The sequence below is a fragment of the Mangrovicella endophytica genome, assembly GCF_002893625.1.
Taxonomy (GTDB): domain Bacteria; phylum Pseudomonadota; class Alphaproteobacteria; order Rhizobiales; family Rhizobiaceae; genus Mangrovicella; species Mangrovicella endophytica.
Map to the genome: position 1 here is coordinate 979,625 of NZ_PKMZ01000001.1, position 220,541 is coordinate 1,200,165.

Annotated in this window: 212 protein-coding genes, 3 tRNA genes and 2 pseudogenes (1 of these 217 cut by a window edge); 92 read left to right on the forward strand and 125 right to left on the reverse strand. The window is 65.9% G+C overall.

The genetic code is table 11. The annotated features are described in order from the left end of the window. Both C0R46_RS04475 and C0R46_RS04480 read right to left on the reverse strand, forming a co-directional pair. Nucleotides 1-114, reverse strand: the start of a protein-coding gene (locus C0R46_RS04475; RefSeq protein WP_102958333.1) for a ferritin-like domain-containing protein. The gene continues 741 nt to the left of window position 1, outside the view; only the first 114 of its 855 coding nucleotides appear in the window; its start codon is at nt 112-114; its stop codon lies beyond the left edge, outside the window. Next, nucleotides 111-584, reverse strand: a complete 474-nt coding sequence (locus C0R46_RS04480; protein ID WP_102958334.1) for a peroxiredoxin — start codon at nt 582-584, stop codon at nt 111-113. The genes C0R46_RS04475 and C0R46_RS04480 overlap by 4 nt, the downstream gene beginning before the upstream one ends. Nucleotides 585-820: 236 nt before the next feature. Here C0R46_RS04480 and C0R46_RS04485 point away from each other — a divergent pair, with 236 nt between their 5' ends. Next, a complete protein-coding gene (locus tag C0R46_RS04485) occupies nt 821-4,069 on the forward strand; it encodes a hypothetical protein (RefSeq protein WP_102958335.1) in 3,249 nt (1,082 codons plus the stop codon). A 44-nt stretch (nt 4,070-4,113) separates the two neighbouring features. Here C0R46_RS04485 and tyrS read toward each other — a convergent pair whose 3' ends face one another. Then, entirely contained in the window at nt 4,114-5,370 is a 1,257-nt protein-coding gene (gene tyrS / locus C0R46_RS04490; RefSeq protein ID WP_102958336.1) for a tyrosine--tRNA ligase, read from the reverse strand. 123 nt (nt 5,371-5,493) lie between these two features. Here tyrS and C0R46_RS04495 point away from each other — a divergent pair, with 123 nt between their 5' ends. Next, on the forward strand, nt 5,494-6,630 hold the full coding sequence (locus C0R46_RS04495; protein WP_280952994.1) for an anhydro-N-acetylmuramic acid kinase: 1,137 nt from the start codon (nt 5,494-5,496) through the stop codon (nt 6,628-6,630). On the opposite strand, the gene C0R46_RS04500 is transcribed toward C0R46_RS04495, so the two are convergent. Beyond that, nucleotides 6,623-7,297, reverse strand: coding sequence for an alpha/beta hydrolase (locus C0R46_RS04500; protein ID WP_102958338.1), 675 nt, complete (start codon nt 7,295-7,297; stop codon nt 6,623-6,625). The two genes, C0R46_RS04495 and C0R46_RS04500, sit on opposite strands and share 8 nt — an antisense overlap. A gap of 189 nt (nt 7,298-7,486) precedes the next feature. On the opposite strand from C0R46_RS04500, the gene C0R46_RS04505 reads away from it, so the two are divergent. The 11 genes from C0R46_RS04505 (at nt 7,487) to C0R46_RS04555 (ending at nt 16,888) form a co-directional block, all read left to right on the forward strand. Next, on the forward strand, nt 7,487-8,680 hold the full coding sequence (locus tag C0R46_RS04505) for a cysteine desulfurase family protein (protein WP_102958339.1): 1,194 nt from the start codon (nt 7,487-7,489) through the stop codon (nt 8,678-8,680). A 130-nt stretch (nt 8,681-8,810) separates the two neighbouring features. Then, nucleotides 8,811-10,331, forward strand: a complete 1,521-nt coding sequence (gene sufB, locus C0R46_RS04510; RefSeq protein ID WP_102958340.1) for a Fe-S cluster assembly protein SufB — start codon at nt 8,811-8,813, stop codon at nt 10,329-10,331. Beyond that, nucleotides 10,328-10,753: a GFA family protein gene (locus tag C0R46_RS04515; RefSeq protein ID WP_102958341.1), complete on the forward strand. Its 426-nt coding sequence runs from the start codon at nt 10,328-10,330 to the stop codon at nt 10,751-10,753. Before sufB ends, C0R46_RS04515 begins: the two co-directional genes overlap by 4 nt. Before the next feature lie 20 nt (nt 10,754-10,773). Further along, nucleotides 10,774-11,529 carry a Fe-S cluster assembly ATPase SufC gene (gene sufC, locus C0R46_RS04520; protein WP_102958342.1) on the forward strand — a complete coding sequence of 252 codons (756 nt, stop codon included), beginning with the start codon at nt 10,774-10,776 and terminating at the stop codon, nt 11,527-11,529. Nucleotides 11,530-11,532: 3 nt separating this feature from the next. Further along, on the forward strand, nt 11,533-12,798 hold the full coding sequence (gene sufD / locus C0R46_RS04525) for a Fe-S cluster assembly protein SufD (protein WP_102958343.1): 1,266 nt from the start codon (nt 11,533-11,535) through the stop codon (nt 12,796-12,798). A gap of 10 nt (nt 12,799-12,808) precedes the next feature. Continuing rightward, entirely contained in the window at nt 12,809-13,207 is a 399-nt protein-coding gene (locus C0R46_RS04530) for a VOC family protein (RefSeq protein ID WP_102958344.1), read from the forward strand. Then, nucleotides 13,197-14,447, forward strand: coding sequence for a cysteine desulfurase (locus tag C0R46_RS04535; protein WP_102958345.1), 1,251 nt, complete (start codon nt 13,197-13,199; stop codon nt 14,445-14,447). The genes C0R46_RS04530 and C0R46_RS04535 overlap by 11 nt, the downstream gene beginning before the upstream one ends. A 19-nt stretch (nt 14,448-14,466) precedes the next feature. Beyond that, a complete protein-coding gene (locus C0R46_RS04540) occupies nt 14,467-14,883 on the forward strand; it encodes an SUF system Fe-S cluster assembly protein (RefSeq protein ID WP_102958346.1) in 417 nt (138 codons plus the stop codon). After that, nucleotides 14,883-15,314 (forward strand): VOC family protein, encoded by a 432-nt coding sequence (locus C0R46_RS04545; RefSeq protein ID WP_102958347.1) that lies wholly within the window; start codon nt 14,883-14,885, stop codon nt 15,312-15,314. Before C0R46_RS04540 ends, C0R46_RS04545 begins: the two co-directional genes overlap by 1 nt. A gap of 82 nt (nt 15,315-15,396) precedes the next feature. Then, nucleotides 15,397-15,774, forward strand: coding sequence for a Fe-S cluster assembly scaffold SufA (gene sufA / locus C0R46_RS04550; RefSeq protein WP_102958348.1), 378 nt, complete (start codon nt 15,397-15,399; stop codon nt 15,772-15,774). A gap of 271 nt (nt 15,775-16,045) precedes the next feature. Next, nucleotides 16,046-16,888, forward strand: a complete 843-nt coding sequence (locus tag C0R46_RS04555; RefSeq protein WP_102958349.1) for a hypothetical protein — start codon at nt 16,046-16,048, stop codon at nt 16,886-16,888. A 180-nt stretch (nt 16,889-17,068) separates the two neighbouring features. Here C0R46_RS04555 and C0R46_RS04560 read toward each other — a convergent pair whose 3' ends face one another. From C0R46_RS04560 to parE, 3 genes are all read right to left on the reverse strand, one after another. Further along, nucleotides 17,069-18,565, reverse strand: coding sequence for a DEAD/DEAH box helicase (locus C0R46_RS04560; RefSeq protein WP_425349847.1), 1,497 nt, complete (start codon nt 18,563-18,565; stop codon nt 17,069-17,071). A 229-nt stretch (nt 18,566-18,794) separates the two neighbouring features. Next, a complete protein-coding gene (locus C0R46_RS20735; RefSeq protein ID WP_157944557.1) occupies nt 18,795-19,469 on the reverse strand; it encodes a hypothetical protein in 675 nt (224 codons plus the stop codon). A gap of 45 nt (nt 19,470-19,514) precedes the next feature. After that, nucleotides 19,515-21,539, reverse strand: a complete 2,025-nt coding sequence (gene parE, locus C0R46_RS04575; RefSeq protein WP_102958352.1) for a DNA topoisomerase IV subunit B — start codon at nt 21,537-21,539, stop codon at nt 19,515-19,517. A gap of 240 nt (nt 21,540-21,779) precedes the next feature. Between parE and C0R46_RS04580 the strand changes: the two genes are divergently transcribed. After that, nucleotides 21,780-22,733 (forward strand): alpha/beta hydrolase, encoded by a 954-nt coding sequence (locus C0R46_RS04580; protein WP_157944558.1) that lies wholly within the window; start codon nt 21,780-21,782, stop codon nt 22,731-22,733. Nucleotides 22,734-22,957: 224 nt separating this feature from the next. On the opposite strand, the gene C0R46_RS04585 is transcribed toward C0R46_RS04580, so the two are convergent. Continuing rightward, nucleotides 22,958-23,998 (reverse strand): glutamine synthetase beta-grasp domain-containing protein, encoded by a 1,041-nt coding sequence (locus C0R46_RS04585; protein WP_102958354.1) that lies wholly within the window; start codon nt 23,996-23,998, stop codon nt 22,958-22,960. A gap of 417 nt (nt 23,999-24,415) precedes the next feature. Here C0R46_RS04585 and C0R46_RS04590 point away from each other — a divergent pair, with 417 nt between their 5' ends. Next, nucleotides 24,416-24,607: a DUF2735 domain-containing protein gene (locus C0R46_RS04590; protein ID WP_102958355.1), complete on the forward strand. Its 192-nt coding sequence runs from the start codon at nt 24,416-24,418 to the stop codon at nt 24,605-24,607. 108 nt (nt 24,608-24,715) lie between these two features. On the opposite strand, the gene C0R46_RS04595 is transcribed toward C0R46_RS04590, so the two are convergent. The 3 genes from C0R46_RS04595 to C0R46_RS04605 form a co-directional block, all read right to left on the reverse strand. Next, nucleotides 24,716-25,651, reverse strand: a complete 936-nt coding sequence (locus tag C0R46_RS04595) for a glutaminase (RefSeq protein WP_102958356.1) — start codon at nt 25,649-25,651, stop codon at nt 24,716-24,718. A 152-nt stretch (nt 25,652-25,803) separates the two neighbouring features. After that, the gene (gene glnA, locus C0R46_RS04600; RefSeq protein WP_102958357.1) at nt 25,804-27,213 is read right to left on the reverse strand and encodes a type I glutamate--ammonia ligase; all 1,410 of its coding nucleotides are present in this window, start codon (nt 27,211-27,213) and stop codon (nt 25,804-25,806) included. A gap of 59 nt (nt 27,214-27,272) precedes the next feature. Continuing rightward, nucleotides 27,273-27,611 (reverse strand): P-II family nitrogen regulator, encoded by a 339-nt coding sequence (locus tag C0R46_RS04605; protein ID WP_102958358.1) that lies wholly within the window; start codon nt 27,609-27,611, stop codon nt 27,273-27,275. A 274-nt stretch (nt 27,612-27,885) separates the two neighbouring features. On the opposite strand from C0R46_RS04605, the gene C0R46_RS04610 reads away from it, so the two are divergent. Next, nucleotides 27,886-29,373, forward strand: coding sequence for an NAD(P)H-hydrate dehydratase (locus tag C0R46_RS04610; protein WP_102958359.1), 1,488 nt, complete (start codon nt 27,886-27,888; stop codon nt 29,371-29,373). Between the two features lie 102 nt (nt 29,374-29,475). On the opposite strand, the gene C0R46_RS04615 is transcribed toward C0R46_RS04610, so the two are convergent. The 3 genes from C0R46_RS04615 to uvrA form a co-directional block, all read right to left on the reverse strand. Further along, entirely contained in the window at nt 29,476-30,285 is an 810-nt protein-coding gene (locus tag C0R46_RS04615; RefSeq protein WP_102958360.1) for a DUF72 domain-containing protein, read from the reverse strand. A 90-nt stretch (nt 30,286-30,375) separates the two neighbouring features. After that, on the reverse strand, nt 30,376-31,005 hold the full coding sequence (locus C0R46_RS04620) for a glutathione S-transferase family protein (RefSeq protein ID WP_102958361.1): 630 nt from the start codon (nt 31,003-31,005) through the stop codon (nt 30,376-30,378). 100 nt (nt 31,006-31,105) lie between these two features. Then, nucleotides 31,106-33,988, reverse strand: coding sequence for an excinuclease ABC subunit UvrA (gene uvrA / locus C0R46_RS04625; RefSeq protein ID WP_102958362.1), 2,883 nt, complete (start codon nt 33,986-33,988; stop codon nt 31,106-31,108). Between the two features lie 404 nt (nt 33,989-34,392). On the opposite strand from uvrA, the gene ssb reads away from it, so the two are divergent. Continuing rightward, on the forward strand, nt 34,393-34,914 hold the full coding sequence (ssb, locus tag C0R46_RS04630; protein ID WP_102958363.1) for a single-stranded DNA-binding protein: 522 nt from the start codon (nt 34,393-34,395) through the stop codon (nt 34,912-34,914). A 99-nt stretch (nt 34,915-35,013) separates the two neighbouring features. Here the strand turns inward: ssb and C0R46_RS04635 are convergent, their stop codons facing one another. The 3 genes from C0R46_RS04635 to C0R46_RS21055 all read right to left on the reverse strand — a co-directional run bounded on the left by C0R46_RS04635 (nt 35,014) and on the right by C0R46_RS21055 (nt 38,188). Continuing rightward, the gene (locus C0R46_RS04635) at nt 35,014-35,901 is read right to left on the reverse strand and encodes an alpha/beta fold hydrolase (protein ID WP_102958364.1); all 888 of its coding nucleotides are present in this window, start codon (nt 35,899-35,901) and stop codon (nt 35,014-35,016) included. A 174-nt stretch (nt 35,902-36,075) separates the two neighbouring features. Then, the gene (locus C0R46_RS04640; RefSeq protein ID WP_102958365.1) at nt 36,076-37,056 is read right to left on the reverse strand and encodes a cation diffusion facilitator family transporter; all 981 of its coding nucleotides are present in this window, start codon (nt 37,054-37,056) and stop codon (nt 36,076-36,078) included. A 61-nt stretch (nt 37,057-37,117) separates the two neighbouring features. Next, complete coding sequence (locus C0R46_RS21055) at nt 37,118-38,188, reverse strand: helix-turn-helix domain-containing protein (RefSeq protein WP_102958366.1); 1,071 nt, start codon at nt 38,186-38,188, stop codon at nt 37,118-37,120. 242 nt (nt 38,189-38,430) lie between these two features. Here C0R46_RS21055 and C0R46_RS04650 point away from each other — a divergent pair, with 242 nt between their 5' ends. Next, nucleotides 38,431-39,609 (forward strand): hypothetical protein, encoded by a 1,179-nt coding sequence (locus tag C0R46_RS04650; RefSeq protein WP_102958367.1) that lies wholly within the window; start codon nt 38,431-38,433, stop codon nt 39,607-39,609. 33 nt (nt 39,610-39,642) lie between these two features. Here C0R46_RS04650 and C0R46_RS04655 read toward each other — a convergent pair whose 3' ends face one another. Beyond that, a complete protein-coding gene (locus tag C0R46_RS04655) occupies nt 39,643-40,278 on the reverse strand; it encodes a MarC family protein (protein WP_102958368.1) in 636 nt (211 codons plus the stop codon). Nucleotides 40,279-40,644: 366 nt separating this feature from the next. Between C0R46_RS04655 and gyrA the strand changes: the two genes are divergently transcribed. Beyond that, entirely contained in the window at nt 40,645-43,395 is a 2,751-nt protein-coding gene (gyrA, locus tag C0R46_RS04660) for a DNA gyrase subunit A (RefSeq protein WP_245413435.1), read from the forward strand. 140 nt (nt 43,396-43,535) lie between these two features. Here gyrA and C0R46_RS21255 read toward each other — a convergent pair whose 3' ends face one another. Next, on the reverse strand, nt 43,536-43,664 hold the full coding sequence (locus C0R46_RS21255; protein ID WP_280952995.1) for a hypothetical protein: 129 nt from the start codon (nt 43,662-43,664) through the stop codon (nt 43,536-43,538). A gap of 268 nt (nt 43,665-43,932) precedes the next feature. Here C0R46_RS21255 and coaD point away from each other — a divergent pair, with 268 nt between their 5' ends. The 5 genes from coaD (at nt 43,933) to tgt (ending at nt 47,857) form a co-directional block, all read left to right on the forward strand. Then, the gene (gene coaD, locus C0R46_RS04670; RefSeq protein WP_102958371.1) at nt 43,933-44,445 is read left to right on the forward strand and encodes a pantetheine-phosphate adenylyltransferase; all 513 of its coding nucleotides are present in this window, start codon (nt 43,933-43,935) and stop codon (nt 44,443-44,445) included. 7 nt (nt 44,446-44,452) lie between these two features. Continuing rightward, complete coding sequence (locus tag C0R46_RS04675) at nt 44,453-45,004, forward strand: peptidylprolyl isomerase (RefSeq protein WP_102958372.1); 552 nt, start codon at nt 44,453-44,455, stop codon at nt 45,002-45,004. Between the two features lie 175 nt (nt 45,005-45,179). Next, nucleotides 45,180-45,650, forward strand: a complete 471-nt coding sequence (locus tag C0R46_RS04680; RefSeq protein ID WP_102958373.1) for a peptidylprolyl isomerase — start codon at nt 45,180-45,182, stop codon at nt 45,648-45,650. A 12-nt stretch (nt 45,651-45,662) separates the two neighbouring features. Beyond that, a complete protein-coding gene (queA, locus tag C0R46_RS04685; protein ID WP_102958374.1) occupies nt 45,663-46,730 on the forward strand; it encodes a tRNA preQ1(34) S-adenosylmethionine ribosyltransferase-isomerase QueA in 1,068 nt (355 codons plus the stop codon). Continuing rightward, nucleotides 46,727-47,857, forward strand: coding sequence for a tRNA guanosine(34) transglycosylase Tgt (gene tgt, locus C0R46_RS04690; protein WP_102958375.1), 1,131 nt, complete (start codon nt 46,727-46,729; stop codon nt 47,855-47,857). Before queA ends, tgt begins: the two co-directional genes overlap by 4 nt. A gap of 27 nt (nt 47,858-47,884) precedes the next feature. On the opposite strand, the gene C0R46_RS04695 is transcribed toward tgt, so the two are convergent. Both C0R46_RS04695 and C0R46_RS04700 read right to left on the reverse strand, forming a co-directional pair. After that, complete coding sequence (locus C0R46_RS04695) at nt 47,885-48,301, reverse strand: DUF4864 domain-containing protein (protein WP_102958376.1); 417 nt, start codon at nt 48,299-48,301, stop codon at nt 47,885-47,887. 112 nt (nt 48,302-48,413) lie between these two features. Continuing rightward, nucleotides 48,414-48,704, reverse strand: a complete 291-nt coding sequence (locus tag C0R46_RS04700) for a helix-turn-helix transcriptional regulator (protein ID WP_114348369.1) — start codon at nt 48,702-48,704, stop codon at nt 48,414-48,416. A gap of 80 nt (nt 48,705-48,784) precedes the next feature. Between C0R46_RS04700 and C0R46_RS04705 the strand changes: the two genes are divergently transcribed. The 5 genes from C0R46_RS04705 (at nt 48,785) to C0R46_RS04730 (ending at nt 55,153) form a co-directional block, all read left to right on the forward strand. Next, on the forward strand, nt 48,785-50,659 hold the full coding sequence (locus tag C0R46_RS04705) for a cation:proton antiporter domain-containing protein (protein ID WP_102958377.1): 1,875 nt from the start codon (nt 48,785-48,787) through the stop codon (nt 50,657-50,659). A 142-nt stretch (nt 50,660-50,801) separates the two neighbouring features. Continuing rightward, the gene (locus tag C0R46_RS04710) at nt 50,802-51,161 is read left to right on the forward strand and encodes a DUF2934 domain-containing protein (RefSeq protein ID WP_102958378.1); all 360 of its coding nucleotides are present in this window, start codon (nt 50,802-50,804) and stop codon (nt 51,159-51,161) included. A 311-nt stretch (nt 51,162-51,472) separates the two neighbouring features. Continuing rightward, on the forward strand, nt 51,473-53,263 hold the full coding sequence (locus tag C0R46_RS04715; protein WP_102958379.1) for a thiamine pyrophosphate-requiring protein: 1,791 nt from the start codon (nt 51,473-51,475) through the stop codon (nt 53,261-53,263). A 776-nt stretch (nt 53,264-54,039) separates the two neighbouring features. Next, nucleotides 54,040-54,789, forward strand: a complete 750-nt coding sequence (locus C0R46_RS04725; protein WP_102958381.1) for a Crp/Fnr family transcriptional regulator — start codon at nt 54,040-54,042, stop codon at nt 54,787-54,789. A 112-nt stretch (nt 54,790-54,901) separates the two neighbouring features. Further along, on the forward strand, nt 54,902-55,153 hold the full coding sequence (locus tag C0R46_RS04730; RefSeq protein ID WP_102958382.1) for a DUF6894 family protein: 252 nt from the start codon (nt 54,902-54,904) through the stop codon (nt 55,151-55,153). Nucleotides 55,154-55,241: 88 nt separating this feature from the next. Here C0R46_RS04730 and C0R46_RS04735 read toward each other — a convergent pair whose 3' ends face one another. From C0R46_RS04735 to C0R46_RS04750, 4 genes are all read right to left on the reverse strand, one after another. After that, on the reverse strand, nt 55,242-56,201 hold the full coding sequence (locus C0R46_RS04735) for a TIGR03885 family FMN-dependent LLM class oxidoreductase (protein ID WP_102958383.1): 960 nt from the start codon (nt 56,199-56,201) through the stop codon (nt 55,242-55,244). Nucleotides 56,202-56,298: 97 nt separating this feature from the next. Continuing rightward, on the reverse strand, nt 56,299-56,586 hold the full coding sequence (locus tag C0R46_RS04740; protein WP_102958384.1) for a hypothetical protein: 288 nt from the start codon (nt 56,584-56,586) through the stop codon (nt 56,299-56,301). A 226-nt stretch (nt 56,587-56,812) separates the two neighbouring features. Then, nucleotides 56,813-57,868 carry a non-homologous end-joining DNA ligase gene (ligD, locus tag C0R46_RS04745; protein ID WP_102958385.1) on the reverse strand — a complete coding sequence of 352 codons (1,056 nt, stop codon included), beginning with the start codon at nt 57,866-57,868 and terminating at the stop codon, nt 56,813-56,815. A 157-nt stretch (nt 57,869-58,025) separates the two neighbouring features. Next, a complete protein-coding gene (locus tag C0R46_RS04750; RefSeq protein ID WP_342586492.1) occupies nt 58,026-59,039 on the reverse strand; it encodes an NAD(P)/FAD-dependent oxidoreductase in 1,014 nt (337 codons plus the stop codon). Between the two features lie 466 nt (nt 59,040-59,505). Here C0R46_RS04750 and C0R46_RS04755 point away from each other — a divergent pair, with 466 nt between their 5' ends. Next, nucleotides 59,506-60,201, forward strand: coding sequence for a GDSL-type esterase/lipase family protein (locus C0R46_RS04755; protein WP_245413402.1), 696 nt, complete (start codon nt 59,506-59,508; stop codon nt 60,199-60,201). Between the two features lie 83 nt (nt 60,202-60,284). Here C0R46_RS04755 and C0R46_RS04760 read toward each other — a convergent pair whose 3' ends face one another. Further along, complete coding sequence (locus tag C0R46_RS04760; protein WP_102958387.1) at nt 60,285-61,916, reverse strand: PAS domain-containing sensor histidine kinase; 1,632 nt, start codon at nt 61,914-61,916, stop codon at nt 60,285-60,287. Nucleotides 61,917-62,499: 583 nt separating this feature from the next. Here C0R46_RS04760 and C0R46_RS04770 point away from each other — a divergent pair. The 4 genes from C0R46_RS04770 to C0R46_RS04785 all read left to right on the forward strand — a co-directional run bounded on the left by C0R46_RS04770 (nt 62,500) and on the right by C0R46_RS04785 (nt 66,112). Then, a complete protein-coding gene (locus C0R46_RS04770; RefSeq protein WP_102958389.1) occupies nt 62,500-63,573 on the forward strand; it encodes a type III polyketide synthase in 1,074 nt (357 codons plus the stop codon). Further along, nucleotides 63,570-64,295 (forward strand): class I SAM-dependent methyltransferase, encoded by a 726-nt coding sequence (locus C0R46_RS04775; protein WP_102958390.1) that lies wholly within the window; start codon nt 63,570-63,572, stop codon nt 64,293-64,295. The genes C0R46_RS04770 and C0R46_RS04775 overlap by 4 nt, the downstream gene beginning before the upstream one ends. Then, a complete protein-coding gene (locus tag C0R46_RS04780; RefSeq protein ID WP_102958391.1) occupies nt 64,292-65,482 on the forward strand; it encodes an NAD(P)/FAD-dependent oxidoreductase in 1,191 nt (396 codons plus the stop codon). The genes C0R46_RS04775 and C0R46_RS04780 overlap by 4 nt, the downstream gene beginning before the upstream one ends. A gap of 405 nt (nt 65,483-65,887) precedes the next feature. Further along, a complete protein-coding gene (locus C0R46_RS04785; protein WP_102958392.1) occupies nt 65,888-66,112 on the forward strand; it encodes a hypothetical protein in 225 nt (74 codons plus the stop codon). Nucleotides 66,113-66,306: 194 nt separating this feature from the next. On the opposite strand, the gene C0R46_RS04790 is transcribed toward C0R46_RS04785, so the two are convergent. After that, a tRNA-Lys gene (locus C0R46_RS04790) sits at nt 66,307-66,382 on the reverse strand. Between the two features lie 351 nt (nt 66,383-66,733). On the opposite strand from C0R46_RS04790, the gene C0R46_RS04795 reads away from it, so the two are divergent. The 4 genes from C0R46_RS04795 (at nt 66,734) to C0R46_RS04810 (ending at nt 71,827) form a co-directional block, all read left to right on the forward strand. After that, nucleotides 66,734-67,471, forward strand: coding sequence for a cytochrome c biogenesis CcdA family protein (locus C0R46_RS04795; RefSeq protein ID WP_102958393.1), 738 nt, complete (start codon nt 66,734-66,736; stop codon nt 67,469-67,471). A gap of 84 nt (nt 67,472-67,555) precedes the next feature. Beyond that, nucleotides 67,556-68,932, forward strand: coding sequence for a bifunctional UDP-N-acetylglucosamine diphosphorylase/glucosamine-1-phosphate N-acetyltransferase GlmU (gene glmU / locus C0R46_RS04800; protein ID WP_102958394.1), 1,377 nt, complete (start codon nt 67,556-67,558; stop codon nt 68,930-68,932). 157 nt (nt 68,933-69,089) lie between these two features. Then, the gene (glmS, locus tag C0R46_RS04805; protein WP_102958395.1) at nt 69,090-70,916 is read left to right on the forward strand and encodes a glutamine--fructose-6-phosphate transaminase (isomerizing); all 1,827 of its coding nucleotides are present in this window, start codon (nt 69,090-69,092) and stop codon (nt 70,914-70,916) included. Between the two features lie 131 nt (nt 70,917-71,047). Then, entirely contained in the window at nt 71,048-71,827 is a 780-nt protein-coding gene (locus C0R46_RS04810) for a DUF502 domain-containing protein (protein ID WP_102958396.1), read from the forward strand. On the opposite strand, the gene recG is transcribed toward C0R46_RS04810, so the two are convergent. Further along, on the reverse strand, nt 71,747-73,855 hold the full coding sequence (gene recG, locus C0R46_RS04815; RefSeq protein WP_102958397.1) for an ATP-dependent DNA helicase RecG: 2,109 nt from the start codon (nt 73,853-73,855) through the stop codon (nt 71,747-71,749). The genes C0R46_RS04810 and recG overlap by 81 nt on opposite strands. A gap of 233 nt (nt 73,856-74,088) precedes the next feature. Here recG and C0R46_RS04820 point away from each other — a divergent pair, with 233 nt between their 5' ends. Next, the gene (locus tag C0R46_RS04820; protein WP_102958398.1) at nt 74,089-74,379 is read left to right on the forward strand and encodes an FAD assembly factor SdhE; all 291 of its coding nucleotides are present in this window, start codon (nt 74,089-74,091) and stop codon (nt 74,377-74,379) included. Beyond that, nucleotides 74,376-77,885, forward strand: coding sequence for a transcription-repair coupling factor (gene mfd, locus C0R46_RS04825; RefSeq protein WP_102958399.1), 3,510 nt, complete (start codon nt 74,376-74,378; stop codon nt 77,883-77,885). The genes C0R46_RS04820 and mfd overlap by 4 nt, the downstream gene beginning before the upstream one ends. A gap of 67 nt (nt 77,886-77,952) precedes the next feature. Here the strand turns inward: mfd and C0R46_RS04830 are convergent, their stop codons facing one another. Next, nucleotides 77,953-79,803, reverse strand: coding sequence for an extracellular solute-binding protein (locus tag C0R46_RS04830; protein WP_425349849.1), 1,851 nt, complete (start codon nt 79,801-79,803; stop codon nt 77,953-77,955). A 208-nt stretch (nt 79,804-80,011) separates the two neighbouring features. Here C0R46_RS04830 and C0R46_RS04835 point away from each other — a divergent pair, with 208 nt between their 5' ends. Together C0R46_RS04835 and C0R46_RS04840 are read left to right on the forward strand one after the other, a co-directional pair. After that, a complete protein-coding gene (locus C0R46_RS04835; protein ID WP_102958616.1) occupies nt 80,012-80,665 on the forward strand; it encodes an invasion associated locus B family protein in 654 nt (217 codons plus the stop codon). Nucleotides 80,666-80,773: 108 nt separating this feature from the next. Further along, complete coding sequence (locus tag C0R46_RS04840; protein WP_102958400.1) at nt 80,774-81,736, forward strand: AEC family transporter; 963 nt, start codon at nt 80,774-80,776, stop codon at nt 81,734-81,736. Here the strand turns inward: C0R46_RS04840 and C0R46_RS04845 are convergent. After that, the gene (locus C0R46_RS04845) at nt 81,701-82,921 is read right to left on the reverse strand and encodes a UbiH/UbiF family hydroxylase (protein WP_245413404.1); all 1,221 of its coding nucleotides are present in this window, start codon (nt 82,919-82,921) and stop codon (nt 81,701-81,703) included. The genes C0R46_RS04840 and C0R46_RS04845 overlap by 36 nt on opposite strands. 153 nt (nt 82,922-83,074) lie before the next feature. Between C0R46_RS04845 and pcsA the strand changes: the two genes are divergently transcribed. The 5 genes from pcsA (at nt 83,075) to C0R46_RS04870 (ending at nt 87,277) form a co-directional block, all read left to right on the forward strand. Beyond that, a complete protein-coding gene (pcsA, locus tag C0R46_RS04850; RefSeq protein ID WP_102958617.1) occupies nt 83,075-83,812 on the forward strand; it encodes a phosphatidylcholine synthase in 738 nt (245 codons plus the stop codon). Nucleotides 83,813-83,851: 39 nt separating this feature from the next. Then, entirely contained in the window at nt 83,852-84,826 is a 975-nt protein-coding gene (locus C0R46_RS04855; RefSeq protein ID WP_102958402.1) for a quinone oxidoreductase family protein, read from the forward strand. A 44-nt stretch (nt 84,827-84,870) separates the two neighbouring features. Then, the gene (locus C0R46_RS04860) at nt 84,871-85,353 is read left to right on the forward strand and encodes a hypothetical protein (RefSeq protein WP_102958403.1); all 483 of its coding nucleotides are present in this window, start codon (nt 84,871-84,873) and stop codon (nt 85,351-85,353) included. A gap of 320 nt (nt 85,354-85,673) precedes the next feature. Further along, the gene (locus C0R46_RS04865; RefSeq protein ID WP_157944559.1) at nt 85,674-86,762 is read left to right on the forward strand and encodes a sensor domain-containing diguanylate cyclase; all 1,089 of its coding nucleotides are present in this window, start codon (nt 85,674-85,676) and stop codon (nt 86,760-86,762) included. Nucleotides 86,763-86,950: 188 nt separating this feature from the next. Continuing rightward, on the forward strand, nt 86,951-87,277 hold the full coding sequence (locus C0R46_RS04870) for a DUF3307 domain-containing protein (protein WP_102958405.1): 327 nt from the start codon (nt 86,951-86,953) through the stop codon (nt 87,275-87,277). Nucleotides 87,278-87,433: 156 nt separating this feature from the next. On the opposite strand, the gene rpsU is transcribed toward C0R46_RS04870, so the two are convergent. Then, complete coding sequence (rpsU, locus tag C0R46_RS04875) at nt 87,434-87,730, reverse strand: 30S ribosomal protein S21 (RefSeq protein WP_102958406.1); 297 nt, start codon at nt 87,728-87,730, stop codon at nt 87,434-87,436. Nucleotides 87,731-88,061: 331 nt separating this feature from the next. After that, entirely contained in the window at nt 88,062-88,274 is a 213-nt protein-coding gene (locus C0R46_RS04880) for a cold-shock protein (protein ID WP_102958407.1), read from the reverse strand. Between the two features lie 451 nt (nt 88,275-88,725). Between C0R46_RS04880 and adh the strand changes: the two genes are divergently transcribed. After that, nucleotides 88,726-90,246: an aldehyde dehydrogenase gene (adh, locus tag C0R46_RS04885; protein WP_102958408.1), complete on the forward strand. Its 1,521-nt coding sequence runs from the start codon at nt 88,726-88,728 to the stop codon at nt 90,244-90,246. A gap of 77 nt (nt 90,247-90,323) precedes the next feature. Beyond that, nucleotides 90,324-90,674 (forward strand): DUF779 domain-containing protein, encoded by a 351-nt coding sequence (locus tag C0R46_RS04890; protein ID WP_102958409.1) that lies wholly within the window; start codon nt 90,324-90,326, stop codon nt 90,672-90,674. A gap of 87 nt (nt 90,675-90,761) precedes the next feature. Here C0R46_RS04890 and C0R46_RS04895 read toward each other — a convergent pair whose 3' ends face one another. Genes C0R46_RS04895 through C0R46_RS04905 form a run of 3 tightly spaced genes read right to left on the reverse strand, consistent with a single transcriptional unit; the run spans nt 90,762 to nt 93,033 of the window. After that, nucleotides 90,762-90,983 carry a hypothetical protein gene (locus tag C0R46_RS04895; protein WP_102958410.1) on the reverse strand — a complete coding sequence of 74 codons (222 nt, stop codon included), beginning with the start codon at nt 90,981-90,983 and terminating at the stop codon, nt 90,762-90,764. Then, on the reverse strand, nt 90,980-91,387 hold the full coding sequence (locus tag C0R46_RS04900; RefSeq protein WP_102958411.1) for a diacylglycerol kinase: 408 nt from the start codon (nt 91,385-91,387) through the stop codon (nt 90,980-90,982). The genes C0R46_RS04895 and C0R46_RS04900 overlap by 4 nt, the downstream gene beginning before the upstream one ends. Continuing rightward, nucleotides 91,384-93,033, reverse strand: coding sequence for a phosphoethanolamine transferase (locus C0R46_RS04905; protein WP_102958412.1), 1,650 nt, complete (start codon nt 93,031-93,033; stop codon nt 91,384-91,386). Before C0R46_RS04905 ends, C0R46_RS04900 begins: the two co-directional genes overlap by 4 nt. A 160-nt stretch (nt 93,034-93,193) precedes the next feature. On the opposite strand from C0R46_RS04905, the gene C0R46_RS04910 reads away from it, so the two are divergent. The 4 genes from C0R46_RS04910 to C0R46_RS04925 all read left to right on the forward strand — a co-directional run bounded on the left by C0R46_RS04910 (nt 93,194) and on the right by C0R46_RS04925 (nt 96,825). Then, nucleotides 93,194-93,874, forward strand: a complete 681-nt coding sequence (locus tag C0R46_RS04910; RefSeq protein WP_102958413.1) for a winged helix-turn-helix domain-containing protein — start codon at nt 93,194-93,196, stop codon at nt 93,872-93,874. Continuing rightward, nucleotides 93,861-95,225, forward strand: coding sequence for a sensor histidine kinase (locus tag C0R46_RS04915; protein ID WP_102958414.1), 1,365 nt, complete (start codon nt 93,861-93,863; stop codon nt 95,223-95,225). The genes C0R46_RS04910 and C0R46_RS04915 overlap by 14 nt, the downstream gene beginning before the upstream one ends. 282 nt (nt 95,226-95,507) lie before the next feature. Then, nucleotides 95,508-95,597, forward strand: a tRNA-Ser gene (locus C0R46_RS04920). A 388-nt stretch (nt 95,598-95,985) separates the two neighbouring features. Then, a complete protein-coding gene (locus tag C0R46_RS04925; RefSeq protein WP_102958415.1) occupies nt 95,986-96,825 on the forward strand; it encodes a hypothetical protein in 840 nt (279 codons plus the stop codon). Between the two features lie 127 nt (nt 96,826-96,952). On the opposite strand, the gene C0R46_RS04930 is transcribed toward C0R46_RS04925, so the two are convergent. Together C0R46_RS04930 and C0R46_RS04935 are read right to left on the reverse strand one after the other, a co-directional pair. Continuing rightward, a complete protein-coding gene (locus C0R46_RS04930; RefSeq protein ID WP_102958416.1) occupies nt 96,953-99,220 on the reverse strand; it encodes a xanthine dehydrogenase family protein molybdopterin-binding subunit in 2,268 nt (755 codons plus the stop codon). Nucleotides 99,221-99,239: 19 nt separating this feature from the next. Then, nucleotides 99,240-99,692 (reverse strand): (2Fe-2S)-binding protein, encoded by a 453-nt coding sequence (locus tag C0R46_RS04935; RefSeq protein ID WP_102958417.1) that lies wholly within the window; start codon nt 99,690-99,692, stop codon nt 99,240-99,242. 416 nt (nt 99,693-100,108) lie between these two features. On the opposite strand from C0R46_RS04935, the pseudogene C0R46_RS21060 reads away from it, so the two are divergent. The 9 genes and pseudogenes from C0R46_RS21060 (at nt 100,109) to mazG (ending at nt 112,325) form a co-directional block, all read left to right on the forward strand. Continuing rightward, nucleotides 100,109-102,198 (forward strand): annotated as a pseudogene (locus C0R46_RS21060) (ATP-binding protein). 535 nt (nt 102,199-102,733) lie between these two features. Beyond that, nucleotides 102,734-103,837 (forward strand): septal ring lytic transglycosylase RlpA family protein, encoded by a 1,104-nt coding sequence (locus tag C0R46_RS21260; RefSeq protein ID WP_157944560.1) that lies wholly within the window; start codon nt 102,734-102,736, stop codon nt 103,835-103,837. Between the two features lie 167 nt (nt 103,838-104,004). After that, nucleotides 104,005-105,198: a D-alanyl-D-alanine carboxypeptidase family protein gene (locus C0R46_RS04955; RefSeq protein ID WP_102958421.1), complete on the forward strand. Its 1,194-nt coding sequence runs from the start codon at nt 104,005-104,007 to the stop codon at nt 105,196-105,198. Further along, complete coding sequence (gene tmk / locus C0R46_RS04960) at nt 105,198-105,920, forward strand: dTMP kinase (protein WP_102958422.1); 723 nt, start codon at nt 105,198-105,200, stop codon at nt 105,918-105,920. Before C0R46_RS04955 ends, tmk begins: the two co-directional genes overlap by 1 nt. Continuing rightward, complete coding sequence (locus C0R46_RS04965) at nt 105,917-106,978, forward strand: DNA polymerase III subunit delta' (RefSeq protein ID WP_245413405.1); 1,062 nt, start codon at nt 105,917-105,919, stop codon at nt 106,976-106,978. The genes tmk and C0R46_RS04965 overlap by 4 nt, the downstream gene beginning before the upstream one ends. A gap of 150 nt (nt 106,979-107,128) precedes the next feature. After that, the gene (gene metG, locus C0R46_RS04970; protein WP_102958619.1) at nt 107,129-108,676 is read left to right on the forward strand and encodes a methionine--tRNA ligase; all 1,548 of its coding nucleotides are present in this window, start codon (nt 107,129-107,131) and stop codon (nt 108,674-108,676) included. A gap of 276 nt (nt 108,677-108,952) precedes the next feature. Continuing rightward, nucleotides 108,953-109,759, forward strand: coding sequence for a TatD family hydrolase (locus tag C0R46_RS04975; RefSeq protein ID WP_102958620.1), 807 nt, complete (start codon nt 108,953-108,955; stop codon nt 109,757-109,759). Beyond that, entirely contained in the window at nt 109,759-110,568 is an 810-nt protein-coding gene (locus tag C0R46_RS04980; protein ID WP_102958423.1) for an MBL fold metallo-hydrolase, read from the forward strand. Before C0R46_RS04975 ends, C0R46_RS04980 begins: the two co-directional genes overlap by 1 nt. A gap of 908 nt (nt 110,569-111,476) precedes the next feature. Beyond that, nucleotides 111,477-112,325 (forward strand): nucleoside triphosphate pyrophosphohydrolase, encoded by an 849-nt coding sequence (gene mazG / locus C0R46_RS04985; protein ID WP_102958424.1) that lies wholly within the window; start codon nt 111,477-111,479, stop codon nt 112,323-112,325. A 32-nt stretch (nt 112,326-112,357) separates the two neighbouring features. Here mazG and hflX read toward each other — a convergent pair whose 3' ends face one another. The 7 genes from hflX to dusB form a co-directional block, all read right to left on the reverse strand. After that, the gene (gene hflX, locus C0R46_RS04990) at nt 112,358-113,731 is read right to left on the reverse strand and encodes a GTPase HflX (protein ID WP_245413406.1); all 1,374 of its coding nucleotides are present in this window, start codon (nt 113,729-113,731) and stop codon (nt 112,358-112,360) included. Continuing rightward, nucleotides 113,732-113,980, reverse strand: coding sequence for an RNA chaperone Hfq (hfq, locus tag C0R46_RS04995; RefSeq protein ID WP_102958425.1), 249 nt, complete (start codon nt 113,978-113,980; stop codon nt 113,732-113,734). Between the two features lie 265 nt (nt 113,981-114,245). Continuing rightward, the gene (gene ntrX / locus C0R46_RS05000) at nt 114,246-115,607 is read right to left on the reverse strand and encodes a nitrogen assimilation response regulator NtrX (protein ID WP_102958426.1); all 1,362 of its coding nucleotides are present in this window, start codon (nt 115,605-115,607) and stop codon (nt 114,246-114,248) included. Beyond that, a complete protein-coding gene (locus C0R46_RS05005; RefSeq protein WP_102958427.1) occupies nt 115,579-117,843 on the reverse strand; it encodes a sensor histidine kinase NtrY-like in 2,265 nt (754 codons plus the stop codon). Before C0R46_RS05005 ends, ntrX begins: the two co-directional genes overlap by 29 nt. Before the next feature lie 75 nt (nt 117,844-117,918). After that, nucleotides 117,919-119,364, reverse strand: coding sequence for a nitrogen regulation protein NR(I) (gene ntrC / locus C0R46_RS05010; RefSeq protein ID WP_102958428.1), 1,446 nt, complete (start codon nt 119,362-119,364; stop codon nt 117,919-117,921). Beyond that, nucleotides 119,364-120,515, reverse strand: a complete 1,152-nt coding sequence (locus tag C0R46_RS05015; protein ID WP_102958429.1) for a two-component system sensor histidine kinase NtrB — start codon at nt 120,513-120,515, stop codon at nt 119,364-119,366. Before C0R46_RS05015 ends, ntrC begins: the two co-directional genes overlap by 1 nt. A 2-nt stretch (nt 120,516-120,517) precedes the next feature. Then, the gene (gene dusB, locus C0R46_RS05020) at nt 120,518-121,615 is read right to left on the reverse strand and encodes a tRNA dihydrouridine synthase DusB (RefSeq protein ID WP_102958430.1); all 1,098 of its coding nucleotides are present in this window, start codon (nt 121,613-121,615) and stop codon (nt 120,518-120,520) included. 103 nt (nt 121,616-121,718) lie between these two features. Between dusB and C0R46_RS05025 the strand changes: the two genes are divergently transcribed. After that, nucleotides 121,719-122,903, forward strand: coding sequence for a bifunctional 2-C-methyl-D-erythritol 4-phosphate cytidylyltransferase/2-C-methyl-D-erythritol 2,4-cyclodiphosphate synthase (locus tag C0R46_RS05025; protein ID WP_102958431.1), 1,185 nt, complete (start codon nt 121,719-121,721; stop codon nt 122,901-122,903). Next, nucleotides 122,900-123,412, forward strand: coding sequence for a CinA family protein (locus C0R46_RS05030; protein WP_280952997.1), 513 nt, complete (start codon nt 122,900-122,902; stop codon nt 123,410-123,412). Before C0R46_RS05025 ends, C0R46_RS05030 begins: the two co-directional genes overlap by 4 nt. 3 nt (nt 123,413-123,415) lie before the next feature. On the opposite strand, the gene C0R46_RS05035 is transcribed toward C0R46_RS05030, so the two are convergent. The 10 genes from C0R46_RS05035 to C0R46_RS05080 form a co-directional block, all read right to left on the reverse strand. Beyond that, nucleotides 123,416-123,880, reverse strand: coding sequence for a type II toxin-antitoxin system RatA family toxin (locus C0R46_RS05035; RefSeq protein WP_102958432.1), 465 nt, complete (start codon nt 123,878-123,880; stop codon nt 123,416-123,418). Nucleotides 123,881-123,893: 13 nt separating this feature from the next. Beyond that, nucleotides 123,894-124,865, reverse strand: a complete 972-nt coding sequence (lipA, locus tag C0R46_RS05040) for a lipoyl synthase (RefSeq protein ID WP_102958433.1) — start codon at nt 124,863-124,865, stop codon at nt 123,894-123,896. Between the two features lie 35 nt (nt 124,866-124,900). Continuing rightward, nucleotides 124,901-125,161 carry a GlsB/YeaQ/YmgE family stress response membrane protein gene (locus C0R46_RS05045; protein WP_102958434.1) on the reverse strand — a complete coding sequence of 87 codons (261 nt, stop codon included), beginning with the start codon at nt 125,159-125,161 and terminating at the stop codon, nt 124,901-124,903. Nucleotides 125,162-125,490: 329 nt separating this feature from the next. Next, nucleotides 125,491-126,945: a dihydrolipoyl dehydrogenase gene (lpdA, locus tag C0R46_RS05050; protein ID WP_102958435.1), complete on the reverse strand. Its 1,455-nt coding sequence runs from the start codon at nt 126,943-126,945 to the stop codon at nt 125,491-125,493. Nucleotides 126,946-126,947: 2 nt separating this feature from the next. Continuing rightward, entirely contained in the window at nt 126,948-127,574 is a 627-nt protein-coding gene (locus C0R46_RS05055; RefSeq protein WP_102958436.1) for a hypothetical protein, read from the reverse strand. 88 nt (nt 127,575-127,662) lie between these two features. Then, complete coding sequence (locus tag C0R46_RS05060) at nt 127,663-128,307, reverse strand: SGNH/GDSL hydrolase family protein (protein ID WP_102958623.1); 645 nt, start codon at nt 128,305-128,307, stop codon at nt 127,663-127,665. 113 nt (nt 128,308-128,420) lie between these two features. Further along, a complete protein-coding gene (locus tag C0R46_RS05065) occupies nt 128,421-129,881 on the reverse strand; it encodes a pyruvate dehydrogenase complex dihydrolipoamide acetyltransferase (RefSeq protein WP_102958437.1) in 1,461 nt (486 codons plus the stop codon). Between the two features lie 10 nt (nt 129,882-129,891). Further along, entirely contained in the window at nt 129,892-131,328 is a 1,437-nt protein-coding gene (locus tag C0R46_RS05070) for a pyruvate dehydrogenase complex E1 component subunit beta (protein ID WP_102958438.1), read from the reverse strand. Nucleotides 131,329-131,340: 12 nt separating this feature from the next. Further along, nucleotides 131,341-132,354: a pyruvate dehydrogenase (acetyl-transferring) E1 component subunit alpha gene (gene pdhA / locus C0R46_RS05075; protein WP_245413437.1), complete on the reverse strand. Its 1,014-nt coding sequence runs from the start codon at nt 132,352-132,354 to the stop codon at nt 131,341-131,343. A 264-nt stretch (nt 132,355-132,618) separates the two neighbouring features. After that, a complete protein-coding gene (locus C0R46_RS05080; protein ID WP_102958440.1) occupies nt 132,619-132,927 on the reverse strand; it encodes an FtsB family cell division protein in 309 nt (102 codons plus the stop codon). Nucleotides 132,928-133,142: 215 nt separating this feature from the next. Between C0R46_RS05080 and C0R46_RS05085 the strand changes: the two genes are divergently transcribed. Then, nucleotides 133,143-134,129 (forward strand): formate/nitrite transporter family protein, encoded by a 987-nt coding sequence (locus C0R46_RS05085; protein ID WP_102958441.1) that lies wholly within the window; start codon nt 133,143-133,145, stop codon nt 134,127-134,129. Between the two features lie 61 nt (nt 134,130-134,190). Here C0R46_RS05085 and eno read toward each other — a convergent pair whose 3' ends face one another. The 3 genes from eno to C0R46_RS05100 all read right to left on the reverse strand — a co-directional run bounded on the left by eno (nt 134,191) and on the right by C0R46_RS05100 (nt 137,473). Continuing rightward, a complete protein-coding gene (gene eno / locus C0R46_RS05090; RefSeq protein ID WP_102958442.1) occupies nt 134,191-135,468 on the reverse strand; it encodes a phosphopyruvate hydratase in 1,278 nt (425 codons plus the stop codon). A gap of 278 nt (nt 135,469-135,746) precedes the next feature. Continuing rightward, nucleotides 135,747-136,577, reverse strand: a complete 831-nt coding sequence (gene kdsA / locus C0R46_RS05095) for a 3-deoxy-8-phosphooctulonate synthase (RefSeq protein WP_102958443.1) — start codon at nt 136,575-136,577, stop codon at nt 135,747-135,749. Beyond that, on the reverse strand, nt 136,574-137,473 hold the full coding sequence (locus C0R46_RS05100; RefSeq protein ID WP_102958624.1) for a VOC family protein: 900 nt from the start codon (nt 137,471-137,473) through the stop codon (nt 136,574-136,576). The genes kdsA and C0R46_RS05100 overlap by 4 nt, the downstream gene beginning before the upstream one ends. A 139-nt stretch (nt 137,474-137,612) precedes the next feature. On the opposite strand from C0R46_RS05100, the gene C0R46_RS05105 reads away from it, so the two are divergent. Then, nucleotides 137,613-139,112: an NCS1 family nucleobase:cation symporter-1 gene (locus C0R46_RS05105; RefSeq protein WP_425349850.1), complete on the forward strand. Its 1,500-nt coding sequence runs from the start codon at nt 137,613-137,615 to the stop codon at nt 139,110-139,112. 99 nt (nt 139,113-139,211) lie between these two features. Here C0R46_RS05105 and C0R46_RS05110 read toward each other — a convergent pair whose 3' ends face one another. The 3 genes and pseudogenes from C0R46_RS05110 to tpiA form a co-directional block, all read right to left on the reverse strand. Continuing rightward, a complete protein-coding gene (locus tag C0R46_RS05110; protein WP_102958445.1) occupies nt 139,212-140,840 on the reverse strand; it encodes a CTP synthase in 1,629 nt (542 codons plus the stop codon). 297 nt (nt 140,841-141,137) lie between these two features. Next, nucleotides 141,138-141,713 (reverse strand): annotated as a pseudogene (gene secG, locus C0R46_RS05115) (preprotein translocase subunit SecG); the annotation flags it as partial. Nucleotides 141,714-141,798: 85 nt separating this feature from the next. After that, on the reverse strand, nt 141,799-142,548 hold the full coding sequence (tpiA, locus tag C0R46_RS05120; RefSeq protein ID WP_102958447.1) for a triose-phosphate isomerase: 750 nt from the start codon (nt 142,546-142,548) through the stop codon (nt 141,799-141,801). A gap of 253 nt (nt 142,549-142,801) precedes the next feature. On the opposite strand from tpiA, the gene C0R46_RS05125 reads away from it, so the two are divergent. The 6 genes from C0R46_RS05125 to lexA all read left to right on the forward strand — a co-directional run bounded on the left by C0R46_RS05125 (nt 142,802) and on the right by lexA (nt 149,040). Continuing rightward, nucleotides 142,802-144,691, forward strand: coding sequence for a peptidylprolyl isomerase (locus C0R46_RS05125; RefSeq protein ID WP_102958448.1), 1,890 nt, complete (start codon nt 142,802-142,804; stop codon nt 144,689-144,691). Beyond that, nucleotides 144,688-145,719, forward strand: coding sequence for an anthranilate phosphoribosyltransferase (trpD, locus tag C0R46_RS21070; protein ID WP_102958449.1), 1,032 nt, complete (start codon nt 144,688-144,690; stop codon nt 145,717-145,719). The genes C0R46_RS05125 and trpD overlap by 4 nt, the downstream gene beginning before the upstream one ends. Beyond that, nucleotides 145,716-146,540, forward strand: a complete 825-nt coding sequence (gene trpC / locus C0R46_RS05135) for an indole-3-glycerol phosphate synthase TrpC (RefSeq protein WP_102958450.1) — start codon at nt 145,716-145,718, stop codon at nt 146,538-146,540. Before trpD ends, trpC begins: the two co-directional genes overlap by 4 nt. Continuing rightward, nucleotides 146,537-147,025, forward strand: a complete 489-nt coding sequence (moaC, locus tag C0R46_RS05140; protein WP_102958451.1) for a cyclic pyranopterin monophosphate synthase MoaC — start codon at nt 146,537-146,539, stop codon at nt 147,023-147,025. Before trpC ends, moaC begins: the two co-directional genes overlap by 4 nt. After that, complete coding sequence (locus tag C0R46_RS05145) at nt 147,025-148,227, forward strand: molybdopterin molybdotransferase MoeA (protein WP_102958452.1); 1,203 nt, start codon at nt 147,025-147,027, stop codon at nt 148,225-148,227. Before moaC ends, C0R46_RS05145 begins: the two co-directional genes overlap by 1 nt. A 78-nt stretch (nt 148,228-148,305) precedes the next feature. Then, a complete protein-coding gene (gene lexA / locus C0R46_RS05150) occupies nt 148,306-149,040 on the forward strand; it encodes a transcriptional repressor LexA (RefSeq protein WP_102958453.1) in 735 nt (244 codons plus the stop codon). On the opposite strand, the gene C0R46_RS05155 is transcribed toward lexA, so the two are convergent. After that, on the reverse strand, nt 149,041-151,665 hold the full coding sequence (locus C0R46_RS05155) for a ComEC/Rec2 family competence protein (protein ID WP_102958454.1): 2,625 nt from the start codon (nt 151,663-151,665) through the stop codon (nt 149,041-149,043). Nucleotides 151,666-151,814: 149 nt separating this feature from the next. Here C0R46_RS05155 and gltX point away from each other — a divergent pair, with 149 nt between their 5' ends. Together gltX and gltA are read left to right on the forward strand one after the other, a co-directional pair. Further along, nucleotides 151,815-153,236 carry a glutamate--tRNA ligase gene (gene gltX / locus C0R46_RS05160; protein WP_102958455.1) on the forward strand — a complete coding sequence of 474 codons (1,422 nt, stop codon included), beginning with the start codon at nt 151,815-151,817 and terminating at the stop codon, nt 153,234-153,236. A 230-nt stretch (nt 153,237-153,466) separates the two neighbouring features. After that, the gene (gltA, locus tag C0R46_RS05165; protein WP_102958456.1) at nt 153,467-154,756 is read left to right on the forward strand and encodes a citrate synthase; all 1,290 of its coding nucleotides are present in this window, start codon (nt 153,467-153,469) and stop codon (nt 154,754-154,756) included. 60 nt (nt 154,757-154,816) lie between these two features. On the opposite strand, the gene lpxB is transcribed toward gltA, so the two are convergent. The 13 genes from lpxB to rpsB all read right to left on the reverse strand — a co-directional run bounded on the left by lpxB (nt 154,817) and on the right by rpsB (nt 168,314). Continuing rightward, nucleotides 154,817-155,989, reverse strand: a complete 1,173-nt coding sequence (gene lpxB / locus C0R46_RS05170; protein ID WP_102958457.1) for a lipid-A-disaccharide synthase — start codon at nt 155,987-155,989, stop codon at nt 154,817-154,819. Next, on the reverse strand, nt 155,986-156,855 hold the full coding sequence (locus C0R46_RS05175) for an LpxI family protein (RefSeq protein WP_102958458.1): 870 nt from the start codon (nt 156,853-156,855) through the stop codon (nt 155,986-155,988). The genes lpxB and C0R46_RS05175 overlap by 4 nt, the downstream gene beginning before the upstream one ends. A gap of 9 nt (nt 156,856-156,864) precedes the next feature. Continuing rightward, nucleotides 156,865-157,671: an acyl-ACP--UDP-N-acetylglucosamine O-acyltransferase gene (lpxA, locus tag C0R46_RS05180; protein ID WP_102958459.1), complete on the reverse strand. Its 807-nt coding sequence runs from the start codon at nt 157,669-157,671 to the stop codon at nt 156,865-156,867. 4 nt (nt 157,672-157,675) lie between these two features. After that, on the reverse strand, nt 157,676-158,143 hold the full coding sequence (gene fabZ / locus C0R46_RS05185; RefSeq protein WP_102958460.1) for a 3-hydroxyacyl-ACP dehydratase FabZ: 468 nt from the start codon (nt 158,141-158,143) through the stop codon (nt 157,676-157,678). Next, nucleotides 158,133-159,188 (reverse strand): UDP-3-O-(3-hydroxymyristoyl)glucosamine N-acyltransferase, encoded by a 1,056-nt coding sequence (gene lpxD, locus C0R46_RS05190; protein ID WP_102958461.1) that lies wholly within the window; start codon nt 159,186-159,188, stop codon nt 158,133-158,135. Before lpxD ends, fabZ begins: the two co-directional genes overlap by 11 nt. Before the next feature lie 39 nt (nt 159,189-159,227). Next, complete coding sequence (gene bamA / locus C0R46_RS05195; RefSeq protein WP_102958462.1) at nt 159,228-161,690, reverse strand: outer membrane protein assembly factor BamA; 2,463 nt, start codon at nt 161,688-161,690, stop codon at nt 159,228-159,230. 228 nt (nt 161,691-161,918) lie between these two features. Then, nucleotides 161,919-163,058 (reverse strand): RIP metalloprotease RseP, encoded by a 1,140-nt coding sequence (gene rseP, locus C0R46_RS05200; RefSeq protein WP_102958463.1) that lies wholly within the window; start codon nt 163,056-163,058, stop codon nt 161,919-161,921. Between the two features lie 140 nt (nt 163,059-163,198). After that, a complete protein-coding gene (locus tag C0R46_RS05205) occupies nt 163,199-164,050 on the reverse strand; it encodes a phosphatidate cytidylyltransferase (RefSeq protein WP_245413407.1) in 852 nt (283 codons plus the stop codon). Between the two features lie 4 nt (nt 164,051-164,054). Further along, nucleotides 164,055-164,843, reverse strand: coding sequence for an isoprenyl transferase (locus tag C0R46_RS05210; protein WP_102958465.1), 789 nt, complete (start codon nt 164,841-164,843; stop codon nt 164,055-164,057). Nucleotides 164,844-164,939: 96 nt separating this feature from the next. Further along, nucleotides 164,940-165,497, reverse strand: a complete 558-nt coding sequence (gene frr, locus C0R46_RS05215; protein WP_102958466.1) for a ribosome recycling factor — start codon at nt 165,495-165,497, stop codon at nt 164,940-164,942. 35 nt (nt 165,498-165,532) lie between these two features. Further along, nucleotides 165,533-166,252, reverse strand: coding sequence for a UMP kinase (gene pyrH, locus C0R46_RS05220; protein WP_102958625.1), 720 nt, complete (start codon nt 166,250-166,252; stop codon nt 165,533-165,535). A gap of 187 nt (nt 166,253-166,439) precedes the next feature. Further along, on the reverse strand, nt 166,440-167,366 hold the full coding sequence (gene tsf / locus C0R46_RS05225) for a translation elongation factor Ts (RefSeq protein WP_102958467.1): 927 nt from the start codon (nt 167,364-167,366) through the stop codon (nt 166,440-166,442). A gap of 126 nt (nt 167,367-167,492) precedes the next feature. Then, nucleotides 167,493-168,314 (reverse strand): 30S ribosomal protein S2, encoded by an 822-nt coding sequence (rpsB, locus tag C0R46_RS05230; RefSeq protein ID WP_102958468.1) that lies wholly within the window; start codon nt 168,312-168,314, stop codon nt 167,493-167,495. A gap of 419 nt (nt 168,315-168,733) precedes the next feature. Here rpsB and C0R46_RS05235 point away from each other — a divergent pair, with 419 nt between their 5' ends. Further along, a complete protein-coding gene (locus tag C0R46_RS05235) occupies nt 168,734-170,725 on the forward strand; it encodes a BCCT family transporter (RefSeq protein WP_102958626.1) in 1,992 nt (663 codons plus the stop codon). An 85-nt stretch (nt 170,726-170,810) separates the two neighbouring features. On the opposite strand, the gene C0R46_RS05240 is transcribed toward C0R46_RS05235, so the two are convergent. Next, nucleotides 170,811-171,803, reverse strand: a complete 993-nt coding sequence (locus C0R46_RS05240) for an EipB family protein (RefSeq protein ID WP_198598232.1) — start codon at nt 171,801-171,803, stop codon at nt 170,811-170,813. Nucleotides 171,804-171,917: 114 nt separating this feature from the next. On the opposite strand from C0R46_RS05240, the gene C0R46_RS05245 reads away from it, so the two are divergent. From C0R46_RS05245 to C0R46_RS05260, 4 genes are all read left to right on the forward strand, one after another. Beyond that, nucleotides 171,918-172,385 (forward strand): RidA family protein, encoded by a 468-nt coding sequence (locus C0R46_RS05245; protein WP_102958470.1) that lies wholly within the window; start codon nt 171,918-171,920, stop codon nt 172,383-172,385. A gap of 12 nt (nt 172,386-172,397) precedes the next feature. Then, complete coding sequence (locus C0R46_RS05250) at nt 172,398-173,126, forward strand: glycerophosphodiester phosphodiesterase family protein (RefSeq protein WP_102958471.1); 729 nt, start codon at nt 172,398-172,400, stop codon at nt 173,124-173,126. 41 nt (nt 173,127-173,167) lie between these two features. After that, nucleotides 173,168-174,421: a GNAT family N-acetyltransferase gene (locus tag C0R46_RS05255; protein WP_102958627.1), complete on the forward strand. Its 1,254-nt coding sequence runs from the start codon at nt 173,168-173,170 to the stop codon at nt 174,419-174,421. Between the two features lie 78 nt (nt 174,422-174,499). Next, the gene (locus tag C0R46_RS05260; RefSeq protein ID WP_102958472.1) at nt 174,500-174,928 is read left to right on the forward strand and encodes an HIT family protein; all 429 of its coding nucleotides are present in this window, start codon (nt 174,500-174,502) and stop codon (nt 174,926-174,928) included. A 4-nt stretch (nt 174,929-174,932) separates the two neighbouring features. Here the strand turns inward: C0R46_RS05260 and C0R46_RS05265 are convergent, their stop codons facing one another. The 5 genes from C0R46_RS05265 to C0R46_RS05285 all read right to left on the reverse strand — a co-directional run bounded on the left by C0R46_RS05265 (nt 174,933) and on the right by C0R46_RS05285 (nt 179,732). Next, nucleotides 174,933-175,292, reverse strand: coding sequence for an AzlD domain-containing protein (locus tag C0R46_RS05265; RefSeq protein ID WP_102958473.1), 360 nt, complete (start codon nt 175,290-175,292; stop codon nt 174,933-174,935). Then, a complete protein-coding gene (locus tag C0R46_RS05270; RefSeq protein ID WP_102958474.1) occupies nt 175,292-176,032 on the reverse strand; it encodes an AzlC family ABC transporter permease in 741 nt (246 codons plus the stop codon). The genes C0R46_RS05265 and C0R46_RS05270 overlap by 1 nt, the downstream gene beginning before the upstream one ends. Before the next feature lie 175 nt (nt 176,033-176,207). Then, nucleotides 176,208-178,700, reverse strand: coding sequence for an ATP-dependent Clp protease ATP-binding subunit ClpA (gene clpA, locus C0R46_RS05275; RefSeq protein ID WP_102958475.1), 2,493 nt, complete (start codon nt 178,698-178,700; stop codon nt 176,208-176,210). 8 nt (nt 178,701-178,708) lie between these two features. Further along, nucleotides 178,709-179,008: an ATP-dependent Clp protease adapter ClpS gene (gene clpS, locus C0R46_RS05280; RefSeq protein WP_114348371.1), complete on the reverse strand. Its 300-nt coding sequence runs from the start codon at nt 179,006-179,008 to the stop codon at nt 178,709-178,711. 340 nt (nt 179,009-179,348) lie between these two features. After that, nucleotides 179,349-179,732, reverse strand: coding sequence for a phasin family protein (locus C0R46_RS05285; RefSeq protein ID WP_102958477.1), 384 nt, complete (start codon nt 179,730-179,732; stop codon nt 179,349-179,351). Nucleotides 179,733-180,032: 300 nt separating this feature from the next. Here C0R46_RS05285 and C0R46_RS05290 point away from each other — a divergent pair, with 300 nt between their 5' ends. Both C0R46_RS05290 and C0R46_RS05295 read left to right on the forward strand, forming a co-directional pair. Further along, nucleotides 180,033-181,535: a D-alanyl-D-alanine carboxypeptidase gene (locus C0R46_RS05290; protein ID WP_245413409.1), complete on the forward strand. Its 1,503-nt coding sequence runs from the start codon at nt 180,033-180,035 to the stop codon at nt 181,533-181,535. Between the two features lie 70 nt (nt 181,536-181,605). After that, on the forward strand, nt 181,606-181,866 hold the full coding sequence (locus C0R46_RS05295) for a hypothetical protein (RefSeq protein WP_102958478.1): 261 nt from the start codon (nt 181,606-181,608) through the stop codon (nt 181,864-181,866). 38 nt (nt 181,867-181,904) lie between these two features. Here C0R46_RS05295 and C0R46_RS05300 read toward each other — a convergent pair whose 3' ends face one another. Beyond that, nucleotides 181,905-182,339: a DUF1489 family protein gene (locus tag C0R46_RS05300; protein ID WP_102958629.1), complete on the reverse strand. Its 435-nt coding sequence runs from the start codon at nt 182,337-182,339 to the stop codon at nt 181,905-181,907. A 101-nt stretch (nt 182,340-182,440) separates the two neighbouring features. Between C0R46_RS05300 and C0R46_RS05305 the strand changes: the two genes are divergently transcribed. Next, a complete protein-coding gene (locus tag C0R46_RS05305; RefSeq protein WP_102958479.1) occupies nt 182,441-183,145 on the forward strand; it encodes a DUF599 domain-containing protein in 705 nt (234 codons plus the stop codon). Next, the gene (locus tag C0R46_RS05310; RefSeq protein ID WP_102958480.1) at nt 183,142-183,513 is read left to right on the forward strand and encodes a DUF3253 domain-containing protein; all 372 of its coding nucleotides are present in this window, start codon (nt 183,142-183,144) and stop codon (nt 183,511-183,513) included. Before C0R46_RS05305 ends, C0R46_RS05310 begins: the two co-directional genes overlap by 4 nt. Here the strand turns inward: C0R46_RS05310 and C0R46_RS05315 are convergent. The 3 genes from C0R46_RS05315 to C0R46_RS05325 are packed head-to-tail and all read right to left on the reverse strand — an operon-like array spanning nt 183,429 to nt 186,571. Beyond that, nucleotides 183,429-184,259: a YdcF family protein gene (locus C0R46_RS05315; RefSeq protein WP_102958481.1), complete on the reverse strand. Its 831-nt coding sequence runs from the start codon at nt 184,257-184,259 to the stop codon at nt 183,429-183,431. The genes C0R46_RS05310 and C0R46_RS05315 overlap by 85 nt on opposite strands. A 42-nt stretch (nt 184,260-184,301) precedes the next feature. Then, entirely contained in the window at nt 184,302-185,741 is a 1,440-nt protein-coding gene (locus tag C0R46_RS05320; RefSeq protein WP_102958482.1) for a mechanosensitive ion channel family protein, read from the reverse strand. After that, the gene (locus tag C0R46_RS05325) at nt 185,741-186,571 is read right to left on the reverse strand and encodes an aldo/keto reductase (RefSeq protein WP_102958483.1); all 831 of its coding nucleotides are present in this window, start codon (nt 186,569-186,571) and stop codon (nt 185,741-185,743) included. Before C0R46_RS05325 ends, C0R46_RS05320 begins: the two co-directional genes overlap by 1 nt. Nucleotides 186,572-186,669: 98 nt before the next feature. Here C0R46_RS05325 and C0R46_RS05330 point away from each other — a divergent pair, with 98 nt between their 5' ends. Continuing rightward, entirely contained in the window at nt 186,670-187,623 is a 954-nt protein-coding gene (locus C0R46_RS05330; RefSeq protein ID WP_245413410.1) for a heparan-alpha-glucosaminide N-acetyltransferase, read from the forward strand. Nucleotides 187,624-187,641: 18 nt separating this feature from the next. Here C0R46_RS05330 and C0R46_RS05335 read toward each other — a convergent pair whose 3' ends face one another. After that, the gene (locus C0R46_RS05335; RefSeq protein ID WP_102958485.1) at nt 187,642-188,034 is read right to left on the reverse strand and encodes a MerR family transcriptional regulator; all 393 of its coding nucleotides are present in this window, start codon (nt 188,032-188,034) and stop codon (nt 187,642-187,644) included. Nucleotides 188,035-188,126: 92 nt separating this feature from the next. Then, nucleotides 188,127-189,542 carry a magnesium transporter gene (gene mgtE, locus C0R46_RS05340; protein WP_102958486.1) on the reverse strand — a complete coding sequence of 472 codons (1,416 nt, stop codon included), beginning with the start codon at nt 189,540-189,542 and terminating at the stop codon, nt 188,127-188,129. Nucleotides 189,543-189,807: 265 nt separating this feature from the next. Here mgtE and C0R46_RS20920 point away from each other — a divergent pair, with 265 nt between their 5' ends. Beyond that, nucleotides 189,808-189,954 carry a hypothetical protein gene (locus C0R46_RS20920; protein WP_198598233.1) on the forward strand — a complete coding sequence of 49 codons (147 nt, stop codon included), beginning with the start codon at nt 189,808-189,810 and terminating at the stop codon, nt 189,952-189,954. Nucleotides 189,955-190,208: 254 nt separating this feature from the next. Here the strand turns inward: C0R46_RS20920 and C0R46_RS05345 are convergent, their stop codons facing one another. Continuing rightward, nucleotides 190,209-190,397: a hypothetical protein gene (locus C0R46_RS05345; RefSeq protein ID WP_102958487.1), complete on the reverse strand. Its 189-nt coding sequence runs from the start codon at nt 190,395-190,397 to the stop codon at nt 190,209-190,211. Nucleotides 190,398-190,816: 419 nt separating this feature from the next. Here C0R46_RS05345 and C0R46_RS05350 point away from each other — a divergent pair, with 419 nt between their 5' ends. Beyond that, nucleotides 190,817-191,002, forward strand: a complete 186-nt coding sequence (locus C0R46_RS05350) for a hypothetical protein (protein WP_102958488.1) — start codon at nt 190,817-190,819, stop codon at nt 191,000-191,002. A 300-nt stretch (nt 191,003-191,302) separates the two neighbouring features. Here the strand turns inward: C0R46_RS05350 and C0R46_RS05355 are convergent. After that, a tRNA-Leu gene (locus C0R46_RS05355) sits at nt 191,303-191,387 on the reverse strand. A gap of 271 nt (nt 191,388-191,658) precedes the next feature. Between C0R46_RS05355 and lipB the strand changes: the two genes are divergently transcribed. Further along, on the forward strand, nt 191,659-192,414 hold the full coding sequence (gene lipB, locus C0R46_RS05360) for a lipoyl(octanoyl) transferase LipB (protein WP_425349851.1): 756 nt from the start codon (nt 191,659-191,661) through the stop codon (nt 192,412-192,414). 31 nt (nt 192,415-192,445) lie between these two features. On the opposite strand, the gene C0R46_RS05365 is transcribed toward lipB, so the two are convergent. Then, complete coding sequence (locus C0R46_RS05365) at nt 192,446-192,766, reverse strand: acylphosphatase (RefSeq protein WP_245413411.1); 321 nt, start codon at nt 192,764-192,766, stop codon at nt 192,446-192,448. Between the two features lie 219 nt (nt 192,767-192,985). Between C0R46_RS05365 and C0R46_RS05370 the strand changes: the two genes are divergently transcribed. The 5 genes from C0R46_RS05370 (at nt 192,986) to C0R46_RS05390 (ending at nt 197,904) form a co-directional block, all read left to right on the forward strand. Then, the gene (locus tag C0R46_RS05370) at nt 192,986-193,438 is read left to right on the forward strand and encodes a YaiI/YqxD family protein (RefSeq protein ID WP_102958491.1); all 453 of its coding nucleotides are present in this window, start codon (nt 192,986-192,988) and stop codon (nt 193,436-193,438) included. A 194-nt stretch (nt 193,439-193,632) separates the two neighbouring features. Continuing rightward, the gene (locus C0R46_RS05375; protein ID WP_102958492.1) at nt 193,633-194,451 is read left to right on the forward strand and encodes a cytochrome b/b6 domain-containing protein; all 819 of its coding nucleotides are present in this window, start codon (nt 193,633-193,635) and stop codon (nt 194,449-194,451) included. Then, nucleotides 194,448-195,239: a molybdopterin-dependent oxidoreductase gene (locus C0R46_RS05380; protein ID WP_102958493.1), complete on the forward strand. Its 792-nt coding sequence runs from the start codon at nt 194,448-194,450 to the stop codon at nt 195,237-195,239. Before C0R46_RS05375 ends, C0R46_RS05380 begins: the two co-directional genes overlap by 4 nt. 135 nt (nt 195,240-195,374) lie before the next feature. Further along, nucleotides 195,375-195,899, forward strand: coding sequence for a putative pterin-binding protein (locus tag C0R46_RS05385; RefSeq protein ID WP_198598234.1), 525 nt, complete (start codon nt 195,375-195,377; stop codon nt 195,897-195,899). A gap of 31 nt (nt 195,900-195,930) precedes the next feature. After that, nucleotides 195,931-197,904 carry a putative bifunctional diguanylate cyclase/phosphodiesterase gene (locus C0R46_RS05390; RefSeq protein ID WP_102958494.1) on the forward strand — a complete coding sequence of 658 codons (1,974 nt, stop codon included), beginning with the start codon at nt 195,931-195,933 and terminating at the stop codon, nt 197,902-197,904. A 31-nt stretch (nt 197,905-197,935) separates the two neighbouring features. On the opposite strand, the gene C0R46_RS05395 is transcribed toward C0R46_RS05390, so the two are convergent. The 36 genes from C0R46_RS05395 to C0R46_RS05565 form a co-directional block, all read right to left on the reverse strand. Then, nucleotides 197,936-198,640: an ATP12 family chaperone protein gene (locus tag C0R46_RS05395; RefSeq protein WP_102958495.1), complete on the reverse strand. Its 705-nt coding sequence runs from the start codon at nt 198,638-198,640 to the stop codon at nt 197,936-197,938. A gap of 91 nt (nt 198,641-198,731) precedes the next feature. Beyond that, entirely contained in the window at nt 198,732-199,454 is a 723-nt protein-coding gene (locus tag C0R46_RS05400; protein WP_102958496.1) for an HAD-IA family hydrolase, read from the reverse strand. After that, entirely contained in the window at nt 199,454-200,434 is a 981-nt protein-coding gene (locus C0R46_RS05405; protein ID WP_102958497.1) for an RluA family pseudouridine synthase, read from the reverse strand. Before C0R46_RS05405 ends, C0R46_RS05400 begins: the two co-directional genes overlap by 1 nt. 124 nt (nt 200,435-200,558) lie before the next feature. Then, a complete protein-coding gene (gene crcB, locus C0R46_RS05410; protein ID WP_102958498.1) occupies nt 200,559-200,936 on the reverse strand; it encodes a fluoride efflux transporter CrcB in 378 nt (125 codons plus the stop codon). A 66-nt stretch (nt 200,937-201,002) separates the two neighbouring features. After that, nucleotides 201,003-202,310: a replication-associated recombination protein A gene (locus tag C0R46_RS05415; protein ID WP_102958631.1), complete on the reverse strand. Its 1,308-nt coding sequence runs from the start codon at nt 202,308-202,310 to the stop codon at nt 201,003-201,005. 70 nt (nt 202,311-202,380) lie between these two features. Next, the gene (locus tag C0R46_RS05420; protein WP_102958632.1) at nt 202,381-203,751 is read right to left on the reverse strand and encodes a DegQ family serine endoprotease; all 1,371 of its coding nucleotides are present in this window, start codon (nt 203,749-203,751) and stop codon (nt 202,381-202,383) included. Between the two features lie 324 nt (nt 203,752-204,075). Continuing rightward, the gene (locus tag C0R46_RS20740) at nt 204,076-204,249 is read right to left on the reverse strand and encodes a hypothetical protein (protein WP_157944561.1); all 174 of its coding nucleotides are present in this window, start codon (nt 204,247-204,249) and stop codon (nt 204,076-204,078) included. A gap of 262 nt (nt 204,250-204,511) precedes the next feature. Continuing rightward, on the reverse strand, nt 204,512-205,537 hold the full coding sequence (locus C0R46_RS05425) for an NAD-dependent epimerase/dehydratase family protein (RefSeq protein WP_102958499.1): 1,026 nt from the start codon (nt 205,535-205,537) through the stop codon (nt 204,512-204,514). A 151-nt stretch (nt 205,538-205,688) separates the two neighbouring features. Then, nucleotides 205,689-206,114, reverse strand: a complete 426-nt coding sequence (gene rplQ / locus C0R46_RS05430; protein ID WP_102958500.1) for a 50S ribosomal protein L17 — start codon at nt 206,112-206,114, stop codon at nt 205,689-205,691. Nucleotides 206,115-206,267: 153 nt separating this feature from the next. Continuing rightward, nucleotides 206,268-207,293 carry a DNA-directed RNA polymerase subunit alpha gene (locus C0R46_RS05435; RefSeq protein WP_102958501.1) on the reverse strand — a complete coding sequence of 342 codons (1,026 nt, stop codon included), beginning with the start codon at nt 207,291-207,293 and terminating at the stop codon, nt 206,268-206,270. A gap of 143 nt (nt 207,294-207,436) precedes the next feature. Beyond that, complete coding sequence (gene rpsK / locus C0R46_RS05440) at nt 207,437-207,826, reverse strand: 30S ribosomal protein S11 (protein WP_102958502.1); 390 nt, start codon at nt 207,824-207,826, stop codon at nt 207,437-207,439. 72 nt (nt 207,827-207,898) lie between these two features. After that, nucleotides 207,899-208,267 carry a 30S ribosomal protein S13 gene (gene rpsM / locus C0R46_RS05445; protein ID WP_102958503.1) on the reverse strand — a complete coding sequence of 123 codons (369 nt, stop codon included), beginning with the start codon at nt 208,265-208,267 and terminating at the stop codon, nt 207,899-207,901. 243 nt (nt 208,268-208,510) lie between these two features. After that, nucleotides 208,511-209,089, reverse strand: a complete 579-nt coding sequence (locus C0R46_RS05450) for an adenylate kinase (protein WP_102958504.1) — start codon at nt 209,087-209,089, stop codon at nt 208,511-208,513. Next, on the reverse strand, nt 209,086-210,429 hold the full coding sequence (secY, locus tag C0R46_RS05455; protein ID WP_102958505.1) for a preprotein translocase subunit SecY: 1,344 nt from the start codon (nt 210,427-210,429) through the stop codon (nt 209,086-209,088). The genes C0R46_RS05450 and secY overlap by 4 nt, the downstream gene beginning before the upstream one ends. A 357-nt stretch (nt 210,430-210,786) precedes the next feature. Continuing rightward, a complete protein-coding gene (gene rplO / locus C0R46_RS05460; RefSeq protein WP_102958506.1) occupies nt 210,787-211,245 on the reverse strand; it encodes a 50S ribosomal protein L15 in 459 nt (152 codons plus the stop codon). Nucleotides 211,246-211,264: 19 nt separating this feature from the next. Further along, nucleotides 211,265-211,468: a 50S ribosomal protein L30 gene (rpmD, locus tag C0R46_RS05465; RefSeq protein ID WP_102958507.1), complete on the reverse strand. Its 204-nt coding sequence runs from the start codon at nt 211,466-211,468 to the stop codon at nt 211,265-211,267. A gap of 53 nt (nt 211,469-211,521) precedes the next feature. After that, complete coding sequence (gene rpsE, locus C0R46_RS05470; RefSeq protein ID WP_102958508.1) at nt 211,522-212,073, reverse strand: 30S ribosomal protein S5; 552 nt, start codon at nt 212,071-212,073, stop codon at nt 211,522-211,524. Nucleotides 212,074-212,144: 71 nt separating this feature from the next. Beyond that, nucleotides 212,145-212,507 carry a 50S ribosomal protein L18 gene (gene rplR / locus C0R46_RS05475; RefSeq protein WP_102958509.1) on the reverse strand — a complete coding sequence of 121 codons (363 nt, stop codon included), beginning with the start codon at nt 212,505-212,507 and terminating at the stop codon, nt 212,145-212,147. A gap of 10 nt (nt 212,508-212,517) precedes the next feature. Further along, nucleotides 212,518-213,051: a 50S ribosomal protein L6 gene (gene rplF, locus C0R46_RS05480; protein WP_102958510.1), complete on the reverse strand. Its 534-nt coding sequence runs from the start codon at nt 213,049-213,051 to the stop codon at nt 212,518-212,520. A gap of 39 nt (nt 213,052-213,090) precedes the next feature. Continuing rightward, entirely contained in the window at nt 213,091-213,489 is a 399-nt protein-coding gene (gene rpsH / locus C0R46_RS05485; RefSeq protein ID WP_102958511.1) for a 30S ribosomal protein S8, read from the reverse strand. A gap of 12 nt (nt 213,490-213,501) precedes the next feature. Then, the gene (gene rpsN / locus C0R46_RS05490) at nt 213,502-213,807 is read right to left on the reverse strand and encodes a 30S ribosomal protein S14 (protein WP_102958512.1); all 306 of its coding nucleotides are present in this window, start codon (nt 213,805-213,807) and stop codon (nt 213,502-213,504) included. Nucleotides 213,808-213,832: 25 nt separating this feature from the next. Continuing rightward, nucleotides 213,833-214,390 (reverse strand): 50S ribosomal protein L5, encoded by a 558-nt coding sequence (rplE, locus tag C0R46_RS05495; protein ID WP_102958513.1) that lies wholly within the window; start codon nt 214,388-214,390, stop codon nt 213,833-213,835. Beyond that, the gene (rplX, locus tag C0R46_RS05500; protein ID WP_102958514.1) at nt 214,383-214,697 is read right to left on the reverse strand and encodes a 50S ribosomal protein L24; all 315 of its coding nucleotides are present in this window, start codon (nt 214,695-214,697) and stop codon (nt 214,383-214,385) included. Before rplX ends, rplE begins: the two co-directional genes overlap by 8 nt. A gap of 11 nt (nt 214,698-214,708) precedes the next feature. Beyond that, nucleotides 214,709-215,077, reverse strand: coding sequence for a 50S ribosomal protein L14 (rplN, locus tag C0R46_RS05505; RefSeq protein ID WP_102958515.1), 369 nt, complete (start codon nt 215,075-215,077; stop codon nt 214,709-214,711). Nucleotides 215,078-215,137: 60 nt separating this feature from the next. Next, nucleotides 215,138-215,386, reverse strand: coding sequence for a 30S ribosomal protein S17 (gene rpsQ / locus C0R46_RS05510; protein WP_102958516.1), 249 nt, complete (start codon nt 215,384-215,386; stop codon nt 215,138-215,140). 10 nt (nt 215,387-215,396) lie between these two features. After that, entirely contained in the window at nt 215,397-215,597 is a 201-nt protein-coding gene (gene rpmC / locus C0R46_RS05515; protein ID WP_102958517.1) for a 50S ribosomal protein L29, read from the reverse strand. Between the two features lie 12 nt (nt 215,598-215,609). Continuing rightward, nucleotides 215,610-216,023: a 50S ribosomal protein L16 gene (gene rplP / locus C0R46_RS05520; RefSeq protein ID WP_102958518.1), complete on the reverse strand. Its 414-nt coding sequence runs from the start codon at nt 216,021-216,023 to the stop codon at nt 215,610-215,612. Between the two features lie 25 nt (nt 216,024-216,048). Continuing rightward, nucleotides 216,049-216,753, reverse strand: a complete 705-nt coding sequence (gene rpsC, locus C0R46_RS05525; RefSeq protein ID WP_102958519.1) for a 30S ribosomal protein S3 — start codon at nt 216,751-216,753, stop codon at nt 216,049-216,051. Then, nucleotides 216,754-217,140, reverse strand: a complete 387-nt coding sequence (gene rplV / locus C0R46_RS05530; protein ID WP_102958520.1) for a 50S ribosomal protein L22 — start codon at nt 217,138-217,140, stop codon at nt 216,754-216,756. A gap of 3 nt (nt 217,141-217,143) precedes the next feature. Beyond that, the gene (gene rpsS / locus C0R46_RS05535) at nt 217,144-217,422 is read right to left on the reverse strand and encodes a 30S ribosomal protein S19 (protein WP_102958521.1); all 279 of its coding nucleotides are present in this window, start codon (nt 217,420-217,422) and stop codon (nt 217,144-217,146) included. Between the two features lie 14 nt (nt 217,423-217,436). Beyond that, nucleotides 217,437-218,273, reverse strand: coding sequence for a 50S ribosomal protein L2 (gene rplB / locus C0R46_RS05540; RefSeq protein WP_102958522.1), 837 nt, complete (start codon nt 218,271-218,273; stop codon nt 217,437-217,439). A 22-nt stretch (nt 218,274-218,295) separates the two neighbouring features. Then, a complete protein-coding gene (locus C0R46_RS05545; protein ID WP_102958523.1) occupies nt 218,296-218,589 on the reverse strand; it encodes a 50S ribosomal protein L23 in 294 nt (97 codons plus the stop codon). Beyond that, nucleotides 218,586-219,206, reverse strand: coding sequence for a 50S ribosomal protein L4 (rplD, locus tag C0R46_RS05550; RefSeq protein ID WP_102958524.1), 621 nt, complete (start codon nt 219,204-219,206; stop codon nt 218,586-218,588). The genes C0R46_RS05545 and rplD overlap by 4 nt, the downstream gene beginning before the upstream one ends. Continuing rightward, nucleotides 219,206-219,925, reverse strand: coding sequence for a 50S ribosomal protein L3 (gene rplC / locus C0R46_RS05555; protein WP_102958525.1), 720 nt, complete (start codon nt 219,923-219,925; stop codon nt 219,206-219,208). The genes rplD and rplC overlap by 1 nt, the downstream gene beginning before the upstream one ends. Before the next feature lie 61 nt (nt 219,926-219,986). After that, the gene (rpsJ, locus tag C0R46_RS05560; RefSeq protein ID WP_007066362.1) at nt 219,987-220,295 is read right to left on the reverse strand and encodes a 30S ribosomal protein S10; all 309 of its coding nucleotides are present in this window, start codon (nt 220,293-220,295) and stop codon (nt 219,987-219,989) included. Nucleotides 220,296-220,460: 165 nt separating this feature from the next. Beyond that, nucleotides 220,461-220,541, reverse strand: an 81-nt coding sequence (locus C0R46_RS05565) for an EF-Tu C-terminal domain-related protein (protein ID WP_082490844.1), incomplete at its 5' end; no start/stop codon positions are given.

Genomic DNA, 220,541 nt, shown 5'->3' on the forward strand with positions numbered 1-220,541 from the left:
GGCGACCTTCTCGTCGAGATCGGCTGCCTTCAAGGCGGCGATCGCCGCGCCGCGCAGGCTCGAGGCTGGCGGCGCGAAACGGCTCTCGCCCGCGCCTGGTCCGGTGATCGTCATGCGGTCAGCTTCCGAGCCGCCTCCAGCACTTCGCGGGCATGCTCCGGCACTTTCACCTTCTCCCACACGCGCAAGACGATCCCGTCGCGGCCGACGAGGGCGGTCGTGCGCTCGACACCCATATATTTGCGACCATACATGCTCTTCTCGACCCAGACGCCTGCAGGTTCGAGCAGCGTATGGCCTTCATCCGACAGGAGTTCGACTGACAGGCCGTGCTTCTCGCGGAACTTGCAGTGCTTCTTCACCGGATCGGGAGAGACGCCGAACACCGGCACTCCGGCGGCCGCGTAATCCGCGGCAAGAGCGGTGAACTCGATCGCCTCCAGCGTGCAGCCGCTCGTATCGTCCTTGGGATAGAAGTAGACGACGAAGGGCTTGCCCTTCAGGCTGTCCAGGGAGACCGTGCCGCCACGGTCATCGGCAAGCGAAAAGGGCGGGAAAGCGCTTCCCTCGGTCAGCGTGGACATGGCGTCATCCTTTCGGCAAATTGCAGCGGCATCTTACGCTGGAGCGGTCGCAGGCGCGGCACGGTGCGACGCTCCGACGATCCACGACTTCCGCTGCTCGGATTAGGCACGATTCGCGACATTTTCAACGATCGGCGCTGCGGCCAGGTCGCGGGCGAAGGGCCGCCGGCGGAACAGCCGCGCCTTTCGCCCAGCCGCAATGCCAGTCCGTCTGCCATCGGCGGCGCGTGGCCCTGATGCGGCCTGCTCTCCGCCTCCTTGCCGGCTTCGGCAGCCTCGTCATCCTCATCGTCCTTCTGGCCGGCGGGCTGCTCGTTCTCGCCATCGGCACACAGTCGGGACGCGATCTCATCCAGGCACAGACGGAGGAACTCGCGGGCCAGCTGCTCGGGCCGGGATTGCGCGCCACCCTGTCCGATCAGAGCCTGACGCTCAGCGGCGGCACGCTGGCGCTGGCCTTCCAGAACGTTGCCATTGTCGATGCCGCCGACGCTCGATCGGTCGCACAGGCTAAGACGGTCGCGGTCGGGCTCCGCCTGCTGCCGCTCCTTTCCGGTGACCTCAAATTCGAGAAGCTGAAGGTCACGGGCCTCTCCGTCGATCCCGTCGTGCTCGGATGGCTCGCAAAGCGCGACGATCCCATGCCGATGCTGCCAGCCGCCATCGATGAAGCCGTCGCCAACGTCGACCGGCAGTTCGTCACCTTGAGCGCGCTCGACATCGACAGCGTCGAGATCGACGACGCGCGTCTTGCGGGGCAGCCGGATCTGACCCTCGCGGGCGCGACGCTCGTGCGGCATGACGACGATGGCGGCATGAGCCTGAACGCACGTGTGGTCGCGCCATCGGCGACGACCGTCATTTCCGGCTCTGCCGATCTCGATCAAACCAGCCATAGACTGAGCGCCGTGACGCTCGAAGCCTTTCGCCGAGCATCGGCGGCGGGGACGCCCTCCGGGGCGGATCGGCCTTGGGTGCTGGATGCACCGTTCCGCATGGGGCTCGCGCTGCGGTCCGACCCTGAGACCTCGAAGCGGACCGTGACGCTGCGTTCGGAGCTCGGCAGCGGACGTTTCGTGCTGGGTCCCGACACGACGATCATCGACACCGTCGCTCTCACGCTTCGGCACAGCGAGGGCGATCCGACGATCACCGTTGAGCCGAGCCGCTTCGCCTTCAAAGACCTGCAGGGCAGCCTGTCCGGAACACTGACGCAGACCTCCGGCAACGGCTATGCGCTGGCCCTGACATCGCCCGATCTGACTTCGGCCGTCGGCCAGCCTGCCGGTCAGACGCGGACGGCCGTTCTCAGCATCGAGGGCAGCACCGACTCGAGCCTGCAGGAGCTTCGGCTCGACCGGGTGGCAATGGAACTGCCAAAGGGCTCGCTGCTCGGCCGCGCCGTCGTCAGCCTTGCGACGCCCCAGTCGCTCACCAGCATCAACTTTGCGGCCACCGATCTCGACACCATGTCGCTGAAGGCCTTCTGGCCGCACATGCTGAGCAGCGAAACCCGCGGCTGGACCATCCGCAACCTGCGCGATGGCGGAATCATCCCGTCCGCTTCGCTGCGCTTCCAGGTCACGCGCGAGCGCTTTGCGGCCATTCTCGACGAAGCAGCCGATCCGACGTCGGATGAGCTGCAACTCGATCTCGGCTTCAGGGACGGTGCCTTTGGTGCTTTTGGTGCGCTGCCGGACTTCGTTCGGGCATCCGGCGCCCTGCACACCAGTGGCCCGCAGACGACGCTCACGCTCGACAAGGCCGGCATCGCCGGCTTCGACAAGATCGCGGTCGAGCCATCCACGCTCTCGCTGACGGCCATGCCTGGCGCCGGACCGGAGATCTCCGGCGAGGTTTCGCTCAACCTGTCCGGCGATGTCGACCAGCTCCTTGGTGCTGCCTCCGCACAGCCGATCGGCCTGCGCGAACGGCTCAACTTCGCTCCGGGCGATGCGACGGGACAGGTGAAGGCGGCGGTCGGCGCGACCTTTCTGCTGGGCGATCAGGTCGCCAAGGGTGACGAGGTCAAGGCCTGGTCTGTCATTGCCGACCTCGATGGCCTGACGCTCCGCAAGCCGGTGGAGGGACGTCGCCTGAACGATCTGACCGGCACGATCAGCGCGGCTCCGGGAATGGCGGTCGGCGACTTGACGGGCAAGGTCGATGATCTGCCCGCCACGATCGCCTTCGCCGAGCCGCTTCAGCCGCATCCGACGGGCGCGCGCTCGCTGACCGTCGGCGTCGAATTGTCCGCCACGCAGATGCGCAGCCTTCTGCCCCTGCTGGAGGATGTCGTCGCCGGTCCCGTCAAGGCGGAGCTGACGCGTAACGAGACCGGCTTCGGTGCCAAGGTCGATCTGACGGCGGCCAAGCTGTCGCTTCCTTGGGTCGGCTGGACCAAGGGCAGCGGCATCGCGGCCTCGCTGGCGCTCGACCTCGTGCCCTCCGGCGACGGCTTTCTTCTCAAGGACATGCGGCTCGATGGCAACGGCTTTGCCGCGGTCGGATCGGCGGAGCTCGACGGCTCGGGACTGAAGACGGCGTCGATCGGCAAGCTGACGCTCAACCCTGGCGACGACGTCGCGCTGACGCTGGAGCGTGTCTCCAACGGCTACATCATCAACGTGAAAGGCGGGCGCTACGATGCCCGACCATTCCTCAGCGATCTGCGCCGCGACATCGCGGGAACGACCGCAGAAGGGTCGGGGAGCAAGCGTCAGGTCGATGTGACGGTCGCGCTGGACTCGGTGGTCGGCTTCTCGCGGCAAGAGCTGCGCAATTTCAGCCTGAACTATGCCGGCGGCGCCGAGGGTGTTGCAGCCTTGTCAGGATCGGCCACAACGTCGGGCGGCGCAGCCGTGACCGCCGATATCTCGCCCCGGGGCAACGGGCGCTCTGTCACGGTTACGGCGGCGGATGCCGGCGCGCTCCTTGGCTTTGCCGGCCTCTACGAGCGCATGAAGGGCGGCAACGCCGCGCTTCAGCTGACCGGCGCGCCGCATGGCGCCTATGCCGGGACACTCGTACTGCATGACTTCACGCTGATCGATGAGCCGCGGCTGTCGAACCTCGTCGGCTCGAGCCCGTCGGGCGGCCAGACGCTTTCGGCGCGTGTGGGCCGCGACCTGCAGGCGGAGAGGGCCTTCTTCGACACGGCGGAGGCGCGGCTGCGTTACGAGGCCAAGAGCCTGCGCATCGACGAGGGCATCCTCCGCGGACCGGTCTTCGGCTCGAGCTTCGAAGGCGTGCTCTGGGATGCGCGCAACCGCATCGACATCGCCGGATCGTTCATGCCGGCCTATGGCATCAACCGCATCTTCGGCGCGATCCCACTCGTCGGCGAAATTCTCGGCAACGGCAACGAAGGCGGCCTGATCGGCATCACCTACCGCCTGACCGGCGAGTTCGCCTCGCCAGCCCTGTCGATCAACCCGATTTCGGCCATCGCGCCTGGCATCTTCCGGCGCATCTTTTCGTACTGATCGCGACGGAACGCTGCGCTTGCCGGCCGCTGGATTCGCCAGGCTCAGCCGGCGGGGCGCACCAAGACGTGCTTCTTGCGGCCGAGCGACAGCTTGATCACACCGGCATCGGTTAGATCGCCATCGCCGAGCTGCCGCCGCTCGTCCGCCACGGCCTCGTCGTTGACGCGGACCGCGCCCCCCTTCACATGCCGGCGCGCCTCGCCATTGGAGGCCGCCAATCCCGCCTCGACGATCAGCGTCAGCAGTCCGACCCCGGCGGAGAGCTGCGCCGCCGGCACGGCGATGGTCGGCAGATCCTCGGCAAGCGCGCCTTCCTCGAAGGTCTTGCGCGCCGTCTCGGCGGCGGTCTCCGCTGCGGCACGGCCGTGCAGGAGAGCGGTCACCTCGTTAGCCAGGAGCTTCTTGGCCTCATTGATCTCGGCGCCGCCGAGCGCCTCCAGCCGCGCGATCTCGTCGAGCGGGAGTGTCGTGTAGAGCTTCAGGAAGCGGCCGACATCGGCATCCTCGGTGTTCCGCCAGTACTGCCAGAAATCGTAGGGGCTCAGCATGTCCGCGTTGAGCCAGACGGCGCCGTTCGCCGACTTGCCCATCTTGGCGCCGGAGGCCGTCGTCAGCAGCGGCGAGGTGAGGGCGAAGAGCTGCGGCGTGCCAAGCCGGTGCCCGAGATCGATGCCGTTGACGATGTTGCCCCACTGGTCCGAACCGCCCATCTGCAGCCGCACGCCGTAGCGGCGGTTCAGCTCGACGAAGTCGTAGGCCTGCAGGATCATGTAGTTGAATTCGAGGAAGCTAAGCGACTGCTCGCGGTCCAGCCGCAGCTTCACCGAATCGAAGGACAGCATCCGGTTGACCGAGAAGTGGCGGCCGACATCACGCAGGAACTCGACATAGTTGATGCCGAGCAGCCAGTCGGCATTGTTGACCATCAGCGCGTCGGTGGGTCCGTCGCCGAAAGTGAGATAGGGTGCAAACGCTTGGCGGATGCCGGCAAGATTGCTCTCGATGCCCTCCGGCGTCAGCAGCTTGCGTGCCTCGTCCTTGAAGGACGGATCGCCGATCATGCCGGTGCCACCGCCCATCAGCGCGATCGGCTTGTGGCCCGTCTGCTGCATCCAGTGCAGCATCATGATCTGGATCAGCGAACCCACATGCAGGCTCGTCGCCGTGGGGTCGAAGCCGATATAGCCCGGTACCGTCTCCGTCCGGAACAGCTCGTCCAGCCCCTGATCGTCGGAGGTCTGGTGGATGAAGCCGCGCTCGTCGAGCGTGCGGAGGAAATCGGACTTGAACCGGGTCATGGATGTTGTCCTGATGCGGGATCTTGGCTGACGCATGGGGGCGTGTGCTCGGGAGCCGTTTAAGACCTTTCATACCGAGGTGGAAGCATTCTGCCCTGGTGAATTCGGATCGAGGGCCCGGACGTGACTGAACCAAGGCTTCGCCGCGCCGTCGGCCTGATGAGCGGAACATCGCTCGACGGCATCGACGTCGCGCTTCTCGACACGGACGGCCAGTCGATCGTACGGCGGGGACCATCGCGCGTTTACCCGTACGAGGCAGGATTTCGCCAGCGGCTCTCCGCTGCGCTGGAGACGGCGAAGACGATCGAGGAACGGTCAGGCCGGCCCGGCGACCTCGCCGCGATCGAGCAGGACCTGACCGATCTCCACGCCGGTGTAGTCGAACGGTTCCTCGCGGAGACAGGTACCTCCCGCGAAAGCATCGACCTCGTCGGCTTCCATGGCCAGACAGTGCTGCATCGTCCGGATCAGGCGCTGACGGTCCAGCTCGGCGACGGCGCGCGCCTCGCCGGCGCTGTCGGTCTGCCCGTCGTCTACGACATGCGGGCGGGCGACATGCGGGCGGGCGGGCAGGGCGCACCGCTGGTGCCAGCCTATCATGCGGCTCTCGCCCGCTCGCTGCCTGAACCGTACCGGATGACGCCGGTGGTGTTCGTGAATGTCGGCGGCATCTCCAACATCACCTATGTCGAGCCCGATGCCGATCCGGTGGCCTTCGACAGCGGCCCCGGCAATGCGCTGATCGACCAGTGGATGGAGCGGGAAGCCGGCCTCCCCTTCGATCAGGATGGGGAGACCGCGAGCAAGGGTCAGATCCTCGACGCTCTGGCGGAGCGATATCTCGGCTCGCCCTTCCTGGCAAAGCCTGCGCCGAAGTCGCTGGACCGATTCGACTTCTCCGTTCCAGGTCCGGATGAAGGATCACTGGAGGACGTTGCGCGTACGCTCTGCTTCGTCACGGCGGAAGCGATCCTGAAGGCGACCGAGCATCTACTGAAGCCGCCGAAACTCTGGATCATCTGCGGGGGCGGGCGCCGCCATCCCGTCATCATGGCCGACCTTGCCAGCGGCGCAGCACGCGCCGGCGCATCGGTGATCGCGGCCGAGGCCGCCAGCCTCGACGGCGATGCGATGGAGGCGGAGGCCTGGGCCTATCTCGCCGTCCGCTCGCAGGCGGATCTGCCGCTCACCTTTCCGACCACGACGGGGTGCAGCACGCCGGCGAATGGCGGCGTGCTGGCACTGCCGGCTACTTGAGGCGCTTGGGGCGCGGGTCGGCGAGCTCGCCGGCGAGCCGCCGGTCGAGATAGTCGGAGCATTCGCCGAGCAGCTCGTCGGAATGTTCGGAGTAGAAGTGGTTGGCGCCTTCCAGCGTCTTCTGCGTGATCAGGATGCCCTTCTGCGTCTTCAGCTTGTCGACCAGCGTCTGTACGTCCTTCGGCGGCGCCACCCGGTCCTTGTCGCCATGGATGATCAGCCCGGAGGACGGGCAGGGCGCCAGGAACGAGAAGTCGTAGGAGTTCGGCTGCGGCGAGATCGACAGGAAGCCCTCGATCTCCGGCCGGCGCATCAGCAGCTGCATGCCGATCCAGGCGCCGAAGGAGTAGCCGGCAACCCAGCAATGCTTGGAATCGGGATGAAGGCTCTGAACCCAGTCGAGCGCCGCCGCGGCGTCTGACAGCTCGCCGGCGCCATGGTCGAACTCACCCTGGCTGCGGCCGATGCCGCGGAAGTTGAAGCGCAGTGTCGTGAAACCGCGCTCCACGAACATGTAGAACAGCCGGTAGACGATCTGGTTGTTCATCGTGCCGCCGAACCGCGGGTGCGGATGCAACACGATGGCGATTGGGGCGTTCTTCTCCTTGGCGGCCTGGTAGCGCCCTTCGAGGCGTCCGGCTGGACCGGTGAAGATGACTTCGGGCATGGTGGTCTTCCTGTTGAGGCCAGCGGATGACCGCAGCCGCGCCTTGACGCGAAACACACGGCCTCTTAGATTTTCAGTTTAGAACTGTTCAAAAGTTGAGCTGGAACCGAAGGCGCTATGTAGTCTCGGGAGGGCCGCAAATTCAAGGAATTTGCGCGTGCCCGCGAGACGGCGGCAGCGAGGAATGACGTGACCGGCCAGCGGATCTATCTCGATCACAATGCCAGTGCCCCGCTCGTCGCGGCCGCGCGCGCGGCCATGGTCGAGGCGCTGGATGTCGGCGGCAATCCGTCCTCCGTCCACGCGGAAGGACGTCGCGCCCGTTCGATCGTGGAGGGCGCCCGTGCCGACGTTGCCGCCCTGGTGGGTGCGCAGGCCGACTGCGTCGTCTTTACGGGTGGTGCCAGCGAGGCGGCTTCGACATGCCTGTCGCCGCTGTGGCTCGACGAAGGGCGCGGGCGGGCCGTAACGCATCTGGCTGTTCTCGACACCGACCATCCGGCCTTTCGCGAAGGCGGACGCTTTACGGCCGCTGCCGTGACGCGTTTGCCGGTGACGGCCGACGGCGCCGTCGACCTGAGCGCGCTCCAAGCCTGGTTGGCGGATCTGCCCGTCGGTGGCGGCGGCGACGCGATGCTGGCCGTCGGCCTCGCCAACAGCGAGACCGGCGTCATCCAGCCTGTCGCTGCGATCCGTGAAAGGCTGGTCGACCGCCGCGTCCTCCTCGTCATCGACGCGGCGCAGGCCGCCGGACGCATCCCGGTCGACGTCGACGAGCTTGGCGCGGACGCGCTGATCCTTTCGGCCCATAAGATCGGCGGTCCCGCCGGAATCGGGGCGATCGTTACGCGCCGCTCAACGCTGCTGCCGGCACCACTCGTCACCGGTGGCGGTCAGGAGCGCCGCCGCCGTGCCGGCACGGAGGCGGTGCCCGCGATCGCCGGCTTCGGCGCGGCAGCCCGCGTGGCACTGGAACAGCTCCAAGGCGGAGCGGGGCATCTTTTGGCGCTGCGCCAGCATCTGGAGCGGCGGCTGGCCGCCGCGGTGCCGAGCGCATCGATCATCGGTGCCGGCGCGCCGCGCCTTCCCAACACCGTCTTGATCGCCCATCCCCATCTGCGCGCCGAGACGGCGCAGATCGCCTTTGACCTGAATGGGATCGCCGTCTCTGCGGGTTCGGCCTGCACGTCCGGCAAGGTCGGCCCGAGCCATGTCCTCTCCGCCATGCATGCGGCGGGAAGCAGGATCGAGCCGGGCGAGGGTGCAATCCGCATCAGCTTCGGCTACGAGACGGAGCAGCACGAAATCGACCGCGCCGTGGAGGTCTACGCCTCGATCGTTGCGCGGTCCGCCCATGCGCCGACGGCCGGGGCAGCGGCCTGACGGTTTCGAGGTGGCGGCGCCACGTGAAACTTGACTCGCCGTCACTTATATTCATTCCAGACGAGCGCCCGTGCGGGCGCGCGTCGCCACACCCCCGGACTTTGAACCCGGCGAGGATGGAGAGTGTCATATGCCTGCGGTCCAGGAAACCATCGATCAGGTTCGGCGCATTGATGTCGATCAATACAAGTATGGATTCGAGACGCTCATCGAGATGGACGTCGCCCCGAAGGGGCTCGACGAGACCACGATCCGCCTGATCTCGGCCAAGAAGAACGAACCGGAGTGGATGCTCCAGTGGCGGCTTGACGCCTTCGAACGCTGGAAGACGATGGAGAACCCGTCCTGGGCGCGCCTCGACTACCCGGCCATCGACTTCCAGGACATCCACTACTACGCCGCGCCGAAATCGATGTCCGGCCCGAAGTCGCTGGACGAGGTCGATCCCGAAATCCTGCGCACCTATGAGAAGCTCGGTATCCCGCTGAAGGAGCAGGAGATTCTCGCCGGCGTCCTCAAGCCGCAGGGCGAGCACGTCACCGAGGACGACGACCGCCTGCCGGCACCGAGCGGCCGCGTCGCAGTGGACGCCGTGTTCGACTCGGTGTCCGTCGCCACCACCTTCCGCAAGGAGCTGGAGAAGGCTGGCGTCATCTTCATGCCGATCTCCGAGGCGATCCGCGAGCATCCGGATCTGGTGCGCCAGTATCTCGGCACGGTCGTTCCGGTGACGGACAACTTCTTCGCGACGATGAACTCGGCGGTCTTCACCGACGGCTCCTTCGTCTACGTGCCGCCGGGCGTGCGCTGCCCGATGGAGCTGTCGACCTATTTTCGGATCAACGAGCGCAACACCGGCCAGTTCGAGCGCACTCTGATCATCGCCGACAAGGGATCCTACGTCTCCTATCTCGAGGGCTGCACCGCGCCGCAGCGCGACGAGAACCAGCTGCATGCGGCCGTCGTCGAGCTGATCGCGCTGGACGACGCCGAGATCAAGTACTCGACCGTCCAGAACTGGTATCCCGGCGACAAGGATGGCAAGGGCGGCATCTACAACTTCGTCACCAAGCGCGGTGACTGCCGTGGTCGCAATGCCAAGATCTCCTGGACGCAGGTGGAGACAGGCTCCGCGATTACCTGGAAGTACCCGTCCTGCATCCTGCGCGGCGACAATTCGCGCGGCGAGTTCTACTCGATCGCCGTTTCGAATGGCCGTCAGCAGATCGATTCGGGCACCAAGATGATCCACCTCGGCAAGAACACGTCGAGCCGCATCATCTCCAAGGGCATCTCGGCCGGCCAGTCCAACAACACCTATCGCGGCCAGGTGACGGCGAACCGCCGCGCCACCAATGCCCGCAACTTCACCCAGTGCGACTCGCTCCTGATCGGCGAGGAGTGCGGCGCGCACACCGTTCCCTATATCGAGGCGAAGAACGCGACGGCGCAGTTCGAGCACGAGGCGACGACCTCGAAGATCTCCGAGGATCAGCTCTTCTACTGCATGCAGCGCGGCATCCCGGAGGAGGAGGCCGTCGCCCTCATCGTCAACGGCTTCGTGCGTGACGTCATCCAGCAGCTGCCGATGGAGTTCGCCGTCGAGGCGCAGAAGCTCATCGGCATCAGCCTCGAAGGCTCTGTCGGATGAGCGGTGTTATCGACGCCGAGGGCGGCTGCGCCTGCGGCGCCGTGCGTTTGCGGGCGCGTGGCGCGATCGTCGCCATGCCCCAGTGCTGGTGCACGGAATGTCAGAAGGAAACTGGCGGCGGGCCGACGAACAGCGTCGTCCTGCCGGACGATTCCGTTGAGCTCCTGTCGGGCGATGTCGGCATCTTCCGGCGCCGGTCCGATGCCGGCAACGAGGTGTCGCACCGTTTCTGCCGCATCTGCGCCAATGTGCTCACGGCCGAGGTGGAGGGCGCCGCCTACACAGCCGTGCGCATCGGCGCTTTCGACGACACATCCTTCTTCGCCCCGCAGATGATCCTGTTCCGGACCTCCGCGCCTGCCTGGGCGCATTTCCCGGACGGGTGCCAGCAATTCGATACGCAGCCCCGTGCGGCTGTCTGACCCGTACTGACGAGAGACCGATGCTCGAAATCAAGAACCTTCACGCGCGCGTCGCGGACACCGAGACCGAGATCCTGCGTGGCGTCGACCTGACGGTCCGCCCCGGCGAGGTCGCCGCGATCATGGGGCCGAACGGCTCCGGCAAGTCGACGCTCTCCTACATCCTCGCAGGCCGCGAGGACTACGAGGTGACCGAGGGCGACATCCTCTACAACGGCGAGTCGATCCTGGAGATGGATCCGGCCGAGCGCGCCGCCTCCGGCATCTTCCTGGCCTTTCAGTACCCGCTGGAAATTCCGGGCGTCGCTACCATGACCTTCCTGAAGACGGCGGTGAACGCGCAGCGCAAGGCGCGCGGCGAGGCCGAGCTGACGACGCCGGACTTCATGCGGCGCGTCAAGGCGTCCGCCGCCGACCTGAAGATCGATACCGAGATGCTGAAGCGCCCGCTCAATGTCGGCTTCTCCGGCGGCGAGAAGAAACGCGCCGAGATCCTGCAGATGGCGCTGCTGGAGCCCAAGCTCTGCGTCATGGACGAGACGGATTCGGGCCTCGACATCGACGCGCTGAAGATCGTCTCCGACGGCGTCAACGCACTGCGCTCGCCCGACCGCTCCTACCTCGTCATCACCCACTACCAGCGCCTTCTCGAGCACATCGTGCCGGATACGGTCCACGTCCTCTACAAGGGCCGCATCATCCGCTCGGGCGACAAGTCACTCGCGCTGCAGCTCGAGAACGAGGGCTACGCTCAGATCATCAGCGAGGCGGCCTGAGCCATGACCGTCCATCAGCTGCGTCGGCTGACGCCTCCCGAAGAAGCTCTGATCGCCAGCGCCGAGTCCGGGCTCGCCGAAGGCGACGAGACCAGGCGCAACGCCATCGCGACACTGCGCCGTGATGGCCTGCCGCATCGCCGGATCGAGGCTTGGCATTATACCGACCTGCGCACGCTGGTCGGCGGGACCCAGCGTGGCCTCATCGGCAAGATCATCGACGCGGTCCTGCCGACGTCGGAGCCGAGCTTTCTATCGCCGCTGCTTCCGGGCAGCACGGTGGTCGATCTCGGCGCGACGGCCACGCCGCCGGCGAGCCTGCCCGCCGGAGTCGCCATCTCGCGCTCTGGCGCGATGCCGGACTGGCACGAGGTGGTCAACCACCTCGACCGCGATGTCGACACCATCCGCCTCGTGGGCGCTGCCTTCGGCGCGACGGCCACGCACGTTTCGGTCACAGCCAACACCGATGTCGAGCATGCGATCGAGCTTCGTGCCGAGCCGCTGGACAACGGTGACCGCGGATTCGCCATCTGCGACGTCGGCGCAGGCAGTAAGGCCGTGTTCGTCGAACGGCTCTCCGCCGGTGCGGCGGGCGCTCTGTCGACAGGAATCGCGAACCTCGCCATCGGCGACGGTGCCGAGGTGCTGTGGATCATCGATCAGGAGAAGGGCGAGCGCGAGACACATCTGGGGCAGCTCAACGTCACGATCGGCAAGGACGCCTTGTTCCGCCTGTTCGTCCTCAATGCCGGCGGCGCTCTCGTGCGTATGGAAGTGCACGCCGAGACGCTTGGCGAAGGCGCCGACATTCAGATCCGCGGCGTCAACCTTCTGCGCGGCAGTCAGCATGTCGACGTCACGACGACGCTGAACCACACCGTGCCGAACACGACCTCCACCGAGACGTTCCGCAACGTGGTCACCGGCGGGCACGGCGTCTTCCAGGGCATGATCAAGGTGTCGAAGGGCGCGCAGAAGACCGACGCTCGCATGGCCTGCAACACGCTGCTCCTGTCGGATGACGGCGACTTCTCGGCCAAGCCCGAGCTCGAGATCTTCGCCGACGACGTGCAATGCGGGCACGGCGCGACGGCCGGCGAGATCAACGCCGATCACCTGTTCTACCTGATGTCACGCGGCATTCCGCTGGAGGCCGCTCGTGCGCTGCTGGTGAAGGCCTTCGTGCGCGAGGTCGTCGAGGAGATCGAGCACGAAGCGGCGGTCGAGGCGCTGGAAGCACGCATCGACGCTTGGCTGGAGCAGTAGGCCGCCGGCGATGGAGGAGGCTTCCCGTCCGAAGGTGACGCTCGATCACTGCGTGATCCACCTGTCGGACTGGCAGCGCTCGGAGCGCTTCTACACAGAGGTGCTCGGCGCCAAGGTCATTCCGGCGAAGGTCGGATTTGCCCTGCGCTTCGGCGACCAGCAGTTGAACTGCCACGGCCCCGGAGCCAAACCGGATCCGGTCGCGAAGCACCCGGTGATGCCGGGCAACAGCGATCTGTGCTTCCGCTGGAGCGGCCCGATCGACGGAGCGGTGGCGCATCTGAAACGCTGCGGCATTGCGATTGAACTCGGGCCGGTCGAACGCAACGGCGCGGCCGGCACCGGCCGGAGCGTCTATTTCCGCGATCCCGATGGATCGCTGCTGGAGTTCATATCCTATGACCGCTGAAACGGCCCCGAAGCCCGTCGGCGCCTACGATGTCGAAGCCGTGCGCCGCGACTTTCCGATCCTAACGACGCAGGTCTACGGCAAGCCGCTCGTTTATCTCGACAGCGGTGCATCGGCGCAGAAGCCGCAGGCCGTGTTGGACGCCATCCAGGCCGGCTATTCGCAGGATTACGCCAACGTCCATCGCGGCCTGCACTACCTCTCGAACCGAGCCACGGATGCCTTCGAGAAGGCCCGCTCGACGATCGCGCGCTTCCTGAATGCGGCGTCGGACGAGGAGATCGTCTTCACCCGTTCGGCGACGGAGGCGATCAATCTCGTGGCCTATGGCTACGGCATGCCGGAGATCGGCGAGGGCGACGAGATCGTCCTGACGATCATGGAGCATCACTCCAACATCATCCCCTGGCACTTCATCCGCGAACGGCAGGGCGCCAAGCTCGTCTTCGTGCCGGTGGAGGAGGATGGCTCGATCAGTGCCGAGGCCTTCGAACGCGCCTTCACGCCGCGCACGAAGCTCGTCGCCATGACGCATATGTCGAACGTGACCGGCACCGTGACACCGGTGAAGGAGGTGGTTGCTCTGGCGCATGCGCGCGGCATCCCCGTGCTCGTCGATGGCAGCCAGGGCGCCGTGCATCTGCCGGTCGACGTGCAGGATCTCGGCTGCGACTTCTACGTCGTCACGGGCCACAAGCTCTATGGTCCGACCGGCATCGGAGTCCTCTACGGCAAGCGCGCCATGCTGGAGCGCATGCGGCCCTTCAACGGTGGTGGCGAAATGATCGTCGAGGTGACGGAGGATATCGTCACCTACAATGCACCGCCGCATCGTTTCGAGGCGGGCACACCGCCGATCGTGCAGGCGATCGGACTCGCCGCGGCGATCGACTACATGACGGCCATCGGCCGCGACGCGATCGCCGCGCATGAGGCATCCCTGCTGACCTATGCGCAGGAACGGCTTCGCGAGGTCAATTCGCTGCGCATCTACGGAACGGCGCCAGGCAAGGGCGCCATTGTCTCCTTCGATCTCGAAGGCATCCACGCTCACGACGTATCCATGGTGATCGACCGGGAGGGCGTGGCGGTCCGCGCGGGCACCCATTGCGCGCAGCCGCTCTTGAAGCGCTTCGGTGCGACGTCCACATGCCGTGCGTCCTTTGCCATGTATAATACGCTGGAAGAGGTCGATCGGCTGGCCGAGGCGCTGGAGAAGGCAAGGCGATTCTTCGCCTGAAGATCGAGGATCAAGCTAGATGACAGACGATCTGACAACGGCGCCGGCGACGGCCGAAACGTCCGACTCCACCGCTGCAGCCAACATCGCCATGGCCGGCGGGGGCGGGTCCACCATCCCCGCCGACGAGCTGTCGCGGATGACCGACGACATCATCTCCGCGCTGAAGACCGTCTACGACCCTGAAATTCCGGCCGATATCTACGAGCTGGGCCTGATCTACAAGATCAACATCGAGGACGACCGCAGCGTCGACATCGAGATGACGCTGACGGCGCCCGGTTGCCCCGTCGCCGGCGAGATGCCGGGCTGGGTCGAAAATGCGGTGGGCAGCGTCGACGGTGTCGGACATGTGAAGGTGGAGCTCGTCTTCGATCCCCCTTGGACGCCGGACCGGATGAGCGAAGAGGCGCAGGTCGCCGTCGGCTGGTTCTGATGGCGGACGCGGCGGCACAGGCGGTGATCGAGGGCGTTCTCGAAACCTGCCTCTATGTCGCCGACATGGAGGCAGCGCGGCCCTTCTACGAGGACGTCCTGCAGCTGAAGCCTCTGATGCACGAAGACCGGATCACCGTCTACGATCTCGGGCCGCGTTCGGTGCTGATCCTGTTCCTGCGCGGCAGTGCCACCGAGGCGATAGACACGCCTGGGGGCAGCATTCCAGCGCATGATGCGTCGGGCCAGATGCATGTCGCATTCTCGGTGCCCGCGGACAGCCTGCCGGCGTGGCGCCGTCGCTTTGGCGATGCCGGCATCGCGATCGAGAGCGAAGTGCGGTGGCCGCGAGGCGGCACCAGCCTCTATGTTCGCGATCACGATAGCCACGTGGTCGAGTTGGCGACGCCGGGCCTGTGGCCGAACAGTTGACGCTCCGGCGCGGTTCTCCTCTCTTGCTGCGGGTGGCTACAACAGCCATCTTCGGCTTCGGAATATTCGAAGGGTTACGTCCATGGGCCGTTTCGCCATCATGACCATGACCGACGCCGCTGCGGAGCGCGTGCGCGACATCGTCGCCGCGCGTGACGGCGAGGCGGCCGGCATCCGTGTCGGGGTGAAGAAGGGCGGCTGCGCCGGCATGGAATATACGATCGACCTCGCATCCGAGGCGAAGCCGGGCGAGGACGTGATCGAGCGCGACGGCGCGCGGGTCTTTGTCGCGCCCGAAGCCGTGCTGTTCCTCCTGGGAACGCAGATGGACTACGAGCAGACGGTTCTGCGCTCTGGCTTCGTGTTCAACAACCCGAACCAGACCTCGGCCTGCGGCTGCGGTGAATCCGTCGAGCTTCGTCCGGCTGATCCTGCCGCCACGCAGCGCCAACCCGCCTGAAACGGCTACGGACGGGCCTCTGAGCGGGTCAGGCGCGTCGACCAAGCTTGCGGGTTTTGTGAGGGCAGGAGACGCGACGCGCGGCCGCGTAGCCACGCACGCGGGCGAATAGCAGTCATGTGCTCTGTCCTGCATATTCGGATTGCGAAGTATTAATCTTCTTTAAACGATCGATTCGAACAGCAGCGCGCTCTGCCGAACCAGGTAGAGCGCTCGTCATTTCCTCTGCAAACGGTAGCAATTCCTTTGCTGCCCCAACGGAGGAATTCACATGTCTTCACAGTCGAATATCTTCGTCACCATCGCCTCGGCAACTGTGCTGATGATCGGGATGGCAGCCCCGTCCAATGCCCTCGATCTCGGCGGCGGGATCGGTGGCGGCCGTGGGGGTGGCGGAATCGGTGCCGGTGCCGGCGCCTCCACCGGCGGCAGCCGTAGCGGAGGCGGCCTCAGTGCAGGCGCTGGCGCATCCGTCGGCGGACGCGGTGGCATCAGCGCGGGGGTCGGAGCGTCCACGGCCGGTCGCAGTGGCTTGGGGGCAGGCGTCGGAGCTTCCGTCGGCGGCTCGCGTGGTACCAACGCTGGAGTGGGCGCTTCGCTCGGCGGATCGCGCGGTACTAACGCGGGTGTAGGTGCTTCGCTCGGAGGGTCCCGCGGCGTGAATGCAGGCGTTGGTGCTTCGGTCGGCGGCTCCAGCGGCATCGGCACGGGCGTGAGCGCTTCGATCGGCGGTTCTCGCGGTGTCAGCGCCGGGGTCGGCGCCTCTGTGGGCGGTGAGAGCGGCATCAATGCCAATGTCGGAACGTCCATCGGAGGTTCGCAAGGCGTCGATGCTGGCGTCGGCGTCGGGATCGGATCAGGCGGCGTCGGTGCCGGCGCCGGCGTCACAGGCAATGGTGTCGGAACGGGCATCGGCACGACGGGTCGCCCAGGCAGCAGCGCGCCAGGTACGGCGGCTGGCGCGCCCCGCAGCAGGAATGCGATGCTCGCTGCCTTCAACGGCATGAGCCAGACCGATCAGATCAAGATGCGGCGTCGCTGCGGCTCAATCCTGTCGGACAGCAGCAGCTATGACTGGAACCTCGTCCAGCTCTGCAAGCTCATCGGCGGCTGAACCAACGCGTCGCGTCTCCGACACGCTGGCGACGGAGCCAAGGGCGCTGCCTATGGGCCCTGGCCTCCGCTGTCGGTCATCAGCCGTAGGTGCAGCGTGCCATAAAGGGAAAGGCCGGTGATGGGATCACCGGCCTTCTCTCTGTCAATGATGGAGGTCTGGAGATCAGCGGACGGGCAATCAGCCGCCGGTCGCGATCAGCATGAAAGCGGGGATCTCGTCGCCGAAACCGACCGGCGAGCGCTCGTCGCTCCGCGGCTTGGCCGCCGGCTGGCCCGCCGCCGGGGCAGGGCGGCTGCGACGATCGTCGCGCGGCTCGCTGCGGGCCCGTTCGGGTCGGCTGCGCGAGCGGTCATTGCGGCTGCGATCACTCTCGCGTGCCGGGGCTGCCTCTGCCACTTCGATCTCGTCGGCGCTGTCAACGGCGGCGGTCGGTGCGGCGGAACGGCCGGAACTCCCCTCCGAGCGTCGGCGTGAGTTGCCGGACGAAGAGCCCCGACGACCGCCGCGGCGATCCGTCCGCTCCTCGGCCTCCTCGACCGGGAGGTCGGCGACCGAACCGTCCAGCCATTCGATCTGACGGCCGATCAGGCTCTCGATCGCATCGAGATGCTTCTTGTCGCGCCGCGAGACCAGCGTGTAGGCCTTGCCCGAGCGCCCGGCACGGCCTGTGCGGCCGATGCGATGGACGTAGTCCTCAGCATGGATCGGAACGTCGAAGTTGAAGACGTGGCTGACCGCAGGGATATCGAGCCCGCGTGCCGCGACATCGGAGGCGACGAGCAGCTGCAGCTTGTCCTTCCGGAAGCCGTCGAGCATCGCCATGCGGGCGCGCTGGTCCATGTCGCCATGCAGCGCACCGGCCGAGAAGCCGTGCTTCTCAAGCGAGCGGAACAGCAGCGAGACATCACGCTTGCGGTTGCAGAAGATGATCGCGTTGGTGAGATCGTCCTGCTGGCGGATGACTTTTCGCAGCGTCTCGCGCTTTTCCCAGTCTTCCGAGCGAGTTGCTACGAGCTTCTGCTCCACCGTCTGCGCCGTCGAAGAAGCCTTGGCGACCTCGACTCGGACGGGATTCTGCAGAAACTGCTCGGTCAGCCGCGTGATCTCCGGCGGCATGGTCGCCGAGAAGAACAGCGTCTGCCGGGTAAAGGGTAGGAGCTTGCAGATGCGCTCGATGTCGGGAATGAACCCCATGTCCAGCATGCGGTCGGCTTCGTCGATCACCAGGATCTCGACGGCCGTCATCAGGAGCTTGCCGCGCTCGAAGTGGTCGAGCAGGCGGCCAGGCGTCGCGATCAGCACGTCGGCGCCACGATCGATCTTGCGGTCCTGCTCTTCGAAGGACATGCCGCCGATCAGGAGCGCGACATTCAGCTTCTGATCGCGACCGTACTTGACGAAGGATTCCTCCACCTGCGCCGCCAACTCGCGCGTCGGCTCGATGATGAGCGTGCGCGGCATGCGGGCGCGGGCGCGGCCCTTTTCCAGATGCGTCAGCATCGGCAGCACGAAGGACGCCGTCTTGCCGGTACCGGTCTGGGCGATGCCGAGAACGTCCCGGCGGGCAAGGGCGTGCGGAATAGCCTGGGCCTGGATGGGAGTAGGCTCGGAATAGCCGGCTGCCTCTACGGCAGCAAGAACTTTGGCGCTGAGGCCGAGTTCGGAAAAGTGCATCAGGCTCAGTCGTTTCCGTCGGTGGCAGGAAGAAGGCGGCCGCAGCGATAGGGCCGCCACGGGCGATAGGGGCTTGAGTAAATCAAGTCAACCTCTCGCTCCAATATAGCCCTTAGATGACATCTTTACAGTGAGCGGAGCGATAATTCAGCCGCATGAACTTGAGTGCAGCGCTTCACGTTCGAATGCGCAGCAGCAGCGGCCGCGACGCGGTTATGCACTGCAGGGTTCAATTGCTGGCGGGGCCGAACGTGTAGGGCTGACCGGTGAAGACGTGCAGTTCGTAGGTCTCGGCGATCTCCCCGTCGGACGGCACGATGTCGAAGAAAAGCGTCAGAGAGGTCGTATCGCCTTCCTCCGGCTCGTCGGCGCGATAGTCGACGACGGCGCCATCGATGCTGGCCATCTCCTTGACCTCGGTCGTGGCCTTGATCTGGAACGCGCCCCCGACCTCCTCGATCTGCTGGATGAAGAAACGGTAGCGCGCATCGTCACGCGGCTCATGCAGCATGACGCCGCGCCAGACTCCGTGCCGCTCGCCCTCCGACCAGGGGCCGACCACCTGGACGTCCTGGATAGCGACCGGCAGAGCCTGCACCTGTGCCATCGCCTCGCCGCCGTCGGCGGACGGCGCCCCGGCGGCGGTCTCCGCAGCCGTCGGCGGGACGGTCGCCGGCGCCTCGGCCGCGGGTGCTGCTGGAGCGGCCGGGGCTGTGACATCGGCAGGGGATGTCTGCGACGGCGCCGCGGTGGAAGGAGTGGTAGGCGCCGCAGGCGCGGCACCGGTTGCCTGGGCGAGATCGACCTCCGCCGCGGCAAGGGCCGGGCCCGAGGCAGTCGCCAGTGCGATGACGGCGGCGCCGATCAGCAACCGCGACACCGAAGACTTGCGTGCGAGGGTCATGGCAGGCTCCACCCCGAAATAATCCGTCAGAAGGTTACCGGCGGGTCAGACGTCAACGTCTTCCGCGAAGGCCGCCCGCTCCTGGATGAAGCGGAAGCGCGCCTCGGCCTTATTGCCCATCAGCGCCTCGACGGCGCCAGCCGTGCCGGCTTCGACGGCATCGTCGATCCCGACGCGCAAGAGCGTGCGCCGCCTCACGTCCATCGTGGTTTCCTTCAGCTGGCCCGGCAGCATCTCGCCGAGGCCCTTGAAGCGGCTGACCTCGACCTTCCCCTTGCCCTTGAACTCGCGCGCCATCAGCCGCTCGCGATCCTTGTCGTCGCGGGCGTAGACGGTCTTGCCGCCTTGGCTCAGCTTGTAGAGCGGCGGCACGGCGAGGAAGAGGTGGCCCTGCCGGATAAGCTCAGGCATCTCCTGATAGAAGAAGGTGATCAGCAACGAAGCGATATGGGCGCCGTCCACATCGGCGTCGGTCATGATGACGACGCGCTCGTAGCGCAGGTCGCTCTCGCGATACTTGGACCGCGTGCCGCAGCCGAGCGCCTGGATCAGGTCGGCGATCTGCTGGTTGGCGCCAAGCTTCTCGCGTCCGGCGCTGGCAACGTTGAGGATCTTGCCGCGCAGCGGCAGCACCGCCTGGCGGGCGCGGTCGCGCGCCTGCTTGGCCGAGCCGCCGGCCGAGTCGCCTTCCACGATGAAGAGCTCGGCACCAGCGGCCCCGGACTGCGAGCAGTCGGCGAGCTTGCCCGGCAGCCGCAGCTTGCGGGTCGCGCTCTTGCGGCTGACCTCCTTCTCCTGCCGGCGGCGCAGCCGCTCGTCGGCGCGCTCGACCACCCAGTCGATCAGCCGCGCCGCGTCCTGCGGCGAAGAAGCCAGCCAGATGTCAAAAGAGTCGCGCATCGCCGCTTCAACGAGGCGCTGCGCCTCGCCGGTGGCCAGCCGGTCCTTGGTCTGTCCGACGAATTCGGGCTCGCGGATGAAAACGGAGAGCATCGCGGACGCCGTCAGCATCACGTCGTCGGCGGTGATCACGGCCGCCTTGCGGTTACCGGAGACCTCGGCAAAGGCCTTCAAGCCGCGCAGGAGCACGGCGCGAAGGCCAGCCTCGTGCGTGCCGCCTTCCGGCGTCGGGATGGTATTGCAGTAGGAGCGCACGAAGCCGTCGGCCGGCGTCCAGCTGACCGCCCATTCGACGGCGCCGTGGCCACTCGCCTTGGCGGTGCGACCGGAGAAGATCTGCGACGTCACCCGGTGCTCGGCACCGAGCGAGGTGTCGAGATAGTCCTTCAGCCCGCCGGGGAAGTGGAAGGTGGCGCGCGGCGGCACGTCGCCAGCCGAATCGATCAGGCTCGGATCGCATGACCAGCGGATTTCGACGCCGCCGAAGAGATAGGCCTTGGAGCGGGCCATGGCGAAGAGCCGCGCCGGCTCGAACTTGGCATCGGCGCCGAAGATCTGCGGATCCGGGCGGAAACGCACGCGGGTGCCGCGGCGGTTCTGAACGTCGCCGACCTCTTCGAGGCCGCTTGTCGCCAGCCCTCGGCTATAGGTCTGTCGGTAGAGCTTGCGGTTGCGCGCGACCTCGACCTCCAGGAAGTCGGACAACGCGTTGACGACAGACACACCCACGCCGTGCAGACCGCCCGAGGTTTCGTAGACCTTGGAGTCGAACTTGCCGCCGGCATGCAGCGTGGTCATGATGACCTCGAGCGCCGACTTCGCCTTGTATTTCGGATGCGGGTCGACCGGGATGCCGCGGCCGTTGTCGGTGACCGACAGGATGCCGTCGGCCTCCAGTGCGACCTCGATGTAGTTGGCGTGGCCGGCCGTTGCCTCGTCCATCGAATTGTCGATGACTTCGGCGAAGAGATGGTGCAGCGCCTTGATGTCGGTACCGCCGATATACATGCCGGGGCGGCGGCGGACGGGCTCAAGCCCCTCCAGAACCTCGATGTCGGCAGCGGTGTACTCAGCCGGCGCTTCGGCTACGACGGAAACGGGCCGGGGTCTGACCGGCGCCTTGACGCGCGGCGCACGCGCCGCCGACCCTGAGAAGAGATCGTCGCTCATGATGCCGACGCCGGCGCCATGGCGTCCGACCTGCCTGCCTGCTCAGAGATCATGGTGAAGGGGTATACTTTCACGAAATGTTCTACAAGAGTCGCGGCGTCGCAGGGCCCGGATTGTAGCCGAAATCAACAGCTTTCCGGCCGATTTGCATCACCTTCCACGATTTCGTGGTCGGCTGGGAGCCTTGCTGCGTACAGACTTCCGGTGCTTCGGTCCGGCAGGCGTGATCGGGAGGTGCCGGTGATTCGCAACAGCAGAGGTGCCCTTGCGGCAATCGGCCGGCTCAGCCGACATGCGGCGCGCCGCGGGACGACCGGTGCGATGCTGCTGGGCGCCCTGATGATGTGCACGGCCTCTGCGGCAGAGGCGGCCGAGTTCTTCGCCTCGTTCAAGGACGATCTCTTCGCCTATCCGCCACTCAGCGCGACGCGCGACGGCGGCCGCTACACCGATGTCGATTACGCGGAGGTGCGCGACATCAACGGGCGCGACGAGGTGCCGGAACGCCGGGTGAGATCCGCCTATGTCGACCTGGCGCCGCTGCGTCATCAGGCGGAGAGTAGCGTCGACACGCCGGCCGGGCCGCTGCCGATCATGACTGTCGGCCATGCAGCCACACCTTCGGCCATTGTACTCTTCATCCATGGACGGAACGGCGACCGGCGGCTCGGGATGAACGACCGTACCTTCGGCGGCAACTTCAACCGGCTGAAGAACCTTATCGACCGTGCCGGCGGCCTCTACGTCACCGCCGACGCCGGACGCTTCGACGCCCCGGACCGGCAGCGGATCGCCTCGCTGGTCCGTCAGCTGGCGCAACGGGCGCCGGGCGCGAAGCTGATCCTCGCCTGCGCCTCGATGGGCGGCGGTCTCTGCTGGCAGATCATGGGAGAGGCGGACGTCGCACGCAACGTCGACGGCCTTATCATGCTCGGCGCGAGCAATGATCGCGCCGCCTTCGACGCTATGGCCGCAGTCGCAGGACGGCCGATCCCGCTGATGATCGCCCACGGCACGCGTGATCAGGTTTCTCCGTTCGAGCGGCAGGACGGGCTCTACGCGGCCATCCGCAAGGCGCGGCCGGATTACCCGCTGCGCTTCGTCGCCTTCGAGGGCGGCACGCATGGCACGCCGATCCGCATGATCGACTGGCGCGAGACGCTGAACTGGATCGTCGGCGCCAGCAGCGAGTGACGGTCGCAAGGCATCAGCAGCGGGTCAGTGCGTATGGCGCAGCTGCATCTTCGCTGTCTGCTGCTAGGCCAAGCTAGGACCACCGCATTGCGTCAGATCGAGGATGACGTCGGCCGGTAAGGCCTTGGATGACGCAGTCGTCTAACAAAAAACCCGCCCTTGAGGGGCGGGTTCGATGGCTCCGGTCGGAGCGGCCGCGCTGCACGGGCCGCCCGATGCCGCTGTCAGGCTGCAGCGGAGACGCTGGCGCTGGTCGGCACTTCCGAAATCGTCTTCAGCACCTGCGAGGCGATCTGGTACGGGTCGCCCTGCGAGTTCGGGCGACGGTCTTCCAGATAGCCCTTGTAGCCATTGTTGACGAAGGAGTGGGGCACGCGAATCGAAGCGCCGCGATCGGCAACGCCGTAGCTGAACTTGTTCCAGGGCGCCGTCTCATGCTTGCCGGTGAGGCGCATGTGATTGTCCGGGCCGTAGACGGAGATATGGTCCTCGAGGTTCTTCTCGAACTGCGCCATCAGCGCCTCGAAATACTCCTTGCCGCCGACTTCGCGCATGTACTTGGTCGAGAAGTTGCAGTGCATGCCCGAGCCGTTCCAGTCGGTGTCGCCGAGCGGCTTGCAGTGGAACTCGATGTCGATGCCGTATTTCTCGGTCAGGCGGAGCAACAGGTAGCGCGCCATCCACACCTGGTCGGCGGCCGTCTTCGAACCCTTGCCGAAGATCTGGAACTCCCACTGGCCCTTCGCCACCTCGGCGTTGATGCCCTCGTGGTTGATGCCGGCGGCGAGGCACTGGTCGAGGTGCTCCTCGACGATGGTGCGGGCGACTTCGCCGACATTCTTATAGCCGACGCCGGTGTAGTACGGGCCCTGCGGCGCCGGATAGCCGGTCTCGGGGAAGCCGAGGGGACGGCCGTTCTCGTAGAAGAAGTATTCCTGCTCGAAGCCGAACCAGGCATCGGCATCGTCGAGGATCGTGGCGCGGCTGTTGGAGGCGTGCGGCGTCACGCCATCCGGCATCATCACCTCGCACATGACCAGCGCACCATTCGTGCGGGCGGGATCGGGGTAGACGGCGACCGGCTTCAGCACGCAGTCGGAGCTGCGCCCCTCGGCCTGCATGGTGGACGAGCCGTCGAAGCCCCAGAGCGGCAGCTGCTCGAGAGTCGGGAAGGAGTCGAACTCCTTGATCTGCGTCTTGCCGCGCAGGTTCGGGACCGGCGTGTAGCCATCGAGCCAGATGTACTCAAGCTTGTACTTCGTCATTCGGAAATCTCCATATCGCCGACATCGCACGCGCGAACGAGCCACGCTGGGACGGATCAGCAGCGCTCCGCCTCGTCGGCCGATACGCGTGATGCAGGATATGTGCCAACTGCATTGACGGAATGCGGGCGAGCCCTAGAGGCGCAGAGCTACGCTGAGACTGATAACGTCGCATTCGACGGCTGAGGGCTGGATATCAGCGGCTTGAGCACCGAACGCGGCAAGACGCCGCGCCCGGAGGGGCTCGGCGTTAGAACGTGTTAAGGATGACGGCGCAGCATCATGCGATACCGCATGAGCGTTCCCGCGGACGCTCCGAGGATGCTTGTGTGCCTCAATTGTAGGCATATTGCATTCGGATTGCGCAGTCTTAAGTTAGAACGAGAGTAGCGACGCAGATGTAGGAAAGGCAGTGCCATGGCGACGCCGAACGAGCATCAGACAGCGACGATCCTGCAGTTCCCGTTGAAGGCGAAGGCCTTCGAGCCGCGCCAGTGGGATCGCAGGGGCAGGGCCGAGCGGCCGGCGATTGCGATCGTCGAATCCGCAGCCGGCGCCTGGTACCATGACGAAGCCATCCGCGATGCGGCGCCGAAGCGCGACGCTTAACGCGGGACGACCGACTATCGGCGGCTGAGGCTGAGCCTGCACGAAGGCCGCCAGCCATGACGCACGGCGGCTCGTCCGCTGGGGATCAAGCCCTTCGTCGCAGCGGCATCAGCCGAACACCGACCAGCCGAGTCGCTTCGTCAGCATCTCCAGGGCGATGCGCCCGAGATGCGAGTTGCCGGTATCGTCGAGCCCCGGCGACCACACCGTGACCGAGGCCCTGCCAGGCGCGACCGCCAGGATGCCGCCGCCGACGCCGCTCTTGCCAGGGAGGCCGACGCGATAGGCGAACTCGCCCGATCCGTCATAGTGGCCGCAGGTCAGCATCACCGCGTTGATGCGTCGCGCCCTTTCTGGCTGCACCACCGGGAAGCCCGTGGACGGATGCAGCCCGCCATGTGCCAGGAAACGCCCGGCCATGGCGAGCTGGCGGCATGACATGGCAATCGCGCAGTGGTGGAAGTAGACGCCGAGCGTGAAATCGACCGGGTTTTCAACGACGCCGAACGACTTCATGTAGTTGGCAAGCGCCGCGTTGCGAAAGCCGGTGCGCTGCTCCGACGCCGCCACCGCCTCATCGATGCTGACGGCCGGATCATCGGACAGGAACTGCATGAAGCGCAAGATTTCGCCGAGTGCCTCCCGCGGTTGATGACCTGACAGGATGGCATCGGTAACCGCGATGGCGCCGGCATTGATGAAGGGATTGCGTGGGATCCCGCGCTCGTGCTCGAGCTGCACGATCGAGTTGAAAGCCGACCCCGACGGCTCGCGGCCGACACGATTCCAGAGCCGGTCACCGATCTTGCCGAGCGCCAGCGTCAGCGTGAAGACCTTGGAGATGCTTTGGATGGAGAAGGGTGTATCGGCATCACCTGCCGTCGCGACATGGCCATTGGCGTCCACCACGGCGATCCCGAAGGCGCCGGGATCGACGCGGCCGAGCTCGGGGATGTAATTCGCGACCACACCGCGATCGCTACGCCGGCGCATTGCCTCGGCGATCTCCGCAACCGCCCTGTCCAACTCGTCCGGCGTCGTCATGGCAGCCTCGTCGACATCTCTTCACCGCTGCCCGCAAGCAGAGTCTCACACAAGAGAAAGCCGGCAGCCTCATTGAGGCAACCGGCTCGCTGTCCTGCCTCACGGGCGACCGCCGACGGCGGTCGCTCCGGAAGCTTGTCTGATCGACCCGATCAGACGGAATAGTACATGTCGTATTCCACCGGGTGCGGCGTCATCTCGAAGCGCAGCACCTCGGCCATCTTCAGGTCGATGAAGGAGTCGATCTGGTCGTCGTCGAAGACGCCGCCGGCCTTCAGGAAGTCGCGGTCGGCATCAAGCGATTCCATCGCCTCGCGCAGCGAGCGGCAGACGGTCGGGATCTCCTTCAGCTCCTCCGGCGGAAGATCGTAGAGATCCTTGTCCATGGCCGAGCCCGGATGGATCTTGTTCTTGATACCGTCAAGGCCGGCCATCAGCATGGCGGAGAAGGCAAGATACGGGTTCGCCGTCGGATCGGGGAAGCGGACCTCGACACGCTTGGCCTTCGGCGACTGGCCGAAGGGGATGCGGCAGGAGGCCGAGCGGTTGCGGGCAGAGTAGGCCAGGAGCACCGGCGCCTCGTAGCCCGGCACCAGCCGCTTGAACGAGTTCGTCGACGGGTTGGTGAAGGCGTTCAGCGCCTTGGCGTGCTTGATGATGCCGCCGATGTAGAACAGCGCCGATTCCGACAGGCCGGCATATTCGTTGCCCGCAAAGGTCGGCTTGCCGCCCTTCCAGATCGACTGGTGCACATGCATGCCCGAGCCGTTATCGCCGAAGATCGGCTTCGGCATAAAGGTCGCCGTCTTGCCGTAGGCATTCGCCACCTGGTGGATGACGTATTTGTAGATCTGCATCTTGTCGGCGTTGCGCACCAGCGTGTCGAACTTGATGCCGAGCTCGTGCTGGGCTGCCGCGACCTCGTGATGGTGCTTCTCGACGGAGACGCCCATCTCGGCCATCACCGTCAGCATTTCCGAGCGGATATCCTGGCAGGAATCGACCGGCGGCACCGGGAAGTAGCCGCCCTTGACGCGCGGACGGTGGCCGAGATTGCCGGTCTCGTATTCGGTGTCGTCGTTCGAAGGCAGCTCGGTGGAGTCCAGCTTGAAGCCGGTGTTGTACGGATCGGCCTTGTAGCGGACGTCGTCGAAGATGAAGAACTCGGCCTCGGGACCGAAGAAGGCGGTGTCGCCGATACCGGACTGGTTGAGATAGGCCTCGGCGCGCTTGGCCGTACCGCGCGGATCGCGATTGTAGCCCTCGCCGGAGATCGGATCGAGGATGTCGCACATGATAGCCATGGTGGACTGCGCGAAGAACGGGTCCATGTGCGCCGTCTCAGGGTCCGGCATCAGCACCATGTCGGACTCGTTGATCGCCTTCCAGCCGGCAATCGACGAGCCGTCGAACATCGTGCCTTCGGAGAACAGGTCCTCGTCGACGATGGAGATGTCCATCGTCACGTGCTGCATCTTGCCCTTCGGATCCGTGAAGCGGAGGTCGACGAACTTGATGTCGTTGTCCTTGATCTGCTTCAGAATGTCGTTGGCGCTCGTCATGAAGTTCCTCCTGGAATGAGACAGTGCTGGTGCGTGGAAGCGGGAAGGGGGTAGACGCCTCAGATGGCGTCCATGCCGGCCTCGCCCGTGCGGATGCGGATCGCCTCTTCGATATTGGAGACGAAGATCTTGCCGTCGCCGATGCGCCCGGTCTGAGCCGCCTTGCGGATCGCCTCGACCGCGCCCTGAACGGCGTCGTCACCCAGCACGATCTCGATCTTCACCTTCGGCAGGAAATCGACGACATATTCCGCGCCGCGATACAGCTCCGTATGGCCCTTCTGCCGGCCGAAGCCCTTGGCCTCGGTGACCGTGATGCCCTGGAGGCCGACTTCCTGCAGCGCCTCTTTGACCTCATCGAGCTTGAACGGCTTGATGATCGCCTCGACCTTCTTCATCGAACATCCTTCTCGATGGTACCTATCGCGGACTTTGCCCGTCGCGCCGCCTGATGCAGGAGCTATGCCACCATCCTGGCGTGGCGAGGCAATGGCGTAAATTCTTTGATCGTCGGGATAGGCCTTTGCGAGCCGACCGGCAACGGCAGAGACGTTGGCGACGTACCGGAATCGTGCGGAATTGCGCCATACCTAAGCGATGTGCGTTCCGCTTGATCAGCGACCTTCGCGTCTGTGCTCAAGAAGAACGCAATATGATGATGAAAGGGGCATAATGCGCACCGAAGCGGCACTCCTCACGCCGAACGAGATGGGCGAGGCAGATCGGCTGACGATCGCCTCGGGGATTGCGGGCATGGCCTTGATGGAGGCTGCGGGGAGTGCCGTCGTCGATTCGCTGGTGGCGCATTATCCCAAAGCGCGAAGCATCGCGATCCTGGCCGGTCCCGGCAACAATGGCGGCGATGCCTATGCCGCAGGACGGCTCCTGAAGGAGCGCGGTCTGACCATCCGCCTCTTTGCATCCCAGCCGCCGTCGCGCCTCTCCGGCGACGCCGCGTTGGCCGCCGCTACATTCGATGGACCGAGCGAGCCGCTGGCAGCCTTCGACCCTGCCGGCGCCGACCTCATCCTCGACGGCTTGTTCGGCGCCGGATTGGCGCGGCCGGTGGACGGTGACGCCGCCAGGGCGATCGACGTGGCGAACGCGGCCGGCGTGCCGATCGTCGCCATCGACCTGCCGAGCGGCATCTCAGGTCTCACGGGCATGGCGATGGGCACCGCGATCAAGGCGGCGCTGACGGTGACGTTCTTCAGGCGCAAGCCGGGCCACCTGCTGGAGCCGGGACGGACCCATTGCGGGGAGGTCGTCGTAGCGGACATCGGGATTGCCGGTGACGTCCTCGACGCCATCGCCCCGCAGACCTTCATCAACGATCCGACGCTATGGCGGGAGCAACTCAAGCTCCCGGTTCGCTCCGGCCACAAATATGATCGCGGACATGCCGTGGTGCTCTCGGGCGGCTTCACCACCACGGGTGCGGCGCGATTGGCGGCGATGGCCGCGCTCCGGGGCGGGGCAGGGCTGGTCACCGTCTTTTCGCCGGCAGGCGCGATTGCCGCCCACGCCGCCCACCTTACCGCCATAATGCTGAAGCGATGCGAAGATGAAGCCGAACTGGCGGCGCGGCTGGCGGATGACCGCTTCAACACCTTCGTCCTCGGCCCGGGCTTCGGTATCGGCGGGAAGGCGCGGGACTTTACCGCCGCGATCCTTGCCGCCGGCCGCCATCTCGTTCTCGATGCCGACGGCATCACCAGCTTCGCCGAGGCGCCCGATACGCTGTTCGAGGCCGTAAAGGCGAGCGCCGGCGCTGCCGTGCTCACCCCGCATGCCGGCGAGTTCAAGCGCCTTTTCCCGGACATCGCCGCGGGCGAAGAGACGAGCAAGCTGGAGAAGGCGCGCGCGGCGGCCCAGCGCTCCGGTGCGGTCGTCATACTGAAAGGTTCGGATACGGTCATAGCAGCGCCGGACGGCCGCGCCGCGATCAACGCCACGGGCACGCCATGGCTGGCGAGTGCCGGCACAGGCGACGTCCTTGCCGGCATCGTCGCGGCGCAGCTGGCGCAGGGTACTCAAGCCTTCGAAGCGGCGTCGGCCGCCGTCTGGATGCATGGCCGCGCGGCGGAGCTCTTCGGGCCCGGGCTGATCTCCGAGGATTTGCCGGCGATGCTGCCGAAGGTGCTGGCCGAGCTAGTTTGAGCGAGTTCCGACCGGTCTTGATGGCCGCCGCAGGTCCTGCCTGTTCAGAGCGACGACCGCTTCCGTTCAGATGAGCCGCCGCGATGCGATACGGCGCGGCCGTCAGGCTTTGACGGCCAGACGCTGGAAGGTCATTGCCGCCTGCGGCGCGCGTATCTTGCCCTCGTGGATGAAGTAGACGAACACGTCGCGCGGCTCGGGCTTCGGCTTCGCGTCCGATGCTGCAACCGGCAGATCCGCCGGCACGCCGCCCTCGGCGAATGTTCGAGCCCGATCCGCCCATTGCTGGAGCTCGGCCGGCGGATAGGCGGTCGGAATGTCATCTTCGCCCTTCTGCAGGCGCAGATACACGAAGTCGGCTGTGAGGTCGGCCATCTCAGGATAAGTCGCGTGATGGGCGTAGCAGATCGCGACGCCGTGCTTGCGGGCGAGGGCGACGAAGTCCGGATCGATGAAGGAGGCATGCCGCACCTCCAGCACATGGCGCAGCGTGAGGCCGCCGCTGGTTGACGGCAGCAACTTCAGAAAGGCCGCGAAGTCATCGGTCTCGAAACGCTTCGTCGGCGCGAACTGCCAGACGATCGGCCCGAGCTTGTCGCCGAGTTCCGAGACGCCGGTCGCGAAGAACTTGCCCACCGACTCGCCGGCCTCGCCCAGCACCTTGCGGTTGGTGACGTAGCGGCTGCCTTTCAGCGCGAAGACGAAGCCATCCGGCACCTCGCTCGCCCATTTGGCGAAAGTCGCGGGTGTCTGACCACGGTAGTAGGTGCCGTTGACCTCGATCGTCGTCAGCTGGCTGCCGGCATATTCGAGCTGCCTCTTCTTCGGCAGGTCATCCGGGTAGAACGTGCCTTCCCAGGGCTCGAAGGTCCAGCCGCCGATCCCGGCGCGAATCATGCCTGAGATCGTCATCGATCACCCTCTTTTCTGAGACTTGCATGTGAGAGACGCCCACAGCTCCGACACCGCCCGCTCCGACGGCAGAACGCGGATGCTGTTTAGTCAACCGGACGGCGGGATGAACCGTTGCGACACGGCCTCAAACACCGGCAGCGCTTCCATTCGGGCGGCGTGGGACCGGAGTGCGGGCAGCCTGTCCATGTCGACGAGCCCGGGATGCGCCTCGGTCAGATGCCGCAGGGTCGTGGCAACCGCGATGTCGGCATGGCCGATGCGTGTCCCGAACCAGTAGTCGCTCGGCTGGTCCGCTCGGCTCGTCTCCAGCACGGCCAGCGCGCCAATGATCTGCGAGCGGCAGCGCTCCACCCAGAGCTCCGAGCGCTGTTCGTGCAGATAAAGCTCGTAGAACAGGCTGACGGCCTTGTCGGAGATGCCGGCTGCCAAAGCGACGACGTTCTGCGCGCGATGCCGCTGGGGCTCCTCAGTCGGGTAGAGCCGGCGGTCCGCCGACACCCGGCCATCCACATGATCCAAAACGAGGTGGCTGTCGATCAGCACATCGCCATCGTCAAGCACGAGCGTCGGCACGCGCAGCAGCGGGTTGTAGGGCCGGATCTTCTCGGCATCGCCGAAGGTCGACCAAGGGCGGTGCTCAAAGGGCAGCTCGTACAGCGTCAGCGCGATGCCGACTCGGCGCACGAAGGGCGAGTCATACTGACCGATCAGGATCATGGATCACCTCCGCCTTGGCCCGCCAATCGCCTGCGGGCTGTATGATCATGCCGGTCCACGGCCAGCGCGGCCGTCGCCAGCCACGTCTGTCACCCTGCACCTACTCCGCCGCTTCGGCCTTCGCCGAAGAGCGTCGGTCCAGCAGCTCCTTGAGGAAGCGGCCGGTATGCGAGCGCTCCACCTTCACCACCTGTTCCGGCGTTCCTGTCGCAACGATCTCGCCGCCGCCGTCGCCGCCCTCCGGCCCGATGTCGACGATCCAGTCCGACGTCTTGATGACCTCGAGATTGTGCTCGATCACGATCACCGTATTGCCGCGGTTGACCAGGTCGTGCAGCACCTCGAGCAGCTTGGCGACGTCGTGGAAGTGCAGGCCCGTCGTCGGCTCGTCGAGGATGTAGAGCGTGCGGCCCGTCGCCTTGCGTGCCAGCTCCTTGGCGAGCTTCACACGCTGCGCCTCGCCACCGGATAGAGTCGTCGCCTGCTGGCCGACCTTGATGTAGCCGAGGCCGACCTCGTTCAGCGTCGCCAGCCGGTCGCGCACCGCCGGCACGGCCGAGAAAAAGTCCACGGCTTCCTCGACCGTCATGTCGAGAACATCGGCGATCGACTTTTCCTTGAAGGTGACCTCCAGCGTCTCGCGGTTATAGCGCTTGCCGTGGCAGACGTCGCAGGTGACGTAGACATCCGGCAGGAAGTGCATCTCGATCTTGATGACGCCGTCGCCCTGGCAGGCCTCGCAGCGCCCGCCCTTCACGTTGAAGGAGAAGCGGCCCGGCTGGTAGCCGCGTGCCTTGGCCTCCGGCAGGCCGGCGAACCAGTCCCGGATGGGCGTGAAGGCACCGGTGTAGGTCGCCGGGTTGGAGCGCGGCGTGCGCCCGATCGGCGACTGATCGATGTCGATGACCTTATCGAGATGCTCCAGCCCGTCGACGCGGTCGTGCTCGGCGGCGATCTCGCGCGCGTTGGAGATGCGCCGCGCCGCAGCCTTGAACAGCGTCTCGATCAGGAAGGTCGACTTGCCGCCGCCGGACACGCCGGTGACGGAGGTGAAGAGGCCTATCGGAATTTCGGCCGAGACGTTCTTCAGGTTGTTGCCACGCGCGCCGACGACCTTGATCGCCTTGCCCTTCACCGGCTTGCGGCGCTCCTCCGGCACCGGCACGCCGAGCGCCCCCGAGAGGTAGCGGCCGGTCAGCGACTTCGGATTCGCCTTGATCTCGCCCGGAGTGCCGGAGGCGATCACCTCGCCGCCATGGATGCCGGCGGCCGGCCCGATGTCCACAACGTAGTCGGCGGTGAGGATGGCGTCCTCGTCATGCTCGACCACGATCACCGTGTTGCCGATATCGCGCAGGTGCTTCAGCGTCTCCAGCAAGCGCGCATTGTCGCGCTGGTGAAGTCCGATCGACGGCTCGTCGAGGACGTAGAGGACGCCGGTGAGCCCGGAGCCGATCTGCGATGCAAGGCGGATGCGCTGCGACTCGCCGCCGGACAGCGTGCCCGACGAGCGCGACAGGGTCAGATAGTCGAGGCCGACGTCGTTCAGGAAGCGCAGCCGCTCACGGATCTCCTTCAGGATGCGGACGGCGATCTCGTTCTGCTTGCTGTTCAGCTGCTCGGGCAGCGCGGTGAACCACTCGGCCGCCGCGCGGATCGACAGCGCCGTGACCTCGCCGACATGCCGTCCGGCGATCTTCACCGCCAGCGCCTCAGGCTTCAGGCGGAAGCCGTGGCAGGCCGGGCAGGGCGTCTCCGACATGAAGCGCTCGATCTCCTCACGCATCCAGGCGGAGTCGGTTTCCTTCCAGCGGCGGGAGAGGTTGGGGACGACGCCCTCGAAGCTCTTCGAGGTTTTGTAGGAGCGCAGCCCGTCATTGTACTGGAATTCAAGCTTCAGCTTGCCGGTGCCGTTGAGGATCGCGTCCTTGCCCGCCTCCGGCAGGTCGCGCCACTTGTCGGTCTGCTTGAAGCCGAACTGCTTGCCGAGCGCATCGAGCGTCTGTCCGTAATAGGGCGAGGTCGACTTCGCCCACGGGGCTATGGCGCCGCCTTTCAGGCTCAAGGCATCGTTCGGCACGATCAGCTTCGGGTCGATCGCCCGCTGCGAGCCGAGGCCGTCGCAGGTCGGACAGGCGCCGAACGGATTGTTGAAGGAGAACAGCCGGGGCTCGATCTCCGGAATCGTAAAGCCGGAGACCGGGCAGGCAAACTTCTCCGAGAAGATCAGCTGCTTCGGCTTGCCGTTCTCGTCCGTGCCATCGGCGAATTCGGCGACGGCGATGCCCTCGGCGAGGCCAAGCGAGGTCTCCAGCGAGTCCGCCAGGCGCGAGGCGATGTCGCCGCGCACCACGATACGGTCCACCACGACGTCGATGTCGTGCTTGTACTTCTTGTCTAGCGCCGGCACGTCGGCGATGTCATAGAAGGTGCCGTCGACGCGCACGCGCTGAAAGCCCTTCTTCTGCAGCTCGGCGAGCTCCTTGCGATACTCGCCCTTGCGGCCGCGCACCATCGGCGCCAGCAGGTAAAGGCGCGTGCCTTCCTCCAGCGCCATGATCCGGTCGACCATCTGGCTGACGGTCTGGCTTTCGATCGGCAGGCCGGTCGCCGGCGAATAGGGGATTCCGACGCGGGCAAACAGCAGGCGCAGATAGTCGTAGATCTCGGTGACGGTGCCGACCGTCGAACGCGGATTCTTCGACGTCGTCTTCTGCTCGATCGAGATCGCCGGCGACAGGCCGTCGATCTGGTCGACATCCGGCTTCTGCATCATCTCCAGGAACTGGCGCGCATAGGCCGACAGGCTCTCGACATAGCGCCGCTGGCCTTCCGCATAGATCGTGTCGAAGGCGAGCGACGACTTGCCCGAGCCCGACAGGCCGGTCATCACGATCAGCTTGTCGCGGGGAATGTCGAGGTCGACATTCTTTAGATTGTGCTCGCGTGCGCCGCGAATGGAAATGGATTTCAGTTCGGCCATGATCCGCCAGACAAGAAGACGAGGACGGCGCCAAAGGCCGCGCGTTGCGGCCTTGCGACGTCGCTTAGATAGAAATCCGCACACCGAATGCGAGGAGACGGCGCGGTCGCGTGCGCTCGTATCAGGATCACGCTCGCGGGATCGCGCCTGACGCTCAGGAACATAACTAGAACGGAATTGCCTCGCAACCGCATTCCATGCCACAGTTGTGGATGAGGCCTCTGAGGGGAAGCCCTGGCACGCGGAGGCCTGTATAGGTCGAGCGCCGCGGAGGCGGCAGGCGGGCGCGCAAGCAACGGGAGAGATCCGGCAGCGCGCAGCCTGAGAGCGAGTTTCTGGAAGACGCCTGCAATGCCGCACCGATGCGGCCGGACGGGCGCTTCGGCGATCAAGAGTGAGGCGTCATGGCAGGCAGCGTGAACAAGGTGATTCTGGTCGGCAATCTCGGGGCCGACCCGGAGGTGCGGCGCCTGAATTCCGGCGATGCCGTCGTCAACCTGCGCATCGCGACGACGGAGACCTGGCGCGACCGCCAGTCTGGCGAGCGCAAGGAGCGCACGGAATGGCACAACGTCGTCATCTTCAACGAGAACCTCGTGAAGGTGGCCGAGCAGTATCTGAAGAAGGGCGCAACGGTCTACATCGAGGGCCAGCTACAGACGCGCTCCTGGGAAGACCAGTCGGGGCAGAAGCGCTACACGACCGAAGTGGTGCTGCAGCGCTTCCGCGGCGAGCTGCAGATGCTCGGCGGGCGCGGTGAAGGCGGCGGCGGCGCGTCCTATGATCGGGGCGGCGACGAGCGCGGCGGTGGCGGCGGCTATGGCCGCAGCGAGGATCGCGGCGGTGGTGGCGGCTACAGCCGCGGCGGTGGCGGCGGCGGCGGCGGTGGCTCGTCGCGGGACCTGGACGACGAGATCCCGTTCTGAGCGATCGCGCCGAGCCTCCCTGCGATCAGGCCCGACGCTCTCGTCGGGCCTGATCGCAGGGAGGCTCGGTTGCCTTTGGCTAGTGCGGCCCTGAGGCGCTCAGCGTCCGCTCTGTAGAAAATCGCTGATCCGGCGAGTGATGCGCTCCGGCTGCTCCAGATGCAGCCAATGGCTCGCACCCTCGACGATTTCGAGCCGGCCATCGTCGCACAGGGCGAGGCTGGCGTCAGCGACATGCCGCTCCAGAAAGCTGTCGTCGCTGCCCCACAGGATCAGCGTCGGCGGCGATATGCGTGACGCCTCTCGCCTGCCTCTGCCGTTCCGCAGGGCGCGATAGTAGTTGAGCATCGCCGTCAGCGAGCCCGGATGCGACCACGCCTCGACATAGCGCTCGAGCGCTCCGGGCTCAAACGCGCCCGGCCGGGCGCTCGTCTGCATGCTCGCGCGTAGGGCCCTGAAGCCGAAGCTGCCCAGCATCAGTTCGGGCAGGACCGGCAGCTGGAAGAACCCGACATAGGCGCTGCGCAGAGCCTGCGTCGGATGTTTGAGAGCCTGCCGCGCCAGAACGTCCGGGTGCGGTCCGTCCATCAGTACGGCGCGGTCCAGCCGCAGCGGATATCGGGCGGCGACCCACCAGCCGATCACGGCGCCCCAGTCGTGCCCGACAAGGTTGAAGCGCTCTGCCTCATAGGAGTCGGCGATCGCCACGACATCGGCGGCGAGCGTGTCGAGACGGTAGCCCGAGACAGCTTGCGGCGCCTCGCTCCTGTTGTAGCCGCGCATATCCGGCACGACGACATGGAAGCCGGCCTCCGCGAGCGGTGTGATCTGCTTGCGCCAAGCCCACCAGAACTCCGGAAAGCCGTGCAGCAGCACGAGCAGCGGTCGGCCCGGCTCGCCGGCCTCGACAATGTGCAGCGACAAGCCGTTGATTACCCTGATCGTTTCGCGCCAGCCCGGCTGCAGCAGGGGTCCGGTCTCGATCATCCGCCTTGCTCCTGCGACATCGTCTGACGAAACACTCTGACGTCGCAGCAGTTCACGGGAAGAGCTGGCCCAGCCGCAGACCGCCGGATTGCCCAAGCTGAAGGGACTGGCGCCGCTCGTCTGAGATCGCCGTCAGGACCGATCCTGCCAAAGTCGCAAGCAATCTTGCTGCCCCTAACTCGCGGCCGTGTCCGCAGCAAGCTGTGCTGCAACGCTCTGGCGGTGCGCCTCGCGCGACTGCACCTCGATGTAAAGGCGGCGGATGATCGGATAGCGTGCCTTCACGCGCGTCTCGATTTCGCTGACGGCCGCTTCGATCTGCTGCGACAGCACGCCGTCGGCAAAGTCGATGCTCATGGTCAGGAGCACGTCGTTCGGGCCCAGATGCATGGTACGGATCTCGTTCACCGCAACGATTTCCGGCCGCGCCGCGACGCGGGTCCGAATGGTCTCGACGATGTCCGGTGATGCCGCCTCGCCAATCAGAAGGCCCTTCACCTCGACGGCGAGGATCGCCGCCGTGATGGCGAGAAGAATGCCGATCAGGATCGACCCCACCGCGTCGAACACCGGCATGCCTGTCGCCCAGGCCGCCGCAATCCCGAGCGCTGCGATGACAAGGCCGAGGCAGGCAGCGGTATCCTCGAAGAGGACGACGAAGATCGATGGATCCTTCAGATCACGGAAGTCGCGGATCAGGCCGCGGCCACCGCGCACCTTCTGAAATTCGCGGAATGCGACGGTCCAGGAATAGCCTTCGAGGCAGAAAGAGAGGGCGAGCACGACCAGCGCGACGATGGGCGAGGCGACCGCTTCAGACTCGCCGGTGAGAATGGCTTCGATGCCTTCGAAGATCGAAAAACCGGCGCCGAGGCCGAAGATGAGGATCGCCACCACGAACGACCAGAAATAGATCTCGACGCCATAGCCGAACGGATGCCTGGCATCGGCCGGGCGGCGCGCCCTCCGCATCCCCAGCAGCAGCAGCGCTTCATTGGCCGTGTCGATGATCGAGTGGATGCCCTCGGCCAACATGCTCGACGAGCCCGTGAAGAACGCCGCGACGAATTTGGTCACGGCGATGCCGAGGTTGGAGCCGATCGCGGCATAGACAGCCTTGCTGCCGCCGTCCTGCGGGCGTTGCGATCGAGCCATGCGTCACTCCATTTAGATTTCAGCGCAAACACGTGAACGGCCGGAAAGGTCCGTCGCACGCCTAAGCGAGTGCATGGCCCGCAAAGGACCGGGCCTGCAGGTCGCGCACCCACTGATCGAGCCCGGCATGCCCGGCCCTGCCGCTGCGATTTGGGTATGATAGTCCCGTCCTGCGTAGGGCGACGGCGCGCTCCGTTTCGCCGATTGCGCGCGCCTCCCGCGGGCTCTCGCCGAACCGGCGGCGGAAGGCACGGCTGAAATGCGCCTCGCTGGTAAAGCCCAGCTCGTGCGCCACCGTCTGCACCTGCCTTGGCGCCCGGACGAGAGCTGCGTAGGCCGCTTCAAGCCGCCGTGCGCGCACATAGGCCGCAACCCCGCCGAGCGGCCGGAACAGGCGATACAGGGTGGCCCGTGAGACGAAGGCAGCGCTGGCGATGGCGTCCGGCGTCAGTTTCGGCGATGTCAGGTTGCTTTCGATGAAGCGCTTGGCACGCCCGAGGGCGTAGTCCGCCAGCGCCGGACGGGCTTCGGCCGGGCAGGCCGCGGGTAGGGCCAGCAGTGCAGCCACGACCGCGAGCGTCGAGGCGCCGAAGATTGGAGCTTGCGCCAACGGCACGCGGTCGAGGCGGCGATAGGCCGACTGCAGCACGTCCCCGAGAATGCCGCCGATCGGCTCCGGCAGGACCTGCCCGTGCAGCCGCTCGACGCCCGGCGCCAGCCTGTCGAGTGCCTCGCGCGGCAGAAGCACCGAGACGGCGGTCGAGGTCACCGCCTGTGTCGTCACCGTGCGTCCGAGATCGAGGAAGCAGACGTTACCCGGCTTCACCGTTACCGCGGTGCGTCCGGCCTCGCCGACGAAGCCGCCAGACAGGTAGACCTGCAGCAGATAGTGGTCGATGCCGGTGGTGCGCACGTCGCGCGCGGAGCGCCGGAAGCGCTGGGCGCCAAGCCGCGTGCGGGCAATTAGGGCGGTGCCGAGATCATAGGTGGAGCTCTCGAAGCGGAACCGCTCTTCCTCCAATGGTTCGACGACGAAGATGCTTGAGATGCTCTCCCGCCAGAGCTCAAAGGCGGCCGCTGCGGCAACTCCGCCGGAGGTGAGAACGGCGCGGGGGACGACTTGCCGTTGCATGGGGGAAGACGCCGTCGCGCCGCAACACACGCGCCGTCGTTAAGCAACCGTCGAGGGCCTGTCAACAACCGGAGAGGTCCTGTCTCTGGCGCGCCGGTCCATTATGCGCCGCAGCTCCGCCGACAACATGAGACGGGCTGTCAAGCCTTTGCGACGGGTGGTCATGTGCTGCGCCAATACATGGCGGTAGCCATTGCAGCGCGCGGCCTGCGCTGCGCCTCAACCGCTTCAGGAGCTCGGTCATGTCTGCGATACCCATCCCACGCCAAGAGGACGTCCGATACCGCGAGAGCGACATCGTCCTCCTTCAGCAGAGCCTGCAGTCCGCCCGCGCAACGCCGTGCCGGATCCCGGCCAACCTCGGCGACTTCCTCTATTCGGCCGGAGTCATGGCCGGCATTGCCTCCGTGTTCGGGCCGGTGCTCGATCCGTTCCTGCCGCTTCTGTCGGTCACGCCGCTCAGCGCCGGCATTGCCTGGGGCGTGATGAACAGCACCGTCGACGTCGCCAGCCTAAAGCAGATGAAGGACCGCTATCGCGGCCTGAACTTCATCCCGTCGCCGGACCAGGAGGCGCGCATCGGCATTGCCTTCGACGTCGTCGCCCTTCAGCAGGCGAGCGGCGCTCAGGACATCGGCATCTCCGCCAATGTCATCTTTGCCTCGCACTTCCGCTGCCAGCCGGACGAGCCCGTGCTGAATTCGATGTATCGGGACATGGTGTCGTTCTCGATCCTCCCAACTCCCGGCGGGATGGCGGGTTGGCGGCGCAACAACCGGGCGCTGCTGCCGCCCACGACCCTCAAATCCACCGCCTACAACTTCTCCACGGGCTGGACCGTTGGCGGCGGCTTCAACGGCGAGATCGGCGCATCGCCGACCGCCGGCTTCGAGGCCAACGGCTCCTACTCCTTCGGGGTCTCAGCCGAGCGCACCGGCGCGGACTTCGAAACGACGCGCAACACCGCCGGTGCGGCGGAAATGGCCGCATGGACCTCGACGCTGCAGACGGTGAGCGACAACGGTATTCCGCGCAACTACAGCTTCAGCCAGCCGGAATCGATCGTCGCCCACACCATCTTCACCAAGTGGCTGTGCAGCCCGCCGGACACCGCTAAGCAGGACCTTGACCTCGCCTATTTCGCCGGCTTCACCCGTGAGGCCGGAGCAGGGCCGTCGACGCCGCTGCGCTTCACCTACGCGGCCACGCAGCGGCTGATGTATGCCGAGGTGTTCGGCCGCTGGGGTGCGCCCGGCGCCCGCGTTGGCGGCGCCGCTGGCATCCTGCCAGCACTGATGACCCTGGGGGGCGAGCTCGTGATCGACCTCAGTGCCAGGAAGGCGTGGGTCGAGAATGAGACGATCACGTTCCGCACGATGCCTGAGGCGATCGACGACGTCATCCGGATGAGCGGTCGCTGATCCCGGGCTAGCCGGTGCTGCCAGTGGCGGGGATCAGGCCCCGCCGCTGGCAAGCGCCCGCACGCCGTCGGCGACGAACTGCACCGCCAGGGCGGCAAGCAGGACGCCGAGCAGCCGGGAGATGACGATCCGGCCGGTGGCGCCGAGCAATCTGTCGAGGCGATGGGCCACCACGAGGCAAAGAAAATTGGCGGCGAGCGCGGCGGCGATCACGACAATCAGCCCGACCTGGCCGGCAAGAGAGGGAAGAGACCCCGACAGCAGGATGGTCGCCGAGATGGCGCCGGGTCCCGCAATCAGCGGGATCGCCAGCGGAAAGGCCGCAATGTCGGTCACGTCGTGGTGCTGCTCCTCCACTGCGCGGTCGGCGCTGCGCTGATGGCGCTCCTGCCGTCGCTCGAAGACAAGCTCGAAGCCGATCCAGAAGAGGAACAGGCCACCGGCGACGCGAAAGGCGCCGAGCGTGATGCCGAGTCCCTGCAGAAGGGCAAGGCCGGCAAGGCCGAACAGCGCCAGGATGGCAAAGGCGATGAGCGAGGCGCGAAAGGCGATGCGCTGCCGCTCCACCGAGGACCGGCCGGGCGTCAGCGCCAGGAACAGCGGAACAAGGCCGAGCGGGTCAAGGATAACGAACAGCGTCACGAAGCCGTTCACGAGCAGATCGATCATCAGCGTTATTGCATCCGCTTGGGGGTCGAGTGGGGCAGGTCACCGCCGCGCCCACTCCGTAGCCGAGTGCTCGCGGTCCTGTCACGCCGCGATCGCAGCGGCTGATTCTCAGCGCTTCGACACCTTGGCGGCCGCGCTGCAACTGCGGTTTGGAACTTTCTTTTGCACCACCAACTAACAGATTGAACTCGTTACAGGAAATCCCATATCAGAGGGCATCCCCGATTTGCCCCTGCAGCCTCTTCCGCGCTATACGGACGATGCTCCCATTTGCCATCCCAGGATAGTTTTTTGGCCGAAGAAGAGAACAAGACCGTCCCGCCCGAGCGGCCGACCGGGATTGAATCCGTATCGATCATCGAGGAGATGCAGCGGTCCTACCTCGATTACGCCATGAGCGTGATCGTCAGCCGCGCGCTTCCCGACGTCCGCGACGGCCTAAAGCCCGTCCACAGACGCATCCTGTTCGCGATGCACGGCATGGGGCTCGTCTTCAACCGGCCGTTCCGCAAATCGGCGGGTGTCGTCGGTGAGGTGATGGGTAAGTACCATCCGCACGGGGACGCCTCGATCTATGACGCGCTGGTGCGTATGGCCCAGGACTGGGCTATGCGGGCGCCGCTGATCAATGGGCAGGGCAATTTCGGCTCCATCGACGGCGATCCGCCGGCAGCCATGCGGTACACCGAGTGCCGCCTGCAGAAGGTCTCGGATCCGCTGCTGGAGGACATCGACAAGGAAACGGTCGACTTCCAGGACAATTACGACGGCCGTGAGCAGGAGCCGGTCGTTCTGCCCGCGCGGTTCCCGAACCTCCTCGTGAATGGCTCGGGCGGCATTGCCGTCGGCATGGCGACGAACATCCCGCCGCACAATCTCGGCGAGGTGATCGACGGCACCATCGCGATGATCGACAACCCGGAGATCACCCTCGACGAGCTGATGGAGTTCATCCCGGGTCCGGATTTCCCGACCGGTGCGCTCGTGCTGGGACGGGCCGGCATCCTGGCAGCTTACTCGTCGGGCCGCGGCTCGATCCTGATGCGCGGGAAGGTCCATATCGAGACCATGCGCGGCGAGCGCGAGGCGATCATCGTCACCGAGGTTCCGTACCAGGTGAACAAGGCCTCGATGATCGAGAAAATGGCCGAACTCGTCCGTGACAAGCGGATCGAGGGCATTTCCGACATCCGCGACGAGAGCGACCGAGAAGGCTACCGTGTCGTCGTCGAGCTGAAGCGCGACGCCTCCTCGGACGTCGTCCTCAACCAGCTCTACCGCTTCACGCCGCTGCAGACTTCCTTCGGCGCCAACATGGTGGCGCTGAACGGCGGCAAGCCCGAGCAGCTGACGCTGATCGACATGCTCTCCGCCTTCATCGCCTTCCGCGAGGAGGTGGTGAACCGGCGCACCAAGTACCTGCTGCGCAAGGCGCGCGAGCGGGCGCACGTCCTCGTCGGCCTCGCTATTGCGGTCGCCAACATCGACGAGGTGATCAAGCTGATCCGCCAGGCGCCGGATCCGTCGACGGCGCGCGAGCAGCTGATGACCCGCGCCTGGGAGGCCAAGGACGTCGCGCCGCTGATCCGGCTGATCGACGATCCCCGGCATCGCATTGCCGAGGACGGCACCTACCGCCTCTCGGAGACGCAGGCCCGCGCCATTCTCGACCTCCGCCTTCAGCGCCTGACCGCGCTCGGCCGCGACGAGATCGCCGACGAGCTGAACGCCATCGGTGAGGAGATCCGCGACTATCTCGATATCCTTTCGTCGCGCACCCGCGTCCGCGACATCATCAAGGGCGAGCTGACGGCGATCCGCGACGAGTTCGCCACGCCCCGCCGGACCGAGCTCTCCGAGGGCGCGGCGGACATGGACGACGAGGACCTGATCCCACGCGAGGACATGGTCGTCACCGTCAGCCATGGCGGCTACATCAAGCGGGTGCCGCTGGCGACCTACCGGGCGCAGCGGCGCGGCGGCAAGGGCCGCTCGGGCATGACGCTGAAGAACGACGAGGATTCGGTCACCCGTCTCTTCGTCGCCAACACCCACACGCCGGTCCTGTTCTTCTCCTCGCGCGGTATCGTCTACAAGGAGAAGGTCTGGCGGCTGCCGCTGGCGACGCCGCAGTCTCGCGGCAAGGCGCTGGTGAATCTCCTGCCGCTCGAAGCGGGCGAGCGCATCACCTCCATCATGCCGCTGCCGAACGATGAGGCAGATGCAGCGGAGCTGAACGTGATGTTCGCCACGACCCGCGGCACGGTGCGGCGCAACAAGCTGGCCGACTTCATCCAGGTCAACCGCAACGGCAAGATCGCGATGAAGCTGGAGGACGCCGGGGACGAGATCCTTGCTGTCGCCACCTGCTCGGAGGACGACGACGTTCTCCTCGTCGCCTCGTCCGGCCTGTGCATCCGCTTCTCCGTCACGGACGTGCGCGTCTTCGCCGGCCGCAACTCCGTCGGCGTGCGGGGCATGGCGCTTGGCAATGGCGACCAGATCATCTCGATGGCGATCCTGCGCCATGTGGATGCGACGCCGGCGGAGCGCTCGGCCTATCAGCGGATGCGCCGAGCAGTCGATCCCGAGAGTGCGGCCGAAGAGGCCATCGCCGACGAGGAGGCCGCGACGGAGGATCAGAGCGTGTCCCTCGGTTCCGAGCGCTACGCCTTCCTCAATGCCAACGAGCAGTTCATCCTCACTTTGAGCGAATTCGGCTTCGGCAAGCGCTCGTCGTCCTACGACTTCCGCGTCAGCGGGCGTGGCGGCAAGGGTATCCGGGCGACCGACATCGGCCGCACGGCCGAGATCGGCAAGCTGGTCGCCGGCTTCCCCGTCGAGGCAGGCGATCAGTTGATGATGATCTCCGATCGTGGCCAGACGATCCGCGTGCCGGTGGAAGGCATCCGTATCGCGAGCAGAGCCACCAAGGGTGTGACCATCTTCAAGACGGCGGATGGCGAGCGGATCGTTTCGGTCGAGCGCATACCGGACCAGGGTGCCGACGAGACAGATGCCGTTGATGCTTCAGACCCCGAAACGGGAGCGCCGACGATCGATCCGCACATGGACGACGATGATCAGCCGGGCGATGGCGACACGCCGATGGCGTGATCATCGACGCCAAGCCTTCAGAATCAAAAAGCCGCGGCGATCCCGCGGCTTTTTCTTTGGCTTCTCTGTCTACCGTGTCTTCCAGGCGGATCAGTCAGCAATGGCGATCAGAATGTCCTTCGAAGGACAGTTGATCGCGCTTAGTGGATGAAGGGAGACTTGCGGATCGTCGCCTTTACCCGAGCCTGCTGAGCATCGTTGTGGAGCGATACCGCCGTGGCGGTCACGAGAGCTGCGGCCATGGCAAGGGAAAGCGCGAACACCAGCATGTCTGTTCTCCGGTTCGATGCCTGTTCAACGGCAACCTGTTGGAATTGGTTCCAATAAGCGCCGCGAGTCATGAACAAGGCCCTGCGGTTCCTTTCACCGGCCGTTCAGTTTGCTGCGATGCTTAATGTCTGGCGAATAGGTCAGCGCCGCCAGTTTTCCTTGACCGTGACCGCATGCGCCTGCCACCGCGACCGGTCGCAGCCTCTGCCGCAGAGGCAGCGACCGGTAGGCCCTTGCGCAAGACGCGGCTTGCGATAGACCGGATGCATGGCACGCATCGCGATCTATCCAGGCTCCTTCGACCCGCTAACTCTGGGCCACCTCGACATTCTGCGCCAGGCCACTGCGCTCGTTGACGAGATCGTCGTGGCGATCGGCATTCATCCGGGCAAGGTGCCGATGTTCTCCTTCGATGAACGGCAGGCCGTCATCGCCGCCTGCACGGCGGAGTTGAACGCACAGGTGAGGGTGATCGCCTTCGACGGCCTCGTCGTGGAGGCTGCCCGCACCGCTGGCGCGACCATCCTGATCCGCGGCCTGCGAGACGGGACGGATCTCGATTACGAGATGCAGATGGCCGGCATGAACGGCGTCATGGCGCCGGATGTCGCCACCGTCTTCCTTCCCGCATCGCCGGCCGTCAGGCCCATAACCGCCACATTGGTCCGCCAGATCGCCGCCATGGGCGGAGACGTCTCGCCCTTCGTGCCGCGTCCTGCGGCCGATGCCATTCGAGCCAAGCTCGCCGCGCGACAGCCGCAGCGGCCTCAAGAGGATTGAACCCGTCATGAACTTCGTCGCCAAGCTCGGGCTTGCCGCTCTGATCGCTGCCGGCAGCTTCGCGCCTGCCCTCGCGCAGACCGCGGACGCGCAGAACACGCTGGTCATCACCACCAAGACCGGCGACATCGACATCGCGCTGCGGCCCGATCTCGCGCCCGAGCACGTCAAGCGGATCAAGGAGCTGGCAAACGAAGGCTTCTACAACGGCGTCGTCTTCCACCGCGTCATCGAGGGCTTCATGGCGCAGACCGGCGACCCGACGGGGACGGGCATGGGCGGCTCCGACAAGCCGGACCTCAAGGCCGAGTTCTCAGACGAGCCGTTCAAGCGCGGCACGGTGGGCATGGCACGGGCGCAGAACCCGAACTCCGCCAACTCCCAGTTCTTCATCATGCTCGCCGATGGCGACTTCCTGAACGGCCAGTACACGGTGGTTGGCCAGGTGGTGAAGGGCATGGAGAATGTCGACAAGATCAAGAAGGGCGACGCCGCCGCCAACGGCGAGGTCGAGAACCCCGACAAGATGGTGAAGGTCAGCGTCGGCGGCGCCAAGTAAGGCACGCTGCACCAGCAACGACATCGCGACTGCTAACGGTTCGCTTCCGAGAGGCGGGTTGCCTCCGGGAGCGAACTGGTCCATGTGCCGCCTGACAGCGGCCGGGCCGCCTGCGGACGAGCCTCGTCTGCCGGCCGGCATCGCTTTACGAGCGAATTCAACACAGGAGCCTGACGTGGCCTACGACAAGCCCGAAGACACTCTCGTCCTCGAAACCACCAAGGGGACGGTCGTCATCGAGATGAAGCCGGACCTCGCGCCGAACCACGTGGCCCGCATCAAGGAGCTCGCACGCGAGGGCTTCTATGACGGCATCGTCTTCCATCGAGTCATCGACGGCTTCATGGCGCAGACCGGCGATCCCACGGGCACCGGCTCGGGCGGCTCCGACAAGCCGGACCTCAAGGCCGAGTTCTCCTCCGCCTCGCACAAGCGCGGCACCTGCTCGATGGCGCGCACCAACAACCCGAACTCGGCGAACTCGCAGTTCTTCATCTGCTTCGACCAGGCGCCCTGGCTCGACCGCCAGTACTCCGTCTGGGGTGAGGTGATCGAAGGTATGGACAATGTCGACCAGATCAAGAAGGGCGAGCCGGTGCGCGATCCCGACAAGATCGTGACGATGCGGGTGGCGGCAGACCTCTGACCGCCTGACGCCGTGCGAGTCGATCTCTTCGACTTTGACCTTCCGGAAGAGCGGATCGCCCTGCGGCCCGCTCTTCCGCGCGAATCGGCGAAGCTCCTCGAGGTTGAAGCCGATGGAGCGCTCACCGATCGGACGATCGGTGACCTCCCGCAGATCCTGCGGCCGGGCGACATCCTCGTCTTCAACGACACACGCGTCATTCCGGCGCAGCTGGAAGGTCGGCGTGTCGGGCGCGGTGACACCGAGCCCTCCATCGGCGTGACGCTGCATCAGCGGGTCGACGGCATCACCTGGAAAGCCTTTGCCCGCGGCGCCCGCAAGCTGCAGGCCGGCGACCGCGTCGCCTTTGAAGCCGCAGGCGAGGCGCGGTCGCTGGATGCGAGCGTCACCGAGAAAGGCGATGCCGGCGAGGTGACGCTGCGCTTCGCGTGTGGCGCAGGCGAATTGGACGCCGCGCTGGCAAGCTTCGGCCGCATGCCGCTGCCGCCCTATATCGCCTCGAAGCGCGACGTGGATGCGCAGGACGCGTCCGACTACCAGACGATCTTCGCCAGAGAGTCGGGCGCCGTCGCCGCGCCGACGGCGGGTCTTCATTTCACGCCGGAGCTGCTGCAGTCGCTCGACCGGCGCGGCGTCGGGCATGTCTTCGTCACGCTGCATGTCGGGGCAGGGACCTTTCTGCCGATGAAGGCAGACGATACCGAAGACCACCGCATGCATTCCGAGATCGGCCATATCGATCAGGCGACGGCCGACCGGCTCAACGCGGTGCGCGCCTCAGGCGGCAGACTCGTCGCGGTCGGCACCACCTCGCTGCGGCTTCTGGAAAGCGCGGCCGGCGGGGACGGCATCATCCGGCCCTTCGCCGCACCGACCGACATCTTCATCACGCCCGGATACCGCTTCCGAGCGGTCGACTGCCTGATGACCAACTTCCACCTGCCGCGTTCGACCCTCTTCATGCTGGTCTCGGCCTTCAGCGGACTTGAGACGATGCACGCCGCCTATGCCCATGCGATCGCCACCGGCTATCGCTTCTATTCCTATGGCGATGCCTGCCTGCTCGAGCGCGCGGCATGAGCGAGCATTTCGCCTTCAGGCTGATCGGCACGGACGGCGCTGCCCGCCGGGGCGAGATCACCATGCCGCGCGGGACGATCCGCACGCCCGCCTTCATGCCCGTCGGGACCGGCGGCACGGTCAAGGCGATGTATCTCGACCAGGTCCGCGATCTCGGCTCGGACATCATCCTTGGCAATGTCTACCACCTGATGCTGCGGCCGGGCGCCGAGCGTGTCGCGCGGCTCGGCGGCCTCCACGAATTCGCTCGATGGCCGTACCCGATCTTGACCGATTCCGGCGGCTTTCAGGTGATGTCGCTCGCCAATCTCAGGAAGCTCGACGAAACCGGAGTCGTCTTCCGCTCGCATATCGACGGCTCGGCCCACACGCTGACGCCAGAGCGCTCGATCGAGATCCAGGGATTGCTGGATTCCGACATCCAGATGCAGCTCGACGAATGTGTGCGCCTGCCGGCCGAGCGTGCCGAGATCGAGCGCGCGATGGAGCTGTCGCTGCGCTGGGCGGAGCGCTGCAGGGTCGCCTTCGGCGATCAGCCGGGCAAGGCGATGTTCGGCATCGTCCAGGGCGGTGACCAGATCGACCTGCGCATCCGCTCGGCCGAACGTCTCGCCGCGCTTGATCTCAAGGGCTACGCCGTCGGCGGCCTCGCCGTCGGCGAGCCGCAGGACGTCATGCTGGCGACGCTCGACGAGACGCTGCCCGTGATGCCCGCGGAAAAGCCTCGCTACCTCATGGGCGTCGGCACGCCGGACGATATCCTGCAATCGGTGGCGCGCGGCGTCGACATGTTCGACTGCGTGATGCCGACCCGGTCGGGCCGCCACGGTCTGGTCTTTACGCGCTTCGGCAAGGTAAATCTGAAGAACGCCCGCCATGCCGACGATCCGCGGCCGCTGGACGAAACCTCGGACTGCCCGGCCGCGCGTGACTACTCGCGCGCTTACCTCCACCATCTGGTGCGCTCGGACGAGCTGCTCGCCTCGATGCTGCTGACCTGGGTGAACCTTGCCTATTACCAGTCGCTGATGGCTGGCATCCGAGCTGCCATCGAAGCCGGGCGCTTCGCCGAGTTCTTCGCCGAGACCAAGGACGGCTGGGCTCGGGGCGACATCCCGGCACGCTGACGCTTCGCCGCTGAGGGACGGAGAGGCTCAGGCCGAAACGTCATCGCCCTTGCGGATGGCGCAGCCGGTGATCTTCATCGATCCGTCAGGCTGGCGCGACAGCGTGTAGCTCGCAATCCAGCTCTGTCCATTGCGGTCCGTCAGATAGACCTCCTGCCGGAACACGCCTCCGTCGATCGCAAGCTTCCCAAAGGCGGCATTGCTGGAGCGATAGACGGGATCGTAGGCCGACTTCACCATCCGCATGAAGATCTCCGGCGAGGAGAACATCTGGCGGATGTTCGGCGCGGCGTAGGAATAGGCCTCTTCGCCCTTCTCGGCACGGAAGGCGCCGAGTTGTCCTGAGATCGCTGCCTGGACGTCTTCGGCATCGCCGGCGAAGGCGGGTGGCGTCGCGGCCAGAAGAGCGGCACCTAAAGCCAGACTGCGCAGCAACGACATCATGGCGGCTCGTCCCGGTGATGGCTGAGACGATGTTAGCTTGCGCGTGTGGCTCGTTCCACAAGCCGTGCGGTGTCACGATGGCGTGACATCGCCAATCCGAGTGGACGTGCTCTCAGGCCTCCGGTTCCTGCTTCTTCTCCGGTCCCTTCGCAAGCGTCCTCAAGCAGACGCCCGGCGTTCCATCACGCAGCGTCACGAAGATCACACCTGCCGCTTCGAACGTGGTTCGGACATGCTCCGCGCTGGCGCGATGCAGTTCATGAGCCCCTCCCTCGAAGTCCCTGATCGTGCTGCGGGAAACAGCGGCGCGCTCAGCCAGCTCAGCCTGCGTCCAGTCGAGGAGGCCGCGCGCGGCACGGCACTGCGCGGGCGTAAAGAAGTTGGTGCGTTCAGCCTTGAACATTCCGCAATCTCAACCATTTTGGTTGATATTAGTCCACAGCTCCAGGATGGCTAGTCCGCTCCGCCGATAAGGAACCGCTGATGCCTCATGCGACGCCGCTGATCACGACCATCGTCGCAGGCATCGTCCTGGCGTTTATTCTCGGCGCCATCGCGCAAAGACTGCGCCTGCCACCACTGGTCGGCTACCTCATCGGCGGCGTCCTCGTAGGACCCCATACGCCCGGCTATGTGGCCGATCAGGCGCTTGCACCGGAATTGGCCGAGATCGGCGTCATCCTGCTGATGTTCGGCGTCGGCCTGCACTTCTCGCTCAAGGACCTTCTGTCGGTGCGCGGCATCGCCGTGCCGGGCGCCATCGTACAGATCGCCGCCGCAACGCTGCTCGGCTGGGGCCTTGCGGCGCTGCTCGGCTGGCCGATGGGGGGCGGCCTCGTCTTCGGTCTTGCATTGTCCGTCGCCTCGACCGTCGTGCTTCTCAAAGCCCTGCAGGAGCGGCGTCTCGTTGAGACGGAAAAGGGGCGCATCGCGGTAGGCTGGCTGATCGTCGAAGACCTCGCAATGGTCCTGGCGCTCGTCCTCATTCCGGCCGCAGCAGGTCTTTCGGCCGACGGCGGCCACGGCGGGAGCGACCCCGCAGCGATCCTCCTGTCCGGGGCGCTCGGGCTTGATCTCGGCCTCTGGGGTATCATCGCCACGACGCTCCTGAAGGTTGCCGCCTTCGTCGTTCTCATGCTGGTCGTCGGCCGGCGGGTCATCCCGTGGATCCTCCACCGCATCGCCCATACCGGCTCGCGGGAGCTGTTCCGGCTCGGCGTGCTGGCGATCGCCCTTGGCGTCGCCTTCGGTGCTTCCGAGCTCTTTGGCGTGTCACTGGCACTCGGCGCCTTCTTCGCAGGCATGATCCTGTCCGAAAGCGAGCTTAGCCATCGGGCCGCGCAGGAGAGCCTGCCCCTGCGCGACGCCTTTGCCGTGCTGTTCTTCGTCTCCGTAGGCATGCTCTTCGATCCCGGCATCCTCCTGCGCGAACCGCTGCCGGTGCTGGCGACGCTGGCGATCATCGTCCTCGGCAAGTCGGCTGCCGCCTACCTGATCGTTCGCAGCTTCGGCTACGACAATACCGTGGCGCTGACGATCTCCGCGAGCTTGGCGCAGATCGGCGAATTCTCCTTCATTCTCGCGGAGCTCGGGGTCGGGCTTGAGCTTCTGCCCGAAGCCGGCCGCGACCTGATCCTGGCGGGAGCAATCCTCTCGATCATTCTGAACCCGCTGGTCTTTTTCCTGGTGGATGGGATCAGCCGTCGCTTCGCTGCCAGCCCGGTTGCGGCTGGACAGGCAAGCCAGCCTGCCGCGTCGTCGCTCGACGTGATGGAGGGTGAGCACGCTGATGCGTCGCAGAGCCTGCCAGCGCCGGATGGTGCTGCGACTGCAGAAGCGGCACACTCCATCGACGCGGCTGACAGTGGCCGCTCGACAGCGGCTTTGACGCAGGCGGCCGCCGAACAGCCGGCAACGGCAGCGACTGGCGAGGTGCCGCATGTCGTTCTCGTCGGTTACGGGCGGGTCGGCAGGCTGGTTGCGGATCGTCTCGCGGCGAGCGGCACCCCGCTGCTCGTCATCGAAGACGCCGATGCCGCCGTCCGCGAGTTGCGTGCACAGGGCATCGAGGTCGTCGTCGGCAATGCCGCCGCTCCCGACATCCTGGCGATGGCGCGACTGAACACGGCTTCCGCTCTGGTCGTGGCGATCCCGTCGCCCTTCGACGCCGGCCAGGTCGTGGAGCAGGCGAGAAGCACCAGACCGGACCTCTACATCCTGGCGCGCGCGCATTTCGATTCGGAGGTGGATCATCTGGAGCGCCTCGGCGCCGACACGGTGATCATGGGCGAGCGTGAGATTGCTCGGGGAATGGCCGAGCATCTGGAGGCGCGCTTCCCACAGCCCAATGCGGCTTAGCGTACTGCACTCCGCCACCAAGGCGGTCGGCCCAGCTGTTTGCCGCACTGCAAAAAAATTGTTGCTGGTTCGATGGAACTCACGCAACCTTCAGCAACCATCCTCGTTTTCATACGCGGCGGCGCGCGAAGGGAGCAGGTTCATGGCACATCAGGACAATGCGGCAGCAATCCGGGACCGAGCCTATGCGATTTGGGAGCGGGAAGGGCGCCCGGTCGGTCGCGAGCATGAGCACTGGGCTGAGGCAGCCCGTGAGATCGAGCGTGAGGCACAGGAGGAAGTCGACGAGGCTGAGCCTGCGCCGGTGACGCTCAAGGTCATCTCCGACAATGCGCTTATAAAGGCGCCGTCCGAGGACCAGGAGATCGACCGCATGCGGCGCAAGCTCTGGGAGCCGATGGCATTTTCCACCGAGCTGTTCGGCAATGGCGAGGAAGAGGGGCGCCGTGTGCCGCTCATCCGCCGGCGCCTTGGCAGCGGCGAGACGCGGCTGGCCAGCTGACGAGTTCGGCCTCGTCTTTCGAGATTTTGAACGCCCGATCGGTGAATACCGGTCGGGCGTTGTTTGGGTAGAACTCCGGACACCGCTCGGCCGCTGCGGGACAGCGCCGACGCTCCACCGCCATCCGCTGCTCGTCCGGCATGTGGCACCGGAACAGCGTGAAGCCGGCATCGGCCCGCGCGTGCTCCGCAGCCCGCTCGTGCAGGCCGCTATGCCGGCATCTGCGTGACGGTCGACTGGTCTGCCGGAACGCAGCGCCGGAGCCGGAGTTAATCACCCTCAGTGCTTTTCTTGGCAGGGCGGTGACTCCCATGGCGCAGACGGTCGGAGACTTCTTCTGGGAGCGCCTGCATGCCTGGGGCGTGCGCCGCGTGTTCGGCTATCCCGGCGACGGCATCAACGGCCTGCTCGGCGGTCTGCAGCGGCGCAAGGGCGATATCGAGTTCGTGCAGGCACGCCATGAGGAAATGGCCGCCTTCATGGCTGCCGCCCATGCCAAGTTCACCGGCGAGCTCGGCGTCTGCATCGCCACATCCGGCCCCGGTGCCTCGCATCTCCTGACCGGCCTCTACGACGCACGCCTCGATCATGTGCCGGTGCTGGCCATCGCGGGCCAGCAGGCGCGCACGGCGCTCGGCGCGCATTATCAGCAGGAACTCGATCTCGTCTCGATGTTCAAGGACGTCGCCGGTGCCTTCGTGGAACAGGCGACCGTGCCCGGCCAGGTGCGCCACCTCATCGACCGCGCGGTACGGATCGCGGTCGGTCAGCGCCGCGTCACTGCACTGATCCTGCCGAACGACCTGCAGGAGGCAACTTACGAGGATCCGCCGCGGGCGCATGGCGCCGTTATATCCGGCGTCGGCTTCACGCCGCCGAAGATCCTGCCCTACGAGGCCGATCTGCGCCGAGCCGCCGAGGTGCTGAACAGCGGCAGCAAGGTCGCCATGCTGATCGGCGCCGGCGCTCTTTCCGCAGGCGGCGAGGTGGTCGAGGTCGCCGAAGCGCTGGGCGCGGGTGTCGCCAAGGCGCTGCTTGGCAAGGCGGCCCTGCCGGACGATCTGCCCTTCGTCACGGGATCCATCGGCCTCCTCGGCACGCCGGCAAGCTGGGACCTCATGCAGGGCTGCGACACGCTGCTGATGGTCGGCTCCGGCTTCCCCTATTCGGAGTTCCTGCCGAAGGAAGGTCAGGCGAGGGGCGTCCAGATCGACATCGATCCCGGCATGCTGTCGATCCGCTACCCGATGGAGGTCAATCTCGTCGGCGATGCCGCCGAGACGCTGCGAGCGCTGCTGCCCCTCCTCGAGCGCAAGAGTGATCGCTCCTGGCGCGAAACCGTCGAGAAGAGCATCGCGGCCTCGGAAAAGACGCTGACCGAGCGGGCGCTTGCATCCGCCGATCCGATCAATCCGCAGCGCGTCTTCCACGAGCTCAGCCCGCGGCTGCCCGACCGGACGATCCTGACCTCCGATTCCGGCTCCTGTGCCAACTGGTATGCCCGCGACATCAAGATCCGCGCCGGCATGATGGCCTCGCTCTCCGGCGGCCTCGCCTCGATGGGCGCCGCCGTGCCCTATGCCATCGCGGCCAAGTTCGCCCATCCCGACCGGATGGTGGTCGCCATGGTCGGTGACGGCGCCATGCAGATGAACAACATGGCCGAGCTGATCACGGTGGCGAAGTACTGGCGCGACTGGGAAACACCCGGCTTCGTCTGCATGGTGCTGAACAACCAGGACCTCAATCAGGTCACCTGGGAGCAGCGGGTGATGGAGGGCAATCCGAAGTTCGAGGCGACGCAGACGCTGCCGGACGTGCCGTATCATCGCTTTGCCGAGATGATCGGACTGCGCGGCCTCTATGTGGACGATCCCGAGCAGCTGGGCGCGGCCTGGGACCAGGCGCTGGCGTCCCCCGTGCCGGTCGTCCTGGAGGTGCGCACCGATCCCGAGGTTGCGCCGATCCCGCCGCACTTCACGCTGAAGCAGGTCCGCAACTTCCTCGCCTCGACGCCGCGCGATCCTGAGGCGTCCGGCATCATCGCCGACACCGCGCGCCAGCTCTTCGGTTCGGTGCTGCCGGGCGGGAAGGAGGAGTGATCTGGAGTGAGCCCGCCCGGCTTCAAACCCGGAAACAATGGATCAAAGGTCCGACCGACTAAGGCGATGACGCTCGTCTTTCGACGTCACAGGTCGCAATAGCCATGTCGCGTTAGCCCAGGAGAACGGCCCCGCTTCGCCCTCTTGGGACGGCCCTTTTTGCAGGCCAGCCACAGGTGCCAGTGGAACGCGGGTCCTGTTCTCCTCGCATGCGTGCGCGCAGGCCTCACCGCGTCGAGCTCAAAGAAGATCGCCGCGGGGCGACCGGCCGAAACCGGTCGGGCGATCCCTGGAAGTTGCCGGCATTCGGCTGGCGAGACGAGCTTTCGGCTTCTGCGGAGCGACACAGGCAGGTGTAAACCGGCTCAACTTGGCTGAAGGGTTGAGACCGCGGCCACGGAACCGCCGACCGGACGTTCGTCGCCTAGCGGATCTACAGTGGCCTGCCTCTCCAGAATTGATGTAAGTTATTGCAGAAAACGAAGGATGGAATGGACGAACATGGCCGCCGACAGGGTCGTTGCGCAGCTGGATCGGGGCGTGATCAGCCTTGATGAGGCACTGGAGCTTGCCGCCTGCGTCGATGCACTGGAGCTCTTTGAGGCTGCTGCTGACGCAGCATCATATCGGTATGTAGAGGGCATTAGCTTTCTACCCCGCCCCGGATCTACAACCATGACTCGCTTGGGGAGCGGCAAGGCTTTATCGCTTCTCAGGAACTGATCGACCTGTGCCTCCGCAATGGGTGGTCGCGGTCTGATCCTGGGGCGGCTGACATGCAGAGCGGACATCACGGGCTAGAACGCTTTCTGAAGCGGCTACTGCTTAACTCTGCCCTCAGTGAAGCGGAGCAGTCCGCGATCCTGTCCATGAGGGCAACGGAGGTTCAGGTCGCCGCCAGAGACGATCTGGTGATGCCTGGGGAGACGGTCGATCAGTCCACCCTCACCGTTGAGGGCTGCCTTGGCCGCTTCGATCTGATGCGCAACGGCGCGCGGCAGATTACGTCGCTCTACATTCCCGGCGACATGTGCGACCTCTATTCCGTGGTCGCTCCAACGACTGGCTGGGGGATCACCGCGCTCGGGCCCGCGACCATCCTCCACGTCCCGCACGCCGACTTGAGGTCCGTGGCGACAGAATATCCAAACCTCGCATTCGCTTTCTGGCGCGACACGACCTTGGACGCGTCAATCCTGGCGAAGTGGATCGCAAATATGGGCCGCAAGCAGGCCTTGGCCCGCGTGGCGCATCTTCTGTGCGAGCTGGGGGTTCGGATGGAACGGGCTGAACTAGGAGAGCGCCGGGAATATCGTCTGAAGATCACCCAGGAGCAGATCGCCGATGCCATGGGCCTGACCTCCGTACATGTGAACCGATCACTGCAGCAGCTGCGTGCAAGGAATTTGATCGTGACAACGGGAAGTCTGGTCAGCATCCCCGACTGGGACCGACTCACCGAGCTCGCGGAGTTTGTCCCGACCTTTCTGCTGGCAGGTGAAGCCAAAGCAGACCGCCCATCCTGAGAGAGGCGTGACACCGGTCGCAGCCAACGATCTTATCCGAGGAAAGCTTAGGCTTCAGGGAAATACGTGGATTGTCAGTGCGTTGCCCCCTCTTAAAAGGAGGACGTCGCCAATGCCCCGCTTCTTCATAGACATGTCTGATGACGAGACCTTTTCCCGGGATGATGCCGGCTTGGTCTTCAAGGACGTGGAGGAGGCGAAGAATGCCGCTGTCGCCACACTGGCCGATATGGCACGGGAAGCATTGCCCGACGGAGACGCTCGCACCTTTCTGGCGATCATTCGCGGCGAAGACGGCGGCATGCTCCTGCAGGCCAACCTCACCTTGAAGGTGACCTCGCTTGTTCCAACGAACACGCGTTGAGCGGAGCATATGATCGGCAGCTACCCAAGCGGCCGAGGCAGGCGCCGCTCGTCGCGCCGGCTGCGGTCGCACGGCCGGACGTAAAACCTCAACGGAGTTGAGGAAGGACGCTTGCCGCGAAGCTCTCGATGAAACGTTTCTGGCTGCGATCAACCTGATGCAGGAGGATTTCGCTGAAGCCGAGTTCGACGAACTCGTGAAGCCAGGCCGCATGCTGCCCTAGATCGGCAGATACCAACAATGATGTTCGCATGTCCTCGAGCCGGACATGCCTCGTTGCCGTATCGAAATCGCTCGGGCTCGCCAGCTCCCAGTTGACCTCACCGCCGAGGACGCAATAGCGCCATTGCTCATGGGCTCCGGCAAGAGCTTCCTCCTCGCTGGGCGCCCAGTTCAGTCCGACCTGCAGGAAGAGAGGCTTGCCATCACCGCCGCCCCGGCGAAACGCATCAATGACGCGTTTCAGTCGATCGGGCTCGGCGCTGACGGTCAGAAGCCCATCCGCCCATTGGCCCACGGCTTCAGCCGTCGCCTCGGATACAGCCGCACCGAGTAGCCGTGGGGGACTCTTCGGCAGGGTGTAGAGCTGCGCGTCGACGACTGTCACAAGCCCATGATGGGAAACCGTCTCGCCAGCCATCAAGGCCCTGATCACTTCGGCGCATTCACGCAGGCGCGCGTTCCGCTCCGGTTTGCTGGGCCATCGCAGCCCGGTGATCCCCTCGTTGAGGCGTTGACCGCTGCCGAGCGCCAGCCACAGCCGCTCGGGAAACATCTCCGACAGAGTTGCGGCGTTCTGGGCCAGAATGGCGGGGTGGTAGCGATATCCCGGCGCCGAGATTATCCCGTATGGCAGGGCCGTGGTAGCCATAGCCGATCCAAGCCAGGGCCATGCCGAGCCCGACTGGTTCTGCGCTGGACCCCACGGCTTGAAGTGGTCGGACGACATCGCGCAATCGAAGCCGGCTCGCTCAGCCGATCGAACGAGGGCGAGCAGTTCCGATGGTGGGAACTGCTCATGCGAAGCGTGGTATCCGATCTTGACCATATGCTGGTTCCGGCACCGCAGTCGTGTCCGGCAAACTTCACACGGGCCAGCGGGTTCCTTGTCGCGGGCACATCCGGCTTATGGCGGCTCCAGGCCGTCAGTTCGAACTGCCCTCTGCGGGGCAGGATCGCTCCTCTATGCACAGCTTTGCTTCGTTGACGGCTGCCGCGAATGCGTGGGCCGCCTGGCGGCAGACATGTTCGCTTGCGCCGCGGGCACCCTCTAGGAACTTCATCGTCGTGAGCTGCTGCAGCTCCTGGATGAAGACATCCTCGTCGCCAACGTCGGCAGCGGCGAGAGCTTTCGCCATATCGAGAAACGCGTCCCCGAGGACACCTGCGGCAAATAGGAGAACTGCTTTGTTGTCGGTCAGTCGCCGGCCCATCTGAAGCTCACCGTGCTGTCATCGGACGGGGAGATAAACGTCGTTGCCTGGCTGAAAGGTCCAGGCACATTTGCGTTTCGGCGGAGCTTGGTCATTCGAGTGAGCAGGAACCGAACTCGCGGCGGGGGTCCTGCTGTGGCCGGGGCGCTACCGGTCCGGCGCTGGACCTGACGCGTCTGCGTCAGGCGCTTTCCGCCCCAACTCGATGGCCGAGCGAGGTCTTGGGCTAAGCGCCGTCGGTGATCGTGAAAATGCGCGCTTCGTCGGCAGTGTCGCGCAGGCCCTTGAATGATGCATGTCGCAGCATCCCGTCGCCCGTCCAGCCACGGAACTCGATCTCGGCCACCAGCTCGGGCCGCACGAAGACGATCTTCTTGCGCGGCATGGCCGCAGCAGGCGATGCCGTGCGCAGCTGATCGAGCTGCCTCTTCAGCGCCGCAGCGGAGGCTTCCGTGAAGCCGGTGCCGACCGCGCCGACATGCACCAGCTGCCCGTCGCGGCGGGCTGCGAGGACCAGGCTGCCGAGCTTGCCGCGCAGCTTCGAGGATGGCTCGTAGCCGATGATGGCGAAGCTCTCGCTCTGCACGCACTTGATCTTCAGCCAGTCGCCCTGACGGCCGGAGCGGTATGGACGGTCCCGGTGCTTGGCGATGATCCCCTCGAGCCCGTGTTCGCAGGCACTTCGTAGGAGAGCCTCGCCATCGGCGGCGATCTCTTCCGACAGGCGGATCACGCCTTCGCTGCCGACGACGTCCTCCAGGATGTGCCGGCGCTCCTCCAGCGACATCCGGCTGAGATCCAGCCCATCGAGATAGAGGATGTCGAAGGCGTAGAGCACGGCCGCGCCGGCAGCCTTCTTGCCGCCGCGGCCGCCGAGCTCCTTCTGCAGCGCTCCGAAGTCAGAGCGCCCGTTCTCATCGAGGACGACAGCTTCGCCATCAAGGATGATGGAGGAGACATCGAGTGTGCCAGCCGCGGCCGCAATGGCTGGGAAGCGTCCTGTCCAATCATGGCCACCGCGCGTGAGAACCCGCACGGCGCCGCGATCGACATGGATGGCCAGCCGATAGCCATCCCACTTGATCTCGAACATCCAGTTCCGCCCCGCGGGCGGCGCGGAGGTGAGGAGGGCGAGGCACGGCTCGACCCGGTCCGGCATGGGATCGAACGGGAGCTGTGGTTGCTTTGGATCGCGCGACGCAATCTCGCCACCGCGAACGGCCGGCGAGGGTTCGGTCTGGAGTGTGCTTGGGCGAGGCGATTTCGCAGGAGGCTTTGCCATCCCGCCATTGAGCGACTGAACCGCTTAAGATGCGGTCACTGCACGGCCCGCCCGTGACGATTTCAGCACCAGCCGACGCACGGGCTCGATGTCTTGAGGACGCGTGACAGACATTCTCGATCCGGAGCGGCGTGCCGGTCGCTGGGGGTCGCTTGTCTCAGGAGCACTCGGCGCGAGCGCGGGTGGGCCATTCCGGCTCGTCCTCGGTCGGCAGTTCGCAGCGATTATGGATGTCGGTCGCGGCGACGGCCGCATGGCCCATCCCGACCACGATCTGGCTCAGGTCCCTGACAACATCCCCGGCCGCATAGAGTCCTGCCACACTGGTCCTGTTATGGTCGTCGACGATGAGCGCTCCGGCGGCGTCGTGTTCCGCGCCCAAAGCAACCGCGAGATCGGAGCGGACTTGCATTCCCAACGCGGAATAGAGCACGTCGAAGCGGTGCTCCTGTCCGCTTCCAGTGCGCATGACGGCGATCTTGTCCCCATCGAGATCCAGTGCGGTGATCGGCTCCTCGACGACCTTGACTGCGTATTCGGCCAACCGTGCGCGCTGATCATCGTCGAGCTCCATGGGCCGGCCGAGCGTCAGCAGTGTCACGTCGCGTGAGTAGGTGCGCGCCACGAAGACCGCCTCGCCCAATCCTCGGCTACCGAAGCCGATCACGGCGATCTTGCGGTTCATTGCCTCGTAGCCGTCGCAGATCGGACAATACCGCACCAGGCCGCGCTGGACGGCATTGGGCACGTCCGGCATGTCCGGTTCGTTATCGACCGCGCCCGTCGCGAGCAGGACGCGGCGCGCCCGAAGCTCTCGGCTTTCGCTCTCGCCGCAGACGACCGTCGCTCGAAAGCCTCCAGGCTCCTTGCCGAGCGCAGAGACGGTGCCATTGAGGATGCGCGCGCCGTATCGCTCGGCAGTCGCTCGCTGAAGCGCAAGGATGTCCGGACCGGCGATGCCTGCCGCAAAGAGCGGGATGTTGTGGCTTGTCGGGATCCAGGATGCGCGTGCGCGACCGTCATCGACCACGAGGAAGCGCCGGTTGAACCGGGCGAGATAAAGCGCCGCCGACAACCCGGCTGGACCACCTCCCACGATGAGACAATCGAGCATGTCGTCATCCGTGTCTTCCATTTCGGGCGCTCCCGGGCTTCTCATTGAAGGCTGCATAATCCGACGACGACACGTCGTCACCGTGCGAGCCCGAAGGGCTTTAGCGCGTCAGGCCCGCTATCGCCGAATGGAACAGCGTTGCCGGCTATGAAGGAGACGGAGCCTGAACATCGGCCGATCGATGAATCTGGTGGGCGAAGACCTGCGAGCCGACGGCACGTCACCGATCCTGCTCCATCAGATCCCCTAAGTTCCGCTCAGCCGGCGCTACAGCGTCGAGGTTCTCTTCAGCGCCGTTGCGGGTCGACTCGAGGGGAGGGCTGCAACGGCGATATTCAGTTGCACCGCCAAACATCCGCTTGCCAAGCTCCAGGCAACGCCATTTTCCAGCGAGATCGCGGCCCTGCGGCGCGGCGGCAGCGAAGGAGCACACAAGGGCAAGCCGACACGGCGCTCCTGGCTCCTGAATGGCTGAGGATCGGACTCCATGCGCAGCCTGAGCCGCCGCGTCCTCCTGCAGGTGATGGGCACGACCGCTGCGTCGCTCCCATTTCCCCCACAGGCTGATGCATCAAAGGACAACTCGATGCAGCACGTCGTTCTTCTCGGCGATTCCATCTTCGACAACGCCGCCTATGTGGCGGGCGGTCCGGAGGTCCTGAAGCAGTTACGCGAACGCCTGCCCGGGCATTGGCAAGCGACCCTGAACGCCGTCGACGGCGCGGTGACAGGCGGCGTCGAACGACAGCTTCAGCGACTTCCCCCTGATGCCAGTCATCTCGTCATCAGTGTCGGCGGAAACGATGCGCTCCACCATGCAGGGCTGCTCGATCAGGGTGCCCGGTCGGTGGCCGAGGCTCTGAGCCACATCAGTGATGTTCGAGAGCAGTTCCAACGGGACTATTCGACCATGATCGCGGGAGTGCTGAACCGGAAGCTGCCGACATCCATCTGTACGATCTACGACGCTCGTTTTCCCGATCCGCAGCGTCGCAGGCTCGCCAACACGGCTCTGGCCGTCTTCAACGACGTGATTACGCGGACCGCCTTCATGCATGGATTGACGTTGATCGACCTGCGGCTGATCTGCAACGAGGACGTCGACTATGCCAATCCGATCGAGCCATCCGTCACAGGCGGCGCGAAGATCGCTTCGGTCATCGCGGCGGTCGTCTTGGAGCATGCCGCCCGCAGTCGCTCGGAGGTCTATGCTCGCTGATCGACGGGGAGGGCAGGGATGTCACCGAGGATGCTGCGCCGGATCCAGCCCGTATGTCCCAGGCGACGATGCTCGCCGTGCTCTCAGACGTTCGGATGGGAGCGCGAAGCAGCCGCCGCTACGCCAGGCTTATGGCTGCGCCGGGAGCCGATGGATGGTCCTCTCCGCGTCGCTAGCGCCTTGCCGATGATCTGGTCGAGGTCCCTCAACAGGAAGGGCTTCTTCAGGAGCGGCAGACCGGCATTCTCCTTTGCCGTCAGCTCCGCATAGCCACTTGCGAGCACGATCGTGATGTCGGGATGGGTGGCGCCGATATGCTCGGCCAGCTCCGATCCCGTCATGTCGGGCATGGCATGGTCGGTGATCAGGAGATCGACCTCTTCGCTGGCGAGCATCTCGATTGCTTCGCGTCCCGACGCCGCCGTTCTCACGGTGTGTCCGAGTTCCTGCAGCATCACCGCCGTGTTCATGAGGACGAGCGGGTCGTCGTCCACCGCCAGGATTCTGAGCGCCGGCTGCTCCGGGGAAACGGGAACGAGCTCGGCCGCCGGTTCGCTTTCGAGGTCGGCCTGTGCTTCCCCTTCTTCGGCAATGGGCAACCAGACCTCGACGGTGGTTCCCTCTCCCTTGCGGCTCCTCAGCACCAGGCGCCCACCTGACTGTTCGGCAAGTCCGTGCACCATGGGCAGGCCGAGACCCGTTCCCTTGCCGACGCCCTTGGTGGTGAAGAACGGCTCGGTCGCGCGCTGGAGCGTGACTTCGTCCATGCCTTTGCCATCGTCCTTGACGGACAGGCAGACATAGGCCCCTGGCGGCAGCTGCAAGCGGTTGCCGGTTGCAAGGTCCTCCCGCCGCGCCGCGATGATCACATGCCCACGACCTTCGGTCGCGTCACGCGCATTGACCAGGAGATTGAGCAGCGCGAGTTCCATCTGGTTCGCGTCGGTGTGAACCGCAGGCAGGATCAAGGGAAAGCGCGTCTCGATCACCAGCTCCGAGCCGATGGAGCGTTGCAGCAGCCCGGCCATGCCGCTGATGAGCACCGGCAGATGAACCGCGCCATATTCCAGGTCCTGGCGGCGTGCGAAGGCCAGCAGCCGTTTCGTGAGCGCAGCACCCCGCTGCGCGCCGCTGATCGCGTTTTCGATCAGCGGCGAGATGCGCGGATCCGGGGCGATGCGCTTCTGCACGAGCTCCAGGCTGCCGAGCACCGCCATCAGAAGATTGTTGAAGTCGTGCGCGATGCCTCCGGTCAGCTGCCCGAGCGCCTCGATCTTCTGTGACTGGAACAGTGCCTCGCGTGCGGCGTCCAGCTCCTCGCGCGCCTTCTTCCGTTCGGTCAGATCCCGGGTGACCTTGGCAAAGCCGACGAGCTGTCCGTCGGCGTCGCGGATCGGGTCGATGATCACATAGGCCCAGAAGCGCTGCCCGTCCTTTCGGACGCGCCAACCTTCGCTTTCGAACTTCCCTTGCTCGGCCGCGGTCTTGAGAGCGGTTGCCGGGAGGCCGATCGCCCGATCCTCGTCGGTGTAGAAGCGCGAGAAGTGCGCCCCAAGTATCTCGGCTTCCTCATAGCCCTTGAAGCGGCGTGCGCCGGGATTCCAGCTTGTGACGTGGCCGCCGGCATCCAGCATGTAGATCGCGTAGTCCGTTACGGCTTCGATCAGGATGCGGTAGCGATCGTCCTCAGTGAAGGACGATGTCAATTTCTCCATCGGCTGCACGAGATCTCCATAGGCCTGCGAGAGTCTGGGGCGTGACGAAGCGGTTTATAGGAAGGAATTATGCTGTAGCGAGGCCGTAACCCGGGACGCCGGAGCGAAGTCCTTAGCTGCCAACCTCCGATGCCGGTCACTGATACCGCGGCGCAGAGCTGCATGGTAGTGGTCCCGAGCGGGTGGCTCCTCGGCGTCGATATCCCGTGCAAAGCCGAAGGCGCCCGCAAGCTCACGCTGCTTTATTGCGCTTCGAAGGCCATAGCGGCGGATGCGACAGCGCCTTGGCATCGAAAGGGGCAGCAGCAGAGTATCTCCGCGTAAGCGGTTGTGCGCGGGTTGATGCATGAGCAGCACTTCTGGACGGGTTGGAACGCTCGTCCCTGCCATGGCAACGCTGGCTCGCTGGCGGGACGACATCGTCTCCGCGGCGCCATCCGGCGAGCTTATCGCAGCGGATGCTCCGGATCGGATCACAGGCGAACCATAGACGCCTACCTTGATCGATGCCGCCGCTTCGTAGGCAATCGGCGAGCCAGCGCTAATTGACTGATCTGCTTTGTCTATCCGGATCGGGACCGTCATGTCGCAGGCTTACCTCAATCGCGTCGCGACCGCGGTGCCCGGCAACGAGGTGCACCGGTTCTTCTTGAACTTTGCGATGGAGCAGCTGAGGGACGATCCTCGACGCCAATCCGTGTTCAGCCGCATGGCCGACAAGGGCGGCATTGAACGCCGCTACTCCTGCATCATCCCGGCCGATGATCCCGCCGGTGATCGCGTCGACCGGGACGGCGTGTTCAGGCTGGGCGCCTTTCCCGGCACCGGCAAGCGCATGGACATGTACGAGGCAAATGCTTCGGTGCTTGCGATGCGCGCCATCGAGCGCCTCGCGATCGAGGATGTCGCCGGGATCACCCATCTGATCGTCACGAGCTGTACCGGCTTCTATGCGCCAGGCATCGATCTCGAGATCGTCGCGCAATGCGGTTTGTCTCCCTCGGTCGAGAGGACGATGATCGGCTTCATGGGGTGCTACGCCGCGATCAATGCGCTGAAGATCGCGCGCCACATCGTCCGCTCCGAGCCTGCCTCCCGCGTTCTCGTGGTGAATGTGGAGATGTGCACCCTTCATCTGAAGGAGACGCTTGATCTGGAGCGCCTCTTGTCCTTCTGCCTCTGGGGCGATGGATGCGCGGCGTCGCTGGTGACGGCAGACCCGGCCGGCTTCCGCCTTGATGGCTTCAGGGCCCTTCTTGCTGCCGACACGCGCGAGCTGATGTCGTGGAGCGTGCGCGACGACGGCTTCGACATGGTCCTGTCCGGGCGCGTGCCGGCGACCATCCATGACACGCTTCACGAGCACCTGAACGAGATCATCGGCCAGACGGACACCGCCGCGTTCGACCTCTGGGCCGTGCATCCGGGCGGCCGTTCGGTTCTCGATGCGGTGGAGCGCTCCCTCGACCTCCCAGGAGACAGGCTGAGCTGTTCGCGCGAGGTCCTGCGCGACAACGGCAACATGTCGTCCGCAACGGTGATGTTCGTGCTGGAGAAGATGCTGGCGCAGCAGGTCTCTCCCGGGACGCGCGGGGTCGGGATGGCGTTCGGACCGGGATTGACGGCCGAAACGATGATGTTCCAAGCGGCCGCATGACACTGCGCGACGACGATCTGCGAGTGCGCAGGATGGAAGAGGAGATCCTCGACCATCTGCCGGAGAACGACCCCCGGGCAATTGCATCACGAAGTGATCTGCGCCGGCTGAACCTCTTGATGGGGCAGGCGGCCACCATGGCAGGGCTGCTGCGGCGCCACGTTCCAGAGCCGCCGCGCCGCATCCTGGAGATCGGCTCCGGCGACGGGTGCTTCATGGCGCGGGTGGCCAAGTCTCTGGCGAAGACCTGGCCCAGCGTTCACCTGACGCTGCTCGATCGGCAGTCCTGCGTCTCGCCCGCCTGCGCCGAGCAGATCGGGGCGGCCGGCTGGAGCGTCGACATCGTCACGGCGGACATCTTCGACTGGTTGCGCGATGCGCCGGACGACCGCTTCGACGCTATCTGCACCAACCTGTTCCTCCACCACTTCAGCGACGATACGCTGAGGGAGCTCCTTGCGCGTCTGGCGCAGCATGCCCCCGTCTTCGTGGCGACCGAGCCCTTGCGAGCCGCCTTTCCCCACCTGGCGTCACGTCTGCTGCGGGTGATCGGAGCAAATGACGTCACGCGCAACGATGCGCCCGTCAGCGTGCGTGCCGGGTTCAGGAACCGCGAGCTGTCGGCTCTCTGGCCGCAGGATGCCCTGACGCACGAGCGCCGCCGCGGCCTGTTCACGCATGCCTTTGCCGCCGTGGCGAGGCGGCCGGCGCCCGGGCGATGAGGTTCGATTCCATCGTCATCGGCGCGGGCCCGGCGGGCTCGACCCTGGCCGCCGAACTGGCGCGGGCAGGGCGCTCGGTTGCCCTGATCGAGCGCTCGGCGTTTCCGCGCCGCAAGGTCTGCGGCGAGTTCATCTCGGCCGCCAGCCTGCCGGTCATCGAATCGCTCGGGCTCGGTGAAGTCTGGCAGGAGCGTGCCGGGCCGGAGATCAGGCGTTTGGCGCTGTTTGCCGGAGATCGCATCGTCGAAGCCAGGATGCCGGATGGCGGCGTCGGCTACGGGCGGGCGCTCGGTCGCGATGTTCTGGACCAGCTTATTCTGGACTGCGCGCGACAGGCCGGCGCCCAACTCTTCCAGCCCTACCGGGCGACCGGCATCGTTTTCGAGGATGGCCTTCACAGCGTGGCGATCGCCTCGCGGGACGATGACGTCATCCTTCGAGCACCGGTCGTGATCGCCGCACACGGATCATGGGAGACTGGTCCGCTCCTCACGCAAGCGCCAAAGGCCCGCGGCGACGCCGACCTCTTCGGCTTCAAGGCCCATTTCCGCGGCGCGACACTCGCCCCGGAGGTGATGCCGCTCCTGGCATTTCCGGGTGGCTACGGCGGCATCGTCTGGGCTGACGATGGGCGGCTCTCGCTGTCCTGCTGCATCCGCCGCAGCGATCTTGCCGCTTTACGCGCGCAGGATGGCGGAGCCCCGGCCGCGGTCGTCTTGCACCGCCATCTCATGCGCGCCTGTCGGGGCATCGCCGAGGTGATCGGCGACGCGCGGCTGGAGGGAAAATGGCTCGCTGCAGGACCCATCCGACCCGGCATCCGCCGCGGGCACTGCGATGACGTCTTCAGGGTTGGCAACGTGGCCGGGGAAAGCCATCCGATCATCGCCGAAGGGATCTCGATGGCGATCCAATCCGCCTGGCTGCTTGCGCGCGAACTCAACCGCATCGACATCGGCTCAGGCGACGAGCGTGCGGCGGCGGGCCGTCGGTACGAGGCGGCTTGGAAAGCGCAGTTCTCGCTTCGAATCCGCGCTGCGGAGCTCTTCGCGCGACTAGCCCTGCGCCGCGAGGGCAGGGCCATCGGCAGTCGGATCATCGGGGCAATGCCGCAGCTCCTGACCGCTGGGGCGGCTTTGGCCGGCAAGACCAAAGTGCTCGCAGGCGCTGCCAGTCCAGCCGAGTAGCAAGAGACTGCGTGCCCCGCCCGGGCAGGCATCGCGATCGGCCATATGCGCAGCCCGACCGCGACCGCTGGGGAAGCCGAGACAGCCGCCGCGGCGGCCTCTGGCAATCTCCTTTCAACCCTGACCGTCAGGCGGCGATCCTCGCCGTCGCGGGACGTTCAGAGCCCGACCAGGATCGTGTCTTCGACCTCCGCCGCGATTGCCGCTTCTCCGGCCTCTGCCTTGCGAAACCAGGGCGGTCCGCCCGCATCTGAATGAAGCTGCCGGAGCATTCCTGGACCGATCGAGGGTCGCCAATCATTGATGGAGACGGAACAACGGGCAAACGATGACGCTTGTACGAGAGCTTCCCGACGCCCTTTCTGACACGGGCCTCGTGGATTCGCTCACGCGAGAGGCAGCCCGATGTCCGAAGTCAGCATCTATCGTTCGTCCAACGGAGACGACTGGATCTTGGAGACGGGTCTCGACGGAAGCCGAGTCGTCCTGCACCGAGCGAATCCTTCGTCCGGTGGCAAGGAAACGCGAATGGCCGTTGAGGAATTCCTGCAGCGCGGCGGCGGCGGGCCGGAAGTCGCCGCGGTTCGTCAGGCGGTCGGCGGCTCAGACTCGTCTGGCCTGCGAGGCTGACGGGCCAGCCTGCATACCGGATCGCTGCCGCCTCGGTTCGGCCGTGGCTGCGCCGACCATCTGCAGCCCTCATGCCGCACGCCACCTCGAAGGGGCCTGCGAAGGCGGCGACTGACCAGTCCTGCTGGTCAGAGCATAGCTACGTGATGACGCGACACGCGCCGCATACAAAGCCGTCAAGCCGTGAAAGTGAGTGGTGAGCGCGCTGGGACTCGAACCCAGGACCTACAGATTAAAAGTCCGTTGCTCTACCAACTGAGCTACGCGCTCGCCCCGCCGGACCCTGAGGCCGCCGCGAAATCGGCCGGACCATAGAAAGGCGGCCGTGGAGGGTCAACCGGATTCCGTCGCCTGCACAAGATCAATCCGAGCGTTGACGGAGCTGGACGTCCGCCTCGCCGAGCTGATCCGTCTGCGCCAGCCCCGTCGGTCCAATGCTGCGAGCACCGCTCATCCGCAGTGCCGCGCAGGCACCTCGTTTGCGTGCGGGGCTGCACGGCGATAGAGACAGGCCGCAGGCAGGGATGGGCGCTGATAAGCCCTCGTCCCTGCCTCGACACGGACAGCCGGCCCTCGACGGCGCCCCTTGGCGCTCCGCAGACCGGCCTCGCTTGGATGCCAATGATGGACATCTCCTATCCCGCCGCGGTCCTCGCAGGCGCGCTGTCGTTTCTGTCTCCCTGCGTCCTGCCGCTGGTGCCGCCCTATCTCTGCTACATGGCGGGCGTCACCGCCGAGGATCTGAGGGCCGGCCGCACCATGCCGTCGGCGGGCTATGGCCGTCTCGTCGGTACGGCGATCATCTTCGTGCTCGGCTTTTCCACCGTCTTTGTCCTGCTCGGCGCAGGCGCCTCGACGATCGGGCTACTGCTGCGGCGCAATCTCGATTGGCTGGCAGTCGCCGCGGGGCTCGCCATCATCGTCATGGGACTGAATTTCCTCGGCGTCTTCCGCCTGTCGTTGCTCTCGCGCGAGGCGCGCCTGCGCGCGCCCGACAGGCCACGCAGCATGGTCGGCGCCTATCTCATGGGACTTGCCTTCGCCTTTGGCTGGACGCCGTGCATCGGCCCTGTGCTCGGTGCCATCCTCGGCCTTGCCGGCACGCGGGCGACGGCGGGCGAGGGTGCCTTCATGCTGGCGCTCTACTCAGCTGGCCTCGGCATTCCCTTCGTGCTGGCGGCTGCCTTCTCCGGCGCCTTCCTGCGCGCGGCCGGCCGGTTCCGGCGTCACCTCGCCGCCGTCGAAAAGGTCATGGGCGGCCTCCTCGTCGTCACCGGCATCCTGTTCCTGACCGGCGGCATGCAGAGCTTGTCGTTCTGGCTTCTCGAAACATTTCCGGCACTTCAGACAATCGGCTAAACCGGGCGCAAAGAGCCGATTCGCTACAGGCAGCGGACGGCCTTCAATCGACCGCCCGGCGGCATCAGCGAGCTCGTATCGGCAATGGCAAGAACCTGTCTCTCGATCATCCTGGCGGCCGGCGAAGGCACGCGGATGAAGTCGTCGCGATCGAAGGTGCTGCACGAGGTGGCGCGGCTGCCGATGGTCGCCCATGTCGCGCGGGCGGCCTCCCGGGCGGGCGCGGCGCGTCTCGCCCTCGTCGTCGGCCGCTCCGCCGAAGCGGTGGAGGCGGCGGTCGCGCGGGAGGTGCGCAGCGTCACCACGCATCTTCAGGCTGAACGCCTCGGCACAGCGCATGCGGTTCTGGCCGCGCGTGAGGCGATCGAGGAGGGGCACGACGACGTGCTCATCCTCTATGGCGACTCGCCCCTGATCCGCGCCGAGACGCTGCGGCGCGCCCGCGCCATCCTGCGCACCGGCGCCGATCTCTGCGTCTTCGGCTTCCGTGCCGCCGATCCCAACGGCTACGGCCGCATCCTGACGCGTGAGGGCCAGGTCCTCGCCATCCGCGAAGAGAAGGATGCGAGCGAGGCCGAGCGCGCCGTCGATCTCTGCAACGGCGGCGCCATGGCCATCAGCGGCCGGATCGCGCTCGACCTTCTCACCGCCGTCGGCAACGACAACGCCAAGGGCGAATACTACCTGACGGACGTCGTCGAGATCTGCCGGTCGCGCGGCGGTACCATCCGCGCCATCGAGGCGGATGCCGACGAGGTGCTCGGCGTCAACAACCGGGTCGAGCTCGCCGGCGTCGAGGCGATCTGGCAGGCGCGGCGGCGGCGTGAGCTGATGCTGGCGGGCGTGACGCTGCAGGCGCCGGAAACCGTGCACCTCGCCCATGACACCGAGATCGCAGCGGACGTCACGCTCGAGCCCAACGTCGTCTTCGGTCCCGGCGTGAACGTTGCCACGGGTGCTACCATCCACGCCTTCAGCCATCTCGAAGGCGCCAGTATCGGTGAGGGCGCCTCGGTCGGGCCGTTTGCGCGGCTGCGGCCGGGCACGGCTCTGTCGCGCGACGCCAAGGTCGGCAACTTCTGCGAAGTGAAGAACGCCAGCATCGCGGAAGGCGCCAAGGTCAACCACCTGACCTATATCGGCGACGCCGAGATTGGCGCGGACGCCAATATCGGCGCCGGCACCATCACCTGCAACTATGACGGCGCGCTGAAGCACCGCACCGTCATCGGCGCCAACACCTTCATCGGCTCCAACTCGGCGCTGGTCGCGCCGGTGCGGATCGGCGACGGCGCCTATGTCGGTTCCGGGAGCGTCATCACCGAGGACGTGCCGGACGACGCGCTGGCCCTCGGCCGCGGCCGCCAGGTGAACAAGCCGGGCCGCGGCCGCGAGATTGCCGAGCGCAACCGCGCCGCCAAGGCAGCCAAGGCCGACGCCAAGACGGCGGCTGCCGAGTAGCGGCGAAGCTGCCGGAGCTGGTCGCGCAGAGCGCCGTTAACTCCCGAGACGAAATGTGAGGCGCGAGGGCGCACGCCCTGCGCTATCAGGTGCGTCGAACTCCTGCGGCGGATCCTCCGGTCCGCTCTTTTACCGACGATCCGAAGCGAGGCGCGCAATGTGCGGCATCATTGGCATCATCAGCCGCGAACCCGTGGCCGGGCGTCTCGTCGACGCACTGAAGCGGCTGGAATATCGCGGCTATGATTCCGCTGGTGTCGCAACGCTGGAAGGCGGCGCGCTGACCCGGCGCCGTGCCGAGGGCAAGCTCGTCAACCTCGAGCGTCGCCTCAAGGCGGAGCCGCTGGACGGCACGATCGGCATCGGTCACACGCGCTGGGCGACCCATGGTGCACCGACGGAGCGCAACGCCCACCCGCATGCGAGCGCCAAGCTCGCCATCGTCCACAACGGCATCATCGAGAATTTCCGCGAGTTGCGGAGCGAACTGCAGGCGGACGGCTACAACTTCGACAGCGACACCGACAGCGAGACGGTCGCCCATCTCGTCACCCGTGAACTGGACCGGGGCCTTGCGCCCAGGCAAGCCGTCCAGGCAGCGCTGGCGCGGCTCGAAGGCGCCTTCGCGCTCGGCTTCCTGTTCACCGGCAACGAGGACCTGCTGATCGGCGCCCGGCGCGGCAGTCCGCTGGCGGTCGGCGAAGGCTCGGGCGAGATGTTCCTCGGCTCGGACGCGATCGCGCTGTCGCCTTTCACCGAGGCGGTCCGCTACCTCGAAGAAGGCGACATGGTCGTCCTCACCCATGGCGGCGTGACGATCTTCGATGCCGACGGCAACGAGGTGGTGCGCCCGCTCCGCCAGTCGGTTGGCAAGGCCTTCTATGTCGACAAGGGAAACCACCGGCACTTCATGCAGAAGGAGATCTACGAGCAGCCGGAGGTGCTCTCCCACACGCTCGGCGCGTACGTGGACATGACCAGCGGGCGCACGCGCGTGCCCGTGGGACAGGCGCTCGATTTTTCCGCCGTGCGGCGCATGGTGATCTCGGCCTGCGGCACCGGCTTCTATGCCGGGTTGACCGGCCGCTACTATTTCGAGCGCTATGCCGGCATTGCCTGCGACCTCGATGTCGCGTCCGAATTCCGCTATCGCGACAGCCCGCTGGGTGACGTCGATCTCGCGCTCTTCGTTTCCCAATCCGGCGAGACCGCGGACACGCTGGCCTCGCTCCGCTACGCCAAGGCAGCCGGGCTGAAGACGGCTGCTGTCGTCAACGTGCAGGAATCGACCATCGCCCGCGAGGCGGATGCCGCACTGCCCACGCTGGCGGGTCCCGAGATCGGCGTTGCCTCCACCAAGGCCTTCACCTGCCAGTTGATGGCGCTGGCGGCGCTGTCGGTCCGCGCGGGCGTCGAGCGCGGCCGCGTCGATCCCGAGACCGAGCTGGCACTCACACGCGCGCTTGCGGAAGCGCCACGCCTTGCCAACGAGGCGATGAAGCTGGAAAGCCGCATCGAGGCGCTGGCGCACGACATGGCCACCAAGCGCCACGCGCTGTTCCTCGGACGCGGCTTCAGCTTCCCGCTGGCGCTGGAAGGTGCCCTGAAGTTGAAGGAAATCAGCTACATCCACGCCGAAGGTTATGCGGCGGGCGAGCTGAAGCACGGGCCTATCGCGCTCATCGACGACACCATGCCGGTGGTGGTTATCGCGCCGCATGATCGCGTCTTCGAAAAGACCGTCTCCAACATGCAGGAGGTTGCGGCGCGCGGCGGACGCATCATCCTCATCACCGACGAGAAGGGTGCGCGTGCCGAGGCCGTGAAGTCGGCCGAGACGATCGTGCTGCCCGACATGCCGGAGATCCTGACGCCGATCATCTACGCCATCCCGCTGCAGATGCTGGCCTATCATACGGCCATCCAGATGGGCACGGATGTCGACCAGCCGCGCAACCTCGCCAAGTCGGTGACCGTCGAATAGACCGTCATCTCGCAGTTGCGGAAAACGCGCCTTGAAATCGGCTGCGCGGCAGCCGATTCTCCATCGCGAGGCAGGTGTTCGCGGCGTCCCCCATTCGGTCGCCCGTCTGGCTCGGAGATGATGCTCCCCCGATGACACGGCTGCGCAACTACTTCTTCACCGGCTTCATCGCACTGGCGCCGCTGGCCATCACCGCCTGGCTGACCTGGTCCTTCGTGCAGTGGGTCGACAGCTGGGTGAAGCCATATATTCCAGCGCGTTACACGCCGGACTTCTATCTTCCCTTCAGCATTCCGGGCTTCGGCCTCCTGGTCGCGCTGGTGCTGATCACGCTGGTCGGCTTCATGACCGCCAACCTGATCGGCAGCACCATCGTCGGCTGGGGCGAGCACATCCTCGGCCGCATGCCACTGGTGCGAACGCTCTACGCGGCGCTGAAGCAGATCTTCGAGACGGTGCTCGCCGACCGCTCCACCACCTTCCAGACCGCCGGTCTGATCGAGTACCCGCGCAAGGGCATCTGGTGCATCGTCTTCATCGCCACGACCGCGAAGGGCGAGATCGCCTCCATCGTTTCGGAGACAGGCGAGGAGGTGCTGGCCGTGTTCCTGCCGCCGACGCCAAACCCGACCTCTGGCTTCCTCCTCTACCTGCCGCGATCGGAGGTGCGCGTCCTCGACATGAGCATGGAGGAAGCCGCCAAGCTGGTGATCTCCTCCGGCCTTGTCGGGCCGGAGCAGGGCTCGCGCATGCCCGTAAGCGATGCGGCGCGCCAGGTCACAGCGCGGCTGCAGCAGGGAGAGACGGATCCCTCGTCCGATACATTGGCCTCAGCCGGAGCGCAGCAGCCGGATCGCCTCGTCGCGGCCGAAGAGGTAGAGCAGCGTGCGCAGCGCCTGCCCCCGCTCTGAGGAAAGGTCCGGGTCCGTCGTCAGGATCAGCCGTGCGTCGTCGCGGGCGATCGGCAGAAGGTCGCCGTGATGCTCCAGCCGGGCGACCTTGAAGCCTGGCATGCCGGACTGCTTGGTGCCGAGAAGGTCGCCTTCGCCGCGCAAGCGCAGGTCCTCCTCGGCGATGCGAAAGCCGTCCTCGGTCTGCCGCATGATCTCCAGCCGCGCCTTCGCCGTCTCGCCGAGCGGCGCACGGTAGAGGAGCACGCAGCTCGACGGCTTCGAGCCGCGTCCGACGCGGCCGCGCAGCTGGTGGAGCTGCGACAGCCCGAAGCGCTCGGCATGCTCGATGACGATGATGGAGGCATCCGGCACGTCGACACCGACTTCGATGACCGTCGTCGCGACGACGACCTGCGTGCGGCCGGCCTTGAAGTCGGCCATGGCGGCGGCCTTTTCCTCGCCGCTCATCCGCCCGTGCACAAGCCCGACGAGACCGCCGAAATGCGCCGAAAGGTGCCGGTGGCGCTCCTCGGCCGCCATCAGTTCGCTCTTCTCCGATTCCTCCACCAGCGGGCAGACCCAGTAGATCTTCTCGCCCTGCCGCACCGCCGCGTCGATACGGCCGACGATGTCGTCCAGCCTCTCGATCGGAACGGCGACGGTCGTCACCGGTTTGCGGCCTGCCGGCTTGCCCTGCAGACGCGAGACGTCCATGTCGCCGAAGGCGGAAAGAACGAGTGTGCGCGGGATCGGTGTCGCCGTCATCACCAGGAGGTCGGGCATCCGGCCCTTGCGGGTGAGGCTGAGGCGCTGGTGAACGCCGAAACGGTGCTGTTCGTCGACGACGACGAGGCCGAGATCGCCATAGTCGACATCGTCCTGGAACAGCGCATGGGTGCCGACCACGATGTCGACGGCGCCACTCGCGATCCGCTCCAGCTTGGCGGCGCGGGCGCGCCCATTGTCCCGTCCGGTGAGGATCTCGATCGTCAGCCCCGCCTTGGCGCACCAGGGCGAGAGGCCGTCGAAGTGCTGCGTGGCGAGGATCTCGGTCGGCGCCAGCAGCGCCGACTGCGCCTTCGCCTCGGCGGCCAGCGCCATCGCCATCAGCGCCACCGCCGTCTTGCCCGAGCCGACATCGCCCTGCAGAAGGCGCAGCATCCGGTCCTCCTCCGCCATATCGGCGGCGATCTCGGCGACGGCTTTTTCCTGCGCCTCGGTCAGCTGGAACGGCAGCGCGGCACGGACGGCGGCCTGGCACGATCCGTCGCCGGCAAGAGCGCGGCCCTTGGCCTTGCGCACGCGCAGGCGAGAAAGGCCGAGCGCCAGCTGGCCGGCCAGGAACTCGTCATAGGCGAGGCGGCGGAAGGCGACGCTTTCCGGCGCGATGTCGACGCCGTCCGCCGGATCATGCAGCCGCCTGAGCGCCTCGGCGAAGGACGGAAAGGTGTGGCGAGCGATGATACCGGGATCGATCCACTCCGGGAGCGCCGGCAGCCGCTCGAGGCTCTGCGTCACGGCCTTGCGCAGCACCTTCGGCGATAGGCCAGCCGTCATTGGGTAGACCGGCTCCACCAGCACGGTGTTCTCCGCGTCCGCGACCGGCAGCACGAAGTCCGGATGCACCATGGACGGCCGGCCATTGAACCACTCGACCCGGCCGCTGACGATCAGCGTCTCGCCGACCGGCAACAGCTTCTCCAGCCACTGCGCCTGACCGCGGAAGAAGGTAAGGGCGATCTCGCCCGTCTCGTCCTGGCCGAAGACACGGTAGGGCACCGACTTGGCCGCGCCGCGCGAGGGTGCCTGATGCCGGTCGATGCGCAGCGTCAGCGTGACGATCGATCCTTCCGGCGCGGTCGCGACCTCGGCGCGGCGGCGCCGGTCGATCAGACTGCTCGGCAGGTGGAAGAGGAGGTCCCGCACCCGGACGGGCGCGTCGCCGCCGCCGACCAGCAGCGTCTGCAGGAGTTCGGCGACGCGCGGACCAACACCGTCCAGCGTCGTCACGGCGGCAAACAGCGGGTCGAGGATCGATGGGCGCATCGGCGCCTCGTGTAGAGCATCGCGGCCGGCGGCGGAACCATCCTCCGCGCCTTGAACGATGCGAAGCCATGCAGGCTCGCCGGAGGCTGCCCGCTGCTGGGAGAGCGGCAACGCCGAGGCTGACAGAGCCGCCTGCGGCGCCTATATGGAACCTTCCATCATGGCGCGACGGTGCGGCTGAAAAAGGCTGCGGCCGGCGCCATGCTTTTGGCGTTTTGGGAGCAGCAGAAGCGATGACCGGCATCTCGTCCGAAGGGCTCGACATTCGCCGCCGCAAGGCGCTGTTCCGCTCATGGCACCGCGGCACCCGGGAGATGGACCTCGTGCTCGGGCGCTTTGCCGACGCCGAGCTGCCGAAGCTGACCGACGCCGAACTCGGCGAATACGAGCAGCTGATGGAGGCGCCAGACCGCGACCTCTTCCAGTGGCTGACCGGCGAGCTGGCCACGCCCGCCAACTACGACGGCGCAGTGTTCCGGCGCATCAAGGCCTTCTACGACATGACCAGGGCGGACGCGCGATGAGCATCCCGGACAAGCTCGCCAAGCGGCTGCAGCGTGGTGGCGGCGTCGAGATCGGTAACGTTCTCGACGGCTACGATTCGTTCCTGCTCGCCGAGATCGCCCGTGCGGCGGGGGGCAAGAAGCCTGTCGTCTTCGTCATGCGCGATGGCAACCGGCTGGGCGAGGTCGAAGACGCCATGCGCTTCATCGCGCCGGAGCTGCCCGTCCTGACGCTGCCGGGGTGGGACTGTCTTCCCTATGATCGGGTCGGTCCCTCGGGCGAAGCGGCGGCACGGCGCCTGTCGGCGATGGCGGCAATCGGCGCACTCAAGCGCGAGCCGCACCGGGCGCTGATCCTGACCACCGCCAATGCGCTGATCCAGAAGATGCCGCCGCTGGCGATCCTGTCGCAGGAGGTCATCTCCGCCCGCGCCGGCAACCGCATGGGCATGAACGAGATCATCGGCGTGCTCCAGCGCGGCGGCTTCGAGCGGGTCGCCACCGTCCGCGAGCGCGGCGAGTTCGCCGTGCGCGGCGGCATCCTCGATCTCTTCGCGCCGGGGGCCGAAGAACCCGTGCGCCTCGACTTCTTCGGCGATACGCTGGAGACGATCCGCGCCTTCGATCCGGCGAGCCAGCGCACCACCCAGCAACGCAAGAGCTTCGAGCTCGCGCCGGTCAGCGAGGTGACGCTGACCGACGAGACGATCAGCCGCTTCCGCTCCAGCTATATCAAGCGCTTCGGCGCGCCTCTGCGCGACGATGCGCTCTACGCGGCGATCAGCGAAGGCCGCCGCTTCTCCGGCATGGAGCACTGGCTGCCGCTCTTCTACGAGCGGCTGGAAACGCTGTTCGACTATGTCTCGGGCTTCCCGATCGTGCTCGACCACCTCGTGCTGGAAGCGATCGCCGAGCGCCGCAAGACGATCGAGGATCATTACGACGCGCGCAAGCGCGGAGCCGGCGAGGGGACGGCGGGCTCGGTGCCCTACAACCCGGTCGAGCCGGATGCGCTCTATCTCAGCGCCGATGAACTGGCGGCCGGCGTCGCGATCAGCGACCCCGTGCGCCTGTCCTCCTACGCGCTGACAGACGCGGCGGGACGCGAGGTGTTCAACCTCGACATCACCCGCGGCCGCAACTTTTCGACCGAGCGCGCCAGCAGCGAGAGCAACGTCTTCCGCGCAGCCGCCGATCACATCGCCAAGCTGAGGGCCGACGGCAAGCGTGTCATCCTGGCGGCGTGGACGGAGGGCTCGCGCGACCGCCTGGTCCAGGTGGTTGAAGAGCAAGGGCTGGAGGGGCTGAAGCCCGTCGACAGCCTTAAGCAGACCAACGAGATCGCCAAGAACCTCGTCGCCACCGCCGTGCTCGGGATCGAGGCCGGCTTCGAGACCGACCGGCTCGCCGTCGTCGCCGAGCAGGACATCCTCGGCGACCGGCTGGTGCGCCGCGGCCGGCGCCGCAAGCGCAACGCCGACTTCATCTCCGAGGTGACCGGCCTTGCGGAGAACGACATCGTCGTCCATGTCGACCACGGGATCGGCCGCTTCGTCGGCTTGAAGACGATCGAGGCGGCCGGCGCCCCGCACGACTGCCTGGAGCTGCGCTATGCCGGCGACGACCGGCTGTTCCTGCCCGTCGAGAACATCGAACTCCTGTCGCGCTATGGCGGCGAGGGCTCCGAGGCGATCCTCGACAAGCTTGGCGGCGGCGCCTGGCAGGCGCGCAAGGCCAAGCTGAAGAAGCGGCTGCTCGACATGGCCGGCGGCCTCATCCGCATCGCCGCCGAGCGCCAGACGCGGGCCGCACCGAAGCTTATGCCGCCCGAAGGCCTGTGGGGCGAATTCGCCGCGCGCTTTCCCTATGAGGAGACCGAGGACCAGCTGCGCACCATCGATGCCGTCGTCGACGACCTGTCGCTCGGCCGCCCGATGGACCGGCTCGTCTGCGGCGACGTCGGCTTCGGCAAGACGGAAGTGGCGCTGCGCGCTGCCTTCGTCGCGGCGATGAACGGGCTGCAGGTCGCGGTCGTCGTGCCGACGACCTTGCTGGCCCGCCAGCACTTCAAGACCTTCTCCGAGCGCTTCCGTGACCTGCCGCTGGTGCTGCGCCAGGCCTCGCGCCTCGTCACCGCCAAGGAGCTAAACGACACCAAGAAGGGCCTCGCCGAGGGCACGGTCGACATCGCCGTCGGCACCCATGCGCTGCTCGGCAAGGGCGTGTCCTTCAAGAATCTTGGCCTCCTCATCATCGACGAGGAGCAGCATTTCGGCGTCAAGCATAAGGAGCGGCTGAAGGAGCTGAAGTCGGACGTCCACGTGCTGACGCTGTCGGCCACGCCGATCCCGCGCACGCTGCAGCTGGCGCTCACCGGCGTGCGCGAGCTGTCGCTGATCACGACGCCGCCGGTCGACCGCATGGCGGTGCGCACCTTCGTCGCGCCCTTCGACCCGCTGGTGGTGCGCGAGACGCTGCTGCGCGAGCGCTATCGCGGTGGCCAGAGCTTCTATGTCTGCCCCCGCCTTGCTGACCTCGCCGGCATCAAGGAGTTCCTCGACGAGCACGTGCCGGAGCTGAAGGTGGCGATCGCCCACGGCCAGATGCCGCCGACTGAGCTCGACGACATCATGAACGCCTTCTACGAGGGCTCCTACGACGTCCTCCTGTCGACGACGATCGTCGAATCCGGTCTCGACATTCCTTCGGCGAATACGATGATCGTCCATCGCGCCGACATGTTCGGCCTTGCCCAGCTCTACCAGCTGCGCGGCCGCGTCGGCCGCTCCAAGCAGCGTGCCTATGCGCTGATGACGATCCCGGCCAACAAGACGCCGACCGCCGGTGCCGACCGGCGCCTGAAGGTGCTGCAGTCGCTGGATACGCTCGGTGCCGGCTTCCAGCTCGCATCCCACGATCTCGACCAGCGCGGCGCCGGCAACCTGCTGGGCGAGGAGCAGAGCGGCCATGTGAAGGAGGTCGGCTTCGAGCTCTACCAGCAGATGCTGGAGGAAGCCGTCGCCGAGATGAAGGGGGTGGAAAGCGAGACCAACGGCCAGTGGTCGCCGCAGATCATGCTCGGCACCGCCGTGATGATCCCGGAAGGCTATGTGCCCGACCTGCAGCTGCGCATGACGCTCTACCGGCGCCTCGCCGACCTCACCGACCTGCGCGAGATCGACGCCTTCGGCGCCGAGCTGATCGACCGCTTCGGCCCGCTGCCCGGCGAGGTCGAGCACCTCCTGAAGGTCGTCTACATCAAGGCGCTGTGCCGCAAGGCCAATATCGAGAAGCTGGACGCCGGGCCGAAGGGCCTCGTCGTCACCTTCCGCGACAAGACCTTCGGCAATCCGGGCGCCCTGGTGCGCTATATCGGCGAGCAGGGCCCGGCGGCGAAGATCCGTCCCGACCAGTCGATCGTCTTGATGCGCGACTGGCCGACGCCGGAGAAACGCCTCGACGGCGCCGCCACCATCGTCACGCAGCTCGCCCGCTTCGCCGAGGAAGGGCAGAAGAGGGCGGCCTGAGGCGGCCGAGAGCCAAGCCGCCGCCGGCAGTGACGGCGGCTCGGCGTCAGCGACGCGGCCGCGCCCGTCAGTTGGCCGAAGCGGGCTCGCGCCAAAACGTCTCGAACTGGTACCCGTAGAGCGGCGTCGTCTCGGGATGCTTGATGAAGCTCCAGCGTGCCAGCCACAACTCCGGAATGTGGAACAGCGGCACCACATAGTGGCCTGAGATCAGGACGCGGTCATAGGCCCGGGCCGCCGCTTCAAAATCCTCAGGCGTGCGGGCGCTGGTGATCGTCTCGATCAGCGCGTCGACGGCCGGATCGGCGACGCCCGCATAGTTGAACGATCCCGCAGCATCGCGCGAGGCCGAGCCGAAGCGGTTGGTCTGTTCGGTCCCCGGCGACAGCGAGGCCGTATAGGTCTGCAGCAGCATGTCGTAGTCGAAGGTCTGCTTGCGAGACTGATACTGCGCATCGTCGACGAGACGGATATTCATCCCGATGCCGACGCGGTCGAGCGTGCGCTTGTAAGCCAGCGCGATCTTCTGCTGCGCCATCGACTGGACGATCACTTCGAAGGTGAGCGGCTTGCCGTCCTTGTTGACGAGGCGGCCCGCCTCGAACCGGTAGCCAAGCGCCCGCAGACGATCAACAGCCTCCTTCAAAACGGTACGGTCGCTGCCACTGCCATTCGTCTCCGGCGGCCGGTAGCTGCCATCGAGAACGTCCTTGTCGACCGTGGCTCCCGCCGCCTTCAGGATGGCCTGCTCGCGGGCATCGGCCGGCTTGCCGATCGCCGAGAGCGCCGACCCCTGGAAGAAGCTCGCGGTGCGCTGGTAGGCGCCATAATAGAGGTTCTTGTTCGCCCATTCGAAGTCGAACAGCATCGCCAGCGCGCGCCGCACGCCCGGATCCTGGAACACCGGCCGGCGCGTATTGAAGATGAAGGCGAGCATGTTCTTCGGCGCGCCGGTCTGGAAACTTTCGCGGATCACGTCGCCGCGCGCGACGGCGGGAAAATCGTAGGCCGTGCGCCAATGGTTCGGGTCGGCATCCGCATAAGCGTAGAATAGCCCCTTCTTGAAGGCTTCGAACTGCGCGTTCGCATCGCGGAAATACTCGACGATGATGCGGTCGTAATTGTTGATGCCTTTGCGGACCGGCAGGTCCTTGGCCCAGTATTCGGGGTTCTTCTCGTAGGTGATGCGCTGGCCCGGCTCGACTTTGGCGACACGGTAGGGTCCGGAGCCGATCACCGGCTCCAGCGTCGTGCGATCGAAGGTCTTCTCGTCGAAAGCATGCTCCGGCAGCACCGGGAGGCCCGAGATGAGGAGCGGCGTCTCCCGCGTCGCCGTCTTGTCGAAGGTGAAGCGGACGCCATGCTCACCAACCTTCTCGATCTTCACCGCCGGCCGCAGCCAGTTGGCATAGAAGGGCCGGCCGTATTCGCGCATCATCCGCACGGTGAACAGCACGTCCTCCGGCCGCACCGGCTTGCCGTCCGAGAAGCGGGCCTTCGGGTTCAGCGTGAACTCGACGAAGCTGCGGTCGGCATCCGTCTCCACGCTCTCCGCCAGGAGCCCGTACATGGTGAAGGGCTCGTCGGCCGAGCGCGTCATCAACGGCTCGAAGACGAGATTGCCGAACTCCTTGTCGAACCAGATGCCGCGTGCCGTCGTCAGCGCACCCTTCACGATCACCGGATTGAGATTGTCGAAGGTGCCGAAGACGCCGTAGCGCATCGTCCCGCCCTGCGGCGCGTCCGGATTGGCGTAGGGCAGGTGGTCGAAATCCGCCGGCAGGGCCGGTTCGCCCTGCATCGCGATGCCATGCATTGGCGCCGCGGAAGCGCTGCTCAGAAAGGACGTCGCCGCGAAAGCGAAGCCAAGCCCGGCGAGAGCACGAATCCAGCCGGTCGCACCCGGTCGATGCTGCATGTCGGACAAATCTCCGGAGAAGTGGACGCGCCAGTCCTACCGGCATTTCGTCGCCTTGCCTACCGTCCGTAAACCCTTACAGCACGGGGGGCCGGGCCTTCAAACGGCCGCATTTGCGAAAGAGGTCGAACCCCGTTAAGGAAGCCGCAAATTCCTGACCCCGCGAATTGCCCGAGAGGATGTCGAGCCCGTGACGCTCCGTTTGTTCATGAACCATCGCAAGGCGCTTGCCACGCTCGCCGGCGCCACCGTCCTCGCCCTCGCGGGTGCCGCCGCGGCTCAGCAGGCGCCGCAGAAGCCGGCGGGTGCCGCGCCGCAGGCGCTGCCGGCCGAGTGGTTCAAGGTCTGCTCCACGCAGGGCGAGAACACCATCTGCAACACGCAGTACACGCTGATCGCCGACACCCGTCAGCTGATCACGGCGGTGAACCTCATCGACGTGAAGGGCAAGGTGAACCAGAAGGTTCTCCAGGCGGTCGTTCCGACCGGCCGCGTCATCCCCGCCGGCGTCCAGATGAAGATCGACGGCAATGCGCCGACGACGCTGAACTACTCCGTCTGCTTCCCGGATCGCTGCATCGCCGAGGCGACCTTGTCCGACGCGATGATCGCATCGATGAAGAAGGGCAACGACCTCTTCGTCACCTCGATCAACTTCCAGCGTCAGCCGAATCCGATCAAGATCACCCTGACCGGCTTCTCCAAGTCCTATGACGGTCCGCCGAAGGCCCAGCCGGAGCTGGCGCAGCGTCAGCAGGAGCTGAACGACGCGCTGAAGAAGCAGGCGGATGCACGCCGCCAGAAGTTCGAGGACGCGCAGAACGCCGCCAAGGCGGCTTCCGAGGCGAAGCCCGCTCAATAAGGCGAGCGAGCTCTTCTCAACGAGATCGGACGGCGGCCTGGTGGCCGCCGTTTCCATTTGTGGCCCGCGGCGGGAGCGAGAGTTCCGCCTCGCGCCGGATAGAAGTTCATGATTGCCATCGTCGGGCTGATCTCGCCCTTTTTCGCCTTGATCGCGCTCGGCTTCCTGGCGGGACGCGTCGCCAAGCTGCCGATCGACGGCTTGGCCTGGATGAACCTCTTCATCGTCTACGTCTCTCTGCCGGCGCTGTTCTTCCAGCTCCTGTCGAAGACGCCGGTGGAGGAACTCGCCAGCGGAAGCTTCGTCATCGGGACGACCGCGGCGACCTTCGCCGTTTTCGCTGCCGGGCTTGCGATCGCTCTGCTGCGCCGCGCCGGACTGCCGGCCGCGACGATCCAGGGTCTCGCTGGAGCCTATGGCAACATCGGCTATATGGGGCCGGGTCTTGCGCTGGTCGCACTCGGCCCGAAGGCCGCTGTGCCGGTTGCGCTCGTCTTCTGCTTCGACAACACGCTGCACTTCGTCATGGCGCCGCTGATGATGGCGCTGGCCGGCGGGCGCAGCGACGGCTTGGGAGCGCTGGCGAAGGGCGTCGCCGTGAAGGTGTTCACCCATCCCTTCATCCTGGCAACCATCGTCGGGATCGGCGCGGCGATCGTTGGATTGCGTTTGCCGGAGCCGGCTGACCGGCTTCTGGCTTTGCTGGCCGCCGCGGCGGCGCCCTGCGCCCTGTTTGCAATGGGCGTGACCCTGGCGCTGCGCCCGCTGCGGCGTGTCCCCATCGAGCTGTCCACCATCGTGCCGCTCAAGCTCGTGCTGCACCCGCTGGCGGTCTGGTTGGCGCTCGGTCTCATCGGTGGCGTCGATCCGCTCTGGATCAAGGCCGCCGTGCTGCTGGCGAGCCTGCCAACGGCGACCAACGTCTTCGTCATTGCGCAGCAGTACCAGGTCTGGGTGGAGCGTGCGTCTGCTGCGGTTCTCGTGACGACGGTCGTCTCCGTCGCGACCGTCACCACGATTCTCTATCTTCTTTCGTCAGGCATGCTCCCAGCCGATCCGTTCGCGCACTGAGCGCGGCAGGCCGAGGAGCCCGGCACCGGGCGACAGACCCTCGCGCACGGCAAAGCGCCGCAGCGGCGCAATCGCGGCGAGCGCGGAAAGGCCGAGCGTGCGCCCGACCTGCACGGGAAGGAAGTCAGCCAGCAGCGAGCGGTTGAGGACGTGGACGCCCGCCGTGCGCGAGACGACGTCGCCGCGCCGCGCCGCTTCATAGCGGGCGAGGACGCTTCGCGAGCCCGGATCGTCGCGGCTGTCGGAGACGGCGCGGATGAGGCTCTCGACATCCCTGAGGCTGAGGTTGAAGCCCTGCGCGCCGATCGGCGGAAAGATGTGCGCCGTCTCGCCGACCAGTGCGACACGATCGCCGGCAAAGCGCGTCGCGGTCGCGCCCGACAGCGGATAGCGCTGCACCGGCCCGTCGATCTCGACTGCACCGACGAGCGAATGCATGGCGTCCTCGACGATGCGGGCGAGGCGCTCCCGCGGCATGGCCGCATAGCGCTCGGCAAGCTGCGGCTCCTCCACGAAGACGATGCCGGATCGCATGCCCGGCAGCGGCACCTGCGCCAGCGGTCCCGGCCGCCGATGGAATTCCGTCGAGATACGGCCGTGCGGCAGCGTATGCGCGATGTTCATCACGACGGCGGCCTGTGGGTAGGCCCAGCGCCGCACCGCGATCCCCGCTGCGTCGCGTATCATCGAATGGCGCCCGTCTGCTGCCACGGCCAGCGCCGCGCTGTAGCTGTCGCCGTTATCGAGTGTCACGGTGACGCGCTCGGCCTCGAACGAAACGGCCGTGGCCGCGGCATCGATGATCTCCAGCCGATCGGCGAGCGATGCCGCACGCGCACGCAGGCCCTCGAGGAGATCCTCGTTGGTGATGTTGTAGCCGAAGGCGAGAAGATCGACCTCGGCGGCCGCGAACTCGACAGTCGGTGCCTTGAACAAGCGGCGGGTATCGTCGACGAGGCGCATCACCTCCATCGGCTCGCCCTTGTCCTTGAGGACGTCGAGCACGCCGAGATCGGCAAGGAGAGCCACCGAGCGGCCGAGAAGCGCAGTCGTGCGTCCATCCGCCCGCTCCGAACGCGGCGCCACCAGCACCGTATCGAAGCCGGCATCGGCGAGGCCGATAGCCGCTGCATAGCCCGCCAGGCCGCCGCCGACGACGGCCACGTCTCTCTTCATCCTCGTCATGTCGTCACTCTCTGAACGCTGGCAGCCGGCAATTCCGGGTGAAGTGCCGACGCGCCTATCCTTTCACTTGGATTCCGCAGATACGACCGATACACCCATTGGCAATGATTGGCTGCACTGCAGCAGCCGCTGCATGCGACATATCGGAACGTGATGGTTCAGCCGGTAACGAAACTTGAGGAGTGGCGAGCCTTCGCCGTGCATCTGTTGACGGCGAGCGGTGCCTTCTGGGCCTTCATGTCGCTGATCGCTGCGGCCGAGGAGCGCTGGGTCGCGATGTTCGCCTGGCTCGGCGTCGCGCTTCTGGTGGACGGAATCGACGGGCCGATCGCCCGGCGCATCGAGATCAAGCGCGTTCTGCCGAACTGGTCGGGCGACCTTCTCGATTCCATCATCGATTACACGACCTTCGTCGTGATCCCGGCGGTGGCGCTGTACCTCTCCGACTTCATCGGCAAGCCCTGGTCCTTCGTGGCCGCTGCCTTGATCGTCATCTCCAGCGCCATCTACTACGCCGACACGCGGATGAAGACGAAGGACAACTTCTTCCGCGGCTTCCCTGTTTGCTGGAACATGGTGATCTTCACCTTCTTCGCCATCGAGCCGAACGCGACCTTCGCCTTCGTCTTCGTGGCGCTCTGCGCCGGCGCCACCTTCCTGCCGATCAAGTTCCTGCATCCGGTCCGGGTCGAGCGGCTGCGGCCACTGAACCTCGCCGTCTTTGCGGTCTGGTCGGTGCTCGGCATCGTCGCGCTGTTCTACGGCTTCCACGCGCCGCTCTGGATCAAGACCGGCATCCTCCTGTCCGGGCTCTACCTCCTTCTGATCGGTGCGGTGATCCAGCTGGTCGACAAGGTGCGCGGCCGCGGGGCGGACGGACAAGCGGTCTGACGAGGTCGATCAGGACAACGGAAGAAGAGGACGCGTGAGATGACCAAGGCGATCGTCGTTCACGAAACCGGCGGCCCGGAGGTTCTGCGCTGGGAGGATCGCGATCCAGGCCGGCCGGGTCCGGGCCAGATCCTCGTCCGCCAGACCGCCGTCGGGCTCAACTTCATCGACGTCTATTTCCGCACCGGCGTCTACGCTGCGCCGAAGTTTCCCTATGTGCCCGGCGGTGAAGGCGCAGGCGTGGTCGAGGCCGTCGGCGAAGGCGTCAGCGACATCGCGGCCGGCGATCGTGTCGCCTATTGCGGCGCCAGCGGCACCTATGCCGAGGCGATCGTGATCGATGCCGCGATTGCCGTTCCTGTGCCTGACGCGATCGACGATGCGACCGCCGCATCCATCATGCTGAAGGGGATGACGGCGGAGTACCTGCTACGCCGCACCTTTCCGGTCGGCCCTGAAACGGTTCTCCTGTTCCATGCCGCCGCCGGCGGCGTCGGCCTCCTGGCCGGGCAGTGGGCCAAGCATCTTGGCGCCACGGTGATCGGTACGGCCGGCTCGCCGGAGAAGTGCGAGCTGGCGCGCCGGCATGGCTACGACCACGTCATCGACTACTCCAACGAGGATTTCGTCGCGCGGGTACGTGAGATCACCGAGGGACGCGGCTGCGACGTCGTCTATGATTCCGTCGGCAAGGACACTTTTCCCGCGAGCCTCGACTGCCTGCGCAGGCGTGGCCTGTGGGCGAGCTTCGGCCAGTCCTCCGGCAAGCTGCCGCCGATGGACGTCTCGATCCTCAGCCAGAAGGGCTCGCTATTTGCGACCCGCCCGACGCTATTCAGCTATAACGTCACGCGTGAGGATCTCCTCGCCTCCGCTGATGCTCTCTTCGACGTCGTCTCGTCCGGTGCGGTCAAACCTCTGATCGGCCAGCGCTTCAAGCTGTCCGACGCCGCCGAGGCGCATCGCGCGCTTGAGGGACGGCGCACGATCGGCGCGACCGTGCTCGAGGTCTAGTCGCGAGGCGTGCCGCGGGCGAGTGAGGATCGGGAGGAAGACAGATGACCAAGCGATTGGTGGCCGCTCTGGCTGTTACGGTGGCGCTGGCCAGCTGCACGTCGTCCTTCAAGAGGCCGACGCTGCCGCGTGTCGACTTCAGCAAGCTGCAGCCGCGTATTGACCTGTCAAAGCTTCGGTTGCCGCGCTCGCGCAAGCCCGAGCCCCTTCGCCCGGTCGCGCCACGTCCGCTGACGCCGATGGAGCGGCGGGGCGTCGAGGCCGGTGTGCGTGCGGCCTATGAGGAGCCGGATACCGTGCGCTTCCATCGGTTCAAATCGGGGATTACAGACAAGGGAACACTGGCCGTCTGCGGGCTGGTGAATACGGAACTGCCGGATGGCAGCTCCACGAATCTCCGGCTGTTCCGCGGTGAGGGACAGCTCCGCATGGACGGCGGGGTCGACTTCGTCGTCGGCGAGATCGCGGGCGCGAACTCCGACTCACTCGACGTTTTCGCCGCTTGCCGGGATCTTGGCCTTGTCTGATCGAAGGTTCGCCTATCAGCGTAGCGGCAGTCACATGGAAGCGGGGCGGCAGCAGCAAGGCGGCGGCCGCGACGCAACATGCGAGTCATCAGCTATCGTCTAGATGATAACGGCTTTGATCAGCAGCAATAAAGCCGATGAAAACTTGTGTTAAATGATGCTGATCACGCACCGTTGATTGAACAAGCAAGCATCATCGATCCATTGCTGTCGATCGGAGCGTCATTTCCTTAGCCTTTCCGGCGTAAAGCTGTTGCATGCGACGCCCGCCTGCAGCGAACACCTCTCGAAGCCTTCCCACGCCCTCCGTCGACGATCAGGTGCGGGACGAACTGATTTCGCTTCTCTTCGCTGCACGCGCTCCCCTTGTCATCATCGGCAGCGGCGTGGCGACCAGTGCAGCGCTGCTCGCCTACCAGCAGCTTGATGTCACCTTCGCTGCCATCGCAGCGCTTGCAGCGCTCGTCACCGCCGGTCGGGTTGTCTTGGCCACCGCCTATCGACAGCAGCGCCATGCCCTGTCGATGCAGGCCTGGGAGCGGATCTACGCGGCTGGCAACTTCAGCATCGCATCCCTGATCGGCCTCTTTGGCGTGCATGCGCTTCCGTCGGACGTCCCGCTGAGCCACCTCCTGGCGACGGGCGTGCTGTTTTCCTATGGTGCGGGCCTCGTCGCGCGCATCTCGGTCCGGCCGTGGATGTGCTACGCCAGCCTCCTCATTGCAGCCGCGCCCTTTCTCCTGACGATGGGTCTTCACCCGGACGCGGCAACGTTGCCGCTCGGCGCGCTGATCCTCTTGATGCTCGGCGGCAGCCTCGGAACGGTCGCGCATACCCGCCGCATCACCGAGGAGCATATCCGCACCCGGCTCCGCTTTGCGGATCTGGCACGGTCTGACCTTCTTACCGGTCTGCCCAATCGTTTGTTGCTCGAGGAAAGGCTGGAGGAGGCGATCGCCGGCCTCAGCGGCGACCGCCGGGTTTCGCTGCTCTTCCTCGACCTCGATCACTTCAAGGAGGCCAACGACCGTTTCGGCCACCATGTCGGCGACCTTCTGCTCCGGGAGGTCGGCGTGCGGCTTCAGGCGCTGATCCGGCGGAATGATATCGTGGCAAGGCTGGGGGGCGATGAGTTTGTCGTGCTGCAGACACTGGAGGGGAACGACAGCGAAGCCGAGATGACGGCGCGTCGGATCGTCCGCGGCATGCATGAACCCTTCGACGTGGACGGTCATGAGATCCATGTCGGTGTCAGCGTCGGAATAGCGGTCGCCCCTCGCAATGGACTCGATCCCGCCGCTCTGCTCGCGGCAGCCGATGGAGCGCTCTACGAGGCGAAGCGGCGCGGACGCGGGACCGTCAGCTTTGCCGGCAGCGGTGCGCCGGCCAGCGTGGCGCGAACGGTATGATCGCGTCTCCAGGCTCCGAAGAAGCTGCGGGAAGCGGGAGTGGACGGGGCGTCGCGCGGTGGGCGGCCTTGACTCCGAAGCCGTAAAGTCGCGACTGTCGGTGACTTGCGGCCTTCAGGTTCGCGTTAGAGTTCGTCGCGAGCCTTAGAGGCTCGGCGGCAAGGATCTTCTGTAAGGGAGAAGCGCCAATGTGGGAATCGGCTGTGCCGATCCTCCTGCTGATGATCAGCGGGCACTTCGTTTGCGACTATCCCCTGCAGGGAACATTTCTAGCCAGCGCCAAGGTGCAGGGGCCGCTGCGCCTGTGGCACCTCTTCGGCCATTCCGCGATCCATGGCGGCGCCGTTGGGCTCATTACCGGATCGACCGTGCTCGGGATCGCCGAGACGCTCGCCCACATGATCATCGACGAATTGAAGACGCGCGGCGTCACCAGCTTTGCAGCCGATCAATCGCTCCATATGGCAAGCAAGGTGATCTGGATTGCGCTGCTGGTTCTGGTGCCGCTGCGCTGAACTCGACCGGGTCAGCGCTGCCAGACGGGAGCAACGGCTTCCTGTGAGGGCAGGGCGGCCTCGGCGCCCTTAAGCCTCAGGCAGACAACGCTGCGTCCGCCGGAAGCGAGTCGGCCAGGTGCCGACCCGCCACGTCTTCTTGGGTAGAATGGCTGCTTAGATCGCAGCCGGGGCGCCTGCACCGGCACCAGCGCCAGCACCCGGACGGGCGCCGCGAGCGCCGCGCTGCGGCTTCGGCTTCGGGCCGGCGATCAGGCCTTCGCGCTGAGCCTGCTTGCGGGCGAGCTTCTTGGCGCGGCGGACGGCTTCCTGCTTCTCGCGCACGCGACGCTCCGACGGCTTCTCGTAGGCCTGACGCGCCTTCATCTCGCGGAACACGCCCTCGCGCTGAAGCTTCTTCTTCAGGACGCGGAGAGCCTGGTCGACATTGTTGTCGCGGACGAGAACCTGCATGATGTCTCCTGTCTAAGCCGCCGCCAGGGCGCCCGGCTTGCTGAATGAGTGAACGTCGAAAAGCAGCCGGACCGAAGAGGCCCGCCTGCCGGGTCTGTGCTGGCGCCGCCACCGAACCGCATCATGCGATCATCGGTGTCGAAGCTTGAGGTCTCACATGCGCTTTATGAGCGGGTGCGGCATCCGGTTCATCGAAGAATCGGTCCCACCCGCCGGTAAAGAGCAGAAGGCCCCGCATCCTCCTAGAGGAGCAGGGCCACTCAAAGCAAGATGCTTCGACTGCAATATTTGCATCAAGGCGCCGGAGCCGGCCCGGCGCCAAGGCTGGTCCTCAGCCGATCGGGCGCAGGTTGGCCGCAGCCATCTTGCCGCTACGACGGTCGGCGACCAGCTCGTAGGAGACCTTCTGACCATCCGTCAGGCCGGTGAGGCCCGAGCGCTCGACGGCGCTGATGTGGACGAACGCGTCGGCGCCGCCATCATCGGGAGCGATGAAGCCGAAGCCCTTCTGAGAATTGAACCATTTCACGGTTCCCGTAGCCATGGGAGACCCTTTCACGAGGCATGGAGATCGACCGGTCCGGCTTCAACCGCAACCGCGTATGGAATCGACAGATTGGAGGAAAACCTTTGAACGAGCCGCTGAATCAGCGAGAGGCCCAAAACTCCGGCCGCTTATCGACGCGCTCAATATGGCTGCCTCGTCGAGTCCTGGCAAGATCGGCCGATGCGCGATTGATAAAATCCGCGACATGGGCGCCCGTGACCCATCCGCTCAGGGTCGCCGAAGCCCTCCGGCCGCCGGGTCCATCGGGACGGAAATCCGGCAACCCCTATGCGTCCGGCAGCAGTACCTTCGTCTAAGGCGCGCAGCGTTGACGGATGAAGCGGACAGGCGCAGGTTGAATCCGCCTTAGCAAGCGTTACTCGGCAGCCTGGGAGAGCTGCCGCCGGTCGGCGCCGCGTGCCGAGTCACCACCACGGGGAGGAATCACATGTATCAGCAAGCTATCGAACAGGTCTCCAAGAAGGTCCTGATCCGCGAGCGCTACGACAACTTCATCGGCGGCAAGTGGGTCGCGCCGACGGACGGGCGCTACTTCGACAATCCGAGCCCGGTGACCGGGCAGACGCTCTGCAGCGTCGCTCGTTCCTCCGCTGCCGATATCGACCTCGCGCTCGACGCCGCTCACAAGGCGAAGGAGAAGTGGGGCAAGACCTCGGCTGCCGAGCGCGCCAGGCTTCTCAACCGTATCGCCGACAAGCTGGAGGAGAACCTCGATCTCCTTGCCATGGTCGAGACGCTCGACAACGGCAAGCCGATCCGGGAGACGACGCATGCGGACCTGCCGCTCGCGATCGACCATTTCCGCTACTTCGCCGGCTGTGTCCGTGCCCAGGAAGGCGCGATCTCCGAGATCGACGAGGATACGGTCGCCTATCACTTCCACGAGCCGCTCGGCGTCGTCGGCCAGATCATTCCGTGGAACTTCCCGCTGCTGATGGCGGTGTGGAAGCTCGCCCCGGCGCTTGCGGCTGGCAACTGCGTGGTGCTGAAGCCGGCCGAACAGACACCATTGTCCATCATGGTGTTTGCCGAACTCATCGCCGACATCCTGCCCGAGGGCGTCCTCAACATCGTCAATGGCTTCGGCCTCGAGGCGGGCAAGCCGCTGGCGCAGTCCAAGCGCATCGCCAAGATCGCCTTCACCGGCGAGACCACCACCGGCCGCCTGATCATGCAGTATGCGTCGGAGAACCTCATCCCGGTGACGCTGGAGCTCGGCGGCAAGTCGCCGAACATCTTCTTCGCCGACGTCATGGACGAGGATGACGACTTCTTCGACAAGGCTCTGGAGGGCTTTGCCATGTTCGCCCTCAACCAGGGCGAAGTCTGCACCTGCCCGAGCCGCGCGCTCGTCCATGAGTCGATCTACGACCGCTTCATGGAACGCGCCGTCGCCCGCGTGAAGGCGATCAAGCAGGGTCACCCGCTCGATCCCACCACGATGATCGGCGCGCAGGCCTCCAACGAGCAGATGGAGAAGATCCTCTCCTATCTCGACATCGGCCGCCAAGAAGGCGCCGACGTCCTGACCGGCGGCAAGCGGGCCGATCTCGGCGGCGAACTCAGCGGCGGCTTCTATATCGAGCCGACCATCTTCGCCGGCCACAACCGCATGCGGGTCTTCCAGGAGGAGATCTTCGGTCCGGTGGTTTCGGTCGCCAAGTTCAAGGACGACGCGGAGGCGCTCTCCATCGCCAACGACACGCTCTACGGTCTCGGCGCCGGCGTCTGGACGCGCAACGGCACGCGCGCCTACCGCTTCGGCCGTGCCATCCAGGCCGGACGCGTCTGGACGAACTGCTACCACGCCTATCCCGCCCATGCGGCGTTCGGCGGCTACAAGCAGTCCGGCATCGGGCGTGAGACGCACAAGATGATGCTCGACCACTATCAGCAGACCAAGAACATGCTGGTCAGCTACTCGCCGAAGGCGCTCGGCTTCTTCTGAGAGCCGGACGCCACCGACATGGAAGGCGGCGCCGGCCTCGTTGCAGGCGCCGCCCTCGGCATCGATGGAGGCAGACGATGAACAAGGTAACCGCAACGCCGGAGGCCGTTGATTTCCTCGCCGAGATCATCGCCGATCATGGACCGGTGCTGTTCCATCAGTCCGGCGGCTGCTGCGACGGCTCGTCGCCGATGTGCTATCCGCGTGACGAATTCCGGATCGGGGAAGGCGACGTGCTGCTCGGCCATATCGGCGGCGACACGCCGGTCTATATCGGCGGGGCGCAATACGAGGTCTGGAAGCACACCGACCTCATCCTCGACGTCGTGCCGGGGCGCGGCGGCATGTTCTCGCTCGACAACGGCCGCGAGCGCCGCTTCTTGACCCGCTCGACCGTCTGCGCAGTGCCGGGTGAGGCTTCGGCCTGAACCAGCGCGTGAGCGGCACGTCAGGGCTCTTCGCAGTGGCCGACGCGTCGGCGCGAGAGATGGCCCGGCGACGAGACCGCCGGGGCGTCACCGCGTGGTGATGAAGGCGACCGTCAGCGAGAAGGCGACACTGGCGAGAACGAGTCCTGCCATCACGATCAGCGTCAGCCGATCATCCGCTGCCCCGTATGCGTGGCTCGTATCCTCGCCCTTGCCAGGCTCGCCCGACCCGCCGGCGTGCCGTGCCTCGCGGCAGGACGCCGGCATCTCGATCGATCCCTGGCGATCGATGTCGTTGCGCCCGATCATCGCAGCAGCACCGCCAGGTCGGAATGGGCAACGACCAGCGCCGCATGGGCGAGATTTGCCAGGATGAGGCAGGCGACGGCGAAGGATCCCAGATCCTTCGCGTGCTTGGCAAAGGCGGACCAGTCGGGCGACAGGCGGTCGACGATCAGTTCGATGGCAGTGTTGACCGCCTCCGCGGCTGCGAGCAGGAGCAGCATGATCGACTGCCAGATATAGGCGTCGGCTGGCACGCCCAGCACGGCAAACATCGCCAGCAGCGCTCCACCCAGCAGGATTTCCTGCCGGAAGGCCGCTTCCCTGAAGAGGTAGTGCAGGCCTGCTGCGGAATAGCCCGCCGCGCTGACGAGATGCGAAAAGCCCGTCTTCTTGGCGATCGGGGCGCGACAGGGTGCCGCGCTTCTCATCGCGACGCACCTTTCATGGAGAAGGCGAGATGCTTCTCGCCCGGCCGGCTGCGGCAGGCGGCAAAGGCATCGAGCTTGGCGTCGTAGACCTGCGTGGCGACGTCGGCCAGCCCCAGCAGCGTGTGGAAGAGATTGTCGTGTGACAGCGGCTGGTCGCGCAGCTGGGTGACGCAGTCGCCATCAAGGCCCGACGCCTCTTTGTAGGCGCCGGAGAACCACGCGATCATGGGCACATGAGTCTGCGTGGACGGCGCCATGAAATACGGCATGGCGTGCAGGTAGATGCCGTTTTCGCCAAGCGACTCGCCGTGGTCGGACACATAGAGCATCGAGCTTGCGAGGTCCGGCCGGCTGTTCAGGAGATCGACGATCTCGGCAAGGACATGGTCGGTGTAGAGGATCGTGTTGTCATAGGCATTGACGATCTCCTCCCGCTTGCAGTCGGCGAATTCGGCCGTGCGGCAATCCGGACGGAACGTGCGAAAGCCATCGGGATAGCGGCGGTAGTAGGAGGGCCCGTGGCTTCCGAGCTGGTGCAGAACGATCACCGTGTCGCCACGCGTCCGGGTCAGCTCGCCCCGCAGTCGATCAACGAGGATGTCGTCAAGGCATTCGCCGCCGCGGCAGAAGCGCGGATCGTAGCTGTCAGGCAGGAATTCATAGGGGACCCGCGCCGCGACCCCCATCGAGCCGGTATCGTTGTCGAACCAGCTGACCTTGGCGCCACCACGCTGCAGCACGTCGGTGACGTTCTCGCTCGACCGGGCGCTGCTGGAGGAATAGCCGGCACGCGTCAGGTTCGAGAACATGCAAGGGACCGACACGGCCGTCGAGGTTCCACAGCTCGAGACGTTCCGGAACGAGGTGACGCCGCGTGTCCGAAGTTCGGGCGTGGTGTCGCGGCTGTAGCCGTTCAGCCCGAAATTCAAGGCTCGGGCCGTCTCGCCGATGACGACGACCGTCACCATCGGCCGACGCGACGCCGTGGCTCGTTCGCCCGGATGCGCGTCCGTGCCGAGAGGCTTGGCGACGATGTCGCGCTCCGCCATCTGGCGCTTGACGTATTTGACCGTCGCGACGAGGGGAGCTGCCGGATTGAAGGTGCCCAGCAGATCGCCATGGTTGCGGAAGGTGGAGGAAAAGGCGGGGTAGCAGAGCAGCGTCAGAGCGAGCGAGACAAGCAGGCTCGGAAAGACCACGAGGCTGTTCTGCCTGAACTTGGCCCACCAGGTGCGATGCTCGATCTTCACCATCAGCAGGAGCGCGGACGGCAGGAGGCCATAAGCCACAAGATGAAGAAGGAACCGGGAGGTCAGCAGTTGACCCGCTTCGGTCGAGGTGGTGAGGGCGACATTGGCGATCATCTCCCGGTCGATCATGATCCCGAAGCTGTCGACGAAATAGGATGCAACCGCCGAGACGAGGATAACGAAGATCAGGAGCGGCTTGACCACGAACTTCACAGACAAGCTGACCAGAGCCGCCGTCATCAGGAGGAAAAGCGCGGTGCCGAGCGCAGCCAGCTGATATTCGTGACCGTCTAGATAGACGGCGCCCTTCCGCCAGAACGTACGGTTAAGCACGATGATGACGTACAACGAGACAAGGATGATGACCGGGACGGTCTCGAGGGTAGGGCGTTTCATGCGCATCAATGCTGGGCCTGCAAGCGAACGGCGTGAGCTTGGTGCAGCTTAGCGGTGCATCCTCGTCGCCACGTCGCCGGAACTATACGGTTTGGTATATTTGGGAATCATCGCGCCTCTCCCCCTTGCGGCGCTCTGCCGCCAGTGCAGGAGAGGGTGCTTGAAGATCCTCCTGATCGAAGATGACGATGCGACGGCCGGCTATATCGGCGCGGGACTGCGGGAGGAGGGCCACGAGGTTGACCATGTCGCGACCGGCACCTTCGGATTGGAACTCGGTCTGACGCGGGCTTACGACGTCGCGATCGTTGACCGGATGCTTCCCGGGCTGGATGGACTGTCGCTGCTGCGAGCGCTCCGCGCGGCCGGCCGCAGCCTGCCGGCGATCTTTCTGACGGCCGTCAGTGGGATCGACGACCGCGTCGAGGGGCTCGAAGCCGGCGCGGACGATTACCTGCTCAAGCCGTTTGCCTTCTCCGAGCTGCTGGCCCGCATCAACGCGCTGACGCGTCGGGCGACCCCGGAGCGCCGGGAGGAGACCATCCTGCGCGTCGGCGACCTCGAGATGAACCTGATCGCACGCACGGTCCAGCGCGGCGGCCGAATCATTGAGCTGCAACCGCGGGAGTTCCGGCTGCTCGAATACATGATGCGCAACCGTGGCCGGGTCCTCACCCGAACCATGCTCCTGGAGCGGGTCTGGGAGTTCCACTTCGACCCGAAGACCAACGTGGTGGAAACGCATGTGAGCCGGCTGCGGGCCAAGGTCGATCGCCCCTTCGATGCCGACATGATCCGCACCATCCGCGGATCGGGCTATATTCTCGATGTCGTACCGTAGCCGCTTCCGTACCACGTCGTTCCGGCTGGCGATCGCCTACGGCCTGCTGTTCGCCGTCTCCTCGCTGGTGACGCTCGCCTTCACCTATCTGGCGACCACCAGCCGCCTCGACCGGGTGATGTTCGGCTCCACGACGGGCGACATGAGCATCTTCCGGCGGTCCTACGCCGATGAAGGTGCTGCCGGGCTCCGCGACGAAGTGAGGGAGCACACCGACAGCGCGCCGCCCGACCGCTTCTTCCTGCTGCTGGACCCGCAGGGTCGGCACATCGGAGGCAACTTGCCGGCCGAGGCCTGGCGATCAGGCGAGGCTGTCATCCCGTTCCCGTCCGAGGGCGGGCGAGGGGTCGCATCGCCACATGGCGCCGATCTCTACGTGCTGGGCGAAACGCTTGGAGGGTACCGCGTTCTGTCGGCTCGGCGCTCCGACATCGCGGAGGAGTTCGAAGACGTTCTCCTCACGGCACTTCTTTCCGGCTGCGTCGTCACCCTCGTTCTGGCCCTTGCCGGCGGCTACGTCGTCGGGCTCGGTCCGACCCGGCAGGTCGACGCCATCGCCTCGACAACCAACGCCATCGTTCAGGGACGTCTGGATCTCAGGCTCCCTGTCGTCGGCAAGGGCAATGAGCTCGACCGTTTGGCGAGCGACATCAACGTGATGCTCGATCGTATCGAGACTCTGGTTGATAGTCTTCGGCAGGTTTCGACGGATATCGCCCATGATCTGCGCACCCCCTTGTCGCGGTTGCGGCAGAGTCTGGAGCGCGCCGGCAAGCGTCACGTCGGGGCTGAGTTCGAGGAAGTGCTGCAGGGTGCGATTGCGGAAGTGGATGCGATCATCGCCACCTTCGACGCGCTCCTGCGCATCGCTCAGCTTGACTCGGGAGCGAGGCGCGCCCGCTTCCAGGACGTCAACCTCTCCGCACTGGGCGGGCGCCTGGCAGATGCCTATGAGGATGTCGTCATCGATGCCGGCCACAGCTTCTCGGCGTCGATCGCGACCGACATCCATGTTTTCGGGGATGCGGATCTCCTGGTGCAGGCACTCGCAAACCTGATCGAGAATGCCGTGACGCATGTTCCGCCGCCGGGACATATCGAGCTGTCCATATCGACAGAAGAAGGCGCCGTCATCGCGGAAGTCGCCGACAACGGCCCCGGCATTCCCGCCGATGAACGCGACAAGGTCTTTCGGCGGCTCTACAGGCTGGATCGGAGCCGCGGAACGCCCGGCCACGGTCTGGGGCTCAGCCTCGTTGCGTCGATCGTCGAGCTCCACGGCGCCAGGATCGTGGCTGAAGACCGGCAGCCCGGCCTCGCCATGCGCATCATCATGACAGCGCCTGGATAGGCCGGCGCTGAATGACGCCTTTGTCGAGGCGCTCGAAGGCAGTAGCGGCGGGTGCCCCCCCCGGGGAGCGCACCGGAAGGCGTCGAACTCGACAATTGCCGTGAGCTGCGGCCTCGCATGCCGTGTCATGCCGGGCATGCGAGCGGGACGCTACCGGAACGGTTGACGCGGCGATCCACCGGGCGGTAAAGCCGACTGGCTGAAAGCGATACGTAGCAACGCGGTAGCAGAGGCTGTTTCGGGCCCCAGCTCACGCTGAAGAACAGTACGATTTCACAGCACGGATGGGTGGCCGAGTGGTTGATGGCACCGGTCTTGAAAACCGGCAGGCGGGGAACCGTCTCGTGGGTTCAAATCCCACCCCATCCGCCAGGAACTCGGCGTAAGACGCTCAAGCTCCTCGTCTTTTCGGCAGCGCCGATCAGCAGATCCCATTATGATCGCTGCCTGCCGATACCGATCAACCTTCGACGAGTGAGACGCCGCGGTATGGCCCCTTTGGCCAGCATCCCAGCAGTGTATTTACGATTGTGGACGCGGATGCGCCGGAGCTGCGTCTTTGCACCTACCACGCCCGTTCCGATCGAGGATGCGTACAAAGGCTTCGCTGAAAACCTGAAACCGGTTGTGCCGAACGGAGCTCCGTAGCACGGTCTCAGAAGGGGAGACGCCAGACAAGGCACTTTACACTTGCGCCTGAGGCCGATGCGACGCGCTACGGCAGCTTCCTGATGCGCACCGAGGTTCAAAGCAGTCTGGCATGAAGATCATACTCCACGTCGGCGTCCACAAGACGGGGACCTCTGCCCTTCAGGGACTTCTTCACACCAACCGCGAGCGCCTTCGCAGGCAAGGTGTCTGGTATGACCCACCGGAAGGCGAGAAGAATCACTCGTCCCGCGTCTTCCACTTTCGACCGGGAGAGACGTACTCGCCGACCGTCTTCCGGGACAGCCTGACGGAGATCGCGGGCAGAGGTTGCCCGGTCTACCTCATGAGTTCCGAGGTGTTCCTCGAGCGCCCGTTTGACATGGAAGCCTTTGCGCGCAGCATCGAAGGGTTCGAGACGGAGGTCATCGCCTATCTCCGCGCCTCGGACGACCTTATCGTCTCCGCTTATAATCAGCTTGTCCGCACGAACGGCTGGACCTTACCCATTCAGGCGGAACTTCCCTACGATCCCAGCTACCGAATCCTGTGGCCTTGGATAAGGGACCCGTGGAAGGTGACGCTTGCGCCATACGATCCGAAGCAATGGCCGGACGAGAACATCTTCCTAGACTTCCTCTCGATGCTGAAGGTGTCCACCGCCGGAATGGATATCGTCGCAAGCCAAGAAGACGCCAACCGAAGCCTGCCGGCACCGCTGATCGAGGTGATGCGAGCGGCCAACATCGTCGGCATTTCGGGTGAGCAGAGGGCCTTGCTGCTGACGGCGCTCCATGAACTCCATCGGGCAAGGCCTGATCTCTATCCCGACGGCGAACTTCTGACTGCCGTCGAGCGACGTGACTACCGGCTCATGTTCACCGAATATGCCGATGCCTGTAGACCCTTCTACCGGCCCGGGTTCGACGAGCGTTTTCTTCTCCCCTCTTAGGTCGGTCCTTGCCTGCCATAACAAGCCGCCCACCCGGGCGGCTTGTAGGGACGCTCTGCTGGCGTCCCTGCTGGGCATCTGGCTCCTCAGGGAGCGCGTGCGCGTGCGCGTCTCTGTGCCGCCGCGATCAGCCCGAGGTTTCGGCGGCGAGCTGCGGCACAAAGGGCAAGCTGCGCAGCCGCTTGCCGGTCGCGGCGAAGATCGCATTGCCAAGTACCGGCGCTGCCGAAACCGTGGCCGTTTCGCCCATGCCGCCAGGATCTTCCGTGCTCGGCACGATGTGCACCTCGACAGGGATGCTCTCGTTCATCCGCAGCTGGCCGTACTCCTCGAAGCTCGTCTGGACGACCCGCCCGTTCTCGATCTCGATGCCGTTGTAGAGTGCTGCGGAAAGGCCGAAGAGAAGGCCGCCCTCGACCTGTGCATGGACCGTGTCCGGATTGACGACATGGCCGCAGTCCACCGCCGCGATCGCGCGCTTGAGCTTGACCGCGCCATCCTGCGCAACGGAGATGTCGAGCACGACCGCGATGTAGCTGCCGAAGGAGACGTGCAGCGCGACGCCACGCCCTTCGCCCGCGACCTTCTTCGCCGCCGGATCCCAGCCGGCCTTCTCCGCTGCCAGCTTCAGGACGCCGGCCGCGCGCGGATTGTTGGCGAGAAGCATGGACCGGTACTCGACAGGATCCTTGCCTGCGGCAAGGGCCAGTTCGTCCATGAAGCTCTCGACCACGAAGATGTTGTGCGTCGGCCCGACGCCCCGCCACCAGGAAACCGGCACCGGAGGGTCCTTGCGCACCCAATCGACGAGCAGCGTCGGGAAGCCGTAAGGCGGCTCGGCAGCGCCCTCGACCGCATCGGAGTCGAGCGTGCCGTCCGGCAGGCCCGTCGGCAGGTACGAGCCGAGCACCGAGCCGCCGGTGACGTGATCGATCCACGCGACCGGCATGCCGTCCTCGCCGAGCCCCGCGGCGATCCGGTCGTAATAAGCCGGGCGATAGAGGTCGTGGGCGAAGTCCTCCTCGCGCGACCAGACGACCTTGACGGGATAGTCCACCTGCCGCGCGATCTGGACGGCCTGCGCGACGTAGTCCGCCTCCAGCCGCCGGCCGAAACCGCCGCCGATGAGGTGGTTGTGGAGGATCACCTTCTCGGCGGGTATGTTCAGGATCTTGGCGGCCAACGCCTGCGCGGCGGTGGGCACCTGTGTGCCGCACCAAATCTCGCATCCGCCGTCGCGCACGTGCACGAGGCAGTTGATCGGCTCCATCGTGGCGTGCGCGAGGAAGGGCAGTCGATAGACCGCCTCGACCTTTTTAGGTGCGGCGTCGAAGGCGGCCTGCGCCTGTCCTTCCTGCTTGGCAAGAATCGGCTTGCCCGTCTCTGACGAAACCTTCAGGTCCGCGAAGATCGTATCCGTGGTGAGGCCGGCATTCGGCCCCTCCTGCCATTCGATCTGAAGGGCGTCGACGCCCTGGCGCGCCGCCCAGTAGTGATCGCCGGTCACCGCCACGGCGTTGTCGAGTTTCACGACGTCGCGCACGCCCGGCACCGCACGCGCCGCCGCCTCATCGACGCGGCCGAGCTTGCCTCCGAAGATCGGAGATGCCGAAACCGTGGCGATCTTCATGCCCTCGACCTTGGCGTCGATGCCGAAAACCGCCGTTCCATCCGTCTTGCCGCGGCCTTCGACGCGCGGCACGGGCGTCCCCACGAGCCGGAAGCGGGCAGGGTCCTTCAAGGGGACGTCGGTCGGGATCGGCAGCTTGGCGGCGTCCTCGACGAGTTCGGCATAGGTCGCCGACCGCCCACCCGAATTCGCGGAAACGACCCCGCGCGCCACCGTCAACTCCGTTGCCTCGACGCCCCAGCGCTGCGCCGCGGCCTGGACGAGCATCGTGCGGGCGGCCGCACCTGCTTGGCGCAGCGGCACCCAGGTGGAGCGGATCGAGGTGGAACCGCCGGTGGTCTGCGACTGAAGCAGCGGCTGCTTGTAAAGGTCCTCGTTCGGAGGCGCCGGCAGGACGGAGACCTGGTCGAGGTCGACCTCCAGTTCCTCGGCGATCAACATGGCCTCTGCCGTGTGGATGCCCTGTCCCATCTCGATATTGGGGATCAGCAGCGAGATCTTGCCCGCCGGGTCGATGCGCACGAAGCCGCCGGGTGCAAAGCCCTGGAAGGCATCTCCCGTGTCGCCGCCCTCGACCTGTCCCTCGATGGCATGAAGGCTTGGTTGCTCGCCGCCATGCGCCCAGACCTTGCGGCCGAGCGGTGAAAAGGCGAAGGCAATGGTGAGGCCGCCGCCGAGCAGGCCGCGGCGGCTGAGCCGAAGATCGGCCCGCGGAGAAGCTGAGGCAGCTGCGGCGCGGGTCGCGGATGCGAGGGAATCGCCCATGGGAACCGTCTCCTCTCGGTCAGGCCTTGGCCGCGGTCTTGATCGCGGCGCGGATACGCGGATAGGTTCCGCAGCGACAGATATTGCCCGACATGGCCTCATCGATGGCCGCATCGTCGGGGGCGGGGTTGGAGCCCAGGAGGGCGGCCGCCGACATGATCTGCCCGCTCTGGCAATAGCCGCACTGCACGACCTGATGCTCCAGCCAGGCCGCCTGAACGCGTCCACCCGGCGCCGTCGCCCCAACGCCCTCGATCGTCACGACCTCGGAACCGACCACCGTCGAGGCCGGCGTCACGCAGGAGCGCACCGCCTGTCCATCGACATGCACGGTGCAGGCGCCGCATTGGGCGACACCGCAGCCGAACTTGGTGCCGGTCATGCCGAGCACGTCGCGCAGCACCCAGAGCAGCGGCATGTCCTCAGGAACATCGACGCTGTGGCTTTCGCCGTTGATGGATAGATCGATCATCGAGGCCTCCACACTGGCGGCAGCCTGCCAGCCCCGCCGCGCACTTTGGAATGTCTCCAACTAGCCGGCGGTCAGCCGAGATCAATGTGGAGCCGAGCCGCTTCTCATCACGGCTACGTAATTAGACGCCCCTCGCTTCGGCTGCCCGGCCACAGACCGCTACGCCGCCTTCGCGGCCCCGCGCCTCCGGCAACGGTGCGTCTGACCTCCGGATCAGCGCTCAAATTGAAGGCGCCACAAGCTCCGGTTTCAGCTGTGATCAACGACTCCGCTCGAGCGTGCTGCCGGCATCAAGCCAACGCCATCGATGGATATTGATCGGCCGCTGAAAGGCATCGTCTGCAATTGCACCGAAGACATGGTCCGCGCGATCCCTTAAGCCGGCTGGTGCTCTCATCCAATGCGTGAAGAAGCAGATGCCGGACATCAACAGCCACGATCCCGTCGAGCCTCATTCCGATCTCGATGCTCTCGCACAGAGCCGAGCTCGCTATCGCGCCCTGTTCGAGGCGATCGACGACGGCTTCTGCATCATCGAGTTCATTGACGGTCCGCACGGGCCATTAAGCGACTACGTCCATATCGAAGCCAATACCGGCTACGAGCGCCATACCGGCATTCCCGGCATCATCGGCATGAGACTGCGCGAGATCGCGCCGAACGAGGCAGACGGTTGGCTCGAACTTTACGGCAGCGTCCTGGAGACGGGTCAGCCGATCCGCTTCGAGCGGGAGTTCGTTGCGGCGGGGCGCCATATCGAGGTTGCCGCCGCCCGCGTCGAGCCGGCTAGCCTGCGTCAGGTCTCCGTGCTCTTCCGCGACATCACGGCACGCAAGCGGGCAGAGGCGGCTCTTCGTGCCAGCGAGTCGCTCGCCAGAGAGAATATCGAGCGCGTGCAGCTCGCGCTCGCCGCTGGTGCGATCATCGGCACGTGGCTGTGGGATCTGCCAAGTGACCGCTTCACCGTTGACGAAGCCTTCGCGCGCTCCTTCGGTCTTGATCCGGCTCTCGGCCGCGATGGCCTCAGCCTCGCGCAGGTCGTCGAGACCGTGCATCCGGAGGATCGCGGCGGCTTGGCAGCCGCGATCGACGAGGCCATCAAGCGGGGCGGGGCCTATGCGCACCAGTACCGCACGCGCCGGGCCGACGGGAACTACTACTGGCTGGAGGCGAACGGCCGCGTCGATCACGGGCCGGACGGCACGCCGCTGCGCTTCCCCGGCGTTCTGATCGATGTCGAGGAACGGCGCGCCGCCGAGGCGGAGCGCATCCGCGTCAACGAGATGCTGCGCAACCTCAACGAGACGCTAGAACAGCGGGTGGCGGCCCAGACGGCGGAGCTGATGGCGGGGAGGAGGCGCTGCGGCAGTCACAGAAGATGGAAGCGGTCGGTCAGCTCACCGGCGGCCTCGCCCATGACTTCAACAATCTCTTGGCAGGCATCTCCGGATCGCTCGACCTGATGCAATCAAGGATCCAGCAGGGGCGGATCGGCGAGCTCGACCGTTACATCATCGGCGCGCAGGGCGCCGCCAAGCGCGCCGCTGCCTTGACCCACCGCCTGCTGGCCTTCTCGAGGCGCCAAACGCTTGATCCAAGGCCGACCGACGTCAACCGCCTCGTCTCCGGCATGGAGGATCTGATCCGTCGCACCGTCGGCCCGCAGATCGCGGTCGAGACGGGAGCAAAAGGCGGTCTCTGGGCCACTCTCGTCGATCCGAACCAGCTTGAGAACGCACTCCTGAATCTCTGCATCAACGCGCGCGATGCCATGCCGGAGGGCGGCAAGATCATCATCGAGACTGGCAATCGCTGGCTCGACGATCGAGCCGCTCGCGAGCGGGATCTGCCGCGCGGCCAGTATGTCTCCATGTGTGTGTCCGACAACGGGATCGGCATGACGCCCGATGTCATCGCCAAGGCCTTCGACCCGTTCTTCACCACCAAGCCCATCGGGATGGGGACCGGTCTCGGCCTGTCGATGATCTATGGCTTCGCACGCCAGTCGGGCGGCCAGGTGCGCATCTATTCGGAAGCCGGCCAGGGAACGATGGTTTGCCTGTACCTGCCGCGCCACCATGGCGAGGAGCAGGTCGAATCGCCCTATGAACCGAGCGCCGAGCGCCGCGACGTCGGCGGCAAGACGATCCTCGTCGTCGACGACGAGCCGCTGGTTCGCATGCTTCTGGTCGATGCCGTCGAGGATCTCGGTTTTGCCCCGCTGGAGGCCGAAGACGGAGTTCAGGCGCTGAAGATTCTGCGCTCCGACATCCACCTCGACCTCCTGATCACCGATGTCGGGCTGCCGAACGGGATGAACGGCCGTCAGGTCGCAGATGCCGCGCGCGAAGTCCGGCCGGACTTGAAGGTGCTCTTCGTCACTGGCTATGCCGAGAATGCGGTACTCAGCCATGGCCATCTCGATCGCAGCATGCAGGTCGTCACCAAGCCCTTCGACATGACCGTTCTGGCAGCCCGGATCCAGGAGATGGTCGGGGACGAGTGACATCCGTAATCCGGCGATGCGCCGTCAGGAGCTTTGCGGCCGGCCCTGAAGCCTCCACCTCGCGCTTTGTAACAGAATGTGAACGGATTTTATTTCGTGGCGGCTTCATGTCCGAAATGTGGTGACCGCCTCCGGCCGGCTCTTGGGTGCGCTTCCCGGCGAACGGCCAGTGGAGCGCTTCAGCCCCAGCCATGGACAGCCTGCCAAGGCGCTGATTCCTAGCCCTTTGCTGCTGTTTCGGGGTGATAGCCGCCACTTGTTTGTCGCAGCGCGATAAGCGCGAGTGCATCGCAAGATCACCGCGAGGCTGCCTGTCGCCCGGATGCAACAGTCAACAGGAAGTCACGGATGTGGCAGCCATGTGGCGGCGCGCACGGCCCGGCGCGTGCGGTTGCAGGGCGCGTTAGCATCTTGTTAGCTCCGCTCACCGAGGAAGGACGGCGAAGGGCCGGCGCCTTCTCCGGCGGGGAAATCTGAACTGCCGTGCAAGGCTGAGCTGAGGGGATCATCGATGGCAGAAGCGACATCATTCCGGATGGCGAGGCATTCCACTGCCGTCCTGATTGCCGCTGCTGCCGTCGCCGCTCTTGCCGGATGCCAGTCCAAGTCCGATGCCGTGGCGAGCGCGGACGAAAAGGCCGTGCTCGATACGAGCGTCGCCTTCAGCTCCAAGACCTTCGGCGTTCCTGTCAGCCCTCGGGTCACCGATCTGAAGCGCGTGCGCAAGGGCGGGGGCCGCGAGCAGGTCGGCAAGCCCTACAAGGTCCGGGGCAAGTGGTACTACCCGAAGGAAGAGCCCGGCTATGTCAAAAGTGGCAAGGCCTCCTGGTACGGGTCGAATTTCCATGGCCGGCTGACCGCCAACGGTGAAGTCTACGACATGTACGGCCTGTCGGCCGCTCATCCGACCTTCCCGCTGCCTTCCTATGCGCGGGTCACCAATCTGAGCAACGGCAACCAGGTCGTCGTCCGCGTCAATGACCGCGGGCCTTATGCCGCCGACCGGATGATGGACCTGTCGTCCGAAGCGGCGGAGCTGCTGGCCTTCAAGCAGGACGGCATCGCCGACATCAAGGTCGAGTATGTCGGCAAGGCACCGCTGGAAGGCGACGATACGAAGACGCTGATGGCGAGTTTCAAGCCCGGCGACGGCGGTACCGTTGTGGGCACACCGGATACGATGATGGTTGCCTCCATCGAAGCGCCGGCGGCCGCTCCAGCCACCTTATCGTCGCTGATCGCTGCGAACGACATGTCGCTTCCGGGCGTGCGGCCGCTCGAGGCAATCGACGGGATGCGCACGGGCAGCGTGCCTTTGCCGACGCGGCGCTCGATCCTGTCCTCCTACGCTCCAGCCGCCGCGTCCCATTCCGGTGCCGCGGCAGCGCTCGATTCGATCGCAGCCGCCGCACCCTCCGCCCGACCGGAGCGGATCGAAATCGGCAGCCTCCGCGACGCGGAGACGATGCGGCGCCTTCAGGCCGTGCTGCTCGGGCAAGGCCGCCTCGTCGAAGACCGCGATAGCGCCGGCGGTCCGGCCTCGCTGTCCTTCGACGTCGCGGCGGGTGCCGATGCCGACGCGCTGCTGCGCCGCATCTGGCAGGCGGGTGCGGCGGACGCCTTCCTGCTGCGCGACTGAGCGCTCGTTCCAGTTCAGAAGACGACCATCGGAAGGCGGCGGGGGCTGTGCTCCTGCCCGGGCGTTTCGGCCGTTAAGCCTGCGACATGAAGGGCAGCCTTGCATGTTCCTGCGCCGCCGGGGCTGCGATACAGTGCCCAGGCCGACTGCCTCGATCGCCGGACATCATGATCTCTTCGCTCGTCAATCGCACCCGTCTCGCCGGCTTTGCCGGCGTCGCGCTCGTTCTTGCGAGCTTGCCCGCGGCGGCCGAGACCGCTCCGACGCCATCGCCGTCGCAGACGCCGGCCAAGCAGGTCATCCTCGTCGATGCCGAGAGTGGCGCGATCCTGTTCGAGAAGAACGCCGACGAGGCGTTCCCCCCGGCCTCCCTCGCCAAGTTGATGACGATGGAGATCGTCTTCGAGGCCCTGAAGAAGGGCTCGCTGCGCCTTGACCAGAGCTTTGCGGTCAGCACCCACGCCTGGCGCACCGGCGGCGCGCCGTCAGGCACCTCCACGATGTTCGCCAAGGTCAACTCGCAGGTACCCCTTGAGGCGCTGATCCGCGGTGTCGTGATCCAGTCGGCCAATGATGCGGCAATCGCGATCGCCGAGGGCATGGCAGGCTCGGAGGAGGGCTTCGCGCGGCTGATGAATGCACGCGCCGCCGAACTCGGCATGAAGGGCTCGCACTTCGTCAATCCGACCGGCCTTCCGGCCGAAGGGCAGCGCGTCACCGCGCGCGACCTCGCGATCCTCGCCCGGCATATCGAGGAAGCCCATCCCGACCAATATAAGATCTACGCTGAGACCTCCTTCGAGTGGAACAAGATACTCCAGCGCAGCCGTAACCCATTGCTGGGCATGAATATCGGCGCGGAGGGCATGGAGATCGGCTTTTCCGAAGGCTACGGCTATGCGCTCGTCGGAGTAACCCGCAAGGACGGCCGCGTGACCTTGCTTGCGACCGGCGGGCTCGCCAGCGCCAAGGAGCGCGCCGCCGAGTCGCGCCGCCTGCTGGAGTGGGCGGCCACCGACTTCCGCCGCGAGGTGCTGTTCGAGCCTGGCACGGTGGTCGGCCGTGCCGAAGTCTTCGGCGGGACGGCATCATCCGTGTCGCTGCGCCCGAAACTGCCGGTGGTCGCCTTCGTGCCGAACGCCGCGGCGGATACGGTGAAGGCGAGGATCTTCTATGATGGACCGCTGCTGGCGCCCATCCGCACCGGCGACAAGATCGGGCGGGTCGAGATCCAGGTCGACGGGAAGACAAGCATCACCGAGGATCTCTTCGCGGGCGAGACGGTCGAGCAGGGCACCTTTGCCGACCGCGCGCTTGGGGCGGCGCAGGAGCTTGCCTTCGGCTGGATACGGACGCTCTGATGCGACGGGAGGCTGACATCCGGCCGAAGGGCTACTTCATCACCTTCGAGGGCGGCGAGGGCAGCGGCAAGTCGACCCAGGTCGAGCGCCTGCGCGCCGCGCTCGCGTCCGAGGGCCATGACGTTCTGGCGACACGCGAGCCGGGCGGCTCCCCCGGGGCCGACGCGCTGCGACACATCATCCTGTCCGGCGCGGTCGAGGCGCTCGGGCCCGATCTAGAGGCGATCCTGTTTGCCGCAGCCCGCAGCGATCATGTCACCACCGCTATCGCGCCGGCGCTGGAGGATGGCGCCATCGTCGTCTGCGACCGGTTCATCGATTCCACGCGGGTGTATCAGGGGCTGGATCCGGCCATCGACGACGACCTTCTTGCCGCGCTGGAGCGGGCGGCGCTCAGCGGCACCTATCCTGACCTGACGATCATCCTCGATATCGACGCGGAGACCGGCCTTGCCCGCGCCGCAGCGCGCCGCGGCACGGCCGGCGCCGACCGCTACGAGCGCCAGGACGTCTCCGTGCACGAGGCCCGGCGGCAGGCATTTCTCACCATCGCCGCAAAGGAGTCTGAGCGCTGCGTCGTCGTCGATGCGCGCCGCGCACCGGAGGAGATCGCCAACGAGGTGGCGATGATCGTCGAGGACCGCCTCCAGGCTGCCCGGCTGGAGCGCCTCGGACGCAGCCTGTCGGCGCAATCGGCGCCGATGCGTCGGCAATCATCGTGATTGGCGAGCACCTCGGCGAGCTGCAGCCGCAATTCGACGATCTCGACGGCGTCGCCCCGCCGGCTGCCACGCTGACCTTCTACGGCCAGCAGGCGCAGTGGGAGGCCTTCGAGACGGCGAGGGGCAGCGACCGTCTGCACCATGCCTGGCTGCTCCAGGGACCGCGTGGCGTCGGGAAGGCGACACTGGCCTTCGCCATGGCCCGCCAGCTTCTGGGCGTCGAGCGTCTGGATGACGGCGATGGCCGCCCGACCTTCTCTCCGGAGGATGCCCAGGCGCGTCAGATCGCCCAAGGCAGCCACCCGAACCTTATCCACATCTCACGGCCTCCGGCGGACCGCGGCGGCTTTCGCACGCAGATCACCATCGACGACATCCGCCGGCTGAACCGCTTCTTTCAGGCGACCACAGCAGCCGGCAGGTGGCGTATCGCCATCGTCGATCCCGCCGACGATCTCAACCGCAGCGCCGCCAATGCGCTTTTGAAGATCCTGGAGGAACCGCCGGAGCGCTCGATCTTCCTGATCACCAGCCATGCGCCGGGCCGGCTCTTGCCGACGATCCGATCGCGCTGCCGATTACTGCGCTTCGAGCCGCTCGCCGACGGCGACCTAGCAGCTGCCCTGACCGCAACCGGCGCCGGTCTCGGGGAGATCGAGATGAAGGCGGCCATTCAGCGGGCAGGGGGCAGCGTGCGCGATGCGCTGTCGCTGGTTGCGCATGGCGGATTGGAGATCGACCAGCGGCTGACGGCGCTCTGGAACGCGCCGCGCACCGATTGGCACGGCGTGCAGGAACTCGCCGACGCCCTGTCGGCGCGGGGGCGCGAGAACAGCTACGACCTCCTGCTGGCGAGCCTTCTCGCCTTCCTTTCCGCGGAGGCGGAGAAGCGCCTCGCTGCCGGCGACGCAGACAGCGCTGCGCGCTTCGCCAGTCTCTGGCAGCGCGAAAGCGGCCGCTTCCGCGAGGCGCTCGCCTATAATCTCGACCGCAAGCAGGTGGTGTTGAGCTTCTTCGCCGCGCTGGAGGAGGCGCGGGGAGGGCCTCTCGCCGCCTGAGAGGAGCTCAGCCCTGATCAGCGCCGCCGGGCTCCGTTCCGCTTGAGTTCTGTCCCGCGCAGCCGGTCATGCATTGAGCCGGCCACACGCTTGCTCTATCTGCAGACGGTCGGCTGGTCCGACGCCTCCTCCGCTTGCAAGATGAGCCCGATGGCCGAACGCTTCTACCTGACCACCGCAATCTCCTATCCGAACGGGCGTCCGCATATCGGTCACGCCTACGAGCTGATCGCGACCGACGCGATCGCGCGGTTCAAGCGGCTGGACGGCTACGACGTGATGTTCCTGACGGGAACCGACGAGCACGGCATCAAGATGCTGCAGACGGCCCGCAAGCTCGGTGTCGACGTGCGTCAGCTCGCCGACACGAATGCGGCCGAGTTCCAGAAGATGGCAAGCGTCCTCGGCGGGTCGCAGGACGACTTCATCCGCACCAGCGAGCCGCGCCACCGCGTCGCCAGCCAGGCGATCTGGCAACGCATGCTGGCCGCCGGCGACATCTACAAGGACTCCTACGCGGGCTGGTACTCGGTGCGCGACGAAGCCTATTACGGTGAGGAGGAAACCGAGGAACGGCCTGACGGCAAGCGCTACGGCCCGCAGGGCACGCCTGTGGATTGGGTGGAGGAGGAGAGCTACTTCTTCCGCCTGTCCGCCTTCGGCGACCGGCTGCTCGACCTCTATGAGAGCAATCCGGACTTCGTCGGCCCGGCCGAGCGGCGCAACGAGATCGTCTCCTTCGTGAAGAGCGGGCTGCGCGACCTCTCCATCTCGCGCACCACCTTCGACTGGGGCATTCCGGTGCCCGGTGACGAGCGGCACGTGATGTATGTCTGGGTCGATGCCCTGACGAACTACCTGACCGCCACCGGCTTTCCCGAGGAGGGCGAGCGCAGCCGCTTCTGGCCGGCCGATCTCCACATCATCGGCAAGGACATCGTGCGCTTCCACGCCGTCTACTGGCCGGCCTTCCTGATGTCGGCGGGGCTGCCGCTGCCGCGCCGCGTCTTTGCGCACGGCTTCCTGTTCAACCGCGGGGAGAAGATGTCCAAGTCGGTCGGCAACGTCATCGACCCGTTTTCGCTGGTCGAGACCTACGGGCTCGATCCGCTGCGCTACTTCTTTCTGCGCGAGGTGCCGTTCGGCCAGGACGGCAACTATTCGCACGAGGCGATCGTCAACCGCACCAATTCCGAGCTCGCCAACGACCTCGGCAATCTGGCGCAGCGCTCGCTGTCGATGATCGCCAAGCATTGCGGAGCGGCGGTGCCGCAGCCGGGCGCCTTTACCGAGGCCGACAATGCGATCCTCGGCGCGGCCGGCGGGCTCCTGGAGAAGGCGCGCGACGCGATCGACCGGCAGGAGCTGCATGCGATCCTCGGCGCCGCGATCGCCGTCGTCGCCGATGCCAACCGCTATTTTGCGGGGCAGGAGCCGTGGGCGCTGCGGAAGAGCGATCCGGAGCGGATGGGAACGGTGCTGTTCGTCACCGCCGAGGTGCTGAGGCGCGTCGCCATCCTGCTGCAGCCCTTCGTGCCCGCAAGCGCGGAGAAGCTGCTCGACATCCTCGGCGTGCCCGCGGAGGAGCGCAGCTTCAACGAGCTGACCGCGGACGTTGCGCTGAAGCCGGGCCGGGCACTGCCGGCGCCGCAGCCGGTGTTCCCGCGCTATGTCGAGCCCGAGCAGCCGGCCGCCTGATCGAACGGCGTTTCGAAGCCACCGTCGCGTTGCTTTCGTGTGGATTCGGCGCGCCGGACGGCTCGGCGCATCGATGCCACGCCGGCTGCGCCGAAACTGCAAACCCTGACACCATGGCCTCATAGGTTCGCCGCCTAGCCAGCATTGGCAACCGAGACAGGGTTAGGTCGCCTCGAATGCCGCCTCTCGTTCAGGGTGGCTCCGGGCCGCTGGACGCGCTATGTCCGCGGCAATGCGGCTCGCCGCCGCCGCTCCACGCAAGAAGCCTACCGCCTGATGTCTCTCTTTCTCGTCGATAGCCACTGTCATCTGGACTTTCCGGATTTTGAAGGCGAGCGCGCCGCTCTGATCGAGCGCGCGCGCGCCGCTGGCGTGCAGATGATGGTGACGATCTCGACGCGCGTGGCACGCCTGGACCAGCTCCTGGCGATCAGCGAAGCGCATCCGAACGTCTATGCGTCCGTCGGAACGCATCCGCACAATGCCGCCGAGGAAGCCGACGTCTCCACGGCGGAGCTGGTGCGCCTCAGCGCGCATCCCCGCATCGTCGCCATCGGCGAAGCGGGCCTCGACTACTTCTACGACAACGCGCCGCGCGACGTGCAGGCAAGCGTCTTCCGCCGCCATATCGAAGCCGCGCGCGAGACAGGCCTGCCGCTGGTGATCCATGCGCGCGACGCCGATGACGACGTGGCGCGAATTTTGGAGGAGGAAGCCGGGAAGGGGGCTTTCCCCTTCATCCTGCACTGCTTCTCCTCCGGCCGGGCGCTGGCGGAGGCAGGTCTGGCGCTCGGCGGCTACGTCTCCTTCTCCGGCATCCTCGCGTTCAAGCGCTCCGAGGAGCTGCGCGCCATCGCGGCCGACGTGCCCCTGGAGCGGCTGCTGGTGGAAACGGACGCGCCCTATCTCGCGCCGCCGCCCTACCGCGGCAAGCGTAACGAGCCGGCCTATGTCGCGCATACGGCGACCGTCCTTGCCGAGGTGAAGGGCACCGACCTCGACGGCATCGCGCAGGCGACCACGGACAACTTCTTCCGGCTCTTCCGCAAGGCGGCGGATCCGCGCCAGGGTGCTGCGTCCTGATGGCGGACACCCTGCGCCTGACCATCCTCGGCTGCGGCTCCTCGCCAGGCGTACCGCGCCTCAATGGCGACTGGGGCGCCTGCGATCCCGCTGAGCCGCGCAATCGCCGCAGGCGGGCCTCGGCGTTGGTGGAGCGGATCGCCGCGTCCGGCGCCAAGACGACGGTCGTCATCGATTGCGGCCCGGATTTCCGCGAGCAGATGCTCTCAGCGAGCGTAAGGCATCTCGACGCCGTGGTGATGACCCACGCCCATGCCGACCACATCGCCGGCTTTGATGACCTGCGCGGCTACTTCCTGACGCAGCGCGCGCTGGTACCCGTACATGCCGATGCCGTGACGGCCGAGCGCCTGATGCAGGCCTATGACTACTGCTATGCCGCCCTGAACGGCAGCTTTTATCCACCGATCGTGCAGGACGTGCGCATCCGGGCCGGCGAGGCGTTCACGATCGATGGCGTCGGCGGTCCAATCGAGTTCCTGCCGTTCCAGCAGGTACACGGCTCGATCAACTCGCTTGGCTTCCGGATCGGCCCATTCGCTTACTGCAGCGACGTCAGCGACTTCCCGGATGCCGCACAGGACGCCGTCCGCGGCGCCCGCCACATCGTCATCGATGCGCTGCAGTACCGGGATCATCCAAGCCATCTGTCGCTCGCCCAGGCGCTCCGCTGGATCGAGCGGTTCGGCGCCGAGACGGCGACGCTGACCCATATGCACACACCACTAGACTACGGCCGCGTCGCGGCCGAGCTGCCGGCACATATCCGCCCTGGCTATGACGGGCTGAGGATCGAGCTGCCGGCCTAAGCCAGGTTCTGTCGAGCCGAACTCAGCGACAGGCATTGGAAACCTGCGTCCTTGAGAACGCGGTCCGCCTTGATGCCACCGGGTCGCGGCCAGATCGTCCATGCTGTGGGCCATAGCTGACCCTGACAGAGGCTCACGACGCTTCAAGCGTCCCCAAGCAGCCACGTCCGCATCCGCGCATCTCTACGATGACACCACGCAGCGGCGATCGCGGTCCAGCGGCAATGACGGCCGCGCCACGAACGCCGCACCACAGGCCGCGAGAAGCGCCACATCAGCCTGCGTCGAACGCCTGACCCTGAGGCGATTGTGCGAGCATCGATGCCACTCGACGCAAGCCGGCCAAGCGCCCGGACCGAGCACAGAACGCCGCTTGGAGCAGGTGCCGTCGCCAACGATCTCAACAAGGACGTCCAGCAGGATCAACGGCTTAGATCAGGCCATCTCTTCAGCACCATCACTAGTGCTGTAGTTCCATAATCTATCTTATGCCACTTTCATTTACCGGTCTGTAGATGACGTTTGGCTGCTCGTGGCCTTGCGGTGGTCCCTTCTCCGCAGATCTACGCCAATGGCACGGTGGCGATCCGGGCCGGATTCGCAACGCTATCGTCGGCGGCGCTCCAGCAAGGATCCGCCGGTCCCCTGGATGGCAGCTTCCTCAGCCGACCGAGTGTACGTTTGCGCGAATTCGTAGATGCCGACGAGCTGAAGCTTCGCCCGCTATGGGCTGCGGCGGGATCGACGTCGGCATATGGCGTCGCGTCTGCAGCTCGTCCGTCCATCCATCGGCGCCAGACCCTGCCCGCCGGCGCCAGGAGCCCGTGCTCCGACCACGGCCGGTCGGCGGCCGTTCCGCCGACCACTGGAAGCTGGCATAAGCGCCGGAGACATTCCGGAGATGCCAGATGCAGCCCGCCCGCGACGTTCAACGACTAATCGAGATCATGGCGGCGCTACGCGCGCCCGAGACTGGCTGCCCCTGGGATCTCGAGCAGGATTTTACGACGATCGCGCCGTACACGGTCGAGGAAGCCTATGAAGTCGCCGACGCGATCGAGCGCAACGATGCGGCGGATCTGCGTGAAGAGCTTGGCGACCTGCTGCTCCAGGTCGTCTACCACGCGCAGCTCGCGGCTGAGCGCGGTCTGTTCGGTTTCGAGGATGTGGTCGAGACCATCACGCGCAAGATGATCCGCCGCCACCCGCATGTCTTCGGCGACGAGACGGCGCGCAGCGCCCGCTCGGCCAAAGGTCAGTGGGAGCGCATCAAGGCCGAGGAAAAAGCCGAGAAAGCCGCGCTGCGGCGGAGCAGCGCCCGGCTGGACGGGAGAGCTGCCGGCACCGGACCCGCATTGGGTGAGCATCTATGGCTCGACGAGGTCCCCGGCGGTTTCCCGGCGTTGACGCTGGCGCTGAAGGTCCAGAAGCGCGCCGCGACGGTCGGGTTCGACTGGGACGATGCGGCACCGATCCTCGCGAAGATCCACGAGGAACTGGCGGAATTCGACGAGGCCGTGGAGAGCGGCGATGCTGATGCGAAGGAAGCCGAGCTCGGCGACGTGCTCTTCAGCATCGTCAATCTCGCACGTTTCCACGATGTCGACGCCGAGGCGGCACTGCGGCGATGCGTGCAGAAGTTCCGCACGCGCTTTGCCCATATCGAGCGCAGCCTGTGTGCCGCCGGCAGCAACCTGAAGGATGCGTCGCTGGACGAGATGGAGCGGCTGTGGGTGGAGGCGAAGGAACGCGGCTGATGCGCCCTCGCCGCCGGCCTGACCTCAGGTGCTCAATCGATCGATAAGCCGGGAAGCGCTTCCGCCTGGCGACGCAGCTCCGTCAAGGCCTGTGAGGTCACCTCGGCCGTTAGCCGAACCGTGCCGGTCTCGGTATCTTCGCGCGCCTTGACCGAGGCGTTCTCGTAGATCCACGGCAGCAGCGTCATGGCGTCGGCCGGCAGCTCGATCGTCACCGTGGTGAGATGTCCGCCAATGCGAGTCTCGATCTCGGCGAGCAGCGCGTCGATCCCTTGGCCGGTGACGGCCGATACCAGGAAGGCCGCCTGCCCGTCCGCGCGTGCCTGCGCCGCCGCCGTCAGATGCTCCAGGGCCGCCGGATCGAGCCGGTCGATCTTGTTCCAGACTTCGATGACGTGATCGCTGTCGGCCGGGTCGATGTCGAGGTCGGTCAGGATCTTGCGCACGTCCGCCGCCTGCGCCAGCGCGTCGGGATCGGCCATGTCGCGGACATGCAGGATCAGCTCCGCCTCGATCACCTCTTCCAGCGTCGCGCGGAAGGCGGCGACGAGGTGCGTCGGCAGATCGGAGATGAAGCCCACGGTGTCGGAGAGGATCGCCTCGGTGCCGTGCGGTAGGCTGATGCGCCGCAGCGTCGGATCGAGCGTCGCGAAGAGGAGATCCTGCGCCAGCACCCCCGCCCCTGTGATGGCGTTGAACAGCGTCGACTTGCCGGCATTGGTATAGCCGACCAGCGCGACCACCGGATGCGGAGCCTTCTTGCGCTTGGCGCGATGGAGCGTGCGGGTGCGCCGCACGGCCTCCAGCTCCTTCTCCAGCCGCTTGATACGCTCCTGGAGCTGGCGGCGGTCGGCCTCGATCTGCGTCTCGCCGGGACCACCGAGGAAGCCGGCGCCGCCGCGCTGGCGTTCGAGGTGGGTCCAGGAGCGGACGAGCCGGCCACGCTGATAGTTGAGGTGGGCGAGTTCGACCTGCAGCCGACCTTCCTTGGTGCGGGCGCGGCGGCCGAAGATCTCGAGGATCAGGCCGGTGCGGTCCAGCACCTTGGCGCCGAGCTCCTTCTCAAGATTTCGCTGCTGCACCGGCGTCAGCGGATGATCGAAGATGACGAGGCCGATCTCTTCGGCGGCAACGAGCCCCTTCAACTCCTCCAGCTTGCCAGAGCCGATCAGCGTCGCCGGCCGCGCCTTCGCAGTCGGGATGATGCCGCTGGCGACGATCTCGAGGTCGATGGCCGCCGCGAGGCCGAGTGCCTCCGTCAGCCGCTGCTCGTCGCCGCGCGTCGCCTCAGGGCTCTCGTCGGAGGAGCGCCCCTGCTTCAGGACCGGAAGGAAGACCCCTGCCCGGGTCGCGACCGTGCGATGCTCGATGGGGGCTCTGGGCCGCGACGCTTCGAATTCCGTCAATCAGGCGTTCCTATCTTCCTCGCCGCCTTCGTACATGTTCACGGGCTGCGACGGCATGATGGTGGAGATAGCGTGCTTGTAGACGAGCTGCGAGTGCCCGTCGCGGCGCAAAAGCACGCAGAAATTGTCGAAGGAGGTCACCACGCCCGTCAGCTTGACGCCGTTGACGAGGAAGATGGTGAGCGAGATCTTCTGCTTACGGACCGTGTTGAGGAAAAGATCCTGCAGGTTCTGCGTACGCTCGGCCATGCTGAACAGCCCTTTTCGGCTTTTGTTGGCGGCTCGCGGCGTATTGACCGACGCTCCGCATGGTTCGGGTCCTCTGAAGGACATCCACAAAACGATGCGCTAGCACTCTGCCCCCTGCCCGGCAACTGGCTGGCCCGACCACGATGAGACCAACAACAGCGCCGGCTCAGCTTCGATGCCGCCGCCAGCTGTCGCGATCGGCTTCGGCTTCCGCTTCCGCTTCCGCTTCCGCTTCGATGTAAACGCAGACGATCCGAAGCCGGCTCTAGATGCCGAGCGACTTCAGTTTGCGATGCAATGCCGAGCGCTCCATCCCGACGAACTCCGCCGTTCGCGAAATGTTGCCGCCGAAGCGATTGATCTGCGCGACGAGATACTCCTTCTCGAATACCTCGCGCGCATCGCGCAGCGGCAGAGCGAGGATCTGGCCGTTCGACTGGCTTGGCGTGCGCGGCAGCATGTCACCGACCTCATGCGGCAGCATGTCGGCCGAGATGGCCTCGTTGTCGTCCTCACGCGACAGGATCATCAGCCGCTCGACGTTGTTGCGCAGCTGCCGGATGTTGCCGGGCCAGTCGCTCGACTGCAGCACGGCCATCGCCTCGGCACTGATCTCCTTCGGGCGGATGCCGGTCTGCTCGCCGATCTGCTTCATGAAGGCCTCGATCAGCAGCGGAATGTCGGCGCGCCGATCCGCCAGCGGCGGCACCGCGATCGGCACCACTGCAAGCCGGTGGTAGAGATCCTCACGGAAGAGACCGTCGGCGATCATCGATTCAAGGTTCTGCGCGGTCGAGGAGATGATCCGCACGTCCACCTTGACGCGCTTCGTCCCGCCGACGCGCTCGAAGGTCTGCTCGGTCAACACGCGCAGGATCTTGTTCTGCGTCTCGCGCGGCATGTCGCCGACTTCATCGAGATAGAGGACGCCGCGATGGGCCTCCTCGAAGGCGCCCACCTTGCGCTCGACGCCCGGCGGCGTGTCGGTGCCGAACAGCTCGACCTCCATGCGGTCCGGCGTGATCGCGGCGGCGTTGAGCGCCACGAATGGGCCCTCGGCGCGCGGCGAGGCCGCATGGATGGCGCGCGCCACCATCTCCTTGCCGGAGCCGGAGGGCCCGAGGATCATCACGCGGCTGTTGGTCGGCGCGACGCGCTCGATCGTGGTGCGCAGCTGGTTCATCGGGTGCGACTTGCCGATCAGCTCGGCGAAGTCGGCCGAGCGGCGGCGCAGCTCCGACACCTCGCGCTTCAGCTTCGAGGTCTCCAGCGCCCGCTCGGCGACGAGGATCAGCCGGTCCGCCTTGAAGGGCTTCTCGATATAGTCGTAGGCGCCGCGCCGGATCGCCGAAACGGCCGTCTCGATGTTGCCGTGACCCGAAATCATCACCACCGGCACCTCGGGGTGCTGGGCCTTGATCACGTCGAGGAGGTCCAACCCGTCGAGGCTGCTGCCCTGTAGCCAGATGTCCAGGAAGACGAGCCGCGGCACGCGATCCGCGATCGCCTGCAGCGCTGCATCCGAGTTGCCCGCGGTCCGTGTCTCATGCCCCTCGTCTTCGAGGATGCCGGCCACAAGATCACGGATGTCGGTCTCGTCATCGATGATCAGGATGTCCGATGCCATCGGTGGTCCCCGTTCTGTCTGACACGTCGTTCAAATGCGGTCCGCTGGCCTCGCCGAGCGAGGCCGGTAGTGTGATGCGCACCATCGCGCCCTGCGGCTGATCAGGTGCATCCTCGAGGGCGATGGTGCCGCCATGGTCCTCGATGATCTTGCGCACGATGGCGAGGCCGAGCCCGGTGCCCTTCTCGCGCGTCGTCATATAGGGCTCGAGCAGCCGATCGCGATCCTCGCGCGGAAATCCGCGGCCATTGTCGATCACGTCGATGCGATGGACCTCGCCGACCGCCCGCGCGCGGATGATGATGCGCTTGTTCTCGACATCGGTCGCCTCGAGCGCCTCGACGGCGTTCTTGACGACATTGCCGAAGGCCTGCCCGAGCATGCGCATGTCGAAGGAGCCGGTTAGCGGCTCTTCACCAAGGTCGGCCACGATCTCGATGCCATGCCCACCCATCTCGCGCATGAAGACGGCCTCGCGCAGCGCCTCGCGAAGGTCGCGCGCCTCCATCTTCGGCTTCGGCATCCGCGCGAAGGTGGAGAATTCATCGACCATGCGGCCGATATCGGCCACCTGGCGCGTGATCGTGTCGACGCAGCGGTCGAAGACCTCCCGGTCGTTCTCGATCAGTTTGCCGTAGCGGCGGCGGATGCGCTCGGCCGACAGCTGGATCGGCGTCAGCGGGTTCTTGATTTCATGGGCGATGCGCCGGGCCACGTCTGCCCAGGCCGAGGAGCGCTGCGCATCGACGAGGTCGGTGATGTCGTCGATGGTGACGACGCTCGACTGATCCCCCTCGCTTCCGTCCTCGGAGGTGATGCGCACCGCCAGCACGCGCTCGCGGTCGCGGATGCGCAGCTTGATCTCTTCTTGATACTCGGCCCGATGCGAGATCGCAGCCGCCCGGTGGATCTTGGCGAGCGCCGGGAAGAGATCGGCCAGCTTGCGGCCCATCGCGGCCTGCGCATCGACCGCCAGGATCCGCTCGGCGGATGGATTGACGATGCTGATCATGCCATCGGAATCCACACCGATGACCCCGACGGTGACGCCGGAGAGAACCGCTTCGGTGAAGCGGCGACGCTCATCGATCACGTCCTTGGCGTCGATCAGCTCGGAGCGCTGGCTGCGCAGCTGCAGGATCATGTTGTTGAAGGTGTTCGACAGCGACCCGACATCGCCGTCCGAAATCCGCACCGGCACGGATACGGCGAGATTGCCTTCGCTCACCTCGTCGGCGGCCGAGATCAAGAGGCGGATCGGCCGCACCAGACGATCGGCGACGCCGATGCCGGTCCAGATCGCCGACAGAAGCACGATCAGGGTGATGCCGAGGTAAAGCAGCGCGAAAGCCACCTGCAGCCCGAACCGGTTCGCCTGCAGGCTGGAATATTCGGCCGAGCGCTCCTCCATCAGGCGCAGCGCCGCGAGCACCTCGGGATCGACCGCGCGCACCGTGTAGAGATAGGTGTTGTCGATCTCGCGCAGCTTGATGATGGCCCCGACGAGATTGGTGACGCCCGGCGGGATCAGCACGAAGGTGCCCTCGGACGCTTGCCGCAGCGCATCGTCCGGCGGCACCGGCAGCGGCTTCTCCAGCGGCAGTTCCGCGGCGAGGAACGGGGTGCCGTCGGTGCGCAGGAGCTGCGCGCCGATCAGCGAGCGGCCCCTCGCCTGCTGCGTCATGACGTTCTGGAACCCGGTGCGGTCGAGGTCGAAGAGCCGACGCTGCTGGTCGAGGTCATAGGCCATCGACAGGGTCGTGCCCTGCAGGTTGCGGGCGTTCTCGTTCACATAGGCCCGCGCGACGCTGATCGAAGAATCGACGATCGTACGCGTTCGGATTTCAAACCAGCGGTCGAGGCCGAGATCCAGGGTGATGCCGGCGACAATGGCGACGAGCAGCGCTGGCAGCGCCGCAACGATGCAGAACAGGACGACGATGCGCACATGCAGGCGCGAAGCCGCCTTGCCCTGCCGACGTGCCCTGACCATCCGCAGCACTTCGCGGCCGATCAGTCCACACAGAAGCAGCACGAAGGCGCCGTTGACGATCGACGCGACCGAGACAACCGTATCCGTCGGCGCGATCGGCGTGAGCCCCATCAGGACCACGAACGACACGGCGCCGGTGACCAGCGCGCCGGCCACGGCCAGGACACCCGGCACCAGCATGAAGCGGCGCCGGTCTGGCATCAGGGAAACGGGTGTGTCGGCGTGGATCGGCTGGCTCGTCATGCGTCGTATCGATTCGACTCCTCCGTTGCGAGTTTGCAACGGAATGTGGTCAAAATACAACGAATGGCGAAAAGATCAGCGGATCGAGCGCACCACCGAGATGTCGAGGTCGCGGATCTTCTTGCGCAGCGTGTTGCGGTTGACGCCGAGAAGATCGGCCGCCTTCACCTGATTGCCGCGGGTCGCCGCAAGGGCAGCCGCGATCAGCGGGTACTCCACCTCGCGCAGGATGCGCGTATGCAGTCCCGGCGGCGGCAGATCGTCGCCAAACGAGGTGAAATAGTCGGCGAGATACTTTTCCACCGAGGCGCTGAGGTCGATCTTCCGCCCCGGCTCCAGATCCGGCTCGGCACTGCGCGCCGACTCGCTGCTCAGCTCGTGCTCGATGATCTCCGCGGAGATCTCGTCCTGCGGATACAGGGCGCACAGGCGCCGGACGAGGTTCTCCAGTTCGCGGACATTGCCGGGCCAGGCATAGCGGCGCATCACGTTGAGCGCTCCTTGGCTCAGCGTCTTGCGCGGCAGGCCGTCCTTCTGCACCTGCGCGAAGAAGTGGCGGGCGAGGTCCGGCAGATCCTCAATGCGCTCGCGCAAAGGCGGCAGGCGCAGCGGCACGACGTTCAGCCGATAGAAGAGATCCTCGCGGAACAGGCCGCGGCCGATGAGCTGGCGCAGATCCTTGTTGGTCGCCGCGACGATGCGCACGTCGGTCGCGATCGGCGTGCGGCCGCCGACCACCGTATACTCGCCCTGCTGCAGCACGCGTAAGAGGCGCGTCTGCGCTTCCATCGGCATGTCGCCGATCTCGTCGAGGAACAGTGTGCCGCCCTCGGCCTGTTCGAAGCGGCCGCTGGCGCGTGACTGAGCACCTGTGAAGGCGCCCTTCTCGTGGCCGAACAGCTCGGACTCGATGAGGTCGCGCGGGATGGCGGCCATGTTGATGGCGACGAACGGACCCTTCCGGCGGCGGCCATAATCGTGCAGCGCCCGGGCCACCAGCTCCTTGCCGGTGCCGGACTCGCCGGTGATCGTCACCGTCAGGTCCGTCTGCATCATCCGCGCCAGGGCGCGGTAGATATCCTGCATGGCCGGCGAGCGGCCGACGAGCGGCATGTTGTCCTGCGCGTCGTCGGCGGGACCAGCCTTGGCGCTTGGCCGCGGCTCCGACAGCGCCCGTCGTGCGATGGCGACGAGCTCCGTCAGGTCGAACGGCTTCGGGATGTAATCGTAGGCGCCCTTTTCCGAGGCCATGATGGCCGTCATGAAGGTGTTCTGGGCGCTCATGACGACGACCGGCAGGTCCGGCCGCGTATTCTTGATGCGCGGCAGCGTATCGAACGCATTGCCGTCGGGCATCAGTACATCGGTGATGACGAGATCGCCCTCGCCCGCCGAGATCCAGCGCCACAAGGTCGCGATGTTGGACGTGACGCGCACTTCATAGCCGGCCCGCATCAGCGCCTGCGAGATGACCGTGCGAATGGCGGCATCGTCATCCGCAACGAGAATCTGCGGCGGCATCAGGCGTCCTTTCCGTAATGGCGGCCAGCCCGCCGCCGCTCTGCTTCGTCCGTGGCATCTCGCCAGGCCGGCATCAGCACGCGGAAGGTCGTGTGACCCGGTTGCGACTCGCATTCGATCACGCCGCCATGGTCGCCGATGATCTTGGCGACCAGCGCGAGGCCCAGGCCCGAGCCGCTGGGCTTGGTCGTGACGAAGGGGTCGAAGATGTTCTCGCGGATATCATCCGGCACGCCGCCGCCATTGTCCTCGACGAGGAATTCCAGCGGCAGCGTCACACGCGTCTTGGTGCCCGGCACCGACAGGCGAACGCCCGGACGGAACGCGGTCGACAGGCGGATCTCGCCGTCCTCACGGCCGGCGACGGCCTCGCTGGCGTTCTTCAGCAGGTTGAGGAACACCTGCACCAGCTGGTCGCGATTGCCGAACACCGGCGGGAGCGAGGGGTCGTAGAGCTCGGTGATCTTGATGCCGCGGGCAAAGCCGCTGCGCGCCAGCGTCTTCACGTGTTCCAGCACGGAATGGATGTTGACGCCTGAGCGTTCGATCGGCCGCTGGTCGGAGAACACTTCCATCCGGTCGACGAGTTTGACGATCCGGTCGCTCTCCTCCTGGATGAGGCGCGTCAGGACGCGGTCCTCGTCGCTCGCCGCGGTTTCCAGCAGCTGCGCGGCGCCCTTGATGCCCGACAGGGGATTGCGGATCTCGTGCGCCAGCATCGCCGCCAGGCCCGTCACCGTGCGCGCCGCGGAGCGATGCGTCAGCTGCCGGTCCATCTTGTCGGCGATGGAGCGCTGCTGGATCATGATCACCACCTCGTCCGACTGCTCCGGCATGGCCGAGACGTAGAGGTCGACGATCCGCTCGCCGCCGAGGCGCGGCGATGACAGGTCCACACGATATTCGCTGATGCGCGAGCGCTGCTCGCGCACCTGGTCGATTAGCGCGAAGAGCGGACTATCGGCTGGCACGAAGTCGCTGAGGCGTCGGCGTGCCAGATAGGACGCACCGGAGGAGAAGAACTGCTCGGCATCGGAGTTGGCGAAGACGAAGTGTCCCCCGGCGTCGATCACGATCACAGGATGCGGCAGGGCGTTCAGGATGCCCAGTTGTGCCTGAGCAGCGCTCGATGTCGTCGACAGGCTCGTCATGCTCAAGCCGCCTCGGCAAGAGGTGAGGAACGCAGGCTCGGCTCGACATCCGCCAGCGTCGCGGCGCCGAAGAGATCGCGCATGAGCGTACAAACCTCCGCCGGATCGCCGCAGGTCATCAGCCTGGCCCGATCGGCTCCGATGTCGGCACCGCTGCTGGCGGCCAGACGGTCCGCATACCAGCCGAGATGTTTGCGGGCATGGCGAAGCCCTTGGCCCACGCCATAATGATCCAGCATTGCTTCGTAATGTTCGGCGACGAGGTCGGCGAGGCTGCTGCGTGCGAGATCCGAGCGGCCGATCGCGCCGCCAGCGAGACCGCAGAGCCATGGGCGCCCCTGCGTCCCACGTCCGATCATCACGGCGTCGGCCCGACTGGCCGCCAGCATCGCCGGTGCGTCGGCGGGGTCACTCAGGTCGCCATTGGCGACGACGGGCACTGAAACCACCGCCTTAACCGCCGCAATAGCCGGCCAGTCGGCACGGCCTTCATAGAACTGGTCGCGGGTGCGCCCGTGGACGGTGATCATCCGGACGCCTGCCGCCTCAGCGCGCACCGCGATCTCCGCAGCGTTGAGATGGGCGCGATCCCAGCCAAGCCGCATCTTTAGCGTCACCGGCACGTTGCCCGCTCCGGCAACCGTCGCCTCAACGAGACGCAGCGCCAGCTCCGGCTCGCGCATCAGCGCCGAACCGGACAAGCCCCCCACGACCTTCTTGGCCGGGCAACCCATATTGATGTCGATGATGTCGGCGCCATCCTCGCGCAGACGCTCGGCCGCGAGCTTCATCCAGGCAGGGTCTCGACCCGCCAGCTGAACGATATGCAGGCCGTCACCATCACGCATGGCCCGCAGGGCACTTTCCGCGTCGCCGCGGACCAGCTCGCCGCTGGCGACCATCTCGGACACGACCGCACCAGCGCCGAATCGGCGCGCCAGCCGACGGAAGGGGACGTCGGAAATGCCGGAAAGCGGCGCTTGAAGAACACGGGTGGGCAGGACGACCGGGCCGACCGCCAGCGTTCCGGCAGGGGCTGCCGGCCTCTGCTCCGAGCGTAAATGTTGAGCAGAATTGCTGTGTGTCGATTCCTGCGCCATAGCAGCCGTACTCTATCGGTGCATGCTCAAAATACAAGCATGCTGCTCTTGCGAAATGCCGCTGCAATGGTTCATCCAAACGGCTGGCAGAAGAGAGGTTCGCATGTCCGAGCTGCGCATTGGCGCGATCGTCGTTGCGGGTGGTCGCGGCGAGCGTGCCGGCCCGTCCGCCCAAGGCCCTAAGCAGTATAGACATATCGGCGGACGGCCGGTGATCCGGCGCACCGTCGAGGGCCTTCTGGCTTTGCCGGAAATCGATCGGATCGTCGTCGTCATCCATCGCGACGATAGCGCCCGCCTTGCGGACGCATTGGAGGAATGCAGCCGGTGCATCACTGTCGCGCATGGCGGCAGGGAGCGGCAGGACTCCGTCAGAGCCGGACTCGCCGCGCTCGGCAGCACGGCCCCTGACCTCGTGCTGATCCATGATGCCGTGCGGCCGTTTGCATCGGCCAGACTCATCCGCCGCGTCATCGCTGCGACGGACAAAGCCACCGGAGCCATCCCTGCCCTTCCAGTGACGGACACGCTGAAGCGCAGCTCGGCGCGCGGCGAGGTCGACGCCACGGTTTCGCGCGAGCGGCTCTACGCCGTGCAGACTCCCCAGGCGTTTCCTTATGCCTTGCTGCTTGAGCTTCATGCCGAGGCGGCCGCCGCGGGGGTCACCGTTACCGACGATGCCGGCGTCTTCGAGTGGGGTCAGAGGCCTGTCCGCATCGTCGAAGGCGAAGCCGAGAACGTGAAGCTTACCACAGCGAGGGACATCGCCATGGCAGACGAACGCCTCAGTGCGGGGCGCATCGATGTGCGCACCGGCAACGGCTATGACGTGCATCAGCTGGTCGAAGGTGATCACGTCACCCTGTGCGGCATCCACATTCCGCACGACCAGCGGCTGGCCGGCCACTCCGATGCCGACGTCGGGCTGCATGCGCTGACTGATGCGCTGCTCGCCACCTGCGGGGCCGGCGATATCGGCGACCACTTCCCGCCGTCCGACCCGCGGTGGAAGGGCGCCGCCTCGCACATCTTCGTCGAAAAGGCGGTGGAGATCATCGCGGCAAAGGGCGGCCGGATCATGAATGCCGATATCTCGCTGATCTGCGAGGCGCCGAAGATCGCCCCGCACCGGATGGCGATGCGCGAGGCGATCGCCGCCATGACCGGCCTCGACCTCGACCGCGTCTCGGTGAAGGCCACCACCAACGAGACGATCGGCTTTGTCGGGCGGCGCGAGGGCATCGCGGCCATCGCCACCGCCAGCGTCATCTATGGAGACGGTCAGTGAGCGCCGCCGTTACGACAGCCAGCAGCATCGAGGCGGCGGCCACCGAAATCATCGCGGCCTATACGGCGGCAGGCCTCATGATTGCCACGGCCGAGTCCTGCACGGGCGGCCTCGTCGCGGCGGCGCTCACCGACGTGCCCGGCTCCTCCGCCGTGCTGGAGCGCGGCTTCGTCACCTATTCTAATGCGGCCAAGGCCGATTGCCTCGGCGTCGATCCCGCTGTTCTCGCGAGCGCCGGTGCCGTTTCGGAGATTGTGGCACGGCAGATGGCGGAGGGAACGCTGCGCGCGTCACAGGCCGATGTCGCGGTCTCGATCACCGGCATTGCAGGGCCCGGCGGCGGTTCCGTTGAGAAGCCTGTCGGCCTCGTTCATTTCGGCTGTGCCCGGCGGGGAGGCGCCACGGTTCATCGTGAGGAGCGCTTCGGCGATCTCGGCCGGCCCGAGATCAGGCAGGCCGCCGTGGCGGTCGCCCTAGGCCTCCTGCGGGACGCGCTTGAGGCGAATTAGGCCCTATACGGCAGCCGCCGGGCGCCCATAGACCTCGTCGGCCCGATTCTCGAAGGCATCCGCGAAGCGGCGGAAGGCGAAATCGAACATCGATCCCATCAGGAGGCCGAGGGTGCGGCTCTTGAATTCGTAATCGATGAAGAAGCGGACGTCACAGGCGCCCTCGCCCGCCGGCTCGAAGCTCCAGCGGTTGTCGAGATACTTGAACGGCCCGTTGATATAGGCGACGTCGATCTGCCGCTCGGCCGGCTTCAGCAGCACCTGCGAGGTGAAGCTCTCGCGGACCATCTTGTAGGCCACCGTCATGTCGGCGACGAGCAGCGTCTTGCCCTCACGCTCCTGGCGGGAGCGGATTGACAGGCGCTGGCAGAGCGGCACGAACTGCGGATAGCTCTCGATGTCAGCCACAAGGGCGAACATCTGGTCCGGCGCGTGAGCCACACGCCGCGTCGTCTCGTATTTGGGCATGCGGACGCGCGCCTCAGGCCGCGGTCTGGCGGGCGAGACGCGCCGCCTTCAGCCGCTCGAAATCCTCGCCCGCATGGTGCGACGAGCGGGTCAGCGGGCTCGAGGCGACGACAAGGAAGCCCTTGGTCAGCGCGACCGTTTCGAAGGACTTGAACTCCTCGGGCGTGACATAGCGCTTCACCGGATGATGCTTCTTCGTCGGCTGCAGGTACTGGCCGATGGTGAGGAAGTCGACATCGGCGGTGCGCAGGTCGTCCATCAGCTGCAGCACCTCGTTCCGCTCTTCGCCGAGGCCGACCATGATGCCGGACTTGGTGAAGATGCTCGGATCGATCTCCTTCACCCGCTGCAAGAGCCGGATCGAGTGGAAATAGCGGGCGCCCGGGCGCACCGTTAGATAATTCGACGGCACCGTCTCCAGATTGTGGTTGAAGACGTCCGGCCGGGCCGCGACCACCTGCTCGAGCGCGCCCGGTTTGCGCAGGAAGTCCGGCGTCAGGATCTCGATGGTCGTCAGCGGCGCGGCGGCGCGAATGGCGCGAATGGTCTCGACGAAGTGGCGCGCGCCGCCATCGGCCAGATCGTCGCGGTCGACCGATGTGATGACGACGTGGTTGAGGCCCATCTTGGCGACAGCGCGGGCAACGCTTGCCGGCTCGTCGGGATCGAGCGCGTTCGGACGGCCCGTCGCGACGTTGCAGAAGGCACAGGCGCGCGTACAGATGCCGCCCATGATCATGAAGGTCGCGTGTTTCTTGTCCCAGCAGCCGCCGATATTGGGGCAGCCGGCCTCCTCGCAGACCGTCACCAGCTTGTTGGAACGGACGATCTCGTGCGTTTCGGAGTAATTGCTCGATACCGGCGCCCGGACGCGGATCCAGTCGGGCTTCGGGAGCTGCTCCGTGTCCGGCCGGTGGGCCTTTTCCGGATGGCGGAGCCGGGGCTGAGCCCCGGCGCCAGGACGTGTGTCGAGAACGGTGACCATAGGGCGTATTTACGTGCCCCGGACACCCATTGCAATCAGGCGCGGCGGCCGCGGATCAGGCGGAAGATGAAGATCAGCAGGCAGGCGCCGACGAGGCTGACGAGGAGGTAAGACCAGGACCACTTGTCGCTCGGATCATAGCCCTGGATGTTTGCCAGGCTGAGCAGGAAGTTGGCGACGATCGCGCCGACAATGCCGAGCAGGATGTTCATGAAGAGACCCATGTCGCTCCTCATGATCTTCTCCGCCAGCCAACCCGCGATGCCGCCCACGACGATTGCTGCAAGCCAACCCATGTCTACTCTCCTTCAGACAACGACGATTGGCTGAGAAAAGAGGGCGGCATCAGTGGTACGACAAGATGCTGTCAGTGATTTAGATGCGCCCTGCAATCGTCGCGGGGCGCCCATGCATCAAGCACAATCCTCTCGCGATTGACCGCGCCTCGGGCTGGGCTCATCGGCCGCTCTTCCAGGGCCTGAGCCATGGCTCGCCCCGCAATGCAGCAGCCGAAATTCTGGCGAGCGACGCGGCGAGGATGCATTCCTGTCGGGCAGGTCAGATCCTTGACGCGGAAGCGGCCGGCTCACCGCCTCGACTGATCATCTCGTCACATAAGACCTCATCACATGTGGATGACGCGGCCAAAAGCGTCCAGCACGCTCTCATGCATCGTCTCCGACAGGGTCGGATGCGGGAAGACCGTGTGCATCAGGTCCTCCTCGGTCGTCTCCAGCCCCATCGCCACGACGAAGCCCTGGATCAGCTCGGTCACCTCGGCGCCGACCATATGGGCACCCAGCAGCTCGCCGGTCTTGGCGTCGAAGATCGTCTTGACGAGACCTTCAGGCTCGCCCAGCGCAATCGCCTTGCCGTTCCCGTTGAAGGAGAAGCGCCCGACCTTGATGTCGCGGCCGGCTTCCTTGGCCCTCGCCTCGGTCAGACCGACGGAGGCGACCTGCGGGTTGCAGTAGGTGCAGCCGGGGATCTGCGTCTTCACCATGGGGTGGACATGCAGACCCTTGATGCCCTCGACGCAGATCGTACCCTCGTGCTCGGCCTTGTGGGCGAGCATCGGCGCGCCCGCCACGTCGCCGATGGCGTAGATGCCCTCCACGCTGGTGCGTCCGCGTTCGTCCACCTTCACGATGCCGCGCTCGATGGCGACGCCTGCTTCTTCCAGCCCGAGCCCCTCGGTATTGCCCTGGACGCCGACGGCGGAGATCAGCCGCTCTGCCCTCAGCGTCTGGCGCTTGCCGTCCTTGGTTTCGATCTCAACGCTGACGCCCTGCCCGTCCTTCGTCACCTTCGCCACCTTGGCGTCGGTGAGGATCTTCATGCCCTGCTTTTCGAAGCGCTTGCGGGCATGTGCGGCGATCTCGGCATCCTCGACCGGCATGATCTGTGGCAGGAGCTCCACCACGGTCACCTCAGCGCCCATGGTACGGTAGAAGGAGGCAAATTCGATGCCGATGGCGCCCGAGCCCATCACGATCAGCGACTTCGGCATGGCGGCCGGCTTCATCGCCTCGAAATAGGTCCAGATGCGGTCGCCGTCCGGCTCGATGCCCGGCAGCACGCGTGGCCGCGCGCCTGTGGCCACGATCACGTGCTTGGCCTTGTAGGTGCCCTCGCCGAGCGTTCCCTTCGGCACCGGGTTCTGCGGCTCGACGGCCGGCTTTGTCGGCTTGCCGACGACGACGTCGACGACACCACCCTTCGGCTTGCCGGCGATCTTCGCCTGGCCCCAGATGACATCGATCTTGTTCTTCTTCAGCAGAAAGCCAACGCCGCCGTTCAGCTGCGCCGAGACGCCGCGCGAGCGCTTCACCACCGCCGCCATATCGAAGCCGGGCTTCTGGATGGTCAGGCCATACGCTTCGCCGTGGCTGGCGAGGTGGTAGACCTCAGCCGAGCGCAGGAGGGCCTTGGTCGGGATGCAGCCCCAGTTCAGGCAGATGCCGCCGAGATGCTCGCGCTCCACGACGGCCGTCTTGAAGCCGAGTTGCGCGGCACGGATCGCAGCGACATAGCCGCCGGGTCCGCCGCCAATGACGAGGATGTCGTAGGTGTCAGCCATGGTTACCTTCCCGACGCCTCTGCATAGAGATCGTCAAGTGTCGTGGAGTGTCTGTCGAGAACGAAGGGCACCTTGCCCGATGCCAGGTGGAACGGGTCGCCGGGAGCATATTCGTCCACCACCATCGTGTAGAACTTGATCGGGGTACACTCGGGGCTGCCGTCGCGCGAGCCGGTGACCGGGTTATATGTGTTTGGGCCATAACGGACGCAGATCTCAACCGATCGGTTTCCAAGATCCGGCCGGGAGGGGATGGGCTTCGCCACCACCTCCCATGTGCCGGCGACCGCCCTCGTGTTGCCGGGGTACCAAAGATAGGTCCGCCCATTGGCGGCCAGGAACTCCACCTGCGTCCCGTGCCCTTTCTCCCAGGCCCTGAACGTCTTGTTCTTCAGGCCGGCCTGATAGGTCGACAAGAACGCCGGATCGTAAGCGCCCATCGGCCACACGAATGGCTGGCGTACGGCGCCGATCTTCGACTTGGCGATCGGCTGGCCGGAGATGAATGGGCCGCGGGGCTTGTCGAAGGGCAAGGGCTCCGACGGCGGCAGCGTGCAGGCGGACAGCACTACAGCCGCAAGCAGCCCCGGCAGCAGCTTGGCGCATGGTCTGGCGGTACGCTGCCTCATGGCTTTCCCTTGCACCTCGCGGCAAATCAGACGTTGTCGGCGCCAGTGGAGAGGGTTTGCGACCACAGGCTGACGCACATGTTCGATCCTACTGAAGATCCAGGATCTCTTTCACCGCGCCGGCCAAGGCCTCGCCGAGCCGCCGCGTATTGACGGCGTCGAGATGCACGCCGTCCTGCGGGGTTGCCTCACAAACCTCGCTGGCATCGAAAAGATGGACGCCATACTCTTCGGCGATCGTCCGGTAGACGTCGATGACGCGCTGCGATTCCTCGATCCCGTGCCCGAACATCTGTGCGAACATCGGATCCTCGGTCTCCACCAGATGCGGGGGCGACACGATCAGGATCTTCGGCGCCTTGTAGCCCAGACGATAGGGAAAGCTCTGAACGATCTCGATCAGCCGCTCCATGCCGAGACCGGCTTCGAAGGCGCGTCCGCCACCGGTATGGCGCTTCAGATCATTGGTGCCGAGCGCGAGAATGACGAGGTCGAGCGGCAGGTGGGTCGAGATCGACGTCGGCAGCGTCTTGGCGCCGTTGCGCTCTGCCAGCACCGACTGATCGTCGTAGATGGTGGTGCGGCCGTTCAGCCCGTCCGGAATGACGTGCGCAGCAGAACCCAGAGCCGCGCCAAGCACGCTTGGCCAGCGGTCGGCGAGAGGATGCCGGCTCGGCCCCTCGACATTGTAGCCCCAGGTCAGCGAGTCGCCATAGCAGAGGATCGTCTTCATGCGCTGGCGCTCCCGCTCCGCATGCCTCCGCTCCCATGCGGCGGCTTTCATGGGTACCGGAGCCGGCCACAGCAGGCCGGCTCGTCTGGATGATCGATGCCGTCAGGCGATGCTCAGACCAGCATCCCCATCGGATTCTCGATATACTGCTTGAAGGCGCCGATCAGCTGCGCGCCGAGCGCTCCGTCCACGGCGCGATGATCGGTCGACAGCGTCACCGACATGATGTTGGCGATCGTCACGCTGCCGTTCTTTACCACCGCCCGCTCCTCGCCGGCGCCGACCGCCAGGATCGTCGCATGCGGAGGATTGATCACGGCCGAGAAGTTCTTGATCCCGAACATGCCGAGATTCGACACCGCCGTCGTGCCACCCTGGTATTCCTCGGGCTTCAGCTTGCGGCTGCGCGCGCGCTTGGCGAGGTCCTTCATCTCGTTGGAGATGACCGACAGCGTCTTCTCGTCGGCCTTGCGGATGATCGGCGTGATCAGACCGCCCTCGATCGACACGGCGACGCCGACATCAGCGTTCTTATGCTTCAGCATTGCCGCCTCGGTCCACGAGACGTTGGCATCCGGCACGGCCTTCAGCGCCATCGCCATGGCCTTGATGATGAGGTCGTTGACGGACAGCTTGTAGGCCGGCCGGTCGCCCGCCTCGCCCTTCACCATTGGCGCGGCGTCATTGAGCTGCTTGCGAAGGGCGAGCAGCGCGTCGAGCTCGCAGTCCACCGTCAGGTAGAAGTGCGGCACCGTCTGCTTGGACTCGACGAGACGCTTGGCGATCGTCTTGCGCATGCCGTCATGCGGAACGCTCTCATAGGAGCCCTCGGCAAAGAGCTTGAGAATCGACTCGTCGCTGGAAGCCCGCGCCAACGGCGCTGCCGCCGGTGCCTGGCTCGCGGGCGCGGACGAGGCCGCGGGTGCAGCCGCCTGCGGGGCCGCTTTCGCCGATCCCGAGGTTGCGGCGGCCTCGACATCCGACTTCACGATGCGCCCGTGCGGACCGGAGCCCGTCACAGTGGAGAGATCGATACCCTGCTCCTTGGCAATCCGCCGCGCCAGCGGCGAAGCAAAGCGCCGTCCGCCCTCCGAAGACGCACCGTTGCCACTCGATCCGCCCGCGGAGCCGCTGCCGGACGCTGCTGCGGCCTTGCCTTGTCCGCCATCTCCGTCGGTGCGGCTGTAGCCGCGCTGTTCGGGGTCCTTCGCCTGCGCCGTGGTGCCGGTCACCGCGTTGTCCGCCTTCGGGTCGGCTGCGATCGGCTTGGCAGAAGCTTCGCCCGTCCCCGAGGCCTGACCGCCGCCGGCCTTGGCATCGGACGCGCCTTCGCCATCGCCCGACAGGATTGCAATGACGGCATTCACCTTCACGCCCTCGGTGCCGGCCGGCACCAGGATCTGCGCGACGGTGCCCTCCTCGACCGCCTCGACTTCCATCGTGGCCTTATCGGTCTCGATCTCGGCGATCACGTCGCCCGGCGAGACCTTATCGCCTTCCTTGACCAGCCACTTCGACAGGTTGCCCTCCTCCATCGTCGGAGAGAGCGCCGGCATCGTCACATTGATCGGCATCGGACGATCCTCAGTCGCGGTAGCAGACGGACTTCACCGCATCGATCACTTCCTTGACCGACGGCAAAGCGAGCTTCTCGAGATTGGCGGCATAGGGCATCGGAACGTCCTTGCCGCAGATCTTCAGGACCGGTGCGTCAAGATAATCAAAGGCGTGCACCATCAGCTCGGATGCAATGAAAGAGCCGACCGAGTTCTGCGGGTAGCCTTCCTCGACGGTGACGCAGCGGTTGGTCTTCTTCACCGAGCGGATCACCGTCGCCATGTCGAGCGGGCGGATGGTGCGCAGGTCGACGACCTCGGCATCGATGCCCTCCGCGGCCAGCTCCTCGGCGGCCTTGACCGCATAGGTCATGCCGATGCCGAAGGAGACGATGGTGACGTCCTTGCCCTTGCGATGGACGCGGGCCTTGCCGATCGGCACGGTCCAGTCCTCGACATCCGGCACCTCGAAGCTGTGGCCGTAGAGAATCTCGTTCTCGAGGAAGATCACAGGGTTCGGATCGCGGATCGCCGACTTCAGGAGGCCCTTGGCATCGGCGGCCGTATAGGGCTGCACCACCTTCAGGCCCGGGATGTGGCTGTACCAGGAGGCATAGTCCTGGCTGTGCTGCGCGGCGACGCGCGCCGCCGCGCCATTCGGGCCGCGGAACACGATCGGGCAGCCCATCTGGCCGCCGGCCATGTAGAGGGTCTTTGCCGCCGAGTTGATGATCTGGTCGATCGCCTGCATGGCGAAGTTGAAGGTCATGAACTCGACGATCGGCTTCAGGCCCGCAAAGGCCGCACCGACGCCGAGGCCGGCAAAACCGTGCTCGGTGATCGGCGTGTCAACGACGCGCCGGGCACCGAACTCCTCGAGCAGTCCCTGGCTGATCTTGTAAGCACCCTGATACTCGGCGACTTCCTCGCCCATCAGGAACACTTTGCCGTCGCGCCGCATCTCCTCGGTCATGGCCTCGCGGAGCGCCTCGCGCACGGTCTTCGTCACCATGGTGGCACCGGCCGGCAGCTCGTCGCCGAGATCGCCCTCGGCATCCTCTGGTTCTGGATGCTTCATGCCTTCGGCCGGAACAGGCGTCGGACCTGCAACCTTCTCGGACGTTGCCTTCTCGCCGGCATCATCCTGCTTCTTCGGCTCGGCCGCCTTTTGCTGCGGCGCAGCTGCACCGGACGAGGCGCCATCGGCGGCGCTCTTGTCCTCGCCCTCGGCGAGCAGCAGCGCGATCGGCGTATTGACCTTCACGCCCTCGCTGCCTGCGGGGATCAGGATCTTGCCGATCGTGCCCTCGTCGACGGCCTCGACCTCCATGGTCGCCTTGTCGGTTTCGATCTCGGCGATGACATCGCCGGGCGCAACCGTATCGCCCTCGTTCTTCAGCCACTTGGAGAGGGTGCCCTCCTCCATCGTCGGAGAGAGCGCGGGCATCAGGATTTCAGTCGGCATGGTTGCGCTCCCTTACTCGGCGGCCTGCGGTACGTCGGCCGCATAGATGTCGGTCCACAGTTCGGAGACATCCGGTTCGGGATCGTTCTGGGCGAAATCGGCGGAATCGGCGACGATGTCGCGCACGTCTTTGTCGACCGTCTTCAGATCGTCCTCGGACACGCCGAAGCTCTCGATGAGACGGCGGCGGACCTGCTCGATCGGGTCCGACTCCGAGCGCATCTTCTGCACTTCGTCGCGGGTGCGGTACTTCGCCGGATCCGACATCGAGTGGCCGCGATAGCGGTAGGTCGCCATCTCCAGGATGATCGGACCGGCACCGCTGCGGCAATGCTCGGCGGCGAGATCGCCGGCGGCCTTAACCGCCCGCACATCCATGCCGTCGACCTTGATGCCGGGAATCTTGAAGGACAGGCCGCGATGCGAGAACTCGGTCTCCGCCGAGGCGCGGTTCACCGCAGTGCCCATGGCATAACGGTTGTTCTCGATGACGTAGACGACTGGAAGCTTCCACAGCGAGGCCATGTTGAAGCTCTCATAGACCTGGCCCTGGTTGGCCGCGCCGTCGCCGAAATAGGTGACCGCGATCGAATCGGTGCCGTTGTAGCGGTTGGCGAAGGCGAGACCGGTGCCGATCGGCACCTGCGCGCCGACGATGCCATGTCCGCCGAAGAAGTTCTTCTCCTTCGAGAACATGTGCATGGAGCCGCCCTTGCCCTTGGAGTAGCCCCCGCGGCGCCCTGTCAGCTCGGCCATGACGCCGCGCGCCTCCATGCCGGTGGCCAGCATGTGGCCATGGTCGCGATAGCCGGTGACGATCTGGTCGCCATCCTTCAGCGCCATCTGCATGCCGACGACGACGGCTTCCTGGCCGATATAAAGGTGGCAGAAACCGCCGATGAAGCCCATGCCATAGAGCTGGCCGGCCTTCTCCTCGAAGCGGCGGATCAGCAGCATGTCGCGATAGGCCTGGAGCTCCTGCTCCTTGGTGAACTCCGCCGGGGCGGGTGTCTCGACCATCCCCATCGTCTTGACGATGCTGGGCTCGCCGTCGGAGAGCGGCGCTCCGTCCGGCTTCTTCTGCTTGGCGGATGCCATGCTGCACTCCCGGTCTTGACCCGCAGCGAAGCGGGCACAGGTTTGGGCGCAGTATAGGCTGCCGCCGAGGCCGCACAAGCGGCGCGCGGTGGTTTAACCAGCGTTAGGTTCATTGCGGAAGATCGCGGCAGTTAAACCGATTTGAGGTTTAACCGACGGGATGTCTCGCGTGTCGGCGAGTGCTGCCGCGGCTCAGCGTAGAATGATGATCTCGTCCGGCATGGCGAGGTTCAGGGCCTCACGGGCACGCTCGTCGATCATGTCGCGCTCGAGCGTGCCATCGTGAAGCAGCTGCACCCGCTTCTCCAGCCGCTCGCGCTGCTTGGCGAGTGCGGCATATTCGCTCTCGCGCTGCTCGAGTTCGCGGGCAAGCTCCGCCCGGCCCTCCAGCCCGTACTTGCCGCTCTGCGCATGCAGGGCGAAATAAGCGAGGAAGCTGGCGGCAAGCGCCGGCACGACGAGGCGCCCCATCAGCGATTTGCGTCTCTGGATCGTCAGCATGCCCCGTCTCCTTTGCTTCAGGATGACAGAGCCCGTTTAATCACCGGTTAAGGCTGTTCCGGAGCGAGAACAGGGAAAGCAGTCTGCATTCCATGCAGGCGGCGCGAGCGCGTCCCCCACCACCTATCGATCGCGTGTCTTCCTGTGTTGCGGCGCCACGCTAGCTAAGGCCTCCAAGGCGTCCCGCAGCGGGCCGCATGGAGGGCACAGACCGCATGGGCGCAGGGCAACAGACGGACCGCGCAACGGATCTGGAGGAGGAGGAGGCACAGGAGGACCGCGAAAGGCTGGAGAGCGACCCGCAGGAGAACCTCGAGAACGCTCCGGAGTCGGGAGAGACGCTGACGGACTTCTTCTCCTTCGAGGAGATCTTCGCCCGCGTGCTCGCAACGGCGTCGCATGAGCTCTCCGTGACCAACCGCTACCTGTTCTGGAGCGGTCTTGGCGCCGGTGGCGCACTCGGCCTGACCTTCCTGGCCCGCGTCGTCTTCACCGAAGCGGCACACGAGCCCGAGCCCGGTCTCCTCGGCAACCTCCTCTATCCCATCGGCTTCCTGATCATCGTCATCGGCCGCTACCAGCTCTTCACCGAGAACACGCTGACGCCCGTGGTGCTCGTGCTGACGAAGCTCGCCAGCGTACGCAGTCTGCTGCGGCTCTGGCTGGTGGTCTTTGCCGCCAACATGGTCGGCGCGCTGGCGGTCGCCGGCTTCCTCGCCGTCTTCGACGTTCTCGACGAGCCGCTGATGGCCAAGGCGCTGGAGATGGCACGCCACTCTCATGGCGAAAGCTGGTTCTCGCTCTTCTCCAAGGCGCTCTTTGCCGGGTGGATTGTCGCGGCCATGGTCTGGCTCGTCCACGCCGGACGCGACACCGTCTCGAAGGCGCTCTTCGTCTTCCTGCTGATGTATTTCATCGGCGTCGGCGGGCTGTTCCACGTCATCACCTCGTCAGTCGAGGTGTTCTTCCTGGCGTTCCGGACCGAGGTCGCTCTGCTGCCGCTCTTTCCGAACTTCGTTTTGCCGATCCTTCTCGGCAACACGGTCGGCGGGATCACCTTCGTGGCGGTGCTGAACTACGTGCAGTTCTCCGAGCACCGCGACTCCAAGCTCTTCCAGAGCTACGGCAAGGAGCTGAGCTGGCGGGAGTGGCTGTTCGGCGGCAACAAGACCTTCGCAGACAGGCAGAAGGGCGCCGACTGACATCGACGCCCTCAACGCTTAACAAGTGGCGGCACCGTGTCGCCGCCACTCCCTTGTCGGATCAGCGCTGGCGCAGGATCGTGCGGCCGGCGTATACGGCCTGATCGCCGAGCTCCTCCTCGATGCGCAGGAGCTGGTTGTACTTGGCAAGCCGGTCGGAGCGGGCCAGCGAGCCGGTCTTGATCTGTCCGCAATTGGTGGCGACGGCGAGATCGGCGATGGTGGAATCCTCCGTCTCGCCGGAGCGATGCGACATCACCGCCGTATAGCCCGCGCGATGCGCGACATTCACCGCGTCGAGCGTCTCGGTCAGGGAGCCGATCTGGTTGACCTTAACGAGGATCGAGTTGGCAACGCGCTTCTCGATGCCTTCGCGCAGGCGCGCCGAGTTGGTGACGAAGAGGTCGTCGCCGACGAGCTGGACGCGGCCGCCGGCCTTGTCGGTCAGCGTCTTCCAGCCGGCCCAGTCGTCTTCGGCCATGCCGTCTTCGATGGAGATGATCGGATAGGCTGCAGCGAGCTCGGCGAGATAGCCCGCCATGTCGTCCGAGGAGAGCTTGCGACCCTCACCCTCGAGGTCATAGACGCCGTCCTTGAAGAACTCGGTCGAGGCGCAATCGAGGGCAAGATAGATGTCCTCCCCCGGCTTGTAGCCAGCCGTCTCGATCGCCTTCATCACGAAGTCGAGCCCGTCGCGGGCGGAGGCGAGACCCGGCGCAAAGCCGCCTTCGTCGCCGACATTGGTGTTGTGCCCGGCCTTCTTCAGCATGGTCTTCAGCGTATGGAAGACTTCGGCGCCCATGCGCAGCGCATCGGAGAAGCGCTCCGCGCCGACCGGCATGATCATGAACTCCTGGAAGTCGATCGGATTGTCGGCGTGGGCGCCGCCATTGATGATGTTCATCATCGGAACCGGCAGAACATGCGCGCTGGCCCCGCCAACATAACGGTAGAGCGGCAGGCCCGAGGCATCCGCCGCCGCCTTGGCAACGGCGAGCGACACGCCGAGGATGGCGTTGGCACCGATGCGGCTCTTGTTCTTGGTCCCGTCGAGCGCGATCAGCGCGGCGTCGATGCGCATCTGGTCCTCGGCCTCGTAGCCGCCGATGGCCTCCAGGATTTCGCCGTTGACGGCGCTGACCGCCTTCCCGACGCCCTTGCCGAGATAGCGCGAGCCGCCGTCGCGCAGCTCGACCGCCTCATGCGCGCCGGTCGATGCCCCGGATGGCACGGCGGCACGGCCCATCGAGCCGTCTTCGAGGATGACGTCCACCTCGACGGTCGGGTTGCCCCGGCTATCGAGGATTTCGCGTCCGATGATGTCGATGATCGCGGTCAATGGGGCTCTCCTTGTCGCGAGAATTCGCTGGTTCGAGCGCCTTCTAGCCAAACATCGACGGGCTGAACAGCGGCGGCACGACGGCGATCCCATCCGCTGGTACGGCTGCCCCTCGGCAAGGGCACCAGAGAATGCCGCGCCTTATCGGATGCGCGTCATGCTCGGACTTCCAGAGGATCGACAGCCGGCATGGCGACCAATCGCCGGACGCCCGGCATCAGCCGTGCCGTGCCGGGTGCGTCGCGGATGCCCGCTCCTTCACCCCTCAAATCGGACACCTACCCCTTTGCGATGGCGTCGAAGCGCTTGAGCCGTTCCAGCAGTGCCGGCATCTGGTCGAGCGGCACCATGTTCGGGCCGTCCGACGGCGCATTGTCGGGATCCTCATGCGTCTCGATGAAGAGGCCGGCGACGCCGACCGAGACGGCGGCGCGCGCCAGGGTCTCGACGAAGCGCCGCTCGCCGCCGGAGGAGCCGCCCTGCCCGCCCGGCTGCTGCACCGAGTGCGTGGCGTCGAAGATCACCGGCGCGCCGGTCTCGGCCATGATCGGCAAGGCCCTGAAGTCGGAGACGAGCGTGTTGTAGCCGAAGGAGACGCCGCGCTCGGTGAGGAGCACGTTCGGGTTGCCGCTCTCCGTCACCTTGGCAAGGACGTTCTTCATGTCCCAGGGCGCCAGGAACTGACCCTTCTTGATGTTGACGACGCGACCGGTCTGAGCGGCGGCGATCAGGAGGTCGGTCTGCCGGCAGAGGAAGGCGGGGATCTGCAGGATGTCGCAGACCTCGCCGACGGTGCGGCACTGCTCTTCAGTGTGAACGTCGGTCAGGACCGGAAGCCCGAGCTTGTCGCGGATCTCGGCGAAGACCGGCAGCGCGCCGCCAAGGCCGATGCCGCGCTTACCGGAGAGGCTGGTGCGGTTCGCCTTGTCGAAGCTCGCCTTGAAGACGTAGCCGATGCCGAGATCGGCACAGAGCGCCTGCATGCGCTCAGCGATCATGAAGGCGTGATCGCGGCTCTCCATCTGGCACGGCCCGGCGATGAGGGCGAAGGGCGCCGTGTTGGAGAAGGTGACGGTGCCGCATCGCACCTCGTTCGCAATCGCCGTCATGGTCGTTCCTCCGTCTCGAAAGCGATGAAGCTCTGCGCGTGCTCCGACAGGCGGACGATCATCCGTCCGCCATGCTCCTCGAAGCCGACGCCGGATCCGTAGAGAGCGTGCCGCAAGCGCCCGGCATCGCTTGCCGCGAGCACGATGCCCTCGAAGCGGAGCCCGCGCTCCGGCGACCGGTCGCAGCCATAGCGCGCGCCGAGACCCTCCGGCGTCAGCACCTCGATCGTCGCATTGGCCGCGGCGAGCGACATGCCGAAGGAGTCCGCAAGGACGTCACGCTGGCCCGCCAGATCCTGCAGCAGATACTGGAAGTCGGTCGGGTTCGGCTCTGAGAAGACCAGGCGTTTCAGACCCGTGACGCCGTTGGGATGCCCCGTCAGTGGCGTGCGGTCCGGCGCAACCGTGTGAACGGGCTGGCAGACGAAGAAGGACGCATCCGGCGCGCGCCGGTCGATCGCAAAGGCGAGCCGGAACGAGACCTCGCCACTCCCGCCATCCGGACGCTCGAAGCGCCGGGAGAAGGACAGGATATCGCCCTCGCCCAAGCCGGCGGCGCGAAAGGCGGCAAGATCGCCCTCTGCATCGCCCGAAGCGAAGGCGACGGCCGAGAAGCGATGTTCGCCGCGGCGAAAGCGGAAGGCCTGATCGCGCGCAACGAAGAGGTTGCCGTCGCGGATCGCCGCCTCGCAATCCTCCCGCACGCCGATCGCCAGCGGCTCGATATAGGTCCCGTCGGCGAGGAAAACGCAGGCATTCCTGGTTCCGAACGGATGCTGCGCGTCGGGCGCAACGAGAAAGCCGAGGCCCTCGAAGAACCGCCGTGCCAGCTCCAGCGAGCCGACCGGCATGACGACATGGTCGACGGAACGAAGCGTGCGAAGCGAAGCGGTCATGGCGCTCATCTGCCTCAAGCGCGCCTCGTGGACAAGCGCAAAGGCATGTGCACGCAAGCCGCCGATAGCTGTTAAGATGCTCGCAAAGGCGGCATCCCTTGCATAGACTTGCCCAAACGGTAGGCATAATCTTCTCGATATGCTGCTTGGGAGAGCAGCATCATCTCGGGAGGGGAAGAAAGTGACTATCAAAGGTGCATCGCCAGACCTCTACAATGAGGATCTGGCCCCTGCTGCCGTCCGCAACTGGGGACCGTTCAGCATCTTCAACGTCTGGACGTCAGACGTTCACAGCCTCTGGGGCTACTATCTGGCCGCCAGCCTGTTTCTGTTCTGTGGCGATTTCCTCAACTTCATCATCGCGATCGGCATCGGCTCGCTGATCATCTATGCCCTGATGAACATGATCGGCTATGCCGGTGTAAAGACCGGCGTTCCTTACCCCGTCCTCGCCCGAGCCTCGTTCGGCATCTGGGGCGCCAACATACCGGCGCTGGTGCGCGCCATTGTCGCCTGCTTCTGGTATGGCGCGCAGACGGCCGCGGCCTCCGGGGCGATCGTCGCGCTTCTGATCCGCAGCGACACCTTCGCCTCCTTCCACACCGACGTGCACTTTCTTGGCCATTCCGGCCTTGAGGTCGTCTGCTTCGTCGTGATCTGGGCGCTGCAGCTCCTGATCATCCAGCGCGGCATGGAGACGGTCCGCCGCTTTCAGGACTGGGCCGGCCCGGCGGTCTGGGTGATGATGCTGATCCTCGCGGTCTATCTCTGCGTCAAGGCCGGCACCTTCGCCTTCACCAGCGACATCCCGATGGCCGTTCTGCTGGAAGCCACGAAGGATGCGGGTGTGCCGGGTGAGCCCGGCTCATGGGCCGCGCTGATGGCGGTGGCCGCCATCTGGGTCACCTATTTCTCGGCGCTCTACCTCAACTTCTGCGACTTCGCCCGCTACGCGCCGGACAAGGCGGCGCTGCGCACCGGCAATATCTGGGGCCTGCCGGTGAACCTGATCCTGTTCTCGCTGGTCGCGGGCGTCACCACCATCGCGGCCTATGACGTGTATGGCGAGGTGCTGCTGCATCCCGACCAGATCTCGGCGAAGTTCGACAGCTGGTTCCTCGCCCTGCTCGCAGCCCTCACCTTCGCGGTGGCGACGCTCGGCATCAACGTGGTTGCGAACTTTGTCTCGCCAGCCTTTGATTTCGCCAATGTTTTCCCGCGGCAGATCGACTTCAAGAAGGGCGGCTACATCGCCGCGGTGATCGCACTGGTTCTTTACCCCTTCGCGCCCTGGGAGGGCGGCGCCGCCGCCTTTGTCGGCGTCATCGGCGCCACCATGGGTCCGATCTTCGGCGTGATGATGGTCGACTACTACCTGATCCGGAAGGGCGAGATCGACGTCGATGCGCTCTATCGCGAGCATGGCGAATTCCGCTTCCAGAGCGGCTGGCACGTCAACGCCTTCATCGCCGCCGGCATCGGAGCGATCTTCTCCTCGATCCTGCCGAACGTCACGGACTGGCTGCCGAGCTGGTGGGGCGTTTACGGCTGGTTCTTCGGCGTCGGCATTGCGGGCCTCGTCTACTACGCCCTGCGCTCAGCGACGGCCGGCTCGCCGGCCCGCGCCGCCCGCGCCTGATCCGACAAGCGAAAAGGGGCAGCGGTCGGACGCCGCTGCCCCTTCAGATTTCATGTCGACCGGCTTGTCTAAGCGTCTGTCAGACAAGGCGAATGCAGCTCAGACGAGCCGGGAGCGCTCCACCGCCGCCGAGATGAAGGAGGCAAACAGCGGATGCGGCTCGAAGGGCCGCGACTTCAGCTCCGGATGATATTGCACCCCGATGAACCAGGGATGGTCCGGAAGCTCCACCGTCTCCGGCAGGAGGCCGTCCGGCGACATGCCGCAGAAGACGAGCCCGCCCTCTTCCAGCTGAGCCTTGTACTCGCGGTTCACCTCGTAGCGGTGGCGATGGCGCTCCTCGATCTCGGTCGAGCCGTAGATCTCGGCGATCTTCGATCCCGGCTTGAGGCTGGCCTTATAGGCGCCGAGACGCATCGTGCCGCCAAGATCGCCCTGCGCCGCGCGCTTCTCCAGCTCGTTGCCGCGCATCCATTCGGTGAGCAGCCCGACGACCGGCTCCTTGGCATGGCCGAACTCGGTGGAGCCGGCATCGCTGATCCCGGCGAGTGACCGGGCCGCCTCGATCACCGCCATCTGCATGCCGAAGCAGATGCCGAAATACGGCACCTTGTGCTCGCGGGCGAAACGGGCCGCATGGATCTTGCCTTCCGAGCCGCGCTCGCCGAAGCCGCCGGGCACGAGGATGCCGGCGACGCGCTCGAGATACGGTGCCGGATCCTCCTTCTCGAAGACCTCCGACTCGATCCAGTCGAGCTTGACGCGCACGCGGTTGGCGATGCCGCCATGCTGCAGCGCCTCAATCAGCGATTTATAGGCGTCCTTGAGGCCGGTATACTTGCCGACGACGGCGATCGTGACCTCGCCCTCCGGGTTGCGAATGCCGTCGACCACTTTCTGCCAGCGCTGCAGCTGCGGCTTCGGCGCCGGATCGATGCCGAAGGCGGCAAGCACCTCGGTGTCGAGGCCTTCCTTATGGTAGGCGATCGGCACGTCGTAGATCGTCGCGACGTCCAGAGCCTGGATGACCGCCGTCTCCCGCACATTGCAGAAGAGGCTCATCTTGCGCCGCTCCTCGGCCGGGATCGGACGGTCGGCGCGCACCAGCAGGATGTCGGGCTGGATGCCGATGGAGCGCAGCTCCTTGACCGAGTGCTGGGTCGGCTTGGTCTTCAACTCGCCCGCGGTCGGAATGTAGGGCATCAGCGTCAGGTGGATGTAGACCGCGCCGCCGCGCGGCAGGTCGTTGCCGAGCTGACGGATCGCCTCCATGAACGGCATCGCCTCGATGTCGCCGACGGTGCCACCGATCTCGCAGAGAACGAAATCGTAGTCCTCGTTGCCGTCGAGCACGAAGGCCTTGATGGCGTCGGTGACGTGCGGGATGACCTGGACGGTCGCGCCGAGATAGTCGCCGCGGCGCTCCTTGGCGATGATCTCCTGGTAGATGCGCCCGGTCGTGATGTTGTCCTGCTTGTTGGCGGACCGACCGGTGAAGCGCTCGTAGTGACCGAGATCGAGATCGGTCTCGGCACCGTCGTCGGTGACGAAGACCTCGCCGTGCTGAGTCGGGCTCATCGTGCCCGGATCGACGTTGAGATAGGGATCCAGCTTTCTGAGGCGGACCCGGTAACCGCGGGCCTGGAGCAGCGCTCCCAAAGCCGCCGATGCAATGCCCTTGCCGAGCGACGAAACCACGCCGCCGGTGATGAAGATGTATCGCGCCATGGGCCTTCCCGATAACCGCTCGGTGCCGATTCCGCCAGTCACAATTGCCGGCTTCACAAAAGAGGCGGGGCGCCGATGCCTCGGCGCCCCGCCTGCTGAACAAGTCTGCCTGACGTAGCGTCAGTTGTTGCCGGGCGCCGCCGGACTCTGCGGCGAATTGGCAGCCGGCGGTTCGACCGGCGGCACCACCGGAACGGCCGGAGCCTCGCCGCTGTCACCGGCAGGGTTGGCCGGAACGACGCCGGCCGGCGTCTGCGGCGTGTCTGCGGCAGCCGGTGCAGCCGTGTCGCCGTCGGCCGGCGCGGCGGAAGGCTCAGCCGGCGCGGCGGGCGCGGCCGGCGTCGCCGGATCGGTATCGGTCACCGGTGCTGTCGTGTCGGTCGCCGGAGCCGCGACCGGCGCGGCGGACGATGCCGCCGGGGCCGTCGTCGCGGGAGCCGTCGTCGCGGGAGCCGTCGTCGCGGGAGCCGTCGTCGCAGGTGCTGCGGGCGTTGCGCCCGCCGGAACATCGACGCCGGTGCTCGGCTGCGACGTCGACGCTGCGCCGTCCGTCGGCAGCGGTCCCAGCTGGTCGAGCAAGTTGCCGTTGGCGCCTTGGCCCGTGGACTGGTTCTGCGGCAGACGGTCGAGGATGTCGGTCGGGCTACCGCCGTAGCGGGCGAGAATTCCGAGCGCGATGGATGTCACGAAGAACGCCGCCGCCAGGATCGCGGTCGTGCGCGTCAGCGCGTTCGCAGCACCCCGTGCGGACATCAGGCCGCCGCCCCCGCCGCCGATCCCGAGCGCGCCACCTTCGGAGCGCTGCAGCAGGACGACGACGACGAGCGCCAGGACGATCATCAAGTGGATGATGATAAGAACGGTTTCTACCATGGATCTTTCGCGCAACGCCGATGTCGGGAGACGCGCGCCTTGTATAGGAGCCCAATAGCGAATCCAACCGCTTTCGGCTGAACCGTCAGCGGGGCCGGACAGCCCGCGATATCGCGATAAAGTCGTCGGCTTTCAAGCTGGCGCCGCCGACAAGCGCGCCGTCGACATTTTCGAGCGCCAGGAGCTCGGCGGCGTTGGACGGTTTGACCGAGCCGCCATAGAGAATGCGGACTGCTTCGCCGGCGGAGCCGAAGCGCTCCATCAGCCGCTCGCGGATGAAGCGGTGCACCGCCGCGACGTCGTCGCTGGTCGGCGTTCGGCCGGTGCCGATCGCCCAGACCGGCTCGTAGGCGACGACCAGCCGGTCGGGCGCGTCCGGCAGCGAGCCGCCGAGCTGCCGGTCGAGCACGTCCAGCGTCGTTCCGGCGTTCCGCTCACCCTCGGTTTCGCCGATGCAGACGATCGCCGTCAGGCCCGACGCGATGCCGGCGTTCGCCTTGGCGCGCACCGTGCCGTCGTCCTCGCTATGGTCCGTGCGGCGCTCCGAGTGGCCGACGATGACGAAGGACGCGCCGGCATCGCGCAGCATCGATGCGGCGATGTCGCCCGTATGCGCGCCGCTGTTCTCGGAGTGACAGTCCTGGCCGCCAAGCGCGACATGATCGCCGACGATGGCACGCGCCTCCGCCAGCAGCGTCGCCGGCGGACAGATGAGGAGGTCGCAGGCCTGCGACAGACCGCTGCCGGCTGCCTCTGCGATAGCACGCAGCTCGGCCAGCGAGGCCTTCAGCCCGTTCATCTTCCAGTTGCCAGCGATCAGCGGCCGGTTTGCCATGATGGTCCCTCCCAGGTCGGGAGGTGAGGTAGACGCCCGACGCAGAGAACGCAAATGCGTGGCCATCCGTCAGACCGCACCGCCGGACACCGCCAAGCAGCCTAATGCAGCGCCTCGGCCACGGAGCGTCTTGCGTCGGCCTCGGCACCTTTCCTAATAGAGCGCTAAGAACTGGACGCCGGCCGTATCGTCATCGGCACGTCCTGGTAGCTACATCTGTAGCCGCCGTCGCATCACAAAGGAGACGCTCGACATGATGAACGCGTTGCGCCGGGCCGTCTCCGGCTGGGCAGCTAAGGTGCTGCTCGGCCTCCTTCTCATCAGCTTCGCCGTGTGGGGCATTCCCGACATCCTGCGCACCCGCACCAGCAACGCGGTCGTGACCGCCGGCGACACGCGCGTGACCCTTCAGGACTACGCCATCGCCTACAATCAAGCGCAGGCGCGGATTGCCCAGCAGCTGCAGCGCCGGCCGACGGCCGAGGAAGCCGCCATGTTCGGCATCGATCAATCGGTGCTGAGCCAGCTGACGGCCGGCGCCGTGCTCGACGAACAGGGCCGCCGTATCGGCCTCGGCGTCTCCCAGGACGAGCTCGCCCGACTGGTGGCGGAGGATCCATCCTTCCACGATGCCAACGGCAACTTCTCCCGCTCGTCCTTCCAGCAGGTGCTCGCCGGCGCCCGCATCACTGAGGGCGACTACATCCGCAACCGCGAACGCGCAGCCATCCGCAGCCAGATCGTCGAGGCCGTCTCCGACGGCATCAAGCTGCCGGCAGCCGTGCAGACCGCGCTCGGCCTCTTCAATGGCGAGCGTCGCACCGTCGAATATCTGACCGTGGCGCCAGCACTGGTGCAACCGGTCGCAGCACCGACGCCCGAGGCGCTGCAGACCTATTTCGACGGCAAGAAGCGCACCTATGCCGCACCGGAGTTCCGCTCGATCGCCTATGCAGTGCTGACGCCGGAGACGGCGGCCGATCCGGCGGCCGTCACCGATGCCGAGATCACCGCAGCCTACGAGAAGGACAAGGCCCGCTTCACCGTGCCCGAAAAGCGGCGCGTCCAGCAGATCGTCTATTCCGACCAGGCGGCGGCTGACGCAGCTGCGGCCAAGCTCGCCGGCGGCGCAACCTTCGACACGCTGGCGCAGGATGCCGGCAAGGCGATCGCAGATACCGATCTCGGCCTCGTCACCAGGAAGGAGATCTTCGATCCGGCCATCGCCGAGGCCGCCTTCACGCTCAAGTCCGGTGAGACATCCGGCGTGGTCAAGGGCGCCTTCGGACCGGTGATCCTGCGGGTGGCCGAGGTGCAGCCGGAAGCCGTGAAGCCGCTCGACGAAGTCCGGGAGGAGGTCCGCAAGGATGTTGCGCTCGGCAAGGGCAATGATCTCGCCGTTACTGCCTATGACGCGTTTGAGGACGCTCGCGCAGGCGGCGCGAGCTTCGACGAGGCCGCCGCGACGGCCAAGCTCAAGGTCGTGACCCTGCCTGCTGTGGATGCACAGGGCAACGGCCCTGACGATAAGCCGATAGCCGATCTCCCGGCAGGCCAGGATCTTCTGAGTGCTGTGTTCGAATCGGAACCGGAAGCGGACAACCAGCCGGTGCGGTTCGGCTCGGCCGGCTCGGTCTTCTTCGAGGTGCGCGGCATTACGCCGGCCCGCGACCGGACGCTCGACGAGGTCAAAGAGCGCGTCACCGCCGATTGGACGGCGGACGAGACCGCACGCCTTCTCGGCGAGCGGGTCGACGCGATGAAAAAGGCGGCTGAAGGCGGCAAGACGCTCGACCAGATCGCGGCCGAGGTGAAGCTGACCAAGCAGACCGCCGCCTCCGTCACGCGCCAGTCCGCGCCGGCCGAACTCGGCCAGGCCGCCACCGCCGCGGCCTTCTCCGGCGGCAAAGGCTCGGTCGCGACCGCGCCGGCCACGGATGGCCAGTCGCAGATCCTGCTGAAGGTGACCGAGGTGGCGCCGCCCGCCGACCCGAATGCGAGCGTCCAGCCGGGCGAGCGCGAGCAGCTTGCCGATATGATGCGCAACGACCTGCTGCAGAGCTACATCGCGATGCTGCAGGGCAGCTACTCTGTCAGCGTCTATCCCGCTGCGATCGACCAGGCGAAGGCGGCGATACGATGAGTGCTTCGCTGAAGCCCTTCATCGCCAAGGCGGCGGCGGGCGAGGCGCTGACGCGCCAGGAGGCCGAGGCCGCCTTTGCGGTGATGATGTCGGGCGAGGCGACACCCTCGCAGATCGGCGGCTTCCTGATGGCGCTGCGCGTGCGCGGCGAGGTGGTCGACGAGATTGCCGGCGCCGTTTCGGTGATGCGCGCCAACATGCTGAGGGTCGAGGCTCCGGCCGAGGCAATCGACATCGTCGGTACCGGCGGCGACCACGCCGGGACGCTCAACGTCTCCACCTGCGCCGCCTTCGTTCTTGCCGGCTGCGGCGTCACCGTCGCCAAGCACGGCAACCGCGCCCTCTCCTCCAGGTCCGGATCGGCCGACGTCCTGATGGCGCTCGGCGTCAATGTCGAGCTGTCCCCGGCAGAGATCTCACGCACCATCCGTGACGCGGGGCTCGGCTTCATGTTCGCCCCGGCCCACCACGCCGCCATGCGTTTCGTCGGTCCCTCGCGGGTCGAGCTCGGCACGCGCACGATCTTCAACCTGCTCGGGCCGCTCGCAAATCCGGCCGGCGTCAAGCGCCTCCTCGTCGGCGTGTTTTCGCCCGAATGGATCGTGCCGCTCGCCGAAACGTTGAAGACGCTGGGTGCGGAGAGTGCCTGGGTGGTACATGGCGATGGACTGGACGAGATGTCGATCAGCGGAACGACACATGTGGCCGCGCTGAAGAACGGGCGCATCGACACCTTCACGGTGGAGCCGGAAGATGCGGGGCTGCAGCGCTGGCCGCTCGCATCCATCACGGGCGGCGACGCCGCCGAGAACGCCGCGGCCCTGTCGGCCGTCCTAGATGGTGCCGACAACGCCTTCCGCGACATCGTGCTCCTCAACGCCGCCGGCGCCCTCGTGATGAGTGGTGCCGCGGTCGATCTCAAGACGGGTGTCGATCGGGCCCGCGAGTCGATCACCTCCGGGCGCGCCGCCGAAGCATTGCGCCGCCTCGTCACCTCCAGCAACAGCCAGACTGGACCAATCGCGTGAGCGACATCCTGCAAAAGATTGAAATCTATAAGCGCGAGGAAATCGCGGCGGCCAAGGCCGAGCGCTCGATCAGCGCGCTGGAAGCGGCCGCTCGCGAGCAGGAGGGCCCGCGCGGCTTCCTCGCCGCAATCCGCGCCAAACACGCGACCGGCGACTTCGCCTTGATCGCCGAGATCAAGAAGGCGAGCCCCTCCAAGGGCCTCATCCGGGAAGACTTCGATCCGCCATCGCTGGCGGCGGCCTACGAGCGCGGCGGGGCAGCCTGCCTCAGCGTCCTCACCGACGCTCCCTCGTTTCAGGGCGAGCCTGCCTATCTCGGGCAGGCGCGAGCGGCCACCAGCCTGCCGGCACTGCGCAAGGATTTCCTCTACGATCCCTACCAGGTCGCCGAGGCGCGGGCCTGGGGTGCCGACGCGATCCTGATCATTATGGCTGCCGTCGACGATGCGCTCGCCAAGGACCTTGAGGATGCTGCCTTCGCCTACGGCATGGACGTCCTCGTCGAGCTCCACGACGAGGCGGAACTCGACCGCGCCCTCGCCCTCGCCTCGCCGCTGATCGGCATCAACAATCGCGATCTCAGAACCTTCCATACCGACCTGTCGGTGGCCGAGCGGCTGTCGCAGCGCGTTCCCAAGGATCGCGTGATCGTCGGCGAAAGCGGCATCTTCACCACGGCCGATTGCCTACGCCTGCAGGATTGCGGCGTCTCGACCTTCCTTGTCGGCGAGAGCCTGATGCGCCAGGCCGACGTCGAGGCGGCGACGCGCACGCTGCTCGGCGAACCGCGGCCCGACCTGCCGATGGGCAACCCGTCGTGAGCGACAAGGGTGAAGCGCATCTGACCCATCTCGACGCCAGCGGGGCGGCCTCCATGGTCGATGTGGGCGATAAGGATGCGACGGTGCGGATCGCCCGAGCCGAGGGCTTCGTCACGATGGCGCCCGAGACGCTGGAGCTCATCCTCTCCGGCAATGCCAAGAAGGGCGACGTCGTTGCCGTGGCGCGGATCGCCGGCATCATGGCAGCCAAGCGCACGCATGAGCTGATCCCGCTCTGCCACCCGCTGATGCTCGACAAGATCGCCGTCGACATCGAGCCGGAGCCGGCCCTGCCCGCCCTGCGGGTTATCGCGACGGCCCGGGTCAGCGGCCGGACCGGCGTCGAGATGGAGGCCCTGACCGCCGTCTCGCTCGCATGCCTCACCATTTACGACATGGCCAAGGCGGTGGACCGCGCCATGACGATCACCGGCGTGCGGCTTCTGGAGAAATCGGGCGGACGCTCCGGCGACTGGCGCGCCTGATGATCTCGGTCGCCGAAGCTCTTCAGCGCATCCTTGATGATGCGGCGGCAGTGCCTGATACCGAAACCGTCGATCTGTCAGCAGCTTGCGGGCGCATTCTCGCCTCGCCCGTCAGCGCGAACCGCACCCAGCCCGGCTTTGCTGCCTCGGCCATGGACGGTTATGCAGTTCGTGCCGGCGACCTCGCGGCTGACATCAATCAGCCGCTGACGGTGATCGGAGAATCGGCGGCGGGCTCGGCCTTCACCGGCACCGTTCGGTTCGGCGAAGCGGTCCGCATCTTCACCGGCGCGCCGGTACCGGATGGCGCCGACGCCGTCCTCATCCAGGAGAACGCCGAAAAGCTGCCGGACAGCCGCATCCGTCCGACTGCGCCTGTCGCAGCGGGCCGCAACATCCGCCCGGCAGGCACGGACTTCCAGGCGGGATCGCTGCTGATCGCAGCCTGCCGGCGGCTGACGCCGGGAACGGTGGCGCTGGCCGCCAGCGCCGGGCATCCACGGCTTGTCGTGCTGCGCCGGCCCAGAGTCGCCATCCTCGCGACGGGCGACGAGCTGGTGCGCCCCGGCGAACCGCTGGGACCATCGCAGATCGTGGCGTCCAACAGCTATGGCGTCGCCGCTCTGGTAGAGGCTGCCGGTGGGCGAGCCCTCGACTATGGTATCGCGCCGGACGACGAGGCAGAGATCTCCGCCCGCCTCGACCAGGCGCTCGCCGAGAAGGCCGACGTCTTCGTCACGATCGGCGGGGCTTCCGTCGGCGATCACGATCTGGTCGGGACAGTTTTTGCCTCTCGAGGCATCGCGCTCGACTTCTGGAAGGTGGCGATGCGGCCGGGCAAGCCGCTGATGGCGGGTCGGCTCGGCGATATGCGCATCCTTGGTCTACCGGGCAATCCGGCTTCCAGCATGGTTACGGCCAACCTGTTCCTGCGTCCGCTGATCAAGCGCCTTGCCGGCTGGCCAGACGAGATCGGCGAAGAGGACGGCGTGCTCGGTGCCGACCTCGCCGCCAACGACGTCAGGACCGACTTCCTCAGAGCCAGGATCGAGCCGCGCAGCACGCCGCCGCGACTTCTGCCGCTGGCGCGGCAGGATTCCTCGCTCCTATCCGTCTACGCCGAGGCCGATGCCCTGCTGATCCGGCCGCCGCTCGCGCCGGCGGCGCAGGCCGGCGAACCATGCCGGTTCATTCGCCTGTAATCGCTGCGGGAGCTTGCAGAACACAACTAGAACAGATAGGTTTGTTCAGGTTTTGTTTTGGCAGGTAGGAATCGCCCGATGCTGACGCGTAAGCAGCATGATCTTCTGATGTTCATCAACGAACGTCTGAAGGAAGCTGGCGTGCCCCCGTCCTTCGACGAGATGAAGGATGCTCTGGAGCTGCGCTCCAAGTCGGGCATCCACCGCCTCATCACCGCGCTCGAGGAACGTGGCTTCATCCGCAGGCTGCCGAACCGGGCGCGGGCGCTCGAGGTGCTGCGTCTGCCGGAATCGATCCAGAAGGCGACCGCACCCAAGGGGCGGACCGGCTTCACCCCGAGCGTCATCGAGGGAAGCCGCGGCACGGCGCGCGAGCCGGCGGCGGAGAGTGTCGGCAAGCGTTCGGCCGTCACGGCCAATAATGACGAAACCGGCTTCAGCGTACCGGTCATGGGACGGATCGCGGCGGGTGTGCCGATCTCGGCGATCCAGAACAATACGCACTCGATCGTCGTGCCGCCGGATATGCTGGGCGGCGGCGAGCATTACGCGCTGGAGGTCAAGGGCGACTCGATGATCGAGGCCGGCATCCTTGACGGCGACACCGTGGTGATCCGCCGCTCGGATACGGCAACGCAGGGCGAGATCGTCGTCGCCTTGGTCGACGACGAGGAAGCGACACTGAAGCGCTTCCGCCGCCGTGGCGACACCGTGGCGCTGGAGGCCGCCAATCCCGCTTACGAAACCAGGATCTTCGGCTCCGACCGAGTGAAGGTGCAGGGCAAGCTGGTGGGGCTGATCCGCCGCTACTGATCAGCGCAGGTCGAGCGCGTCTGCCGCGTCGAGGTCCTGGTCTTCGGGCGCCTCGCTAGTGTCGGGCGTCACGGCCCCTTGCTGCGTCGGTGAAACCGGCGTCGCCTCGGTGGTGACCGCTCGACCGGCCGGCCCCGCAGGCATAGCTTCAGCGCCGTCTCTCTGCGGTCTGGTGGTGGCTTCGTTCGTCCTGCCGATGACGGTGCCTCCCGTGGAAGTCCGTGGCATATGCTGCAGCGATGGCTTCACGCCGCGCGGCAATGAAGGGTTGGTCTGTCCAGCAGGCAGACCCTGCTCGCGGCGCCAGGACCGCGGCCAAGCCGCGAGCCGATGCCGATTCCAGGCACTGGGCGGCGCTTGTATCGAGACGGAGACGTTGGGCCTCCGGCTGTCCTTGGTGGCGCTGATGGCCAGCGAGCCGCTGCGCCGCAATGTCCGGAGCGTCACCAGGCGTGCCGACGTCGGACAGCGCCGCTGCCGGATGGCACGCGCGACGATGGCGATGTCGGCGTCTTGGCAGGCAGCGTCGGTCTTCTCGTAGTCGTCCGTCCAGGTGATCCGCAGACCGCCACGTGTCGTCGCGCGGCAGACCGCGTCCACACATCGGAAGGCCGAGGGTTTGCGGGTGTCCCGTATCGCTCTGGCAGGCGGATGTTCCGCGAGGACCGCTGCAGCTGCTACTCTTACGGAGGCTTCCTCTGCGTCGGCGCCCGGTTCATCGGTCCGTGTGGATGCGGCCGGCGCGGAAGCAGGCTCGATCGACGGGGCGAAGGCGCGCTCCCACTGCTCCGATACGAAACGGCTTGGTCGATCCTTGCGATGGATCATCTGCCCGTTCGCATCGATCAGGGCGATCTCGTTGCCGTCCTCGAAGAGGAGCAGTTCAGGCGGCGGGCCTGCGGGCGCAAGCAGCAGCCCGAGCGCGGCGATGGGCAGGGCGATCCAGCGCAGACGGCTCGCCAGAAAGGCCAGGAGCACCAAAGCAAGGCTGAGTAGGAGGAGCGCTGCGACGCTCATCCGCCCCGTCGGCGCATCCGGCATCGTCTCATGGATCGCCCTGGCGATCGCGAACACGGCGCGCAGCCCGTAGCCCATCAGCGTCAGCGGCAGCCAGTCGAGGCCAAGGGGCATGGCGACCATCGCGATCAACGCCAGCGGCATGATCCAGAAGCTGAAGAGCGGCAGCGCCAGAAGGTTGGCAATGAGGCCGAAGGGCGCAATGCGCTGGAAGTGGAAGGCGGCATAGGGGGCGGTCGCCAGACCCGCGATCAGGGAGGAGGCCGCCAGCCCGGCAAAGAAGATGAGGGCCGTCCGCAACCGCGAGCGGTAGCGGCTGGCGTCGGCCTCCCCCTTGTTCCAGTGATCGGCAATGAGGCGGAACACGCCAACCAAAGCGGCTGTCGCCGAAAACGACATCTGGAAACTCGCCGTCAGCGCCGCATGCGGTGTCGTGACGAGGATCAGGATCGCGGCGATGCCGACATTGCGCAGTGTGATCGCGGGGCGGTCGAACAGGACGGCGACGAGCATGATCGCCAGCATGATGTAGGAGCGCAGCAGCGCGACCTCGTCGCCGGCGAGGAGAAGATAGAAGGTGGCAACGACAAGCGCGCCGACCGCCGCGATCTTCTTGACGGGGAACCGTGTCGCCGCGCCGGGGATAGCGGCCAGCATGCCCCGCAGCACCAGCATGGCAAAGCCTGCGACGATCGCCATGTGCAGGCCCGAGATCGACAGGACATGCGACAGGCCGGTGGAGCGCAGCCACTCCGTCACGTCGTCGGGAATGCCGGATCGCTCGCCCGTGATCAGCGCGCTGGCGACACCGCCCTCGCCGCCGCCGATCACGCTGCGGATGCGGTCGCTGATCGTCAGGCGCAGCCGGGTCAGGCGAAATCGCTGCTCATCCAGCCAGGAGACGTCGGATCGCTCATCCGCGGTCGCCGCGGCAACGTCCGGCGGGCCAAGCCCGAAGCCGCGCGCACCGAGCCCGTCAAAGTAGGCGGCGAAGGCAAAATCATAGGCGCCGGGATAGGCCGGCCCTGATGGCGGCCCGAGCCGCATCAGCCCCCGATAGAGTTCGCCCACCGCAACCGGCGCATGGCGGCTGGAAACGGTGATCTGAACCTCCTGCGGCGGCCGCTTCAGTGCCGGCCGCTCTGTTGCCAGCACGCGCAGCCGGTAGCGAATCCGTCCACGCTCGTCGCTGTCGCGCCAGAGGACACGACCGGTCAGGCGCGCGGTAACGTCGCCGGAGATGATCGTGGTCGCGGTCCGCGCCAGTTCCAGCTGCGCAGACAGGACGCCGAGCGCGGCACATCCGACCAGGATCAGGACGGCGCGTGCGGCGCTGTGACGGAGCGCGATGGCGGCGGCTCCGAACAGCCCCGCTGTGAGAATGCCGAGGATGGGCGGCGGTTCGAAGCCGCAGCCATAAACGAGCACGGCACCCAGCAGGAGCCCGCCCGGGATCAGGAAGAAGCCGGAGCGCGCCGCAGCTTCGGTGGCAAGCTGCTCGGCCCACCACTCCTCGAGGGTGGCACGATCGAGACGCCGCAGCCTTGCGAGCAGCCGCGAGCGCCGCTGGCTGCGATGGCCGTAGACGATCGCGCCGGCGCCGCTCACCCGTCATCCCCGTCACGACGACGCACTTCGCTCGCGAGCATCGCTTGTCTCGGCCCTGCCCTATGCTACACAGCCGGCATCGAGCGCATGTTGCTCCAGATCCGACCGCACGGCTCGGAAAATCTTCACTCCCGATCCACGGAGCCGCCATGACGGACCGCGTCGTGACCCGTTTCGCGCCCTCGCCGACGGGCTTCCTCCACATTGGCGGTGCTCGCACCGCGCTGTTCAACTGGCTCTATGCCAAGCACACCGGCGGCACGATGCTGCTGCGCATCGAGGATACCGACCGCGAGCGCTCCACCGACGCCGCAACGGCCGCCATCCTGGACGGGCTGACGTGGATGGGCCTCGACTGGGACGGCGAGCCGATCTCGCAGTTCGCGCGCGCCGCACGCCATCGCGAAGTGGCCGAGGCGATGCTCGCTCGCGGCATGGCCTATCGCTGCTATGCGACGCAGGCCGAGCTCGAGGAGATGCGCGAGAAGGCTCGGGCAGAAAAGCGCCCGCCCCGCTATGACGGCCGCTGGCGCGACCGTGACCCGTCCGAGGCGCCGGAAGGCGTTGCGCCGGTCATCCGCCTGCGGGCGCCGCTGGAAGGCGAGACGGTGGTCCACGACCTCGTGCAAGGCGAGGTGCGCTTCCCCAACAAGGATCTCGACGACCTCGTGCTGCTGCGCTCCGATGGCACGCCCACCTATATGCACGCGGTCGTCGTCGACGACCATGACATGGGCGTCACCCACATCATCCGCGGTGACGACCATCTGACCAATGCCGGACGCCAGACCCTGATCTACCAGGCGATGGGCTGGGAGGTGCCGGTCATGGCCCACATCCCGCTGATCCACGGCTCGGACGGCGCCAAGCTCTCCAAGCGGCATGGCGCCCTCGGGGTAGAAGCCTATCGCGAGATGGGTTACCTCCCCGTGGCTCTGCGCAACTACCTCGTCCGTCTGGGCTGGAGCCATGGCGACGACGAGATCATGTCGACGGCGGACCTCATCCAGTGGTTCGACATCACCGACGTCAACAAGGGGGCGGCCCGCTTCGACTATGCCAAGCTGGAGGCGGTGAACGGACACTGGATCCGCGCCTCCGACGATGCCGATCTCGTCGCCATGCTGATGGTGGAGCGTGATCACCTGCCGAACGGCGCGATCCTCAAGGCGCGGCCCGATGCTGAAGTGCGGGAGAAGCTCACGGCCGCAATGCCGGGTCTGAAGGAGCGCGCGAAGACGCTGGTCGAGCTGTGCGAAAGCGCTGCCTATCTCTTTGCGGCGCGGCCGCTGGCGCTCGACGAAAAGGCGGCAGCCCTTCTCGACGATGCCGGGCGAGCCGTGATCCGCGACCTTGCTGCCGCCTTCGAGACGTTGAGCGACTGGACAGTGGAGCATCTTGAGGGCGCGGTGCGCTCCTATGCCGAGGAGCAGGGGCTGAAGCTCGGCAAGGCAGCGCAGCCGCTGCGGGCAGCACTGACCGGCAAGAGCACCTCGCCCGGCGTCTTCGACGTGCTCGCCGTTCTCGGACGCGACGAATCGCTGGCGCGGCTGCGCGATCAGGCGGCCTGACGCGATCAGGCGGCCGCACGCGGGCCGACGCTGCACGTGGCACGGGTCGCGCGAGATGCCGCTGCGCAAGAGTGGCGCCACCCTTGTGGCGCTGCAACGAGGCAAGTGCCTCTATTTATGGCGCTGCAAGGGCAAAGCTTGTTCAGCTTATCGCTTTGGAGTACCAAGCGCTCTCCACGGCTTGTGCGGTGCGGCATGACTCACCGCAGCTTCTGCGAAAGGGAGAACGCATGACGGACCAGGCAAAGTTGATGCTCGGGGGCAAGACCGCGGAACTCGAAGTGCGCTCCGGCTCGGTCGGGCCGGACGTCATGGACATCAGCTCCCTCTACAAGCGGACCGGCGCCTTCACCTACGATCCCGGCTTCTCCTCCACCGCCTCCTGCGAATCCAAGATCACCTACATCGATGGCGATGAAGGTATTCTGATGCATCGCGGCTATCCCATCGAGCAGTTGGCCGAGCGCGGCGACTTCCTGGAGACCTGCTACCTCCTCCTCTATGGCGAGCTGCCGACGGCACGCGAGAAGGACGACTTCGTCCACCGCGTCACGCACCACACGATGGTGCACGAGCAGATGTCGCGCTTCTATTCCGGCTTCCGCCGCGACGCCCATCCGATGGCGGTGATGGTCGGTTCGGTCGGCGCCCTCTCGGCATTCTATCACGACTCGACCGACATTGCGGATCCGCACCAGCGCATGGTCGCCTCGATCCGGATGATCGCCAAGACGCCGACGCTCGGCGCAATGGCCTACAAGTACCACATCGGCCAGCCCTTCGTGTATCCGCGCAACGAGCTCTCCTACGCGGAGAACTTCCTGCACATGTGCTTCGCGGTGCCCTGCGAGCCCTACAAGATCAACCCGGTTCTCGCCCGCGCGATGGACCGGATCTTCATCCTCCACGCCGATCACGAGCAGAACGCCTCGACCTCGACCGTGCGTCTCGCCGGCTCGTCGGGCGCCAATCCCTTCGCCTGCATCGCGGCCGGCATCGCCTGCCTCTGGGGCCCGGCTCATGGCGGCGCCAACGAAGCGGCGCTCAACATGCTCGGTGAGATCGGCCACAAGGACCGCATCCCCGAGTTCATCGCCCGCGCCAAGGACAAGAACGACCCGTTCCGCCTGATGGGCTTCGGGCATCGCGTCTACAAGAACTACGATCCGCGCGCCAAGATCATGCAGCAGACCTGCCACGAGGTGCTGGAGGAGCTCGGCATCAAGGACGATCCGCTGCTCGAAGTCGCCATGGAGCTGGAGCACATCGCGCTCAACGACGACTACTTCGTCGAGAAGAAGCTCTACCCGAACGTCGACTTCTATTCCGGCATCACGCTGAAGGCGCTCGGCTTCCCCACCACCATGTTCACCGTCCTCTTCGCGGTCGCCCGCACGGTCGGCTGGATCGCGCAGTGGAAGGAGATGATCGAGGATCCGCAGCAGCGCATCGGCCGTCCGCGCCAGCTCTATACCGGCGCAACCCATCGGGACTACGTGCCGATCGACCAGCGCGGCTGAGCGCCGGCTCGTTCAGCTCTCACGAAGCAAATCAGACGACGGGCGCTGCGGCGCCCGTTTTCATATCCGGCTACGGCCGGCGCGCCGATCCTTGACGGTCTTCAGGACGACGGCCGCCGCTAGGTCGCCCGGTCTGTGCTCCACCGCCATCGCGCGGCGAATACCGGCGAAGCCCTCGATCTGCGCGCGACGCTCCGGCGTATCGGCGAGAAGCCGCTCCAGCCGCCGCGCCAGATGCTCCGGCCTGACGAATTCATGGAAATGCTCCGGCACCAGCGGGTGCCCGGCGATGTAGTTCGGCAGCGCCGCTGTCCATCCCGAGATCAGATGCCGCAACCGGTAACCGATCGGATCGAGCTTGTAGGCCAGCGCCATCGGGACGCCGGCGAGCGCCAGTTCCAGCGAGACCGTTCCCGATGCCGCGAGGGCCGCATCCGCCTCGCCAAAGGCCTGCCACTTGGCCTCCGCGCCGCTGACGAGGCGCGGCTTCACGGGCCAGTTCGCAACTTCCGCTTCGATCGCCGGGCGCAGCCGCTCCACCGCAGGCAGCACCGCTTCGACGTCCGGCACGCGCTGCTTGACTAATGCCAGCGTTGCCCCGAAGTCGGCGAGCAGCCGCGCGATCTCGCCGCGGCGCGAACCCGGCAGGATCAGGAGCGTCGGCGGTGTCGCCGGATGGCGCGGCGGCACGTCTCGGCCCGCGCGTGCCATCAGATCCGCAAGATGCGGCTCGCTCATCAGGGGATGACCGACATAGGTCGAGGGCGGCCCTCCGAGCTTTGCCATCAGGGCCGGCTCGAAGGGAAAGACGCAGACAGCATGATCCACATAGGGCCGCATCGCCGCCGCCCGTTCGGGCCGCCACGCCCAGACCGTCGGCGGCACGTAATTGACGATGGCAATCTCGGGCGCGGCCTGGCGCACACGCTTGGCGACTCGATGCGAGAAGGTCGGGCTGTCGATGATGACCAGCGCATCGGGCCGCTCCGCGATGACGTGCCGCGTTGCCTGGGCAAGCCTGCGCAGCAGTTGCGGCAGCCGCGCGATGATGGCGCCAACCCCGATGATCGACAGTTCGCCGATGTCGAAGAGGCTGGTCAGGCCCTCGTCCTGCATCGCCGGTCCGCCGAGGCCGGTGACCTCCAGATCGGGATCGAGCCTGCGCAGCCCGCGGATCAGGTCGGCGCCGATGCGGTCGCCCGATTCCTCGCCGACGATGAAGGCGACCTTCATGCCCCCTCCAGCAGACGTTCGGCCGACAGGCCGGTCAGGAACAGACCATGCTTACCGGCGGCGGCAAGAACGGCATCGGCATCGATGAGGATCGCATGGCCTGCACTCAGTCCGATGCCGGTGAGGCCCGCCCTGCCCGCTTCCTCCATCGTCGAGGCGCCGATGCTCGGCAGATCGAAGCGCAGATCCTGCTGCGGCTTGACGCTCTTTACCAGTACGCAGCGCTCGGTACGTCCGATCTTGCCCCCCTGCCGCAGGTCCGCAACGCGCTGCAGCATGGCGCGGGTGCCTTCGATCGCCTCGAGCGCGATCACACGGTCCGCCGATGCGACCACGGCCTGCCCGATGTCCTGGCGACCGAGAAACCGGACGGCGTCCATGGCGCGCTCGAGAGCCGCCTCGTCAGCGGCTGTCGGACCACGTCCGGTCAACAGACCGTCCGGCATCAGCAGTTCCGGCGCGATATCGTGCACGGCAAGCGCTTCGAAACCGCGCCTCTCCAGAAAGCGCGTGACGGCCCGCAATACGCTGTCATCGCCGCCCCGCACGATGCGCAGAACGTCGGGAAGGATCCGGAGCGTCGCGAGGCTCGGGAAGATCGATCGAAAGTCGGGACGCACCGAGATCGTGCCGCACAGGACCATGCGGACAATCCCCCTCGCCTTCATTTCCGCAATGGCATTGCCGACCCGGCCCCATGCATAGTCGCGATGATGGAAGCCCTGCCAATCTTCGCTGCGACCATCGCCGAGAGCGATGATATAGGGCGTCCAGCCATGTGAGGCCGCCGCGGCAGCAACGAGATGCGGCAGCCGCCCGCCGCCTGCCAGGATGCCGAGGGGTTCGCCGGGGATCCTCGGCTGCATCGAAAGAACTCAGCCCGGACGGGAGTGGCGGGGGAAGCAGATCGCCCGGTCGCCGCCGGAGCGCACGAAGCCGAGCAGGTCCTGCACCAGCGGATCCTCGGGGAATTCCGCCTGCACCTCGTCGAGGTTCTCCTTGAACGTCAGATCGTCCGAGAAGAGCATCCGGTAAGCCTTGCGCACATTGCGGACGGCGTCGCGATTGAAGCCCGCGCGTTTCATGCCGATGACGTTCAGCCCGGAGAGGTAGGCGCGGTTGCCGAGCACCATTCCAAATGGGATGACGTCGCCTTCGACTGCCGCAAGGCCTCCGACATAGGCATGGTGGCCGATGCGCGTGAACTGGTGGATGCCGGAGCCGCCGGCAATGATGGCATATTCGCCGACCGTGCAGTGACCCGCCAGCATGACGTTGTTGATCATGGTGACGTTGCGCTCGATCACGCAGTCATGCGCGACATGCGATCCGGTGAAGAACGAGCAGTCGTCGCCGATCGTCGTCTCCGACCGCCCCTGCACCGTGCCGGCGTTCATCGTCACATGTTCGCGGATGAGGCAGTTGCGGCCGATCACCAGCCGCGTGTCCTCGCCGCGATACTTCAGATGCTGCGGGTCATGGCCGATCGAAGCGAACGGGAAGATCTGGGCATTCTCGCCGATTACCGTGTTCCCGGCGATCACCACATGGGAGCGCAGACGGCTGCCCGCGCCCAGCGTGACCTGCGGGCCGATGTGGCAGAATGGCCCGATCACCGTACCGGCACCGATGGATGCGCCGTCCTCGACGATCGAGGACGCATGAACAGTATACTCGGTCATCGGCTCAGGCAGCTTCGCGCGGCACCAGCATGGCGCTGACGGTCGCTTCGGCGACCTTCAGCCCGTCGACACGCCCTTCACAGTCGAAGCGCCAGATGTTGCCGCGCTTCTTCGTCTGCTTGACGTGGTATTCGAGTCGATCCCCAGGAACCACCGGCTTGCGGAACTTCGCATTGTCGATCGTCATGAAGTAGACGAGCTGTGGTGTGCCGCCGCCTGTCGCGAGCGTGCAGATCGCGCCCGCCGTCTGCGCCATTCCCTCGATGATCAACACGCCCGGCATGACGGGAGCGGACGGGAAGTGGCCGAGGAAATGCGGCTCGTTGGCGGTGACGTTCTTGATCCCGACAGCGCTGCGGTCGCCATCGATGTCCCTGATGCGGTCGACCATCAGGAACGGATAACGATGCGGCAGCAGTTCCAGGATCTTCAGGATATCAGCGCTTTCCAGCGCCGTCGTCTCAGCGGTCATCGTGCTTCCTCTGTGAGGACTTTCCCTTCGCCAGTTCGCTGAGCAGGGTTACCTCTCTGAACCATTCCCGGACGGGTTTCGCCGGCGTACCGCCCCAGCGGGCGCCCGCTGGCACATCGCCCGCCACGTTGCTGGCGGCGGCGATCTGCGCCCCATCGCCCACAGTGACATGGCCGTTGAAGCCGGCTTTCCCACCGACCAGCACACCATCGCCAATCGTCACGCTGCCGGCGATGCCGACCTGCGAAACGATAATGCAATGGCGCCCGATCCGGACATTGTGGGCGATCTGCACCTGGTTGTCGATCTTGGTGCCCTCGCCGATCACCGTGTCGCGGATCGCGCCCCGGTCGATCGTGGTCCCGGCGCCGATCTCGACGTCATCCTGCACGATGACCCGGCCGATCTGCACCGACTTCAGAATGCCGCGCGCCCCCGCAGCGTAGCCGAAGCCGTCCTGCCCGATGGCGACGCCCGGATGGACGATGACGCGATTGCCCATCAGGCAGTGCTGGATCGTCACCTGCGGCCCGATCCGGCAGTCGCGCCCGATCATGCTGCCCGGCCCGATCGCGGCGCCCGCACCGATATGCGTCCCCGCCCCGATATGAGCACCCGGAGCGATGACGGCGAAGCTCTCCACGGTCACGCCCTCTTCGAGGACTGCGGAGGGATGAATGTCGGCGCGGCTGGAAATGCCCTCGAAGCCGCTGATCGGCTGAGGGCGCAACGCGCCGGGATAAAGGATGTGGCCCGCCATCGCGAAGCTGCGCTGCGGATCGGCGGCCACCAGCGCCGTCAACCCATCCGGCAGAAGCTTCAGGTGCTTGCGCGCGATCACGACCGCGCCAGCCCGCGTCGTCGCGAGGCTTGTGGCATAGCGGGGATTGTCGAAGAAGCTGAGATCAGCCTCGCCCGCCTCGTCGAGCGTCGCGAGACTGCTGATCAGCCGATCACCGCTGCCCGCGAGTTCAGCCTCGCAGCGAACGGCAAGATCCGCGAGGGCGACAGCGCCGCCACTCGCGAAGAAGGTCTTATGAACCATGGTCAGGCTGGCAGGCGCGTCGGCGCGCCCGCCCTCCTCTTAGAAGCGGCTGGAGAAGCCGAAGGAGAACTGCTGCTCCTCGTCGAAGTCTTCCTTCGCGATCGGATAAGCGTAGTTGACGCGCAGCGGACCGAAGGGCGACGCCCAGATCAGACCAACACCCGCGGAGGCGCGGAGCGCGAAGTCCTCGCCCTCGACGCCTTCCTGCCCTTCGAAGTCGGTTCCCCACAGCGAGCCGGCATCGGCGAAGACGGCGCCGCGGAAGCCGAGGTCACGGGACACCAGCGGCAGCGGGAACGTCGCCTCAGCCGAGGCATTGACGTAGTTCTCGCCGCCGATCGCAACACCGTACTGGCGAGGCCCGATGCCCTTGTAGTCGAAGCCCCGGACGATGTCCTGACCCTTGAAGAAGTTGTCGAAGACGCGCAGGTCGTCACCGAAGCCGAAGACGTTGCCGCCGCCAGCGGTCAGCTGGCCAACCACGTCATACTCCTCGCTGAGCTGGCGGAAGTAGTTCGCCTTGCCGGTCGTCTTCACATACTGCGCGTCGCCGCCGATGCCGGCGAACTCCTGACCCGCCTGGACGAGGAAGCCGTTGCGCGGATCCTTGTTGCTGTCCAGCGTGTTGTAGGTGAAGGCGTAGGAGAAGGACGAAGTGATATAGGGGCTTTCGCAGATCGCCTCGTTGATGATCGGCGAATCCGTGTAAGCAGGCGCCGCCGTCGTCCCGTTGCCGAGAGGATCACGATTGTCGCAGGTGCTACGGAGCGCCTCATCCGGATTGTCCGGATCTGCAACGTACTCGTCATCACCGATGATACCGTCGCCGTTAAGATCGGCCCTGACAACCGCGCCCTTGTCGTCGCCGAACTTCTCGGACTTCAGATTGTAGGCGACCTGAACGGACACATCCTCGGTGATCGGCGCGGTCACGCGAAGGTCGCCGCCGGTGCGCTCCGTGTCGTAATCGCCGGAGGTGCTTTCCGTCCTATAGATATCGAAGCCAGCCGCCAGACGACGTCCGAGGAAGTACGGCTCGGTGAACGACAGATTGTAGTTGCGGGTGTTGGAGCCGAAGCCGGCCGACACCTTCACGAACTGGCCGCGACCGAGGAAGTTGCGCTCGGTGACGCCGATCTCGGCCACCGGGCCCTCGTTCTCGCCACCAGTCGTGTAACCGCCGCCGAGCGACAGCTCGCCGGTCGACTTCTCGTCGACCTCGACGATGACGATGACGCGATCGGGCTCGGAGCCCGGCGCGGTCGAGATGCTGACCTTGGTGAAGAAGCCGAGATCCTCCAGGCGCTGCTTGGCGCGCTGCACCAGCACCTGGTTGAAGGCATCGCCTTCCGACACGTCGAACTCGCGACGGATCACATAGTCACGGGTCTTGGTGTTGCCGCGCACTTCAATGCGCTCGACATAGGTCCGCGGACCCTGGTCGATGACGTAGTCGATGGAGATCGTGCGGCTGGCGAAATCGCGGTTGCCGCGCGGCGTGACCTGCGCAAAGGCAAAGCCCTTTTCCGCCACGCTGTTGGTCAGATTGACCAGCGTGTCCTCTACGGTCTTGGCGCTGTAGACCTCACCCGTCTTCGTCTTCAGCTCGCCCTGCAGAGCAGCCGTGTCGACGCCCGGAACGGCACTGTCGATCGAGATGTTGCCGAAGGTGTAGCGCTCGCCCTCATCCACCGTGATGGTGATGGCGTACTTGTTCTGCGCCTCGTCGAGATCGGCAACCGAGGAAACGACGCGGAAATCGGCATATCCGTGATTGTAGTAGAAGCGGCGCAGCGCCTCCTCGTCCGCCCGCAGGCGGTCGGCATCGTAGATGTCGTCGCGCTGGATGAAGCTGAGGATGCCGGACTCGCGCAGCGAGATGACCTGCTTCAGTCGGCTGTCGCCATAGGCGTTGTTGCCGACGAAGGTAATCGCGCCGATCTTGGTGCGGTCGCCTTCCTGGATGTCGAAAACGACGTTGACGCGATTGCCCTCAACCGGGAGCGTGCGTACCGAAACCACAGCATCGCTGCGGCCGATACGCGTATAGGCGTCCTTGATTCCTGCGACGTCGGCATCGGCCGTCGCCTGCGAGTAGGCGGCGCGCGGCTGCGTCTGAACCGCCGCCGTCAGCTGCTCGTCCTTGATCTTCGAATTGCCCTGGAAGACCACCTGGTTGACGATCTGGTTCTCCTGGACCGCCACCACCAGCGTTCCGCCGGACTGGTTGATCTTCACATCGGAGAAGAGACCAGTTTCGAACAAGCGACGCACGGCATCATCGATCTGTGCGTCCGTGACGTTCTCGCCCTGCTTGACCTGAAGCAGGTTGCGGACCGTCGAGTCGTCGATGCGCTGGGTACCGCGCACCTCAATGCGGTTGATGACCGCCGCCTCTGCATTCGCAACCACCGCGAACTGGGCGACCACGCTGGATGCGAGAACGGTCGAGGACAAGGCAATCGCCGACGCGGCGCGGAGAAAACTTGTTCCAGGCTTCATAGGCCTCAACCACCTTTATCCAATTTCGTCATGCAGAACTGCGCCAGGCAGACTGCATCGATCGCCTTTTACCGGCTTTGCTAACGCGTTCAAGCAAACTGGACCGATTCAGTTGAGGAATCGGAAAACCGTTGCAGGCCGGCCACGACGGGCCTCGGCATGGTAAACGCTTAGCAAATCCCCCTGATGATCCGCCCCAGGACCATTTTGATCCGCCCTTCGGTCGACTCAGACTAGTCCAGAAAGGTCGTTCCAAAACGCAAATACCATGAGCAGCATCACCAAGGCGAGGCCTATCCTGAAGCCGATCTCCTGAACCCGCTCGCTCAGCGGCCGACCGCGGACCGCCTCCAACGCGTAGAACAGGAGATGGCCGCCATCGAGCATCGGAACCGGCAGCAGGTTCAGCATGCCGATGGAGATCGACAGAAGCGCCGCCAGATTGAGGAGCGCTGCGAAGCCGATGGTGGCGACCTGGCTGGAGACCTGCGCGATCTTGATCGGTCCGCCGATCTGCTCGGTGCCCTGCCGTCCCGCGAAGAGGTCGCCGATGAAGGCGACGGTCCGGCCCATGATGAAGAGCGTCTGCGAGACGCCGTAGTCCAGTGACTGCAGCGCCGACATCTCTTCGACGCGGAAGGACGAGCCGTCATTGTTGGCGACGAGGCCGATGACGGCGACGCTGTAGCTGTTGCCAAAGCCGTCGGTCTGCGTTTCCTGGCGCGGCGTCACGGTAAGGTCCACGGGCCGGCCAGCGCGTTCCACGGTCACGCGGATCGGCGTGCCGGGACGGGTGGAGACATAGCGCTGCAGATCGCTGAAATAGGCAATCGTCTCTCCGTCGGCTGCGACCACACGGTCGCCCGGGGCGAAGCCCGCTGCAGCCGCAGGCGACCCCGTGCGAACCTCCGCGACGACGGGATCGCCGACGACACGGCCGTTGAAATACGCGACGCCGGCAAAGATCACGATGGCGAGGATGAAGTTGGCGATCGGCCCGGCCGCGACGGTGGCCGCGCGCCGTCCGACGCTCTTGGCGGGAAAGGCGTGCCGGCGGTCGTCCTCGCTCATGCCTTCCAGAGCGCCGCGGTCGGGAACGCTCGCGGCGTTCTCGTCGCCCAGGAATTTCACATAGCCGCCGAGCGGGACGGCGGAGAGCTTCCATCGGGTACCGCGGCGATCGGTGAAGCCAACGAGTTCCGGCCCGAAGCCGATCGAAAAGGCCAGCACCTTGATGCCGCACAGGCGCCCGATGAGGAAATGGCCGAGTTCGTGGAAGAAGACGATTACCGTCAGCACGAAGAGGAACGGGATCACCTTGATCAGCGCGCTCGCCCAGAGCGTCTCCATCCACAAACCAAGGTCCATCGTCTTCGTCTTTCCAGGTCAGCAGCACGGACGATCGTCATGGCCGGTCGCCCAAAAGCATTGTGAATCAAGTAGGACTGGCGAGCAATGCGCAGCGCCCCCGCGGCCGCTGCAGCCAGAGCGGCCCCGCCTCGGCGGGGTTACAGATTGAATATGGCGCGCGCCGGATGGGCGAACCCGGCCGTCGTCACGCCGACGAGCCAGGCCGCCGCAAGCGCGATGATCAAGGCGTCGATTCTGTCCATCAGGCCGCCATGCCCCGGGATGATGCGGCCGGAGTCCTTGACCCCGAAGCGGCGCTTCACCCAGGATTCGAAGAGGTCGCCGGCCTGGCCGAGCACCGACAGGGCCGCCGTCAGAAGAATGATGAAGAGGTCCACCCTGCCCGTCACGGCGCAATAGGCGGCAGAGCCCGCCGCAACGCCGGCGACCAGCCCGCCGACCGCGCCGGAGATCGTCTTCTTCGGCGATACGGCAGGCATGAGCTTCGGCCCGCCGAATGTGCGACCGCTGAAATAGGCCGCGATGTCGGTGGCCCAGACCACGGCGATGACGAGGCCGAGCGCCAGCAGACCGGCATCGTCATCGCCCCGCAGCATGCCCGGCGCCAGCGCAGCTGTCGCGGCATAGGCAAGGCCGCCGACGACCCAATCGGCCTTGTGCTCGCGGCGATCGACAAGGGCGATGAAGAGGCAACCTCCCGCCGCAACCACGATCGACAGGATCCTGAAGTCGAGGAGGAAGAGCGCCAGCGCAACGAACAGGCAGCGCCTTGCGAAGACGAAGATCGGTCCAGCGCGCTTGGCGCGCGTCATCCTGGCCCACTCGTCGAGCACGATGACACCGGTAGCGCAGCACAGGATGCGGAACGGCCAGCCACCGGCAAAAGTCAGGGCGAGAACGAGGAGGCCAAGGACGACAGCTGAGATCGCGCGCGAGCGCAGATCACCCCAGGCAGCGCTCTTCTGCGGCTTGTCGCCGGCAGCACTCACTGCGTCAGCCTGTCGAAGCGATGTCGTGGGAAACGCCGCCATAACGCCGCTCGCGCGCGGCATACTCAGCCAGTGCCTCGCCGAAGATCTTGCGGTCGAAATCCGGCCACAGGGCGGGGATGAAGACGAATTCCGAGTAGGCCGCCTGCCACAAGAGGAAGTTCGACAGCCGCAACTCGCCGCTGGTGCGGATGATGAGATCGGGGTCGGGAATGCCGGCCGTGTCGAGATGCTCGTCGAGAACCTCCGCCGTCACGGCGTCAGCCGTGAGCTCGCCGGCCGCGAGCTTGACGGCGATGCGCTTCACAGCCCGCGCGACTTCATCGCGTGCGCCATAGTTGAAGGCGATGACCAGCGTCGTGCCGTCATTGCGCCTGGTTAGGTTCTCCGCCTCTTCCAAGAGCGAGCGGATATCGGAGGCGAGATTGTCCCTCGCGCCGATGACGCGGACCCGCACGTTCTCCTTGTGCAGATCGGCAAGATCGCGCCGGATGAAGATCTTCAGGAGGCCGAGCAGTTCCGCCACCTCGTCCTGCGGGCGCTTCCAGTTCTCGGAGGAGAAGGCAAAGAGCGTGAGATAGCGGATCTTGAACTCACCGGCGGCACGCACCGCGTCGCGGACAGCCTCGACACCGCGCCTGTGGCCCATGCTGCGCGGCAGGCCGCGCTGCTTCGCCCAGCGGCCGTTGCCGTCCATGATGATGGCCACATGTTCAGGATGCCGCACCGTGATCCGCCCCTCTCCCGCGTCGCGCCGCCACCAACATGGCACGGCACGCTTGCGCGACCCCATCGAATTCGCGGAGCACCTCCAGCGGGGCCCACGACATCATGCACATCAACACCGCAGACGGTTCTCCAGAACCATCGGGTGCCGCAGGTCTCGTGCCTAGACCTGCATGATCTCGCCTTCCTTGGCGGACAGAAGCCTGTCGATCTCGGCAATCGTCTCGTCCGTCAGCTTCTGGACGCGTTCCGACATCTGGCGGCTGTCGTCCTGCGCGAGATCGCCATCCTTCTCCAGCTTCTTCAGCGTGTCCATGCCGTCACGTCGCACATGGCGTGCAGCCACGCGGGCGCTTTCGCCATACTGATGAGCGACCTTGACCAGCTCTTTACGCCGCTGCTCGTTCAGCTCCGGCAGCGGGATGCGCAGCGTGGTGCCGTCCGTGATCGGGTTGAGGCCGAGATTGCTCTCGCGGATGGCGCGCTCGACGGCACCCACCATCTGCTTGTCCCAGACCGACACGGCGACCATCCGGGGCTCCGGCACGGTGACGTTGGCAACCTGGTTGATGGGCATGCTCGCCCCATAGGCCGAGACCACGATGGGATCGAGCAGGTTGGCCGAGGCGCGTCCGGTGCGCAGGCCCGCGAGGTCGCTCTTGAAGCTCGAGATCGCGCCTTCCATGCGGCGCTTCAGCCCGTTGAAGTCAAAGTCGGCCATCTCGGCTCCTTCCTGTCGTCGTTCGTTCGGGCGTCTCAGTCGGACACGAAGGTCGACCGGCCACCGCCCGCAAGGATCTTGGCAAAGCCGCCGCCTTCGTGGATCGAGAAGACGACGATCGGGATATGGTTTTCGCGCGCCAGCGCGACGGCTGCAACGTCCATGACGGCAAGCCCCCTCTGCAGCACCTCGTCATGCGTCAGCTGCTCAAAGCGCTCCGCATGCGGGTTCAGCTTGGGATCTTCGCTGTAGATGCCGTCGACCTGCGTGCCCTTGAACAGGGCCGAGGCGCCCATCTCCGCCGCGCGCAACGCCGCCGCGGTGTCGGTCGTGAAAAAGGGATTGCCGGTGCCGCCGGCAAAGATCACGACGCGCCCCGCTTCGGCATGGGCAAGGGCCACGCGCTGGGAAAAGCTCTCGCAGATCTGCGGCATGGCGATGGCCGAAAGGACGATGGCCTCGATGCCGAGCTTGGTCAGGGAGGTGCGCAGTGCCAGCGCATTGATGACCGTGGCGAGCATGCCCATGTGGTCGCCGGTCACGCGGTCGCCGCCCTTGGAGGCCACGCCGACGCCGCGGAAGATGTTGCCGCCGCCGATGACCACGGAAACCTCGGTGCCCAGGGCGCGCGCCTCGGCGATGTCTGCAGCGATTCGATCGGCGACGGCGACGTCGATACCGAAACCCTGACGGCCCATCAGCGCCTCGCCCGAGACCTTGAGGAGAACGCGCTTGAACCGGGTTGCTGCCGTCATTCCACCACCTGTCGACGCAGCTGCGGCCGGAAGCGGCGCGGATGCTGCGGAGCGCAGCCACATCGCCTCGATGCGGCGCGGCGCGAGAGAAAGCGCCTGAATGACGCCGTATTGAGCGGGCTTGCGATACAGGAAGGGCGCCCGCTTGTCACGGGCGCCCTCGCCTGCACAGTCCTGATGGACCGGCTTACTTCTTGCCGGCCGCCGCAGCGACCTCGGCCGCGAAGTCGCTGGTTTCGCGCTCGATGCCCTCGCCGAGAGCGAAGCGCACGAAGGCGACGATCTTCGCTGGGGCGCCGAAGTCCTTCTCGGCCGCCTGCAGCGCCTTCTCGACCGTCAGGTCCGGGTTGATCACGAAAGCCTGGCTGAGGAGGACGACCTCCTCGTAGAACTTGCGCATCCGACCTTCGACCATCTTCTCGACGATGTTGTCGGGCTTGCCCGACTGACGTGCCTGGTCCGCGAAGATCGCCTTCTCGCGCTCGGCGACGACCGGATCGATCTCAGCTGACGTCAGCGCCAGCGGGTTTGTCGCAGCGACATGCATGGCGACCTGGCGGCCGAACTGCGTCAGCGCGGCCTTGTCGCCTGCCGATTCGATGGCGACGAGCACGCCCATCTTCCCGAGGCCCTCGGCAACCTGGTTGTGGATGTAGGTGGCCACGACGCCCTGGCCGACCTCAAGCTTCGTCGAACGGCGCAGGCTCATATTCTCGCCGATCGTGGCGACGGCGTCCTTGATGGTGTCGACCACGGACTTCGAACCGTTCGGATAGGTCGCGGCGCCGACCGCCTCGACCGAGCCGTCCGTCGTCAGGCCGACAGCCGCGACGTCGCGCACCAGCGCTTGGAAGGCGTCGTTACGGGCGACAAAGTCGGTCTCGGAGTTCACCTCGACCACAATCGCCGACGTGTCGTTCGAGGCGACGGCGACAAGACCCTCGGCCGCCGTGCGGCCGGACTTCTTGTCAGCCTTGGCGATGCCCTTCTTGCGCAGCCAGTCCACCGCCTCTTCCATGTTGCCGTTCGTCTCGGCGAGAGCGGTCTTGCAGTCCATCATGCCTGCGCCGGTCTTCTCGCGCAGGTCCTTCACCATGGCGGCGGTAATCGTCATCTTGGCCTCTCCAGAAATGATTGGGCGCACCGGCTTCAGGAACGAAGGGTGCGCCGGAACTGTGACGCCCGTGCTTCAGCCGGGCGGAATGGCCGGAGCGTCGCTGAGAGACGCTCCGGCCCGATATCAGGCTGCGGCGTTCGCACCTTCGGCCAGCTCGGCGTCGCCGGCGGCCTCGGTCGTCTCGGACGGAGTCTCGTCGAGAGCCGGCTCGATCGGAGCCTCCTCCATCGCGCCGATATCGACGCCCATCGAGCCCTGCTGACGGGCAATGCCGTCGACCGCGGCGCGGGCGATCAGATCGCAGTAGAGCGTGATGGCGCGCGCCGCGTCGTCATTGCCCGGGATCGCGTAATCGATCGGCGAGGGATCGCAGTTCGAATCGACCACCGCGACGACCGGGATGTGGAGGCGCTTGGCTTCCTCGATCGCGATCGCTTCCTTGTTGGTGTCGATGATGAAGATCATGTCCGGCACGCCGCCCATGTCGCGGATGCCGCCGAGCGCGCGGTTCAGCTTGTCGCGCTCACGCTGCAGCGTCAGGCGCTCCTTCTTGGTGAAGCCCTGGGCTTCGCCGGAGAGCAGCTCGTCGAGCTTGCGCAGGCGCTGGATCGAATGCGAGATCGTCTTCCAGTTGGTCAGCATGCCGCCGAGCCAGCGGGCGTTGACGTAGTACTGGGCCGAACGCTGTGCCGCATCGGCGACGATCTCGGACGCCTGGCGCTTGGTGCCGACGAAGAGAACGCGGCCGCCACGGGCGACGCAATCGCTGACGGCCTGCAGCGCGCGGTGCAGCATCGGCACCGTCTGGGCGAGATCGAGGATGTGGATGTTGTTGCGCGCGCCGAAGATGAAGGGCGCCATCTTCGGGTTCCAGCGGTGGGTCTGGTGGCCGAAGTGGACGCCGGCTTCGAGAAGCTGGCGCATGGAGTAGTCTGGCAGAGCCATCGTGATGTCCTTTACCGGTTGAACCTCCACGGAACGAAGCGGCCGGATGGCCGCCACCGGAGGGACCGTCCGTTCAGACTTGCGCCGAACGCCGGATCCCGACTTCCGTGTGTGGAATGGAGGCGCGCTTACACCATCGAGCCGGTCGCGGCAAGCTCCCTCGCCAGCTAGACGTGTCACCGCACGGATCGCGAGATGACAGGGATCGTCTTAGCTGACCCCGGCCGGACGCCACAAATCGCCTTCCGCTGAGGCTTTCGGGGAGACAAGGCCGAACGATGCGGCACCATTCCTGCAAATGGCGGGCCGGCGCTTTCGCTCTTGTCAGATGAAGTTCTGCACTAGTTGCGATCAGGAGCCGGCTGTCGGTGAGTATCGCTGCCGGGCATCGCCAGAACAATGCGGGATATCTCCGATCGATGACGCAGACGATCAACAAGCCGGTCTTCTTTTTCTCGAGCGCCATCATCATAGCTTTGGTTATGATCGGCGTGCTGTTTCCGGCCGATGCCGAGCGGATCTTCGCCACGGCACAAGGGTTCGTCCTCGACACGTTCGGTTGGTTCTATCTGCTTTCCGTCGGCATCTTCGTCTTCGTAGTCCTGTTTCTAGCGGTCAGCCGGTACGGGCGGCTGAAGCTCGGGCCGGATGATTCCGAGCCCGACTACTCCTATCTCTCCTGGCTCGCGATGCTGTTTGCCGCCGGCATGGGCATTGGCCTGATGTTCTACGCCGTCGCCGAGCCCATCCTGCACTACTCCGTTCCACCCGAAGCCGAGCCCGGGAGCTTCGACGCCGCCCGTCAGGCAATGTCGATCGTCTTCTTCCACTGGGGCATCCATGCCTGGGCGATCTATGCCGTCGTCGGTCTGTCGCTCGCCTACTTCTCCTTCCGCTACAACCTGCCGCTGACGATCCGCTCGGGCTTCTATCCGCTGATCCGCGAGCGCATCCGCGGTCCGATCGGCGATGCCGTCGATATCTTCGCCATCTGCGGCACGCTTTTCGGCATCGCCACGTCGCTTGGCCTCGGCGTTCTCCAGATCAACGCGGGCCTGAACTACCTGCTCGACATACCGCAGACCGCAGCCGTGCAGGTCGGCCTCATCCTGGTGGTGACCTGCCTTGCGACACTCTCCGTCGTGTCGGGGCTCGACGTCGGCATTCGGCGGCTGTCGGAAGGCAATCTCATCCTCGCCGTGCTCCTGATGCTGTTCGTGCTGATCGTCGGCCCGACGGAGTTCATCTTCCGCGCCTTCGTTCAGAACGTCGGCACCTATCTCGATCAGTTCATCGAGCGCACTTTCCGCCTGTATGCCTATGAGCCGCGCGACTGGATCAGCAACTGGACCCTGTTCTACTGGGCCTGGTGGATCTCCTGGTCGCCCTTCGTCGGCATGTTCATCGCCCGCATCTCGCGCGGGCGCACCGTTCGGGAGTTCGTGGTCGGCGTTCTCTTTGTGCCCTCTGCCTTCACCTTCTTCTGGATGACGGTCTTCGGCAATACGGCCATCTCGCTCGACATGGGCTCGTCGGCCGGCGCGATCTCGCGGGCCGTCAGCGCCGACATCTCGGTCGCGCTCTTCCAATTCTTCGAGTACCTGCCCTGGTCGGCTGTCACCTCGGCGCTTGGCGTGCTCCTCGTCGCGGTGTTCTTCGTTACGTCGTCCGACTCCGGGTCCATGGTCGTCGACACCATCGCCTCGGGTGGCACGGCGGAGACGCCGCTATGGCAGCGCATCTACTGGTGTTCGCTGGAGGGGATCGTCGCGGCCCTGCTGCTGCTGGCGGGTGGACTGACGGCCCTGCAGACGATGACGCTGATCAGCGCCCTGCCCTTCACCATCATCCTCCTGCTTCTCGCCTTCGGTCTCGTGCGCGGCATGCGTGCTGACGTCGCGCGCTCGATCGAGCACCGCCAGGCCCAGCCGGCCATTCCACGCCGCGAGATGACGTGGCAGGCGCGGCTGAACGCCATCCTGCACGAACCGACGCGGGCTGAGGTCGGAAGGTTCATCGATACCGTCGTGCACCCGGCGCTGCTCGCCGTCGCGGCCGAGCTGAAGAAGCGGGATGTCGCGGCAGAGGTCGAAAGAGACGAAGCGGGTAGCGCCACGCTGACGATTGCATCGGCGACGACGCGCAACTTCGTCTATGGCGTCGTTCCGGCACCGCAGCTCGCAATGGCCTTCTCCGCCGCAGACGTAACGCGCCCCGATCAGCGGCGTGCGCAGATCTGGTCGGCGCGCACGGTCTTCTCGGACGGCAGCCGCGGCTACGAGGTCACGGGCTTTTCCAAGGAGGACATCCTGGCCGACGTACTAGCCCAGTTCGAGCGCTACCAGCTCCTGACCAGCGCACAGAGCACGGCGCTCTATGTCGCCGCGCCGGACCCGACTCCGGCAAGCTGACGAAAGCGCCCGTTCGGAAAGCGCAAAGCGGCTGAGCGCCGGCCATGTCTATGGCTGGCACTCAGTGCGTGCGGCCGCATGGGACCTAGCGGCAGCTCGGCGCGTCCAGAAGATCGAGGCTCGTCAGGCTGCCCTTGAAGGCGTAGGTGCCGAAGTCGAGCGTCAGGTTGTCGGATACGCCATTGGCATAGAGCGTGTAGCTGGTCTGGAAGATCGGCAGACCGTCCGGATCGCTGTCGCTGTTGTAGTAGGCCTCGCTGACGGACCATGCCTTCATGCCGGCCAGCTTGGTGAGCGCCGGCGAGGCGGCGCTCTTCTTGTCCACCTTCTCGTCTGCCGTGTCGGGCGCTTTTGATGGCGCGTCCTGCGACCCCGTCTCCTTTGAAGCGCTCGCCTGCGGACCGGCCGGCGGACCGGCCGGCGGCTGAGGCTTCGTCTCACTCTTCTCCGTGGACGCTTCATTCGCCGCGGCCGCAGGATCGATCGGCAGGATGATCGCGGTCGTCGTCAGCAGCTTCTGCGCGTCGTCGTCACCGTCAAAGAGTTTGGCTTGGACGATCCGCTCGCCGGCTTCGGCGCGATCGACGAGATCGGCCGTGTGCCGCATGGGAAAGACCGAGAGCGGCAGATCCAGCTGCTTCGCGGCGGGCTGCTTCAGGATCACCTGCGTGCTCGCGCCGGCGTTCACCGCCTTGCCTGCGACCTCCTTGTCCGGCGAACCGTCGATGAAGGTCTTGGTCGAGAAGTCGTAGCTTTCGCCGGACCGGCTTTCGCTGGCGATTGTCTGCTGGTCGGTGACGATGACCTCCGATTCCTGCTGGAACTGCGCGACGAAGCGGTAGTCAAGGTCATAGGAGCGGCAGCCCTCCGCCTTCAGCTCCATGGCGATGCGGCCGCGGGCGTTGACGAGCTCGCTGGACGAGGTCGCAAGCGACAGCTCGTAGACGGCGCGATGCGGCGCAAGCTCGGCCGCGCCGGCAGGCGTCGCGGCCATAGAAGCTCCGGCAACGGCCATGAGCGCCATGGCATGCGGCAGGTAGCGGCGTGCCTCATCCAGCCGGCGGTCGTTCTGATCCATCTTTATCGACATCCGCTCCGCTGATCCCGCGTTCCATGACACGACACGATGCTCTACAGCATCGGCACTGCATCTTACAGGCTGCCCAGCAAACCCGTCGTTTGAGGACATTCCATGACCCAGTCTATCGCCGCCCGTCTTGAAGCTGCCGGCATCGTCCTTCCGGATGCAGCCGCTCCGGCCGCCAACTACGTGCCCTACTCCCTGCAGGGCAACTTCATGCTGACCTCGGGCCAGCTGCCGCTCGAGAACGGCGCCCTGGCTGTCAGCGGCAAACTTGGTGCCGGCGTTTCGCTTGAGGACGGCCAGCGTGCGGCACGCCTCTGCGCGGTCAACATCCTGGCGCAGGCGAAGGCGGCACTGGGCGGCGATCTCAGCCGCATCCGGCAAATCCTCAAGCTCACCGTCTTCGTCGCCAGCGACGCGTCCTTTACCGGGCAGCACAAGGTCGCCAACGGCGCGTCCGACCTCCTCGTCGAGATCCTCGGCGACGCCGGCCGGCATGCCCGCTCGGCTGTTGGTGTTCCTGCCCTGCCGCTCGACGCCGCGGTCGAAGTCGAAGCGATCATCCTGGTCGACTGAAGAGGAATTCCAATGCCTTACGGCAATGATCTCGCCTGGCTGACGAGGCGGCCCATCGCGCATCGCGGGCTGCATGACGGCAACGTCTCCGTCCCTGAGAACTCGCTTGCCGCAGCCAGGGCGGCGATCGAGGCGGGGTATCCGATCGAATGCGACGTCCAGCTCTCGTCCGGCGGGACGCCATACATCTTCCATGACGACACGCTCGACCGTCTGGCCCGGACCGATGGCGCGTTCCGCGACGCGGACGATCGACGACTTGGCGCCCTACGCCTCGTCGGCACCGACCAGGCAATGCCGACCGTTGCCGAGTTCCTGCGACTGATCGACGGTCGCGTTCCCGTGGTGATGGAGCTGAAGGGCGTGGGTGCAGACAAGGACGGCGACTACCTCGCCCGCCTCCTGCCGATGATCGAACCGTACCGCGGTCGGCTCGCGCTCATGTCCTTTGATGAATGGCTGATCGACCAGGCGCTGCAGGCCGACGGTCCCTGGCCGGTCGGGCTGACCGCCGAAGGCACCGAGCCGGCGGTGCTCGATCGCCACCGCGCGATCTATGATCGGGGCTGCGCCTTCACCTCCTACAATGTCGACCACCTCGACAACGACTTCGTGCGCTATGTGAGGAATGAGAGGCGGGACCCGGTGATCAGCTGGACGGTACGCTCGCCGGCCGATCAACGTCGGAGCGCCGCTTTAGCCGACCAGATCACCTTCGAGGGCTTTCTGCCGCAGAGCTGAGCGCTTGCAACAATCGCCGCGCGGGAACACTTGTGTCGATGATGGATCAGCGTTCCGACACGACATCGCAGCCGCCCCTGGACGGCGATACCGCGGTTTCGATCCGCGTCTATGCCGGCATCGGCACGATCGAGCCGGCGACTTGGGACCGGCTCGCCGACTGCGGAACATCTGCCGCGTCCGCAGGAGGAACTTCAGGACGCACGGCTAACCCCTTCGTCTCGCATGCCTTTCTCGGCGCGCTTGAAGACAGCGGCTGTGTCGGGCGGAAATCCGGATGGCTGCCGCAGCACCTTGCCGTCGAGGATGATCACGGTCAGGTCCTGGCGGTGGCACCCGCCTATCTGAAGGGCAACAGCCAGGGCGAATACGTCTTCGATCATGGCTGGGCGGACGCCTTCGAGCGGGCCGGCGGGCGCTATTATCCCAAGCTGCAGCTGTCGGTGCCCTTTACGCCGGCGACAGGGCCGCGCCTCCTCGTGGGAAGCAGTCCCTATGCCGAGACGCTGCGGGCGGCGCTCGCCGATGGCGTTAAAGCATATGTGCGGCAGACCGGCATCTCATCGGCGCATGCGACCTTCCTCGATGAGGAAGACCGCATGATCCTCGAGGAGAGCGGCTATCTCCATCGGACCGATCAGCAGTTCCATTTCCGCAACCGGGGCTATGGCAGCTACGACGACTTTCTGGGGACGCTCGCCTCCCGCAAGCGCAAGGCGCTGAAGAAGGAGCGCCGCGAGGCCTTAGCGAACGGCATCACGATCGAGCGGCTGACCGGGCGCGACATCACCGAAGCCGCCTGGGACGCCTTCTTCGCCTTCTACATGGATACGGGCGGGCGGAAATGGGGCCGTCCCTACCTCAACCGCACCTTCTTCAGCCTCATCGGTGAGCGGATGGCCGACCGCATCCTGCTCGTCATGGCGAGGCGCGAGGGCCGCTACATCGCCGGCGCGTTGAACTTCATCGGTGCCGACCGGCTCTACGGCCGCAACTGGGGCTGCATCGAGGACCATCCCTACCTTCACTTCGAGGTCTGTTATCACCAGGCGATCGACTTCGCGATCGAGCGGGGGCTGACCGTGGTGGAGGCCGGAGCGCAGGGCGAGCACAAGCTGGCACGCGGCTACGAGCCGGTGACGACCCACTCGGCACATTTCATCGCCCATCAGGGCCTGCGCGAGGCGATCGCCGACTACCTCGAACGGGAGCGTGAGAGCGTCGAGGCGATGCAGGAGGAGCTGTCCGAGCACACGCCCTTCCGCAAGAGCGAGCCGCCCGCCGAGGCGGACTGAACCGCGGCGACGCTGCTGCGCCCGCCAGCACGATCGGCTACGGTCGCGCCGTCAAAAAGATTCGCGAAGGAGACGGCGATGACGAGCTACGACGACGGCAACATCTTCGCCAGAATCCTGCGCGGCGAGATCCCGAGCGAAAAGCTCTTCGAGGACGACGTCGCCATCGCGATCATGGATGTCATGCCGCAGTCGCGCGGCCACTGCCTCGTCATCCCGAAGGCGCCGTCGCGCAACCTCCTCGACGCGTCGGACGAGACGCTCATTGCCCTGGCGCCGCGCGTTGCCCGGATGGCGCGAGCTGTGAAGAGCGCCTTCGAGGCGGACGGCGTGGTGATCATGCAGTTCAACGAGGCGCCGGCCGGACAGACCGTGTTTCACCTCCATGTCCACGTCATCCCGCGCTATGACGGCGTGCCGCTGCGCCCGCATGAGGGCGGCATGGCCGACCCGGCTGTCTTGAAGGAGCAGGCGGACCTCATCCGCGCGGCATTGCGGGTTTCCTGATCCTTCAGGTGAACGCGAAGGCAGCACCGACGAGGATCGCCTCGGCAACGAGGATGCCGGCGATGATCCGTTTGCCCGCGAGCAGATAGACGGCGAACCCGATGGCCAGAGCTGCGATCCGGGCGATCGTCGGGACCGCCGCGAGCGGCCCGTCCGGTACCAGCACGAGGCGCGCGATGACCGCGGCTACCAGCGACGTCGCGATGGCCCGGGCGAAGGCGATCGCCTGCGACGTCTCGGAGACGCGCCCGGCAAAGAGAACGCCCAGCCAGCGCCAGACATCGGTCGGCAGAAATCCGGCCAGCAGGATGAAGGCGTAAGGCCACCAGGCGGCCGCGATATCGTGATAGCCAAGCGGCGACATCAGGCGCCGACTCGCGTTTCGACGATCCGTCCGGCCACATAGGCGATGATCCCGCCGGCCAGCCCGGCCACGAGGATGTCGCTGGAAGGATCAAGCCAGTTGGCGACTGGAAGTGCCGCCATCCCGGTGAAGAGGCCGATCCGTCCGGACGGCTCGCGCGCCGAGCCGTAGAGCGAGCAGAGGAAATAGACCGGCGTCAGGAAGGCCAGTGCTCCGGTCGCCAGTGCGGGCAGCTGACTCAGCAGATTGAAGGCGATCGCGACGATCACCGCATTGATGAGGCAAAGCGAGCCACCGAAGGCGCCGAAATAGACGGTTCGATGGCGCCGCGGCACCTCATGCAATGTCCGCATCGCGAACACCCACCCCGTCACCGCGACGAAATGGGACAGGAACAGCAGCGTGCGGGTACGTGCGCCGCGCAGTTCCGGCATCAGCGCCACCACCATCGGCATCAGGCGCAGCGATGAGAGCGCCACCGCCAGCGCCGTGCCGGCCAGCGACGTGCCGGCGGTGACCGCGCCGATCAGCACGATGTTTGCCGGCAGGGCCCAGATGGTCGCCACCATGAAGGTCGCTTCCATCCAGTCGATTCCGGCGCCCCGCGCCAGACCCGCAAAGCCGACATGGGCGGTCATCAGGATCAGCGCCGGTACACTGAAGAGCCCCTTCAGTCCCTGCAGCGCCCAGTAGCGAGCATCACCCGACGCATCGGCATCGGCCGCGTGGTTCGGACTCATTCGGCTTGGCTTGGATCACGAGAGCGCATGCGTCTCGGTATCGCGTGCGGCGGCGGAATGCGAGTGCCGAAAGCCGGCTGCCTGCGCAGCGCCGGTGAAGCAAGCACCGGGGGCTGCAGGCGTCAAAGAAAAGGCCGCCCCGAGGGACGGCCTTCTCGATCGCCTGGCGTGATGATCAGGACGGTTTGCGCGGTACCTTCGGGACCGTACCGGAGCGCTTGGAGGCGGCCGGCGCGGCAGGAGCGGCTGCGACCGTCTCCTCGTCGTCCTCGATCTCCTCGGGCTCCTCGTCCTCGATCTCCTCGCCGTCCGGCGTCACCTTGGCGCGGCGCTTGGCTTTCGCCTCGACGTCCCGGCCCGCCTTGGCTGGCACTTCGTCGGCGATCGCTTCGAGCACCAGCTTCTTGGCGCCGGTCTCGTCCTCGCCCACGGTGACCTTCACCGTGCCGCCCTTCTTCAGCTTGCCGAACAGAACCTCGTCGGCGAGCGGCTTCTTGATGTATTCCTGAATAACCCGGCCGAGCGGACGCGCACCCATGTGCTCGTCATAGCCCTTGTCCGCGAGCCAGGCGACCGCCTCCGGCGCAAGATCGAAGGTGACGCCGCGCTCTGAGAGCTGAGCCTCGAGCTGCATCACGAACTTCTCCACCACCTGGTGGATCACCGGGGTCGGCAGGCCGCCGAACGGAATGATCGCATCCAGGCGGTTGCGGAACTCCGGCGTGAACAGGCGGTTGATCGCCTCCTCATCGGCACCGGTCCGCTTGGACGAGCCGAAGCCGATCGCGGCCCTGGCCATCTCGGACGCACCCGCATTCGTCGTCATGATCAGGATGACGTTGCGGAAGTCGATGCGCTTGCCGTTGTGATCCGTCAGCTTCCCGTGGTCCATGACCTGCAGGAGGATGTTGAACAGGTCCGGATGCGCCTTCTCGATCTCGTCGAGCAGCAGCACGCAATGCGGATGCTGGTCGACGCCATCGGTCAGGAGGCCGCCCTGGTCGAAACCGACATAGCCCGGAGGCGCGCCGATCAGCCGCGAGACGGTATGCCGCTCCATGTATTCCGACATGTCGAAGCGCAGGAGCTCGACGCCGAGCGTTGAAGCAAGCTGCTTGGCGACCTCGGTCTTGCCGACGCCGGTCGGACCGGAGAACAGGTAGGAGCCGATCGGCTTCTCCGGCTCGCGAAGGCCTGCCCGCGACAGCTTGATCGCCGAGGCCAGCGCCTCGATCGCCGCATCCTGTCCGTAGACGACGCGCTTCAGCTGCTGGTCGAGATTGGCGAGCACCGCCTCGTCGTCCTTAGAGACCGACTTCGGCGGAATCCGCGCCATGGTTGCGACGGTCGCCTCGATCTCACGGATGCCGATCTGCTTCTTGCGGCGCCCTTCCGGTAGCAGCATCTGCGACGCACCGGTCTCGTCGATCACGTCGATCGCCTTGTCCGGCAGCTTGCGGTCGTTGATGTAGCGCGCCGACAGCTCGACCGCCGAGCGGATCGCCTCATTGGTGAACTTCACGTGGTGGAAGTCCTCGAAATAAGGCTTCAGCCCCTTCAGGATCGAGACGGCATCCTCGATGCTCGGCTCCTTGACGTCGATCTTCTGGAAGCGGCGGACGAGCGCCCGGTCCTTCTCAAAGAACTGGCGGTATTCCTTGTAGGTGGTCGAGCCGATGCAGCGGATCGCCCCGGATGACAGCGCCGGCTTCAGGAGGTTGGAAGCATCCATCGCCCCGCCCGAAGTGGCGCCGGCACCGATCACCGTGTGGATCTCGTCGATGAAGAGGACGGCGCCGGGGAACTCCTCGAGCTCCTTGACCACCTGCTTCAGCCGCTCCTCGAAGTCGCCGCGATAGCGCGTGCCGGCCAGCAGCGTGCCCATGTCGAGGGAGAAGATGGTGGCGTCCGCCAGCACTTCCGGAACGTCGCCCTCGACGATGCGCTTGGCCAGGCCCTCGGCGATCGCCGTCTTGCCCACGCCGGGATCACCGACATAGAGCGGATTGTTCTTCGACCGCCGGCAGAGCACCTGGATGGTGCGGTTGATCTCCTCGGCCCGCCCGATCAGGGGGTCGATCCGGCCGTTGCGCGCCTTCTCGTTGAGATCGACGCAGTAAGCGGTCAGCGCATCCTGGGCGTTCTTACGCCGCCCCTCCTCGTCGGTACCCAGCGTCGATTGCTCCTCTTCGGCAGCGCCGCGGACGGGACGGCTCTCCGAGCCGCCGGGACGCTTTGAGATACCATGAGCGATGAAATTGACGGCGTCATAGCGCGTCATCTCCTGCTCCTGCAGGAAGAAGGCGGCATGACTTTCGCGTTCGGCGAAGATGGCGACGAGAACGTTGGCGCCCGTCACCTCTTCGCGGCCGGACGACTGGACGTGGATGACGGCGCGCTGGATGACGCGGTGGAAGCCGGCCGTCGGCTTGGAGTCGTCGTCATGCCCCGTCACGAGGTTGGCGAGCTCGCTGTCGATATACTCGGTCAGGCTGCCGCGCAGCGCATCGAGATCCACGCTGCAGCCCTTCATCACGGCTGCTGCGTCCTTGTCTTCCAGGAGCGCCAGCAGCAGGTGCTCTAGCGTCGCGAATTCCTGATGCCGCTCATTGGCGAAGGTCAGGGCCTGATGCAGCGACTTTTCCAGGCTTTGCGAAAATGTCGGCAAGCTTCACCTCAATTCTTTTCCATCACGCATTGCAGCGGATGCTGGTGCTGACGGGCGAAATCCATGACCTGCGTCACCTTGGTCTCGGCGACCTCGTAGGTGTAGACCCCGCACTCCCCCACACCGTGGTTGTGCACATGCAGCATGATCCTGGTGGCCGCTTCGCGATCCTTCTGGAAGAACCGCTCGAGCACGTGGATGACGAACTCCATCGGAGTGTAATCGTCGTTCAGAAGCAGGACCCTGTAAAGGTTCGGCTTCTTTGTCTTCGGCTTGGTCCGGGTGATGACCGACGTACCGCGGTCCACCCCATTCCCCGGACCCTTCCCCGCCTGCCCGCGCGCCGGAGCGCCCGCAGATGGCGTCGAGGGTCTTCTGTCAGTCAATGCCGCCACCTCGTCATTGCTCGATATGTAGGATCGCAGCCGCCCAATTTAAGGCGCCGAAGCGGATCGGCAAAGCGGATTGCCGGTCTTCGGCATCGTAAACGGCAGGGACTCGGCGGTTGCGTCGCGGCATCCTGACGCATCAGAGTCACCGCCGTCCAGCTATTGTCTCGGAGCCGTGCTGCGGAAACGAAAAAGGCCCGGCATCAACCGGGCCTTCGTCGCATCATGTGGGTCGCGCTGGCTCAGGCTGCAAGCCGTGTCAGGCAGCGGCCTGCTGCGCCTCGTCGGCGGTCTTCGCGGCGGCCGTCTTGCCGAAGCTTGCGGCGCGTTCGAGCGCCGTCTCGAAAGGCTTGTAGCTCTCGCGCGCCATGTCGGAGCAGATCTCGCCGACCTTCGTGGCCTGCGACACCCAGGCCTGATAGGCGGACTTGGCGAATTCGTTCTGCAGCTCGACGGCCTTTTCGAGGCTGCGCACCTGCGCGAGCTGACCGAAAGCCTGCGAGGACTGCTCGTAGGAGCGCTTGGTGAAGTCGCTGGTCTCGGCCGCGAGCTGCTGGAAGCCGAGGCTCATCGCGGACAGCGAACGAAGCGCGTTGTCCATGGCATCCTTGCCGGCCTTTCCGGCCTCTTCGTAGATGTTCATCGCGTATCTCCCATCGAGCTTTGTTTGTGGCAGCTGCCGATCTCGTCGCAGCGCACAGCAAATATATTGCACTGCACAAAAGTTTACAAGCGCACGGCGTGACCCAGCGTCAAGACCATTGGGATTGCAGCGTTTTTGTCACGAAGGCGGAAGAGTTCGGCAACCATAAACGGATTGGTAAGCGCCCCGGCCTAGTCTCGCATCAACCGCCGGGATCATGGCGGCTCCGGGATCGCAGTTCGTGATGGGCTCTCTCGGCAGGCGCTGATCCCCGTCCCGATCTTGAGCGAGAGAGTTGCCGTGCGTCAGTCATTCGAAGGCTTCAAGAGCATTGCCGTCAGCGTCACCCGCACCGCCGGTGCCGCCGCACTCGGCGCGACGATCCTGATGCAGGCCCCGGCGGCGCAGGCAGCGCCCGAGCGCTACGCCGCCTTCGTCATCGACGCCAATAACGGCAATGTTCTCTACGCCCGCAACGCCGACGACTACCGCTATCCGGCGTCGCTCACGAAGATGATGACGCTCTACATGCTGTTCGAGCAGATCCAGAACGGCCGCATGAGCCTGTCGACGCCGATGAAGGTCTCCTCCTACGCCTCGACCCGCGCGCCTTCGAAGCTCGGGCTGCGGCCGGGCAGCTCGCTCACCGCGGAGGAAGCGATCCTCGGCCTCGTCACCAAGTCCGCCAACGACGCTGCGGCGGTGATCGCCGAGCATATCGGCGGCTCGGAGGAGCGTTTCGCCGAGATGATGACAGCTAAGGCACGCCGCCTCGGCATGTCCAAGACGACCTTCCGCAACGCCAACGGTCTGCCCAACCCGGCGCAGAAGACGACCGCTCGCGACATGGCCACGCTCGGCATTGCGCTGCGCGAACATTTCCCGAGCCAGTACAAGTACTTCAGCACGCGGTCCTTCAACTTCCGTGGGCAGGTGATCGGCAACCACAATCGCGTGCTGCGCCGCGTCGAAGGCGCCGACGGCATCAAGACCGGCTACATCAACGCCTCCGGCTTCAACCTCGTGACGTCCGTCGCGACCGGCAACAAGAAGCTGGTCGGCGTCGTGATGGGCGGCGCGACTGCCAAGTCGCGCGATGACGAGATGGTCAAGCTGGTCACCAAGTACCTGCCGCAGGCCAGCGGCCGCGCGGCCGGCGAGCCGCTCATCGCCAGCCGCCCGGAAGCCACGACACCACGCGTGACCATGGCATCCGTCGATCTGCCGAAGCGCGGCCCGGTGCCGGACTTCCGGGCCGCCTCCGAAGAGGACATCGATCAGCGCGTCGCCCTCGCCTATGGCTCGGGTGCCGCCGGTGCCGTCGCCGCCATGCCGGTTCCAGCCCGCAAGCCGCTCGTCGGTCGCCAGGCGCTGCGTGCGGCGCTGGTCTCGGAGGAGCCGGTGGCGATGCCGAGCCTGCGTCAGCAGTTCCAGCGTCCGGTGTCCAACCGCTCGCTCGGCGCGCCGATGCCGCCAGCCTCGATCCCGGGCGGCGTCGATCTCGATCCGGGCACCACGGGTTCGGTGGCGCGTGCGGCGCCGGCCTCGGCCTACAGCGCCGCTCCGAGCTCTGCTTATGTCGTCCAGATCGCGGCCGTGCCGACGAAGGACGGCGCCATGGCGATGCTCGCGGAAGCGCAGCGCAAGTCCGGCTCCGCGCTCGCCAGTGCCCAGCCTTTCACCGAGACGGTGGGCAACCTTTACCGCGCCCGCTTCGCCGGCTTCGACAGCAAGGAGCAGGCAAACCGCGCCTGCGTCGCGCTGAAGAAGAGCTCCTATTCCTGCTACGCGGTCGCCAACTAGGCACCGCCGGCCGGCAGCCGGTCAGGCTGCCACACCAATCAAACTTGCACCCGCGTCCGGAGACTTCCTGATGACCGTCGAAACGCGCCTTGGCCTCGTCGATGCCACCGCCGCACCAGCCCATGCCGGGGGCGTCCATGTCCTGTCGCAGGCTGCGGCACGGATCGCCGACTACCGCGAGGGACGCTCGCGGCTGAAGGCGAAGGACCTCGTCGGCCTCCTCCTCTCCCACGGCGCCCGCGCCTGGCGCTCCTCGCAGCCGACGGCCCACACCCGCCTGCGCGTGACCTCGCCGTCTGGCACGATCGCGGTCCGCATCCGCTTCCGCTGATACGGTTACGGCGTCCGGCCTCCTGAGCGCCGGCGGCCCTACAACAGGCCAAGCTCGGCGAGTTCGCGCTTCAGTGCCGCCGGCAGGCCTGCGTCACCACCTCCATCGTCACTGTCGGCCGGTGCTTCCTCGGCCTTCAGATAGCGCCAGCCCTGGAAGGCCCGCCGCGGCTGCCACTCGGTCAAGGCGAAACGCGGCTCGAGGACGATACGGCATCGCCTGATGCCCTCGCCATCCGTGAACGGCCTGAGGTCGAGGATCGGCTGGCGCACCTGCACCTGACCCTTGATCACCCAGTAGAGCGAGCCGCCGTTAAGGATCTCCTCGACGCGCTTCGGGATCATCCGGGTCGTGTGGATCTGCTCGGCGACGAGGCCCTGCGCCTGTTGCGACGCCAGTCGTTCTTCGACATAGGACTTCAACTCGTCGACCGTGTCGACGCCGACGCAGAGCTTGACGATGTGGAGAGGCATGACGTCTCCATGCGGCCAGCGGCCGGAGTCGTCAAGCGGCTGCGGCGTTGCGGTGGGGCCTTCCGTCTGCGACAAGATCGCGTGGATCACGGCAGGGCGGCATGAGCATCTTCGGCCTTACGGACGCAGCGGCGCTCGGCTTCTTCCTGGCTGCCTGGATCAGCTACAGCTGGGTCACCGATCACAGCAGTCTCGCCCGGCATGGCCTCAGCCGCGCCATGAACGAGCAGCGCCGCCGCTGGCTGAATGTCATGCAGGCGCGCGATCTCAGGATGATCGACACGGCGATCTTGACCGGGCTGCAGCAGGGCACCGCCTTCTTCGCCTCGGCTTGCATCTTCGCCATCGGCGGCTGCTTCGCCCTGCTCGGCTCTGCCGATCGCATCGCCGCGATCGCCTCGGACCTGCCGATCACCGGCGGCTTCAACCGCATGCTGGTGGAGACCAAGCTCCTCGGCCTCGTCGTGATCTTCGCCTTCTCCTTCTTCAAGTTCGGCTGGAGCTATCGCCTGTTCAACTACTGCTCCATCCTGCTCGGCGCGGTGCCGATGCGTGGCGACCCCGCCTACACGCCGAAGGAAAGCGCTGCGGCTCTGGAGCGGACCGTGCGGATGAACCAGCTGGCGGCGGCGCACTTCAACGCGGGCCTGCGCGCGATCTTCTTCGGCCTGGCCTATCTCGGCTGGTTCCTCGGACCGGCGATCCTTGGCGTGACCACTGTGCTCGTCGTCGCGATCCTGTCACACCGCCAGTTCTTCTCGGCGGCGCAGCGCGCGGTATCGGGCAGCGGAGGCAGACCCTCATGAGCGACGACATCGCCTCGCCGGCCGTTCTGCGCGCCACGATCGAAGCCATGGTCGCCGAGCGCGGCCCAGGCAAGACCGTGTGCCCGTCCGAGGTCGCGCGGCACCTTGCCGGAGCGGACGAGAAGCGCTGGCGCCTCCTGATGAAGCCGATCCGCCGCGAGGCCGAGGCGCTCGTCGCCAGCGGCAGCGTCGTGCTGCGGCGCAAGGGCCGCATCGTCGATCCCGCGACGCTGAAGGGCATCTATCGGATCGGCCCGGTCGGAGAGGACGACAGCGCAATCGTTCAGGAGGATGGTGCAGATGGCGGAGACGGCGCCTCGGCTGACGGTGCCGGGAACAGCGCGTCGGTGCGCCCCGTCAGCCGGTAGGCCATAAGGCCGATATACTCGCGGATGGCAAAATGCACCTTCTCGAGGTTGCGGGTCGTGTCGGTGGATGGCCGCCAGACGGCCGCGCCGGCTGGGGTCCGATAATCGACGGGATACGGCACGACGTCGAAGCCGGCCGTACGGAAGCAGCCGACGGCACGCGGCATGTGGTAGGCGGAGGTGACCAGCAGCCAGGTCTCGCCGGGCTTCGCTGCGCCAAGCTCCTTGCTGAAGAGCGCGTTCTCCACCGTATTGCGGGCTCGCGACTCCAGGATCAGCCGGCCCTTCGGCAGGCCGAGCGAGCTGAACAGCTGCTCGGCCGAGTCAGCCTCGGACACGTCGTCGTCGAAGACGGCCGCAACGCCTCCTGAAAAGATCACCTTAGCTTCCGGGTAGCGCAGCGCCAGCGCCACGGCCGACGTGACCCGGTCGCCGGCTTCGTTCAGCTCCGGCTCGAAGCGTGTGGTCGCCACGCGCGTGTCGAAGGAGCCGCCGAGCACGACGATGCCGTCCACATGCTCGGGCAGCGACGGCCGCGGAAAGCGGTTCTCCAGCGCCGCGATCATCAGGAGGCCGAGAGGACTGAACACGGCAACGGCAAAGAAGACGGCGGCGACGACGCCGAGTCCGGTGCTCGTTCGCGGAAAGCCGAGGAGGCGCAGCAGCAGCGCGGCAAGCACCAGCAGCGCGATGGCGACCAGCGGCTGCAGCAGCATCCAGGCGATCTTGGACAGAATGAAGAACACGAGCGATATCCGTGACTTGCATGGGCTATTAGATCAGGGACGTCAGCGGCGATCCGGCGCCGGCGCGGTGCCGCGCTGCAAGGACGGATCGCCTTGCGCACGCGTCGCGGAGCCTCCATCATCGCGCTCCGCCGCCGCGTCGTCCGGCGCCTCCGGCCCGACGTCCGAAATCCCGGCGCCGCTCGACACTGTGGTCGACGGTGCGGAACGGATCGTAATCTCCCGGCGCGGATAGGGAACGGTGATCCCGTTGGCCTTGAAGGCATCCCAGATCGCCAGCAGCACCTGTCCCTTGACGTTGGCGAGGCCGGCCGGCGGATCGCTGATCCAGAAGCGTACGACATATTCCAGCGCATAGTCGCCGAAGCCGGTCAGCCAGCAGACCGCCCCCTTGTTCGTCACCACGCGGTTGACGCCGATCGTCGCTTCCTTGGCGATGCGGATCACCTCGTGCGGATCGCAATCGTAGGAGGCGTGAAAGCGCACGTCGATGCGCACCAGCTCGTTGGTGAAGGACCAGTTGATCACCCGCCCGGTGATGAAATCCTCGTTCGGGATCAGGTACTCTTTGCCGTCGCGAGTGCCGACGGAGACATACCGGGCATGCAGCTCGCGGATCCAGCCGAAGGTGTCATCGAGCGAGATCGTGTCGCCCGGCTTGATCGACCGGTCGAGCAGGATGATGATCCCGGAGATGAAGTTCGAGACCACCTTCTGAAGGCCGAAGCCGAGCCCGACGCCGAGCGCGCCGGACAGCACGGTGAAGGCCGTCAGGTCGACACCAATCGAGGCGAGTGCCACGGCGAGTCCGACCACGATCAGCGTGAACTTCAGCACCTTGCCGATGAGCACGCGCAGCGTCGGCGTCAGCTCCTCGCTGCGCTGGACGCGGCGGTCGAGGAAGCGGCCGACCGTCATCGCGATCCACAGCGTCACGACGATCACAGCGATCGCCTTCAGCACGAGAAGCGCGGAAATGCGTGACGAACCGATGGTGATGGCAGCCGCATCCAGCGCGGTCGCGACGGGCATGGTGAGGTCGAGGATCGACAGGGCCGCCATGACCGAGGCGACGATCGTGATGATCCGTGCCAGCAGGCGGTTGCGCACGATCCGCGAGATGACGGCGATCGCGAAATAGGCCGCCGCGAGCGCCAGAACGATCCAGACGAGGCGCGACGGGCGCACCGCGACGACACGATCGACGACCGTTACCATCCAGAGCAGGAGCACGAAGTAGAAGAGCTGCAGCCGCCGGCGGAACGCGACGATGATGCGCAGGATGCCAGGTGCGCCTTTTATCCGCCGCGCCTGCTCCTCGATCGGCTGGTGCGTCAGGCGGTAGAGCAGCCAGGCCAGCAGGTAGCAGGCGGCGATGACCAGCAGCTGGATGATCGCCGACGGCTGGTGGAAGTAGGTGAAGGCTGAACGCGCGCCGGCGAGCGCCGTATCGGCGAGATCGCCGATGTCGGCATTGTCCATCAGGCGCGATCCCAATGCGGCGCGAAGTCGGGATTGACCAGCCGCTCGCGGCGTTGAGTGAGGGCCGTGATCGCCTGCCGCTCCTCATCATCGAGCTGGAAGTCGAAGACGCCGAGATTTTCCGCCAGCCGCTCCGGCTTCGATGTTCGCGGGATGGCGACGACGCCGTCCTGCTCGATCTCCCAGCGCAGCACGATCTGCGCCGGACTGCGGCCGTGATGCTCCGCTGCCGCACGGACGGCCGGATGACTGAGAATCTCGCCGCCACGACCGAGCGGCGAATAGGCAACCAGCCCCGCCGCATGGCGACGGCAGGCATCGAGCACCGTCTCCTGCGACAGGAACGGGTGATACTCGACCTGATTGCAGACGATCGGCGCGGCCGAGATGGCGACCGCCTCGTCCAGCATCGCGCCCGTGAAGTTGGCCACGCCGATATGGCGCGTCAGCCCGCGAGCCTTCGCCTCGTTCAGGGCTTCGACCGACTCTTCCAGCGGCACCCTTTGGTTGGGCCAGTGGATCAGGAGGAGGTCGACTGTGCCGATCCCGATCGCGTCGATGGCCGCCTGCGCCGAGTTGAGGAGATTGCGCGCCGCAATGTCCGTCCACCAGATCTTGGTCGTTACGAACAGCGCGTCGCGATCGATGCCGCTCCGGCGGATTCCCTCACCCACCTCGCGCTCGTTGCCGTACATCCGCGCGGTGTCGATGTGGCGGTAGCCGGCGCCGATCGCGGCAGCCACCATATCGGTGCAATCGGAGCCCTTCAGGGTCCAGGTGCCGAGGCCGATGGAGGGAATTGCTGCGCCGCCGGCCTCTACGATCTTCATGCCGAGCCTTTCTTGTGCGATGGATGCGGCCCGCAACGATCCGGGACAGCTCCCCTAGACATAGGCGGGCGCCACCGCTTTCCAGTTCGAGGCTCGCCTTGTCCCCAGCCGAATTCAAGCCGGTGCGCCGCCGCATCGACAGCCTGGACATCGCGCGCACGCTCGCGCTGATCGCCATGGCCGTCTACCACTTCACCTGGGACCTCGAATTCTTCGGCTATGTCGCGCGCGGGCTGACAGGCCATGGCGGCTGGAAGCTGTTTGCCCGGGGCATTGCGTCGAGCTTCCTGTTCCTCGTTGGCGTCAGTCTCGTCCTCGCCCACGCCCGCGGCATCCGCTGGCGCCCCTTCGCCAAGCGCCTCGCCCAGGTCGTGGCGGGCGCGGCCGCGATCACTGTGGTGACCTACTTCACCACGCCGAACGCCTTCGTCTTCTTCGGCATCCTGCATCAGATCGCCTTTGCCAGCCTCGTCGGCCTCCTCTTCCTCCGCCTGCCGTTTCCGATCACGGCCCTTCTCGGCGCCGCGATCATCGCCACCCCCTTCCTCGTCTCGACGCCGCTCACCAACAGCCGGTGGCTCGCCTGGATCGGCCTTCCCGAACGCCAGCCGCTATCAAATGATCTCGTCCCGGTGCTCCCCTGGTTCGGGGTCGTGCTGCTCGGCATCGCCTTTGCCCGGCTGGCGCAGCGGGTCGGCTGGATCGAGAAGCTGCGGGCGCTCGGTCCCGCGCCGCGCTGGCTGCAGCCGGCCGCCCTTCTCGGCCGCCACACGCTGCTCTTCTACCTCCTGCACCAGCCGATCCTGTTTGGTCTGGTCTGGGCTTTCGCGCAAGTCGCGCCGCCGGACCCGATCCAGCGCTTCCAGGCGGATTGCCGGCAGTCCTGTCTCGTGGAACGCGATGCCGCCTTCTGCGACCGCTACTGCGCCTGCGCTCAGGCGGATCTCGCCAGCCGCAAGCTGCTGGACCGGCTGATGAACGGATCGCTGGGCGAGGCCGACCGCGATGCGGTGCGGGAGGTCGTCGAGGAATGCTCGTTCGGCGCCCGCTGAACGGCAGAGATCGATCGGTCAGCTGTGCGGCGCTACGCCGAGCTCGGCCATGCGCGTCAGGCAGGCCTCTTCGGCCGCGTCCAGCTCGCGCAGCAGCTCCTCGATATCGCGGCGCTTCTGCTCCAGCTCGCGGCGCTTCTCCCCGACCCGGCGCACGATGGTGCGCAGCTGCCCGCCCTCGCCCGGCGGATTCTTGTACATCTGCATGATCTCGCGGATCTCCGCGATGGAGAAGCCGAGCCGCTTGCCGCGCAGGATGTTCTTCAGGAGCTGCCGGTCCGAATGGCGGAACAGGCGCGTGCGGCCCCGCCGGATCGGGGCGATCAGCCCCTCGTCCTCGTAAAAGCGGATGGTGCGCGTCGAAATGTCGAACTCCCGGGTGAGCTCGGTGATCGTATAATAGTCGCGCATGCGGTCTCCGTCGCCCTGGCGGTCGGTGACGACAGTCACATGCCGGATTTACGTAAAAGTCAATTTTTCAGCTGACGGCATATGCGTGGACCTCAGTGCGCGAAGCCGAACCACCAGGTCGCCAGCCCAAGGAACGAGAAGAAGCCGACGACGTCCGTCACCGCCGTGACGAAGACCGCCGAGGCGATCGCGGGGTCGGCGCCGAAGCGGTCCAGCAGCAGCGGGATCATGATCCCCGCGAGTGCAGCGGCGAGCATGTTGATGATCATCGCCGCGGCGATGATGCCGCCGATCTGCGTGCTGGAGAACCACCAGGCGGCCACCATCCCGATCAGCAGCGCGAAAATGACGCCGTTGATGAAGCCGACGCCGACCTCGCGGCGGATGATGCGAGCGGCGTTGTAGATGTCGAGGTCGCGGGTCGCCAGCGCCCGCACCGTCACGGTCATCGTCTGCGATCCGGCATTCCCGCCCATGCCGGCGACGATCGGCATCAGCACGGCGAGGGCCACGATCTGCTGGATGGTGGCGTCGAAGATCTGGATGACCGATGCCGCCAGAAACGCCGTCAGCAGGTTCACCAGCAGCCACGGCACGCGCGAGCGCGAGGTCGTCAGCACCGTGTCGGAAATCTCTTCGTCGCCGACGCCGCCGAGGCGCAGGATATCCTCCTCGGCCTCTTCCTGGAGGACGTCGACGATGTCGTCGATGGTGAGGATGCCGACGAGCCGCTCGTTCTCGTCGACCACGGCGGCGGACAGAAGATCGTATTGCTGGAAGATCTGCGCCGCTTCTTCCTGATCCATCACGGCCGGAACGGCGTGGCGCGTCTCATGCATGATCTCCTCGATCTTCTCGGGACGCTTGGTCCGCAAGATCTGGTCGAGGTCGACGGCGCCCATCAGCTTGAACGAGGGATCGACGACGAAGATCTGCGAGAAGCGCTCCGGCAGATCCTCGTCCTCGCGCATGTAGTCGATGGTCTGGCCGACGGTCCAGAACGGCGGCACCGCGACGAATTCCGTCTGCATGCGGCGGCCGGCCGACTCCTCGGGATATTCCAGCGAGCGCCGCAGGCGCACGCGCTCACGGAACGGCAGCCGCTCCAGGATCTCCTGGCGGTCTTCCTCGTCGAGATCCTCGAGAATGTAGACGGCATCGTCCGAATCGAGCTCGCGGACCGCCTCGGCGATCTGCTCGTTCGGCATGGCGTCGACGATCTCGAGGCGGATCGCGTCGTCGATCTGGGTCAGGGCGGTGTAGTCGAACTCGTCGCCCATCAACCGGATGAGCCCCTGACGCTCGTCGGCGTCGAGGCGTTCGATCAGGTCGCCGATTTCCGATTCGTGGAGCTGGCCGACCTCTTCGCGCAGGAAGGCGGCATCCTCGCCCTCGATCGCCGCGCGGACGTCGGTGAGGAAGCCGGCTGCGATGGCGCCGTCCTCGTCGTAGATTTCCGGCCGCGTATCGGATTCGCTGCGCTCGTCCAGGAGCTGTTCTTCAGCCATGAGCCCTCCTGGACACCGGGTTGCGAGAGGTGGTCTAGATCAGTTGCAGCCGGGGTGGAAGCCTTGCGGCGCGGGCAAAGCGCAGCACCGCGTTGCCCTGGCGCGTCGACCACTGGCCGGGCGCCGGAGCCATCCCACTTACGTGTTGATGATGACATCTGGGCGTCATCGTCATCGGGTCATCGGAGGTTCTGGTGCAGCGCCGCAAGCGGCTGTAGCGTAAGCGCTGCTGGACTCGCCGCGGGCGCCCACCTATGCCCGCTGCATGAGCAAGAACGCGCTGTACCTCGTCATCGGCGGCCTGATCGTGGCCGTCATCGCCCTCGGCATCTATGTCTACCGGGAAGAGTCCAAGCCGGACGGCATCGAGCTCAACATCGGCGAGCGTGGCGTTTCGGTCGAGACGAACTGACGCCTCGCGGTTCCGCTATGGAGCCGCCGACCTCGTCGGAACGATGGCGATGCATTTGCAGAGCGACCAGCCTTCCATCGGCTGATCCGAGGGCGTTCTCGTCGCTTGAGGAGATGTGCGGTCAAGAACGCAGTTCGGGGCCTCGATGGCCTCCGATCGGATTTTGCCTCGAGTCCGGCGCCGCTGGCGCCGGATCACGCATGCAGCGTTCCGCATCGCCGAACCGCTGCGAAGCCTGGTGCGGTCGCCGGCGATCAACCCGCCTTGGAAAGCTTCATCACCATCTGCTCGTATTCCATGCGCTTCGCAAACTCCGCCTTCTGGTGGTTCCAGCCGGCCATCCAACCCTTGAAGGCCTCGCTCCCCGGCGTGTGAGGGCAGCGGTCGCGCTCAATCCCGCGATTGAATGCACGAGCCCCTTCGGTCCTGTGAAGATCATCCATAGTGCTGCCTCCTTCGGTTCGGGAACAGTGTGCCGGGGCCAGCCTGCGTGAAGCTTTCAATCGTTTAGCAGGAGGGCCTGCCCCCGCTTTGCTTTGAAAGGCTCATGGCGCCTCAGCCCCGGAATTCCTGTCTTCACCGCGCCTGAAGCGGTGCGGAGGACCGGACAGGCGCGTCCTTTTGCCGCCGGTCTGGTGCTTCGGACGCAGGAAGGTCGGATGGGTCGGCCTTCCGCACGCGGCCATCCCGACAGCACTGACGGCCCGTCCCTCCGTGGTGGAGAAACGACGCACCTCCGAACGCGCGGTCCAGACCGAAATCTGTGGGTGATGGTCGAAGAACGGGACTCTCCGGAGCCGGTGACTCGACGTCTTGCTCCGCGCCATGAGAGCTTCGTCTTGGCGGACTCAGGAGAGCAGCGATGACGCAGGCGGCAATGAAAATCGAAACGAGCGACCTCGACGATGTCGTCGACCAGATCCTGACGGCAGCGGGCGGCGATGTCCGCGCCGCGATCCTCGGCCTCGTGCGGCGGCAGCACGAGTTGGTCGCCGAGACCCGGCGCAGCGTCTCCGCCGGCTATGTCCGGCGCGGCCTGCGGTCGTAGGTCGATCGAACAGGCGGCTCAGGCCGCCGGGGCTGGAGCGGCCTGCCTCGATCGCATCAGGGATGCCGATCGAACCGCAGGCTGGTCTCGCCGGCGCGGCCGACGCGAATGTGCGCCCCGCCCAGCTGGCTGGCGTCACAGCTTCGCTCAACACTCGGACTGAGGACCGTCGGCGTCTTACAAGAGATTTCGTCGGGAAGCTTACCGGGGATGCAGCCTGAACGTCTGATCCCCGCACCTTGGTAGCGGTGCGGGCTGGAGGTTAAAGAACCTCAACAGAAGCAGCATCTTGAAGATGGCTGGTGCGGTCGAGAAGACTCGAACTTCCACGGGTTGCCCCACAGCGACCTCAACGCTGCGCGTCTACCAATTCCGCCACGACCGCACGCCGTGACCCGGTTAAAGCAACCGGGCGAACCGGTCTGTCCGACCGGCTGCGGGCATGTAACAAACCCGCCTGCGGGGCACAAGCACTTTCACCGCCCGCGCTGCTCTTTTGCGACTAAGGCGTCGAAAGCCCTGGGTGGGGCCGTATAGAGGCCCGAAAAAGTGCGTGTCCCAGGCGTTTGGTGCCGCCCCCCGGCTCCGGCACCGTGCCAATCGCCCACTGCATCACGGCAGGAGACGTTCGGCGGCCAATCGCCTACATGAGAATCATGTCAGACGATGCAGCTCTCCTCCCGGCCCGCCTGTCGGTGGCGCCGACGACCTTCCTGCCGACGACACCCGGCGATCCGGTCGCCTGGGTGATTCTGGATGGGATGACCCCCTATGGCGAGGCCGTCGATTTGATGGACCGGCTCGTCGCGGCGATCGCGGCGGGCGAATCGCCCGAGACCGTGCTGCTGGTCGAACATCCGCCGATCTATACGGCGGGCACCAGCGCCGATCCGAGCGCCCTGCGCGATCCCGGACGCTTCCCTGTCCACCAGACCGGTCGCGGCGGTGAATACACCTATCACGGCCCCGGCCAACGGGTGGCCTATGTCATGCTCGACCTCAAGCGGCGCCGCCAGGACGTGCGCGCCTTCGTGGCGGCCCTTGAGGAATGGCTCATCCGCACCTTGAGTGAGATGCAGATCAAGGGCGAGCGGCGCGAGGATCGGGTCGGGGTCTGGGTGCGTCGGCCGGAGCGGCCCGCGCTCGTTCCCGGCGCCGTGCCGGAGGACAAGATCGCCGCCATCGGCATACGCCTCAGGCGCTGGGTGACGTTCCACGGCATCAGCCTCAACGTCGATCCGGACCTCGAGCATTTCTCCGGCATCGTGCCCTGCGGCGTCAGCGAGCATGGCGTGACGAGCCTGGCCGATCTCGGCATCCTAGCAGGCATGCCGGAGGTGGACGTCATCCTGCGCCAGTGCTTCGAGCAGGTCTTCGGGCCGACGGCGGATGGCACCCTGCCCGAGTCCTGAAGGTTCAATGGCGCGACAGTGCGCCTCAAATCTACAGCGTCGATGCCACGATGAATGCGCCGCCCGGCCGCTCGGTGGCAGGCGCGGCTTCGACACGCTCCACCCGGGCGGCGGCCGGACCTTGCCGCATCAGCGCCAGCATCTCGTTCACCGCGGCTTCATCACCGGCAATGAGGGCTTCGACCCGCCCGTCGCGACGATTGCGCACCCAGCCGGACAGGTTGAGGCGCGTCGCGGCTTGCGCACACCAGGCGCGGTAGCCGACGCCCTGGACACGGCCGGACACCTCGACATGCATTGCATTCATCGACGGCTCTCCACACTGTTCGCCCGTTGTGGCCGTATCGCTCATTACCGACTCCGGCCCGGTGCGATGGCCGTTCAGTCCCGCAGCCGCTGACAGCATTCGGCAAGACGGTATAGGCGGTTCCCGCGCGCTTCGAACGCCGCACGCACTGTCGAACGGCAGTCGGCTCTATGATCGAACGGCCGGCAGACCCTGCTGGTTGCCGCGACATTGCAGCGGGCGCATAAGCGGCTCAGGCGAGACAAGGACGGGGACGAGCAACCGGTGACGACGCTGCTGATCGACGCGGATGCCTGCCCCGTGAAGGACGAAGCGATCGAGATCGCGATGCGGCATGGCCTGGCATGCGTGCTCGTGTCCAATGGCGGCATGCGTCCCTCGCGCTATCCGGATGCCCGCATCGTCACCGTTCCCGAAGGCGCCGACGCGGCCGATGACTGGATCGTCGAGACTGCGGTTGCCGGCGACGTCGTCATCACCGCCGACATCCCGCTCGCCGCCCGGGCGCTGGAAAAGGGTGCTGCCGTGCTGGGACCCTCGGGCCGAGAGTTCACCCCGTCATCCATCGGCACGGCCCTGTCCATGCGCGCCTTCAGCCAGCATCTGCGCGAGACCGGCGAGAGCAAGGGCTACAATGCCAGCTTCACGCCGGCCGACCGCTCCCGCTTTCGCCAGATGCTGGACCAGATCCTGCGGCGCCGCTCCGCTGCCGGTTGAAGCGCTACCGCTAAGTGAATGGCCTTGCTTCCATTCAGCCGCCGATCTTCCGCAAGGGATACCTGCGGATCGCCACCGAACCCGCGGCCCTCCCGCGGTCGTGATGCTTGGGTGCCTTGAACCGTGCGGCACGGTGGCACAACATCGGGCAGACGGAGCGGTGAAGGCCGCGCCGGGATCATGAAGGCCGAGGCGTGACGCTTTTCTCTCCACCGAAAGGACCGCTGATCTATCGGCAGACGCTGACCACCCGCCTTGCGCATTGGCTCTGGGTGGTCTGCCTATTCTTCCTGCTCCTGTCGGGTCTGCAGATCTTCATGGCGCGACCGGACCTTTATATCGGCGTGCAGTCCGGCTTTGCGTTCAACAACAGCGTGCTGTCCATCGGTGCCGAGCCGGCCGCTGGCGGCATTGCCGGCGTCACCACGCTGTTCGGCCACCGCTTCGACACGACGGGCTGGCTCGGCGCTGTCGAGGCCTATGGCGAGTTGAGGCCGCAGACCTTTCCATCCTGGATGATCATCCCGGGCTTTCGCGACCTTGCAACCGGGCGGGTCGTGCACTTTTTCTTCGCTTGGGGGCTGGTCTTCACGCTGCTGTTCTGGCTGCTCGCCAGCCTCGTCAACCGCCATATCCGCCGCGATCTGGCACCGACGCGCGACGATATCAGGGGTCTGCGCCGGGACATTGCCGATCACCTGCGGCTGCGGCTGCCGCACCAGCGCAACTACAATGTGCTGCAGAAGTTCTCCTATCTCGGCGTCCTATTCGTCGCGCTGCCGCTGATGATCGCGACCGGCCTCACCATGTCGCCGGCTTTCAACGCCATCGCGCCGTGGACGCTGGATCTCTTCGGTGGACGGCAGACCGCGCGTACCATCCACTTCGTCGTGATGCTGGCGCTCGTCGGCTTCGTCGTCGTCCACGTCGCCATGATCATACTGGCCGGCCCGATCAACGAGATGCGGTCGATGATCACCGGCTGGTACCGCACGGATCGGGACGAGGCATGACCGACAAAACCTTCATCATGTCGCGCCGCCGGTTCCTGACGGGCGCAGCGGTCGCCGCTTCGAGCCTTCCGCTGTCGGGTTGCTTCGACGACGTGGCCTCGCGCGACAGCGACATTCGCGGTGTGCTGGCCGCCGCCAACTCGCTCACCTATCGCGTCCAGCGTCAGCTGCTCGACACCGGCGCCCTTGCGCCCGAATACAGCGCAAGCGAAATCCGTCAGCCGCAAAGGCCGAATGGCACGGTCGAGCCGCAGGACGATGATTATACCAGCCTCGCGGGCGAGAACTTCAGGACCTACCGCCTCGCCGTTGCGGGCCTCGTCGATTCGCCGCTGTCACTGTCACTGGACGAAATCCGCGCCATGCCGGTGCGCACGCAGATCACCCGACACGACTGTGTGGAAGGCTGGAGCTGCATCGCCAAGTGGACGGGAACGCCGCTCGCCGGCATCCTCAAGGCTGCCAAGGTGAAGCCGGCGGCGCGCTTCGTCGTCTTCACCTGCTTCGACACGATGGAGAACGGCTTCGATGGACCCGTGCGATATTACGAGTCGATCGATCTCGCCGATGCCAATCATGCGCAGACGATCCTCGCCTATGGGTTGAACGATGCGTCGCTTCCGGTGGCCAACGGTGCACCGCTGCGGGTACGGGTCGAGCGGCAGCTGGGTTACAAGATGGCCAAGTACATCAGCGGCATCGTACTGACGGATACGCTCGCAGCTTACGGTGATGGCTTCGGGAGTTACTGGGCCGATCGCGGCTACGACTGGTTCGCCGGCATCTGAGCGCCGCACGTCTCGGATCGGCGTCGAAGTCGTCCGTCGGATCGGCGACGTGCTGTCGTTCGTGTCCCTCATCTCTCATACGAATTATTCATGACCATTGACGCAGAATAGGCACAACTATTCTGAGGACGTGCAATGGCAGCCCATTTCAGCCGCCGCCGCATCATCACTGCCGGCTCGGCAATCGCCGCGGGGCTTCTACTCGCCAGGCGGGCAGCGGCGGCAGTCGCGGCGCCGCACCAGAAGCCGGTGCTGACCATCGGCGGCAAGATCGGCGCTCCCAATGCCGGCGACGCGGCCATCTTCGACATGCCGACGCTGGAATCCCTGGGGACGACGTCCTTCGTCACCGGCAACCCCTGGCAAGACGGTCAGCATACTTTCGAGGGCGTACCGTTGCAGGCCCTGATGGATGCCGTTGAGGCCAAGGGTGATACCCTGCAGGTCACGGCACTGAATTTCTACACAGCCGCCTTCCCGAAGGCGGGGCTGGCCGACGACGGTGTCATCCTCGCCACCAAGTGCGACGGCGCCTACATGCCCGTCAGCGACAAGGGGCCGCTCTTCGTCATTTATCCCTTCGACGACAACACGACCCTGCAGCATCAGATGTATTACACGCGCTGCGTCTGGCAGGTGGCGCGCATCGACATCGTCTGAGCGCGGCGCAGATGATCCGGCGGGCACCCTCATGAAGATCGCGAACCGGTGGGAAGTGCCGCTGATCGCGGCAACGGCCGGCATCGCGCTCGCGGCCGTCTCCGTCCTGTTCCTCAGCGCGCGCTACATCGACAGTATCTCGGCCTCCTCGCAGAACAACGTCGTCTGGGACGTCATGTCCGCGGCGCCAGAGGTTGCCATGCTGCAGACAGCGGTGGCCGAGCGCTTCGTCCCCGGCATTTCGCATGCCGATGACGAGGTGGAGCTACGATTTGCCATCCTGGAGAACCGCGTCAAGATACTGAAGAAAGCGACGTCGACAGCACCTTTCGATGAAGAGAGCCGCGGCCTCGTAACGCTGTTTGCAGGCGTCGTCGACGAGTTGCGGCCACAGATTCAGTCGCTCGACGCGCCGGCGGAAGCAGAGACGATCCTGCGGGAGCTCGATCGGCTGAACAGCCAGACGATCCGTCTCAGTGCGACCGCCACCGCCAGCGCGGCACAGCGGATCGCCACCAACCAGTCTCAGCTATCGACCCTCTTCTGGCTGCTGCTGGCGAAGGTCCTCGCCCTGATCGGGGCTGGCATGGCCCTCATCTTCATGCTGCGTCGCGCTCTGCGGCGCGCCGACAGCCTCGCTCGGGTCGACTTCCTGACGAGACTTCCCAACCGGTTCGCCTTTGGGAAGACGCTGCGGTCGGTCTTTGCGGAGGGCGAGCCGCTGCCCGGCTCGGTGGCCGTGCTGATGTTCGACCTCGACCTCTTCAAGCATGTCAACGACACGCTCGGTCACGCCGCGGGCGACCGGCTCCTGTGCAGCGTGGCCGAGCGGCTGCGTCCGATCCTCGCCGACGCGCTGATGTTCGCGCGGCTGAGCGGCGACGAATTCGCAGTGATCTTCCGGTCTCCGGCTGCCGAGTCGATGGCGCGCCTTGCGGCCCGCCAGATCATCCATGCCTTCGAGAAGCCGTTCGACCTGGAGGAGACTCAAGCCCTGTCCTCGGCAAGCATCGGCGTCGCCGTGCTGTCGCGGGGTGATACGTCCGACGATCTCCTGAAGAATGCCGATCTCGCGCTCTATACGGTGAAGGACGGCCAGCGGAACGGCTTCCGCTTCTACGAATCCTCGATGAAGGAGGCATTCCTCGCTCGCCAGACGCTGGCCAAGGATCTCGAGACGGCGATCGAGCGCGACGAGTTCGAGCTGCGATTCCAACCTGTCGTCAACCTGCATGACGGTCGCACGCGCGCCTTCGAGGCGCTGCTGCGCTGGCAGCATCCCGAGCGCGGCAGCGTGCCGCCGGGCGAGTTCATTCCGGTCGCCGAGGAGACCGGGCAGATCGTGGCGATCGGCGACTGGGTGCTGCGGCGCGCCTGCGAGACCGCGGCGACCTGGCCCGACCATGTCGGCATCACCGTCAATCTTTCGAGCCGGCAGTTCCTGGATTCCAGTCTGCAAGCCAGTATCCTCGACGCACTGGAGACGAGCCGCCTGCGGCCGGAGCGCCTGACGCTGGAGATCACAGAGTCCGTCCTTATCCAGAATGATCAGGCCGTGCTGCTGACGCTGAACGAGCTGCGCCATCTCGGCGTCTGCACGGCGCTCGATGATTTCGGCACCGGCTATGCCTCGCTCAGCTACCTCACCCGCTTCCCCTTCGACATCATCAAGATCGACCAGTCCTTCGTGCGCGGCTCGGCGCGCCAGCAGAACAGCCAGCTGATCGTCCAGTCGATCGCGGATCTCGCCCGCAAGCTCGGGCTGACGACGGTCGCGGAGGGCATCGAGACGGCGGAGCAGTACGAGATGGTCAAGGCCGCCGGCTGCAACCGCGGCCAAGGCTATCTCTTCGACCGGCCGCTGACGCCAGCCGACTGCGCCGCACGGCTATCGCTGGAGGCGATTGCCGCCGTCCCGCGCGGGATGAACGATGCGGCGGTGGCTCAGCCGGCATCGGCAGAGGCTCAGCTTCACGCCAGCGATCAGTCGCGGCTGAGCGCCTGACGTCGTATCAGAGGCGTCGCCGGCCTTGCGGTCAGCCGAGTAGGACCAGCGCAGCGTCCAGCTCGGCACGCCGGGCCGCGCGGCGGGCTTCCGCCTCCTCGTCGGCGCCCCACTGCTCGATGTTCCAGTCTTCATCGAGATGGGCGAGCGTCCATGCCTCGTCGCCGGTCAAACGCTTCTCGGCGACGGCCAGCGCCAGCAGCGCCGAGCCGGTCAGGGTGGTGACCTGATGCAGAGCCGCGACAGCGAACGGATCCTCCAGCGCGTCGATCCGGCGGCGGAAGGCTATGATCGACTCGTCCGGCTGCGCGACATGCATGACGCCTTCGGCAAGATGGAAGCGCACGCCGAGGCGTTCCTCGGCCCAGCGCAGAACAGGATCCCAGCCCTGGCGCTCGCGCTCCGCGAGCTCTGCCGGACTACCGGCGCGATAGAAGAGAAGGTCTGTCTCGATGTAGCGGGCAAGATCGCCCCGAACCTCGTCGGCTCGATCGGCGATGCCATCCACCACAGTGTTGACAAGGCGCGTCAGCGGCATGGTCGCCGGGTCGATCCGCTCGCCCTGCCCCGCCCATTCCGCCGCGATCCGCTCGGCGGCGGCGCGGCCTGGCACCGCCAGCGGGCGGCGGCCGGGCGTCTTGACGCTCCGCCCGTCGAGCAGCACGGCGTAGCCGGCTTCGGTTTCGCCCACCGACACCGAGTCGTAGAACCGCTTTGGCAGTTCCGGACGAACCATGCCGTCATTGCTGCCTGCGCGCTCTTCGCCTGAATCTGATTGCAAGCTCGTTGCCTCAAGCCGTTGATGTATAAGGTCTCGGTCTCAACACTCAGAACGCGCGGCCGGCCAAAGTCGTTGCTGCACCATCGGGTGCAGCGACAGCGCTGCCGGCGTCCAGCCAGGCATCGATAGCGAGCGCCAGGGCGGCGACATTGCTCGCCACCGAAAGGGCCCCGGCGGCAAGCAGCGTCTCGGCCTTGCCCGCACCCCAGGCGACGCCGATCGCATCCGAACCGGCCGCCTTCGCCATCTCGATGTCGTAGACGGCATCACCGATGACGAGGGCATCCCGGGGACGGATCCCCAATGTGTCGCAGCATTCCAGCACCATCGCGGGATGCGGCTTCGACGGGCAGTCGTCGGCGGTGCGAACCACCTGAAAATGATCGGTCAGTCCGTGAGCCGTGCAGATCGCGGTGACGCCGCGGCGGGACTTGCCGGTGACGAGGCCGAGCAGCACCTCCTCGCGGCTTCGCAAGGCATCAAGCATATCGCGCACGCCATCGAAGAGGGTCTCACGGAACTGCGCGTCGTCCCGGGTCGAGCGGAAGGTGCTGCGGTAGGTTTCAGCCATCGCGCCGTGCAACGCCGTCTCGCCGTCCGGATGCAGCCGCGCAATCGCCGTCTCCAGCGATAGGCCGACAATGGCGCGCGTCGCCGCGTCTCCCGGTGCGGGGAGCGCATGCGCGACGAAGACGCGTCGCATTGCCTCGCAGATCAGGCCGAGGGTGTCAGCGATGGTGCCGTCGCAGTCGAACAGGATCGCCCGCATCAGGCGTCTCCCTCCGCCTCGTCGAAGCCGAAGAGGTTCCAGGTCTGCACCATGTGCGGCGGCAGCGGCGCGCTCTGGTCGACGACGCCGCCGTCCGGATGCGGAATGACGATGCGGCGGGCGTGGAGGTGCAGGCGCTTCTGCACGCCGCCGGGGAACTCCCAATTGGTGTCATGCTCGAAATATTTCGGGTCGCCGAGGATCGGATGGCCGATATGGGCGGCGTGGACGCGCAGCTGGTGCGTGCGGCCTGTATAGGGCTCCATTTCCAGCCAGGTGAACTGCTGCCCGACCTGGTCGATGATGCGATAATGCGACAGCGCATGGTCGGCGCCCTCGTCGCCATGCTTGGCAACCCGCATCCGATCACCGTCCGGCGTCTGCTCCTTGACGAGATAGGTGGAGATCCGCCCCTCGCGGGGGTTCGGAACGCCCTTCACCAGCGCCCAGTAGGTCTTCTTGGTGTCACGCTCGCGAAACGCCTTGGTCAGCGCCACGGCCGCACCGCGTGTCTTGGCGACGACGAGAACGCCCGACGTGTCGCGGTCGAGCCGGTGCACCAGGCGCGGCTTCTCGCCCTTCTTGTTGCGCCAGGCTTCCAGCATCTGGTCGACATGCCGTGCAACGCCCGACCCGCCCTGCACGGCAAGGCCAGCCGGCTTGTTGAAGACGATTACCTTGTCGTCCTGATGCAGCAGCATCTGCGCCAGGACATCGTCGTCCTGGCGGTTGCGCATCGTGTTCGCCGTCAGCGGCCCGCTTGCCTTCGCATCGGAATCGATGGGTGGGATGCGGATCACCTGGCCCGGTGCGATGCGCGTGTCCGACTTGGCGCGACCGCCATCGACCCGCACCTGACCCGAGCGCAAGAGCTTCTGGAGATGGCCGAAGCCAAGCCCCGGATAATGCAGCTTGAACCAGCGGTCGAGCCTGAGGCCCGCCTCGTCCGGCTCCACCGTGATCTGCTCGACGCTCGCCATACTCATGCCTCTCGTATCGGGCCGTGAGATAGAGCATTTCCGGCCGATATTGAACCGCTCTGCCGGACAGCATTCGGGCACCGCGAAACAGAACGATTCCGTGTCGGCCGGAAATGCTCTGGCATCAGGCGACGATGCGCGCGAGGGCGAGACCAGCGAACAGCGCCGCGAGGCCGATGATGACGGATGCCGCGACATATGCGAGGGCCGTTATGACCTCGCCGCGCTCGAAGATCACCGCGGCATCAAGCGTCAGCGAAGAGAAGGTGGTGAAGCCGCCGAGGAACCCCGTCGCGACGAGCAGACGCAGCTCGGCGGAGCCGCCGAGGCGGCGCGCCAGCACCTCGATGAAAATGCCCATCAGGAACGAGCCGACGATGTTCACCGTCATCGTTCCCCACGGAAATGCCGATCCGGCAATTCGCGTGCTTGCGACGCTGACGAGGTGCCGGGCGACCGAGCCGACGGCGCCGCCGACCGCAACAAGGAGGATCTGGTTCATCCTGCTTGTGTAGTCGATCAGCCGCCGCGTGCAACGAGCGGAAACGACTCGGCTATCGAAGATCGATTAGTCGTCGAAGGACCGCTCATCCCGCTGCGTCCGTAGCCGCGCCCACTCGGCGAGGCGCTGGCCGATGCGCTGCTCGGCGCCACGATCGGTCGGGCGGTAGAAGCGCTGCCGCTCCATCTCGTCCGGAAAGTAGTTCTGGCCCGAGAAGGCGTCCGGCGCATCGTGGTCATAGGCGTAGCCGGTGCCGTAGCCCTCGTCCTTCATCAACTTGGTCGGGGCATTCAGAATGTGCTTGGGCGGCAGCAGCGAGCCATGCTCCTTGGCCGCCCTCATGGCGCCCTTGAAGGCGACATAGACCGCGTTCGATTTCGGGGCGCTGGCGAGATAGACGGCGGCCTCAGCCAGCGCCAGCTCGCCTTCCGGGGAGCCGAGATAGTCGTAGGCGTCCTTGGCGGCATTGGCGATCACGAGGGCTTGCGGATCGGCGAGCCCGATATCCTCCACCGCCATGCGGACCAGCCGGCGGCCGAGATAAAGTGGGTCCTCGCCGGCATCGAACATCCGGCAGAGCCAGTAGAGCGCCGCATCCGGATCGGATCCCCTCACCGACTTATGGAGCGCCGAGATCAGATTGTAGTGGCCGTCCTGGCTCTTGTCGTAGACGGGCGCACGGCGCTGCACGATCCGCTGCAGAGCGTCGGCATCAAACACCTCGCCGGAGCGGCTGGCGCGCCAGACCTCCTCGGCAAGTGTCAGCACCGCGCGGCCGTCGCCATCGGCCATCCGCAGCAGCACCGCTCGCGCCTCGTCGTCGAGCGGCAAAGGCCGGCCTTCCGCCTCCTCGGCCCGGGCCATCAGCTTTGCCAGGCTCTCAGGACCATGCGAGCGGAAGGTCAGCACCCGCGCGCGCGACAGGAGCGCCGCGTTCAGCTCGAAGGACGGGTTCTCTGTGGTGGCGCCGATCAGCACGACGGTGCCGTCTTCCATCACCGGCAGGAACGAGTCCTGCTGCGCCCGGTTGAAGCGATGGATCTCATCGACGAAGAGCAGCGTCTGGCGCCCGTTCGAGCGGCGCAGCCGTGCCGACTCGAAGACCTTCTTGAGGTCGGCGACGCCGGAGAAGATCGCCGAAATCTGCTCGAAGGCGTAGTCCACCTCGCGGGCCAGCAGCCGCGCCACGGTCGTCTTGCCGGTGCCGGGCGGTCCCCAGAAGATCATCGAGCCTAGCGTGCCGCTCTCCAGCATACGCGACAGCACGCCTTCCGGCCCGGTCAGATGCTCCTGGCCAACGACCTCGGACAGGCGCTGCGGCCGCAGCCGGTCGGCGAGCGGACGCGGAGCCGACACGCGCTCCTGAGGCTGGATCTCCCGCGCCGGACGCTGCGGCTGCGGCTGCGGCTGCCGAGGCTCGATCGGGCCGAAGAGATCGGCCACCTCAGCGGACCACCTGGGTCAGCCGCTGGCCGTCGCGCTCGATATCGAAGCGCCAACCGCGCGCGCCCTCCGACAGCGCAGCCTCCAAGCTAGCCGTGTCGGAGATCTCATCGCCATTGACGGCAAGGATGATGTCCTTCGGCTTCAGGCCGAAGCGCGCCGCATAGGAGCCGCGTTCGACATCGGCGACGACGACGCCGGTGAGGTCCTGCGGCAGCTCCAGCTCGCCGGCGACTTTGGGCGACAGGTTCTCCACGGTGGCTCCGGCCAGCGGCGTGCGGCCGGAGAGCGTGCGCTGGTCGCGCGCGGGCACTTCCGGTGCGCTCGTGAGAGTCAGCGACAGACTACGGCGCGACGCGCCGCCGGACAGCACGTCGAGATCGACGGCCTTGCCGATCCCGGCCGTTGCGAGCCGATAGCCGAGCGCGTCCGGATTATCGATCGGGAAGCCGTCCATCGAGAGAATGACGTCGCCCGCCTTTAGGCCGGCCTTTGCCGCCGGTCCGTCCTCGATCACCGACTGGATCAGGGCGCCGGTCGGCCGCTGAAGACCAAGGGCTTCGGCGATGTCCGGCGTCACCGGCATGAAGCTCGCACCGATGAACGGCCGCTCGAAGCGGCCGCCCGACTGCGCCGCGGAGACGAAGGCGCGCACCATGTTGGACGGGATGGCGAAGCCGATGCCGTTCGACCCGCCGGAGCGCGAGAAGATCGCTGTGTTGATGCCGACGAGCTGTCCCTTCATGTCGATCAGCGCGCCGCCGGAATTGCCGGGATTGATGGCAGCGTCGGTCTGAATGAAGAAGCCGAAATCGTTGACGCCGATATGGGTGCGGGCGAGCGCTGAGACGATGCCGTTGGTGACCGTCTGGCCGATGCCGAACGGATTACCGATGGCGAGCACGAGATCGCCGATCTCCAGCGCGTCCGAGTCGGCCAGCGCCAGCACCGGGAAGGTGTTGTCGCCCCGCACCTTCAATACGGCGAGATCGACCTTGGCATCCTTCAGCAGGACGTCCGACTCGAACTCGCGCCCGTCAGCCAGGGCGATCTTCACCTCGTCAGCGCCTTCGATGACGTGGTTGTTGGTGACGATAAGCCCCTTCGGGTCGACGATGACGCCCGAGCCGAGCGAGCTTTCGACGCGCGGCCGGCGCTCGAAGCGCTCGCCGAAGAACTGGCCGAAGAAGGGGTCGTCGGCGAAGGGCGAGCGCTGCGGCCGCACCTGCCGCGCGGCATAGACATTCACCACGGAGGGCGCTGTCTGCTTCACAAGGGGTGCGAAGGAGAGCTTGATCTCGGCTTGCGAGGACGGAACCTTCGACGCATCCGGCACCGGAACGACTGGCGTTGGCACAGTTCGCTGCGCCATGCGCTGCTTAGGCGAACCATCATCCGGCGCGGCCGGCGCAGGCACCTTCGGTGACGCTGCATCCTCGCTGCCGAACAAGTCGCCGATGACGCTGCGGATCGACCAGCCATCATCCGCGGCTATCGCCGGCGCGCCCGCGGCCAGGGCCGTCGCGACACTGATGGGAAGCAGGATTGTCTTGCGCATGGTTCAGTCCGTCCAGTACCGGGATGATCGACGCTTCGGCCGTTTGGCCGTGCTGCGTCGATGTCGGCGATATCGCAGACGACTATAACGAAAAAGGGGCCTTGAAGGCCCCTCGATCGGTCCTGCTGTGGACGTGGTTCAGCGCGGGCTGCTCGCTCCGTCGATGGTCGCCGCTGCGGCAGCTTCCGGCAGCTCGGCGGTTGCATAGCTGGCGGTGAGCACCCCGAATGCAGCGATGGCTCCGAGGAGGGTCAGAAGGGTCCGGCGCATGGAGGATTGGCCTGTAGGGTTGGTGTTCACAGCAGTATTCATGAGAGGTGTTTCAACCGCGTAAATCTTGCCACACTTTTGACCATGTGGCTGTTCCTGCCGTAAAAATGACGCGGTCGGAAGAAGGTTGCGATGCCGCTGCGATATTCCTGCAGCGACCGGCGCGGGCACGCCTATCGCAGGGTTTGGTGGGCAATTCCATTGCAGCGCTGCAACAGTTCCACGCAAGCTTGAGTAGTTTGCGAAACGTCCACAGCCGCCATTACAACCGCTGCCGAGCGCCTCTTTGAAGGCGATGCGGATCTCAGATGAGACGCTGCCTGATCAGGCTCTCGGCTGTTGCGGTGATGGCCTCCTCGGGCGAGCGGAAACGAAGGCCGAGAATCGTCTCCGCCGGGCTCACGTCGAACTGTTTTTGGACGCCCAACTCAGGGACAATGTTGGCAGCACCGCTCGACACCCGGGCAGCAAGCCGAACCGCCGCGTCGGGCAGGGCGAGCCGCGGCATTCTCCGTCGGTAGGATGGATGCGCCTCGCCGATGGCGGCGCCGATGTCCATCAGGCTTCGGGCCCCCGCCCAGAGGATGAGGCGGCGGCCGGCAGCCCTATCCGCGGCCAAGGCCGCGACATGAGCCGCCGCGACGTCTCGCACGTCGACGACGCCGAGCGATAAGGCGGGCACAACAGGCATCTGGCCCTTCATCATGGCCAGGACCAGCCGCACCGACGTTCCGGTCTCAGCGCCGATCGGCGGTCCGAGCACGAAAGACGGGTTGAGGCTGCACAGCGAAACTTGGCTGCCCTCCACGGCCGCCCAGGCCGCCTGCTCCGCCAGCGTCTTCGACACGGCATAGGAGGAGATGGCCGGGCCATTCACGTCCGAGACGTCTGACGCGTCGAATAGGGCCGGGATGCGCGGCGGGTGGCCATAGGCGATCGCAGCCGTCGACGATGTCAGCACCACCCGCTCCGCGCCGTGACGCTTGGCTGCCTCGATCACCCTCAGCGTGCCCTCTCTCGCCACGGGAACGAGGGCGAACTTGTCGCGCGGCGGCCGCGACGGGAACGGCGACGCGGTGTGAACGACATAGCGGCAGCCCCGCGCAGCGGCATCCCAACCGTCATCCTGCGTCAAATCGGCGACGGCGAAGTCCAGTCTGGTGATGTCGCCCCCTGCGGCCGCAAGGACGGCCCTCACCCGATCCGCCGCCCCGCGGCTGCGAACCGTGCCGCGGACAATGTAGCCCGCGTGCAGGAGCGCCAACGCGACGTGGCGCGCAATGAAGCCGCCAATGCCGGTGAGAAGGACCGTGTCACGGGAGCGGTCCATGCCGCCGCCCTCCTCTTCCGTGCGCCGTACACCCAGCGCGGCCATCCTGCTCGCGGTCACCGACCTCAAGCCCGCCGGACAACGCGGAACGCCGGACATGAAAAAGGGGCCTCGAGGGCCCCTTCAAGCATGCGGTTGGTCCAATGATCGATCAGGCCGCTGCGTCTTCGCTCGACTCGGCTTCAAGCCGCGCGCGATCGGCGGCGCCCTTGGCGTCCGGATCACGATCGACGAACTCGATCACCGCCATCGGAGCGTTGTCGCCGCGGCGGAAGCCGGCCTTCAGAACGCGCGTATAGCCGCCGTTGCGGTCGGCGTAGCGCGTCGCCAGCGTGTCGAAGAGCTTCTTCACGACGGTTTCGTCGCGAACCTTGGAGATCGCCTGGCGGCGCGCATGCAGGTCGCCGCGCTTGCCGAGGGTGATCATCTTCTCGACGATCGGACGCAGGTCCTTCGCCTTCGGCAGGGTCGTGACGATCTGCTCGTGCTCGATCAGCGACGCCACCATGTTGGCGAACATCGCCTTGCGATGCTCGTGGGTGCGGTTGAGTTTGCGGCCGCGATTGCCGTGACGCATGGGTTCGTTCCTCTTTGAAAAATGCCGGCATTCGCGCCGGGGGTCGGCATCCTCGCTATCCGCGGCTTGGCGCCGGGTGCATGTGCCTTTGAATGATTGGGTTCATGCGAAGACGGCCCGCCACCTCGAGGCGGCGAGCCGAACAGGTCAGGATCAGTACTGATCCTCGTAGCGCTTGGCGAGGTCGTCGATGTTCTCCGGCGGCCAGGCGCTGACTTCCATGCCGAGGTGCAGGCCCATGGAGGCTAGCACTTCCTTGATCTCGTTCAGCGACTTGCGGCCGAAGTTCGGGGTGCGGAGCATCTCCGCCTCGGTCTTCTGGATGAGATCGCCGATATAGACGATGTTGTCGTTCTTCAGGCAGTTGGCCGAGCGGACCGAAAGCTCCAGCTCGTCGACCTTCTTGAGCAGCGCCGGGTTGAAGGCGAGTTCGGCGATCTGCTCCTCGCCCGCGGCACCGCGCGTCTCGCGCTGCGGCTCCTCGAAGTTGACGAAGACCGAGAGCTGGTCCTGCAGGATGCGCGCCGCATAGGCGACGGCGTCCTCGCCGCTGATCGAGCCGTCCGTCTCGATCTGCATGGTCAGCTTGTCCTTGTTCAGGTCCTGACCCTCGCGGGTGTTCTCGACCTTGTAGGACACCTTCTTCACCGGCGAGAACAGCGAGTCGACCGGGATCAGCCCGATCGGCGCATCCTCGGCGCGGTTTTGGTCGGCCGGGACGTAGCCCTTGCCGGTGTTGACCGTGAACTCGATGCGGATCTCCGCGCCCTCGTCGAGGGTGCAGATCTCATGCTCGGGGTTGAGCACCTCGATATCGCCGACCGTCTGGATATCACCGGCGGTTACGACGCCCGGACCCTGCTTGCGCAGGACCATGCGCTTCGGGCCCTCGCCCTGCATGCCGATCGAGATTTCCTTCACGTTCAGGATGATGTCGGTGACATCCTCGCGAACGCCCGGGATAGAGGAGAATTCGTGCAGCACGCCGTCGATCTGCACGGCCGTGACGGCCGCACCCTGCAGCGAGGACAGGAGCACGCGGCGCAGCGCGTTGCCGAGCGTCAGGCCGAAGCCGCGCTCCAGCGGTTCCGCCGTCAGCGAGACCTTCGTACGGCTGCCGCCGCTCTTGAAGACCACCTGGTTCGGTTTGCTGAGATTCTGCCAGTTGCTAGCAATCATGGCACTAGACCTTTCAGTTTCCTCGCCACCATCCAATCGTGGCGATGGTTCTGAGCGCAGGAGGAAGTTCCTCCCGCGATGCCGGACGACCGGCAAAAACGAAGCGCGCCGGCAATGCCTGGCGCACTGAAGACGCTAAAGCGTCAGACGCGGCGACGCTTGCGCGGCCGCACGCCGTTGTGCGGGATCGGGGTGACGTCGCGGATCGACGTGATGGTGAAGCCGGCGGCCTGCAGCGCGCGGAGCGCCGACTCACGGCCCGAACCCGGACCCGTCACCTCGACCTCGAGCGTCCGCATGCCGTGCTCCTGGGCCTTCTTCGCCGCATCCTCGGCCGCGACCTGCGCAGCGAAGGGGGTCGACTTGCGCGAGCCCTTGAAGCCCTGCGCGCCGGCGGACGACCAAGCGATCGCATTGCCCTGCGCGTCGGTGATGGTGATCAGCGTGTTGTTGAAGGTCGAGCTGACGTGAGCAACGCCCGACGTGATGTTCTTGCGCTCGCGACGGCGAACGCGCTGTGCTTCTTTAGCCATGTTCCAGTCCTTGATATCGACACCGCCGTAATCCCGGCGGCTCCACCGTCAGCGCGGGAGTTCCGCGCCGGATTACTTCTTCTTGCCGGCGATCGCCTTGGCCGGACCCTTGCGGGTGCGGGCATTGGTGTGCGTGCGCTGGCCGTGAACCGGCAGGCCGCGACGATGGCGCAGGCCGCGGTAGCAGCCGAGGTCCATGAGGCGCTTGACGTTCATCGACGTCTCACGACGCAGATCGCCCTCGACCTGATAGTCGCGATCGATCATCTCGCGGATCTGCAGGACTTCGGCATCGCTCAGGTCGTTCACGCGACGCTCGTCGCTGAGATTGACCTTCTGCATGATCTCCTTGGCAAAGGCCGGGCCGATGCCATGGATGTACTGGAGCGCGATGACAACGCGCTTGTTGGTCGGGATGTTGACGCCAGCGATACGGGCCAAGGCCGTACTCCTAGATTAGATGGGCTCGCAGCCCTGATGACGCAAGATGCGGAGCCGAAAGCCGAAAACGACCGGAGCCGGACCCCACAGAAAGAGGCCCGCGCCGATCGCAAAGGATTCGCGAATAGGCGCAGGCTATAGATCACGCGACGTCAGCAAGTCAACCGCGCGTGGCGTGGCGCTCCCTGCCGTCAAGGGCTTCGACGCAGCGGCAGAGCCGCCCCATCGAACGCCAAAAGGCGATCAGCCGATGATCGCTTCGATGGCGGTGGTGACGTCGTCGACCGGCTGCATGCCGTCGATGCTCTTCAGCACGCCTTGCGCCTCGTAGTAGGGCGCCACGGCGGCCGTCAGATGCCGGAACTCCTCCAAACGGCGGCGGAAGACCTCCGGATTGTCGTCCTTGCGGACCGGCAGGCCGGCAGCCTCTGTTTCGGCCGCGCGGCGCTCGATGCGCGAAACCAGCTTGTCCTCGTCGACCTTGAACTCGATCACGCAATCGAGCTTCAGGCCTTTCTCGGCAAGCATGGCATCCAGCGCCTCGGCCTGTGCGACCGTCCGCGGAAAGCCGTCGAGCACGAAGCCCTTCTTGGCGTCCGGCTCCTCGATGCGATCGGCGACGATGCCGATCACCACCTCGTCCGGCACCAGCTGGCCCGCATCCATCAGACCCTGCGCCCGCTTGCCGATCGGCGTGCCGAGCGCCACCGCGGCCCGAAGCATGTCGCCCGTCGAGAGCTGCGGTATCCCGTGCTTCTGGATCAGCCGCTGCGCCTGCGTCCCCTTCCCCGCCCCCGGCGGTCCAAGCAGTATCAGCCTCATCGAGCCCCTCGTTTGCCCCCTCTGAGCCGCGCCTTCTTGACGAGACCCTCATACTGGTGGGCCAGGAGGTGCCCTTGCACCTGAGCCACCGTGTCCATGGTCACGCTGACCACGATCAGCAGCGATGTGCCGCCGAGATAGAACGGAACGCCTGCCGCCGAGATCAGGAATTCCGGCATCAGGCAGATCACGACGAGGTAGATCGCGCCGATCACCGTGATGCGGGTGAGGACGTAGTCGATGTACTCGGCCGTGCGTTCACCCGGCCGGATGCCCGGAATGAAGCCGCCATGCTTCTTCAGATTGTCGGCCGTATCCTTCGGATTGAAGACGACAGCCGTGTAGAAGAAGGCGAAGAAGACGATCAGGCCGGCATAGAACAGCATGTAAAGCGGCTGGCCGTGCCCGAGCGAGGCAATCACCGTGGTGGCCCAGGTCGGGAGCTTCGACGTGTCGGCGAAGTTCGCGACCGTCACCGGCAGCAGAAGCAGCGACGAGGCGAAGATCGGCGGAATGACGCCCGCGGTGTTGAGCTTCAGCGGCAGGTGCGACGTGTCGCCCTGGAACATCCGGTTGCCAACCTGGCGCTTGGGATACTGGATCAGCAGCCGGCGCTGCGCCCGCTCGAAGAAGACGATGCCGGCGATCACGACCAGCGCCACGACCACGACGAGGAGAATGATCCCGGTCGAGAGAGCACCGGTGCGGCCGAGCTCCAGCATGTTGGCAACCGACGACGGCAGATGCGCCACGATGCCGGCGAAGATGATCAGCGAGATGCCGTTGCCGATGCCGCGCGAGGTGATCTGCTCACCGAGCCACATCAGGAACATCGTTCCGCCGACGAGTGTGATGACCGACGAGATGATGAAGAAGGCGCCCGGCTGCGTGACGATGCCGGTCGAGGACTCCAGGCCCACGGCGATGCCGTAGGCCTGCACCGTCGCCAGGAGCACCGTGCCGTAGCGCGTATACTGGTTGATGACCTTGCGGCCCTGCTCGCCTTCCTTCTTCAGCTGCTCGAGCGACGGAATGACCGACGTCATCAGCTGGATGATGATGGAAGCGGAGATGTACGGCATGATGCCGAGGGCAAAGATCGCCATGCGCCCCACGGCGCCGCCGGCGAACATGTTGAAGAGGCCGAGGATGCCCGTTGACTGCTGCTGGAACGCATTCGCCAGCGCATCGGGATTGATACCAGGCATCGGGATGTAGGTTCCCAGCCGGTAGACCAGGAGCGCGCCCAGCGTGAACCAGATGCGTTTCTTCAGGTCTTCGGCCTTGGAGAAGGCCGAGAAGTTCAGATTCGCGGCGAGTTGTTCCGCAGCCGATGCCATGTCGTGACGATCTCCGGGTTGCCCCTGGGGTCGAGTCGTGAACTCGTAATCCGGACCGGGATCGACAGAAGCTAGGTCGCGCAGGACGCGCCGCCGGAACGCTCGACCAACGCCGTCATGGCGCGGTGTCAGAGCATCCATCCTGTGCCGGCATGGCTACAGCGCCACCCCGACGCGCCGGCACGATCGGCACCGGCCTTCCATTCGCTTCCGCCCCTCCCCTCCTGCCGGACTGCTCCGGCTGTCCGCTACCCGCATTACGAGTTCACGACCCAGGAAGCTCAAGCTTCCCTCTCCCGAAGGAAGCCTGAGAGATAAGCGGCAGGAGCCCCGCACGCAAGCGGAGCTTGAAGGCCCTTAGGCCGCAGGCGTGACGACCGAGCCGCCCGCCTTTTCCACCTTCTCGACGGCGGACTTGGAAGCACCGTCGACCGTCAGCGTCACCTTCGCGGTGAGTTCGCCGTCGCCGAGGAGACGGACACCGTCACGCGAGCGGCGGACGAGGCCGGCGCCCTTGAGCGCTTCGATGTCGATCGACCCAGCCTCAAGGCGACCAGCGTCAATGGCCTGCTGAATGCGGCCGACCGAAACGACGTTGAAGTCCTTGGCGAAAATGTTGGTGAAGCCGCGCTTCGGCAGGCGCCGGTAGAGCGGCATCTGACCGCCCTCGAAGCCGTTGATCGCGACGCCCGAACGAGCCTTCTGGCCCTTCACGCCGCGTCCGCCGGTCTTGCCCGAGCCGGAGCCGATGCCGCGACCGACGCGCTTGCGCGAATGCGTCGCGCCGTCCTTGTCGGAGATCTCGTTGAGTTTCATGTCCGTATCTCCCAGAGGCTCAGACGCCGTCCACGACGCGGACGAGGTGGCTGACCTTGGCGATCATGCCGCGCACCGAAGGCGTATCCTCCAGGGTCGTGCGGCGGTGCATCTTGTTGAGACCGAGGCCGATCAGCGTCTGGCGCTGGTCGTTCGGACGGCGGAGCGGGCTGCCGATCTGCTCGACGGTGATCGTCTTGCCCGCGGATGTGGTGTCGGCCATCGATTGGCTCCTTTGTCAAAGCGGAAGAACCGCCAGGCGGCTCTTCCTTCCAATCAATCTTCCGCAGAAACGGAGACGCCGGTCTCGCGGCGACGCGCCTGCAGGGTCGAATACTTGATGCCGCGACGGGCTGCGACGTCCTTCGGGTGCATCTGACCCTTCAGGGCGTCGAACGTGGCGCGCACCATGTTGTACGGGTTCGACGAACCGAGCGACTTGGCGACCACGTCGTGCATGCCGACGGCCTCGAAGACAGCGCGCATCGGGCCGCCGGCGATGATGCCGGTACCAGCCTCGGCGGCACGCAGGATGACCTTGCCGGCGCCGTGGCGGCCGTGCACGTCATGGTGAAGCGTGCGGGCATCGCGCAGCGGCACGAAGATCATGTCGCGCTTGGCAGCCTCGGTGGCCTTGCGGATGGCCTCAGGCACTTCGCGCGCCTTGCCGTGGCCGAAGCCGACGCGGCCCTTGAGGTCGCCGACGACGACGAGGGCTGCGAAGCCGAAGCGACGGCCACCCTTCACCACCTTGGCGACGCGGTTGATGTGAACGAGCTTGTCGACGAAGCCGTCGTCGCGCTCTTCGCGATCGTTTCTAGGCGCCATGATCCTATCCTTATTCTTTTCCGGAGGCGCTGATGAAAGGTCCGCCCTCGTTGGAGGGGACCGGCGAATACTTAGAAGTTCAGTCCGGCTTCGCGGGCCGAGTCGGCAAGCGCCTTGACGCGGCCGTGATAGATGAACGAACCGCGGTCGAACACCACGTCGGTCACGCCGGCTTCCTTGGCGCGCTCGGCAACCAGCTTGCCGACGGCCGTTGCGGCCTCGACATCAGCGCCGGTCTTGAGCGACCCGCGCAGCGCCGCCTCGAGCGTCGAGGCGGATGCGAGCGTACGCCCGGCCGCATCGTCGATGATCTGCGCGTAGATGTTCTTGGACGAACGATGAACCGAAAGGCGCGGGCGTTCGCCCGCGACGGCCTTCAGCGAACGGCGGACGCGCGCGGCGCGGCGCCGAAGATTTTCCTTAGCAGTCGCCATGGCGGGGCCCTTACTTCTTCTTGCCTTCCTTGCGGACGATCACCTCGCCTGCATAGCGGACGCCCTTGCCCTTGTAAGGCTCAGGACCGCGGTACTCGCGGATCTCAGCCGCGACCTGACCGACCTGCTGCTTGTCGATGCCGGTCACGACGATTTCCGTCGGACGCGGCACCGCCACGGTGATTCCCTGCGGGACCTCATAGACCACGTCGTGGCTGAAGCCCAGCGCCAGCTGCAGGTTCTTTCCCTGCATCGAGGCACGATAACCGACGCCGGTGATCTCGAGACGCTTCTCGAAACCGTCCTTCACGCCGTGGAGGATGTTGACGATCTGCGTCCGCGACATGCCCCACTTGGAGCGCGCGTCCTTGCTTTCGTCGCGCGGATCGACCTTGATCGCGCCATCCTCGAGCTTGACCAGCACCTCGTCGTTGACGACGAAGGTGAGCTCGCCCTTCGGTCCCTTTGCCGTGACGGTCTGCCCCTCGACGGAGGCGTTCACGCCGCTCGGCACGGAAACCGGCTTCTTACCAATACGAGACATCGTAAACCCTGTCCGTTCGTTACGGGGTGGACTGCCGCATCAGAAGATGCGGCAGAGCACCTCACCGCCGACGTTCTGTTCGCGGGCGCTGTGATCGGCCATGACGCCCTTCGGCGTCGACAGCACGGAGATGCCAAGGCCATTGGCGACGTCGGGAATCGTCTTCGCCGAAACGTAGACGCGACGGCCGGGCTTCGACACGCGGGAGATCTCGCGGATCACCGGCGCACCCTCGTAGTACTTCAGCTCGATCTCGAACTCGGCCTTGCCGTTTTCGAATTCGGTCTGCGTGTAGCCGCGGATGTAGCCCTCTTCCTTGAGGACGTCGAGCACGCGGGCGCGGAGCTTGGACGCGGGCGTGTTGACCGAGGTCTTGTTCCGCATCAGAGCGTTGCGGATGCGGGTCAGCATATCGCCGAGAGGATCGGACAAAGCCATCTCGTTCTCTCCTTACCAGCTCGACTTCACGATACCGGGGATCTGGCCATTGTTGCCGAGGTCCCGGAGCGCGATACGGCTCATCTTGAGCTTGCGGTAGTAGGCCCGCGGACGGCCCGTGACTTCGCACCGGTTGCGGATGCGGGTCTTGGAGCTGTTGCGCGGCAGCTCGGCGAGCTGCAGCTGCGCGCGGAAGCGCTCCTCCATCGGAGCCTCGGCATTGGTCGTGATCGCCTTCAGCGCCTCGCGCTTGGCGGCGTATTTCGCCACCATGCGCTGACGGCGCTTGTTCTTCTCGATCGCGCTTTTCTTCGCCATTGTCTGATCCTTTGCTCGTCAGCCGTTACTGGCGGAACGGGAAGTTGAACGCCTTCAGGAGGGCGCGCGCTTCGTCGTCGTTCTTGGCCGTCGTACAGACGATGATGTCCATGCCCCACATCTGATCGACCTTGTCGTAGTTGATCTCGGGGAAGACGATGTGTTCCTTGATGCCCATGGCGAAGTTGCCGCGGCCATCGAAGCTCTTGGGGTTCAGGCCGCGGAAGTCGCGCACGCGCGGCAGCGCGATCTGCACCAGGCGATCCATGAACTCGTACATGCGGTCCTTGCGGAGCGTCACCTTGGCGCCGATGGGCATGCCCTCGCGCACCTTGAAGCCGGCGATGGAGTTCCGCGCCCGGGTGATCACCGGCTTCTGGCCGGCGATGCGGGCGAGGTCCTCGGCAGCGACCGAAGGCTTCTTGGAATCGCCGGTGGCCTCACCGACGCCCATGTTGATGACGATCTTGTCGAGACGCGGAATCTGCATCTCGTTGGCGTAGCCGAACTGCTCCTGCAGCTGGCTGCGGACTTCCTCGCGATAGACGCGCTTCAGCCGCGGCTCGTAAGCGGTCTCAGCCATCGATCTGTTCTCCCGAACGCTTGGCGACGCGGACCTTCGTGCCGTCGTCGAGCTTCTTGAAGCCGATGCGCGTCGCCTTGCCGTCCTTCGGGTCGGCGACCGCGATGTTCGACAGGTGGATCGGGGCTTCCTTGGCGATGATGCCGGCTTCCTGGCTGGCGGTCTGGCGCTGGTGGCGCTTGACCATGTTGACGCCGCGCACCACGGCGCGATCGTCCTTCGGCATCACCTGGATGACTTCACCGGTCCGGCCCTTGTCCTTGCCGGCCAGTACGACGACGTTGTCGCCCTTGCGGATCTTCTGCATCTGAGGTCCCCTTAAAGCACTTCAGGCGCGAGCGAGATGATCTTCATGTGGTTCTTGCTGCGAAGCTCGCGGGGAACCGGTCCGAAGATACGCGTGCCGATCGGCTCTTTCTTGTTGTCGATGAGGACGGCGGCGTTGTTGTCGAAACGGATCACCGAACCGTCGGCGCGCCGGATGTCCTTGGCCGTGCGAACCACGACCGCCTTCATCACGTCGCCCTTCTTGACGCGACCACGCGGAATGGCCTCCTTGATCGAGACGACGATGATGTCGCCGACCGAGGCATACTTCCGCTTGGAGCCGCCGAGCACCTTGATGCACATGACACGACGCGCGCCGGAGTTGTCCGCGACGTCGAGGTTTGTTTGCATCTGAATCATGTCAGACCGCCTTCAAAGCTTGTCTTCCGGGCGCGCCGTATGCGCAGCCCGGACATGGGATTAAACGGCTGCCGCGGCGTCGCCAGCGACGACGATCCAGCACTTGTCCTTGGAGATCGGCTTCGTCTCCTCGATGGAGACGATGTCGCCGACCTTGCACTGGTTGGCCTCGTCGTGCGCCTTGTACTTCTTCGACCGGCGCACGGTCTTCTTGAACAGCGGATGCGTGAAGCGCCGCTCGACGAGCACGACCACGGTCTTGTCGTTCTTGTCGGAGACCACCGTCCCCTGCAAAACGCGTTTGGGCATAGTCTCTACCTCAGGCCTTTGCCGCCGCCGCCTTCTGGCGGGAGATGGTCTTGATACGCGCGATGTCGCGACGCACCTGGCGCACGCGGGCGGTGTTCTCGAGCTGACCCGTGGCACGCTGGAAGCGGAGGTTGAACTGCTCCTTCTTCAGCTTGCCGAGCTCGTCCGTGAGTTCGTCCTGGGTCATCGTCTTGACGTCGGAAGCTTTCACTTCAAACTCTCCTTACTCGGCGATGCGCTGGATGAAGCGCGTCTTGATCGGAAGCTTCGCAGCCCCGAGGCGCATGGCCTCGCGCGCGACATCCTCCGGAACGCCGTCGATCTCGAACATGATCCGCCCGGGATGAACGCGCGCCGCCCAATAGTCAACGCCGCCCTTGCCCTTACCCATGCGGACTTCGGTCGGCTTCGACGTCACCGGCAGGTCCGGGAAGATCCGGATCCACACGCGGCCCTGACGCTTCATCTGACGGGTGATCGCGCGGCGGGCCGCTTCGATCTGCCGGGCGGTCACCCGCTCCGGCTCCATCGCTTTCAGGCCGAAGGCGCCGAAATTGAGGCTGGACCCGCCCTTGGCCGTACCATGGATGCGTCCCTTGAACGCCTTCCGGTACTTCGTGCGCTTTGGCTGCAGCATCTTAAGTCTCTCCGAACTCTATCGCTCAGGCGCGCTCGCGGCGGCGACCACCGCCCTGAGCCTCGCCCTCGATCTGACGACGCTCGGACGCCATCGGATCGTGCTCGAGGATCTCGCCCTTGAAGATCCACACCTTGACGCCGCAGATGCCGTAGGCGGTCTCGGCCTCGGCCGTGCCGTAGTCGATGTCGGCACGCAGCGTGTGCAGCGGAACGCGGCCCTCGCGGTACCACTCCGTGCGGGCGATCTCCGCGCCGCCGAGACGGCCGCCGCAGTTGATGCGGATGCCTTCGGCGCCGAGGCGCATCGCCGACTGAACGGCGCGCTTCATGGCGCGGCGGAACGCGACGCGGCGCTCCAGCTGCTGGGCGATCGACTGCGCGACCAGGGTCGCGTCCGTCTCGGGCTTGCGCACCTCGACGATGTTGATGTGCGTCTCAGCGTTCGTCATCGACGACAGCTTCTTGCGCAGCACCTCGATATCGGCGCCCTTTTTGCCGATCACGATGCCCGGACGGGCCGAGTGGATCGTGACGCGGCACTTCTTGTGCGGACGCTCGATCACCACCTTGGAGATCGCCGCCTGCTTCAGCTCTTCCATCAGGTAGCTGCGGATCTTGATGTCTTCGTGCAGCAGCTGACCGTACTCACCGGTGTTCGCGTACCAACGCGAATCCCAGGTGCGGTTGATGCCGAGCCGAAGGCCGGTCGGATTGACTTTCTGACCCATTTAAGCGGCCTCCTCTTCGGCGACTTCACGCACCACGATGGTGAGATGCGCGAACGGCTTCTCGATGCGGCTGGCGCGGCCGCGGCCACGGGCATGGAACCGCTTCATGGTGATCGACTTGCCGACGAAGGCCTCCGCGACCACCAGGGCGTCGACGTCGAGATCGTGATTGTTCTCGGCGTTGGCGATGGCGCTCTCGAGCGTCTTCTTGACGGTCTCGGCGATGCGCTTGCGCGAGAAGGTCAGCTCGGCCAGCGCCGTCTCGACCTTCTTGCCGCGGATCAGCTGCGCGACGAGGTTCAGTTTCTGCGGGCTGACACGGATCGTACGGGCGACTGCCTTCGCCTCGTTGTCCTTCAGCTGGCGCTCGGCCTTGGCCTTGCCCATCGGTTACTTCCTCTTCGCCTTCTTGTCGGCGCCGTGGCCGTAATAGGTGCGGGTCGGAGCGAACTCGCCGAACTTGTGTCCGACCATGTCCTCGTTCACCGACACCGGGATGTGCTTGGAGCCGTTGTAGACGCCAAACGTCAAACCGACGAACTGCGGCAGGATCGTGGAGCGACGGCTCCAGATCTTGATCACCTCGTTGCGGGTGCTCTCGCGGGCCTTGTCGGCCTTTTTCAGAAGGTAGCCATCGACGAACGGACCCTTCCAGACGGAACGTGTCATGAGAAAAGCCTCTCTTACTTCTTGCGCTGATGGCGCGAGCGCATGATGAACTTGTCGGTCGCCTTGTTCTGGCGCGTCCGCTTGCCCTTGGTCGGCTTGCCCCACGGGCTGACCGGGTGGCGGCCGCCGGAGGTACGGCCTTCGCCGCCGCCATGCGGGTGATCGACCGGGTTCATCGCGACGCCGCGAACATGCGGGCGCTTGCCGAGCCAGCGCGAGCGGCCCGCCTTGCCGAGATTGATGTTGCCGTGGTCCGGGTTCGACACGGCACCGACGGTGGCGAAGCACGCGCCGGAGACCATGCGCTGCTCACCGGAGTTGAGGCGCAGGATTGCCATGCCCTGGTCACGGCCGACGAGCTGGGCGTAGGAGCCGGCGGAGCGGGCGATCTGACCGCCCTTCTCCGGCTTCATCTCCACATTGTGGATGATGGTGCCGACCGGCATGGCCGACAGCGGCATCGCATTGCCCGGCTTCACGTCAACGCCGGTCAGGCCCGACACGACCTTGTCGCCGGCGGCCAGGCGCTGCGGCGCCAGGATGTAGGCGAGCTCGCCGTCCTCGTACTTGATCAGCGCGATGAAGGCGGTGCGGTTCGGATCGTACTCAAGACGCTCAACCGTGCCAACAGCGTCGAGCTTGCGACGCTTGAAGTCGATCTTGCGGTAGGTGCGCTTGTGACCGCCGCCCTGGTAGCGGGCGGTGACGCGGCCGAGGTTGTTGCGGCCGCCCTTCTGCGTCAGGCCCTCGGTCAACTGCTTGACCGGCTTGCCCTTCCACAGACCGGAGCGGTCGACGATGACCAGCTGGCGCTGGCTCGGCGTCGTCGGCTTATAGTTTTTCAATGCCATCGTCTTGTTCCTCCGGCTCGGCTCAGAGACCGGTCGAGACGTCGATCGTCTGGCCTTCGGCCAGCGTCACGACGGCTTTCTTCTGGTCGCTCTGACGGCCGATGCGGCCGCGGAAACGCTTCACCTTGCCCTTGCGGACGAGCGTGTTGACCGCGGTGACCTTGACGCCGAACAGGCTCTCGACCGCCGCCTTGATCTCCGGCTTCGTCGCCGTCTTCGGGACGTTGAAGACCACCTGGTTGAAGTCCGACACGAGGGTCGACTTCTCGGTGATCACCGGGCTGGTGATGATGTCGTAATGGCGAAGGTCGCTCACTTGAACCGCTCCTCCAGGGCCTCGACAGCAGCCTTGGACAGAACCAGGGTCTGGCGGCGAAGAATGTCGTAGACGTTGATGCCCTGGACCGGCAGCACGTCGATATGCGCGATGTTGCGGGCCGAGCGCGAGAAGTTCTGATCGACTTCCGCACCGCCGATGATCAGCGCGTTGGTGAGGCCGAGACCGGCGAAGCGCTCGGCGAGCGCCTTCGTCTTCGTCTCCGTCGAGGTCAGATCATCAATGACGATGATGCTGTCCGTGCGGGCCTTGGCCGAGAGCGCATGACGCAGGGCGAGAGCGCGCACCTTCTTCGGAAGGTCGTGGTCATGGCTGCGCGCGACCGGGCCGTGAGCCTTGCCACCGCCGCGGAACTGCGGTGCACGAGCCGAACCGTGACGGGCACGACCGGTGCCCTTCTGGCGGTAGAGCTTGGCGCCGGTGCGGGCGACGTCAGCGCGGCCGAGCGACTGGTGCGTGCCCTGCTGGCGCTTGGCCAGCTGCCAGCGGACCATGCGCTGCAGGATGTCCTCGCGCGGCTCGAGACCGTAGATCTCGTCCTTGAGGCTGACGGTACCGGCTTCGGTGCCGTCGAGGCTCTTGATGGTGATGTCCATTATTCCGCTCCCTCGGAAGCAGTGGCGGCCTCGGCGCCGTTCGCGGCCGAACGCAGCGCAGCCGGCTTCGGCGCGTTGTCGGGAAGCGAGGCCTTCACGGCGTCGCGGATTTCGATCCAGCCGCCCTTGGAGCCCGGAACGGCGCCGCGGATGAGGATGAGGCCCTTGTCGACGTCGGTGCGCACGACCTGAAGGTTCTGCGTGGTGACACGAACCTGGCCCATATGACCGGCCATCTTCTTGCCCTTGAAGACCTTGCCCGGGTCCTGGCGCTGACCGGTCGAACCATGCGAGCGGTGCGACACGGAGTTACCGTGCGTCGCGCGGCCACCGCCGAAGTTGTGGCGCTTCATGACGCCGGCAAAGCCCTTGCCGATCGAGGTGCCGGTGACGTCGACCATCTGGCCGGCGACGAAGTGCTCGGCCGTGATCTCGGCGCCCACGTCGATGAGGTTGTCGTCGGAGACGCGGAACTCGACCAGCTTGCGCTTCGGCTCGACCGAAACGGCCGCGAAGACGCCACGCATGGCCTTGGACGTGTTCTTGACCTTACCAAGACCAGCGCCGAGCTGCACGGCCGTGTAGCCGTTCTTCTCCTTGGTGCGCTGTGCGACGACCTGGAGGTTCTCGACCTTGAGGACGGTCACTGGGACATGCTCGCCGGCGTCGTTGTAGACGCGCGTCATGCCCACCTTCTGTGCGATTACACCTGAACGCATTTCTCGTTCTTTCTTCAGAGGAACCTTAGGGGCGAAAAGCCCGGTCGGTTCATGCCGCTCCTTAGAGCTTGATCTCGACGTCGACGCCTGCGGCGAGGTCGAGCTTCATCAGCGCATCCACGGTCTGCGGCGTCGGGTCGACGATGTCGAGCAGCCGCTTATGGGTGCGCATCTCGAACTGCTCGCGCGACTTCTTGTCGATGTGCGGCGAGCGGTTGACGGTGAACTTCTCGATGCGCGTCGGCAGCGGGATCGGGCCCCGCACGTTCGCGCCGGTACGCTTGGCCGTCGACACGATCTCGCGCGTCGAAGCGTCTAGAACCCGGTGATCAAACGCCTTCAGGCGGATGCGGATATTCTGGCCGTTCATTGCATTCGTCCTCTCGTCGGAGACCAGCCTCTGGCGGCGTCATCCGAGCGCTTGTCTCTCAAGGCAGCCATGTCAAGCAGTGGATTGGGCCCTGCCCGCTCCCGCTGCCGCCCCGTGGGGCAGAACCGGCGCGCCCCTATCACGGGGCGCGCCAGGCTGTCGTCCTTACTCGACGATCGACGACACGATGCCGGCGCCGACGGTACGGCCGCCTTCGCGGATCGCGAAGCGCAGCTTCTCTTCCAT

Excerpts from the sequence above, each read along its gene's own strand:
- C0R46_RS04480 (WP_102958334.1), bottom strand. The coding sequence starts at position 584 with ATGTCCACGCTGACCGAGGGAAGCGCTTTCCCGCCCTTTTCGCTTGCC.
- C0R46_RS04485 (WP_102958335.1), top strand. The coding sequence starts at position 821 with ATGCGGCCTGCTCTCCGCCTCCTTGCCGGCTTCGGCAGCCTCGTCATC.
- tyrS (WP_102958336.1), bottom strand. The coding sequence starts at position 5,370 with ATGACCCGGTTCAAGTCCGATTTCCTCCGCACGCTCGACGAGCGCGGC.
- C0R46_RS04500 (WP_102958338.1), bottom strand. The coding sequence starts at position 7,297 with ATGCCCGAAGTCATCTTCACCGGTCCAGCCGGACGCCTCGAAGGGCGC.
- sufB (WP_102958340.1), top strand. The coding sequence starts at position 8,811 with ATGCCTGCGGTCCAGGAAACCATCGATCAGGTTCGGCGCATTGATGTC.
- C0R46_RS04515 (WP_102958341.1), top strand. The coding sequence starts at position 10,328 with ATGAGCGGTGTTATCGACGCCGAGGGCGGCTGCGCCTGCGGCGCCGTG.
- sufC (WP_102958342.1), top strand. The coding sequence starts at position 10,774 with ATGCTCGAAATCAAGAACCTTCACGCGCGCGTCGCGGACACCGAGACC.
- sufD (WP_102958343.1), top strand. The coding sequence starts at position 11,533 with ATGACCGTCCATCAGCTGCGTCGGCTGACGCCTCCCGAAGAAGCTCTG.
- C0R46_RS04530 (WP_102958344.1), top strand. The coding sequence starts at position 12,809 with ATGGAGGAGGCTTCCCGTCCGAAGGTGACGCTCGATCACTGCGTGATC.
- C0R46_RS04535 (WP_102958345.1), top strand. The coding sequence starts at position 13,197 with ATGACCGCTGAAACGGCCCCGAAGCCCGTCGGCGCCTACGATGTCGAA.
- C0R46_RS04540 (WP_102958346.1), top strand. The coding sequence starts at position 14,467 with ATGACAGACGATCTGACAACGGCGCCGGCGACGGCCGAAACGTCCGAC.
- C0R46_RS04545 (WP_102958347.1), top strand. The coding sequence starts at position 14,883 with ATGGCGGACGCGGCGGCACAGGCGGTGATCGAGGGCGTTCTCGAAACC.
- sufA (WP_102958348.1), top strand. The coding sequence starts at position 15,397 with ATGGGCCGTTTCGCCATCATGACCATGACCGACGCCGCTGCGGAGCGC.
- C0R46_RS04555 (WP_102958349.1), top strand. The coding sequence starts at position 16,046 with ATGTCTTCACAGTCGAATATCTTCGTCACCATCGCCTCGGCAACTGTG.
- C0R46_RS04560 (WP_425349847.1), bottom strand. The coding sequence starts at position 18,565 with ATGCACTTTTCCGAACTCGGCCTCAGCGCCAAAGTTCTTGCTGCCGTA.
- C0R46_RS20735 (WP_157944557.1), bottom strand. The coding sequence starts at position 19,469 with ATGACCCTCGCACGCAAGTCTTCGGTGTCGCGGTTGCTGATCGGCGCC.
- parE (WP_102958352.1), bottom strand. The coding sequence starts at position 21,539 with ATGAGCGACGATCTCTTCTCAGGGTCGGCGGCGCGTGCGCCGCGCGTC.
- C0R46_RS04585 (WP_102958354.1), bottom strand. The coding sequence starts at position 23,998 with ATGACGAAGTACAAGCTTGAGTACATCTGGCTCGATGGCTACACGCCG.
- C0R46_RS04590 (WP_102958355.1), top strand. The coding sequence starts at position 24,416 with ATGGCGACGCCGAACGAGCATCAGACAGCGACGATCCTGCAGTTCCCG.
- C0R46_RS04595 (WP_102958356.1), bottom strand. The coding sequence starts at position 25,651 with ATGACGACGCCGGACGAGTTGGACAGGGCGGTTGCGGAGATCGCCGAG.
- glnA (WP_102958357.1), bottom strand. The coding sequence starts at position 27,213 with ATGACGAGCGCCAACGACATTCTGAAGCAGATCAAGGACAACGACATC.
- C0R46_RS04605 (WP_102958358.1), bottom strand. The coding sequence starts at position 27,611 with ATGAAGAAGGTCGAGGCGATCATCAAGCCGTTCAAGCTCGATGAGGTC.
- C0R46_RS04610 (WP_102958359.1), top strand. The coding sequence starts at position 27,886 with ATGCGCACCGAAGCGGCACTCCTCACGCCGAACGAGATGGGCGAGGCA.
- C0R46_RS04615 (WP_102958360.1), bottom strand. The coding sequence starts at position 30,285 with ATGACGATCTCAGGCATGATTCGCGCCGGGATCGGCGGCTGGACCTTC.
- C0R46_RS04620 (WP_102958361.1), bottom strand. The coding sequence starts at position 31,005 with ATGATCCTGATCGGTCAGTATGACTCGCCCTTCGTGCGCCGAGTCGGC.
- uvrA (WP_102958362.1), bottom strand. The coding sequence starts at position 33,988 with ATGGCCGAACTGAAATCCATTTCCATTCGCGGCGCACGCGAGCACAAT.
- ssb (WP_102958363.1), top strand. The coding sequence starts at position 34,393 with ATGGCAGGCAGCGTGAACAAGGTGATTCTGGTCGGCAATCTCGGGGCC.
- C0R46_RS04635 (WP_102958364.1), bottom strand. The coding sequence starts at position 35,901 with ATGATCGAGACCGGACCCCTGCTGCAGCCGGGCTGGCGCGAAACGATC.
- C0R46_RS04640 (WP_102958365.1), bottom strand. The coding sequence starts at position 37,056 with ATGGCTCGATCGCAACGCCCGCAGGACGGCGGCAGCAAGGCTGTCTAT.
- C0R46_RS21055 (WP_102958366.1), bottom strand. The coding sequence starts at position 38,188 with ATGCAACGGCAAGTCGTCCCCCGCGCCGTTCTCACCTCCGGCGGAGTT.
- C0R46_RS04650 (WP_102958367.1), top strand. The coding sequence starts at position 38,431 with ATGTCTGCGATACCCATCCCACGCCAAGAGGACGTCCGATACCGCGAG.
- C0R46_RS04655 (WP_102958368.1), bottom strand. The coding sequence starts at position 40,278 with ATGATCGATCTGCTCGTGAACGGCTTCGTGACGCTGTTCGTTATCCTT.
- gyrA (WP_245413435.1), top strand. The coding sequence starts at position 40,645 with ATGCAGCGGTCCTACCTCGATTACGCCATGAGCGTGATCGTCAGCCGC.
- C0R46_RS21255 (WP_280952995.1), bottom strand. The coding sequence starts at position 43,664 with ATGCTGGTGTTCGCGCTTTCCCTTGCCATGGCCGCAGCTCTCGTGACC.
- coaD (WP_102958371.1), top strand. The coding sequence starts at position 43,933 with ATGGCACGCATCGCGATCTATCCAGGCTCCTTCGACCCGCTAACTCTG.
- C0R46_RS04675 (WP_102958372.1), top strand. The coding sequence starts at position 44,453 with ATGAACTTCGTCGCCAAGCTCGGGCTTGCCGCTCTGATCGCTGCCGGC.
- tgt (WP_102958375.1), top strand. The coding sequence starts at position 46,727 with ATGAGCGAGCATTTCGCCTTCAGGCTGATCGGCACGGACGGCGCTGCC.
- C0R46_RS04695 (WP_102958376.1), bottom strand. The coding sequence starts at position 48,301 with ATGATGTCGTTGCTGCGCAGTCTGGCTTTAGGTGCCGCTCTTCTGGCC.
- C0R46_RS04700 (WP_114348369.1), bottom strand. The coding sequence starts at position 48,704 with ATGTTCAAGGCTGAACGCACCAACTTCTTTACGCCCGCGCAGTGCCGT.
- C0R46_RS04705 (WP_102958377.1), top strand. The coding sequence starts at position 48,785 with ATGCCTCATGCGACGCCGCTGATCACGACCATCGTCGCAGGCATCGTC.
- C0R46_RS04710 (WP_102958378.1), top strand. The coding sequence starts at position 50,802 with ATGGCACATCAGGACAATGCGGCAGCAATCCGGGACCGAGCCTATGCG.
- C0R46_RS04715 (WP_102958379.1), top strand. The coding sequence starts at position 51,473 with ATGGCGCAGACGGTCGGAGACTTCTTCTGGGAGCGCCTGCATGCCTGG.
- C0R46_RS04725 (WP_102958381.1), top strand. The coding sequence starts at position 54,040 with ATGCAGAGCGGACATCACGGGCTAGAACGCTTTCTGAAGCGGCTACTG.
- C0R46_RS04730 (WP_102958382.1), top strand. The coding sequence starts at position 54,902 with ATGCCCCGCTTCTTCATAGACATGTCTGATGACGAGACCTTTTCCCGG.
- C0R46_RS04735 (WP_102958383.1), bottom strand. The coding sequence starts at position 56,201 with ATGGTCAAGATCGGATACCACGCTTCGCATGAGCAGTTCCCACCATCG.
- C0R46_RS04740 (WP_102958384.1), bottom strand. The coding sequence starts at position 56,586 with ATGGGCCGGCGACTGACCGACAACAAAGCAGTTCTCCTATTTGCCGCA.
- ligD (WP_102958385.1), bottom strand. The coding sequence starts at position 57,868 with ATGGCAAAGCCTCCTGCGAAATCGCCTCGCCCAAGCACACTCCAGACC.
- C0R46_RS04750 (WP_342586492.1), bottom strand. The coding sequence starts at position 59,039 with ATGCAGCCTTCAATGAGAAGCCCGGGAGCGCCCGAAATGGAAGACACG.
- C0R46_RS04755 (WP_245413402.1), top strand. The coding sequence starts at position 59,506 with ATGGGCACGACCGCTGCGTCGCTCCCATTTCCCCCACAGGCTGATGCA.
- C0R46_RS04760 (WP_102958387.1), bottom strand. The coding sequence starts at position 61,916 with ATGGAGAAATTGACATCGTCCTTCACTGAGGACGATCGCTACCGCATC.
- C0R46_RS04770 (WP_102958389.1), top strand. The coding sequence starts at position 62,500 with ATGTCGCAGGCTTACCTCAATCGCGTCGCGACCGCGGTGCCCGGCAAC.
- C0R46_RS04775 (WP_102958390.1), top strand. The coding sequence starts at position 63,570 with ATGACACTGCGCGACGACGATCTGCGAGTGCGCAGGATGGAAGAGGAG.
- C0R46_RS04780 (WP_102958391.1), top strand. The coding sequence starts at position 64,292 with ATGAGGTTCGATTCCATCGTCATCGGCGCGGGCCCGGCGGGCTCGACC.
- C0R46_RS04785 (WP_102958392.1), top strand. The coding sequence starts at position 65,888 with ATGTCCGAAGTCAGCATCTATCGTTCGTCCAACGGAGACGACTGGATC.
- C0R46_RS04795 (WP_102958393.1), top strand. The coding sequence starts at position 66,734 with ATGATGGACATCTCCTATCCCGCCGCGGTCCTCGCAGGCGCGCTGTCG.
- glmU (WP_102958394.1), top strand. The coding sequence starts at position 67,556 with ATGGCAAGAACCTGTCTCTCGATCATCCTGGCGGCCGGCGAAGGCACG.
- glmS (WP_102958395.1), top strand. The coding sequence starts at position 69,090 with ATGTGCGGCATCATTGGCATCATCAGCCGCGAACCCGTGGCCGGGCGT.
- C0R46_RS04810 (WP_102958396.1), top strand. The coding sequence starts at position 71,048 with ATGACACGGCTGCGCAACTACTTCTTCACCGGCTTCATCGCACTGGCG.
- recG (WP_102958397.1), bottom strand. The coding sequence starts at position 73,855 with ATGCGCCCATCGATCCTCGACCCGCTGTTTGCCGCCGTGACGACGCTG.
- C0R46_RS04820 (WP_102958398.1), top strand. The coding sequence starts at position 74,089 with ATGACCGGCATCTCGTCCGAAGGGCTCGACATTCGCCGCCGCAAGGCG.
- mfd (WP_102958399.1), top strand. The coding sequence starts at position 74,376 with ATGAGCATCCCGGACAAGCTCGCCAAGCGGCTGCAGCGTGGTGGCGGC.
- C0R46_RS04830 (WP_425349849.1), bottom strand. The coding sequence starts at position 79,803 with ATGCAGCATCGACCGGGTGCGACCGGCTGGATTCGTGCTCTCGCCGGG.
- C0R46_RS04835 (WP_102958616.1), top strand. The coding sequence starts at position 80,012 with ATGAACCATCGCAAGGCGCTTGCCACGCTCGCCGGCGCCACCGTCCTC.
- C0R46_RS04840 (WP_102958400.1), top strand. The coding sequence starts at position 80,774 with ATGATTGCCATCGTCGGGCTGATCTCGCCCTTTTTCGCCTTGATCGCG.
- C0R46_RS04845 (WP_245413404.1), bottom strand. The coding sequence starts at position 82,921 with ATGACGAGGATGAAGAGAGACGTGGCCGTCGTCGGCGGCGGCCTGGCG.
- pcsA (WP_102958617.1), top strand. The coding sequence starts at position 83,075 with ATGGTTCAGCCGGTAACGAAACTTGAGGAGTGGCGAGCCTTCGCCGTG.
- C0R46_RS04855 (WP_102958402.1), top strand. The coding sequence starts at position 83,852 with ATGACCAAGGCGATCGTCGTTCACGAAACCGGCGGCCCGGAGGTTCTG.
- C0R46_RS04860 (WP_102958403.1), top strand. The coding sequence starts at position 84,871 with ATGACCAAGCGATTGGTGGCCGCTCTGGCTGTTACGGTGGCGCTGGCC.
- C0R46_RS04870 (WP_102958405.1), top strand. The coding sequence starts at position 86,951 with ATGTGGGAATCGGCTGTGCCGATCCTCCTGCTGATGATCAGCGGGCAC.
- rpsU (WP_102958406.1), bottom strand. The coding sequence starts at position 87,730 with ATGCAGGTTCTCGTCCGCGACAACAATGTCGACCAGGCTCTCCGCGTC.
- C0R46_RS04880 (WP_102958407.1), bottom strand. The coding sequence starts at position 88,274 with ATGGCTACGGGAACCGTGAAATGGTTCAATTCTCAGAAGGGCTTCGGC.
- adh (WP_102958408.1), top strand. The coding sequence starts at position 88,726 with ATGTATCAGCAAGCTATCGAACAGGTCTCCAAGAAGGTCCTGATCCGC.
- C0R46_RS04890 (WP_102958409.1), top strand. The coding sequence starts at position 90,324 with ATGAACAAGGTAACCGCAACGCCGGAGGCCGTTGATTTCCTCGCCGAG.
- C0R46_RS04895 (WP_102958410.1), bottom strand. The coding sequence starts at position 90,983 with ATGATCGGGCGCAACGACATCGATCGCCAGGGATCGATCGAGATGCCG.
- C0R46_RS04900 (WP_102958411.1), bottom strand. The coding sequence starts at position 91,387 with ATGAGAAGCGCGGCACCCTGTCGCGCCCCGATCGCCAAGAAGACGGGC.
- C0R46_RS04905 (WP_102958412.1), bottom strand. The coding sequence starts at position 93,033 with ATGAAACGCCCTACCCTCGAGACCGTCCCGGTCATCATCCTTGTCTCG.
- C0R46_RS04915 (WP_102958414.1), top strand. The coding sequence starts at position 93,861 with ATGTCGTACCGTAGCCGCTTCCGTACCACGTCGTTCCGGCTGGCGATC.
- C0R46_RS04925 (WP_102958415.1), top strand. The coding sequence starts at position 95,986 with ATGAAGATCATACTCCACGTCGGCGTCCACAAGACGGGGACCTCTGCC.
- C0R46_RS04930 (WP_102958416.1), bottom strand. The coding sequence starts at position 99,220 with ATGGGCGATTCCCTCGCATCCGCGACCCGCGCCGCAGCTGCCTCAGCT.
- C0R46_RS04935 (WP_102958417.1), bottom strand. The coding sequence starts at position 99,692 with ATGATCGATCTATCCATCAACGGCGAAAGCCACAGCGTCGATGTTCCT.
- C0R46_RS21260 (WP_157944560.1), top strand. The coding sequence starts at position 102,734 with ATGGCGAGGCATTCCACTGCCGTCCTGATTGCCGCTGCTGCCGTCGCC.
- C0R46_RS04955 (WP_102958421.1), top strand. The coding sequence starts at position 104,005 with ATGATCTCTTCGCTCGTCAATCGCACCCGTCTCGCCGGCTTTGCCGGC.
- tmk (WP_102958422.1), top strand. The coding sequence starts at position 105,198 with ATGCGACGGGAGGCTGACATCCGGCCGAAGGGCTACTTCATCACCTTC.
- metG (WP_102958619.1), top strand. The coding sequence starts at position 107,129 with ATGGCCGAACGCTTCTACCTGACCACCGCAATCTCCTATCCGAACGGG.
- C0R46_RS04975 (WP_102958620.1), top strand. The coding sequence starts at position 108,953 with ATGTCTCTCTTTCTCGTCGATAGCCACTGTCATCTGGACTTTCCGGAT.
- C0R46_RS04980 (WP_102958423.1), top strand. The coding sequence starts at position 109,759 with ATGGCGGACACCCTGCGCCTGACCATCCTCGGCTGCGGCTCCTCGCCA.
- mazG (WP_102958424.1), top strand. The coding sequence starts at position 111,477 with ATGCAGCCCGCCCGCGACGTTCAACGACTAATCGAGATCATGGCGGCG.
- hfq (WP_102958425.1), bottom strand. The coding sequence starts at position 113,980 with ATGGCCGAGCGTACGCAGAACCTGCAGGATCTTTTCCTCAACACGGTC.
- ntrX (WP_102958426.1), bottom strand. The coding sequence starts at position 115,607 with ATGGCATCGGACATCCTGATCATCGATGACGAGACCGACATCCGTGAT.
- C0R46_RS05005 (WP_102958427.1), bottom strand. The coding sequence starts at position 117,843 with ATGACGAGCCAGCCGATCCACGCCGACACACCCGTTTCCCTGATGCCA.
- ntrC (WP_102958428.1), bottom strand. The coding sequence starts at position 119,364 with ATGCCGCCGCAGATTCTCGTTGCGGATGACGATGCCGCCATTCGCACG.
- C0R46_RS05015 (WP_102958429.1), bottom strand. The coding sequence starts at position 120,515 with ATGACGAGCCTGTCGACGACATCGAGCGCTGCTCAGGCACAACTGGGC.
- dusB (WP_102958430.1), bottom strand. The coding sequence starts at position 121,615 with ATGGCGCAGGAATCGACACACAGCAATTCTGCTCAACATTTACGCTCG.
- C0R46_RS05025 (WP_102958431.1), top strand. The coding sequence starts at position 121,719 with ATGTCCGAGCTGCGCATTGGCGCGATCGTCGTTGCGGGTGGTCGCGGC.
- C0R46_RS05035 (WP_102958432.1), bottom strand. The coding sequence starts at position 123,880 with ATGCCCAAATACGAGACGACGCGGCGTGTGGCTCACGCGCCGGACCAG.
- lipA (WP_102958433.1), bottom strand. The coding sequence starts at position 124,865 with ATGGTCACCGTTCTCGACACACGTCCTGGCGCCGGGGCTCAGCCCCGG.
- C0R46_RS05045 (WP_102958434.1), bottom strand. The coding sequence starts at position 125,161 with ATGGGTTGGCTTGCAGCAATCGTCGTGGGCGGCATCGCGGGTTGGCTG.
- lpdA (WP_102958435.1), bottom strand. The coding sequence starts at position 126,945 with ATGGCTGACACCTACGACATCCTCGTCATTGGCGGCGGACCCGGCGGC.
- C0R46_RS05055 (WP_102958436.1), bottom strand. The coding sequence starts at position 127,574 with ATGAGGCAGCGTACCGCCAGACCATGCGCCAAGCTGCTGCCGGGGCTG.
- C0R46_RS05060 (WP_102958623.1), bottom strand. The coding sequence starts at position 128,307 with ATGAAGACGATCCTCTGCTATGGCGACTCGCTGACCTGGGGCTACAAT.
- C0R46_RS05065 (WP_102958437.1), bottom strand. The coding sequence starts at position 129,881 with ATGCCGATCAATGTGACGATGCCGGCGCTCTCTCCGACGATGGAGGAG.
- C0R46_RS05070 (WP_102958438.1), bottom strand. The coding sequence starts at position 131,328 with ATGCCGACTGAAATCCTGATGCCCGCGCTCTCTCCGACGATGGAGGAG.
- pdhA (WP_245413437.1), bottom strand. The coding sequence starts at position 132,354 with ATGGGGATGGTCGAGACACCCGCCCCGGCGGAGTTCACCAAGGAGCAG.
- C0R46_RS05080 (WP_102958440.1), bottom strand. The coding sequence starts at position 132,927 with ATGCTGACGATCCAGAGACGCAAATCGCTGATGGGGCGCCTCGTCGTG.
- C0R46_RS05085 (WP_102958441.1), top strand. The coding sequence starts at position 133,143 with ATGGGCGCAGGGCAACAGACGGACCGCGCAACGGATCTGGAGGAGGAG.
- kdsA (WP_102958443.1), bottom strand. The coding sequence starts at position 136,577 with ATGACGGCGATTGCGAACGAGGTGCGATGCGGCACCGTCACCTTCTCC.
- C0R46_RS05100 (WP_102958624.1), bottom strand. The coding sequence starts at position 137,473 with ATGACCGCTTCGCTTCGCACGCTTCGTTCCGTCGACCATGTCGTCATG.
- C0R46_RS05105 (WP_425349850.1), top strand. The coding sequence starts at position 137,613 with ATGCTGCTTGGGAGAGCAGCATCATCTCGGGAGGGGAAGAAAGTGACT.
- C0R46_RS05110 (WP_102958445.1), bottom strand. The coding sequence starts at position 140,840 with ATGGCGCGATACATCTTCATCACCGGCGGCGTGGTTTCGTCGCTCGGC.
- tpiA (WP_102958447.1), bottom strand. The coding sequence starts at position 142,548 with ATGGCAAACCGGCCGCTGATCGCTGGCAACTGGAAGATGAACGGGCTG.
- C0R46_RS05125 (WP_102958448.1), top strand. The coding sequence starts at position 142,802 with ATGATGAACGCGTTGCGCCGGGCCGTCTCCGGCTGGGCAGCTAAGGTG.
- trpD (WP_102958449.1), top strand. The coding sequence starts at position 144,688 with ATGAGTGCTTCGCTGAAGCCCTTCATCGCCAAGGCGGCGGCGGGCGAG.
- C0R46_RS05145 (WP_102958452.1), top strand. The coding sequence starts at position 147,025 with ATGATCTCGGTCGCCGAAGCTCTTCAGCGCATCCTTGATGATGCGGCG.
- lexA (WP_102958453.1), top strand. The coding sequence starts at position 148,306 with ATGCTGACGCGTAAGCAGCATGATCTTCTGATGTTCATCAACGAACGT.
- gltX (WP_102958455.1), top strand. The coding sequence starts at position 151,815 with ATGACGGACCGCGTCGTGACCCGTTTCGCGCCCTCGCCGACGGGCTTC.
- gltA (WP_102958456.1), top strand. The coding sequence starts at position 153,467 with ATGACGGACCAGGCAAAGTTGATGCTCGGGGGCAAGACCGCGGAACTC.
- lpxB (WP_102958457.1), bottom strand. The coding sequence starts at position 155,989 with ATGAAGGTCGCCTTCATCGTCGGCGAGGAATCGGGCGACCGCATCGGC.
- C0R46_RS05175 (WP_102958458.1), bottom strand. The coding sequence starts at position 156,855 with ATGCAGCCGAGGATCCCCGGCGAACCCCTCGGCATCCTGGCAGGCGGC.
- lpxA (WP_102958459.1), bottom strand. The coding sequence starts at position 157,671 with ATGACCGAGTATACTGTTCATGCGTCCTCGATCGTCGAGGACGGCGCA.
- fabZ (WP_102958460.1), bottom strand. The coding sequence starts at position 158,143 with ATGACCGCTGAGACGACGGCGCTGGAAAGCGCTGATATCCTGAAGATC.
- lpxD (WP_102958461.1), bottom strand. The coding sequence starts at position 159,188 with ATGGTTCATAAGACCTTCTTCGCGAGTGGCGGCGCTGTCGCCCTCGCG.
- bamA (WP_102958462.1), bottom strand. The coding sequence starts at position 161,690 with ATGAAGCCTGGAACAAGTTTTCTCCGCGCCGCGTCGGCGATTGCCTTG.
- rseP (WP_102958463.1), bottom strand. The coding sequence starts at position 163,058 with ATGGACCTTGGTTTGTGGATGGAGACGCTCTGGGCGAGCGCGCTGATC.
- C0R46_RS05210 (WP_102958465.1), bottom strand. The coding sequence starts at position 164,843 with ATGGGGTCGCGCAAGCGTGCCGTGCCATGTTGGTGGCGGCGCGACGCG.
- frr (WP_102958466.1), bottom strand. The coding sequence starts at position 165,497 with ATGGCCGACTTTGACTTCAACGGGCTGAAGCGCCGCATGGAAGGCGCG.
- pyrH (WP_102958625.1), bottom strand. The coding sequence starts at position 166,252 with ATGACGGCAGCAACCCGGTTCAAGCGCGTTCTCCTCAAGGTCTCGGGC.
- tsf (WP_102958467.1), bottom strand. The coding sequence starts at position 167,366 with ATGACGATTACCGCCGCCATGGTGAAGGACCTGCGCGAGAAGACCGGC.
- rpsB (WP_102958468.1), bottom strand. The coding sequence starts at position 168,314 with ATGGCTCTGCCAGACTACTCCATGCGCCAGCTTCTCGAAGCCGGCGTC.
- C0R46_RS05235 (WP_102958626.1), top strand. The coding sequence starts at position 168,734 with ATGACGCAGACGATCAACAAGCCGGTCTTCTTTTTCTCGAGCGCCATC.
- C0R46_RS05240 (WP_198598232.1), bottom strand. The coding sequence starts at position 171,803 with ATGGATCAGAACGACCGCCGGCTGGATGAGGCACGCCGCTACCTGCCG.
- C0R46_RS05245 (WP_102958470.1), top strand. The coding sequence starts at position 171,918 with ATGACCCAGTCTATCGCCGCCCGTCTTGAAGCTGCCGGCATCGTCCTT.
- C0R46_RS05250 (WP_102958471.1), top strand. The coding sequence starts at position 172,398 with ATGCCTTACGGCAATGATCTCGCCTGGCTGACGAGGCGGCCCATCGCG.
- C0R46_RS05255 (WP_102958627.1), top strand. The coding sequence starts at position 173,168 with ATGGATCAGCGTTCCGACACGACATCGCAGCCGCCCCTGGACGGCGAT.
- C0R46_RS05260 (WP_102958472.1), top strand. The coding sequence starts at position 174,500 with ATGACGAGCTACGACGACGGCAACATCTTCGCCAGAATCCTGCGCGGC.
- C0R46_RS05265 (WP_102958473.1), bottom strand. The coding sequence starts at position 175,292 with ATGTCGCCGCTTGGCTATCACGATATCGCGGCCGCCTGGTGGCCTTAC.
- C0R46_RS05270 (WP_102958474.1), bottom strand. The coding sequence starts at position 176,032 with ATGAGTCCGAACCACGCGGCCGATGCCGATGCGTCGGGTGATGCTCGC.
- C0R46_RS05285 (WP_102958477.1), bottom strand. The coding sequence starts at position 179,732 with ATGAACATCTACGAAGAGGCCGGAAAGGCCGGCAAGGATGCCATGGAC.
- C0R46_RS05295 (WP_102958478.1), top strand. The coding sequence starts at position 181,606 with ATGACCGTCGAAACGCGCCTTGGCCTCGTCGATGCCACCGCCGCACCA.
- C0R46_RS05300 (WP_102958629.1), bottom strand. The coding sequence starts at position 182,339 with ATGCCTCTCCACATCGTCAAGCTCTGCGTCGGCGTCGACACGGTCGAC.
- C0R46_RS05305 (WP_102958479.1), top strand. The coding sequence starts at position 182,441 with ATGAGCATCTTCGGCCTTACGGACGCAGCGGCGCTCGGCTTCTTCCTG.
- C0R46_RS05310 (WP_102958480.1), top strand. The coding sequence starts at position 183,142 with ATGAGCGACGACATCGCCTCGCCGGCCGTTCTGCGCGCCACGATCGAA.
- C0R46_RS05320 (WP_102958482.1), bottom strand. The coding sequence starts at position 185,741 with ATGGACAATGCCGACATCGGCGATCTCGCCGATACGGCGCTCGCCGGC.
- C0R46_RS05325 (WP_102958483.1), bottom strand. The coding sequence starts at position 186,571 with ATGAAGATCGTAGAGGCCGGCGGCGCAGCAATTCCCTCCATCGGCCTC.
- C0R46_RS05335 (WP_102958485.1), bottom strand. The coding sequence starts at position 188,034 with ATGCGCGACTATTATACGATCACCGAGCTCACCCGGGAGTTCGACATT.
- mgtE (WP_102958486.1), bottom strand. The coding sequence starts at position 189,542 with ATGGCTGAAGAACAGCTCCTGGACGAGCGCAGCGAATCCGATACGCGG.
- C0R46_RS20920 (WP_198598233.1), top strand. The coding sequence starts at position 189,808 with ATGAGCAAGAACGCGCTGTACCTCGTCATCGGCGGCCTGATCGTGGCC.
- C0R46_RS05345 (WP_102958487.1), bottom strand. The coding sequence starts at position 190,397 with ATGGATGATCTTCACAGGACCGAAGGGGCTCGTGCATTCAATCGCGGG.
- C0R46_RS05350 (WP_102958488.1), top strand. The coding sequence starts at position 190,817 with ATGACGCAGGCGGCAATGAAAATCGAAACGAGCGACCTCGACGATGTC.
- lipB (WP_425349851.1), top strand. The coding sequence starts at position 191,659 with ATGTCAGACGATGCAGCTCTCCTCCCGGCCCGCCTGTCGGTGGCGCCG.
- C0R46_RS05365 (WP_245413411.1), bottom strand. The coding sequence starts at position 192,766 with ATGAGCGATACGGCCACAACGGGCGAACAGTGTGGAGAGCCGTCGATG.
- C0R46_RS05380 (WP_102958493.1), top strand. The coding sequence starts at position 194,448 with ATGACCGACAAAACCTTCATCATGTCGCGCCGCCGGTTCCTGACGGGC.
- C0R46_RS05385 (WP_198598234.1), top strand. The coding sequence starts at position 195,375 with ATGGCAGCCCATTTCAGCCGCCGCCGCATCATCACTGCCGGCTCGGCA.
- C0R46_RS05390 (WP_102958494.1), top strand. The coding sequence starts at position 195,931 with ATGAAGATCGCGAACCGGTGGGAAGTGCCGCTGATCGCGGCAACGGCC.
- C0R46_RS05395 (WP_102958495.1), bottom strand. The coding sequence starts at position 198,640 with ATGGTTCGTCCGGAACTGCCAAAGCGGTTCTACGACTCGGTGTCGGTG.
- C0R46_RS05400 (WP_102958496.1), bottom strand. The coding sequence starts at position 199,454 with ATGCGGGCGATCCTGTTCGACTGCGACGGCACCATCGCTGACACCCTC.
- C0R46_RS05405 (WP_102958497.1), bottom strand. The coding sequence starts at position 200,434 with ATGGCGAGCGTCGAGCAGATCACGGTGGAGCCGGACGAGGCGGGCCTC.
- crcB (WP_102958498.1), bottom strand. The coding sequence starts at position 200,936 with ATGAACCAGATCCTCCTTGTTGCGGTCGGCGGCGCCGTCGGCTCGGTC.
- C0R46_RS05420 (WP_102958632.1), bottom strand. The coding sequence starts at position 203,751 with ATGGCGCAGCGAACTGTGCCAACGCCAGTCGTTCCGGTGCCGGATGCG.
- C0R46_RS20740 (WP_157944561.1), bottom strand. The coding sequence starts at position 204,249 with ATGAATACTGCTGTGAACACCAACCCTACAGGCCAATCCTCCATGCGC.
- C0R46_RS05425 (WP_102958499.1), bottom strand. The coding sequence starts at position 205,537 with ATGGACCGCTCCCGTGACACGGTCCTTCTCACCGGCATTGGCGGCTTC.
- rplQ (WP_102958500.1), bottom strand. The coding sequence starts at position 206,114 with ATGCGTCACGGCAATCGCGGCCGCAAACTCAACCGCACCCACGAGCAT.
- C0R46_RS05435 (WP_102958501.1), bottom strand. The coding sequence starts at position 207,293 with ATGATTGCTAGCAACTGGCAGAATCTCAGCAAACCGAACCAGGTGGTC.
- rpsK (WP_102958502.1), bottom strand. The coding sequence starts at position 207,826 with ATGGCTAAAGAAGCACAGCGCGTTCGCCGTCGCGAGCGCAAGAACATC.
- C0R46_RS05450 (WP_102958504.1), bottom strand. The coding sequence starts at position 209,089 with ATGAGGCTGATACTGCTTGGACCGCCGGGGGCGGGGAAGGGGACGCAG.
- secY (WP_102958505.1), bottom strand. The coding sequence starts at position 210,429 with ATGGCATCGGCTGCGGAACAACTCGCCGCGAATCTGAACTTCTCGGCC.
- rplO (WP_102958506.1), bottom strand. The coding sequence starts at position 211,245 with ATGAAACTCAACGAGATCTCCGACAAGGACGGCGCGACGCATTCGCGC.
- rpmD (WP_102958507.1), bottom strand. The coding sequence starts at position 211,468 with ATGGCCGACACCACATCCGCGGGCAAGACGATCACCGTCGAGCAGATC.
- rpsE (WP_102958508.1), bottom strand. The coding sequence starts at position 212,073 with ATGGCGCCTAGAAACGATCGCGAAGAGCGCGACGACGGCTTCGTCGAC.
- rplR (WP_102958509.1), bottom strand. The coding sequence starts at position 212,507 with ATGGCGACTGCTAAGGAAAATCTTCGGCGCCGCGCCGCGCGCGTCCGC.
- rplF (WP_102958510.1), bottom strand. The coding sequence starts at position 213,051 with ATGTCTCGTATTGGTAAGAAGCCGGTTTCCGTGCCGAGCGGCGTGAAC.
- rpsH (WP_102958511.1), bottom strand. The coding sequence starts at position 213,489 with ATGGCTTTGTCCGATCCTCTCGGCGATATGCTGACCCGCATCCGCAAC.
- rpsN (WP_102958512.1), bottom strand. The coding sequence starts at position 213,807 with ATGGCGAAGAAAAGCGCGATCGAGAAGAACAAGCGCCGTCAGCGCATG.
- rplE (WP_102958513.1), bottom strand. The coding sequence starts at position 214,390 with ATGGCTGAGACCGCTTACGAGCCGCGGCTGAAGCGCGTCTATCGCGAG.
- rplX (WP_102958514.1), bottom strand. The coding sequence starts at position 214,697 with ATGCAGAAGATCCGCAAGGGCGACAACGTCGTCGTACTGGCCGGCAAG.
- rplN (WP_102958515.1), bottom strand. The coding sequence starts at position 215,077 with ATGATTCAGATGCAAACAAACCTCGACGTCGCGGACAACTCCGGCGCG.
- rpsQ (WP_102958516.1), bottom strand. The coding sequence starts at position 215,386 with ATGCCCAAACGCGTTTTGCAGGGGACGGTGGTCTCCGACAAGAACGAC.
- rplP (WP_102958518.1), bottom strand. The coding sequence starts at position 216,023 with ATGCTGCAGCCAAAGCGCACGAAGTACCGGAAGGCGTTCAAGGGACGC.
- rpsC (WP_102958519.1), bottom strand. The coding sequence starts at position 216,753 with ATGGGTCAGAAAGTCAATCCGACCGGCCTTCGGCTCGGCATCAACCGC.
- rplV (WP_102958520.1), bottom strand. The coding sequence starts at position 217,140 with ATGGGCAAGGCCAAGGCCGAGCGCCAGCTGAAGGACAACGAGGCGAAG.
- rpsS (WP_102958521.1), bottom strand. The coding sequence starts at position 217,422 with ATGACACGTTCCGTCTGGAAGGGTCCGTTCGTCGATGGCTACCTTCTG.
- rplB (WP_102958522.1), bottom strand. The coding sequence starts at position 218,273 with ATGGCATTGAAAAACTATAAGCCGACGACGCCGAGCCAGCGCCAGCTG.
- rplD (WP_102958524.1), bottom strand. The coding sequence starts at position 219,206 with ATGGACATCACCATCAAGAGCCTCGACGGCACCGAAGCCGGTACCGTC.
- rplC (WP_102958525.1), bottom strand. The coding sequence starts at position 219,925 with ATGCGTTCAGGTGTAATCGCACAGAAGGTGGGCATGACGCGCGTCTAC.
- rpsJ (WP_007066362.1), bottom strand. The coding sequence starts at position 220,295 with ATGAACGGCCAGAATATCCGCATCCGCCTGAAGGCGTTTGATCACCGG.